This is a genomic window from Nocardia cyriacigeorgica, from assembly GCF_010868145.1.
Lineage (GTDB): Bacteria > Actinomycetota > Actinomycetes > Mycobacteriales > Mycobacteriaceae > Nocardia > Nocardia cyriacigeorgica_D.
On the sequence record NZ_JAAGUY010000006.1, the window covers coordinates 1 to 230,686 of the forward strand.

Annotated in this window: 206 protein-coding genes and 1 riboswitch (1 of these 207 cut by a window edge); of the genes, 114 read left to right on the forward strand and 92 right to left on the reverse strand. The window is 67.5% G+C overall.

Features of this window, described 5'->3' with window-relative positions; all coding sequences use genetic code 11:
* The first annotated feature begins 150 nt into the window (after positions 1 to 150).
* On the forward strand, positions 151 to 1,140 hold the full coding sequence (locus GV792_RS10220; protein WP_175583150.1) for a heme o synthase: 990 nt from the start codon (positions 151 to 153) through the stop codon (positions 1,138 to 1,140).
* 20 nt (positions 1,141 to 1,160) lie between these two features.
* Here GV792_RS10220 and GV792_RS10225 read toward each other — a convergent pair whose 3' ends face one another.
* The gene (locus GV792_RS10225) at positions 1,161 to 2,126 is read right to left on the reverse strand and encodes a quinone oxidoreductase family protein (RefSeq protein ID WP_163823819.1); all 966 of its coding nucleotides are present in this window, start codon (positions 2,124 to 2,126) and stop codon (positions 1,161 to 1,163) included.
* Between the two features lie 82 nt (positions 2,127 to 2,208).
* Here GV792_RS10225 and GV792_RS10230 point away from each other — a divergent pair, with 82 nt between their 5' ends.
* The 4 genes from GV792_RS10230 to GV792_RS10245 all read left to right on the forward strand — a co-directional run bounded on the left by GV792_RS10230 (position 2,209) and on the right by GV792_RS10245 (position 4,954).
* Positions 2,209 to 2,559 carry a hypothetical protein gene (locus GV792_RS10230; RefSeq protein ID WP_163823820.1) on the forward strand — a complete coding sequence of 117 codons (351 nt, stop codon included), beginning with the start codon at positions 2,209 to 2,211 and terminating at the stop codon, positions 2,557 to 2,559.
* A gap of 148 nt (positions 2,560 to 2,707) precedes the next feature.
* Positions 2,708 to 3,943 carry a PucR family transcriptional regulator gene (locus tag GV792_RS10235; RefSeq protein ID WP_163823821.1) on the forward strand — a complete coding sequence of 412 codons (1,236 nt, stop codon included), beginning with the start codon at positions 2,708 to 2,710 and terminating at the stop codon, positions 3,941 to 3,943.
* A 127-nt stretch (positions 3,944 to 4,070) separates the two neighbouring features.
* A complete protein-coding gene (locus tag GV792_RS10240; RefSeq protein ID WP_175583151.1) occupies positions 4,071 to 4,541 on the forward strand; it encodes a MarR family winged helix-turn-helix transcriptional regulator in 471 nt (156 codons plus the stop codon).
* Positions 4,538 to 4,954, forward strand: a complete 417-nt coding sequence (locus tag GV792_RS10245; protein WP_163823822.1) for an organic hydroperoxide resistance protein — start codon at positions 4,538 to 4,540, stop codon at positions 4,952 to 4,954. The genes GV792_RS10240 and GV792_RS10245 overlap by 4 nt, the downstream gene beginning before the upstream one ends.
* A 215-nt stretch (positions 4,955 to 5,169) precedes the next feature.
* On the opposite strand, the gene GV792_RS10250 is transcribed toward GV792_RS10245, so the two are convergent.
* From GV792_RS10250 to mptB, 4 genes are all read right to left on the reverse strand, one after another.
* Complete coding sequence (locus GV792_RS10250) at positions 5,170 to 6,144, reverse strand: COX15/CtaA family protein (protein WP_163823823.1); 975 nt, start codon at positions 6,142 to 6,144, stop codon at positions 5,170 to 5,172.
* 93 nt (positions 6,145 to 6,237) lie between these two features.
* The gene (locus GV792_RS10255; protein WP_163823824.1) at positions 6,238 to 7,029 is read right to left on the reverse strand and encodes an ABC transporter permease; all 792 of its coding nucleotides are present in this window, start codon (positions 7,027 to 7,029) and stop codon (positions 6,238 to 6,240) included.
* Positions 7,026 to 7,958, reverse strand: coding sequence for an ABC transporter ATP-binding protein (locus GV792_RS10260; RefSeq protein WP_163823825.1), 933 nt, complete (start codon positions 7,956 to 7,958; stop codon positions 7,026 to 7,028). The genes GV792_RS10255 and GV792_RS10260 overlap by 4 nt, the downstream gene beginning before the upstream one ends.
* Entirely contained in the window at positions 7,955 to 9,637 is a 1,683-nt protein-coding gene (gene mptB / locus GV792_RS10265; RefSeq protein WP_163823826.1) for a polyprenol phosphomannose-dependent alpha 1,6 mannosyltransferase MptB, read from the reverse strand. Before mptB ends, GV792_RS10260 begins: the two co-directional genes overlap by 4 nt.
* Positions 9,638 to 10,064: 427 nt before the next feature.
* On the opposite strand from mptB, the gene GV792_RS10270 reads away from it, so the two are divergent.
* From GV792_RS10270 to GV792_RS10300, 7 genes are read left to right on the forward strand one after another with little or no spacing between them, the layout of a single operon-like run.
* Positions 10,065 to 10,898 carry a helix-turn-helix transcriptional regulator gene (locus GV792_RS10270; RefSeq protein ID WP_163823827.1) on the forward strand — a complete coding sequence of 278 codons (834 nt, stop codon included), beginning with the start codon at positions 10,065 to 10,067 and terminating at the stop codon, positions 10,896 to 10,898.
* Positions 10,895 to 12,331, forward strand: a complete 1,437-nt coding sequence (sufB, locus tag GV792_RS10275; RefSeq protein WP_163823828.1) for a Fe-S cluster assembly protein SufB — start codon at positions 10,895 to 10,897, stop codon at positions 12,329 to 12,331. The genes GV792_RS10270 and sufB overlap by 4 nt, the downstream gene beginning before the upstream one ends.
* Complete coding sequence (gene sufD / locus GV792_RS10280; RefSeq protein ID WP_163823829.1) at positions 12,331 to 13,542, forward strand: Fe-S cluster assembly protein SufD; 1,212 nt, start codon at positions 12,331 to 12,333, stop codon at positions 13,540 to 13,542. Before sufB ends, sufD begins: the two co-directional genes overlap by 1 nt.
* A gap of 35 nt (positions 13,543 to 13,577) precedes the next feature.
* On the forward strand, positions 13,578 to 14,351 hold the full coding sequence (gene sufC / locus GV792_RS10285; protein ID WP_163823830.1) for a Fe-S cluster assembly ATPase SufC: 774 nt from the start codon (positions 13,578 to 13,580) through the stop codon (positions 14,349 to 14,351).
* Position 14,352: 1 nt separating this feature from the next.
* The gene (locus GV792_RS10290; RefSeq protein ID WP_163823831.1) at positions 14,353 to 15,606 is read left to right on the forward strand and encodes a cysteine desulfurase; all 1,254 of its coding nucleotides are present in this window, start codon (positions 14,353 to 14,355) and stop codon (positions 15,604 to 15,606) included.
* Positions 15,607 to 15,609: 3 nt separating this feature from the next.
* Positions 15,610 to 16,107 (forward strand): Fe-S cluster assembly sulfur transfer protein SufU, encoded by a 498-nt coding sequence (gene sufU / locus GV792_RS10295; protein WP_163823832.1) that lies wholly within the window; start codon positions 15,610 to 15,612, stop codon positions 16,105 to 16,107.
* Positions 16,100 to 16,471 (forward strand): metal-sulfur cluster assembly factor, encoded by a 372-nt coding sequence (locus GV792_RS10300; protein ID WP_163823833.1) that lies wholly within the window; start codon positions 16,100 to 16,102, stop codon positions 16,469 to 16,471. Before sufU ends, GV792_RS10300 begins: the two co-directional genes overlap by 8 nt.
* A gap of 131 nt (positions 16,472 to 16,602) precedes the next feature.
* Here the strand turns inward: GV792_RS10300 and GV792_RS10305 are convergent, their stop codons facing one another.
* Positions 16,603 to 18,066, reverse strand: coding sequence for an alpha/beta fold hydrolase (locus GV792_RS10305; RefSeq protein WP_163823834.1), 1,464 nt, complete (start codon positions 18,064 to 18,066; stop codon positions 16,603 to 16,605).
* 6 nt (positions 18,067 to 18,072) lie between these two features.
* Positions 18,073 to 20,322: a CHAT domain-containing protein gene (locus GV792_RS10310; protein WP_256673797.1), complete on the reverse strand. Its 2,250-nt coding sequence runs from the start codon at positions 20,320 to 20,322 to the stop codon at positions 18,073 to 18,075.
* Between the two features lie 547 nt (positions 20,323 to 20,869).
* Here GV792_RS10310 and GV792_RS10315 point away from each other — a divergent pair.
* The 8 genes from GV792_RS10315 (at position 20,870) to GV792_RS10350 (ending at position 29,236) form a co-directional block, all read left to right on the forward strand.
* Positions 20,870 to 22,495, forward strand: a complete 1,626-nt coding sequence (locus GV792_RS10315) for an ATP-binding protein (protein ID WP_163823836.1) — start codon at positions 20,870 to 20,872, stop codon at positions 22,493 to 22,495.
* Positions 22,495 to 22,929 (forward strand): roadblock/LC7 domain-containing protein, encoded by a 435-nt coding sequence (locus tag GV792_RS10320; protein WP_163823837.1) that lies wholly within the window; start codon positions 22,495 to 22,497, stop codon positions 22,927 to 22,929. The genes GV792_RS10315 and GV792_RS10320 overlap by 1 nt, the downstream gene beginning before the upstream one ends.
* Positions 22,926 to 23,273: a DUF742 domain-containing protein gene (locus tag GV792_RS10325; protein WP_163823838.1), complete on the forward strand. Its 348-nt coding sequence runs from the start codon at positions 22,926 to 22,928 to the stop codon at positions 23,271 to 23,273. The genes GV792_RS10320 and GV792_RS10325 overlap by 4 nt, the downstream gene beginning before the upstream one ends.
* Positions 23,248 to 23,853, forward strand: coding sequence for a GTP-binding protein (locus tag GV792_RS10330; RefSeq protein ID WP_163823839.1), 606 nt, complete (start codon positions 23,248 to 23,250; stop codon positions 23,851 to 23,853). The genes GV792_RS10325 and GV792_RS10330 overlap by 26 nt, the downstream gene beginning before the upstream one ends.
* Positions 23,850 to 25,118: a cytochrome P450 gene (locus GV792_RS10335; protein ID WP_163823840.1), complete on the forward strand. Its 1,269-nt coding sequence runs from the start codon at positions 23,850 to 23,852 to the stop codon at positions 25,116 to 25,118. The genes GV792_RS10330 and GV792_RS10335 overlap by 4 nt, the downstream gene beginning before the upstream one ends.
* A gap of 10 nt (positions 25,119 to 25,128) precedes the next feature.
* Positions 25,129 to 26,361: a cytochrome P450 family protein gene (locus GV792_RS10340; protein ID WP_163823841.1), complete on the forward strand. Its 1,233-nt coding sequence runs from the start codon at positions 25,129 to 25,131 to the stop codon at positions 26,359 to 26,361.
* A gap of 14 nt (positions 26,362 to 26,375) precedes the next feature.
* Positions 26,376 to 27,644: a cytochrome P450 gene (locus GV792_RS10345; RefSeq protein WP_163823842.1), complete on the forward strand. Its 1,269-nt coding sequence runs from the start codon at positions 26,376 to 26,378 to the stop codon at positions 27,642 to 27,644.
* Between the two features lie 341 nt (positions 27,645 to 27,985).
* Entirely contained in the window at positions 27,986 to 29,236 is a 1,251-nt protein-coding gene (locus tag GV792_RS10350) for a cytochrome P450 (RefSeq protein WP_163823988.1), read from the forward strand.
* Between the two features lie 43 nt (positions 29,237 to 29,279).
* Here GV792_RS10350 and GV792_RS10355 read toward each other — a convergent pair whose 3' ends face one another.
* Positions 29,280 to 30,869 carry an ABC transporter permease gene (locus GV792_RS10355; protein ID WP_163823843.1) on the reverse strand — a complete coding sequence of 530 codons (1,590 nt, stop codon included), beginning with the start codon at positions 30,867 to 30,869 and terminating at the stop codon, positions 29,280 to 29,282.
* Positions 30,866 to 31,777: an ABC transporter ATP-binding protein gene (locus GV792_RS10360; RefSeq protein ID WP_163823844.1), complete on the reverse strand. Its 912-nt coding sequence runs from the start codon at positions 31,775 to 31,777 to the stop codon at positions 30,866 to 30,868. The genes GV792_RS10355 and GV792_RS10360 overlap by 4 nt, the downstream gene beginning before the upstream one ends.
* A 134-nt stretch (positions 31,778 to 31,911) precedes the next feature.
* Between GV792_RS10360 and GV792_RS10365 the strand changes: the two genes are divergently transcribed.
* Positions 31,912 to 32,958 carry an alpha/beta hydrolase gene (locus GV792_RS10365; RefSeq protein WP_163823845.1) on the forward strand — a complete coding sequence of 349 codons (1,047 nt, stop codon included), beginning with the start codon at positions 31,912 to 31,914 and terminating at the stop codon, positions 32,956 to 32,958.
* On the opposite strand, the gene GV792_RS10370 is transcribed toward GV792_RS10365, so the two are convergent.
* On the reverse strand, positions 32,933 to 33,946 hold the full coding sequence (locus GV792_RS10370) for a helix-turn-helix transcriptional regulator (protein WP_256668139.1): 1,014 nt from the start codon (positions 33,944 to 33,946) through the stop codon (positions 32,933 to 32,935). The two genes, GV792_RS10365 and GV792_RS10370, sit on opposite strands and share 26 nt — an antisense overlap.
* A 61-nt stretch (positions 33,947 to 34,007) precedes the next feature.
* Here GV792_RS10370 and GV792_RS10375 point away from each other — a divergent pair, with 61 nt between their 5' ends.
* On the forward strand, positions 34,008 to 36,275 hold the full coding sequence (locus tag GV792_RS10375; protein WP_309139095.1) for an excinuclease ABC subunit UvrA: 2,268 nt from the start codon (positions 34,008 to 34,010) through the stop codon (positions 36,273 to 36,275).
* Positions 36,276 to 36,338: 63 nt separating this feature from the next.
* On the opposite strand, the gene GV792_RS10380 is transcribed toward GV792_RS10375, so the two are convergent.
* The 8 genes from GV792_RS10380 to GV792_RS10415 all read right to left on the reverse strand — a co-directional run bounded on the left by GV792_RS10380 (position 36,339) and on the right by GV792_RS10415 (position 44,965).
* Positions 36,339 to 37,199, reverse strand: coding sequence for a universal stress protein (locus GV792_RS10380; RefSeq protein ID WP_163823846.1), 861 nt, complete (start codon positions 37,197 to 37,199; stop codon positions 36,339 to 36,341).
* Positions 37,200 to 37,209: 10 nt separating this feature from the next.
* Positions 37,210 to 38,208, reverse strand: a complete 999-nt coding sequence (locus GV792_RS10385) for an Acg family FMN-binding oxidoreductase (protein WP_163823847.1) — start codon at positions 38,206 to 38,208, stop codon at positions 37,210 to 37,212.
* A gap of 118 nt (positions 38,209 to 38,326) precedes the next feature.
* Entirely contained in the window at positions 38,327 to 39,058 is a 732-nt protein-coding gene (locus tag GV792_RS10390; RefSeq protein WP_163823848.1) for a hypothetical protein, read from the reverse strand.
* 124 nt (positions 39,059 to 39,182) lie between these two features.
* Positions 39,183 to 39,947, reverse strand: coding sequence for a L,D-transpeptidase (locus tag GV792_RS10395; protein WP_163823849.1), 765 nt, complete (start codon positions 39,945 to 39,947; stop codon positions 39,183 to 39,185).
* 105 nt (positions 39,948 to 40,052) lie between these two features.
* Positions 40,053 to 42,164, reverse strand: a complete 2,112-nt coding sequence (locus GV792_RS10400) for an amylo-alpha-1,6-glucosidase (RefSeq protein ID WP_163823850.1) — start codon at positions 42,162 to 42,164, stop codon at positions 40,053 to 40,055.
* Complete coding sequence (locus tag GV792_RS10405; RefSeq protein WP_163823991.1) at positions 42,161 to 43,369, reverse strand: glycosyltransferase family 4 protein; 1,209 nt, start codon at positions 43,367 to 43,369, stop codon at positions 42,161 to 42,163. The genes GV792_RS10400 and GV792_RS10405 overlap by 4 nt, the downstream gene beginning before the upstream one ends.
* A 235-nt stretch (positions 43,370 to 43,604) precedes the next feature.
* Positions 43,605 to 43,907 carry a hypothetical protein gene (locus tag GV792_RS10410; RefSeq protein WP_163823817.1) on the reverse strand — a complete coding sequence of 101 codons (303 nt, stop codon included), beginning with the start codon at positions 43,905 to 43,907 and terminating at the stop codon, positions 43,605 to 43,607.
* 398 nt (positions 43,908 to 44,305) lie between these two features.
* On the reverse strand, positions 44,306 to 44,965 hold the full coding sequence (locus tag GV792_RS10415) for a cyclodeaminase/cyclohydrolase family protein (RefSeq protein ID WP_163823851.1): 660 nt from the start codon (positions 44,963 to 44,965) through the stop codon (positions 44,306 to 44,308).
* A gap of 104 nt (positions 44,966 to 45,069) precedes the next feature.
* Here GV792_RS10415 and GV792_RS10420 point away from each other — a divergent pair, with 104 nt between their 5' ends.
* On the forward strand, positions 45,070 to 46,110 hold the full coding sequence (locus GV792_RS10420) for an LLM class F420-dependent oxidoreductase (protein WP_163823852.1): 1,041 nt from the start codon (positions 45,070 to 45,072) through the stop codon (positions 46,108 to 46,110).
* A gap of 100 nt (positions 46,111 to 46,210) precedes the next feature.
* Here the strand turns inward: GV792_RS10420 and GV792_RS10425 are convergent, their stop codons facing one another.
* From GV792_RS10425 to mftR, 7 genes are all read right to left on the reverse strand, one after another.
* Positions 46,211 to 46,549 carry an STAS domain-containing protein gene (locus GV792_RS10425; RefSeq protein ID WP_163823992.1) on the reverse strand — a complete coding sequence of 113 codons (339 nt, stop codon included), beginning with the start codon at positions 46,547 to 46,549 and terminating at the stop codon, positions 46,211 to 46,213.
* 84 nt (positions 46,550 to 46,633) lie between these two features.
* Positions 46,634 to 48,919, reverse strand: a complete 2,286-nt coding sequence (locus tag GV792_RS10430) for a SpoIIE family protein phosphatase (RefSeq protein ID WP_163823853.1) — start codon at positions 48,917 to 48,919, stop codon at positions 46,634 to 46,636.
* Between the two features lie 16 nt (positions 48,920 to 48,935).
* Positions 48,936 to 49,562, reverse strand: coding sequence for a SpoIIE family protein phosphatase (locus tag GV792_RS10435; protein WP_163823854.1), 627 nt, complete (start codon positions 49,560 to 49,562; stop codon positions 48,936 to 48,938).
* Positions 49,555 to 49,968 carry an ATP-binding protein gene (locus GV792_RS10440; RefSeq protein WP_163823855.1) on the reverse strand — a complete coding sequence of 138 codons (414 nt, stop codon included), beginning with the start codon at positions 49,966 to 49,968 and terminating at the stop codon, positions 49,555 to 49,557. Before GV792_RS10440 ends, GV792_RS10435 begins: the two co-directional genes overlap by 8 nt.
* Entirely contained in the window at positions 49,958 to 50,344 is a 387-nt protein-coding gene (locus GV792_RS10445) for an STAS domain-containing protein (RefSeq protein WP_163823856.1), read from the reverse strand. The genes GV792_RS10440 and GV792_RS10445 overlap by 11 nt, the downstream gene beginning before the upstream one ends.
* A gap of 10 nt (positions 50,345 to 50,354) precedes the next feature.
* Positions 50,355 to 51,248 (reverse strand): STAS domain-containing protein, encoded by an 894-nt coding sequence (locus GV792_RS10450; RefSeq protein WP_138458732.1) that lies wholly within the window; start codon positions 51,246 to 51,248, stop codon positions 50,355 to 50,357.
* Between the two features lie 147 nt (positions 51,249 to 51,395).
* Positions 51,396 to 52,001: a mycofactocin system transcriptional regulator gene (gene mftR, locus GV792_RS10455; protein WP_163823857.1), complete on the reverse strand. Its 606-nt coding sequence runs from the start codon at positions 51,999 to 52,001 to the stop codon at positions 51,396 to 51,398.
* 65 nt (positions 52,002 to 52,066) lie between these two features.
* Between mftR and mftE the strand changes: the two genes are divergently transcribed.
* Both mftE and mftD read left to right on the forward strand, forming a co-directional pair.
* Complete coding sequence (gene mftE / locus GV792_RS10460) at positions 52,067 to 52,765, forward strand: mycofactocin biosynthesis peptidyl-dipeptidase MftE (protein ID WP_163823858.1); 699 nt, start codon at positions 52,067 to 52,069, stop codon at positions 52,763 to 52,765.
* Positions 52,762 to 53,973 carry a pre-mycofactocin synthase MftD gene (gene mftD / locus GV792_RS10465; RefSeq protein WP_163823859.1) on the forward strand — a complete coding sequence of 404 codons (1,212 nt, stop codon included), beginning with the start codon at positions 52,762 to 52,764 and terminating at the stop codon, positions 53,971 to 53,973. Before mftE ends, mftD begins: the two co-directional genes overlap by 4 nt.
* 102 nt (positions 53,974 to 54,075) lie before the next feature.
* Here the strand turns inward: mftD and GV792_RS10470 are convergent, their stop codons facing one another.
* The gene (locus GV792_RS10470; protein ID WP_309138722.1) at positions 54,076 to 54,636 is read right to left on the reverse strand and encodes a MarR family winged helix-turn-helix transcriptional regulator; all 561 of its coding nucleotides are present in this window, start codon (positions 54,634 to 54,636) and stop codon (positions 54,076 to 54,078) included.
* A 252-nt stretch (positions 54,637 to 54,888) separates the two neighbouring features.
* Between GV792_RS10470 and GV792_RS10475 the strand changes: the two genes are divergently transcribed.
* Both GV792_RS10475 and GV792_RS10480 read left to right on the forward strand, forming a co-directional pair.
* On the forward strand, positions 54,889 to 56,565 hold the full coding sequence (locus GV792_RS10475) for a fumarate hydratase (RefSeq protein WP_163823860.1): 1,677 nt from the start codon (positions 54,889 to 54,891) through the stop codon (positions 56,563 to 56,565).
* Positions 56,566 to 56,867: 302 nt separating this feature from the next.
* Positions 56,868 to 57,431, forward strand: coding sequence for a M15 family metallopeptidase (locus tag GV792_RS10480; protein WP_163823861.1), 564 nt, complete (start codon positions 56,868 to 56,870; stop codon positions 57,429 to 57,431).
* 161 nt (positions 57,432 to 57,592) lie between these two features.
* Here the strand turns inward: GV792_RS10480 and GV792_RS10485 are convergent, their stop codons facing one another.
* A complete protein-coding gene (locus tag GV792_RS10485; RefSeq protein WP_163823862.1) occupies positions 57,593 to 58,015 on the reverse strand; it encodes an SgcJ/EcaC family oxidoreductase in 423 nt (140 codons plus the stop codon).
* A 129-nt stretch (positions 58,016 to 58,144) separates the two neighbouring features.
* Between GV792_RS10485 and GV792_RS10490 the strand changes: the two genes are divergently transcribed.
* Both GV792_RS10490 and GV792_RS10495 read left to right on the forward strand, forming a co-directional pair.
* Positions 58,145 to 58,984, forward strand: a complete 840-nt coding sequence (locus GV792_RS10490; protein WP_163823863.1) for a helix-turn-helix domain-containing protein — start codon at positions 58,145 to 58,147, stop codon at positions 58,982 to 58,984.
* Between the two features lie 109 nt (positions 58,985 to 59,093).
* On the forward strand, positions 59,094 to 59,315 hold the full coding sequence (locus tag GV792_RS10495) for a hypothetical protein (protein ID WP_163823818.1): 222 nt from the start codon (positions 59,094 to 59,096) through the stop codon (positions 59,313 to 59,315).
* A 110-nt stretch (positions 59,316 to 59,425) separates the two neighbouring features.
* Here GV792_RS10495 and GV792_RS10500 read toward each other — a convergent pair whose 3' ends face one another.
* Positions 59,426 to 60,574: an MFS transporter gene (locus tag GV792_RS10500; protein WP_218581191.1), complete on the reverse strand. Its 1,149-nt coding sequence runs from the start codon at positions 60,572 to 60,574 to the stop codon at positions 59,426 to 59,428.
* 79 nt (positions 60,575 to 60,653) lie between these two features.
* Here GV792_RS10500 and GV792_RS10505 point away from each other — a divergent pair, with 79 nt between their 5' ends.
* On the forward strand, positions 60,654 to 61,388 hold the full coding sequence (locus tag GV792_RS10505) for an AraC family transcriptional regulator (protein WP_163823865.1): 735 nt from the start codon (positions 60,654 to 60,656) through the stop codon (positions 61,386 to 61,388).
* A 261-nt stretch (positions 61,389 to 61,649) separates the two neighbouring features.
* Here GV792_RS10505 and GV792_RS10510 read toward each other — a convergent pair whose 3' ends face one another.
* Together GV792_RS10510 and GV792_RS10515 are read right to left on the reverse strand one after the other, a co-directional pair.
* Positions 61,650 to 63,386, reverse strand: coding sequence for an ABC transporter ATP-binding protein (locus GV792_RS10510; RefSeq protein ID WP_163823866.1), 1,737 nt, complete (start codon positions 63,384 to 63,386; stop codon positions 61,650 to 61,652).
* Positions 63,383 to 65,200, reverse strand: coding sequence for an ABC transporter ATP-binding protein (locus GV792_RS10515; protein WP_309139096.1), 1,818 nt, complete (start codon positions 65,198 to 65,200; stop codon positions 63,383 to 63,385). The genes GV792_RS10510 and GV792_RS10515 overlap by 4 nt, the downstream gene beginning before the upstream one ends.
* 184 nt (positions 65,201 to 65,384) lie before the next feature.
* Positions 65,385 to 65,481, forward strand: a riboswitch (TPP riboswitch).
* On the opposite strand from GV792_RS10515, the gene GV792_RS10520 reads away from it, so the two are divergent.
* From GV792_RS10520 to GV792_RS10535, 4 genes are all read left to right on the forward strand, one after another.
* Positions 65,475 to 66,179 (forward strand): TenA family protein, encoded by a 705-nt coding sequence (locus GV792_RS10520; protein ID WP_163823868.1) that lies wholly within the window; start codon positions 65,475 to 65,477, stop codon positions 66,177 to 66,179. Its footprint overlaps the riboswitch before it by 7 nt.
* Complete coding sequence (locus GV792_RS10525) at positions 66,176 to 67,198, forward strand: ABC transporter substrate-binding protein (protein WP_163823869.1); 1,023 nt, start codon at positions 66,176 to 66,178, stop codon at positions 67,196 to 67,198. Before GV792_RS10520 ends, GV792_RS10525 begins: the two co-directional genes overlap by 4 nt.
* Positions 67,176 to 67,994, forward strand: a complete 819-nt coding sequence (locus GV792_RS10530) for an ABC transporter permease (RefSeq protein WP_163823870.1) — start codon at positions 67,176 to 67,178, stop codon at positions 67,992 to 67,994. The genes GV792_RS10525 and GV792_RS10530 overlap by 23 nt, the downstream gene beginning before the upstream one ends.
* Positions 67,987 to 68,790, forward strand: coding sequence for an ABC transporter ATP-binding protein (locus tag GV792_RS10535; protein WP_163823871.1), 804 nt, complete (start codon positions 67,987 to 67,989; stop codon positions 68,788 to 68,790). Before GV792_RS10530 ends, GV792_RS10535 begins: the two co-directional genes overlap by 8 nt.
* Positions 68,791 to 68,976: 186 nt before the next feature.
* Here the strand turns inward: GV792_RS10535 and GV792_RS29240 are convergent, their stop codons facing one another.
* Together GV792_RS29240 and GV792_RS29245 are read right to left on the reverse strand one after the other, a co-directional pair.
* Positions 68,977 to 69,162: a hypothetical protein gene (locus tag GV792_RS29240; protein ID WP_218580065.1), complete on the reverse strand. Its 186-nt coding sequence runs from the start codon at positions 69,160 to 69,162 to the stop codon at positions 68,977 to 68,979.
* Between the two features lie 2 nt (positions 69,163 to 69,164).
* The gene (locus tag GV792_RS29245) at positions 69,165 to 69,917 is read right to left on the reverse strand and encodes an HD domain-containing protein (protein WP_163823872.1); all 753 of its coding nucleotides are present in this window, start codon (positions 69,915 to 69,917) and stop codon (positions 69,165 to 69,167) included.
* 759 nt (positions 69,918 to 70,676) lie between these two features.
* On the opposite strand from GV792_RS29245, the gene GV792_RS10550 reads away from it, so the two are divergent.
* Together GV792_RS10550 and GV792_RS10555 are read left to right on the forward strand one after the other, a co-directional pair.
* Positions 70,677 to 70,991, forward strand: a complete 315-nt coding sequence (locus GV792_RS10550; protein ID WP_309139097.1) for a hypothetical protein — start codon at positions 70,677 to 70,679, stop codon at positions 70,989 to 70,991.
* Between the two features lie 9 nt (positions 70,992 to 71,000).
* Positions 71,001 to 71,798, forward strand: a complete 798-nt coding sequence (locus tag GV792_RS10555; protein ID WP_163823874.1) for an SMI1/KNR4 family protein — start codon at positions 71,001 to 71,003, stop codon at positions 71,796 to 71,798.
* A gap of 75 nt (positions 71,799 to 71,873) precedes the next feature.
* Here the strand turns inward: GV792_RS10555 and GV792_RS10560 are convergent, their stop codons facing one another.
* The 4 genes from GV792_RS10560 to GV792_RS10575 all read right to left on the reverse strand — a co-directional run bounded on the left by GV792_RS10560 (position 71,874) and on the right by GV792_RS10575 (position 80,494).
* A complete protein-coding gene (locus GV792_RS10560; RefSeq protein WP_163823875.1) occupies positions 71,874 to 76,160 on the reverse strand; it encodes an SbcC/MukB-like Walker B domain-containing protein in 4,287 nt (1,428 codons plus the stop codon).
* Positions 76,161 to 77,672, reverse strand: a complete 1,512-nt coding sequence (locus tag GV792_RS10565) for a TIGR02678 family protein (protein WP_163823876.1) — start codon at positions 77,670 to 77,672, stop codon at positions 76,161 to 76,163.
* Entirely contained in the window at positions 77,669 to 79,264 is a 1,596-nt protein-coding gene (locus GV792_RS10570; RefSeq protein ID WP_163823877.1) for a TIGR02677 family protein, read from the reverse strand. Before GV792_RS10570 ends, GV792_RS10565 begins: the two co-directional genes overlap by 4 nt.
* Positions 79,265 to 79,354: 90 nt before the next feature.
* Positions 79,355 to 80,494, reverse strand: coding sequence for an XRE family transcriptional regulator (locus tag GV792_RS10575; protein WP_163823878.1), 1,140 nt, complete (start codon positions 80,492 to 80,494; stop codon positions 79,355 to 79,357).
* 303 nt (positions 80,495 to 80,797) lie between these two features.
* Between GV792_RS10575 and GV792_RS10580 the strand changes: the two genes are divergently transcribed.
* The gene (locus GV792_RS10580; protein WP_163823879.1) at positions 80,798 to 81,103 is read left to right on the forward strand and encodes a hypothetical protein; all 306 of its coding nucleotides are present in this window, start codon (positions 80,798 to 80,800) and stop codon (positions 81,101 to 81,103) included.
* Positions 81,104 to 81,173: 70 nt separating this feature from the next.
* On the opposite strand, the gene GV792_RS10585 is transcribed toward GV792_RS10580, so the two are convergent.
* Entirely contained in the window at positions 81,174 to 82,067 is an 894-nt protein-coding gene (locus GV792_RS10585) for a PAC2 family protein (protein ID WP_163823880.1), read from the reverse strand.
* A 301-nt stretch (positions 82,068 to 82,368) separates the two neighbouring features.
* Between GV792_RS10585 and metH the strand changes: the two genes are divergently transcribed.
* The 8 genes from metH to hisG all read left to right on the forward strand — a co-directional run bounded on the left by metH (position 82,369) and on the right by hisG (position 93,667).
* The gene (gene metH / locus GV792_RS10590) at positions 82,369 to 85,965 is read left to right on the forward strand and encodes a methionine synthase (protein WP_163823881.1); all 3,597 of its coding nucleotides are present in this window, start codon (positions 82,369 to 82,371) and stop codon (positions 85,963 to 85,965) included.
* A gap of 423 nt (positions 85,966 to 86,388) precedes the next feature.
* Positions 86,389 to 88,017 (forward strand): serine/threonine-protein kinase, encoded by a 1,629-nt coding sequence (locus GV792_RS10595; protein ID WP_163823882.1) that lies wholly within the window; start codon positions 86,389 to 86,391, stop codon positions 88,015 to 88,017.
* Between the two features lie 25 nt (positions 88,018 to 88,042).
* Complete coding sequence (locus tag GV792_RS10600; protein WP_375154460.1) at positions 88,043 to 88,729, forward strand: HAD family hydrolase; 687 nt, start codon at positions 88,043 to 88,045, stop codon at positions 88,727 to 88,729.
* A 139-nt stretch (positions 88,730 to 88,868) separates the two neighbouring features.
* Positions 88,869 to 89,729, forward strand: coding sequence for a HalD/BesD family halogenase (locus tag GV792_RS10605; protein ID WP_163823883.1), 861 nt, complete (start codon positions 88,869 to 88,871; stop codon positions 89,727 to 89,729).
* Positions 89,730 to 89,759: 30 nt separating this feature from the next.
* Complete coding sequence (locus GV792_RS10610; protein WP_309139098.1) at positions 89,760 to 90,569, forward strand: class I SAM-dependent methyltransferase; 810 nt, start codon at positions 89,760 to 89,762, stop codon at positions 90,567 to 90,569.
* Between the two features lie 26 nt (positions 90,570 to 90,595).
* Positions 90,596 to 92,410: a choline/carnitine O-acyltransferase gene (locus GV792_RS10615; protein WP_163823884.1), complete on the forward strand. Its 1,815-nt coding sequence runs from the start codon at positions 90,596 to 90,598 to the stop codon at positions 92,408 to 92,410.
* Between the two features lie 92 nt (positions 92,411 to 92,502).
* Positions 92,503 to 92,766: a phosphoribosyl-ATP diphosphatase gene (locus GV792_RS10620; RefSeq protein ID WP_163823885.1), complete on the forward strand. Its 264-nt coding sequence runs from the start codon at positions 92,503 to 92,505 to the stop codon at positions 92,764 to 92,766.
* Between the two features lie 49 nt (positions 92,767 to 92,815).
* Positions 92,816 to 93,667, forward strand: coding sequence for an ATP phosphoribosyltransferase (gene hisG, locus GV792_RS10625; RefSeq protein WP_163823886.1), 852 nt, complete (start codon positions 92,816 to 92,818; stop codon positions 93,665 to 93,667).
* 130 nt (positions 93,668 to 93,797) lie between these two features.
* Here hisG and GV792_RS10630 read toward each other — a convergent pair whose 3' ends face one another.
* Entirely contained in the window at positions 93,798 to 94,703 is a 906-nt protein-coding gene (locus GV792_RS10630) for a RecB family exonuclease (RefSeq protein ID WP_163823887.1), read from the reverse strand.
* 78 nt (positions 94,704 to 94,781) lie between these two features.
* On the opposite strand from GV792_RS10630, the gene GV792_RS10635 reads away from it, so the two are divergent.
* Complete coding sequence (locus tag GV792_RS10635) at positions 94,782 to 95,615, forward strand: tRNA (adenine-N1)-methyltransferase (RefSeq protein WP_163823888.1); 834 nt, start codon at positions 94,782 to 94,784, stop codon at positions 95,613 to 95,615.
* Between the two features lie 28 nt (positions 95,616 to 95,643).
* Here GV792_RS10635 and GV792_RS10640 read toward each other — a convergent pair whose 3' ends face one another.
* Positions 95,644 to 96,174 carry a hypothetical protein gene (locus GV792_RS10640; RefSeq protein ID WP_163823889.1) on the reverse strand — a complete coding sequence of 177 codons (531 nt, stop codon included), beginning with the start codon at positions 96,172 to 96,174 and terminating at the stop codon, positions 95,644 to 95,646.
* 179 nt (positions 96,175 to 96,353) lie between these two features.
* Here GV792_RS10640 and arc point away from each other — a divergent pair, with 179 nt between their 5' ends.
* The 4 genes from arc to GV792_RS10660 all read left to right on the forward strand — a co-directional run bounded on the left by arc (position 96,354) and on the right by GV792_RS10660 (position 101,418).
* Complete coding sequence (arc, locus tag GV792_RS10645) at positions 96,354 to 98,114, forward strand: proteasome ATPase (protein ID WP_163823890.1); 1,761 nt, start codon at positions 96,354 to 96,356, stop codon at positions 98,112 to 98,114.
* Between the two features lie 612 nt (positions 98,115 to 98,726).
* On the forward strand, positions 98,727 to 100,232 hold the full coding sequence (locus tag GV792_RS10650) for an ArnT family glycosyltransferase (protein WP_163823891.1): 1,506 nt from the start codon (positions 98,727 to 98,729) through the stop codon (positions 100,230 to 100,232).
* Positions 100,233 to 100,272: 40 nt separating this feature from the next.
* On the forward strand, positions 100,273 to 100,629 hold the full coding sequence (locus GV792_RS10655; protein WP_163823892.1) for an arsenate reductase family protein: 357 nt from the start codon (positions 100,273 to 100,275) through the stop codon (positions 100,627 to 100,629).
* Between the two features lie 111 nt (positions 100,630 to 100,740).
* Positions 100,741 to 101,418, forward strand: a complete 678-nt coding sequence (locus tag GV792_RS10660; RefSeq protein ID WP_163823893.1) for a TIGR00266 family protein — start codon at positions 100,741 to 100,743, stop codon at positions 101,416 to 101,418.
* Positions 101,419 to 101,427: 9 nt separating this feature from the next.
* Here GV792_RS10660 and GV792_RS10665 read toward each other — a convergent pair whose 3' ends face one another.
* A complete protein-coding gene (locus GV792_RS10665; protein WP_309138695.1) occupies positions 101,428 to 101,940 on the reverse strand; it encodes an NUDIX hydrolase in 513 nt (170 codons plus the stop codon).
* 52 nt (positions 101,941 to 101,992) lie between these two features.
* Between GV792_RS10665 and GV792_RS10670 the strand changes: the two genes are divergently transcribed.
* On the forward strand, positions 101,993 to 102,373 hold the full coding sequence (locus GV792_RS10670; RefSeq protein ID WP_163823895.1) for a nitroreductase family deazaflavin-dependent oxidoreductase: 381 nt from the start codon (positions 101,993 to 101,995) through the stop codon (positions 102,371 to 102,373).
* A gap of 10 nt (positions 102,374 to 102,383) precedes the next feature.
* On the opposite strand, the gene GV792_RS10675 is transcribed toward GV792_RS10670, so the two are convergent.
* The 3 genes from GV792_RS10675 to GV792_RS10685 form a co-directional block, all read right to left on the reverse strand.
* Positions 102,384 to 103,034: a slipin family protein gene (locus tag GV792_RS10675; RefSeq protein WP_163823896.1), complete on the reverse strand. Its 651-nt coding sequence runs from the start codon at positions 103,032 to 103,034 to the stop codon at positions 102,384 to 102,386.
* A gap of 422 nt (positions 103,035 to 103,456) precedes the next feature.
* Positions 103,457 to 104,347 (reverse strand): membrane protein insertase YidC, encoded by an 891-nt coding sequence (yidC, locus tag GV792_RS10680; RefSeq protein WP_163823897.1) that lies wholly within the window; start codon positions 104,345 to 104,347, stop codon positions 103,457 to 103,459.
* 96 nt (positions 104,348 to 104,443) lie between these two features.
* Entirely contained in the window at positions 104,444 to 104,737 is a 294-nt protein-coding gene (locus GV792_RS10685; protein ID WP_163823898.1) for a DUF6412 domain-containing protein, read from the reverse strand.
* A gap of 327 nt (positions 104,738 to 105,064) precedes the next feature.
* Between GV792_RS10685 and GV792_RS10690 the strand changes: the two genes are divergently transcribed.
* Positions 105,065 to 105,565, forward strand: a complete 501-nt coding sequence (locus GV792_RS10690; protein ID WP_163823899.1) for a CGNR zinc finger domain-containing protein — start codon at positions 105,065 to 105,067, stop codon at positions 105,563 to 105,565.
* A 7-nt stretch (positions 105,566 to 105,572) separates the two neighbouring features.
* On the opposite strand, the gene GV792_RS10695 is transcribed toward GV792_RS10690, so the two are convergent.
* Positions 105,573 to 106,763: a DUF418 domain-containing protein gene (locus tag GV792_RS10695; RefSeq protein ID WP_163823900.1), complete on the reverse strand. Its 1,191-nt coding sequence runs from the start codon at positions 106,761 to 106,763 to the stop codon at positions 105,573 to 105,575.
* Positions 106,764 to 106,864: 101 nt separating this feature from the next.
* Here GV792_RS10695 and dop point away from each other — a divergent pair, with 101 nt between their 5' ends.
* The 5 genes from dop to pafA all read left to right on the forward strand — a co-directional run bounded on the left by dop (position 106,865) and on the right by pafA (position 112,057).
* The gene (gene dop, locus GV792_RS10700; RefSeq protein WP_163823901.1) at positions 106,865 to 108,364 is read left to right on the forward strand and encodes a depupylase/deamidase Dop; all 1,500 of its coding nucleotides are present in this window, start codon (positions 106,865 to 106,867) and stop codon (positions 108,362 to 108,364) included.
* A gap of 179 nt (positions 108,365 to 108,543) precedes the next feature.
* Complete coding sequence (locus tag GV792_RS10705) at positions 108,544 to 108,738, forward strand: ubiquitin-like protein Pup (protein WP_014351559.1); 195 nt, start codon at positions 108,544 to 108,546, stop codon at positions 108,736 to 108,738.
* On the forward strand, positions 108,735 to 109,589 hold the full coding sequence (prcB, locus tag GV792_RS10710; protein ID WP_163823902.1) for a proteasome subunit beta: 855 nt from the start codon (positions 108,735 to 108,737) through the stop codon (positions 109,587 to 109,589). The genes GV792_RS10705 and prcB overlap by 4 nt, the downstream gene beginning before the upstream one ends.
* Before the next feature lie 37 nt (positions 109,590 to 109,626).
* The gene (prcA, locus tag GV792_RS10715) at positions 109,627 to 110,412 is read left to right on the forward strand and encodes a proteasome subunit alpha (protein WP_163823903.1); all 786 of its coding nucleotides are present in this window, start codon (positions 109,627 to 109,629) and stop codon (positions 110,410 to 110,412) included.
* 286 nt (positions 110,413 to 110,698) lie between these two features.
* Positions 110,699 to 112,057, forward strand: a complete 1,359-nt coding sequence (gene pafA / locus GV792_RS10720) for a Pup--protein ligase (protein WP_309138619.1) — start codon at positions 110,699 to 110,701, stop codon at positions 112,055 to 112,057.
* 20 nt (positions 112,058 to 112,077) lie between these two features.
* Here pafA and GV792_RS10725 read toward each other — a convergent pair whose 3' ends face one another.
* Positions 112,078 to 112,374, reverse strand: coding sequence for an MTH1187 family thiamine-binding protein (locus GV792_RS10725; RefSeq protein ID WP_163823904.1), 297 nt, complete (start codon positions 112,372 to 112,374; stop codon positions 112,078 to 112,080).
* A 103-nt stretch (positions 112,375 to 112,477) separates the two neighbouring features.
* On the opposite strand from GV792_RS10725, the gene GV792_RS10730 reads away from it, so the two are divergent.
* The 7 genes from GV792_RS10730 (at position 112,478) to GV792_RS10760 (ending at position 120,502) form a co-directional block, all read left to right on the forward strand.
* Positions 112,478 to 113,473, forward strand: a complete 996-nt coding sequence (locus GV792_RS10730; protein WP_163823905.1) for a helix-turn-helix transcriptional regulator — start codon at positions 112,478 to 112,480, stop codon at positions 113,471 to 113,473.
* Between the two features lie 25 nt (positions 113,474 to 113,498).
* Positions 113,499 to 114,473, forward strand: coding sequence for a helix-turn-helix transcriptional regulator (locus GV792_RS10735; RefSeq protein WP_163823906.1), 975 nt, complete (start codon positions 113,499 to 113,501; stop codon positions 114,471 to 114,473).
* The gene (locus tag GV792_RS10740) at positions 114,470 to 115,498 is read left to right on the forward strand and encodes a 2-dehydropantoate 2-reductase (protein ID WP_256670342.1); all 1,029 of its coding nucleotides are present in this window, start codon (positions 114,470 to 114,472) and stop codon (positions 115,496 to 115,498) included. The genes GV792_RS10735 and GV792_RS10740 overlap by 4 nt, the downstream gene beginning before the upstream one ends.
* A gap of 106 nt (positions 115,499 to 115,604) precedes the next feature.
* Positions 115,605 to 115,871 carry a Sec-independent protein translocase subunit TatA gene (tatA, locus tag GV792_RS10745; RefSeq protein WP_163823907.1) on the forward strand — a complete coding sequence of 89 codons (267 nt, stop codon included), beginning with the start codon at positions 115,605 to 115,607 and terminating at the stop codon, positions 115,869 to 115,871.
* Positions 115,872 to 115,994: 123 nt separating this feature from the next.
* On the forward strand, positions 115,995 to 116,966 hold the full coding sequence (tatC, locus tag GV792_RS10750; protein ID WP_163823908.1) for a twin-arginine translocase subunit TatC: 972 nt from the start codon (positions 115,995 to 115,997) through the stop codon (positions 116,964 to 116,966).
* 3 nt (positions 116,967 to 116,969) lie between these two features.
* Positions 116,970 to 119,672 carry a DEAD/DEAH box helicase gene (locus GV792_RS10755; protein WP_163823909.1) on the forward strand — a complete coding sequence of 901 codons (2,703 nt, stop codon included), beginning with the start codon at positions 116,970 to 116,972 and terminating at the stop codon, positions 119,670 to 119,672.
* Positions 119,673 to 119,749: 77 nt separating this feature from the next.
* Positions 119,750 to 120,502 (forward strand): DUF4333 domain-containing protein, encoded by a 753-nt coding sequence (locus GV792_RS10760; RefSeq protein WP_163823910.1) that lies wholly within the window; start codon positions 119,750 to 119,752, stop codon positions 120,500 to 120,502.
* Positions 120,503 to 120,780: 278 nt separating this feature from the next.
* Here GV792_RS10760 and GV792_RS10765 read toward each other — a convergent pair whose 3' ends face one another.
* On the reverse strand, positions 120,781 to 121,752 hold the full coding sequence (locus GV792_RS10765) for a 5'-3' exonuclease (RefSeq protein ID WP_163823911.1): 972 nt from the start codon (positions 121,750 to 121,752) through the stop codon (positions 120,781 to 120,783).
* 117 nt (positions 121,753 to 121,869) lie between these two features.
* On the opposite strand from GV792_RS10765, the gene GV792_RS10770 reads away from it, so the two are divergent.
* The gene (locus GV792_RS10770) at positions 121,870 to 122,997 is read left to right on the forward strand and encodes a M24 family metallopeptidase (RefSeq protein WP_163823912.1); all 1,128 of its coding nucleotides are present in this window, start codon (positions 121,870 to 121,872) and stop codon (positions 122,995 to 122,997) included.
* A gap of 37 nt (positions 122,998 to 123,034) precedes the next feature.
* Here the strand turns inward: GV792_RS10770 and GV792_RS10775 are convergent, their stop codons facing one another.
* A complete protein-coding gene (locus tag GV792_RS10775; protein WP_163823913.1) occupies positions 123,035 to 123,442 on the reverse strand; it encodes a PPOX class F420-dependent oxidoreductase in 408 nt (135 codons plus the stop codon).
* Between the two features lie 177 nt (positions 123,443 to 123,619).
* Here GV792_RS10775 and GV792_RS10780 point away from each other — a divergent pair, with 177 nt between their 5' ends.
* The 4 genes from GV792_RS10780 (at position 123,620) to GV792_RS10795 (ending at position 127,180) form a co-directional block, all read left to right on the forward strand.
* Positions 123,620 to 124,384, forward strand: coding sequence for an SDR family NAD(P)-dependent oxidoreductase (locus GV792_RS10780; RefSeq protein ID WP_163823914.1), 765 nt, complete (start codon positions 123,620 to 123,622; stop codon positions 124,382 to 124,384).
* Between the two features lie 91 nt (positions 124,385 to 124,475).
* Positions 124,476 to 125,705: a precorrin-6y C5,15-methyltransferase (decarboxylating) subunit CbiE gene (gene cbiE, locus GV792_RS10785; protein WP_163823998.1), complete on the forward strand. Its 1,230-nt coding sequence runs from the start codon at positions 124,476 to 124,478 to the stop codon at positions 125,703 to 125,705.
* Between the two features lie 108 nt (positions 125,706 to 125,813).
* Positions 125,814 to 126,437, forward strand: a complete 624-nt coding sequence (locus tag GV792_RS10790; RefSeq protein WP_163823915.1) for a hypothetical protein — start codon at positions 125,814 to 125,816, stop codon at positions 126,435 to 126,437.
* Between the two features lie 11 nt (positions 126,438 to 126,448).
* Positions 126,449 to 127,180, forward strand: a complete 732-nt coding sequence (locus tag GV792_RS10795; RefSeq protein ID WP_256668438.1) for a cobalt-precorrin-6A reductase — start codon at positions 126,449 to 126,451, stop codon at positions 127,178 to 127,180.
* 12 nt (positions 127,181 to 127,192) lie between these two features.
* Here GV792_RS10795 and GV792_RS10800 read toward each other — a convergent pair whose 3' ends face one another.
* The 5 genes from GV792_RS10800 to GV792_RS10820 form a co-directional block, all read right to left on the reverse strand.
* The gene (locus GV792_RS10800) at positions 127,193 to 127,837 is read right to left on the reverse strand and encodes a dihydrofolate reductase family protein (RefSeq protein WP_163823916.1); all 645 of its coding nucleotides are present in this window, start codon (positions 127,835 to 127,837) and stop codon (positions 127,193 to 127,195) included.
* 115 nt (positions 127,838 to 127,952) lie between these two features.
* Positions 127,953 to 128,492, reverse strand: coding sequence for a PadR family transcriptional regulator (locus tag GV792_RS10805; protein ID WP_175583138.1), 540 nt, complete (start codon positions 128,490 to 128,492; stop codon positions 127,953 to 127,955).
* A gap of 219 nt (positions 128,493 to 128,711) precedes the next feature.
* Entirely contained in the window at positions 128,712 to 130,343 is a 1,632-nt protein-coding gene (locus tag GV792_RS10810; RefSeq protein WP_163823918.1) for a precorrin-2 C(20)-methyltransferase, read from the reverse strand.
* Positions 130,340 to 130,975, reverse strand: a complete 636-nt coding sequence (locus GV792_RS10815; protein ID WP_163823919.1) for a precorrin-8X methylmutase — start codon at positions 130,973 to 130,975, stop codon at positions 130,340 to 130,342. The genes GV792_RS10810 and GV792_RS10815 overlap by 4 nt, the downstream gene beginning before the upstream one ends.
* Before the next feature lie 117 nt (positions 130,976 to 131,092).
* The gene (locus GV792_RS10820) at positions 131,093 to 131,785 is read right to left on the reverse strand and encodes an O-methyltransferase (RefSeq protein ID WP_163823920.1); all 693 of its coding nucleotides are present in this window, start codon (positions 131,783 to 131,785) and stop codon (positions 131,093 to 131,095) included.
* A 125-nt stretch (positions 131,786 to 131,910) separates the two neighbouring features.
* Here GV792_RS10820 and GV792_RS10825 point away from each other — a divergent pair, with 125 nt between their 5' ends.
* Positions 131,911 to 132,621, forward strand: coding sequence for a TetR/AcrR family transcriptional regulator (locus GV792_RS10825; RefSeq protein WP_163823921.1), 711 nt, complete (start codon positions 131,911 to 131,913; stop codon positions 132,619 to 132,621).
* Between the two features lie 85 nt (positions 132,622 to 132,706).
* Here GV792_RS10825 and cobG read toward each other — a convergent pair whose 3' ends face one another.
* Entirely contained in the window at positions 132,707 to 133,891 is a 1,185-nt protein-coding gene (cobG, locus tag GV792_RS10830; RefSeq protein ID WP_163823922.1) for a precorrin-3B synthase, read from the reverse strand.
* A 175-nt stretch (positions 133,892 to 134,066) separates the two neighbouring features.
* Here cobG and GV792_RS10835 point away from each other — a divergent pair, with 175 nt between their 5' ends.
* Positions 134,067 to 134,498 (forward strand): SRPBCC domain-containing protein, encoded by a 432-nt coding sequence (locus tag GV792_RS10835; RefSeq protein ID WP_163823923.1) that lies wholly within the window; start codon positions 134,067 to 134,069, stop codon positions 134,496 to 134,498.
* The gene (locus GV792_RS10840; RefSeq protein WP_163823924.1) at positions 134,488 to 134,820 is read left to right on the forward strand and encodes an ArsR/SmtB family transcription factor; all 333 of its coding nucleotides are present in this window, start codon (positions 134,488 to 134,490) and stop codon (positions 134,818 to 134,820) included. The genes GV792_RS10835 and GV792_RS10840 overlap by 11 nt, the downstream gene beginning before the upstream one ends.
* A 68-nt stretch (positions 134,821 to 134,888) precedes the next feature.
* On the opposite strand, the gene GV792_RS10845 is transcribed toward GV792_RS10840, so the two are convergent.
* Positions 134,889 to 135,707 (reverse strand): alpha/beta fold hydrolase, encoded by an 819-nt coding sequence (locus GV792_RS10845; protein ID WP_163823925.1) that lies wholly within the window; start codon positions 135,705 to 135,707, stop codon positions 134,889 to 134,891.
* Between the two features lie 78 nt (positions 135,708 to 135,785).
* Between GV792_RS10845 and GV792_RS10850 the strand changes: the two genes are divergently transcribed.
* On the forward strand, positions 135,786 to 136,610 hold the full coding sequence (locus tag GV792_RS10850; RefSeq protein ID WP_256668437.1) for an AraC family transcriptional regulator: 825 nt from the start codon (positions 135,786 to 135,788) through the stop codon (positions 136,608 to 136,610).
* A 49-nt stretch (positions 136,611 to 136,659) separates the two neighbouring features.
* On the opposite strand, the gene GV792_RS10855 is transcribed toward GV792_RS10850, so the two are convergent.
* From GV792_RS10855 to GV792_RS10865, 3 genes are all read right to left on the reverse strand, one after another.
* Positions 136,660 to 137,007, reverse strand: coding sequence for a hypothetical protein (locus GV792_RS10855; protein WP_163823926.1), 348 nt, complete (start codon positions 137,005 to 137,007; stop codon positions 136,660 to 136,662).
* 189 nt (positions 137,008 to 137,196) lie between these two features.
* Positions 137,197 to 138,285, reverse strand: a complete 1,089-nt coding sequence (locus tag GV792_RS10860) for an NAD(P)-dependent alcohol dehydrogenase (protein ID WP_163823927.1) — start codon at positions 138,283 to 138,285, stop codon at positions 137,197 to 137,199.
* Positions 138,285 to 138,746 (reverse strand): DUF4334 domain-containing protein, encoded by a 462-nt coding sequence (locus GV792_RS10865; protein WP_163823928.1) that lies wholly within the window; start codon positions 138,744 to 138,746, stop codon positions 138,285 to 138,287. The genes GV792_RS10860 and GV792_RS10865 overlap by 1 nt, the downstream gene beginning before the upstream one ends.
* A 91-nt stretch (positions 138,747 to 138,837) precedes the next feature.
* On the opposite strand from GV792_RS10865, the gene GV792_RS10870 reads away from it, so the two are divergent.
* The 6 genes from GV792_RS10870 to GV792_RS10895 all read left to right on the forward strand — a co-directional run bounded on the left by GV792_RS10870 (position 138,838) and on the right by GV792_RS10895 (position 148,381).
* Positions 138,838 to 139,404, forward strand: a complete 567-nt coding sequence (locus GV792_RS10870) for a TetR family transcriptional regulator (RefSeq protein WP_163823929.1) — start codon at positions 138,838 to 138,840, stop codon at positions 139,402 to 139,404.
* 142 nt (positions 139,405 to 139,546) lie between these two features.
* Entirely contained in the window at positions 139,547 to 141,652 is a 2,106-nt protein-coding gene (locus GV792_RS10875) for a protein kinase domain-containing protein (RefSeq protein ID WP_163823930.1), read from the forward strand.
* Positions 141,609 to 142,877, forward strand: a complete 1,269-nt coding sequence (locus GV792_RS10880) for a WD40 repeat domain-containing protein (protein ID WP_163823931.1) — start codon at positions 141,609 to 141,611, stop codon at positions 142,875 to 142,877. The genes GV792_RS10875 and GV792_RS10880 overlap by 44 nt, the downstream gene beginning before the upstream one ends.
* A 67-nt stretch (positions 142,878 to 142,944) precedes the next feature.
* Positions 142,945 to 143,964: an NADP-dependent oxidoreductase gene (locus GV792_RS10885; RefSeq protein WP_163824001.1), complete on the forward strand. Its 1,020-nt coding sequence runs from the start codon at positions 142,945 to 142,947 to the stop codon at positions 143,962 to 143,964.
* A 164-nt stretch (positions 143,965 to 144,128) separates the two neighbouring features.
* Positions 144,129 to 147,812 (forward strand): cobaltochelatase subunit CobN, encoded by a 3,684-nt coding sequence (gene cobN, locus GV792_RS10890; protein ID WP_163823932.1) that lies wholly within the window; start codon positions 144,129 to 144,131, stop codon positions 147,810 to 147,812.
* A gap of 182 nt (positions 147,813 to 147,994) precedes the next feature.
* Positions 147,995 to 148,381 (forward strand): PPOX class F420-dependent oxidoreductase, encoded by a 387-nt coding sequence (locus GV792_RS10895; protein WP_163823933.1) that lies wholly within the window; start codon positions 147,995 to 147,997, stop codon positions 148,379 to 148,381.
* 7 nt (positions 148,382 to 148,388) lie between these two features.
* Here the strand turns inward: GV792_RS10895 and GV792_RS10900 are convergent, their stop codons facing one another.
* On the reverse strand, positions 148,389 to 148,652 hold the full coding sequence (locus tag GV792_RS10900; protein WP_163823934.1) for a helix-turn-helix transcriptional regulator: 264 nt from the start codon (positions 148,650 to 148,652) through the stop codon (positions 148,389 to 148,391).
* A gap of 76 nt (positions 148,653 to 148,728) precedes the next feature.
* On the opposite strand from GV792_RS10900, the gene map reads away from it, so the two are divergent.
* Positions 148,729 to 149,496, forward strand: a complete 768-nt coding sequence (map, locus tag GV792_RS10905) for a type I methionyl aminopeptidase (protein WP_163823935.1) — start codon at positions 148,729 to 148,731, stop codon at positions 149,494 to 149,496.
* Between the two features lie 12 nt (positions 149,497 to 149,508).
* Here the strand turns inward: map and GV792_RS10910 are convergent, their stop codons facing one another.
* Both GV792_RS10910 and GV792_RS10915 read right to left on the reverse strand, forming a co-directional pair.
* Positions 149,509 to 150,231, reverse strand: a complete 723-nt coding sequence (locus tag GV792_RS10910; RefSeq protein ID WP_163823936.1) for a VOC family protein — start codon at positions 150,229 to 150,231, stop codon at positions 149,509 to 149,511.
* A 159-nt stretch (positions 150,232 to 150,390) separates the two neighbouring features.
* Positions 150,391 to 151,179: a hypothetical protein gene (locus GV792_RS10915; RefSeq protein ID WP_256673794.1), complete on the reverse strand. Its 789-nt coding sequence runs from the start codon at positions 151,177 to 151,179 to the stop codon at positions 150,391 to 150,393.
* Between the two features lie 58 nt (positions 151,180 to 151,237).
* Between GV792_RS10915 and GV792_RS10920 the strand changes: the two genes are divergently transcribed.
* Positions 151,238 to 151,792, forward strand: a complete 555-nt coding sequence (locus GV792_RS10920; protein ID WP_163823937.1) for a PadR family transcriptional regulator — start codon at positions 151,238 to 151,240, stop codon at positions 151,790 to 151,792.
* Between the two features lie 22 nt (positions 151,793 to 151,814).
* Positions 151,815 to 152,198 (forward strand): PPOX class F420-dependent oxidoreductase, encoded by a 384-nt coding sequence (locus tag GV792_RS10925; protein ID WP_163823938.1) that lies wholly within the window; start codon positions 151,815 to 151,817, stop codon positions 152,196 to 152,198.
* 18 nt (positions 152,199 to 152,216) lie between these two features.
* Here the strand turns inward: GV792_RS10925 and GV792_RS10930 are convergent, their stop codons facing one another.
* Together GV792_RS10930 and GV792_RS10935 are read right to left on the reverse strand one after the other, a co-directional pair.
* Positions 152,217 to 153,539 (reverse strand): metallopeptidase TldD-related protein, encoded by a 1,323-nt coding sequence (locus tag GV792_RS10930; protein WP_163824003.1) that lies wholly within the window; start codon positions 153,537 to 153,539, stop codon positions 152,217 to 152,219.
* Positions 153,540 to 153,616: 77 nt separating this feature from the next.
* Positions 153,617 to 155,176 (reverse strand): TldD/PmbA family protein, encoded by a 1,560-nt coding sequence (locus tag GV792_RS10935; RefSeq protein WP_309139099.1) that lies wholly within the window; start codon positions 155,174 to 155,176, stop codon positions 153,617 to 153,619.
* Between the two features lie 126 nt (positions 155,177 to 155,302).
* On the opposite strand from GV792_RS10935, the gene GV792_RS10940 reads away from it, so the two are divergent.
* Positions 155,303 to 155,932 carry a TetR/AcrR family transcriptional regulator gene (locus GV792_RS10940; protein WP_309138621.1) on the forward strand — a complete coding sequence of 210 codons (630 nt, stop codon included), beginning with the start codon at positions 155,303 to 155,305 and terminating at the stop codon, positions 155,930 to 155,932.
* Between the two features lie 6 nt (positions 155,933 to 155,938).
* On the opposite strand, the gene GV792_RS10945 is transcribed toward GV792_RS10940, so the two are convergent.
* A complete protein-coding gene (locus GV792_RS10945; protein ID WP_163823939.1) occupies positions 155,939 to 156,706 on the reverse strand; it encodes a TSUP family transporter in 768 nt (255 codons plus the stop codon).
* A 120-nt stretch (positions 156,707 to 156,826) separates the two neighbouring features.
* Between GV792_RS10945 and GV792_RS10950 the strand changes: the two genes are divergently transcribed.
* The 8 genes from GV792_RS10950 (at position 156,827) to GV792_RS10985 (ending at position 178,592) form a co-directional block, all read left to right on the forward strand.
* Entirely contained in the window at positions 156,827 to 157,993 is a 1,167-nt protein-coding gene (locus GV792_RS10950) for a sensor histidine kinase (protein ID WP_163823940.1), read from the forward strand.
* 51 nt (positions 157,994 to 158,044) lie between these two features.
* Complete coding sequence (locus GV792_RS10955) at positions 158,045 to 158,704, forward strand: response regulator (protein WP_163823941.1); 660 nt, start codon at positions 158,045 to 158,047, stop codon at positions 158,702 to 158,704.
* A gap of 80 nt (positions 158,705 to 158,784) precedes the next feature.
* On the forward strand, positions 158,785 to 159,267 hold the full coding sequence (locus GV792_RS10960) for an FxsA family protein (protein WP_163823942.1): 483 nt from the start codon (positions 158,785 to 158,787) through the stop codon (positions 159,265 to 159,267).
* A 90-nt stretch (positions 159,268 to 159,357) separates the two neighbouring features.
* Positions 159,358 to 160,962, forward strand: a complete 1,605-nt coding sequence (locus GV792_RS10965; RefSeq protein WP_163823943.1) for an amidohydrolase — start codon at positions 159,358 to 159,360, stop codon at positions 160,960 to 160,962.
* Entirely contained in the window at positions 160,952 to 162,688 is a 1,737-nt protein-coding gene (gene lnt / locus GV792_RS10970) for an apolipoprotein N-acyltransferase (protein ID WP_163823944.1), read from the forward strand. Before GV792_RS10965 ends, lnt begins: the two co-directional genes overlap by 11 nt.
* A gap of 366 nt (positions 162,689 to 163,054) precedes the next feature.
* Positions 163,055 to 176,701 carry a non-ribosomal peptide synthetase gene (locus GV792_RS10975; protein ID WP_163823945.1) on the forward strand — a complete coding sequence of 4,549 codons (13,647 nt, stop codon included), beginning with the start codon at positions 163,055 to 163,057 and terminating at the stop codon, positions 176,699 to 176,701.
* The gene (locus GV792_RS10980) at positions 176,698 to 177,687 is read left to right on the forward strand and encodes an ATP-binding cassette domain-containing protein (RefSeq protein WP_163823946.1); all 990 of its coding nucleotides are present in this window, start codon (positions 176,698 to 176,700) and stop codon (positions 177,685 to 177,687) included. Before GV792_RS10975 ends, GV792_RS10980 begins: the two co-directional genes overlap by 4 nt.
* Before the next feature lie 104 nt (positions 177,688 to 177,791).
* On the forward strand, positions 177,792 to 178,592 hold the full coding sequence (locus GV792_RS10985; RefSeq protein WP_163824006.1) for an ABC transporter permease: 801 nt from the start codon (positions 177,792 to 177,794) through the stop codon (positions 178,590 to 178,592).
* A gap of 111 nt (positions 178,593 to 178,703) precedes the next feature.
* Here the strand turns inward: GV792_RS10985 and GV792_RS10990 are convergent, their stop codons facing one another.
* Complete coding sequence (locus GV792_RS10990; RefSeq protein ID WP_014351500.1) at positions 178,704 to 179,039, reverse strand: RNA polymerase-binding protein RbpA; 336 nt, start codon at positions 179,037 to 179,039, stop codon at positions 178,704 to 178,706.
* A 414-nt stretch (positions 179,040 to 179,453) separates the two neighbouring features.
* Here GV792_RS10990 and GV792_RS10995 point away from each other — a divergent pair, with 414 nt between their 5' ends.
* On the forward strand, positions 179,454 to 179,777 hold the full coding sequence (locus tag GV792_RS10995) for a hypothetical protein (RefSeq protein ID WP_163823947.1): 324 nt from the start codon (positions 179,454 to 179,456) through the stop codon (positions 179,775 to 179,777).
* Here the strand turns inward: GV792_RS10995 and GV792_RS11000 are convergent.
* Positions 179,743 to 180,831 carry a hypothetical protein gene (locus tag GV792_RS11000; RefSeq protein WP_163823948.1) on the reverse strand — a complete coding sequence of 363 codons (1,089 nt, stop codon included), beginning with the start codon at positions 180,829 to 180,831 and terminating at the stop codon, positions 179,743 to 179,745. The two genes, GV792_RS10995 and GV792_RS11000, sit on opposite strands and share 35 nt — an antisense overlap.
* Before the next feature lie 117 nt (positions 180,832 to 180,948).
* Positions 180,949 to 181,641: a M23 family metallopeptidase gene (locus GV792_RS11005; protein ID WP_175584220.1), complete on the reverse strand. Its 693-nt coding sequence runs from the start codon at positions 181,639 to 181,641 to the stop codon at positions 180,949 to 180,951.
* A 183-nt stretch (positions 181,642 to 181,824) separates the two neighbouring features.
* Here GV792_RS11005 and GV792_RS11010 point away from each other — a divergent pair, with 183 nt between their 5' ends.
* On the forward strand, positions 181,825 to 182,166 hold the full coding sequence (locus GV792_RS11010) for an ArsR/SmtB family transcription factor (protein ID WP_163823949.1): 342 nt from the start codon (positions 181,825 to 181,827) through the stop codon (positions 182,164 to 182,166).
* Here the strand turns inward: GV792_RS11010 and GV792_RS11015 are convergent.
* The gene (locus GV792_RS11015; protein ID WP_163823950.1) at positions 182,148 to 183,131 is read right to left on the reverse strand and encodes a glycosyltransferase family 9 protein; all 984 of its coding nucleotides are present in this window, start codon (positions 183,129 to 183,131) and stop codon (positions 182,148 to 182,150) included. The genes GV792_RS11010 and GV792_RS11015 overlap by 19 nt on opposite strands.
* A gap of 235 nt (positions 183,132 to 183,366) precedes the next feature.
* Between GV792_RS11015 and GV792_RS11020 the strand changes: the two genes are divergently transcribed.
* Together GV792_RS11020 and GV792_RS11025 are read left to right on the forward strand one after the other, a co-directional pair.
* Positions 183,367 to 183,948 carry an HdeD family acid-resistance protein gene (locus GV792_RS11020; protein WP_163823951.1) on the forward strand — a complete coding sequence of 194 codons (582 nt, stop codon included), beginning with the start codon at positions 183,367 to 183,369 and terminating at the stop codon, positions 183,946 to 183,948.
* Between the two features lie 73 nt (positions 183,949 to 184,021).
* Positions 184,022 to 184,327: a hypothetical protein gene (locus tag GV792_RS11025; RefSeq protein ID WP_163823952.1), complete on the forward strand. Its 306-nt coding sequence runs from the start codon at positions 184,022 to 184,024 to the stop codon at positions 184,325 to 184,327.
* 220 nt (positions 184,328 to 184,547) lie between these two features.
* Here the strand turns inward: GV792_RS11025 and GV792_RS11030 are convergent, their stop codons facing one another.
* Together GV792_RS11030 and GV792_RS11035 are read right to left on the reverse strand one after the other, a co-directional pair.
* Positions 184,548 to 186,239, reverse strand: coding sequence for a 3-ketosteroid-delta-1-dehydrogenase (locus tag GV792_RS11030; protein ID WP_163823953.1), 1,692 nt, complete (start codon positions 186,237 to 186,239; stop codon positions 184,548 to 184,550).
* Complete coding sequence (locus GV792_RS11035; protein WP_309138689.1) at positions 186,236 to 187,225, reverse strand: alpha/beta hydrolase; 990 nt, start codon at positions 187,223 to 187,225, stop codon at positions 186,236 to 186,238. The genes GV792_RS11030 and GV792_RS11035 overlap by 4 nt, the downstream gene beginning before the upstream one ends.
* Positions 187,226 to 187,484: 259 nt before the next feature.
* On the opposite strand from GV792_RS11035, the gene GV792_RS11040 reads away from it, so the two are divergent.
* Entirely contained in the window at positions 187,485 to 188,372 is an 888-nt protein-coding gene (locus GV792_RS11040) for an SDR family NAD(P)-dependent oxidoreductase (RefSeq protein ID WP_163823954.1), read from the forward strand.
* A 148-nt stretch (positions 188,373 to 188,520) separates the two neighbouring features.
* Entirely contained in the window at positions 188,521 to 189,132 is a 612-nt protein-coding gene (locus GV792_RS11045; protein ID WP_163823955.1) for a class I SAM-dependent methyltransferase, read from the forward strand.
* 86 nt (positions 189,133 to 189,218) lie between these two features.
* On the opposite strand, the gene GV792_RS11050 is transcribed toward GV792_RS11045, so the two are convergent.
* Entirely contained in the window at positions 189,219 to 189,401 is a 183-nt protein-coding gene (locus GV792_RS11050; RefSeq protein ID WP_163823956.1) for a hypothetical protein, read from the reverse strand.
* Between the two features lie 522 nt (positions 189,402 to 189,923).
* Between GV792_RS11050 and GV792_RS11055 the strand changes: the two genes are divergently transcribed.
* Both GV792_RS11055 and GV792_RS11060 read left to right on the forward strand, forming a co-directional pair.
* Positions 189,924 to 191,147, forward strand: coding sequence for an oxygenase MpaB family protein (locus tag GV792_RS11055; RefSeq protein WP_163823957.1), 1,224 nt, complete (start codon positions 189,924 to 189,926; stop codon positions 191,145 to 191,147).
* Between the two features lie 130 nt (positions 191,148 to 191,277).
* The gene (locus GV792_RS11060; RefSeq protein WP_163823958.1) at positions 191,278 to 191,628 is read left to right on the forward strand and encodes a hypothetical protein; all 351 of its coding nucleotides are present in this window, start codon (positions 191,278 to 191,280) and stop codon (positions 191,626 to 191,628) included.
* A gap of 54 nt (positions 191,629 to 191,682) precedes the next feature.
* Here GV792_RS11060 and GV792_RS11065 read toward each other — a convergent pair whose 3' ends face one another.
* The 3 genes from GV792_RS11065 to GV792_RS11075 form a co-directional block, all read right to left on the reverse strand.
* Complete coding sequence (locus GV792_RS11065; RefSeq protein WP_163823959.1) at positions 191,683 to 192,894, reverse strand: Dyp-type peroxidase; 1,212 nt, start codon at positions 192,892 to 192,894, stop codon at positions 191,683 to 191,685.
* A complete protein-coding gene (locus GV792_RS11070; RefSeq protein WP_163824009.1) occupies positions 192,887 to 193,369 on the reverse strand; it encodes a copper chaperone PCu(A)C in 483 nt (160 codons plus the stop codon). Before GV792_RS11070 ends, GV792_RS11065 begins: the two co-directional genes overlap by 8 nt.
* A gap of 343 nt (positions 193,370 to 193,712) precedes the next feature.
* Complete coding sequence (locus tag GV792_RS11075; protein WP_309138688.1) at positions 193,713 to 194,249, reverse strand: hypothetical protein; 537 nt, start codon at positions 194,247 to 194,249, stop codon at positions 193,713 to 193,715.
* Positions 194,250 to 194,409: 160 nt separating this feature from the next.
* Between GV792_RS11075 and GV792_RS11080 the strand changes: the two genes are divergently transcribed.
* The 4 genes from GV792_RS11080 to GV792_RS11095 all read left to right on the forward strand — a co-directional run bounded on the left by GV792_RS11080 (position 194,410) and on the right by GV792_RS11095 (position 198,498).
* On the forward strand, positions 194,410 to 194,685 hold the full coding sequence (locus GV792_RS11080) for a hypothetical protein (RefSeq protein ID WP_163823960.1): 276 nt from the start codon (positions 194,410 to 194,412) through the stop codon (positions 194,683 to 194,685).
* Positions 194,686 to 194,771: 86 nt separating this feature from the next.
* Complete coding sequence (locus GV792_RS11085) at positions 194,772 to 195,455, forward strand: response regulator transcription factor (protein WP_175583192.1); 684 nt, start codon at positions 194,772 to 194,774, stop codon at positions 195,453 to 195,455.
* A gap of 131 nt (positions 195,456 to 195,586) precedes the next feature.
* Positions 195,587 to 196,519, forward strand: coding sequence for a HAMP domain-containing sensor histidine kinase (locus tag GV792_RS11090; RefSeq protein WP_375154461.1), 933 nt, complete (start codon positions 195,587 to 195,589; stop codon positions 196,517 to 196,519).
* A 389-nt stretch (positions 196,520 to 196,908) separates the two neighbouring features.
* Positions 196,909 to 198,498, forward strand: a complete 1,590-nt coding sequence (locus tag GV792_RS11095) for a DUF4153 domain-containing protein (protein WP_256668329.1) — start codon at positions 196,909 to 196,911, stop codon at positions 198,496 to 198,498.
* An 8-nt stretch (positions 198,499 to 198,506) separates the two neighbouring features.
* Here the strand turns inward: GV792_RS11095 and GV792_RS11100 are convergent, their stop codons facing one another.
* Both GV792_RS11100 and GV792_RS11105 read right to left on the reverse strand, forming a co-directional pair.
* Positions 198,507 to 199,274 carry an SDR family NAD(P)-dependent oxidoreductase gene (locus GV792_RS11100; protein ID WP_163823961.1) on the reverse strand — a complete coding sequence of 256 codons (768 nt, stop codon included), beginning with the start codon at positions 199,272 to 199,274 and terminating at the stop codon, positions 198,507 to 198,509.
* A gap of 31 nt (positions 199,275 to 199,305) precedes the next feature.
* The gene (locus tag GV792_RS11105; protein WP_163824014.1) at positions 199,306 to 200,196 is read right to left on the reverse strand and encodes a LysR family transcriptional regulator; all 891 of its coding nucleotides are present in this window, start codon (positions 200,194 to 200,196) and stop codon (positions 199,306 to 199,308) included.
* Positions 200,197 to 200,281: 85 nt separating this feature from the next.
* Between GV792_RS11105 and GV792_RS11110 the strand changes: the two genes are divergently transcribed.
* Both GV792_RS11110 and abc-f read left to right on the forward strand, forming a co-directional pair.
* Complete coding sequence (locus tag GV792_RS11110) at positions 200,282 to 201,307, forward strand: bile acid:sodium symporter family protein (protein ID WP_163823962.1); 1,026 nt, start codon at positions 200,282 to 200,284, stop codon at positions 201,305 to 201,307.
* 204 nt (positions 201,308 to 201,511) lie between these two features.
* Complete coding sequence (gene abc-f / locus GV792_RS11115; protein WP_218581192.1) at positions 201,512 to 203,164, forward strand: ribosomal protection-like ABC-F family protein; 1,653 nt, start codon at positions 201,512 to 201,514, stop codon at positions 203,162 to 203,164.
* 30 nt (positions 203,165 to 203,194) lie between these two features.
* On the opposite strand, the gene nuoN is transcribed toward abc-f, so the two are convergent.
* From nuoN to GV792_RS11190, 15 genes are all read right to left on the reverse strand, one after another.
* Positions 203,195 to 204,811: an NADH-quinone oxidoreductase subunit NuoN gene (nuoN, locus tag GV792_RS11120; protein WP_163823963.1), complete on the reverse strand. Its 1,617-nt coding sequence runs from the start codon at positions 204,809 to 204,811 to the stop codon at positions 203,195 to 203,197.
* Positions 204,801 to 206,429, reverse strand: a complete 1,629-nt coding sequence (locus tag GV792_RS11125; RefSeq protein ID WP_163823964.1) for an NADH-quinone oxidoreductase subunit M — start codon at positions 206,427 to 206,429, stop codon at positions 204,801 to 204,803. Before GV792_RS11125 ends, nuoN begins: the two co-directional genes overlap by 11 nt.
* Positions 206,426 to 208,300 (reverse strand): NADH-quinone oxidoreductase subunit L, encoded by a 1,875-nt coding sequence (nuoL, locus tag GV792_RS11130; protein ID WP_163824016.1) that lies wholly within the window; start codon positions 208,298 to 208,300, stop codon positions 206,426 to 206,428. Before nuoL ends, GV792_RS11125 begins: the two co-directional genes overlap by 4 nt.
* Before the next feature lie 13 nt (positions 208,301 to 208,313).
* A complete protein-coding gene (gene nuoK, locus GV792_RS11135; RefSeq protein WP_036536861.1) occupies positions 208,314 to 208,613 on the reverse strand; it encodes an NADH-quinone oxidoreductase subunit NuoK in 300 nt (99 codons plus the stop codon).
* Positions 208,610 to 209,479 carry an NADH-quinone oxidoreductase subunit J gene (locus tag GV792_RS11140; protein WP_163823965.1) on the reverse strand — a complete coding sequence of 290 codons (870 nt, stop codon included), beginning with the start codon at positions 209,477 to 209,479 and terminating at the stop codon, positions 208,610 to 208,612. The genes nuoK and GV792_RS11140 overlap by 4 nt, the downstream gene beginning before the upstream one ends.
* Positions 209,476 to 211,335 (reverse strand): NADH-quinone oxidoreductase subunit NuoH, encoded by a 1,860-nt coding sequence (gene nuoH / locus GV792_RS11145; protein WP_163823966.1) that lies wholly within the window; start codon positions 211,333 to 211,335, stop codon positions 209,476 to 209,478. The genes GV792_RS11140 and nuoH overlap by 4 nt, the downstream gene beginning before the upstream one ends.
* Entirely contained in the window at positions 211,328 to 213,826 is a 2,499-nt protein-coding gene (locus tag GV792_RS11150; RefSeq protein WP_163823967.1) for an NADH-quinone oxidoreductase subunit G, read from the reverse strand. The genes nuoH and GV792_RS11150 overlap by 8 nt, the downstream gene beginning before the upstream one ends.
* The gene (gene nuoF, locus GV792_RS11155; RefSeq protein WP_163823968.1) at positions 213,823 to 215,151 is read right to left on the reverse strand and encodes an NADH-quinone oxidoreductase subunit NuoF; all 1,329 of its coding nucleotides are present in this window, start codon (positions 215,149 to 215,151) and stop codon (positions 213,823 to 213,825) included. Before nuoF ends, GV792_RS11150 begins: the two co-directional genes overlap by 4 nt.
* Entirely contained in the window at positions 215,148 to 215,867 is a 720-nt protein-coding gene (gene nuoE, locus GV792_RS11160) for an NADH-quinone oxidoreductase subunit NuoE (RefSeq protein WP_163823969.1), read from the reverse strand. Before nuoE ends, nuoF begins: the two co-directional genes overlap by 4 nt.
* Positions 215,864 to 217,237 carry an NADH-quinone oxidoreductase subunit D gene (locus tag GV792_RS11165; protein WP_256668331.1) on the reverse strand — a complete coding sequence of 458 codons (1,374 nt, stop codon included), beginning with the start codon at positions 217,235 to 217,237 and terminating at the stop codon, positions 215,864 to 215,866. Before GV792_RS11165 ends, nuoE begins: the two co-directional genes overlap by 4 nt.
* Entirely contained in the window at positions 217,237 to 217,929 is a 693-nt protein-coding gene (locus GV792_RS11170; protein ID WP_163823970.1) for an NADH-quinone oxidoreductase subunit C, read from the reverse strand. The genes GV792_RS11165 and GV792_RS11170 overlap by 1 nt, the downstream gene beginning before the upstream one ends.
* Positions 217,926 to 218,480, reverse strand: coding sequence for a NuoB/complex I 20 kDa subunit family protein (locus GV792_RS11175; protein WP_163823971.1), 555 nt, complete (start codon positions 218,478 to 218,480; stop codon positions 217,926 to 217,928). The genes GV792_RS11170 and GV792_RS11175 overlap by 4 nt, the downstream gene beginning before the upstream one ends.
* A 70-nt stretch (positions 218,481 to 218,550) precedes the next feature.
* Entirely contained in the window at positions 218,551 to 218,931 is a 381-nt protein-coding gene (locus tag GV792_RS11180; protein ID WP_163823972.1) for an NADH-quinone oxidoreductase subunit A, read from the reverse strand.
* Between the two features lie 307 nt (positions 218,932 to 219,238).
* A complete protein-coding gene (locus tag GV792_RS11185) occupies positions 219,239 to 219,649 on the reverse strand; it encodes an Rv3143 family two-component system response regulator (protein WP_163823973.1) in 411 nt (136 codons plus the stop codon).
* Between the two features lie 106 nt (positions 219,650 to 219,755).
* On the reverse strand, positions 219,756 to 220,631 hold the full coding sequence (locus tag GV792_RS11190; protein ID WP_256671681.1) for a LysR family transcriptional regulator: 876 nt from the start codon (positions 220,629 to 220,631) through the stop codon (positions 219,756 to 219,758).
* Between the two features lie 124 nt (positions 220,632 to 220,755).
* Between GV792_RS11190 and GV792_RS11195 the strand changes: the two genes are divergently transcribed.
* The 5 genes from GV792_RS11195 to GV792_RS11215 are packed head-to-tail and all read left to right on the forward strand — an operon-like array spanning position 220,756 to position 225,648.
* Positions 220,756 to 222,198, forward strand: a complete 1,443-nt coding sequence (locus GV792_RS11195; RefSeq protein WP_163823974.1) for a form I ribulose bisphosphate carboxylase large subunit — start codon at positions 220,756 to 220,758, stop codon at positions 222,196 to 222,198.
* Between the two features lie 27 nt (positions 222,199 to 222,225).
* Complete coding sequence (locus GV792_RS11200; RefSeq protein ID WP_163823975.1) at positions 222,226 to 222,648, forward strand: ribulose bisphosphate carboxylase small subunit; 423 nt, start codon at positions 222,226 to 222,228, stop codon at positions 222,646 to 222,648.
* On the forward strand, positions 222,638 to 223,657 hold the full coding sequence (locus GV792_RS11205) for an AAA family ATPase (protein WP_163823976.1): 1,020 nt from the start codon (positions 222,638 to 222,640) through the stop codon (positions 223,655 to 223,657). Before GV792_RS11200 ends, GV792_RS11205 begins: the two co-directional genes overlap by 11 nt.
* 15 nt (positions 223,658 to 223,672) lie before the next feature.
* Complete coding sequence (locus GV792_RS11210; RefSeq protein ID WP_163823977.1) at positions 223,673 to 224,728, forward strand: class 1 fructose-bisphosphatase; 1,056 nt, start codon at positions 223,673 to 223,675, stop codon at positions 224,726 to 224,728.
* A gap of 41 nt (positions 224,729 to 224,769) precedes the next feature.
* Positions 224,770 to 225,648: a phosphoribulokinase gene (locus tag GV792_RS11215; RefSeq protein ID WP_163823978.1), complete on the forward strand. Its 879-nt coding sequence runs from the start codon at positions 224,770 to 224,772 to the stop codon at positions 225,646 to 225,648.
* 4 nt (positions 225,649 to 225,652) lie between these two features.
* Here the strand turns inward: GV792_RS11215 and dinB are convergent, their stop codons facing one another.
* Positions 225,653 to 226,921 (reverse strand): DNA polymerase IV, encoded by a 1,269-nt coding sequence (gene dinB / locus GV792_RS11220; protein WP_175584221.1) that lies wholly within the window; start codon positions 226,919 to 226,921, stop codon positions 225,653 to 225,655.
* Positions 226,922 to 227,020: 99 nt separating this feature from the next.
* On the opposite strand from dinB, the gene GV792_RS11225 reads away from it, so the two are divergent.
* The 3 genes from GV792_RS11225 (at position 227,021) to GV792_RS11235 (ending at position 229,730) form a co-directional block, all read left to right on the forward strand.
* Positions 227,021 to 227,440: a BlaI/MecI/CopY family transcriptional regulator gene (locus GV792_RS11225; protein WP_163823979.1), complete on the forward strand. Its 420-nt coding sequence runs from the start codon at positions 227,021 to 227,023 to the stop codon at positions 227,438 to 227,440.
* The gene (locus GV792_RS30220; RefSeq protein ID WP_163823980.1) at positions 227,437 to 228,384 is read left to right on the forward strand and encodes a M56 family metallopeptidase; all 948 of its coding nucleotides are present in this window, start codon (positions 227,437 to 227,439) and stop codon (positions 228,382 to 228,384) included. Before GV792_RS11225 ends, GV792_RS30220 begins: the two co-directional genes overlap by 4 nt.
* Before the next feature lie 233 nt (positions 228,385 to 228,617).
* A complete protein-coding gene (locus GV792_RS11235; protein ID WP_163823981.1) occupies positions 228,618 to 229,730 on the forward strand; it encodes a winged helix DNA-binding domain-containing protein in 1,113 nt (370 codons plus the stop codon).
* Here GV792_RS11235 and GV792_RS11240 read toward each other — a convergent pair.
* Complete coding sequence (locus GV792_RS11240) at positions 229,727 to 230,479, reverse strand: TetR/AcrR family transcriptional regulator (RefSeq protein WP_163823982.1); 753 nt, start codon at positions 230,477 to 230,479, stop codon at positions 229,727 to 229,729. The two genes, GV792_RS11235 and GV792_RS11240, sit on opposite strands and share 4 nt — an antisense overlap.
* 113 nt (positions 230,480 to 230,592) lie before the next feature.
* On the opposite strand from GV792_RS11240, the gene GV792_RS11245 reads away from it, so the two are divergent.
* Positions 230,593 to 230,686, forward strand: the 5' portion of a protein-coding gene (locus GV792_RS11245; protein WP_309138667.1) for an ATP-binding cassette domain-containing protein. Its footprint extends 869 nt past the window's final position; 94 of the gene's 963 nt are visible here — the first part of the coding sequence; it begins with the start codon at positions 230,593 to 230,595; its stop codon lies beyond the right edge, outside the window.

Below are 230,686 nucleotides of genomic sequence, written 5' to 3' on the forward strand. Positions count from 1 at the left end.
GATTTCGCCCGGGTTCGTGCGCGGCCGGTGGCGGGCACATCTAGGGCGGTAGGGGCGTGGGTCTACCATCGTCTGTAGTAGTGGCCGCGCCGCAGCTGCGCGCTGCTCGTTCCACAGCCGGATGCGATGCACAGCGTGCGAGGAGAAACAGTGCGGATCGGTCAACAGCCGGGGGTCGGCGGTGCGCACGATTCCTCGCCGGCCCTGGCGGATCGGGTCACCGGTGACGGCCCGTTGTCGAAAGCCCTGCGTCGTCCGCTGGCCTATATCGCGCTCACCAAGCCGCGCGTCATCGAACTGCTGTTGGTCGCCACCATCCCGACCATGCTTCTCGCCGACCGCGGTCAGGTCGACATCCGCTTGATCCTGGCCACGCTGTTCGGCGGGTGGATGGGTGCCGCGAGCGCGAACACCCTCAACTGCGTCGCCGACGCCGATATCGACAAGGTGATGAAGCGGACCGCCAAGCGTCCGCTGGCCCGCGATGCGGTGCCGACCTCGCATGCGTTCGTCTTCGGCGTCGTTCTCGGTATCGGCTCGTTCGCCTGGTTGTGGTGGCAGGCGAATCTGCTCAGCGGCGTGCTCGTCGTCGTGACGATCCTGTTCTACGTCTTCGTCTACACCCTCGGCCTCAAGCGCCGCACCTCGCAGAACGTGGTGTGGGGCGGCGCCGCCGGCTGTATGCCCGCGCTGGTCGGCTGGTCGGCGGTCACCGGCACCATCGGCTGGCCCGCGATCGCCCTGTTCGGCGTCATCTTCTTCTGGACGCCGCCGCACACCTGGGCGCTGGCCATGCGCTACAAGGAGGACTACCGCGCGGCCGGTGTGCCGATGCTGCCGGTGGTGGCCACCGAGCAGACCGTCACCAAACAGATCGTCATCTACACCTGGCTCACCGTGCTGACCACGCTCGCCTTGGTCCCGGCCACCGGCGTGATCTACGCGGCGGTCGCGCTGGTCGCGGGAGCCTGGTTCCTGCTGATGGCCCACCAGCTCTACGCGGGTGTGCGCCGTGGCGAATCGGTGAAGCCGTTGCGACTGTTCCTGCAGTCCAACAACTACCTGGCCGTGGTGTTCTGCGGCCTCGCGATCGACTCGGTGCTCGGCTGGACCACGATCGGCGACGTCCTCTTCGGCTGAGATGCGACTGCTGATCGCCCTCAGGGCAGCAGCACGATCGAGCCCGTGGTTGTGCGGCCCTCCAGATCGCGGTGCGCCTGTGCGGCATCGGCCAGCGGATAGGTGGCGCCGACCCGGATCGCCAAGGCGCCCTCGGCGATGGATTCGAGCACATCACCTGCCCGCCACAGCAATTCGGTACGGTCCCGGGTGTAATGCGTCAGCGTGGGCCGGGTGACGAACAGGGAACCGGCGGCATTGAGCCGTTGCAGATCGAACGGCGGCACCGGCCCGCTGGCAGCGCCGAACAGTGCGAGCATTCCGCGGATCCGCAACGAGGCGAGGCTCGCTTCGAAGGTCGCGGCGCCGACACCGTCGTACACCGCGGCCACGCCGACACCGTCGGTCGATGCGCGTACCCGCTCGGCCAGATCATCGCCGTAGCGCAGCACTTCCGCAGCGCCTGCCGCGCGCGAGAGTGTTTCCTTCTCGTCCGAGGACACCGTGGTGATCACCCGGACGCCGCGCGCGACCGCCATCTGGGTCAGCAGCAAACCCACCCCGCCGGCGCCGGCGTGCACCAGCACGGTCTCGCCGGGTTCGGGCCGGTAGATCGACTCGATCAGGTAGTGCGCGGTCATTCCCTGTAGTAGGGCCGAGGCCGCGACGGGCGGGTCGACGTCATCGGGCACCGCGACGGCAACGGCTTCGTCGACGGCCACCAGCGGCGCGTAACTACCAGGTGCGTTCGCCCACGCGACCCGGTCGCCGGGCCGGAAGTCGGTGACGTCCGCTCCGACTTCGGCGACAACGCCGGTGCCCTCTGCGCCGGGAATATAGGGGACCGGCTGCTTGTAGGTGCCGGTGCGGAGGTAGGTGTCGATGAAGTTGACGCCGATCGCGTCGGTGTCGACCAGCAGTTGGCCGGGCCCGATCGTCGGGTCCGGCACTTCGGCGTAGGTGAGGACCTCGGGACCGCCGTGCTCGGAAACCTGGATGGCGCGCATGGATTCAGTTCTACACCGCGACGACCCCGATCCGGCCGACCGCGGGGGTGGAGCTTTCCTTACCCGTCGGTAAACTACGGGCATGAGTGCAGATGTCGCCACCGTGACCGCGCAGGTGCCGAGTTCCGTCGTGGATTCGGTGAAGAAGTTCATCGCCGAGCACGGCGGATCCGCGACCGCCGTCCTGCAGCCGATCGGCCGCATGGGCGTGCGGGTCACCCTTGTCGGCTCCGACGGGATCCTCGGTGACCGCGTCGTCGATGATCTCGCCACCGCGAAAGCGCTGGTCGAGCGGATCGACGGGCTGAGCGAGGCCGATGAGTGGGATCGTGAGCTGACGTCGATCGTCACCCCGCGCACCGGCCACTGGGCCAAAATGGCGGGCTGGGTTGCCCGACAGGCCCGCTTCCCCAAGGCGCGCAACGAGCAATAGCAAGATCGCACCGGTTTGTGCGCCGTCACAGGCGCACGGCCGGATCGCTGGTTGATTTCACAATCCAGCCGCCAACCCCTACTGGCCGGTAACTATCCGGGATACCGTGATCACTCCGAGATCAACCTCCGGGCCAGAAGGAATCGATATGACGATCGTCGACTCGACTCGCCCGCTCCTGACCGTCTCCGGTCACCCGGTGACGACCCATCTGCGCGATGTCACCTCGCTCTCGCGCCGGATGGTCGGGCACTTCATCGAGAACGTCGCGCCCTGCGGCACCCTGCCGGGCGACGCACTGCGAGGCGATGTCACCGCCGTGACGCGAGTCTGCCTCGAACTCACACTGAACCTGCTCGACGGACGCGACCTGCCCGAACAGATCGATCAGATCAGCGATGCCGCCGCCGAATGGGCGCGTGAGGGCATCCCCATCGACACCATCAATCACGCCATCCACGAGGGCTTCAAGCTCGGTTTGGATGCGCTGCTGACCAACGCCTCGCCGGCGGACTACGCCGATCTGGTGACCACCGCGCGGCGGCTGCTGGAAATCCTTGACACCATCACCACCACCGTCTCGATGGCCTATGTGCGTGAATACCGCTCCGTGGTGAGCGAACACCACACCGCGGTGCACACCTTGACCTCAGCGCTGCTCGGCGGGCACAGCACCTCGACCATGGCCAGGGAGTGCGGTATCGAGATCGCCGCGTCCTATGCGGTACTGGCGCTGGCGATCCCGCCGCACGCCGACGAGTCGGCGCCCGAGGTCGACGGCAAGATCGTGGCACGGCGCAAGCTGAGACGGATCCAGGCCGAACTGGCGACCCGCTGCGGTGACCGCGCGTTGTCACTGCTGAGCGTCGACGGTGGCACGGTGCTATTGCCCTCGGCCGATTTCGATGACGATGCCCTCGACGAGTTGGTCGCCCAGTTGTCGGCGGCCGCGCGGGTGTCGATCACCGCCACCGTCGTGACGGCCGCGCCCGCCGACATACCGTCCGCCTCCGAGCAGGCCCACGATCTTCTCGACACCGTGCAGCGGATTTCCGGTCTGGGTGGGCTGCACCGCTTCAATGATCTTGCCCTCGAATTCCAGATCACCCGACCCGGTCCCGCGCGCGAATACCTCAGCGGCATCCTCGATCCGCTGGACGAGCACCCGGAGTTGCTGGACACCTTGCGTCAGCACATTGCCAACAACTTCAACCGTCAGCGCACTGCCCGGTTGATGCATATGCACACCAACACCCTCGACTACCGCCTCAAACGTGTCCGGATGCTGACCGGTTTCGATCCAACGCAGCCGTCGGGGCTCTGGTATCTGACCTCGGCGCTGGTGGCGCGCAGCTATCGAGGGTCCTCGGCCCACTCCGCCTGATCTGCCGCCTCGGCCCCTGGATTGTCAGGGGGCGAGGCGTTTCTCTGTCGGCGAGTCGAGCGTCACAAGCAGATTAGTTGTGCACAACTGAATTGCTCACTACCGTTCTCGTTGGAGGTGATGACCGGTGACGGAACAGAATGAGCTCGCACTGGACCGGCAGGTGTGCTTCGCGCTGTACTCCGCCTCTCGGGCGGTGATTCGCATGTACCGGCCGCTGCTGGACGAGCTCGGCCTGACCTACCCGCAGTACCTGGTGCTGCTGGTGCTGTGGGAACGCGGCGAGGTGACCGTCAAGGACCTGGGCGCGGCCCTCGAACTGGATTCGGGGACCTTGTCGCCACTGCTCAAACGGCTCGAATCGGCCGCAATGGTGCAGCGCAGGCGCGCGGCGGACGACGAACGCTCCGTCGTGGTCGAGACCACCCCCGAGGGGCAGGCGCTGCGTGAGCGCGCCAAGTCGGTCCCGCGTCGGATCGGCTGCGCGACCGGTCTGGCCGACACCGACCTCGAGGAATTCCGCGCACAGCTGCGCGCCATCACCGCCTTCATGGACAACCAGCAACTGGTGCTGGACGACACCGAGGAGAACTCATGACAACCCTGTACACCGCCGAAGCCACCGCGACCGGAGCTGGACGCGGCGGGCATGTCCGCTCGACCGACGCGGCCCTGGATCTGGCGCTCAGCATCCCGGCCGAGCTCGGTGGCGCAGGCGGCGCGGGGACCAATCCCGAGCAACTGTTCGCGGCGGGTTTCGCGGCCTGTTTCCACAGCGCGCTACAGGTGGTCGCGCGACGAGAGAAGGTCGCGCTGGACGGCACCTCGGTGACCGGCGCGGTCGGCATCGGCCCCGACGGCGCGGGCTACGGTCTGTCGGTCGCGTTGACCGTCGATCTGCCGGGCGTCGAGCGGGAGCAGGGTGAGGCACTCATCGCCGCCGCTCATCAGGTGTGCCCGTACTCCAATGCCACGCGCGGCAACATCGACGTCCAGCTCCAGTTGGCCTGAATTCGGTGCACCGGCGACGACCTCGGGTGGCTCGGCTACCGGGTCGTCGCCGCACGTCGGGTTCCACCGCGCGTCGACCGTTCCCGCCGCACACGCGGCGCGGCGATGACCTGCGCGGGATTCGCTCCACCTGCCGACGTGACCCCGACCGACGGCCGTGGCCGACCGCTGGCGCACGACGTGCGCACCGAATCCGAAACCGGAGGGCGGGCAGGTCAGGCCGCTGATACGGCCGGATCGGCGACCGGGGCGGGCACTGGCTCCCTGGTGCGCAGCGACGCCCACAGCGCGGCGGTGGCCGCCGTGGACGCGGCGGCGCCGCCCACATGGATGGCGACGAGTGCGGCCGGTACATCGGTGAAGTACTGCACGACACCGACAAGCGACTGCGCCACGACGATGCCGAGCAGCACATACATTCGGGTGCGCACCGGTTTCGCGGCGCCGACAGCGAGCAGGCCGAAGGCCAGCCCGACGAGCAGCGCGAGATATCCGACGAGCAGCTGCGAATGCAGATGCACCAGCGTCACGATCTCGACCTCGAGGCGTTCGACCTGCCGGTCGATGCTCTTGTCGCCGGCATGCGGGCCCGCCGCCGTGACCAGGGTGCCCGCCACCAGCACGCCCGCGAGCGCCACACCGCTGAGCACTGTCAGCCAGCGCAGCGGGGCGGGGGCGCGCACGGTCTCCACGCCGTCGTCCGGTTCGCTGATCTTGGCGTACATGACCACGGCCAGCCACACCATCAGCATCGACGCCAGCAGATGCACGGCAACGGTCCACCAGAGCAGCCCGGTGCGTACGGTGATACCGCCGATGATCGCCTGCACGACCGTGCCCGCTGGCATCAGCCAGGCGTAGACGAGCACCTCGCGCCTGCGTCGCGCCCGAACCACCGCCAGCACGATGAGCGCGGCGAACAGCGTCACGACGAACGTGAGCAGACGGTTGCCGAACTCGACGGTCTGATGCAACACCGGGACCTCGGACACCCCCACCGGGGTGAAACTGCCGGGGAAACACTGCGGCCAGGTCGGGCAGCCGAGGCCGGACGCGGTGACGCGCACGATCGCGCCGGTCACCGAGATGCCGGCCTGTGAGGCGATGACCCCCGCGGCGATCAGTAGCTGGCCGCGCTGGGACAGCAGCGGCAGGCGGTCGACGAGACGCAGGAATGCGCGATACAGCACGTCACGATGGTAGCGGCACCGATTCGGCGGCCCGCAGCCGGACTACTACAAAACGTCGTTTGACGTGGGCGTCACAGTGGTCGAGCTGGTCGATCAGTGGAACCGGAAGAACCGGGTCGCAAGGAATCCGCAGATCAGGCCCCATGCCGCGAGTACAGCGACACCGAACCAGTCGATGCTGTTGCGCAGAGCCTCCTCGAGCGTCACGGCCATGGCGCCCGAGGGAACCAGTCGCGCGAGTACGCTCACCGCGGTCGGCAGGTCATCGGAGGCGAACACCACCGTGGCCACGCCGAGCATGACGAACCACAGCACATTCGCCAGCGCCAGCACGACCTCGGCCTTGAGGGTGCCGCCGAGCAGCAGGCCCATTGCGGCGAAGGTAGCCGTGCCAAGCGCGATCACCACTGCGCCGAGCAGCAGCCCGGCCGGTTCGGGACGCCAGCCGAGTGCCGCGCCGATCAATCCGAGCAGCACGGCCTGCAGCACCACCACGATCAACACCGCGGCGCTCTTGCCCGCGACGATGCCCCACTTCGGCAGTGCGGTCGCGCCCAAGCGCTTGAGTGCGCCGTAGCGACGATCGAAGCCGACCGCGATCGCCTGGCCGGTGAACGCCGTCGACATCACCGCCACCATCATCACCGCGGGCACGATCTGGTCGACCCGGTCGGTGCCGAGGTCACCGAAGGGCAGCAGGCTCAACCCGATCAGCAGGGTGATCGGAATCAGCATGGTGAGCAGCAGCTGTTCACCGTTGCGCAGCAACAGGATCAGTTCGAGGCGTGTCTGCGCGGCCAGCATGGTGGCGCGCGCGTTCGGGCGCGGCGCGGGCGAGAAGGTGCCCGCGGGGAAGCGGTTGGTGGTGAGGTCCGGTTTGGTCATCCGCGCAGATCCCGTCCGGTCAGTTCCAGGAAGACGTCCTCGAGGCGACGCTGATCGATGCGGATATCGGTGGCGAGCACGTTCACCCGCGCGCACCACGCCGTCACCGTCGCCAGCACCTGCGGGTCGATCTCACCCTCGACCAAGTAGGCGCCCGGGCTCGTCTCGCGGGGCGCGAAACCTTCCGGCAGCGCCGATTTCAGCAGTTCCAGATCGAGCTTGGGCGGTGCGGAGAACCGCAGCTGGCCCGCCGCACCGTGCGCGGTCACCTCGGCGGGCGTGCCCGCGGCGACGATCCGGCCGTGGTCGATGATCACCAGTTGATCGGCCAGTTCCTCGGCCTCGTCCATCATGTGCGTGGTGAGCACGACGGTGACGCCGTCGCGACGCAGCGCATCGATCAACTCCCACACCATGATCCGGGCCTGTGCATCCAGACCCGCGGTCGGTTCGTCGAGGAAGACGATCTCCGGCCTGCCCACCAGCGCGCACGCCAGCGACAGCCGCTGCTGCTGGCCGCCGGAGAGCCTGCGATAGGGGGTACGACGGTTGTCGTCGAGTCCGAGAGTGCGCAGCAGCCAGGCCGGGTCCAGCGGGTCGGCCGAGTAGGAGGCGACCAGGTCGAGCATCTCGCCGGCCCTGGCGCCGGGATAGGCGCCGCCGCCCTGCAACATCACACCGATGCGCGGGCGCAGCTTGTCGGAATCGGCGATCGGGTCGAGACCGAGCACCCGCACCGAACCGGCGTCGGGCGTGACGAAACCCTCGCACATCTCGACGGTGGTGGTCTTACCCGCGCCGTTGGGTCCCAGTAGTGCGAGTACCTGGGCGCGTTCGACGTCGAATCCGATCCCGTCGACCGCCGTGGTCTCGCCGTAGCGCTTGACGACGCCGTCGACGCGCACGGCGGGTCCGGAGGCTTCGGTCACGATGTCACACCGTAAGCCGTGGCCGGCTGTGACCGAGCCGACACCCCTGTCTGGGTGCGCCAGGGCAGCGCGTTGCGCGTCACCACGATGAACAGCACACACACGATGGTGGTGGCGATGGCGGCGCCGACGATCTGGAAGACCTCCATATCGGCCCCGCGCGGCATCTGCAGCACGCTGACCACCGCTGACAAGGCCACCGCTGGCACACGGAACACCGGCCGCGTCGCCCATGCCGCCAGCGGCACGATCGCCCACAGCAGATACCAGGGCTGCACCACCGGGAACAGCAGCACGATGGCACCCATCGAGACGCCGAGCGCGCCGACCGGATGCAAGCGGCCGGTCCCCGTCGCCACCAGCATGCGCACCGTGACGAATCCGGCGGCCACGGCGGCGATCGGCCGGGTAATGCTGAGCAGCGCGGTGGTGTGATCGCCCAGTCCGAGCAGCACCCCGCCGAATCCGGTGATGATGCCGAGTGCGGTGGGCAATGACATCCAACTCCGCACCGCGTTGGCCACGCTCAACGTCTGCGTCCAGCCGAATCCGAGACCGCTCGCAAGGCTGACGAACAACGTCGTCGCCACGGCAATCACACCGAGCACGGCGGCGGCGGTCAGCATGTGTTTGAATCCCCCGCCCCAGCGTCGTGCCAACGCCATGCCGACGAACCCGAGCGCTATCAGTGACGTGATCTTCACCGACGACGAGAGGGCGATGACTACCGCGCCACTGATGAGCAGTGCGTAGGCCCGCCGGTCGAACGGATGGGTGTCCTCGATGGCACGCAGGGTCAACTCGACGCCGGCCAGCATCAGACCGAGCATCAGCGCGTCGTTGTGCACGCCGCCGACCAGGTGGAACAGCACGAGCGGATTCGCGGCGCCGAGCCACAACGCGCTCACGGGCGCGACACCACAGCGCACCGACAGGCGCGGCAGCGCCCACACGATCAGCGCCACACCCGCCAGCGCCAGCACGCGATGCACCCAGACCCCGGCGATGATGTTGTCGCCCGTGATCGTGGCGATGCCGCGACCCATCCAGAGAAACAGCGGCCCGTACGGTGCCGGGGTGTCGCGCCAGATTGTCGGCACATTGTTGGTCAGCACGTTATCGATGCCGAGTCCGGCCACCGGCCCCTCTTTATAGGGGTCGATGCCGCGGGCGGCGATCTCACTCTGCGCGAGATAGGAGTAGACGTCGTTGCTGAACAGCGGCGGCGCCACGCTGAGCGGGATGATCCACAGCAGCAGCATGCGGTCCATCTGCGAGCGGGTCAGCCGGTGGATCGGCGAGCCGCCGATCCCGCCGACCGCGAACCGGCCGAGCAGCAGCCAGGCCAGTACCACGATCACCGTGCCGACCATGCACATGGCCAGCGAGCCGGTGTGCGCGCGGGCGAAGATTCCGAGCACGCGCACGCCCGAGGTCGGGTTCTGATGGACCGGTTGGGCGCCGATGCCGAGGGCGCTGATGGCCATGAGGACCGTACCGGTCGCGCCGAGCAGCCGGATCCGGTCCAGCTGCACTGTTTCCTTGCGGTCGAGTCCCGGCACCTCGGACTCGTCGCGGTGCAGCACCGCAATGGTGTGATCCGCGGCCGGTGCGTCCAGGCCGAGTGCCCGGCGCCCCAGCGTCAAAGTCTTGCGCCGCGCGCCCTCCAGTACCGCCACGACAGGCAAGCCTAGCGGGCGCTGCCAGGCGTAGTTCGTAGTCAGCCTGCCCATGGCCACACGGACGGTCGAGGTCCGCCCGGCAGGCTTTCGCGCCGGGATTCATCATGGCTAACCTCCAGCATTCACCCCGCGTCGTGACCGTCGATGCCCGGCCGAAAATCGGTCCCGTATTCCTCGCCGGGACCGCTGCCACAGCCCCCTCCTCCCGACGGTCGCGCTGAACCCTGTGCCCGGGGTTGGCCTCGGCAGGGGTGCCGAGAGTGATTTGATTCACCTTTCGGCGCTGGTCGGCGTCCCGCGACCTGGGATTTCGGTGCGAAAGCGGAGGTGAGGCGGGTGCGGGGGCGAGTGGTGCCGAACCGCTACATCCGAGGTCAGGGGACCCTTATTAGATTTCGGGAACGAATTCCGCCACACTGATGTTGTGAAAACCGTGGGTTTGCCGAACGCCGATGAAAGGGCTGGTCACCGGGCCGGTACCGCATCGAGTGCTGCGCCCACCACCTCGGGTGAAGGCCATACCCGGGCGGCCATCGTCCAGCTGCTGCTGGAGGAAGGCCCGATCACCGCGACCGCGATCGGCGCCAGGCTGGGACTCACCCCCGCCGGCGTGCGCCGCCACCTCGACGCCCTCATCGATTCCGGCCAGGCGCGGGCTAGCCGCTCGGCGCCGTGGCAGCAGAAGGGGCGCGGCCGTCCGGCCAAGCAATACCAGCTCACCGCCGCAGGCCGTGGTCGGCTGGGCCACGCCTACGACGACCTGGCCGGAGCCGCGATCCGCCAGCTCGGCGAGATCGGCGGCGACAAGGCCATCACCGAATTCGCCCGCAAACGTGCCAGGACTATCGTGGCCGGGATCGAACCGGTGCAGGAGCACACCCAGGCGGATACCGAGGCCAAGGCCGAGGAGATCGCCGAAGCGTTCACCGACGCCGGATTCGCCGCGACCACCCGCAAGGTGGGCACCGGCGTGCAGATCTGCCAGCATCATTGCCCGGTCTCACACGTCGCCGAAGAGTTCCCACAGCTGTGCCAGGCCGAACTCGAGGCGTTCCGGGAGCTGCTCGGCACTCATGTGCAGCGACTGGCCACCATCGCCAACGGCGACTGCGCATGCACGACGCATGTGCCGCTGATGGTGCTGACCCCGGGCGAGGCGCAGGCCGAACCGAGCACCGAACCGAATAAAGCCTCTCCATCAGCCGTTGCACAGCCCGCAACGGTAGGAACGAACGACTCCGGAAGGAGTGCCGAATGACGACGACCACCGACCAGGTGCAACCGCTCACTCAGGAAGAGACCATCGCGTCGCTGGGTAAATACGGTTACGGCTGGGCCGATTCGGACGCGGCCGGTGCCAGTGCGCAACGAGGCCTGTCCGAGGCTGTCGTCCGCGACATCTCGGCCAAGAAGAACGAGACCCCCTGGATGCTCGAGCAGCGGCTCAAGGCGCTGCGCATCTTCGACCGCAAGCCGATGCCGCACTGGGGATCCAACCTCGACGGCATCGACTTCGACAACATCAAGTACTTCGTGCGCTCGTCGGAGAAGCAGGCCGAGAGCTGGGAAGACCTGCCCGAAGACATCAAGAACACCTATGACAAGCTCGGCATCCCCGAAGCGGAGAAGCAGCGCTTGGTCGCCGGCGTCGCCGCGCAGTACGAGTCCGAGGTCGTCTACCACTCCATCCGTGAGGACCTGGAGAAGCAGGGCGTCATCTTCCTCGACACCGACACCGGCCTGCGCGAGCACCCGGAGATCTTCGAGAAGTACTTCGGCTCGGTCATCCCCGCCGGTGACAACAAGTTCTCCGCGCTGAACACCGCGGTGTGGTCGGGTGGCTCGTTCATCTACGTGCCGCCGGGCGTGCACGTCGACATCCCGCTGCAGGCCTACTTCCGGATCAACACCGAGAACATGGGCCAGTTCGAGCGGACGCTGATCATCGTCGACGAGGATGCCTACGTGCACTACGTCGAGGGCTGCACCGCGCCGATCTACAAGTCCGACTCGCTGCACTCCGCGGTCGTGGAGATCATCGTGAAGAAGGGCGGCCGCTGCCGCTACACCACCATTCAGAACTGGTCGAACAACGTCTACAACCTGGTCACCAAGCGGGCCAAGGCCGAGGCGGGCGCGACCATGGAGTGGATCGACGGCAATATCGGTTCCAAGGTCACCATGAAGTACCCGGCGGTCTGGATGACCGGCGAGTACGCCAAGGGTGAGGTGCTCTCGGTGGCCTTCGCCGGCGAGGGCCAGCACCAGGACACCGGCGCGAAGATGCTGCATCTGGCGCCGCACACCTCCTCGACCATCGTGTCGAAGTCGGTGGCGCGCGGCGGCGGCCGGGCCTCCTACCGCGGCCTGGTCCAGGTCAACAAGGGTGCGCACGGTTCCAAATCCACCGTGAAGTGTGACGCGCTGCTGGTCGACACGATCAGCCGTTCCGACACCTACCCCTACGTCGACATCCGCGAGGACGACGTGACCATGGGCCATGAGGCCACGGTGTCGAAGGTGTCGGAGGACCAGCTGTTCTACCTGATGAGCCGCGGCCTCACCGAGGACGAGGCCATGGCGATGGTGGTGCGCGGCTTCGTCGAGCCCATCGCCAAGGAACTGCCGATGGAATACGCATTGGAACTGAACCGGCTCATCGAGCTGCAGATGGAAGGAGCCGTCGGCTGATGGCAACTGGTGTGGTGGGCGCGGTCGAGGGCGAGAACCCCACGACCAAGCCGATTCAGAACCCGGGCGCCGGAGCCGCGATCAACAAAGGCGAGGTCTTCACCTCGTTCGATGTGAACGCCTTCGAGGTGCCATCGGGCCGTGACGAGGAGTGGCGGTTCACCCCGCTGCGCCGCCTGCGTGGCCTGCACGACGGCACCGCGGTGCGTGACGGCGCGGCCACAGTCGAGGTGAGTTCGGTCGACGGCGTGAACGTGGAGACCGTGCAGCGCACCGATGCTCGCCTCGGTCAGGCCGGTGTGCCCGCCGATCGTGTTGCCGCCCAGGCGTACTCGGGTTTCGAGTCGGCCACTGTGGTATCGGTCGGTGCGGAGACGGAGGTCGCCGAGCCGGTCGTGGTCACGGTCACCGGCCCAGGCGAGGGAAAGACCGCCTACGGTCACCTGCAGATCCGGCTGGGCAATTTCGCTGTCGCCACCGTGGTCATCGACCAGCGGGGCAGCGGAACCTACGCCGAGAACGTGGAGTTCGTGCTCGGTGACAGCGCCAAACTGACGGTCGTCGCAGTGCAGGACTGGGCCGATGACGCCGTCAACACGACCGCGCACCATGCGAAGCTGGGCCGCGACGCCACGCTGCGCCACATCGCCGTCACTCTCGGTGGCGAGCTGGTCCGTCTCACCGGCACCGTGAAGTACGACGGTCCCGGCGGTGACGCCGAACTGCTCGGGCTCTACTTCGCCGACGCGGGCCAGCACTTCGAGCAGCGTCTGCTGGTGGATCACTCGCAGCCGAACTGCAAATCGAATGTGCTGTACAAGGGCGCGCTGCAGGGTGACCCGCATTCGCCCAAGGGCGATGCCCGCACCGTGTGGGTCGGCGACGTGCTGATCCGCGCGGCGGCCGAAGGCACCGATACCTTCGAGGTGAACCGCAACCTGGTGCTCACCGACGGCGCCCGCGCCGACTCGGTGCCGAACCTGGAGATCGAGACCGGCGAGATCGCCGGTGCCGGCCATGCCAGCGCCACCGGCCGTTTCGACGACGAGCAGCTGTTCTACCTGCGTGCTCGCGGTATCCCGGAGGATGTCGCGCGGCGCCTGGTGGTGCGGGGCTTCTTCCACGAGATCATCCAGAAGATCGCGGTCCACGAGATCCGGGAGCGGCTGGAGTCGGCCATCGAGGCCGAACTCGCCGCGATCGGCGTCTGACCTGAACCACTTACCCACGAAGGAATTCGAACTCCATGACCACCCTGGAAATCAAGGACCTGCACGCCGAGGTCGCCAACCCCGACGAGACCGGCGAGCCCATCAAGATCCTCAAGGGCGTGAACCTGACCGTGCGCTCGGGTGAGACGCACGCGATCATGGGCCCCAACGGTTCCGGCAAGTCCACCCTGTCCTACGCCATCGCCGGCCACCCCAAGTACACCGTGACCTCCGGCTCGATCACCCTCGACGGTGAAGACGTGCTCGAGATGTCGGTCGACGAGCGTGCGCGGGCAGGCCTGTTCCTGGCCATGCAGTACCCGGTCGAGGTGCCCGGCGTCTCGATGTCGAACTTCCTGCGGACCGCTGCCACCGCCGTCCGCGGTGAGGCCCCCAAGCTGCGGCACTGGGTCAAGGAGGTGAAGGAGTCGATGAGCGAGCTCGAGATCGACGCCGCCTTCGCCGACCGCAGCGTTAACGAGGGCTTCTCCGGCGGTGAGAAGAAGCGCCACGAGATCCTGCAGCTGGGCCTGCTCAAGCCGAAGATCGCCATCCTGGACGAGACCGACTCCGGCCTCGACGTCGATGCGCTGCGCATCGTGTCCGAGGGCGTGAACCGCTACAAGGAGCGCGAGAACGGTGGCGTGCTGCTGATCACCCACTACACCCGCATCCTGCGCTACATCCAGCCGGAGTTCGTGCACGTGTTCGTCGGCGGTCGCATCGTCGCCGAGGGCGGCGCCGAGCTGGCCGAGGAACTCGACGCCAACGGCTACGTCCGCTTCACCTCCGCCACCGCTGGAGCCTGATATGACCGCTACGGTCCGCACCCTCGACGTGGCCCGGGTCCGGGCCGACTTCCCGATCCTGAACCGCACGGTCCGGGACGGGAAACCGTTGGTGTACCTGGACTCCGGCGCCACCTCGCAGCGGCCGCTGGCGGTGCTCGACGCTGAACGCGCGTACATCATGGAAAGCAATTCCGCCGTGCACCGCGGCGCGCATCAGCTCTCCGAGGAAGCCACCGACGCCTATGAGGCCGCGCGCGCCGATATCGCGCGGTTCGTCGGTGTCGACCCAGGTGAGATCGTGTTCACCAAGAATGCGACCGAGTCGCTGAACCTGGTCACCAATGCCTTCGGCGACGACCGCTTCCCCTACCACGTGGGGCCCGGCGACGAGATCGTCATCACCGAGCTCGAGCATCACGCGAATCTGGTGCCGTGGCAGGAGCTCTCGCGCCGGACCGGCGCGACGCTCAAGTGGTACGGCGTCACCGAGGACGGGCGCATCGACCTCGACTCGCTGGAGCTGACCTCCGCGACCAAGGTCGTCGCGTTCACCCACCAGTCCAATGTCACCGGTGCGGTCGCGCCGGTGGCCGAGCTGGTGCGCCGGGCACGCGCGGTCGATGCCCTCGTGGTACTCGATGCCTGCCAGTCGGTGCCGCATATGCCGGTCGACTTCCATGAACTCGACGTGGATTTCGCCGCGTTCTCCGGGCACAAGATGCTCGGCCCGTCCGGTGTCGGCGTGCTGTACGGCAAGCGGGCGCTGCTCGAAGAGACCCCGCCCTACATCACCGGCGGGTCGATGATCGAGACCGTCACCATGGAGCGCAGCACCTACGCGCCGCCGCCGCAGCGATTCGAAGCCGGTGTGCCGATGACCTCGCAGGTCATCGGGTTGGCCGCCGCAGTTCGGTACCTCGACGCCATCGGGATGGAAGCCGTCGCCGCACACGAGCACACGCTGGTCGAGGCCGCACTGGCCGGACTCGGCGAGATCGATGGTGTGCGGATCATCGGCCCCACCGAGAACGTGGACCGCGGTGGCGCGGTGGCGTTCCTGGTGGACGGTATCCACGCCCATGACGTCGGCCAGATCCTCGACGATCAGGGTGTCGCGATCCGGGTCGGTCACCACTGCGCCTGGCCGCTGCACCGTCGTTTCGGTATCGCGGCTACCGCGCGTGCCTCGTTCGCGGTCTACAACACCCTCGACGAGGTCGACAAACTGGTCGCCGCCGTGCGGAAGGCGCAGAGCTTCTTCGGGGTTGGATAAGTCATGCGCATGGAGCAGATGTACCAGGAAGTGATCCTGGACCACTACAAACACCCGCACCACCGCGGGCTGCGGGAGCCGTTCGGTGCCGAGGTGCACCACGTGAACCCGACCTGCGGCGACGAGGTGACCCTGCGCGTCCAGCTGGACGGCAACGGTGATGTCGCCGATGTGTCCTACGAGGGGCAGGGCTGTTCGATCAGCCAGGCCGCCACCTCGATCCTCACCGATCAGGTGATCGGGCTGCCTGTTCAGCAGGCGCTGAAGGTGGTCGACTCCTATAACGAGATGATCTCCAGCCGCGGCACCGTCGAGGGCGATGAGGACATGATCGGCGACGGCATCGCGCTGGCGGGTGTGGCGAAGTACCCGGCGCGGGTCAAGTGCGCGCTGCTGGGCTGGATGGCGTTCAAGGACGCGGTGGTCCGCATCACCTCCGCCGAAGACGCCAAGCGGACAATGGGCAGTGATCCGTCCACGAATGGGGAACGTCATGAGTGAAACACCGACCACCGAAGCCGTCGCGCCTGCCGAACTCTCGGCCGAGGAGATCAAGCACCTGGAGGACCTCGAGGAGGCCATGCGTGATGTCGTCGACCCCGAACTCGGCATCAATGTCGTCGACCTCGGCCTGGTCTACGGCATGCAGGTGGACCAGGACAATGTCGCCACCCTCGACATGACCCTCACTTCGGCCGCATGCCCGCTGACCGACGTCATCGAGGATCAGTCCCGCAATGCCCTTGTGCGCAGCGGTCTGGTCGACGACCTGAAGATCAACTGGGTCTGGATGCCGCCGTGGGGCCCGGACAAGATCACCGAGGACGGTCGCGAACAGTTGCGCGCCCTCGGGTTCACCGTCTGACCCGAACTCGATCTATACCTACGTGACCATCGCGCTCGATCGCGGTGGTCACGTTCGTTTCCCGAGACCGCACTGCCCAACGCCACGTGTGGTCCATCAGCCACGCGAGTGGTCGCGCTGATGTGCGCAGTTCACGCAGTGCGCAACCAGCGCACGAGCGATGCGGTGAGTGCGGGATGGTCGAAGTAGCCGAAGTGGTCGACGGCGGCCGTGGCGTCGACGGCGAGATGATCGGTGATCGGCAGGGGATGGGTGCCCTCGAGGGCGAGAGCGCCCGCCGTCGGGACGACCAGGTCGTTGTCGGCGCGGCCGAAGACCAGATCGACGCCGCCGTCTCCGGCGATACGCAGCAATGAAGAGCCCGCGGGTGGTTCGTAGTTCGCGCCCGCGGTGAAATAGCGTGCGCGGGTGGGATGGCGGCCGGTGAGTTGTTCGGTCAGGAACGATGCGCTCGGATTCATCGCCATGAGACCGTCGAGGCCTTCGGCGACGCCCGCGGCGACCTGTTTCACCAGCGCCAGCACGATATCGAGGGCATCGGTGACGCCGTTGTCCGGCACCAGCTGCAGCAGCGAGGTGAACCGGTTGAGCAGCTGCTCGTGCCGGGCGACATCGGCTAGTGCTGTGCCCGCGTTGGGGGTGCCGACGAGCACGATCTTGCCCACCGACAGTGCGTCCGCCGCATCCACCAGATCCGGGCGCTCGGTCAGTACACGTCCGACGAGCCCACCGCGCGAATGGCAGACGACGTCGACGTCCAGGCGCGCGCCGCGTTCGCGCAGATGGTCGGAGAGCCAACGGATGTTGTCGACGGGCGTCCGCGATACCGTCGGATGGTCGAAGGCGACGACCCGTCCTTCGTAGGCCGCGTGCAGTTCTCGCATCGTCGCCGCGGGAAGTTCGCCGAAGGCGCCGTGCGTCGAACTGAACGTGCCGTGCAGCAGCAACAACGCCCGGCCGGTACCCATCCGAGCCAGCGCGTCATTGCTCAGTTCGGCCCCGGGTGTGCGGTAATCATCGGGACCGACGGCGCGCAATCGATGCGGATGCCGCCTGTTCTCGACGAATTCGGCGAACCGAGCACCGACCCAGCCCGCGCCTTCGCGCACCAACCGGAACACGAGCACCTTCAAGATCTTGGTGCCGATCGCCCCGGTCAATCCGCGATGGACGCCGGGCACCTCGGCCGCGGGCACGACCGTGCGCGGAATCCGATAGGTCAGCAGGCCCGGCGCCGCCTGGGGGAAATGCCAGGTGACCGCACCGTCCTCGGAGACGTACAACACCACCTGCCGCCAACCCGCACCCGGATCCTCGACCTGCATGACGATATCGTCCGGGCCACCGGCCGCCCTGGTGCCGCTGGATTCGGTGCGTTCACGCGGTTCGAGGATCTCGACGGTGAGGTCCTCCTCGAGATCGTTGAGTGTCAACGCCGTCAGCAGTGCGTCGGTCGTCTGTTCGGCGGTGCGGGTACCGGTGCTGCTCGCTTCATGCACGGTGGCCCGCCCGGCCAGTCCGGGTGTGCGCAAGGTGATCCGCCGGTGCACCTCGACCGCGCGGCCGTCCTCGTCGAGCAGGAACTCCTCGGGCATGTGCCGCTACCTTTCCGGTGATCTGTTGCGCCGCAGTGTGAGTCGCGGATGGCCGAAGGCAAGATAGCCGAGATGGGTCGGGGTGACCCGTTCGGGATCGGCGACCACCCGGTCGCGGGTGTAGTCGGCGCGGGCGCGGCGCAGCAGCTCCGCGACAGGAACCGGAGGGTCGGCGAAGGCACCGTCGTAGAACCGCGCCGCGAGCTCGGCGGCGACCGTATCGTCGATGGTCCACAGCGGCGCGACCACACCGATCGCGCCGGTGCGCAGCAGCGCCGTCGCGAAGCCGGCATAGCTGCCGAGAATCGACTGTCCCGCGCCGACCGAACACGCGTTCAGGTAGACGAACGGCGTGCTGCTCGTGTTACGGAGGCCCCGCACCGCGAGGGCGGTCAGGAACGAGGCCGCGAAACCGTCGGCGCGCGGCTCCAGCAGGACGAGGCCGTCCTCTTGGACCGCCTCGTCGAAGGTGCCGTGCAGCGCGACGTGCAGCAGGTCGACCGGCATCCGTCCTTCCAGGCAGCCGATGACCTGCTCCCGCATCGGTGGCAGAGGCGTGATGGGCCCATATTTTTCGTCGAACCGCGTGGCCTCGGCGACCGCGGCGGGCAGCGGTGGGAAGTTCCTGACCCCTTCGTAGTCGGCGGTCAGCACCGCCTGCCTGTTGATCGGATGCTCGCGCCGCAAACTCGGCCGCGGACCCTCCGGCGCGAAGGGCCAGCGCGACATCGCCAGATGGGCGCCGAGGAACGGAGCGTCACCCGCGTACACGGTGCACAGCGGTGGGTCGAAGACCGCGAGCTCCCACGGTACGAACGCCTCCTCGGTCAGCCACAGCACGGCCGGGGCGTCGTCGCGGCCCCGCACGAGCTCGCGCAGCACCGTCCGGATTCCGCTGGGCAGCACCGAGAACACCAGATCGCCGTAGCCCTTGAGGTTGTCGAAGATCCCCACCCCACGAAACGCCTCCGCTTTGACAAGACGGCGTGTGTAGGTGGCGAAATCGCGTGCGGTGTGGTCGATACGGCTGCGTCGCTCGGCATCGGGGAGGGTGATCTGGCCGCCGAGCGCGTAGGCATCCCAGACGTAGGTGTCGGGCTCGTCGGCCCGGTACACCACCACGACGAGGTCAGGGGGTGCCTCGTCGAGCAGCGACTCGAGATCGAGCAGCTGGTGTGACGGCGGGGGAGGCGGCGGCTGGGTCGCCAGCCTGCTCGCGTTCGCCACGACCACGAGGGTGCGTGCCGCCAGCCCGATGATCCGCCCCTGCCTGCGGATGATCAGCCGCAGGGTGCGTTCGGGTGTCAGCGAGGGGGCGGTCACCGCACGCAAGGTCAGCGTGTGGCGCGGATACGGATCGGCGAGCGTCACACGCACAGCGATATGCGGATCATCGGCGACGATCAGCGATTTCGGGTCCACCAGCACTTCGATCTGGATCTCGAATTCCGGATCCGAGGAATACACGTGCATCTGGCCGGACACCATCGTGGCCATATCGAAGGTCTCCGACAGCCCGACAGTGACCTGGAACGACTCGCCCGCGACGACGACGTCCGGCGCCTCCAGCCGCGGATAACAGGCGTAGGCCCAGATGTCCTCGGTCGGCGCGACCTCGGAGTCATCGGTGGGCACCAGATCGTCGACGGCTCGGGGCAGGTCCGTGTCGTTGCCGGTGCGGTCGATCCCCGTGTAACCGCCGTCCTCCAGCGCTGACACGTCGATGGACCTGGGCAGTACACGCCGCCTCGGATGCCCGAGCAGGTCACGGAGCCTGCGACGTCTACTGCGGGTCTCGCGCCCGTCGGTCGGCGGCTGCGCCGGTTGTTGCCCGGCGTCGTAGCCGACCTGGCCCGGCCGCCCCTCGGCTCGCGGGGCCTGCGGTTCGGTTTCGGTCCAGCGATAGCCCTGACCGGGTTGTGCCGCCGAGCCGGTCGCGGAGGAGCGTGCGCCACTGCCGGACTGTCCGGCGACCGCGCGCGCCAGCGCGTTCCGGAACGATGGATCGATGCGTGCCGTCGCTTCCAGGACCGCACGCGCGGCGATACGAGTTGCCTCGGAGGGTTCGCCACCGGACCGAGATTCCCAGACCAGCCTGTCGATCTCGGTGTCACTACCGAGCTTCGCCATGACGACATTGCCGACCTCGACCGCCGCGGTATCCAACGCCCAGCCGGTCAGCTCGCCGGCCCGCAGCCTGGTGCGCTGCTGCCACCCCACCGCGTACGCGATCAGCAGGGCGACCACGAGGTCCATATCCACGCGGGCCCCTCCTGTCGTAGTTGATAGCCCGATCACCGCGCACTGTCGATACGTTGTGGGAAGTCTTCCAGAAATGCGGACCCGTCCGCAGGTTTCGCCGGACATCGCCGCACGGATGCGACAACGACCTCCGCACCGACCTGCAGACAGACCGACCGGGCGGTCCGGTCTGGCCGCACCGCCCTTGACGTGCACGAACGGGATCCCCTCCGCCGCAACGGATCGCGTTCTGTAAGTCTGCGTTGCCAGTTCGGCAGAGAGTTCGCCGCATTGCTGCTAGGGTGGGCGAGTCGTCGGGTTCCGAGCTGCCGGAGCAGGGTTGGTCCGTTGGCTCGGCGGTCGATCGAAGTGCTTGTCCGGCGGTTGCTTTCGGGCAGCCTGTCGAGGGTTTTCGATGCTCTGCCGGGTGCCCGACGCACAACCTCATCCGGCCAGGGGTGTAGTCATGGTCGGGCGTCACGAGGAAGGCGAAAAGAAGCGCTGTGGCAGCAGGCTGTGGCATCTTGTGGCGCTCCCTCGAGCCCCATCAACGAGAGAGCTGATGAATCTGAATATCGCCGTGCTGGTTCCGTGGATCTTGGCTCCTGCTCTCGTCCTCGCGGTGGCCTGGTACGCGGTGCGGGCAGTTCGGGAGCAGCGGACCCGGGCCGACGCGCTGGAGCGAGACCTCGGCATCCGTGAAGAGATCCTGGAGCGGTTCGCCACCACCACGCTGCCGTCGCTGACCGAATCGGTCCGCAGGCATGAGCAGCCCGCGAACGTCGTCGAAGTCCCGGAGGGGCTGGAGGATTCGCGGTTCGCGCAGATCATGCGCTGGGTGTCCGAACGCATCGCCGAGGATCTGCGCGGAATCCAGACCGAGACCAGGGAGAACACGGTCCGCGAGGCCGAAGAGCAGACCCATCGCGCGATCACCACCGCCGAGTCCACCGTGCGCGCGGACGAGGCGGCCAAGCGTGAGAAGGCCGAAGGCGCCGCGCGTGAGGCCACCAGTGCCGCGGTGCGGTCGTTCGGTACCTCTGTGGTCAGCCTCGGCGCCGATGTGAGCCAGGTGGTCAGCGCCGCGCTGCGCGAGCATCGCGACGACGCGGTCTACGAAACGCTCATCCGCATCGACCACACCGTGCAGCAGATGATCCGGCAGGCGCAGTCCTATGTGATCGTCTGTGGTGGTCTGCCCGGACGTCGCTGGCCTGCGCAGTCGCTCACCGACGTGGTCGGCGGCGCCATCGGCCGCGTCCGAGACTTCCTGCGGGTGCGCTCGGGCCAGCTCGATCGCGTGGTGATCAGTCGTTCGGTGGAGCCGCTGGTGCACACCCTCGCCGCGCTGATCGACAATGCGCTGCGCTACTCGCCGCCCACCTCCTACGTCGACGTCAGCTTCCAGGAAGGCCATCACGGCGTCACCGTGATCGTCGACGACGCCGGTGTGCGCATGAATGCCGAGCAGATGGAAGAGGCCAGGCAGGTGCTCGCACACGAGCGCTCGGTCGACATCCACCAGCTCGGCCCGGCCCCCAAGGTCGGCTTCCCCGGCATCGCGGCGCTGGCCCGCCGCTACGGCTTCACCGTCTACATCGACGGCCCCAACGCCTACGGCGGTATGCGCGCCATGGTGTACATCCCCGAGACACTGCTGGTCAGCCCGAGGGCGCCGCAGGCCGAAGACGCCGCACCGTCCGCACCGGCGGGGATGTCGTCGATTCCGGCGCCCATGCCGTCCGGGCCCGCCGCTGCCGTCCTGCACGGGGAATCGGCTCCGACCACCACACGGGTCAGGGAGGCCGCACCGCTGGCGGCAGTGACCAACATGACCACGGCGAGTTCCGGATCGATCACGACGCAATCCGTGCGGTCCACCATCGGATCGGCCGCGGGGAGCGGACCGGCCGATTCGCCGACGCGAACCACGACGACGGGGGGCCATGCGTTGACCGGGGTGTCCGACTTCCCTGACACCGAGGACCGTCCCACGATGACCGATGTCACCACGGGCGGTCTGCCCAAGCGCCGCCGCCGTGCGGTCGCGGTGGTTCCGCCGGTCGGGCAACGCAGCCCGAATGCCGAACCGGGTAAGGCCCGGCCCGAGATCGCCGCCGCTTGGCATAGCGGCTCCAAGAGCGGCCGCGCCGCCGCAACCGACGACACCGAAGGGATGACATCCTGATGGGCTCACCGAGAACTGTTGTCACCGACAGCACCAACAAGCTCGGCTGGTTACTCGAGGACCTCGAGATTCCCGGCGTCCGCTTCGCGGTCCTGCTGTCCGACGACGGGCTGCGGATCGCGCACTCCAGCGGAGTCACCAAAGACGACGCCGAGCGCTTCGCCGCCGCAGCCTCCGGTCTGAGTTCGCTCGGCAAGGCGCTCGGTGAATTCTGCGGCGGCGCACAGAATGGCGTGCGGCAGAACATGACCGAGTACGACCAGGGGATGATCCTGATCACGGCGGCGGGCGAGGGCGCCCTGCTCGGGGTGTCCACCACCACCGATATCGATGTGGGCCTCATCGCGCACCGGATGAACGAGCTGGCCGGCCGAGTCGGACACGAACTCGGCAGTCAGCCGCGCGGGAGCGTTGACGGCGGCGAAATGCCATGAGCGGGCCGCGGCGTGATCCCGACCTGGTGCGCGCGTATGTGCGCACCAGGGGACGCTCGCGTCCGACCCGTGAGTTGGACCTGGTCACCCTCGTCATCGCCGTCAAGAGTCCGGGGCCGGGTACGAGCCCCGACGCGCGGCGGGTGGCCGGTGTCTGCGCCCGTGGCGCCCTCTCTATCGCCGAGATAGCCGCTTATCTGGACCTGCCGCCCTCGGTGGTCAAGATCATCGCCGCCGACCTCCTCGACACCGAATACCTCGCCATCCCCACCCCGGCCGAATCACTGCCGGAGATAGCTCTGCTCCAGGAGGTTCTCAATGGGCTCCGTGCTCTCCCGGCCTGACCGCACCGTCGATTATGTGCCGGAGACCGTGACCCGATCGGTGAAACTGCTCGTCGCCGGAAGTTTCGGCGTCGGCAAGACCACCTTCGTCAGCAGTGTTTCCGAGATCAAGCCGCTACGCACGGAGGAGACCATCACCCAGGCCAGCGTCGGGATCGACGATATGGCCGGTCTGTCGGGTAAAACGCAGACCACGGTGGCGATGGATTTCGGACGTATCACTCTCAATCCCGAACTGGCGCTGTACCTGTTCGGTACCCCGGGTCAGCAGCGGTTCGTACCGCTGTGGGAAGAGTTGGCCCGCGGTGCGCTCGGTGCGCTGGTTCTGGTCGACACCCGCCGTATCGAGAAGGCCGACGAGGTGCTGTCGGTGCTCGAGGAACGCGGTGTGCCGTACGCGGTGGGTGTCAACGAGTTCGAAGGTGCCGACCGGTTTCCGCTCTCGGAGGTCCGTGACGCGCTCGACCTCACCCCGGACACGCCACTGACAGCATTGGACGCACGTGACCGCGGCACCTGCCTGCGCTCGTTGATCATGCTCGTCGAATTCCTGTTCCATCGACTGGAGTCTCGTCTTTGACAACCCATCAGCCCGTCACAACACCACAACCTCCCTTCAGCGGCTGCCCTGTCGCGCACGGATCGCCGATTGATGCCGAAGGCCCGCGGGTCTCGCTCTATACCGAGGAGTTCTCGGACGATCCGCATCACGCCTACCGTGAGATGCGCCGACGCTTCGGCTCGCTGGTTCCGATCGATCTGGCGCCCGATGTGCCCGCGACCCTGGTGATCGGCTATCAGGATGCGGTGCGGATCCTCAACGACCCAGACCATTTCCCGGCCGACCCGCGCACCTGGCAGACGAGCATTCCGCAGGATTCGCCGGTCAAGCCGATGATGGAGTGGTATCCGAACGCGCTGCGCAACACCGGCACCGCCCATGCCCGTTACCGGGCCGCCTACGTCGCGGGTATCGACAAGATCGATCTGAACGCTCTCAACAGCACCGTCGAGAAGATCGCGATGCCGTTGATCAACACCTTCTGTGAAGAAGGTTCGGCCGACTTGGTCACCCAGTACGCGTTCCCGCTGGTGTTCGAGGTGCTGAACCAGTTGGTCGGCTGCTCACCGGAATTGGGCCAGCGTATCGCTGCCGGCATGGCCGCGCTGTTCGACACCGTCAATGCCGAATGGGGGATGACCTACCTCAGCGAGGCGCTGATGGAGCTCATCCAGCTCAAGCGGTCCCAGCCCGGCGACGACGTCACCTCGGTGCTGGTGGCGCATTCGTCGAATCTGGACGACGAGGAACTGCTGTCCAACCTGATCAGCTTCTACGGTGCCGGCTTGGAACCACAGCAGAACCTGATCCTCAACACCCTCCTGCTGATGCTCACCGACGATCGTTTCGGCGGCGACATGCTCGGCGGAAGTCTGTCGACTCGGGACGCGCTCGACGAGGTTCTGTTCAACGACCCGCCGATGGCGAACTTCTGCACCACCTATCCGCGCCAGCCGATCCTGATCGACAACGCGTGGTTGCCCGCCCATCAGCCGGTGCTCATCAGCCTCGCCGGATGCAACACCGATCCAGCGATCCGTGGCGGTGATCTCTCGGGCAACCGGTCGCACCTCGCGTGGAGCATCGGACCGCATGCCTGCCCCGCGCAGTCGGTGGCGCTGGTGGTGGTGCAGGAAGCCATCGACCAACTACTAGATGCGCTACCCGAGATGCGATTGGCGCAGTCGATGGATGAATTGTCTTGGCGGCCTGGGCCTTTCCACCGCGCGCTGACGACCTTGCCGGTAACCTTCCCGGAGTCCCCTCCGTTGAACATTGCGTAAGGATCCTGTGGTGGAGCGCGAAACGATCGTCCTTGACATGGCGGGAGCAGACACCCACGGCGAGGCCGCACGGCTTCGGGAACGTGGGCCTGCGGCGCTGGTGGAGTTGCCCAACGGTGTGCCCGCGTGGTCGGTGACCGACGCCGCCGCGCTCAAGAGCCTGCTGGCCGACCCCCGGGTGTCGAAGGATCCCCGGCAGCATTGGACGGCGTTCATCAACGGCGAGATCACCCATGAGTGGCCGTTGTTTCCGTGGATCGCGGTGGACAATATGTTCACCGCCTACGGCAAGGATCATCGTCGGTTGCGTCGGCTGGTGGCGCGGGCGTTCACCGCGCGCCGCACCGCCGCGCTGCGCCCACGGATCGAGCAGGTCACCAGCGAACTGCTGGACGCGCTGGCGGCAATGCCCGCCGGTGAGGTGGTGGATCTGCGGGCGCACTACGCCTATCCGGTGCCGATTCAGATCCTCACCGAACTGCTCGGGCTGCCGGAAACGCTGGGGGCGGGCCTGCGCGTCTGTGTCGACCGATATTTCGACACCACGATCGGTCAGGAGGAGGCGGCGGCCAACTACGTCGAGATGTACGGGCTGGTCACCGAACTGGTCACGTTCCGCCGCGCCGAGCCGGGCGATGACATCACCAGTGCCTTGATCGCCGCGCGCGACGAGGAGGACGGTTCGCAGCTGACCGAGAAGGAGCTCGTCGACACGCTGATGCTGGTGATCAACGCCGGCCACGAGACGACGGTCAACCTGCTCGATCAGGCGATCGTCGCGCTGCTGACCCATCCCGAACAGCGCGAGGCCGTGGCGTCGGGACGGCTGCCCTGGACCGAGGTGGTCGAGGAGACCCTGCGTTTCGAGGCGCCCGTCGCGCATCTGCCGCTGCGGTTCGCGGTGGACGACATCGAACTCGACGGCGGCGTGCACATCGCGAAGGGCGAGGCGATCCTCGCCTCCTACGCGGCGGCGAGCCGTGATCCCAAGGTGCACGGTGACACCGCTGACGTCTTCGATCTCGACCGCGAGAACAAGGAGCATGTCGCCTTCGGCTACGGCGCGCATCACTGTGTGGGTTCGCCGCTGGCCCGGATGGAGGGTGAACTGGCGCTGCCCGCGCTGTTCGCCCGGTTCCCCGATCTGCGACTCGCGGTCGATCCGGCCGAGCTGCAACCGGTGGTCAGCTTCGTATCCAACGGGCATCAGCAGCTTCCGGTGTACCTCGGCTCAGAACGGTAATGGCAAATCTCTAGATGACTCTCAACTGGGCAACGCACCATTCGAACGCGTCCACCGGTTCGTGCCCGGTTCCGCACGTATCACCACACGAGGCCGACGGGCCGCGTTTTTCGCTGTATTCAGCGGAATTCGCGGCCGACCCGCATCGCGCCTATCGGGAGATGCGCGAGCGCTACGGGGCTCTGGTCCCGGTCGAGCTGTCGCCGGGCATCCACGCAACGCTGGTGATCGGGTACCACACGGCCGTGCGGATCCTCAACGATCCCGAGCATTTCCCGGCCGATCCCCGGATGTGGCAGAAGAACATTCCGCTCGACTGTCCGGTGCTGCCGATGCTGGAGTTCCGGACCACGGCACTGCGTACCACCGGTGCCGAGCACACTCGATATCGTTCGGCGAATACGGCAGCCCTCGGCGGCGTCGATATGCACGGGCTGCATGCGACGGTCGAGAAGATCGCGATATCGCTGATCAACTCGTTCTGCGAGGACGGCAGCGTCGACCTGATCGGCCAATACGCCTTCCCGCTCACCTTCGCAGTGCTCAATGAGATCCTCGGCTGCCCACCCGATATCGGGCACCGGGTGGCCACCGGGATGGCGGCGATCTTCGAAGGCATCGACGCCGAGAGCGGCAACGCGATGCTGCAGGACGCGCTGGCGGAGCTGACCGCGCGCAAACGGCAGACCCCGGGCGACGATGTGACCACCCGCCTGCTCCAGCACGACACCCGCCTCTCGGATGAGGAAATGGTGCAACAGCTGGTGGTGCTCTACGGGGCAGGGATCGAACCGCTGCAGAATCTGACCGTCAACACCCTGCGGCTGATGCTCACCGACGGCCGCTTTGCAGGCAGCGTCCTCGACGGAAGCCTGTCGACTCGGGACGCGCTCGACGAGGTGCTGTTCACCGACCCGCCGATGGCGAATTTCTGTAGTACCTATCCTCGTCAGCCCACGATGGTCGACAGTGTCTGGCTGCCCGCCCATCAGCCGGTGGTGATCAGCATGACCGGATGTAACAACGACCCGGCGATCAATAACGGCCAGTACGCCGATAATCGCTCACATCTGGCCTTCAGCGCCGGTCCGCACACCTGCCCGGCACAATCGGTGGCCTATCTGGTGGCCCGTGACGCCATCGACCAGCTGCTGGATGCGCTGCCGGAGCTGGCGTTGGCAGTGCCCGCCGAACAGCTCACCTGGCGGCCGGGGCCGTTCCACCGGTCGCTATCGGCGTTGCCTGCTGTGTTTCCGAAATCCCCACCGCTGCAAGCGGACTGAACAGGCGGGTTCGCCCGTTCGCTCTCCCGGCCCGCATTCGGCCGGTACAGTCGGGCAGCAAACAGCAGCATGGGCACCGGGAGTTGCCCGCCTAATGGGGGCGGAGGGTTATCGAAACACCTGCTCTCCGTGCGATGGGGAGCGGTGTGGCGAGTCCGCGGTGCCGGCTCGGTCCTGATCGGCCGGTGACCGCCGACCTCGTAGATCGTTATTCGTGGGTTCGGTAGTCCGGTGCAACGGCGCGCCCGAACCGGCCCACCTGGCAGACGATGACGCAGCAGTGGCCCGGTGCTGCCCGGTCGCGTCCGCCGAGGTCAGACCTGGAGTTCGATATCTTGACCATGCACCATCTCGCCGAATCCGGCCGATCCTGTCCCGTCGCGTATGCCATGCCGATGGATACCGAGGGTCCTCGTATTGCACTGTATGCGGCCGAATTCGCCGCCGATCCACATCGCGCCTACCGGGAGATGCGTGAACGCTACGGCGCGCTCGTCCCGGTAGATCTGGCGCCGGGTGTGCCCGCCACCCTCGTCATCGGCTATCGCACCGCGGTGCGAATCCTCAACGACCCGGACCATTTTCCGGCTGACCCGCGGGTCTGGCAGAAGGATATTCCGCCGGATTGTCCGGTGCTGCCGCTGCTGGAATGGCGCCCACAGGCCTTGCGCAGTACCGGCGTCGAACACGCCCGCTACCGGCAGGCCTACACCGCCGCCATCAACGGCGTCGACCTGCACACCCTGCACAGCACGGTCGAGAAGATCGCCATCCCGTTGATCAATTCGTTCTGCGAGTCCGGTAGCGCGGAGCTGATCAGTCAGTACGCGTTCCCGCTGACTTTCGCGGTGCTCAACGAGATCCTCGGGTTTCCTCCCGAACTCGGGCAGCGGGTGGCCACCGGGATGCAGGCCATCTTCGATGGTATCGACGCCGAGCGGGGCAATGCGATGATCACCGAGGCGGTGCTGGAACTGGTCACCATCAAGCGTGCGGCGCCGGGCGACGACATCGCCTCCCGGCTGCTGCATCATCGCGCGGCCTTGACCGAAGAAGAGATGATCCATCAGCTGGTCACGCTCTACGGTGCGGGGATCGAGCCACAGCAGAATCTCATCGTCAATACCGTGCTGCTGATGCTCACCGACGACCGGTTCGCAGGCAGCGTTCTCGGTGGCAGTTTGTCCACCCGGGATGCGCTCGACGAGGTGCTGTTCACCGACCCGCCGATGGCGAACTTCTGTGTGAGCTATCCACGTCAGCCGATTCTCATCGACGGAGTGTGGCTGCCTGCTCACCAGCCGGTCGTCATCAGCATGACCGGATGCAATAACGATCCGGAGGTCGGTATCGGCCGCTATATCGACAACAGATCGCATCTGTCCTGGAGTGCGGGACCGCATGCGTGCCCGGCGAAATCGGTGGCGTACCTGGTGGTTCAGGATGCTATCGATCAGCTGCTGGATGTGCTGCCGGAGATGCGGCTAGCCGTCGCGCCGGATCAGCTGAGCTGGCGGCCCGGCCCGTTCCACCGGGCGCTGGCCGCGATGCCGGTGGTCTTTCCACCGTCACCGCCGTTGACCGTGCGGTGAGGACATTCGGGCCGCTTCCCGATCGGGAAGCGGTCCGATGCACTCAGTTGGTTTCCACGTCCCGGTGCCGGAACCCGAATGCGCCCGCCGCGCACAGCACCACCGCGATGAGCGTCGTGATGAGCACCGGCGCCGGCGCGAAATCCACGGCGGGGACCAGCGGAATATTGTCGAACGGCGAGATACTCATCAGCCAGCTCGGGAACTTCAGCGTCGACCCGAACATCAGCACCACGAAGCAGAAGGCAAGGGCGATCCATGCACCCGACGTGGCCAGCGGCAGAAAACCGAAGAGCACCAACGTGATACCGCCGAGCACCCAGACCGCGGGCAGATAGGTGAGTGACGCGCCGAGGAAGGGCAGCAGCTGGGACATATCGCCGGCGACGATGCCGTACATCAGTCCCATCCCGAATCCGCCGAGCGCGAGCACCACCGCCGAACCGGCCAGCATGATGAGGGTGTGCCCGGCCAGCCAGCGCAGCCGCGGCAGACCGGTGGACAGCAGCGGTTCGGTGCGTCCGGCCGCCTCCTCCGCACGTAGCCGCAACCCCGAGGAGATCGTGTACGCGGAGCCGATCAGCGCCAGCAATCCGGCCGACATGGCATAGAAGGCATCCACCAGACTGCCCACGTCCTGGCCGAGCACTTCGGCGAGGTCGACGTCGCCGAGCAGATCACTCACATCGTTGCCGATCGAGCCGAACGCCAGGCCCGCCAGCAGCATGCCGATCGACCAGCCGATCAGCGAGCCGCGCTGAAGGTGCCAGGCCAGCCCCAATGCGCTCTGCAATGAGTCGCCCGCACGCGCCGGACCCGGGCGCGGGGGCACAACGCCCGCACCGAAGTCGCGGTGATCGAGCACCCGCCGAGCCACCACCGTCACCGCGATCGCGACCGCGAGCGACAGCAGTACCGGCCACCACACCTCGCCGTCGTAGGGCCGCATCGCTTGGCCCCAGCCCAGCGGTGACAACCACGACAACACCCCATTGCCCACATCGCCGACCGCGCGCAGCACATACGACACCGCGATCGCCGCACCGGTGATGCCGTAGACGGCGCGGGTGCTCTCGGTGAGCTGCGCCGCCAGCAGCGCGATCGCCATGAACACCAGGCCCGCACAGGTGGCGCCGACACCGAGCGCGATCGATCCGGCCGCGGGCAGCCCGTAGGAGATCAGGCTCAGCGCGACGGCGAGGCCGTAGACCAGGTTGGCAAGGACGGTCACGATGGTCGCGGCGGTGAAGGTGGCATGCCTGCCGACGACACCGGAGCGGATGAGTTCGTCACGCCCGGTCTCCTCGTTGGCGCGGGTGTGGCGGCCCACCAGGAACATGCTCATCAGCCCGGCCAGGATCATGCCGAAAGCGCTGGCCTGAAAGGCGACCTGGCCGCCGATGGTATCGAGCACCCGTGGCGGGCCCGCCATGGCCACCATGGCCGCGTTGCCTTCCATGCTGGCGGCGACCCGGTCGAGATCTGCCTGGCTCGGATAGGCGATATCGACGCCGACGGCCTGCGAGTAATAGACGAGTGCGCCGCCGATGAGCCAGCAGGGCAGCGCAATCCGTTCGCGGCGCAGGAAGAAATGGGTGAGGGTGCCGACGCCGGTCAGGGTGGTCGTGGTCATGACTCCTGCACCCCCGAGGCGGCGAGCTCGTCACCGTAATGCCGCAGGAACAGCTCCTCGAGCGTGGGCGGCTGGCTGGTCAGGGTGCGGATACCGAATCCGGTGAGGTGGCTGATGGCCGGGTCCAGATCGACGGTGTCGACCTGGAACCTGGCGCGGTTGCCCTCGACCACCAGGTCGTGCACGCCCGTGAGTTCGTCGAGCCCGGTCGGCGGGCGGGTGGTTTCACAGGAGATGGAGGTCCTGGTCAGATGGCGCAGATCGGCGAGGCTGCCGGTTTCGATCGCCTTGCCGTGGCGGATGATCGTCACCCGATCGCACAGGGCCTCGACCTGGGCCAGGATATGGCTGGACAGCAGGACCGTGCGGCCTTCGTTCTTGATCTCGTCGATGCATTCTTGGAAGACCGCCTCCATGAGTGGATCGAGTCCCGAGGTCGGTTCGTCCAGCATGAGCAGCTCGACATCGGAGGACAGTGCCGCCACCAGCGCCACCTTCTGCCGGTTGCCCTTGGAGTAGGTGCGGCCCTTCTTCGTCGGGTCCAGGTCGAAACGCTCGAGCAGCTCGGCGCGGCGCTTCTCGTCGAGGCCACCGCGCAGCTTGCCCAGGAGATCGATGACCTCACCGCCGCTGAGGTTCGGCCACAGGTTCACATCGCCGGGGACGTAGGCCAGGCGACGGTGGAGTTCGGCGGTCTGCTCCCACGGGTCTCCGCCCAGCAGCGTGGCCGAGCCGCTGTCGGCGCGCAGCAATCCGAGGAGAACGCGGATCGTGGTCGATTTGCCTGCCCCGTTGGGGCCTAGGAAGCCGTGTACCTCGCCGGTGGTGACCTGTAGGTCGAGGCCGTCCAGCGCGCGGGTCCGGCCGAAGGTTTTGACCAGGTTCGATATATCGATTGCCGCAGACATGCGTCAACGGTAGGGGCTCGGCGGCGGTGCGGGCGCGATTTCGGGGGTGGTGGCTACCTGGGTCAGAGCCACGGTTAACTTACCGTATAGTAAGTTAATGCGTTGCCGAGGTTGAAAGGCGTTGAGGGGCACACATGGTTTCGCTTGTGGGGGATCTGCCGCGCGCTGCGCGCAATGTATGGGCGCTATCGTTCGGCGACGGCATCGAGCCCTACGCGCCGACACCGTCGACCGTCGTCTACGACGAACCACACCGATGCCTGCGCCGATTCGACCGCGCCGAGCCGTCCACGCAGCGGCCGGTGCTGCTGGTGCCGCCGCTCGCGGTCACCCCGGCCTGCTTCGACCTGCGCGACGGGCAGAGCTTCGTGCAATTCCTGCTGGAGACCGGCAGGCAGCCCTATGTCCTCGACTACGGCGAGATGACCTACGCGGACCGCGATCTCGGACTAGAAGAGTGGACCCACGACATCGTCCCGACCGCCATCCGGCGGGTCAGCGAGGAGCACGACGGTGCCGCGGTCGAGGTCATCGGCTGGTCGCTGGGCGGCATCCTCGCGGTGCTGGCCGGAGCAGGGCACGCCGATCTGCCGATCGCCTCCGTCACCGCTATCGCTCCGCCCTTCGATCAGCGTGACACGCTGACCGTGGCGCCGCTGCGCCTGCTCGGTGCGGTGACCGGCGGACGCGAGGTCGACCTCGCCACCCGGGTCTTCGGTGGAATCCCGAGCTACATCGTGCGCACCGGGTTCCGGGTGCAGGCTTTCCAGCGTGAGGTGACCCGACCGCTGTTCGTCGCCCGCAATATTCTCGACGAGGACGCGTTGGCCCGGATGGAGGCCATCGATCGGTTCATGGCGATGATGCCCGGCTATCCCGGGCGCCTTTATCGCCAGATCCACCGCTCGTTCATCCTGCGCAACGAACTGGTCACCGGCACCATCCGGTTGCGCTCGGATCTGGTGGTCGAGACGGCCAAGCTCACCTGCCCGGTGCTGATCCTCGGTAGCCGCACCGACCTGGTGGTCCCCGCGGCCGCCGCCCGCGCCGGCCTCGAGGTGCTCACCGGCGCGTCCGAGGTTCGATTCGAGGAGGTTCCCGGCGGTCATCTCGGCATCCTGGCCGGGCCGACCGCGCGCGAGACCACCTGGCGGGTCATCGACGAGTTCCTTGCACGCTGACCGGTGCCGCGCACGACGGTCCGGCCGCGTGCTGTAACCGCTCGCCGAGTTCACGGCATCGGTCACGGAACTCGGCGGGCTCCTCGATGACGAAATCGGCTCCGACGAGAGCGAGTTGGAGTACAAGCCATTCGAACGAATCCACCCGGGTGATCACCCGGGACCGATCCGCCGACAGCGCCTCGATATCGCAGTCCTGGAACTTCAGGGCGTCGCGGATCGTCGCGGCAGGTGCGTCGACGGTGGCGACGGCGCGGTAACGGCGGGTGCTGAGACCGGCCCGCAGATAGGCGAGGCCGGATTCGGCGGGCAGCGGTCGCGGGGTGAATCGGGTGCCGATGGTCACGGCTGCGGTGATCCGGTCGATGCGGAAGGTGCGCCAGTCGGCGCGATCGAGATCCCAGGCGAGCAGATACCAGCGCAGATGGAGGTTGACCTGGCGATACGGCTCGACCCGCCGGGTCGAGGTTGCGCCGGATTTATCGGCATAGTCGAAGCGGACGTGTTCATGCCCGGCGGCCGTGGCGCCCAGTAACGACAGCAGTTCGGTATCGACCGACGGCGCGGCGAGCGGGGCGGCCTCGAGTGAACTGCGCACCGCCTCGGCGCGCAATCGCAACCGGGTGGGCAGGAATTGGTCGATCTTGCCGAACGCCCGGTCGGCGGCGGCACCGATATCGGAGCGTGCGGTTGCGTGCAGGGCGTCGGGGGTGGTGGCGCCGAGCAGTGCCAGCGCGATGAGCGTGGCCACTGATTCGTCGTCGTCGAGGACCAGTGGTGGCAGGGTGCGTCCAGCTGCCAGCTGGTAGTAGCCCGTGGGGCCGGGCTGGGTCGTGACCGGGTAACCATAGGCGCGTAGCCGGTCGACGTCGCGGCGCAGGGTGCGCGGGCTGACCTCCAGCCGCGCGGACAGATCGCGGCCGCTGAAACGGCGGCCGGTCTGCAGGGTGGCCAGCAATTCGAGCATTCGGCCGGTGGTGTCGGACATACCCCCCATTCTCCGCATATTGCGGTCAAGATCCGGCCGCATCTGGTCATACGGTCGAGTGGTGACTTCCAACGACATCGGTCCGACGCGCTCGATTCGTATCCGAGCGGCGCGTACCCACAATCTGTGTGGCATCGATATCGACGTACCGCGCGGCAGGCTCGTGGTCTTCGCCGGAGTCTCCGGCTCTGGCAAATCCTCGCTGGTGTTCGACACCATCGCCGCCGAGGCCGGCTACCAGCTCAACGAGACCTATCCGCCGTTCGTGCGCAACCGCCTGCCGCGCTGGAGCAGGCCGCAGGTGGACTCGATCGACGGGTTGTCGCCGGTGGTTGTGATCGACCAGAAGCGGCTCGGTGGCAATGCCCGATCCACCGTCGGCACCATCACCGACGCCTACACCTATCTGCGCCTGCTGTTCTCGCGGGTGAGCGAACCGTATGTGGGGGAGTCGAACCACTTCTCGTTCAACGATCCGACCGGTATGTGCCCCACCTGCGCGGGACTCGGGGAGACTCTCGCCACCGATGTCGATCGCGTCCTCGATCTGGACAAATCCCTCGAGCAGGGCGCGATCCTGCTGCCCGGCTTCGGCAACGGACAGTACTGGTATCGGCAGTACGCGGAGATCGGTTCCTTCGACCCGGAGTCGCCCCTGCGGGAGTGGAGGTCCGAGGAACGCGCGGCACTGCTGTACGGCGGCGCCGCGGCGGCCCGGCTCGGTACCCGGCCACCCAAGGATTATGAGGGTGTCGTCGCACGGTTCGAGCGGATCTACCTGCACACCTCGGAGGAGATGTCGGAACGCAAACAGGCGGTGGTGCAACGATTCACCCACGCCGAGACCTGCCGGGACTGCGGTGGCGACCGGTTGAACGAGGCGGCGCGGACCGCACGGGTGCTCGGGCACACCATCGTCGAGCTCGGCCGCACTGAGGTGGGCGAGCTGGCCGATATCGTCACCGGGGTGCAGGAGCCGAGCGTGGCGCCCGTGGTGGCGGCACTGCGTGACCGGCTCGTCGCACTCACGACCATCGGCCTCGGATACCTGACCCTGTCGCGGCCGACGCTGACACTCTCCGGTGGCGAATCCCAGCGCATCAAAACGGTCCGTCACCTGGGCAGCAGCCTCACCGAGATGCTCTACGTCTTCGACGAACCGACCATCGGCCTACACCCGCACGATGTGCGGTCGATGACCGCATTGCTGAAACAGTTGCGGGACAAGGGCAATGCGGTGCTCGTGGTCGAACATGATCCCGACGTCATGCGGATCGCCGACCAGATCGTCGAGATCGGGCCGGGCGCGGGCGCCGACGGTGGGCGCGTGGTCTTCCAGGGCGAATTCACCGAACTACGGCAGGCCGACACCCCGACCGGGCGTGGGCTGCGCGGGCATCGCGCACCACGTCCGCCCCGCTGCGCCACCGGGAAGCTCCGGGTCGAGAACGCCACCCGCAACAACCTCACGGGTCTCGATGTGGACATCCCGACCGGCGTGCTCACGGTGCTCACCGGCGTGGCAGGGTCGGGCAAATCGAGCCTTGCCGCCGAACTGGCCGCCCAGCATCCCGCCACCGTCGTCGACCAGCGTCCCGTCAGCACCAATCGGCGCTCGACCGCCATCACCTATACCGGGATCGCACCGGCGATCCGAAAACTCTTCGCCCGCCGCAACGCGGTCCCCGTCGCGCTGTTCAGCGCCAACTCCGCAGGCGCCTGCCCGGCGTGTAACGGGCTCGGGGTGATCTACACCGACCTGGCGTTCATGGACGGTCAGGAAATCGTGTGCGAAACCTGCGGTGGGCGCCGCTTCACCGACAAGGTACTCGGCTACCGGGTCGACGGCCTGTCGATCGCCGATATCGACGAACTCACCGTCGACGAGGCCATACGCAGGCTCACCACCCCGGCGATCACCGGCGCGCTCGGCCATATCGCCGACGTCGGTCTCGGCTATCTGCGCCTGGGGCAATCGCTGACCACCCTGTCCGGTGGCGAATGCCAGCGCCTGAAAATCGCCAAGGAACTCGCCGCCCGAGCCGAGCACACCCTCTACATCCTGGACGAGCCGACCACCGGCCTGCACCTGTCCGATATCGACACCCTGCTCGGTGTGCTGGACACCCTCGTCGGCAAGGGCGACACCGTTGTCGTCATCGAGCACAACCTGGAGGTCGTCCGTCGCGCCGACCGGGTGATCGATCTCGGACCCGGCCCCGGCCGGCACGGTGGACGCCTCATCCACGAAGGAACACCCGAGCAGCTCGCGGCCTGCATGGAATCGGCAACCGGGCGCGCTCTGCGCCGGGCGATCGCGGGCGACTAGCGATTCGGGCTTCCCGATCGTCGTATCCCTGACCGGTCGCGGCCGGAGTGCGGTGAACCGGGTTCAGGATGCGGCGCGGGCGATGATCACCGGGCAGTCGGCGGCATGCAGCACGGCTTGGCTGACCGAGCCGAGGGTCATGCCGACGAAGCCGCCGTGCCCGTGGCTGCCGACGACGAGTAGTTGGGCGTCGGTGGCGGTGCTGAGCAGCAGTCGCGCTGGTCGGTCCTCGGCGACGATGCATCGCACCGGCACCTCGGGATGACGCGCGGACAGCGGTGCCAACGTCTCCGTCAACCTGGTCAGCGCCTCCGCCTCGAGTTCGGGGCGGGAGAGATAGCGATAGAACTCCGACCACGCCAGCACCGCAACCAGCTCCGTGTCGCGTCGAGCCGCCTGGTCGAACGCGATGTCGATGGCGCGGATGCTGGTGGGGGAGCAGTCGGTACCGACCACCACTGGGCCGTCGCCGCGTTCGGCCGAGTCGGGGATGATCGCGACCGGGCAGTGGGCGTGGCGCGCCAGCGATGTGCTCACCGACCCGAGCAGGCCCCGCCGCAGCGCACCGAGTCCGCGGGTGCCGACGACCAGCAATCTCGCCGACGTGGACCGATCACGCAGCAGCGGCACCGGCGCCGCCTCCCGCACCCACGTCTCGATCTCGATATCGCCGATCGGCGCGGCCGCCACGACAGCGATGTCGCAGGCTTCGGCGAGCGCGTCCTCGCCCGCCTTGCGATAGGTTTCGGCGTCGATCGGTGCGTAGCCGAGTGCGGGGCCCACATCGACCGGTACCCCGATCGCGTACACGATGTGCAGTGGACTGCCGTGACGGGCGGCGTCGGCGGCGGCCCAGCGCACCGCCCTGAACGCGGAGGGCGAGCCGTCGGCGCCGACGACGACCGGTGCGCCGGTGGTGTTCATCGCGCGACCCTCAGCGCGCGGACCGGTCGACGGAGAAGAACTCGGCGACGTGGCGCCGCGGCGTCGGCGGCTGCTCCGGACCCTGCGGCGCGGCGCCGACACGCACCACCACCTGCGGCACGCCGGGCCGGGGAATCAGCCCGGCAATGATGCGCCGGCTGGATGGCAATTCCGTGATGTGGGTCAGCGGGCAGGTCGCGAGCCCGGCGACGGTGAATTCCAGCAGCGCCGCCGAGAGCGCTTCTCCGCTGCGTAGCCAGTGCAGCGGTGCATCGTCGGGAGAGCTGAGCACTGCGAGCTCGGCGCGATCGTCGAGGTCGCCGCGTCGCAGCGCGCGCGGTCCCGCCGGGAATTCCCGTCCAACGCCGACCTGGGACAGCTCCGCGTTCGATGCCAACGCGGAGGCCGGTATCCCCTCCAGGTTGGCGGTATTGCCGGCCCACCAGTGCAATTCGTTCTGATAGTGCGGATCGTGGCGGCGCAGGGCCGAGGACTGCTCCGAGGCGGCGGCCAGTCGCGGCCGCTCCGAGCCGTCGAGCAGATCGAACTCGATCTCGTAGGCCGAGACCAGCGAGCGCACCGTGTCGCTGCGCTCCGCCCAGTGTGGTGGTTCGAGCAATGGCAGCCGGTCGGTGTGGCGTCGATCGATCGCGCGAGCGAGAGCGAGCAACCGATCCGGAGGGTCCGGCCACGGCCGGAAATCGAGGACTGCCAGATGATCGCGTCGCGTGGGATCGGGCAGCCGGGTGATATCGGTGTGCCAGCCGCGGGCCGCGAACGCGGTGCTTACGTGATGCAGCATGGCACCGCAGCTGATCACCAGCTGCCTGCCCTGTGGATCGGCTGAATGCAACCGGCGTTCGCCGTCGCCGTAGAGGTGTAGCCGGGTTCCGTCGAAGACCCAGCGCCAGGGCTGGGTGTTGTGCACCGACGGCGCCCGGCAGGCCAGCCGCAGTGCAGCCAGAACCGTCGGATGCTCGGGGATCCGAACTTCGTCGATGTTGGTCATATTTGTGAGTGTGCCCCTCCCGCAGGCGGCTGACCAGGGTCGTCGGTCGCATGTCTGGTGGTCGTTCAGTCATGGGCCGGGTCTGGATCATTGGCGAATGGGCGGGCTGCCGATCCGGTTATGTGATGGGGCTGATCCCGGTGATCAGGATTCTGCCGTCGACGTCGGCGGTGGTGACGAGCTGGGCGTTGTATGTGATCGGCTCGGCTTGCGGACGGTACTCGGTGATGACGACGGTGTACTGGCCGACGAACGCACCCGGACTGATGGTGAGGCAATGGGTCGTCCCGGCGGGTACGGAATCGATGCCGCGCTGGATATCGGGTGCGGCCGGGACCGCGGCACGGGGAGCTACCGCGGTGCGCGCCTGCTCACCGGAGCGGGCGACATAGAAGGCGTGCTGAAACGCGAAGATGGCGGCGGGCCCGGAGTCGTCACCGCCGGCCGCGTTGCCCTGGATCCGGTTGCCTACTCGCTCGGGTGCGCACGAAGGGGGGTCCGCGGCCCGTGCGGCGACACTGGTCTGTGCCCGAGCGGGCGCGGGAGCGGAGCCAGATCCGCCGAACTGGACAGTGGCCGCCCCCAGCAGTGCAGCGGCGCCGAGCAGTCCGAGCGCGGGTGGGATCCACCGTCGTTTACCCGGCGCCGGTTCGATCGGTTCGCGGCGGCCGACCCGACGCGGCACATCCGCGCCTGCCGGTGCGGGCCGGCCCGGCGCGATCTTCGCGGGCGCGGGGAGCTGGGACATCCAATCAGCCCATTCGCCCACATAGTCCGCGTTCGACGCGCCCCCGGTCTCCCCGGTGCCTGGTGCGCCCTGCTCGCTGCGCGCACTGTCCTGTCGATCCATAACGCCCCCACCTTCGTCAGGTTCTCCCGTCAGGTCCACCTATTTGTACTGGACGGACGGGTGATTGGGCGCTCACGACACCCGCCCGGGCGGTTCGGAGACCGTCCGGGGTGTGGCGCGGGAATCACCAGAAAACGTTGACCGGGTCGCCGATGCCGACGTTCTCGTAGTACCAGGCCGCGTCGCCAGGGGCGAGGTTGATGCAGCCGTGGCTGACGTTGGCATTGCCCTGTGAGTCGACCGACCACGGCGCCGAATGCACGAACACACCGCCCCAGGTGAGACGCACACCGTATTCACCGTCGATCAGATATCCCTCGGGGGAATCCAACGGGATGCCGATGGTGCGCGAATCGAAGACGATGTGCCGGAACTTCTCCAGCACGGGGAAAGTGCCGGTCGGTGTCTCCCAGCCCGGCTTACCCATCGAGGCGGGCATCTGCCGGACCACCTGACCGCCGATGCTGACGGTGAAGGTGTGCGCCGACATATTCGCGTCGGCGACGACACCGGCATTGGTGGCGAATTCGGTGCGAGCCTCGCCGATGCGCACGCCGATGGTCGCATTGGCGGGCAGGTACCCGGTCGGTATCCAGGTCAATTGCCGGTCGCCGGTCCAGGAGAAGGTGCCGGTCAATGGTTGACCGGCCGTGATCACCACCGATTTCTCGGCGGTCGCCCGGTCCGCGATATCGGCCGCGAATCGGATGGTCACCGGATGGGCGATACCGACCATCCGGCCATCGGAAGGCGTGATGGAGGCGACCGACCCGACACCCGCGCCCGGCGGGGATCGGTCGATCAACATGGCGTTCGCCGCGCCCGACCCGAACATGGCCAATGCCATGATCGCGGTCGCCAGAAACAGGTGCCGAACTACGCTCCGCATGGCTCCACCCCTTCGAGACGGTGTGGTGGGCAGAGGTCCATTCTAGGCGCGCATGATCAACTACGGCGCAGAGCGTTGCCTGCTCGTTACGCGGCGGGCGGTGGGCTACTCGGTGACCAACTGCCAATCGTCGGGCAATCCGTGCACATGGATTTCCGATCCCTCGGCATGAAGGGTGACCGTCGCGGGGCCCAGCCGCATGTCCGTCAGCGCGAGTTTGCCCCACCGACGCGGTAGCCGCGGGGTGACGGTGAGCCGCCGGTTCGGTACGCACGGTGTCAGTCCGAGGAACGAGCGCACCAGCAGCAGTGGTGCCGCACTGGCCCACGCCTGTGGTGAACAGGAGGTCGGATACGGGATCGGAGACCGGAACTCGCCGCGCCCGAAACCGCAGAACAACTCCGGCAGTCTGCCACCGAACTCGGCGGCGGCATCGAGCAGACCGAGGGTCAGCCGTTCGGCGAGCTCGCTGGCGCCGGGAATGTGGCGGTAGCGCTGCAATCCGGCCACCGCGATGGCGGTGTCGTGCGGCCACACCGAGCCGTTGTGGTAGCTCATCGGGTTGTAGGCACCCATCGTGGCCGACAGTGTGCGCAATCCGAATCCCGAATCCATCGAGGCATCGGCGAGCTTGTCGATCAGTTCGGCGGCGCGCTCGTCGGCGACGATCCCCGACCACAGGCATTGGGCAGCGTTGCTGGTCAAGGCATCGACCTGGTGTTTGTGCCCGTCCAGCGCGATCGCGTACCAACCGTTCTCGGCGACCCAGAACGCGTCGTCGAACCTCGTCTTGAGGTCCTCGGCCTGACCACGCAGCCGTACCGCCGTCTCGGTGTCACCGAAATGGTCGGCCAGTTCGGCCCTGGCCAGCCGGGCCGCGTACGCGTAACCCTGTACCTCGCTCAGCGCGATCGACGGTTCGGCCAGATGACCGCTCGCGTCGTTGATCGCGTCGAAACTGTCCTTCCAGCCCTGATTGGTGAGTCCGCGGTCGGTCTTGCGGCGGTACTCGACGAAGCCGTCACCGTCGGCGTCACCGTATTCGTCGATCCAGGCCAACGCGGCGTCAGCGGCGGGTAGCAGCTCCCGGATCACCGACTCGTCCGCGCCCCAGCGCCAGCATTCGGCCAGCAGCATGACGAACAGCGGGGTCGCGTCGACCGAGCCGTAGTAGACCTCGCCGCCAAGGACTTGCCCACCGGCCGGGCCGTGCCGCATCTCGTGCATGATCCGGCCTGGCTCTTCCTCGGTGATCGGTTCCACCTTGGTGCCCTGGAGTTTGGCCAGCTGCCGCAGTGTCCCGACCGCGAGCGCCGAATCCAACGGCAGCGCCATCCACGAGGTGAGCAGGCTGTCGCGGCCGAACAGGGTCATGAACCATGGCGCGCCCGCGGCCACATACGCGGGCGAACCGTCGCCGCGACCATCGATCCGCAACGCGCCCAGATCACTTTCGGTGCGCTGCAGCACCTCGGTGAGCCTGGCGTCGGTGGCGGTCAGATCGGTGGCGGTGGCGCGCCAGGCCTTGAGCCTGCTGATGGGGCTGTCCTCGTCGTCACCGAAGGCCATCTGCACTCGCCGATGCGCGACCACCGGTTGAGCCAGGATCTCGGTCTTCCACTGCCCGTGCGCGGGGACGACGACCTGCCAGGTGACGGTGCCCGGCAGCATGACCGGATCGCCGGTGGCGCTGATGGTGAGGCCACGGCCCGGATCGGTGTGGTCGATGAGATGTAGTTCGCCGTCGACGGATTGGGCCTCGGCGCTGCCGAGATGTTTGCGGCCCTCCTTGACGGCGAACAGGTCGGCGAAATCGGCGTCGGCGAACAAGGTGACGGTGATCGCGGTGTCCTCGTGACCGAGGTTCTGCACGATGATCGCTTCTTTGAGCCCCTGCCCGATCATGCGCTTGCGCACGACGAGCACGGTGCTGTCTGCGATGCCCTGACGCGGCTGCTTGCGCATGATGAACCGCGCCTTGAACGCCTCGGGCGTGAGCACCGTGAGTTGTTCGGCCGCTTGGCCGTCCAAGCGCAGCTCCCACCGCGAGATCACTCGGGCATCACGGTAGAACAGGCCCTGCGAGGTGCCCGAATGGATGTCGCCGAGCTGATCGGAGAGGCAGAACGTGCTCGCTTCGACGAGGGTGATGGTCCCCCCGCCGCCGTTGACGGCGGCGGGTTGACCGGAATTGAGGACCCTGGGGGGTTCGGTCATGCTCGACTCCAAGCCGGTGTCGGGCCGTTGTCCGCACGCAGGCCGAGCAGGCCGCTGCGCCGGAGCTCGACGGTGGTCAATTCATCTGCCGGGCGATGGGATTCGTCCCACGCTTCGAGTATGCGGTAATAGGCCGCCTCGTAGCCCGCACCGAGCTGATCGACACCGAAAAGTTCCTCGACGCGCCTGCGGCAGGCATACGGGTCGAGCTCGCTCGCGCGTGCGATGGCGGCGGGAAGTTCGGCCGGATCGTCGCAGATGATGCCGGTGACGCCGTCGACGACGACCTCCTCCACCGCACCGCCGCGCAACGCCACCACCGGGGTGCCGCAGGCCATGGCCTCGATCATCACGATGCCGAATGGTTCCTCCCACCGGATCGGGAACAGCAGGCAGCGCGCGGAGGCGAGCAGTTGCCGTTTGGCCACCGCGTCGGCCTCGCCGAAGACGTGATCGCTGTCGGTCAGCAGCGGTTCGATCTCCTGCGCGAAGTAGGCCTTCTCCGGCGGCTCATTGCATTTACCGGCCAGGATCAACGGGATTCCGGCCTCATGGGCGGCGTGCAATGCCAGATGCGGGCCCTTGTAGGAGGCGTAGCGGCCGAGGAACAGCGCGTAATCCTTCTTCTCGACCTGGAACGGCCATTCGCTGGGACGCAATGCGTTGTGTACCCGGGCGATCCAGTTGAACGTCGGCGCGAGCGCGCGCTGGCGGTCGCTGATCGCGACCAGGCGGGTGTGCTCGTCGAGTGCGCCGTAGTAGTCGCACATATCGCCGTCGACCGGGCCGTGCACGGTGACCGCGGTCGGGATGCCGAGTGCCTCATAGGCGGGCGCGTTGAGCGGCCCGGCGAAGGTGTGGTCGTGGATGATGTCGATCGGCCTGGTGCGGGCCAGGTCCTCGATGATGCGTCGAACCTTGAGCGCGTTGACGACCTCGGGGAACGGATCGCCGAGCCGGTCGGCCTGGATGCGGTCCCAGACCGGGACGAATTCTGCTGCTGTGCCCGGCTTTCCGGCGCCGAGCAGGGTGACCTGGTGGCCGCGCGCGACAAGGGTGTCGGCGAGTTCGGCGACCACGGCCTCCACCCCGCCGTATCCGGCGGGCGGGACATCGAAGTACGGGGGAGCGACGAGAACGATGCTCAGTGGCCGGCTGCGGGTGGTGATATCGAACGCGTCGCTGCCGGGTTTTCGGCCAAGGATGTCGGAGTCGGAATCGGTGTCCTCGCGGGTGAATATGGTGCTCAACGTAATCCTCCTCAGCGGTGGCCGTGGTGCGCGCGTCGCGTACCTGTCGGCCGGTGGGTGGAGCTGATCAAGAACCATTCGGTGTCATCAGGGCAACGAATGTCACTGGCGCCGATCGTTTCCGGCGCAATGGGGCAGCGTGCTGCTGCACGGACAACTCATGGGTGTCCGAAGCGGCGTCGTGGGTGATCTACACGGCGCCGGCCCCCGCCCGATCCGGGGCAAGCGTGAATGCCGCACGGCCGGTGGCCGTCGCATTCAGCGTGTACCTGGCTCGTCTGAGGACCAGGCAATCGGGTGAGCAGTAGCGGTGGATGTCATGGGCGCGGCGTGCCTGACCGACGGTCAACTCGCCGGGATCGGCCGAGCAGTCCGCGATGTTGGAAACGACCTGGCGCACCGTGATGACGTCGATCCTGGCCCCCTGGTCCGCCGTGCGGTCCAGGTCGTCCGGCTCGAGCGCCGGTAGCGCCGTGATGTACCCGATCCTCACCGTTACCTCCTGCATGTCGAGCTCGAGCTATCAGTTCCGGCGGCGGATGGCCGCCGATCACGCTGGTGACTCGTGGTGACGCACAAAGCAGGTGAAGCAAGAACGGTCCGTGAAGTGATGTGTATCACGAAACCGCGGCCCAGTGTACGCCGACTCAGTTACCTACTCGGCAGTACGCCGGTCGAAGGCGGATTCCGGCGCGGTTGGATGAAAGAATCGGGCATCTACTGGCAGTTGTGGTGTGATGCCCTGGGTTTCGTGAGGTCGGATCCTGGCGCATTCAGGACATGTATGGCGGTTTTAAGCCGTGCTGGCTATGTGTCGGCTATTTATTTGACGGGTTGTCCGGACACGACACAGCCCGGCCGCCGTGGCGACCGGGCCGGTGACGAGGACGCTCAGCCGCGCACGGCGTGGAGTACGTCCGCATGCAGGGCGTCGGCGCGGGCGGTGATGGCCTCGATCCGGCCGAGCGCCGCGGCGAAGGCAGCGCCGTCCTCGGCCGACAGCGAGCCGACATTGATCTCGATATTGAGCCGCGAACTGGTCGCCGCCGCACGGGCGGCGTCGGCGGCAGCGCCGATATCGGTGACCACATTGGGGTTGCCGATCGGCAACAGCTCGCCGGCCAAAGAGAGCACCTCGTCGGCCTCATCGACCACCGCCGCAGGCACCCTGGCAGCCTCCAGCAGCGCCGCCGTGATCGCAGCGCTGCGGGCCTCGGTCTCCTCCGGGGTGTTCTTGGGCAGCTTGTAGGCCGCGCCTACCGCGGTGAAGGCGGCGGCGTCGGCATCGGCGAGCGACAGGGCCCGCTGCCTGGCCGCATCGGCGGCTTCGATGATCCGATCCACGACCGGCCGGTGCTCGGCGTCCTTGGCCCGTGTGGTGTACCTGGCGACCATCGCGACCAGGGCAGCGCCCTGGGCGGCGTGCAGCGCGGCCACCGCACCGCCTCCGGGAGCGGGCACCTTGGCCGCCAGATCGGCCAGATATCCGGCGACGGTGGCGTCGGCGAAGCTCGGCGCGAGATCCGGATGCGAGGTGGTCGGCTGCGACACGGTGGTGTGGCCTTTCGTTCTGGCGAGCGGGGCGCTTTCACGCTACCGCGATCTCGGCGTGGCCGGTCGCAGGCGGTCGGGTACCCGTGGCTATGTTGAGTGCTATGCGGATCGGATTGGGTATCAATTATTCGGGGGGCTTCAAGGAGGTCGCGGCCGAGGTCGCCGATCTCGAGCGGGCAGGTCTCGACATCGTGTTCGTCCCGGAGGCATATTCGTTCGACGCGGTGAGCGCGCTGGGCTACCTGGCTGCCAAGACCGAGCGCATCCAGCTCGCCTCGGGCATCCTGCAGCTCTACACCCGCACCCCGAGCCTGACCGCGATGACCGCGGCGGGCCTGGACTTCGTCTCCGACGGCCGGTTCGTCCTCGGCCTCGGCGCGTCCGGGCCTCAGGTGATCGAGGGCTTCCACGGCGTGCCCTATGACGCGCCCATCGGCCGCACCAGGGAACTGGTGGAGATCTGCCGCAAGGTGTGGCGGCGCGAACGCCTCGAGTACGACGGCAAGTACTACCAGATCCCGTTGCCCGCCGAGCGCGGCACCGGCCTGGGTAAGTCGCTCAAGCTGATCAACCATCCGGTGCGCGAACGCATTCCGGTGCTGCTGGCGGCGCTCGGCCCGAAGAACGTGCAGCTGGCCGCGGAGATCGCCGAAGGCTGGCAGCCGATCTTCTTCCTGCCCGAACAGGCCGGGAAGGTGTGGGGCGATGCGCTGGCCGCCGGTCGGGCGCAACGCGATCCGGCGCTGGGTGACCTCGAGGTCTTCGCGGGCCCGGCGCTGGCCATCGGCGAGAACGTCACGCCACTACTGGAATTCGTGAAGCCGCACCTTGCCCTCTACATCGGTGGCATGGGCGCCAAGGGCAAGAACTTCTATCACACGCTGGCCACCAAGTACGGCTACGGCGCCGAAGCCGACCGCATCCAGGAGCTGTACCTGGCCGGGAAGAAAGAAGAGGCGGCCAAGGTGGTCCCCGACGATCTGGTGCGCGATGTCTCGCTGGTCGGTCCGGCGAGCTTCGTCAAGGAACGGATCGCGGCGTTCGCCGAGGCCGGTGTGACGGTGCTCAACGTCGTCCCGATGGCGGCCACCCCGGCCGAACGAGTGGGTCTGATCGAGCAACTGCGCGCCCTCTGCGACTGAGCGGGCGCCGGGCAGGGCCGCCGAGCAGGGCGGCCCTTTCCGAGTGACCACGGGCCCCGCATCGCCTCCTCGGTGATGCGGGGCCCGTGGTGTCGGTTGGCTAGTTGCCGCGGAGTCCGGCCAGCGCCGCCTCCAGCGTGGTGTGCAGGGCGAAGACCTGGTCGAGGCTGGTCATCTTGAGCTGGCGGCTGGTGGCGGGACCGTCGGCCACCACGGCGATCGCGGTGGTCTCACCCGCCCGCTGATGCGCAGCGACAAGCGCCGCCATGCCCGCCGACGCCAGGAAGGTGACCGCGGTCAGGTCGATGATCAGGCCCGCCGGTTCGCTGCCAAGGGCCGCGTCGATCGCATTCTCCAGGGCGGGTGCCGTGGCCAGGTCGACCTCCCCGGTCACCGTGAGCACGATCGCCCCATCGCGGGTGGCGACGGTGGTCGTCATCGTGTCGGTGAGGGGATACGCGTCTCCGGAAGTGTTTGTCACATCATCACAATCTGCCATGATCCGGGCGATCCTGCCGAATCGTCATCCGGATACCTGTTTGTTCGTTCCGCGCAGCGGGTTGGCCACCGGGAACGCGATCGCCGGCAGAGTTACCGACATTCGCACCCTGGTACCGGGCCCGCTGTGGTCGATGTCGAGCTCTTCGGTGAGCGCGCGCATCATATCCAGTCCACGGCCACGGTACCCGCGATCAGCCGACCGCGGTTTCCAGTTGCCGGAGTCGGTGACTCGGATCTCCACCGTTTCGGTGCCGCATTCCGCGCTCAGCTCGATCCGGCCGGGTTCGCTGTCGCGGTAGGCGTGCTCGATGCTGTTGCTGCACGCCTCGTTCGCCGCCGCGACCAGATCCGAGGCCAGGTCGTGGGGGACAGCCGCGGCGGTGAGCCATTCCTTGAGCGTGCGCCGCAGCGCGGACAGCTGATCGGCGCCGGCGGGTACCCGCAGCCGCAACGGCGCCGGCGGCTGGCGGTAGACAACCATGGCGACGTCGTCGTCGTAGCCGCCTGCCGGTCGCAGGCGAGACAGCACCGCGTCGGCGACTTCGCGCGGCAACCGTTCATGGGTCTCGGCCAGCACACTGGCGATCTGGTCGAATCCGTCGAAGATGTCGACACCGCGCTGTTCGACGAGCCCATCGGTGAACAGCACCAGCGTCGATCCTGGCGGCAGCGGTGTGGTCGCCTCCGGGCGCCGCGGCATATCGAAGGTCGCCAGCGGGACCGCGCGGCCACCTTCCAGCATCCGGCCGGTCACGCCGACGTCGGCGAGGATGGGCGGCATATGGCCCGCGTTGCTGTAGCGGACCAGACCGCGGATCGGGTCGAGTACGGCCGCGCACACCGTGGTGCACATGGCGCCGGGAATGGAGGCGGCGACGGTGTCCAACTCGGCCAGCAATTGCGCCGGACCGGCACCGCGCAGCAGCAACGCCCGCGCCGCGGTACGCAACTGACCCATCACCACCGCGGCCGACAGACCACGGCCGACGCAGTCACCGACAACCACACCGATCGTCCCGTCCTTCAACGGGACCACGTCGTACCAGTCGCCGCCGATCTCCAGCGGCGGCAGCGCGGGCTCGTAGTGCACCGAGAACCGCGGCGGCAGCTCGATCGGGCCGAGCATGGCGCGCTGCAGCGTCAGGGAGGTCGCGCGGGCCTGGTCGAAGTTGCGTGCCCGCTGCACCGCCAGGCTGAGATGGCCGATGAGCAGCGAGAACAGCGTCCAATCGGCCGCACCGACGACGCGCGGTGCGGCGAAGCGCAGCCACAGGGCCGCGTCCGCGGTCTCACCGAGCGGGGCGACGATGCCTTCGGCGCGGTCGGTGGCCTCCGGCACCGCGATCAGCGTGCGGCCCGGGCGCAGCCTGGCCCGCTCCAGCAGCTCCCGCGTCTCGGGCGCGAGCACCTCAGCCGACTGTGGTTCGCCGACGGTATCCGGCGCGGCATCGTCCGGTGCGCCGGACACATAGACCTCGGGTGTGCCCTGCCGAGTGGCCCACACCGCGACGACCGCGATTTCCGCATCCACGGTGCGCCGCAGTTCGTCCAGTCCGACCTCGAGCACCTCGGCCACACTGATCGCGGAGGCGACGGCGGTCGCCAGCCGTGAGGCAGCCTGATCGCGGGCCTGGGCATCGTGCTCGGCGGTGACGTCGCGAATGGTGCCGACGAAAATCCGTTCATTGCCCTCGGGTTTGACCAGCGTGCTCGTGCTCACCGCGAGCCAGCGGTCTCGGCCGTCACGATGGCGGATCTGGGTGACGAACCGCAGTGCGGCGGTGCCGAGATCGGGGTATCGCGGGCCCTCCGGGATCGACCACGGATGTGGCAGCGCATAGGGCACGTCGGTCGCACCGTAGCCGGTCAATTCACCGAAGGCGGAGTTGATCTCGATGATGGTGCCGCGCGCGTCGGCCACGAAGAACCCGTCCTGCAGCGACTCCACCAGCGCGGTACGGAACTCGTCGCGGCCCGCGAGATCATCGGCACGAGTGCGCTGCTGTTCATAGCGGCGGGTGCCGTCGAGGTATCCGCGGGTGGCGACATCGAGGGTGATGAGGGTCTGCAGCAGGAATTCCAGCGCCGACTCCTCGAGCGGGGTCGGGCCCTGCCCACCGGTTTCGGCTTGCACCTGTGTGACCACCCGATAGTGGTTCTCGGTGAGATCGAGCAGGCTGATGCCCTCGACGAGGGCTCGCCTGCCGAGCTCGTGGCCTTCGGCCAGGCTGTCGTGCGCGGGAGAGCGTAGATGCCGCCGCAGCGCGTCGGCGTAGTCGTCGAGGAAGGCGGACAGGACCGTACTCATTATCGGCACCCACCGCTCATGAGGTTCCGTTCGTGCCGCGCACCCGGGCCGCGAGCACCAGGGCATCGTCGGTGTCCTTGGCGTTGTGCTCGAGCAGCGTCGCGGTGATGTCGGCGGCCGGTTTGGACAAATCGATGCCAGCACCGGAGTCGATGACGATGCCGTCGGTGGACATCAGCAACAGGTCGCCGGGGCGCACCGGAACGGTCTGCGGTTGCAGATGCGGCGGCAGCCGATAGCCGACGATCCCGCCGGTTTGCAGCACCGTCGCGCTGATCGCCGGTCCGGTGGGGCCTGCGGTGAGCAATTGCGAATCGACATTGCCGACACCGAGCCACTGCACCGAATCGGCACCGAACAACGCCAGCGACACGGCGGCACCGCGGGTGTCGGCCATCGCCCTGTGGCACAGCACCATCAGGACGTCCAGTGGTTCGGCGCGATTGTCGGCCAGTACCCGCGCGGCCCGGTCGACAGCTGCCGCGGCGGCTTTGCCGTGCCCGAGCCCGTCCAGGACGGCGAAAAGCGCGATGCCTGATCCGGTATCGAGCACTGCGCAACGATCGCCGGAGATCTGCTGTCCGGGTAGGGCACGACCGGCAACGGCCCATTCGATCCGGCCGATGTACCCGTCGTCATGCACCGTTGGGTACCCACTTCCACATCTCCACCAACGTGCCGCGATCGGGGCCGGAATCGACCGTGAGTCTGTCCATCAGACGTTTGGCCCCGGGTAACCCGAGGCCGAGCCCGAGTCCGGTGGAATAGCCGTCTTCCATCGCCCGGGCGATATCGCGAATGCCGGGGCCTTTGTCGCTGGCCTGCACCACCAGCGCCTGACGGCCTTCGCGTTCGTCGACGAGTAATCGGATCTCGCCGCTGCCCGCATAGCTGGTGATGTTGCGGGCGACCTCGGAGATGGCGGTGGAGATCATGGTGCGGTCGGTGAGGGAGAAGCCGAGTTGTTCGGCCAGTTCACGTCCGGCCTGACGCGCGGTGACGATGTCGTTGGACATTTTCACCGCGATGACTCTGTCCTCAGCGGCCACGGTCACGACCGTCTCGCCGCCGGGCAGGGACATTGCTGTTCAACCAGGCCAAGCCCTCTTCCAGGTCGAGGGCGGTGTGCATGTCCTCGAAGGTGAGACCGAGCTGGACCATGGCGAACGCGACTTCGGGCTGCAGCCCGACGATGACGGTCTGGGCGCCACGCAGTTGCGTCATATGCGCGATGGTCCGCAACGATCTCGCCGCGAACGAGTCCATCACGTCGATGGCGGTGACGTCGACGATGATGCCATGCGCCCGGTACTTGCTGACCTGTGTCATCAAGTCGTCCTGGAGACGCTCGGTATCGGCGTCGGTCAGCGCGGATTGCACCGACGCGATGAGGTATGTGCCCTGTTTGAGGATGGGAACCGGCATGAGCTGCTGATCAGCGCCCGCTGCGTTCGGATACCCGGGAGATCTCGTAGCCGAGCAGCCGCTCGGCCTCCTCGATACCGCCCTGCAGGTCACCGACGGCGTTCATCTTGGACAGGTCGAGTCCGATGGTGACCAGTGTCAGCGCGATGTCGGAGGACAGGCCGGTGATGATCACGTTGGCGCCCATCAGCCCGGAGGCGTCGACGGTCTGCACGAGGTGGTTGGCGACTGTCTGATCGATCTCCGGGACGCCGGTGATGTCGATGACGACCACCTTGGCGCGATTGGCGCGGATCGCACGCAGCAACTGCTCGGTGAGCTGACGGGCGCGCTGACTGTCGAGCACGCCGATGATCGGCAGGATGAGCAGCTGCTCGCGCACCTGCAGCACCGGCGTCGACAGCTCGCGAATGGCTTCCTGCTGCTGGCGGATGACGCGCTCGCGCTCCTGGACGAACGACACGCCCACGGTATTGGCGATGCGGTTGGCGGCCGGTTCGTAGGCGTCGAGGACGTCGTTGAGCAGTTCGAAGTTCGACTGGTACTTCTCGAACAGCGAGCGAGCCAGCACGTCACGCAGCAGCAGCACGATGCCGAGGATCTCGTCGGTCTCGACGCCTCTCGGAATGATGCGCTCGGACAGATCGCGGGCGTAGGCCTGCAGTGCCTCGACGCTACCGGTCTCGAGTACTTCGACGTAGTTGTCGAAGATCGAGGTGGCCTCGGAGAAGATCTCCTCCGGCGTCATGGCGGTCAGCAGACGGGCGTCGGTAATGCGGCGCGCCCATTCTTCACGCAGCACGGTGCGGTTCTGACGCAGATGCTCGACCAGCTGCGGAAGCAGGTTGTCGACCGGTCCTGCGGCCAGTGAGTCCGCCGAAAGGCTCATGGACACCTCGGACATGGAAACTCGTGCCCCTTTCGACGGGTACGACAGGTCTTGCGTATCTCGGTGGTGACGCTCGGCTGCGTGCCGGTATCGAGCCTAGTCATACCCCAGCGGTGTCACCGCTGAAACCACCAGGGTCGGGCTGTTCGACCGTGGCGCCGGTCACCTCCCGCTGTCGTCCGGGGTGGGGAAGCCTTGCTCGAGGGCGCCGAGCACCTCGTCCAGATAGACGGTGAGGTCGGTATCGGCGCGGGTCAGCCAGGCGTCGAAGGCGGCGCGTGCAGCGGCGAGGGTGGCGCGTCCGACGGCCATGGGAATCAGCGCGTCCTCCGGCTGGCCGAGGCGGCTCGCGGCGAAGGAGCTGACGGTGCGCTCCCAGGCGTCGTAGTGGGCGCCCGCCGTGGCGGCCAACGCGGGCACCGTCGCGACCAGTTGCATGCGGGTGCGCAGTTCGGGCACATCTTCGGCGCGGTAGCGGTTGGCGTTGACCACCACGCGGCGCACCGCGGCCATCATCGGGATATCGGGATCGACGGTCGTGAACGCGGCTCGGAGTGCGTCGACCTCGGCATCGAACTGGTACCAGAGCACTTCGGCCTTGCTGGGGAAGTAGCGGAAGAAGGTCCGGCCGCTGATGCCCGCCGCCGCGGCGATCTGCTCGACGGTGGTGTCGTCGAAGCCCTGTTCGCTGAACAGCCGCATGGCGATGAGTTCGAGGGCGCGCTTGCTGGTGCCGCGCGGGCGCCCGCGGGTGCTGTGTGCCGTCACGGCTATTGATTATGCGTCCGAACGGCCTATTGATTATGTCAGTGAGTGACGTTAATGTCGGCGGCATGATGGCGGATCTCACATGGCCCGAGGCGGGAGAATATGTCGCCGCGGGTGTGATCCTGGCCGTGCCGGTCGGCTCGACCGAACAGCACGGCCCGCATCTGCCGCTGTCCACCGACACCGATATCGCCCTCGCGCTGTGCACCCGATTGGCTGCCGCACGTGCGGATGTGCTCGTCGCGCCTGCGGTTCCCTACGGTTCCAGCGGTGAGCACGCGGGCTTCCCCGGCACGCTGTCCATCGGCGCGTCCGCATTGGAGCTGCTCATCGTGGAGCTGTGCCGCTCGGCCACCGACAGCTTCGAGCGGATCCTGCTCGTCAACGGGCACGGCGGCAATGTCGAACCGCTACGCCGGGCGGTCGACCTGCTGCGCACCGAATCCCGTGACGTACGCCTGTTCCTGCCGCGCTACGACGGCGATCCGCATGCTGGCCGCACCGAAACCGCGCTGCAACTGGCGCTCTCGCCCGGCCGGGTCCGCACCGACCGCGCCGAAGCCGGCGATGTCCGGCCGCTGCCGCAGATCCTGCCGCTGCTGCGCACCGGGGGAGTGCGCGCGGTGAGCCCCAATGGCGTCCTCGGTGATCCCACGGACGCGACCGCCGAGGAGGGCGCCGCCCTGCTCGCCCAGCTGACCTCACAACTGACCGACCAGACCCGGCTGTGGTGGCCGCAGACCCCCGAAAGGATCCAGCCATGAACGCGTGGTTCGAAACCGTCGCCGAGGCGCAGCGGCGCGCGAAGAAGCGACTCCCTAAATCGGTGTACGGCGCCCTGATCGCAGGCTCCGAACGTGGCCAGACCATCGAGGACAACCAGACTGCGTTCAGTGAACTCGGGTTCGCGCCGCACGTCGCCGGGCCGATCGGCGAGCGCGATCAGTCGACCACCGTGCTCGGCCAACAGATTTCGATGCCGGTGCTGATCTCGCCGACCGGCGTGCAGGCCGTGCACCCCGACGGCGAGGTCGCGGTGGCCCGAGCCGCGGCCGCGCGCGGGACCGCCATGGGGTTGTCATCGTTCGCGAGCAAGCCGATCGAAGAGGTGATCGCGGCCAACCCCGCGACTTTCTTCCAGCTGTACTGGTGTGGCAGCAAGGACGAGATCTCCGAGCGAATGGCCAGGGCGAAGACCGCGAGCGCCGTCGGGCTGATCCTGACGCTGGACTGGTCGTTCTCACACGGGCGCGACTGGGGCAGCCCGGTCATTCCCGAAGCGTTGAATCTGCGCACCATGATGAAATTCGCGCCGCAGACCATGATCAAGCCGCGCTGGCTGACCACCTACGTGCGCTCGGGCAAGCTGCCCGACCTCACCGCGCCCAATATGGCGGTCGGCGGCGCCCCGGCACCCGGATTCTTCGGCGCCTACGGCGAATGGATGGGTACCCCCGCCCCCGATTGGGCCGATGTGGCCTGGATCTGTGAGCAGTGGGACGGCCCGGTGATGCTCAAGGGCGTCATGCGCGTCGATGACGCCCACCGCGCCGTCGACGCGGGTGTGGCCGCCATCTCGGTGTCCAACCACGGCGGCAACAATCTGGACGGCACCCCCGCCGCCATCCGTGCACTGCCCGTGCTGGCCGACGCGGTGGGTTCGGAGATCGAGATCCTGCTCGACGGCGGTATCCGCCGCGGCAGCGATGTCGTCAAGGCCGTGGCGCTCGGCGCCCGCGCTGTCATGATCGGGCGCGCTTACCTGTGGGGCCTGGCCGCCAACGGCCAGGCGGGCGTGGAGAACGTGCTCGACATCCTGCGCGGCGGCATCGACTCGGCGCTGCTTGGCCTGCGCAAGACGAGTATCACCGAGCTCGACCGCAGTGACATCGTCGTCCCCTCGGGATTCGAACGGGCGCTGGGTGTCCCGGCGGCAGCCGATCGCGGCGCAGCGGTCGCGAACCCGGCCTGAGGTGTCGCGCCGGCTCACTGTGGGTGAGCCGGCGCCTCGCAGGGCGGCCCGGCGCCTCGCCGCGGTAGTGCGCCGAACCCATGTGCGCGGGAACCTCGGAGATCACGGCATGACGGGCTCGTCATCGTCGCTGCTAGTGGTCGACATGTGACCGATTCCGAGGGCGTCTCCCGCCGCCGCGTCCGACGACGACGCTCCGTCGCCGTTCGAGCCGCGGTGATGGCCGAGCAGGATGTCGTAGATATCGGCCAAGGTCGCCAGCTGCTCACGATCGAGCACATCGATCATGTGCCTGCGCACGCTCTGGACGTGCGCGGGTGCGGCCGTGACCAGCACTTCGAGGCCGCGTGCGGTGAGTCGTGCCGCGGTGCGGCGGGCGTCGTCGGGGATCGGTGAGCGGGCCACGAGGCCGCGCTTCTCCATCCGGGTGATCTGATGCGACAGCCTGCTCTGCGACCACTCGAGCTTGGCCGCCAGATCGGCGAAGGTCAGACAGTGTTCGGGGTCCTCGACGAGATAGGCGAGGACCGAATACTCGACATAGGTGAGGGCGGATTCCCGCGTCGAATCGCGTCCGACGGCGGCCGCGATCAGGTCGCGGGTCCGGACGAATCCCAGCCAGGCCCGCATCTCGACGTCATCGAGCCAGTGGGGGTCGGTCACGTTGGCGCTCCAATTCCGGTGTATCGGTTGAGGTGCCGCGCGCTTGGCGCCCCGCGCGATACCTGCTGGAACGAGAGTTAGCACCCCCAGGGTTGAACGTGCAACCTTTTGTGGCGCATCCCAGTGTCACGACAGGTGGATAGGGTTGCCTAACCGCAGGTGTGGTCCCGATCGGTCGTTAGGCTCGCTGTGCTTCAGTCCAGCCGTGGCTGTGGCCTGAGCCCGACACTTGCCCATAAGGAGTGCGTTGCCGTGACCGCGCCGGAGTTCCGCTATTCCGATCTGCTGCCGATCGGCGCCGACGAGACCCCGTACCGTCTGCTCACGACCGAGGGCGTGAGCACCTTCGAGGTGGACGGCCGCACATTTCTGAAGGTCGAGCCCGAGGCGCTGCGCCTGCTCACCGAGACCGCGATCCACGACATCAGCCACTATCTGCGCCCCGCGCACCTGGCCCAGCTGCGCAAGATCATCGACGACCCTGAGGCCTCCGGCAACGACCGTTTCGTCGCGCTGGATCTGCTGAAGAACCTCAACATCTCCGCCGGTGGCGTACTGCCGATGTGTCAGGACACCGGCACCGCGATCGTGATGGGCAAGAAGAGCGAAGGTGTGCTCACCGGTGCCGACGACGCCGAGGCGATCAGCCGCGGCGTGTTCGATGCCTATTCCCGGCTGAACCTGCGCTACTCCCAGCTGGCGCCGATCACCATGTGGGACGAGAAGAACACCGGCTCCAACCTGCCCGCGCAGATCGAGCTCTACGCCACCGAAGGCGACAAGGACAACCCGGTCTACAAGTTCCTGTTCATGGCCAAGGGCGGCGGTTCTGCCAACAAGTCGTTCCTGTACCAGGAGACCAAGGCCATCCTGAACCCCGAGCGCATGCTCGAGTTCCTCGACGAGAAGATCCGCTCGCTCGGCACCGCGGCCTGCCCGCCGTACCACCTCGCCGTGGTCATCGGCGGCACCAGTGCCGAATTCGCGTTGAAGACGGCCAAATACGCGTCCGCGCACTACCTGGACAATCTGCCCACCGAGGGTTCGATGGCCGGGCACGCGTTCCGCGATGTCGAGCTCGAGGAAGAGGTCTTCCAGCTCACCCGCGAATTCGGCATCGGCGCACAGTTCGGCGGTAAATACTTCTGCCATGACGTGCGCGTGGTGCGCCTGCCCCGCCACGGTGCGTCCTGTCCGGTGGCCATCGCCGTGTCCTGCTCGGCCGACCGCCAGGCCCTGGCCAAGATCACCAAGGACGGCATTTTCCTGGAGCAGCTGGAAACCGAACCGGCCCAGTACCTCCCGGAGCAAACCGAGGACATCCTCGGCGGCGACGTGGTGCAGATCGACCTGAACCGCCCGATGGACGAGATCCGCGCCGAACTGTCCAAGTACCCTGTCAAGACCCGTCTTTCGCTGACCGGCTCTCTGGTGGTTGCGCGTGATATCGCCCACGCCAAGATCAAGGAACGCCTCGACGCGGGCGAGTCGATGCCGGAGTACCTGCGCGATATGGCCGTCTACTACGCCGGTCCGGCCAAGACCCCCGAGGGTTACGCCTCCGGCTCCTTCGGCCCCACCACCGCGGGCCGCATGGACTCCTACGTCGACCAGTTCCAGGCGGCGGGTGGCTCATTCGTCATGTTGGCCAAGGGCAACCGCTCCGCGCAGGTGACCAAGGCGTGCAAGGAGTACGGCGGCTTCTACCTCGGCTCGATCGGTGGCCCCGCCGCGCGTCTGGCCCTGGACTGCATCAAGAACGTCGAGGTGCTCGAATACCCCGAGCTGGGTATGGAAGCGGTCTGGAAGATCGACGTCGAGGACTTCCCGGCCTTCATCGTCGTCGACGACAAGGGCAACGACTTCTTCGCCGAGACCCAGAAGCCGATCGCGCTCCGGGTGCGCACCCGCTCCAAGGAACGCGTCTGAGCGACGCGCCCCGAACTCGGGCGAGTCATAGGTTATGCACATGATGGGGATGATCTGTGTACAGCTCCGATTCTGAGTGGAATCGGCTGCACGGCAGGCGGTTCCCGAGCGCCTCGAATCGACATCGGTGGTGGTCAACAGCCTTGACGGCGATGGAGCTGAAAACCATTGCCGCTTGGTGAATGTGATCCACAGCACGTGTATAACCTTGTGGACAGTTGCCGTTTCAAGCTGTTCGCCCAGGTCGCGCCGAACCCGGCGTGACCTGGGACGCTCGGCGCGTCGCGCTACGATCGACCGCTATGTGGCCAATCGGCGAAGCACGCAACAGACGTCGTCCGCGGCGGCATGCCCGCATTGCGATCGCAGCTGCGGTGGCGCCGTTCGCCGTCGCGCTGAGCGTCGCCGGGCCCGCCAAGGCCGCGCCCGAATCCCAACCGGCATCCCCGCCGTCGGGCGCCGCCCCCGTCCGGCCGATTGCCGCGGCCGGAACCGAGGGCTTGAACCCGCTGCTGGCACTGGCCTACACGATGGCCGCCGACGAGGCCCATGCCGCAGGCGTCCCGCTGTCCATCACCTCCGGCTACCGCACCCCAGCCGAGCAACAAGCGCTATGGGATGACGGCATCCACACCCACGGCAACCCCGCCGAGGCTCGCCGCTGGGTCCTGCCACCCGACGAATCCACCCACGTCACCGGCCACGCCATCGACGTCGGCCCGATCGAGGGTGCACGGTGGCTGGAAGCCAACGGGAACCGATGGGGGCTCTGCCGGACTTTCGATAATGAGTGGTGGCATTTCGAGTTGGCCACGTTCCCTGGCCTGCCCTGCCCGCCCCGTGTGCCTGACGCCAGCGTGCGCTGAGCGGTGCTGGGGCGTCGGTATGCAGGCCCACTATGACGCCGACCTGGCCCGGTTGGAATTGGGTGACACGCTGGCAGGCATCGTCCCGATGGCAGGCTAGAAGCGACCTTCCGTGTCAACCGCAGCGGGGTGAATCGTCAGCGCCCCGATGGCAGCCGAGGTCAGTTCACCGGGGTGGGGAAGCCGCCGATGCGCGTGTTCTGGAAGCTGCTGAACAGCCAATGTCCTCGGCTGCACACGGCCACCCGAGTCTGGATCGATTTCTCGTCGGGATCCGGTGTCGTGCCCGGTGGTACGGGCCGTCCGGACCGGGTGATCAGGATCGCCGTATCTGGTACCGGGAAATGCAAGTTCAGCACCTCCGGCTCCAGCATCCGGGTCCCTTTCATGAACCCGTTCAACCCCTCCTGCACGGTGGCCGCGATCGGTCCGCGGCCTCGGATGTACTCGCCGAATACCGAGACGAAGACGGCGTCCTCGGTGAAGGTGTCCGCGAAGGCGGCGCCGTCTGCGGCCGCCCATGCCTCGATCTGAGCGTGCAGAAGGGCCCTCAGCTCATTGTCGGTGGTCACATCGTCGGTCATGCGTTCTTCCTCTCTTGATGAGCCGGTGGGCTCAGCCACGAGATTGCCAGGGCGTTGATCGCGTGCTCAATGACCTCACAGGTCATGAACCGATTGGGCCCGCGGGGACGGGATCGCTAGTCTGCGGGGGTGCGACAGGGCAACCAGGGTTCTCCGGTCGGGGCGTTGTTGCGGCAATGGCGGCACCGGCGACGGTTGAGTCAGCTCGAGCTCGCCTTGGCGGCCGACAGTTCGGCGCGCCACATTTCCTACCTCGAGACCGGCCGATCGCAGCCGAGCCGGGCGATGGTGCTGAAGCTGTGCGAGGCGCTGGATGTGCCGTCGCGAGAGCGGAATACGGTACTGTTGGCCGGCGGGTTCACGCCGGAGCATCGGGACAGCCCGCTCGACGAAGCGGAGCTGGCGTCGACGCGGATCGCGTGGGAGACCATGCTCGCCGCGCATGAGCCGTACCCGGCGGTGCTGGTGGACCGGTACTGGAACGTCATCACCGCGAATCGCGGTATGAAACTATTCGAGACCGCGATCGCCGACGAGGTGGCCGCCGAGCCGTCCAATGTGTACCGCATCGCCCTGTACCCGGAAGGGCCGGCGTCGCCCGCCCGGATGGTCAACTACCGGCAGGTCCGAAAGTATCTCCTGGAGAGGCTGATCGGGCAGGTGCGTGCGACTGGAGATCCGGCTCTGCAGGATCTCTACGACGAGGTATCCCACTATCCGCTGCCAGCGGAGCCCGACGAGATCATCGACGAGGTGACACCGAGCCCGTTCTCGATACCGGTACGCATCCGCACCGCCGCCGGTGAGCTGCGAATGTTCAGCACCACCATGACGTTCGGTGCCCCATCCGACGTCACCCTGGCCGAACTCGCCATCGAGCTGTTCTATCCGCTGGACGGCTCCACCGCAGCGATCCTGCACGAGCTGGCCCGAGCCGGCGGGTTTCCGGTCGGCGACGGCGCACGATGACGTTCGGCGTGCCGCCTGATCCGAGTCCGTGGCCGGCGACGGATCGTGCGTCGTTTCTGGGTGCCTTCCCGGACAACATCCTCTTCGCCCAGGACCGGTACCACTACTGATGGCACTATTCGCGAGCGGTCAGCAGCAGGTCGAGTTTGTTGGCATCACGCGAGCACAGCGCTTCGACGCGCGCCCCGGGCTGTTCGGCGTGGTGATCCTGCCTGCACCGGGGCATCTCGGGCCGCTCGAACTGAACCGTGTGATGGAGGTTGCCGACGTCGAGGTGGTGTTACCGCGTCTGTCGTTCGCACGATGGTCGACGGTTGAGGCCGGGCGGTGAGCGGATGGGTCGTTGCCGGGCTCGTGGTCGCGGTCGGTGTGCGCCGCAGCTTGTGTTGGTGCTGGCGATCTGGTGGCCGGGTGGGGAACGAGACCATCGACCGCATGGAATCAGGCTGTCGAGGTGACCATTTCGGAGGTCCGTGGCGAGGCCGGGTCGCGCAGGGTGCCGAACAGTAGCGAGCTGAGTACGGGCATCACTATCAGCGGGATCAACGCGACCTGGAGGGAGGTGGCGTCGGCGAGGCTGCCGAGCAGAGGGCTGGCCAGTCCGCCGATGGAGACGGTGAGTCCGAGGGTGACGCCGCCGGCGGTGCCGACCCGCGAGGGTAGGTAGTCCTGACTCAGGGTGACCTGGAGTGAGAACGGCACGTAGAGGCCGATCGAGGTCAATGCCACGAACAGGTAGATGCCTGGACCCGACACGCACACGACTCCGGCGATTGCCAAGGCGCTCATGGCATATGACCGGCGCGACACGGTCGTCCTGTCCGAGCGGCCGACCAGGTGCCCACCCAGGACCGAGCCGAACACGCCACCGAGGAAGAGGACGAACAGTGCCGCGGTGCCCGCGAGCGCGCTTCCGTGCATCCGCTGCTCGACGTAGACGGCAATGAAGGTGCTCAAACCGACGAACGCGATCGAGCGGAACACCACGGCCAGCGACAGCCTGAGAAATGACGGGATGTCGTCGTGACCGCTGGGCGCGAACTCCGCGGCACCGGCGGCCCGGCGCCGTTGCAGGGCCAGCAGCACCGGTAGTGTCATCGCGGCCCCGGCCAACGCGGGAATCAGCAGTAGTGGAGTCCAGTTCAACCCACCGAACGCGACCGTGCCGGCGACCAGCAATGGCGCCAGGGCGAAGCCGATATTGCCGCCGGTGGAGAAGTACGCCATGGAGGTGTGGCTGCCCTGGCTGGTTGCCCGAGCGATCCGAGCGGCTTCGGGATGATAGGCCGCGACTCCGATCCCCGAGATGGCGGCGAACACCAAGGTGAGCGCGTAGGACCCCGACAAGCCGCTGGCCGCGACTCCCGCGCCACCGACCATGGTGCTCAACGGCAGCAGCCCCGGCATCGACCAACGGTCGGTGAGCGCGCCGAAGAGCGGTTGGACCACGGAGGACAGCAGTGACGCCGCAAGCACGATGCCCGATGCGGCGGCGTAGGTGTAGGCCCGGTCAGCGACGAAGAATGGTACGAGCGCGGCGATGGCGCCCTGGTAGACGTCAACGCAGGCATGGCCGGCGGATAGCAACAAGATGGAAGTGTTTCGGCGCATGGATTCCATGCTCACCACCGGGGCCGCTGTCCCGCTTCCAATAAACTGACACGTTGTAATGGAAATCCGCCATCAGTCTGTCGCGCCGACCCGCGCTCAACTCCTCGCGCCCGGCGAGCAGATCGACGCTCACCGTCACGATGACCACCAGATCATCTATGCCGGGCGCGGCGTGCTGTCGATCACCACCAGCGCGGGCACGTGGGTTGCTCCCGGGACGCACGCCATCTGGGTACCCGCCGGTACCGTCCACGCTCACCGTGCTTACGGCGAACTGGAGCTGCACGTGCTCGGCCTCCCTGCGACCGACAATCCACTCGGGCTCACCTCACCCACGGTGCTGACCGTCGGCCCTTTGCTGCGGGAGCTGATCCTTGCCTTCACCCGCGACACCAGAGACACCCCGGAACGCATGCGGCTTCGCGCGGTCCTGCTCGACCAGTTGCGTGCCTCACCACAACAACCACTGCACCTGCCCACCCCCACGGCACCCTTGTTGCGGACGGTGTGTGCGCTGCTCGCCGACAACCCCGGCGACACCCGCACTCTGACCGAACTCGGCCGCGAAGTCGGAGCCAGCGACCGCACGCTGTCGCGGCTGTTCCACAATGACCTCGGCTTGACCTTCCCGCAGTGGCGCACTCAACTACGCCTGCACCACGCACTGGTCCTGCTCGCCGAGAAAACCCCGGTCACCACCGTCGCTCACCGCTGCGGCTGGGCTTCGGCCAGCGCATTCATCGACACCTTCCGCAAGACCTTCGGCCATACTCCCGGCGCCCACCTGCCCTGATTCTCGACCCGAGATGTCGCGATCCACGCCAGTCAGGATGGGCGAGGTCTGGTGGGCACAGGAAGGGACGTTGGGTAGGTGACGGGCTGATTCGGGCATCGCTGGGTGTCGCTGATGAATGCCGGATGCAGCCGGAGCCGGTTCTGCTCCGCACCGCAGCGCAGCGCTTCACCAGGGAACAGATCCCGCCGGGAATCCCCCGGGCGGCAGCGCATTCGCGCGCGAAGCTGCCACCGGGGGGACTGGTCGTCGAAGCGATCCTCAGCCGCGTGCGGCGGTGAGCCTCCACCCGGCCGCCCGGGTGCGTTCCGACCAGAACGCCGCGTACCGCCCGTCGGCCGCGACCAGCTCGTCGTGCGTGCCGCGCTCCACGATCCCGCCCTCATCGAGGAACAGGATCTGGTCGGCGTGGCGGATGGTTGGCAGGCGGTGGGCGACCACGAGCACGGTTTTGCCCTGGGTGAGTTCGCGGATACCGCGCACGACGGCGGCCTCGTTCTGCGGGTCGAGGGCGCTGGTCGCCTCGTCGAGGAGCACGATGGGCGCGTTCTTGAGCAGGGCCCGCGCGATCGAGATGCGCTGGCGCTCACCGCCCGACAGCGCGGTGCCGCCCTCGCCGACGCGGGTGTCCCAGCCCTCGGGCAGCCGTGCGGCGATCTCGTCGACCCGCGCGGTGCGGGCCGCCTGGAGCACTTCGTCGTCGGTGGCGTCCGGTCGTCCGACGCGGATGTTGTCCAGGACCGTCTGGTCGAACAGGTACACGTCCTGGAAGACGAGGGAGACCTGGTTCAGCAGGGTCTCCGAGGTCAGATCGCGGACATCGCGGTCGCCGAGCAGGATGCGGCCGCGGTCCGCGTCGTAGAACCGGGCGGCCAACCGGAGCACCGTGGTCTTGCCCGCGCCGCTGGGTCCGACGATCGCGGTGGTCGTCCCCGCCGGTGCCTTGAACGACACGCCCTCCAGCACGGTGTTGTCCGACCGGTAGCCGAAAGTGACGTCGTCGAACCGGACACCGGCGTCGACCGGCTGCGTGGGCTCGGCCGGCTCGGCGACCACCGGGGTGTCGAGGAACTTGTTGATCTTGTTCACCGCGACCATCGCGCGGCGGATGGCCGTCGACAACTCGGCGGCCTGGTTGAGCGGCTCGACGAACCGGGAGCTCACGGCGATCAATGCGATCGCGACCGGCACCGAGATTTCGCCCGACGTGGACAGCGAGATCGCCAGCCACACCAGGGGAATGAACGTCAGCTGCACGACGAAGGCGAAGATCACCAGGCCGGGCACGGACGCCCAGATGGAGCGCGTGGTGGCGCGGCCCTGTTCGCGCAGCGCCGTCCGCAGCGCGTCGGTGCCCGCGTCGTCGGCGCCGAAAGCGCGCAGCACCGGTTGCGCCTGGGCGAATTCGATGACGCGGGAGTTGGCCTCGGCGGCAGCCTGATGCTGGCCCACGGTGGCGTGTGCGTAGAGCGACCCGCCCCACTTGTTCACGAAGTAGAGGACAGGTGCGCTCACCACCATCGCCAGGGAGATCCGCCAGTCGATGAACAGCATGCCGACAGCGACCGTCATCGGCACCAGCACGGCGGTGACCAGTGGCGTGAGCAGGTGCGCGAACACGCCCATCACCTCGCGGGTGCTGGAGGTGATCAAGCGTGACGCCTGGCCCGAAGTGGCCGGGCCGAACGCGCCGAGTGGCATGGCGCCCAGGTGATCGCCGAGCCGCATCTGCAGGTGGCGCATGAGCGCGACGCCGATGCGCAGGCCGATCTGAGCCTGCAGGAAGCTGGCGGCGGCGACCACCAGGTAGGCGGCCACGATCCCAGCGAGCCACCAGCCCGCGCGATCGAGGCGATCGGCGAAAACGTCTTCGAGCAGCGGCGCGAGCAGGACGTAGGCGATGCCCTGCGCGATCGACAGCACGATCAGCGCGGTGCCGTAGCGGGGGAGCAGCGGCCGGTGCGCCTCGGGCACCAGTCGGGTGAGCTGGCGAATCATCGTGCGGCTCCCTCGATTTCGTCGAGATCGCGGACCGCGGCCTCGTTCGCGTCCCATAGCCCGCGGTAGGTTCCGGCCGCCGCGAGCAATTCGTCGTGTGTGCCCTGCTCGACCAGTTTGCCGTCCTCGAGGACGAGCAACTCGTCGACGCCGGTGATGGTGTGCAGGCGATGCGCGATCACCAGTACCGTGCGCCCGGCGACCAGTTCGGCCAGAGCGTCCTGGATCGCCGCTTCCGATTCTGGGTCGGCGAACGCGGTCGCCTCGTCGAGCACCAGGATCGGTGCGTCGGCCAGCAGCGCGCGAGCGATCGAGAGTCGTTGCGCCTCACCGCCGGACAGCCGCGCGTCATCGCCGATCACGGAGTCGTAACCGCGCGGGAGTTCCAGGATGCGCTCGTGGATCTGCGACGCGCGCGCGACGCGCTCGATTTCCTCGTCGCTCGCGTCCGGCCGCGCCAGCGCCAGGTTCGCGCGCACCGTGTCGTGGAGCAGGCGCACGTCCTGGAACACGAATGCCACGCGCCGGTACAGGTCCTCCTGCCGCATGGAGCGAATGTCCTGGCCATCGATGGTGATACGGCCCCGCGTGACGTCGTGGAACCGCGGCAGCAGTTTCGCCATGGTCGACTTGCCGGACCCGCTCGGTCCGACCAGCGCGGTGATAGTGCCCGGCCGCAGCGTCGCCGTGACGCCCTGCAGTACATCGTGGCCTTCGTGGTAGCCGAACTGCACGTCCTCGAACCGGACGGTCCCCGGCTCCACGCCCTCGGCCTCTGCCTGGTCGATCTGCTCCAGCTCCGCGACCTGCAACTGCTCATATAGTCGCAGGCACGCCGCGTCGGCCTGACGCAGCGACTGCGCCGAGTAGCCGACCGTCAGCACCGTGGTGCCGAGTCCGAGGCCGAGCAGCAGGAACGGCAGCAGATCCAGCGCGGACATGCCGCCCGACACCAGCGGCAGACCGACGGCGAGCACGACCACCATGAGGAACACCGGATTCAGCAGCAGGCTCGCCGACGCCTCGATCCGCGTCATCGGCGTCGCCCACGCCTTGAAGTAATCGGTGAATCCCTCGACCGCGTCGCGGTAGCGGTGGTGGGCGCGGCGGGCCTGGCCGAACGCCCGCACCACCTGGATGCCGTCGACGAACTCGACTGTCGCCGACTCCGAGCGCTTCTCCCACTCGGTGTATTCGCGCATCTTCTCGTCGTAGTTGCGGCCCATCATCGCGCCGAGCGCCACCCCGTACAGGGCCAGCGGCGCAAGGAGGGCCAGCGCGAGCCGCCAGTCGACGAGGAACAGATAGCCAAGCGTCAGGATGGGTGTCACGATCGCGGCGGTGAACTCCATCTGCGCGTGGGCAACCAGGTAGTGGATCGACTCCACATCGTCCTGGAGGAGTTTCTTGACCTCGCCCGAGGTGCGGGCCCCGAACCAGCCCAGTGGTACGCGCCGCAGCTTGTCGGCCAGCGACTGCCGCAGATGCAGCTGGTTGTCGGCGTCGATGACGTGGGTCCACAGCAGCGCGCCGGAGTACAGCATGCCGCGCAGGCCGAGCAGGATCAGCGCTACCAGCACCGGCTGCCACACATCGGTGGTGTCACCGTCGAGGAGCCGCCGGGCGGCCTCGACGATCAGCACGAACGGCAGTACCGCGCACAGTGCGGAGGCGAACACGATCGCGCTGGCGATCGCCAGGCGTCCGCGCACCGGCGCGAGTATCGCGTTGCGCGCCGCCTTCTCGGCTTGTTTGGCCTGTTTCGGGTCGGCGGCCGTCTCAGGACGGTCGCCGGTCAGGCTGTCTTCGGGCACAGAGGAACCCCTACGCATCGTTCGGGCGGGTAGTCACGCGCAGTCTATCCAGATCGGTCGAATGCAGGAAAGCCTTGCCTAATGCAGGGGTTCGACTGTGACGCGCGACACTTACCGGGCGCTCTGCGGCGGTCGAGGGCCGGACGGACATCCCCTTCGCGGGGATAGGCACTGCTATGGTCGGTCGTCGGACACGGGGTGCTTCGCTACCGCGAGGCTGAGAACACACCCGGCGAACCTGTTCAGGTAATGCTGACGAAGGGATGTCACGGCGTTGCACGCCCACACGACGAACACGGGTCGGTTCACCGACCAGCTCTGGGACCGGACGAAGGTCCTTCGGGTCGCGATCGACGACCTCGAATTCCTGCGACGGCTCGGTGATGGCACCTTGCCGCCCGAGGTGTTCCGCACTTATATCGAACAGGATTCGCTGTACCTGACCGGGTACTCGAAGGCGCTGGCCATCCTGGCCTCGAAATCGCCGGATCCGCAGACCGCCGCGTTCTGGGCGAACTCGTCGGCCACCGCTGCCGCCGTCGAATCGGCGATGCACGAGGAGCTGCTCAGCAGCGGGGCGCTGCCGCCGCGCGACGGTGAGCCGGAGCATTCGCAGACGTGTCTGGCATATGTGTCCTACCTGATCGCCACCGCCGCGACAGAGCCCTACGCGGTCGCCGCCGCGGCGGCGCTGCCCTGCTTCTGGATCTACGCCGAGGTCGGCCGCGACCTCGCCGAGAGCGCCGCGCAGGTGGTCGCCGCCGACCCGGACCACCCGTACGCGCGGTGGGTCACCACCTACGGTGCCGAGGATTTCCAGAAGTCCGCCGCCACAGCCCGCTCCCTGGTCGACGCGGCCGCCGAGTCGGCGGGCGAGCGTGAGCGGGAGGCGATGGCGGCGGCGTTCACCCTCGCGACGCGGTACGAGTTGATGTTCTGGGACACCGCCCTGCATCCGCAGCCGTGGCCGGCCGGATGAACGGCCGTGTGCGCCGCGCGCTCGCGGTCGCCGTCACCGCCGTCGCCGCGCTTTCGGCGCTCACCGCCTGCGGGTCGGGTGGCAGCTCCGATGACACGATCCGCTTCGCGCTGGACTGGACGCCGAACACCAACCACACCGGGCTCTACGTCGCGATGCAGCGAGGCTACTTCGCCGACGCCGGCCTCGACGTGCAGATCCTGCCGTACAACAACACGTCGGTCGACACCGTGGTCGACGCCGGGAACGCGGAATTCGGTATCAGCACGCACAATTCGGCCACGTTCGCCCGCGCGGCCGGTGCGCGCACGAAATCGGTGCTCGCACCCTTGCAGCACTGGGCGACGGGGATCGGTGTGCGCGCCGACCGCGCCGATATCGCGGGCCCGAAGGACTTGGACGGCAAGACCTACGCGGGCTTCGGCGACCCGGGCGAGAAGGAAGCGCTGCAACAGGTCATCCGCAACGACGGTGGCACCGGCGATTTCACATCGGTGACGCTGGGATCATCCGCCTACGAGGCGGTGTATTCCGGTAAGGCCGACTTCACCGTCTCCTATCTGGCGTGGGAGGGCATCGAGGCCGAACATCACGGCACGCCGATGAGGTACTTCCGCTACACGGATTTCGGCTTTCCCGACGCGTACGCGATCGTGATCGACGCCAATGAGGACTGGCTCGCCGCGAATCCCGACCGCGCACGGCACTTCGTGCAGGCTCTGCAACGCGGCTACCAGTTCGCCGCCGACAACCCCGACGCGGCGGCCGAGGACCTGATCGAGGCCAACCCGGGCGCGTTCAACGATGAGGCTTTGGTCTTCGAAAGTCAGCGCATGCTGGCCGAGCAATTCATGAAAGACGCCGACGGCCGGGTGGGCGGCCAGACGTTGGCGCAGTGGGCGGCGAACTCCGGCTTCCTGTATCGGGGTGGCCTACTGACCGGGCCCGACGGTACGCCGCTGTCCGAGGAACCCGACTGGTCGAGCTATTTCACCAATGAGTACCTCACCAACCCGTGACATCGCGGTAGGCGAAACGGCTCGCCCGGGCGGTATCCGGTGGGCCGTTCCGTCCGTGGTGATGGTGGCCGTGCTGGTCGCCGTCTGGCAGATCTACGTCTCGACCAGCGGTATCCGCCCGCAGGTGCTGCCATCACCCCTGCGGGTGGTGCGGCAGGGGTGGGCGCACCGCGACGAGATCGGCACCCACGCGGCGGCCACTGTGCAGGTGACGCTGATCGGGTTCGCGGTCTCGCTGACGCTGGCCTGGGTGCTGGCGATCATCGTGGACTTCTCCCCGTGGTTGCGGCGCGCCTTCGTGCCGTTGTTCGTCGCGTCGCAGACCCTGCCGATCGTCGCGATCGCGCCGCTGATGATCATCTGGTTCGGATTCGGGCTGCTGCCGAAGATCCTGGTGGTCTCGCTGGTGACCTTCTTCCCGATGGCGATCGGCCTGATCGAGGGGTTCGCGGCGGCCGACCGGGAGGCGGGCGCGTTGTTGCGGAGTATGGGCGCTTCCCGGGTTCAGGTGTTCCGGTATGTGCGGTTGCCCTCGGCGGTGCCTCGGTTCTTCACCGCCTTGCGCATCGGGATCACCTACGCGGTGGTGGGTGCCGTGTTCGCCGAGTACGTCGGTGCCAGTGCGGGCCTCGGCATCTACATGAGCTTGCAGAAGAATTCGTTCCGCACCGATTTGGTGCTGGCGGCGGTGCTGGTGACCGCACTGTTGAGCATCGCGCTGTATCTGGCGACGTTCGTGATCGAACGACTGGTCGCGCCATGGGCCCTCGCGGAGAACAGGAGCGGCCGTGCTTGACGACGCGGACGACCGGCTCGTCGTCGACCGGCTCAGGAAGTCGTTTCCGCGACCCGGGCGGCGCAGCCCCGATCTCGAGGTGCTCGGCGGGGTCTCGTTCACGGTCCGGTCGGGCGAGTTCGTCAGCGTCATCGGGCCGAGCGGGTGCGGGAAGAGCACCGTTTTCAACATGCTGGCCGGACTGGAATCCCCCGATTCGGGCGGTGTCCACTTCCGCGCGACCGATGACGACAACCCGGCCTCGCACTGCGCTTATATGCCGCAGAAGGATCTGCTGTTCCCTTGGCGGACCATCCTCGACAACACGATCCTCGGCTTGCAGGTCCAGGGCGTTCCCAAGTTGGAGGCTCGCCGCCGCGCCCTCGATCTGTTCCCGGTGTTCGGACTGGCCGGGTTCGAGAACGCCCGGCCCGCCCAGCTGTCGGGCGGGATGCGACAGCGGGCGGCGATGCTGCGCACCGTCGTGCAGGAACGTGAGGTGCTGCTGCTGGACGAACCGTTCGGCGCGCTCGACTCGTTGACACGGACCGAGATGCAGTCGTGGTTGCAGCAGGTGTGGCAGCGCTACCGGTGGACGGTCCTGATGATCACCCACGACATCCGCGAGGCCGTCTACCTGTCGGATCGCGTGATCGTGTTGTCGGCGCGCCCCGCCACCGTGCGTCACGAGGTGCGCGTCGATCTCCCACGACCACGGGACCTGGCGACGATCACGGCGCCCGAATTCGTCGCGCTGGAACAGGAACTCCTCGAGATCCTGCACGACGAGTCGCGGCGCGCGTCTTCCGAACAGTAGACCGATACGCCGATGTGGGCAGAATCTGCTGTCCGGCGTGCATAACCGGCCGGTAATGACGACGCTTGCGGTGAAGTCCGCCTCGGTGCGAGGGCAGTGCTCAGCCGACCGATTCCAGCGCGAGCCCACCGTGGATCGAATGGGGAAGACTCCCGACCGGTCAGAACACCGGGTAGGGCTTCGACTTCAGCTCCAGCGACCCGCGCGAAGGGCGGCAACGGACTCCACCATCCCCGCTCGCTCGAGTGCGTCGAGGACGTCCTCTGTCGTTTCGGGTGGGTTGCGCCGGGAATCGGCGATCTGCTGGACGCACGCCCACACGCGCCTGCCGTCGATGCTGACCTGCTCGACGAGAAAGTCGTCCGGGGTCATGGCTACGATATGCCAAGGATCCAAGCTGTCCGCGGGAAAGTCGGCCGTGTTCCAGGTGACGATCGTCGTGGCCTGGCATGTGATTGCGGCGGCCAGAACGTGCCGATCATCTGGTCCAGTTGGTCGTATGACTTGCGTTTGGGTCGTTCGATTGCTTTCGCAGTGCCGAACTTCCTGGCGAACTCGTCCCGCCACGCGGTCGGCGGCACGGCTAGTGCGGCCTCGGCCAGTGCTTTACCGGTCGCTGTCGTGATGAGAGGGATCATGCTGCGAACGAACCGGTCCATCGACGCGGCTCCGCGCCCTGCGTCTTGGTATTTGCGAGCGGTGAGCAGCGGATCGAGTGTGTCGGTATCTCGCGAGCACAGCGCTTCGATGCTCGCCCCGGGCTGCTTGGCGGACTCATGTTCGGCGACGGCGGCACGAATGCACTCCGCGAGTTCCTCAGGCAGACCGGCGGTCTGATCGGCCACCACGTCGACAGCCGGAACCTGGGTGACGTAAGCCTTTCCCGAGGCTCGTACGTCACCGTATCGAGTTTCCGGAATGTCATGGAATAGCCACAGCGCCGCTCGCTCCGCGTCCGCGCCCTCGATCACGGCAGGCGCGAACGCCGGCACAGCCACCCGCCACGAATGCGCAGCGACAGATTCACCATCGGTGATCCCGGCGCGCAGCCACCCCGCCCTCGGAAGCGACTTCAGATAGCCCAGCTCGTAGGCGAAGGTGCGGTCCTCGACAGTAGATCCAGCCACAAGTGGCGTGGCGTGTCGGCTCGGTGGGGTAGATGCCGACGATTTCTCGTTGTGCGGCTTGGTTTGTCGCCAGATCCAGGTCCGGCCACAGAAAGCCGACGGCGACACCCAGCAGCGCGGCGGCTTTACGGGCGGTGGTTCGACGTGGAACGACCCCGTTGATAACCCAGCGATGGACGCTCTTCGGGTCGAGTTCAATCTGCACGGCCAGTGCTTGGTTTGTGAGCCCCGCGTCCGCGATCGCAGCGCGTAGGCGTTCGTTCGGAGCCGATCCCGATGACATCGCAAGCCCCCCAGGACATTCAGGACGTACTGGGATGCGGCGCAGATCCAGCGGCTCGCTCGACGCCTCGGATATCCGGTCGTGTGGCCCGCCGAGTTCTCGGTGCTGCCCACTGCTGATCAGGTGCGCAGCGCGTGGGCTGAACTGGTGATCCTGCCGCACCAGAACATCTCGGACCTCTGGAACTGAACAATGTCATGGAGATTGCCGATGTGGAGGTGGTGTTACCTCGTTTGTCGTTTGCGCGGTGGTCGACGATCGGGGTGGGGCGGTGAGTGTTTGGGAAATTGTCGGGCTCGGGGTCGCGACCGGTGTGCCGCTTGTGGTGTTGGCGTTGGCGATCTGGTGGCCGGATGGCGAATGAGCGATCGATGTAGTCTGCCGAGCGAGATGAGTAACACCCCAATACAGCCGCGGACACTGACCGATCTGGAGGTGGAGTCGTCAGGAAGTTGCTGTCGTCCGACGCACCAGGGGTGAGTGAATACCTGACGCAACCGCCGTACGCGCGGGTGGTCGCCACCTGGGGCGTGGGATCGCCCAGCGTCGACTTGGCGGTAGCGCCCGGTGCGGCGCCGGCATCCGTCTCGATGGACGGAATCTCCGCCAGTGCTGCGGTGAGCGATCGAAACGGCACGCCGGTCGGGGAGGTCATCGTGTGGGTCGAGGGCGGCTGGTTGAGCGGGATCGAGTACGCCTGGTACACCGACGAGCGACCGGATTTGCTGCCCGACCCGAGCCGGATACTACTTCCCGGCTTTGACACTACGAGTTGCATTCTCTGTCGGTAGATTCGGGGTATGCACCCGCTCCTCGCGCGACTCGACCAGTGGCTCGCGGTGAATCGGCCCGTCTACTATGCCGGGCTCATGCCCGGAGCTCCGGAGGCCGACGTCGACGAGCTCGCGCGTGATGTCGGTGGTGAGCTCCCTGTGCTGCTTCGGGAACTGTTCACCTGGCATAACGGGCAGGACAGAAACGATGGATGTCTGGAGTCTCTCTGGTTTCTCATGTCGACCGAAGACACTGCTGCCGCCATCGAAGATATGTTGTGGGTCAAAGAGACCGAAGGTTTCGAGGATCTGTGGTGGGGCGCAGGTTGGGTCCCGTTCCTGGCGAACATCTACGGTGACTATATGTGCGTCGATCTACAGGGCGCCTTCGACGGCACACCTGGGCAGCTCATCGAGTTCCGCAGCAAGGACGAGTTCCGGAATATCCGATACCCTTCCCTGGAAGCATGGCTCGAAACGTTCGTCATCGCACTCGAGACAGGCATGTTCGAAGAGGCCGGACAGGACTACCGACCCGGCTGCTGGGACCCCGTGGATTCTGAAGCGTATGAGGCACTTATCGCTGGACGCTACCCCGGCTATCCCATCGAAACCTGCATACCTGATTCCCCTGACGATCCCCGGGGCGAGTCCTTTTCCGATTTCGTCGATAAACACTATAAAGAAGAACTCGTCCATGCCGTTGACCTGGACACACTGCATGCGGCACTGCGAGGCACCGGCGTGGGTGACAGTGTTGTCGATCGCGCATTCGACCGATTGAGAGAGGTACGCACCCACGGTACGAACACCGAGGAGGAATGAACCGTCGACGGGGGGCTACTTCCTCGGCGAAGTCTGCCGGTGTCCGCACCTCGCTCGACATCAGCCGCCTGCGATTCACCCGACGGGTTCCAGCGGCAACCCGCCATGAATCGAATGCGGCAATCGCCGCCGGTTGGGGGAGTGTAGGGCGGTGGTGAGGTCGGTGCCGTCGTGTTCGGCAAGGAGGTCGCCGGCGTCCCAGATGAGCAGGGTGGCGCTGACGGTGTTCTCTGCGGTGGAATGGGCCAGGTCGTAGTGGGCGCAGGCGGGGACGTGGGGGTAGGTGATCCACAGGTCGTAGCCGGTCATGAACAGGTCGAGATCGAATTGGACGCTGAGGCCGAGCAATTCGCTGCGGCCGTTGTCGTCGACGCCGGCGAAGGCCTCATCGAGAGCCAACAGGCGCGGTGCTTGTGGGTCGGCGGAATCGAGCATGACGTGGGCCGCGGCGAACAGCGGCAGATGCAGTGAGACCGACTGCTCACCACCGGACAGGGCGCTGTGGCGGGCGACGGTGAGGCGGTCCTCGGTGCCGTCGCCGGAAATCAGCGTGAACGAGAACACCCGCCACGTGCGGTAATCCAAGGTCGCGGCGAGGATTTCGGGGTAGGAGCGTTCCGGGTGGGCGGCGCGGGCGGCGCGGATTTCGGACGCGAAATGGGCGCGGATCGCTGCCAAGTCTTCGGCGCCGAGTGCCGAGGTATCGCGGTCGAGCAGTTTGCACATTGCGCGTGCAGCATCGGACAACCCGTCGGCGAGCAGCCAGTGCACGCCGATGGTGTTGCCGGACGACATGCGTCGCTGCTTCATCTCGGTACTCATCCGGCTGATCAGTTCACGGGCGTCGCTGGTGCGTTCGTGGATCTGCTGGGCGAGACCGGTCAGCAGTGCGTCTTCGAGGATGCGGCGCTCGGCGTCGGTGAGCAGCAGCTCTTGATCACGCCGCGCGGCGTCGACACGATCGGCGAAGTCCGCGAGCGGGGCGACACCGTGATCATCATGGACTCGCACTACCGTCAGTCCGTCGGCGGCGTCCCAGTGCACCCGATAGTCGCGTCCCGAGGCGGCCAGTGCGGCATCGAACTCCTGAAGCGCCGTGGTCACCGCGCTGCGGGTCGACTTGCGGCCCGCTTCGGTGGCGCGCACAGATTCGGTCGCGGTGCGCAGCTCGGCGAACAGCTCGGCCACCTCGTCGGGCAGCACCGCGGGCTCGGATTCCGGCCCGGCCGAGGCGATCCGATACAGCAGCTGGTCGGGTGTGGACCACGCGGCATCACTACTCGGCCACCGGCATTCGGTGTTCGCGCCGAGCAGAGCCAGCAGATCGGGCTGCGCGTAGGGCGCCAGCGCGCGGACATCGGCGAGCACTTCGGTGAGCGCGGTACCCAGCGACTCGTGCGCCGTGCGGTAGGCGGCCTCGGCGTCGCCGACCGCTTCGATCGCGGTATTGGCGGCCTTGCGCGCGGCCTTCTGCTCGGCCCTTGCCGCCTCGATGCGTTCGCGTGCCTGCTCCAGGTCCCGATCGATATCGGCGGCGCTCGCACCGAGCGAATCGCGCAGCGTTTCCAACTTGCGCGATTGCTCCTCGAAGCCGGACTGTGCGGCCTCGGCTTCCTCGGCGAACGCCTCGGCGAGGTCGCGTGCCTCGATATGGCGGTCGCCGGCCTCGCGTTCCCGTTCGCGATCGCGCTCGTGTTCGGCGCGCAGGCGCAGCAGACCGGTGCCGGTGTTCTCGAAATGCCGGATCGTCGCGGCCAGGGCATCGATCTCACGCGGGTCGCGTGGGGTGCGGTGCGCTACGGCGGCGGCGCGCATGGCCTTATCGGCCGCCGACGCCTGCGCGACCGCCTGATCGAGGTCAGCATCGGCCTGCGTCGCGGCCTCGGTCTTGGAGCGCAGCATGCCCGCGCATTCGGATACCGCGCGCAGGGCCGCGGTCACGCCGGTTGGGCGCGGGAGAGCCTTGGCGGCGGCGCTGATGCGTGCGAGCTGCGCACTGGCCCCGGATTCGTCGTCGGTGGCTGCCTGCTGCTCGGCGGTGGCGGCCTCGATCGCCTGATCCAGTTCGGCGATACGCAATTCGCGCCTGCGGGCGCGGGCGGTGGTGCCGATGAACTCGGCCTGGGGCTTGTGGTGGCGGCCCAGCTGTACGCCGAGCCGGAAATGGCCGGAGGCCGAGACCGCAGCGGGCCCAGCGGAATCCGCAACTGTCGACGACCCGGCCTCGGGGCCACTGCGCGTGGCACCGGCGTGGCCAACGTGATCGGCGAGGTCGCAGGCGATGGTGCAGTCGTTCGAGTCGGCGTCGCGGACTGCGATCGACGCCAGCACAGCCGCTACTTCAGCCCGCGGGACGGTCAGCTCGTCGGAATCCTCCTCCACGACCAGCACGTCGGCGAGGGTGCGGCCGGCCGGGCGTGCGTCTGCGGGCAGCGGGACGAGGAATGCCTCCGAGTGGTAGTCGGCGGGGCGGTCGGCCTCCGCGCAGAGCCAGCCGTCGAGCAGGCCGGCGGCCGCAAGCGCGGATTCGATGCCCGCGGCGGATTCGGCGGGCACATCGTCGGCGAAACGGATGAGCCGCCAGAGTGGTGCGCCGGGCAAGCCGTCGCGAGCGTCGGTCCGGGTCGGAGAGGCCGGCGGTGCATCGTCACGCTGGGCAGCGACCCGGTCGCGCTCCGACCGGAGTCCGCGGATCTGCTCGGCCGCGGCGGCAGCGCGCGCCTTCGCCTCCTGACGACGAGTGCGCAACTCGTCGAGCAATGGTTCGGCATGCTCGGCGAGGGTTTCCGGCAGGCCCGCGACCTCGTCGGCCCCGGTCTGGGCGACTGCCGTCTCCAGCGCGTCGACGATGTCGTTTCCCTGGGGGGCATACACCTCGCGGTGCGTGCTCCACCAGTCGCGCAACGCCGCACTCGCTTCGGTGCGCGCCACCGTCACCGCTGCTTCGGCGCGGGCGATCTCGGCGGCGGCCCCATCACGGGCCGTGCGAGCCCGATCGGCGAGACGTTCGGCCCTGGTGCGCTCCGCCGAGGCGGTATCGAGCAAGCCGAGCGCGTGACGGACGGCGCGGACATCGGCGTCGCGTTCTTCGGCGTGGCCGCGCACGGCGGTGGTGACCTGGTCGGCCCGTGACAGATCCGGCAGCGGTGTCCAGGAGATCCCCGCCTCCTCGGCCGCCGCGCGTAACTCGTCCTCGCCCCGGGAGAGCGCGGTCGCCGTGGTGGCGACCGCGGCAGCGGCACGTTCGGCTTCCTGGGCACGCTGATCGAGGGTCTGGGCCGCTTTGACCGACTTGTCGCGATGCGCGCTCGCGGAGGTCTCCAATCGGCGGACCGCGTCGGCGAGATCGTCGAGCTGCTGTTTGCCCTCATAGGCGCTGGAACGTTGCAGCGTCTCCCGATCGGCGATGGCCTGCTCGTAGGCGCGGTCGGCGTCATCGGCGCGTGCCTCGGCCGCGGTGCGTTCGCCCTCGCGACGCTCGCGCAGCGCCGTCGCCGCGAACAGCGCGGTCCCGGCGTGGGTGACCGCGTCCAGGCGGGTGGCGACCTGCTCGACATCGGTCTTGGCCTGTACCGCAAGATATTTCCGGTACACCGATACGAAATCCCTGGTCGCGGTGTCGGCCTGGACCAATCCCGCCAGCGTGCGCCCGACCTCCTCCATATCGCTGAACGAGCGGGCGGCATCCATGATCAGCTGATCGTCCAGCGGCCGCAGTCCGTCGGTCAGCGCCTGCGACAAGCCGCGCGGATCGAGATTCTTGGCCAGCTGCGGGCGGCGCAGCGTGAGGATCAGGTTGATGAGCTGGTCGTAGCGTTGGGTGCCGAGCCCGAACATGCGCGCGTCGATCGCGGCCCGATACTCCACCGGGCGGTCGACGATGGCATCCGAACCGATCTGTTCGGCCAGCTGTTTCCGGGTGAACGGCCGGTCATCCGGCCCGAGCAGGGAGAAGTCGACACCGACGCGGCCGTCGGCCACGAAATACCAGCGCGTCACCTTGTCCGAGGAGCGCGTGGCCCGCATACCGATACCGACGGTCACCACCTCGGGGTCGTCCCAGTGGCCGCGCGAGAACTCCATCCAGATATAGGAGTAGGCCGATTCCTGCTTGCGGTAGAGCAGGTTCGACTTCATGGTGCGCTCTTCACCGGCGAACGGGTTGAGCCGCCGCGGCTCGATCCTGCCGTCGAGCACGAACGGGAACAGCACCTCGAGGGCCTTCGTCTTGCCCGAACCGTTGGGCCCACGCAGCACCAGCCTGCCATCGGCGAAGCAGAACTCCTGATCGCGGTAATCCCACAGGTTCACGATCCCCGCGCGGGTCGGCACGAACCGCACCCCGCCGTGAATGAGCGACATCTACTCGGCTCCTTCCGTACCGGCCGCGTCCAGCACGGGTTCCCGGTGAAGTCGGTCATCGGTGGGGGACACGACGGGGTCGACGGCAACGGCGCCACCTGCCGCGAGGGTCGGCGCGGTCTCGTTCGGTTCGGCGGTGTCCGAGGACGGGAATGTCTCGGCTGCGGTGACGAACAACTCGGCCGACTTCTTCGCGCGCACAGTGACCACCGCGCCCCGATAGCGCGCCAACGCGGGCAGTACCAGCAGGCCGTCCGGCACCCGGACAATCAGGCGCAGCCGGTCGAGCAACGCGATCACCTCGGCGGTGAGACCTGGGACGTCGGCCTGCCACTGGGCGGCGAAGGTGGCGCCGTAGCGGTCGGTGAGCGCGCGCACGGTCTCCTCGATCCAGGCGGTGTCGAGGAAGGGGTGATCGGGCTCCGGCGCTGACTCGGTGGCCAGCTCATCGGATTCGGTTGGCGCCGCATCGAGTTCGCTCAGCGGTTCGAAGACCGACGACTGCGGGATCGCCGCGTCGAGATCGGCCGCGAGTGCGGAGGCGGGGTCGGTGGCCCCGGTGCGCCGGGTGATCGGATCGTCGATATCGAGGACCCGATCCGCGATCTCGCCCGCCAGCAGCAAACCGACCTGGGCGAGTGTCCCGGTGCCGGGAAACCGGACATCGGACAACCGCCCGGACGTATCGATCAAGGCCACACCCTCGGCGCGGCGTTCGGCACGCAGACCGGTGAACAGTTCGACCTCGGCGATGAGCCGATCCTGGGTCAACAGCGGCAGTTCGTCGGCCGCGAGGTCGGCCGCATACACCACCGGCCGCTCGACCAGTGCCCGCCGCACGTGCCGCGCCGCCTGGGAATGGCGAGTCGACGCCGGGCCGGTGGCAGTGGGTTCACCGAGCAACCCGTGCACACTGTGCAGGTGCTGCAAGGCCCGCGACGGCCGGAACAGCGCGAACACCACCGCGCGGTCGATGTCGTAGAGCGCCTCGCCCGCATTCGGGTCCGAGGCCCAACCGCTCGCATCGCCGTCGGCCAAGGTCAGTGCCCCGCGGGTGGCCAGCCAGCCCACCGCATCGACGAAGGCGTCGCGGTCGGCGGCACGATCGGTCGCCAGGTCGAGCCCGTCCACTCGCGCGGTGTACACCGCCACCTGGTCGGCGAGCTCGGACAGGGTGATCTGATCACCGGCCCGACCCAACGCGGCCAGCGCCAGCGCCAGATACGCGTAGCGACGCCGGTCGAACACCCGGTCGGCGGGTGTCCGCGCAGGCCTGCTCGCGTCCAACCGGTCCAGCACCGGGAACACCCGCGCCGTGGTCTCGGTGACCTCCAGCCGGTAACCGAACAGCTCCGCCAGGTCCTCGCGCAACTCAGTGGCCCAGCGCCGCACCAGCGGCAGGGCGATGCGATCCGGGTAGGTGCGGGTGACCAGGTGATTGGCCAGCACTACGCGGGCCGCGCGCTGATAGTTGTCCAGCGCGAGAGCGTCGATGCGTCCGCGTGTGGTCATGCCTGGCCCCCCGTGCCGCCGGTCGCGGCCGTGCGATTCGATGCGCGTGTCGCCTGCCGGACCTCGAGCTTGCGATTGTTCAGATGCAGCACGCCCGCAGCCGTGCGGACCTCGGTGGAACCGGTATGCGCGGAGACGGTGAGCGTGACCCCGCTGTCGGAACCGCTGGTGCCCTCGACCCGTCCGCTGACCGGCACCCACGCCGTCGAGGCGGCGTCGAGCAGGCGCAGCAGCACTTCGGTCTCCCGCGCATCGAGCACCCGCTCGTGCACGTCGGCACCCGCCAGCGATCGCGCCGCCGCCGCGCGCTCCCGCTGGGCCGCCAACTGGGTGTCGCGCAACCGCCGAATACCCGCGTCGTTGCGATGGATCCGGGCCGGCGCACCGGCCGACGGTGGCCGTCCGGTTTCTGCCAGTGTCCGCGAGATCTCCAAGGGTGGTGCCTCCCACCAGGTTCGGATCGCTGGCACGATATCGGCGTCGGGATGTTCGGTGGCCAGATGCCGCGGCCTGCCGAGTCCGAACACAGCATCGAAGAGTGCGTGGGCGCTGTCGGCGGTGGGTGCGGCGGTGAACCAGGCCGCCAGATGCCGCAGCGCCGATTCGCGGCTGACCCCACCCCTGCGCGTTTCGGTGACTCGCCGCAACAGCGACAGCACCGCCGCGATCGCGCTCATGGTGGCCTCACGCAGCCGCTCGGCCTCGGTGCTCGCGCCCGCGGTGTCCTCCGGCGGTACAAACCAGGTGCGCAGACCGTCCCAGCGGGCGCGCCAATCCGCCTGCCTCCGTGCCGGACTCAGCAACACCCGCTCATCGCAGCCCGCTGCCAACTCGATCAGCTCATCGATACCCGTGTCCTCGACCGCGGTGATCGCCGCGGCCAGCCGTGGCGCGAACCGGGCCAGGTCGAGACCGAACTCGCGCATATGCGCGAGCAAGGCGTCCTTGTGGGCGAGAAACGCTTCCGGGGTGATCTCGGTCGTTCGCACCAGATCTCCCAGCGACAGATAGAACTGCGCCGCATGGCCGGCCATATCGGTGAGCGCGATATCGAGCCTGCGCAATGTCCGATACACCCGCTCGGCATCGGCGCCGCGGTTGGCCTCGGCGAGGGTGTGGAGATCGGCCAGCAGTTCCGGCAGCACCAGCCTCGGCAGCGATACATCGTCGAGCCGGGCTTCCAGCACACCAGCGACGGCCCGGTAGGCCTGGAACCCGGCCTGAGCGAACTGGTACACGAAATGCCGGTTGCGGTATTCGGCAAGGGTCGCCGCCCGGGAGCCGTCGTAGCTGCGCTCCAGCACACCCCAGCGATGCAGTTGATCGAGCAGTGGGCCGATCTCTGCCGCGGTGAGCCGGGTCGACGCGGCGGTACCGGCTGATTCGGTGGCCGCGTTGTCGGCGGTGTCGATCCAGGCGGCGACGTCGTCGGCGTGCAGCAATACCACGTAGGCGGCGCGGGCTCGATCGAAGGCATCGAGAACGCGCAGGTAGTCGGCACGCTTCTCGGCGGTGGCGAACGAGAACAGCCGAAGACGTTCGTCCCGGAACGCGGGTTCGGTACTCGGGGAGCCGTCGGCGGAATCGGTCACCGGGAACAGGGTAATAGCGGGCGGGTCGCTACCGGCACGATGAACCCCCGTTCGGCGTGGCCGCGTCCGGTATGCCGGTGTTCGCCCGGCTCACTCGGGGGACAGTGCGCGCAGCTGATCGAGGTAGGTGCGGGTGCGCGGATCGCCGGGGAAACGTTCGATGATCTCGCGGGCCACCTCGCCCGCGATCCACATCAGCGACGGCAGCGAGCGCCGCTTCCCGGAGAAGGCGCGTACTCCCTCATCGACGGCGAGTTCGAGATCGCGCTGGCGCACCGCCACCACGGCCAGCGTCAGGTGAGCTTCCGAGACCCGCATCGGATTCCGCACCGAACCGTCGGCGCGGGTGGCATCCGCGATCACCTGCCTGGCATATCTCTCGGCCAACTTGTCGTCGCCCGCGACCCGGCAGCAATCCATCGCGTAGAAGTCGAACTTCTGCGGATCGACCACGAAATGATTATCGAGATCGGTCGGGTGATCGAGCCGATCCAGAATCGCCCGTCCCGCAGACAATGCCGCATCCACTTCCCGGCGGTCGCCGATCCTGGCCCACGCCTTGGCTCGCTGCGCGGCCAGCTGTACACCCACCCCGAACGAACCACAGTCGGCCAGGCCAGGATCCGCCACCTCGATGGCACCGCGATAGTTGCCCTGGGTCAAGGCGAACCACGCCGCCATTTCCGCACTCCAGCCGACGATTTCGGGATGCTCGGCTTCCTGGCCCAGCGAACGAGCGGCGCGGCGAGTGGCCTCGGCGGTGGTGCGCCTACCCAGGTCGTAGTCGACACAGCCCACCAGCAACGCCACCCAGCCCGCCAGTTCCAGCACCTCGCGATGCTGGGCCAGAGTCAGCCTGCCGTCGAGCAGCGAGGTGATCCGGCGCAGCCAGTTGGTTCCCTCGACATGCAATTCGTGCGGATCGGTATAGGGGTATTCACAACACAGCCGCTCGGCGGTGATCCGGATGGTCTCGAGGGTGGCGGGCGAGACGTCCGACATACGCAGGCGGCCGATGAATTCCAGTGTGTCCATACCGGTTGCGGCCAGCAGCTCATCATCGCGATTGGGTCGGGACTTCGGAAAGAACGCCGCGGTGACGGTATCGAAGGCGGCCGCGATGATGGGTGCGTAGAACTCGTCGGGCCGGGACTCGCCCGATTCCCACCGCCGCCAGTTACGCAGCAAGGTACTGTCGGTCGGCAGGTTGTGGGATGACTTGGCGCGCATCGCGCGGACGGCGTCTGCTTGTGACCACCCTCTCGCGTCGCGCTCCGAGCGCATCCGGACAGCCCAGACGGGTCGATCGTCAGCAGCGGCCACGTCTGTAGTATCGCACCAGTTAACTTTCGGTGCACCGGATAGGGCACCTAGATGTCACTGGGTTGACATCTGCTTTCGCCGCAGTAGATCGGACATGCTTTATATGGGCCGATGTTGGTCCGGCCCAGCGCAACACCCCCGCATCCGCGGGGAGAGATCCCGGAGGCGCACTGCTCCCCGCCACGGCGGGGGAAGATCCAGGAGGTACGGGTGGAAGCGTTGATCTATGGATATCTGCGTGACGATCTGGCCGAGGGCAACGGCGACGAGCTGGAAGCCGCGCTACGCGGCCTCGCCCGCGCCGCAGGGCTCTGCTTCGCCGCGACATTCCATGAATCGACCGGAGGTGATGGTGCGGCGTTCGCCGAACTCACCCAGGAACTGAAGCGAGCCGACGCCCACCATGTGGTCGTGCCATCGCTCGATCACCTTGCCGGTCAGACGATTCCGCGAGAAATGCTGCTCGCGAAGCTGGCCAGCGATGCGGAGGCCAAGGTCTGGACGCTGCAAACCTGAGCCCCGCCGCCGCGCGCTCAAACCCGAAATCGATTGTCGCGGTGGATCGCCCGTGACTGTCGGCCCGCTTTCAGCGGCCGAAGCTACCGGGCCCGCGCCGGCGCAGATACTTCTCGAACTCCGCGGCGATGGCATCGCCATCGATCTTGGCCATGGTTTCGTTGAGATCGCTCGCGGCGTCGCCACGCTCTTCGAGTGAGCGCACGTACTCGCTGATCTCTTCGTCGTTGACCGTCATCTCGTTGACCGTCGCCTCCCACTCCTCGGCCTGCGCGGGCAACTCCCGCAGCGGCACCTCGATATCGAGGGCATCCTCGACCCGGTGCAGCAGGGCGATCGTGGCCTTGGGATTGGGAGGCTGCGAGACGTAATGCGGAACGGCCGCCCAGAACGACACCGCGGGGACTCCCGCCTTCACACACTGATCCTGCAGCACGCCGGTGATACCGGTGGGGCCCTCGTAGCGGGTCTGCTCGAGATTGAACCGCTCGGCCGCCTCCTTGCTGTAGGCGGAGCCGGTCACCGGCACCGGACGCGTATGCGGAGTATCGGCCAGCAGGGCGCCGAGGATGACCACGGTCTGCACTTCGAGCTGGTCGATGAGTTCCAGCAGATCCGCGCAGAAGCGGCGCCAGCGCATATTGGGTTCGATCCCGCGTAGCAGCACCACATCGCGATCACTGCCAGGCGGCGAACACACCGTCAGCACTGTGGCCGGCCACACGATCTCCCTGGTCACCCCGTCGACCTGCCGCACCATCGGCCGATTGACCTGATAGTCGTAATAGTCCTCGGAATCGAGTTCGGCCAGCGGTCTGGCATCCCAGATCAGTTCGAGATGTTCGACCGCACCGCTGGCGGCGTCACCCGCATCGTTCCAGCCCTCGAAGGCGGCGACGAGCACCGGATCCCGCAATGGCGGCAGTTCCGGACCGGGCGAGGCCGGAGATTCACTCGAGTTCACCCGAGCCAGCCTACGACCAGAGCCGATTCGCCGTGTCCGCGACGCGGTATTCGACGGCGCGTGTCGGGGGCAGTGTGGGCGTACCTCGGCCTTTCGCTGCGACCATGCGCGGTCTGTGGCCGGGCCGACCGGAGGGTGTCCTTGCCGCGCACCTCTGACTCCGCTGTGTCCGGTCGCACGATGAACGGGTGTACCAGCGCGGAACGATGTACGCGCCGAAAATGCGCTGTCGGACACAGTCCGCCCTTAGAATGCGCATGGCCGGAGCGAAGGCGGAGGTACGCCCTCTACCCTGGAGTGCATGTCTGCGTCCAGCTCCACCGCGTTCGATACCACGCTTCTCGACACGCTCGCTCGTCGTGTCGTCATCGGCGACGGCGCGATGGGCACGATGTTGCAGGCCGCGGATCTGACCCTGGACGATTTCCGTGGCCTCGAGGGATGCAACGAGATCCTGAACGACACCCGCCCGGATGTGCTGCGCAGTATTCATCGCGCCTATTTCGAGGCCGGTGCGGACGCGGTGGAGACCAATACCTTCGGCTGCAACCTGCCGAACCTGGCCGACTACGACATCGCCGACCGGATCCGCGACCTGTCGGAGAAGGGCACCCGTCTGGCCCGTGACGTGGCCGATGAGATGGGGCCGGGGGCCGATGGCTCGGCGCGGTTCGTGCTGGGATCGATGGGTCCGGGCACGAAGCTGCCCACGCTGGGCCACGCACCCTACGACGCGCTGCGCGATGCCTACACCGAGGCGGCGCTCGGCATGCTCGACGGCGGCGCGGATGCCATCCTGATCGAGACCTGCCAGGACCTGCTGCAGGTGAAGGCCGCGGTGACCGGCAGCAGGCGGGCCATGGAACGGGCGGGCCGCCGGATTCCGATCATCACCCACGTCACCGTCGAGACCACCGGCACGATGCTGGTCGGCAGTGAGATCGGCGCCGCGCTGACGGCGCTGGAGCCGCTCGGCATCGATATGATCGGCCTGAACTGCGCGACCGGCCCGGATGAGATGAGCGAACATCTGCGGCATCTGTCGCGGCACGCCCGGATCCCGGTATCGGTGATGCCGAACGCGGGTCTGCCGGTGCTCGGCGCCAACGGCGCGGAATACCCGCTGACGCCGGAGGAGCTGGCGGTGGCGCTGTCGGGCTTCGTCTCCGAGTACGGGCTGGCGCTGGTGGGTGGCTGCTGCGGGACGACGCCCGAGCACATCCGTCAGGTGACCGAGGCCGTGCGCGAGATCGAGCCGAACCTGCCGCCGATCGCGGAGCGGCGGGCACCGGTGCACGAGCCGGCGGTGTCGAGCATGTACACGGCGGTGCCGTTCGAGCAGGACGCCAGCATCATGATGATCGGCGAGCGCACCAACGCCAACGGCTCCAAGGCTTTCCGTGAAGCGATGCTGGCCGGTGATTGGCAGAAGTGCCTCGATATCGCCAAGGACCAGACCCGCGACGGCGCGCACATGCTCGATCTGTGCATCGACTACGTCGGCCGCGACGGCACCGCCGATATGCATGAGCTGGCGGGCCGGTTGGCGACCGCCTCGACGCTACCGATCATGCTCGACTCCACCGAGCCGCCGGTGCTGCAGGCCGGACTCGAGCATCTGGGTGGACGCTGCGCGGTCAATTCGGTCAACTACGAGGACGGCGACGGCCCCGATTCGCGGTATCAGCAGATCATGCGGCTGGTCGCCGAGCACGGCGCGGCGGTGGTCGCACTGACCATCGACGAGGAGGGCCAGGCCCGCACCGCGGAGCACAAGGTGCAGATCGCCGAACGCCTGATCGCCGATATCACCGGCACGTGGGGCTTGGACGAGTCCGACATCATCATCGACACCCTGACCTTCACCCTCGGCACCGGTCAGGAGGAATCGCGCCGCGATGGTGTGGAGACCATCGAAGCGATCCGCGAACTCAAGCGCCGCCATCCCGCCGTGCAGACCACCCTCGGTCTGTCCAATATCTCCTTCGGCCTGAACCCGGCCGCTCGTCAGGTGCTGAACTCGGTGTTCATGCACGAATGCGTGCAGGCCGGTCTCGACAGTGCGATCGTGCACGCCTCGAAGATTCTGCCGATCTCCCGGATCCCGGAGGAACAGCGTGAGACGGCGCTGGATCTGGTCTACGACCGCCGCCGTGACGGCTATGACCCGCTGCAGAAACTGATGCAGCTGTTCGAAGGCGTGTCGGCGTCGTCGTCGAAAGCCTCCCGTGCTGAGGAGCTCGCGGCGTTGCCACTGTTCGAACGGCTCGAGCGGCGCATCGTTGACGGCGAGAAGGCCGGTATGGACGCTGATCTGGACGCCGCGATGGAGCAGGTGCCGCCGCTGCGGATCATCAACGAAACGCTGCTCGCTGGTATGAAGACAGTGGGTGAGCTGTTCGGATCCGGCCAGATGCAGTTGCCGTTCGTGCTGCAGTCGGCGGAGGTGATGAAGTCCGCGGTGGCGTATCTGGAGCCGCATATGGAGGCGACCGACGATTCCGGTAAGGGACGGATCGTGCTGGCCACCGTCAAGGGCGATGTGCACGACATCGGTAAGAACCTGGTCGACATCATCTTGTCCAACAACGGCTATGAGGTGGTCAATCTCGGTATCAAGCAACCGATTGCGACCATCATGGACGCCGCGGTGGACAAGAAGGCCGACGTCATCGGGATGTCAGGGCTGCTGGTGAAGTCGACGGTGGTGATGAAGGAGAACCTCGAGGAGATCAACGCCAAGGGCATGGCCGATCAGTTCCCGGTGCTGCTCGGCGGCGCTGCGCTGACCCGCTCCTACGTCGAGAACGACCTCACCGACGTCTACGAAGGCGATGTGCACTACGCGCGCGACGCCTTCGAGGGTCTGCGCCTGATGGACGACATCATGTCCCGCAAACGCGGCGGCGGCCCCGATCCGGACAGCCCCGAGGCCATTGCCGAACGGGAGAAGGCCGCCGAACGCAAAGCCCGCCACGAACGTTCCAGGCGGATCGCCGCCGAACGCAAGGCCGCCGAAGCGCCGGTGGTGGTGCCGGAGCGCTCGGATGTGGCCGCGGACCTGCCGGTGCCGGTGCCGCCGTTCTGGGGCACTCGCGTGGTCAAAGGCCTGGCACTGCACGAGTACTCGGGTCTGCTCGACGAACGCGCACTGTTCCTCGGACAGTGGGGGCTGCGCGGCCAGCGCGGCGGCGAGGGACCGAGCTATGAGGAACTGGTCGAGTCCGAGGGCCGCCCGCGGCTGCGGGCGTGGCTGGATCGGCTGTCCACCGAGGGCGTGCTGCAGCATGCGGCGGTCGTCTACGGGTACTTCCCGGCGATCTCCGAGGGCGATGACGTCATCGTGCTGACCGAACCCGATCCCGCGGCACCGCAACGGTATCGGTTCACCTTCCCGCGTCAGCAACGCGACCGGTTCCTGTGCATCGCCGACTTCATCCGTTCTCGCGAACGTGCCGTCGAGACCGGACAGGTGGATGTGTTGCCGTTCCAGCTGGTCACCATGGGCCAGCCGATCGCCGACTTCGCCAACGAGCTGTTCGCCGCCGACAATTACCGTGACTATCTCGAAGTCCACGGCATCGGCGTCCAGCTCACCGAGGCACTCGCCGAATACTGGCATCGACGTGTCCGCGAAGAACTGGTCCTGGACGGGCATTCGGTCGCCGACTCCGACCCCGACGACGTGCAGGAATACTTCAAGCTCGCTTACCGCGGCGCTCGCTACTCCTTCGGCTACGGCGCCTGCCCCGAACTCGAAGACCGCGGCAAACTCGTCGACCTGCTCGACGCCGGCCGTATCGGCGTGACGCTGTCGGAAGAACTGCAGCTGCATCCCGAACAGTCCACCGACGCGTTCGTGCTGCTGCATCCGGAGGCCAAGTACTTCAACGCCTGAGCGCACGCGCCCGGAGTTGCGCTCCGGGCGCCGTTCTCGCCGGGTTGTGATGGTTCTCACGGATAATTGTCGGCCGGTGGGGTAAACGTGATCGCCTGGATTCACGCACCGCGGTGACCAGGCCGTTTCCGATTCGGCCGCGTCGACTGCCGGCTCACCGCGACGCCAGGGTGCCGTGAGAACGCGACGACACCCGTCCGCCACACCGGTGACGCCGCTGAAACCAGCAACGCTGCTGGAACCTGTCGGACGCTTATGCCATTGTCGGAGGGTGGCAACTGCATCCGGGGCAGTCGGCGGATGCGTTTTCATCCTGCAGCTCACCGGTGCAAACAACTTCGGCGCGTAGGGATCCCAGGATCGACCTGGACCACGCGCGGGAGGCTAGAGGACTCGGCGGGAAAGCAGGAGGGGCACAACCTCATGACGGCGGATCGGTTGATCGCTGGACGGTATCGGCTCACGGATCCGATCGGCACAGGCGCCATGGGCGTGGTGTGGCGAGCCACCGACGTCCGATTGCGACGCACTGTCGCCGTCAAGCAGGTGCTGCTCGGCCCAGGCCTCACGCCGGAGGCCGCACTCGAGGCGAAATTGCGTGCCAAGCGCGAGGGCCGAATCGCGGCACGACTGCACCACCCCAACGCGATCACCGTCTTCGACGTCGTCGAGGAAGACGGGCAGCCCTGGCTGGTCATGGAATACATGGACGCGCCCAGCCTGGCGGCGAAGCTGGCCGGTGGGCGAACCTTGCCCGCCACCGAGGTCGCCGAGATCGGCGCCCAAGCCGCCGCCGCGCTGGTTGCCGCTCATGCTGCGGGCATCGTGCACCGCGATGTGAAGCCGGCCAATCTGCTGGTCGCCGACGACGGCACGGTGAAGATCACCGACTTCGGCATCTCGCGCGCCGTCGGCGACGTCACCGTCACCGCGACCGGCTTCCTGGCCGGTACGCCCGCCTATCTCGCGCCCGAGGTGGCGCGCGGTGAGAACCCCGAACCCGCCTCGGATGTGTTCGCGCTCGGCTCGACGCTGTACGCGGCGGTCGAGGGCACCCCGCCGTTCGGCGAGGGCGACAATCCGCTGGCGGTACTGCATGCGGTGGCGCGCGGCCAGGTCCGTCCGCCGGCGAACGTCGGCGACCTCGGACCGGTGCTGATGCGGTTGCTGGCGGCTGACGTCGCTGAACGCCCGACCATGCGTGAGGCCCAGCGTGCGCTGAAAGAAGTTGCGGCGGGCCGAAGTCCCGCGATGGGCGCCCCCGCGGCGACGAAGATCCTGCCGCAGCCGTCAGTCGCGGCGGCCGGCCGTGGCAGTGCGGACGATGCCACACAGGCGGTGCCCCGCCCGGCCGCCGTCCCCGCCGCGCCTGCCCCGGTCGCGAGTCCGGCCGCCGGTACCGCGCCCGGTGCATTCGCTCCGACATCGCCGAGCGGGCCCGGCCGTGGTCGCATGATCGCGGTGATGGCTGGTGTTGCGGTGGGCATTGTTGTACTGGCGGGGCTGATCGCCGCCGCAATGAACGGCGGTGGCCAACCCTCGGCGGACGGATCCGGATCGCCGACGGTGACGGCCGCGCAGCCCTCGGTGGCTGCTCTGGGTCCCGAGGGTGCGGGCGCGGGGGAGGCCGATGACGACGCCCCCACCGAGCCGACGACCACCGCGCACCCCACCACCGCACCGACCACCACGACATCGACCACACCGAGCTCGTCCACCACCCCGACCACACCCACCAGCGCCGGGCCGCCGACCCCCGACCGAGTGGCTCAGTTCGTCAGCAGCTACTACGGCATGCTGCCGGGCAATGCCGCCGGCGCGTGGTCGATGCTCGCGCCCAGCTACCAGGCGCAGACCGGCCAGAGTGACTACCTGAACTTCTGGTCCGGCATCAATGCCCTCACTGTGCACAGCGTCACACCCAACGGTGAGACCGGGGCGACCGTTTCCATGACCTATACCCTGAAGGACGGTTCGACCTCCACCGAGAGCCGGTGGATCCAGGTCGCCTCGGACAACGGGCGTTTGCTGATCGCCAATTCGGGGCTGTAGGGGGCCGACAAGGAGACGAATTCGGGTGAACACGCGGCTGGCCGGCGTGCTGTGGGATATGGACGGCACGCTGCTGGATTCGGAGAAGCTGTGGGATGTCGCCGTGCGCGATCTCGCGGTCGAGCTCGGCTCGGAGATGACCGACGAGATCCGCCGCTCTCTCATCGGCGCCTCCGGACCCAACGCGCTGCGCATCGTGTTCACCGGTCTCGGCCTCGATCCGGACCCGGAGGCGATGGGCGCCGCGGGAGGTTTTCTCGAACGCCGGGTCGCCGAATTGATGGCCGAGCCCATTCCGTGGCGGCCCGGCGCCAAGGACGCCTTGGCTATGGTGCGCGCGGCCGGGTTGCCCAGCGCCCTCGTCACCAACACCAAGCGATCGCTCGCCGAGTTCGGCTTGGACACGCTCGGCAGGGAGTACTTCGACGCGTCGGTCTGCGGTGACGAGGTGCCGCACGGCAAGCCCGATCCCGCCGTCTATCTACGCGCTGCTGAACTACTCGGCCTTGACCCGAAAACCTGTGTCGCGGTGGAAGACTCGCCGACCGGTGCGGCTGCCGCGGAGGCGGCTGGGTGCGCGGTTCTCGTAGTGCCCTGTGAGATCGCGGTCCCCGAAGCGCCCACCCGTTCGCAGCGCGAGTCCCTCGTCGCATTGTCGGTGGCGGACCTGCACGATGTGCTGTGCACGCGGTACCCGCTGGGTCAGGGCTGAGCCACGACGTTGCCGCCCAGGTATTTTCCCTGGTCGAACTGTGTTGCCGCGCAACAAGACCGAGTGGTTCGTGACGATTGTCACCGCCTATCTCAGAAAAACCCGGGCGTGTCGGGAATAGTCCGATAACAATGTCGCTATGGCAGCGAGGGTAGCCCTGGACGAGATCGTCGACACCACTCGCTTTCCGCTCACCGAACCCGACAGCGCCGGCTGGCGCGCGGCGGTGGCGGCTGCGCGAGCCGGCCTTGCGCAGGACGGATGCACCGTGCTGCGCGAATTCATCCGGTCCGACCTGCATGAACGCCTGCGGGCCCAGGGCGGGCAGATGGCGCCGCACGCGCACTATCAGGTGGAGCGGGTCAACGCCTACAACATCCCGCTCGATACCGAACTGCCCGAGGATCATCCGGGTCGGATCGTGCTCGAACGCGGCAATGCCTTCGTGCCGCGAGACCGGATCGATACCGACGCGCTGATCCATCAGCTCTACACCAGTCAGCTGTTTCAGCGCTTCATCGCCGACTGCTTCGAACTGCCCGGCTTGCACGAATTCGCCGACCCGTTGGCCGGTCTGGTGCTCAACGTCGTCGCGCCCGGCATGTCGCATCCCTGGCATTTCGACACCAACGAATACACCGTCAGCATGCTCACCCAGGCGCCGGAGGCGGGCGGGGTATTCGAATACTGCCCCGGCATCCGCTCACCGCAGGCGGAGAATCTCGACGATGTGCGCGCGGTACTGACCGGATCGGGTGCGGGGCTCATCCAGCGGCTCGAGCTGCGCCCCGGTGATCTGCAACTGTTCCAGGGCCGCTACTCCCTGCACCGGGTATCCCCGGTGAGCGGCCGGACCCAACGGCATACGGCGATCTTCGCCTACAGCGACCGACCCGGTGTCATCGGCACCGTGGAACGCACTCGCCAGCTCTTCGGGCGGGTGCTGTCGGACCATCACGCCGCGGCCGACGCTGTCCGTGGCGACCGGCTACTCGACTGAGCAGCACAGTTCGACCCGAGAGGAACCATCGTGTCCGTGCCTATGCACACCACCGGGAAAGCCTCCTTCGACGACATCTACGACCGTCCCGATCCGCGCGAGTACTACGCGCGCATGGCCGAATTGGATTACTGCATACCGCAATTGGCGAAGCCGCATTTCGAGCAGCAGCTCGCCGAATACAGTGCGGCCACCGGGGTCGAGGCGCCGACAGTGCTCGATATCGGCTGCTCCTACGGTGTGAACGCGGCACTGCTGCGACTGGACACGACCATCGATGATCTGGGGGAGCATTACCGTGGTGCCGACGCCGAGGATGCGGCCGCGCTGATCGCCAGAGACCGGGCCAGGCTCGACGCCGAGGACATCCGTCCCGAGGTTCGGTTCGTCGGCATGGACGCCGCCCGTCCCGCGCTGGACTACGCCAAGGCCGCTGGCCTGTTGCACGATGCGGTGCACGCCGACCTGGAGGCCACCGATCCCACCGACGAGCAGCGTGCGGTGCTGGCCGGAGCCGATCTGGTGATCTCGACCGGATGTATCGGCTATGTCACCGAGAAGACCCTGCTGCGGGTGGCCACCGCCCATTCCGAACGCAGGCCGTGGATGGCACACTTCGTATTGCGCATGTACGGCTTCGATGCGATCGAGGGTGAGCTGTCGGCTCTCGGCTACCGCACCGAGCAGGTGCCAGGCGATTTCGCGCAGCGCCGTTTCGCCTCGGATGCCGAACAGGCACAGGTGTTGAATACTCTGTCCGCCAACGGAATCGATCCAACCGACCGGGAAGACAGCGGCTGGCTCTACGCCAACCTCTACATCTCCCGCCCCGCCGCCTGACACATACTCACACCGAGGAACCCGACTTGACCGAACGTACGTTTGCCGCCGAGGACCACCTGCCCCGGGTACCGCTACCGTCGCTGGAGGACACCTGTACCCGGTTCGTGGAGTGGTGCACGCCGCTGCTCAGCGCCGACGAACTCGCCGCCACCGAGTCCGCCGTCGCCGATCTGCTGCGCCCCGGCGGCCCGGGCCGGACCCTGGATACCGCTCTGCGCGACTACGACGCCTCCCCCGGTGTCGGCAGCTGGCTCGATGAGTTCTGGCCGTCGCGGTATCTGGGCCGGCGCGACCGGATCGCGCTCAACGCCAATTTCTTCTTCCTGTTCCGCGACGACACCACCCTCGCGGCGTCCACCGGCGCAGGTCAGGTCGAACGGGCGGCGGGTATCGTCAGCGCCGCCGTCGACTACAAGCTGGCCTTGGACCGGGAGGAGATCCCGCCGGTCACCCAGCGTGGGCAGCAATTGTCGATGTGGCAGAACAAGTATCTATTCTCCGAGACCCGGATCCCGGGCGCGGAGCAGGACACCGTGCGGGTGCCCTATAGCCCGGAATGGCCGGGCCCCTCGGATGCCCGCCACATTCTGGTCTTCCACCGGGGCAGCATGTTCCGAATGGAGGTCATCGGAGCCGACGGTGCCGCGCACAGCTTCGAGGACCTGACCGACGGACTGCGCGCCGTGCTCAAGGCCGGATCGAAGTACGCCGCCACCGATACGGCGGTCGGTCATCTGACCACGCTGCCGCGCGCGGACTGGGCCCGCAGCCGGGCGGGTCTGCTCGCCGATCCGGTCAACGCCGCCGCACTCGACACCATCGAGACAGCACTGTTCTGCGTCTGCCTCGAGGATTTCGCACCGCGCGATGAGACCCACGCCTGCGACATCCTGTTGCACGGCGACAGCGCCAACCGGTGGTTCGACAAGTCGGTGTCGTTCATCGTTTTCGCCGATGGCCAAGCGGGCATCAATGTCGAGCACTGCGGTCTGGACGGTACGACCATCCTGTCGTTCGTCGACACCTTGCTCGAGACCACCGCCGCCGACCACGCCGAACGGTCCGGTGCGCAACCGCAGGGGCTGCCTGTGGTGGAGCCGATCGAGTTCCGGCTCAGCGCCGAGCAGCGCGGTGAGATCGGTGCGGCCGGTGCGGCGTTCGCGCACTATGCCACCGAGAACGCCACCACAACGGTGTCGTTCGACGATTTCGGGACCGCGAAGGCCAAGCGGCTAGGCATCTCCCCGGATGCCTTCGCCCAGTTGAGCTATCAGCTGGCCCACCGCCGCAGCAAGGGCATCACCGGCGCCACCTACGAGTCCATCGCCACCCGGCAGTACCGCAACGGCCGCACCGAGGCCATGCGCGTGATCACCCCCGAGATGGTGGCGTTCGTGGACGTCATGCAGGACGAGTCCGCCGATACCGCATCCCGCCTCGCCGCCGCTCGGGCGGCGGCCGCCGCCCATGTGGCGCGGGCCAAGCAGTGCCAGGCCGGTGCGGCGCCGGAACAGCATCTGTGGGAGCTGGAGTGGATCCAGCGCCGCCGCGGCGCCGAACTGGGCGTCACCGACCCGGTCCCGCTCTACACCAGCCCCGGCTGGACGATCATGCGTGACGACTATTTGAGCACCAGCTCGGCGCCGTCGGTCAACATCCGATACTTCGGATTCGGTTCCACCAGTCCGCGCTGCATCGGCATTGCCTACGTGCTGCTGCCCGATCGCTGGAATCTGTACCTGGCCACACCCGCGCCCGTTGCCGACCAGATGCACGCCTTCGCTGGTCATCTGCGCACCGCGGTCGCCGACCTGGAAGCCCTGCTGGCGGCGGACTGACGTTCGGGTCGAGTGGTGTCCGGCGGGCCGAGTACCGGGCGGACGCCACTCGACCGGAAACGGTTTGCGGGGGTCTGAAACAATATCCCCCTGTGAAGACTTTCGAGGCCCTGTTCGCCGAGCTCCAGGATCGTGCCGTCTCCCGCCCCGAGGGGTCGGGGACGGTGGCCGCGCTGGATGCGGGCGTCCATACCCAGGGCAAGAAGGTGCTCGAAGAGGCCGGTGAGGTGTGGCTGGCCGCCGAACACGAGAGCGACGAATCGCTCGCCGAGGAGATCTCGCAGCTGCTGTACTGGGTGCAGGTGCTGATGGTGGGCCGTGGACTGCGGCTCGAGGACGTCTACCGACATCTGTGACGTCCGCCTGAATCCGCAGTCGTTCCCCCTCCCGAAAGGACCCCCTCCCATGCTGCGCGTCGCAGTCCCCAACAAAGGCGCACTCTCCGAATCGGCCGTGTCGATCCTGTCCGAGGCCGGATATCGCAAACGCACCGATTCCCGCGATCTGACCGTCCTCGACCTGTCCAACCAGGTGGAGTTCTTCTTCCTGCGGCCCAAGGACATCGCCATCTACGTCGGCTCGGGTGAACTCGATCTGGGCATCACCGGCCGCGATCTGGCTCTCGACTCCGCCGCGCCGGTCACCGAACGCCTTGCGCTCGGATTCGGCGGCTCCACCTTCCGCTACGCCGCCCCGGCGGGGCGCGACTGGACCGTCGAGGACCTCGCCGACAAGCGCATCGCCACCTCGTACCCGAATCTGGTGCTGTCGGATTTGGCCAAGCGCGGTATCGAGGCCGAGGTCATCCGGCTCGACGGCGCGGTGGAGATCTCCATCCAGCTCGGCGTCGCCGACGCCATCGCCGATGTGGTCGGCTCCGGGCGCACGCTGCGTCAGCACAATCTGGTCGCCTTCGGCGAATCGCTGTGCGATTCGGAGGGGGTGCTGATCGAGCGCGAGGGCGCCGATCGCGACGACCGGGCCCGCAATCAGCTCATCGACCGGGTCAAGGGTGTCGTTTTCGCCCAGCAGTACCTCATGCTGGACTACGACTGCCCCAAGATCCTGCTCGATCAGGCCGCCCAGATCACACCCGGCCTGGAATCGCCGACCGTCTCGCCGTTGACCGATCCCGACTGGGTCGCGGTCCGCGCCCTGGTGCCGCGCAAGCTGGGTAACTCGGTGATGGACCAGCTCGCCGATCTCGGCGCCAAGGCGATCCTCGCCACCGATATCCGGTCCTGCCGGGCTTTCTGAGCTCTGGAGCGGACAGCCGGTCCGGCGGCGTGATCGGCTGCTCGACCGGCCTCGCTTTCAGTACTATCTGACGCGACCCGATGTGCCCTGAATCCCGCTGCCCGGCGGCAGGATTCAGGGCACACCCGTATCAGTCGGCGACCGATTCGGCGAAGGTCCGCTCCGGCGACTCGACCTCGTCCGGCCAGCCGGGATAGGGCGGTGGCGTACCGCCGAATTCGGGGCACAGGTGCTTGAAATCGCAGTAGCCGCACAGCCAACTCGTGGTCGGCGGGAAATCCCCGGTGCGGCCCGCGTCCCGGATGGCCTGCCACAGGGCCGCGAGGGTGCGCTCGAAGCGGGTGAGTTCCTCCTCGTCGGGGGCGTAGGTGAGGATCTGCTCGTCGGCCAGGTAGATCAGCCGCAGCTGGGCCGGGACGATGCCGCGGGTGCGCAGCATGACCAGCGCGTAGAACTTCAGCTGGAACAGCGCCTTGGTTTCCTGCGCGATGCCCGGCGCGCGTCCGGTCTTGTAGTCAACCACCCGCAGCTCACCGGTGGGCGCCATATCGATCCGGTCGACGAATCCGCGCAACAGCACACCGTCGGGTAGTTCGACCTCGACGCGCGACTCACACGACTCGGGATCGAACCGGGTCGGATCCTCCAGGCGGTAGTAGGTGCGCACCAGCGCACGGACCTCATCGAGGAACACGTCCAGGTCGGACTCGGTGATCAGCTCGCCGACCTCCGGCCGCTCCGCCAGCACCCGAGCCCAGGCCCCGCCGGCCAAGGACTCGGCGCGCTCCGGCATCCGCTCGGCGGCGGGCAGCCCGTACAGGTCTTCCAGCACCGCGTGCACCACTGTGCCGCGGACCGCGTCCCGCCCGGGCGGCTCCGGAATCCGATCGATCGCACGGAACCGATACTTCAGCGGGCACTGCTTGAAATCCATTGCCCGGGAAGGCGACAGCGCCGGACGCGAGCGGACCCGCGCCGGATCGGAGCCGGGCGCCGGTTCGGCGTCGGCAGGGGGCGTGGTCGCGGGTGCTGGCATACCTGGCAGGCTATCCGGCGGCACCGACACGGTGCCGGGAGACGGCAGCGACAGTGACATTTCGCGGAACGGAGATCAATGACGGCCAGACGGACCGGGCCATTCACCATCGGTGACCGGGTGCAGCTGACCGATGCCAAGGGCAGGTTGTACACCGTGCTCCTGGAGCCGGGCAAGGAGTTCCACACCCATCGTGGCGGGATCAAGCACGATGATCTGATCGGCACCGACGAGGGCACCGTGGTGACCTCCACCAACGGCACCCCGTACCTCGCGCTGCGACCGCTGCTGGTCGACTACGTGCTGTCGATGCCGCGCGGCGCGGCGGTGATCTACCCCAAGGACGCCGCCCAGATCGTGCACGAGGGTGATGTATTCCCCGGCGCGCGGGTGCTCGAGGCCGGCGCAGGGTCCGGCGCGCTCACCTGCTCGCTGCTGCGGGCTGTCGGCCCCGAGGGCGAGGTGGTGTCCTATGAGATCCGCGAAGACCACGCCGAGCACGCCGTGCGCAATGTGGAAACCTTCTTCGGCGAACGTCCGGCGAACTGGTCGTTGACCGTCGGTGACGTCGCGAACTACGACGGTCCGCCCGTCGACCGGGTGGTGCTCGACATGCTCGCACCCTGGGACGCGCTGCCCGCGGTGTCCAAGGCGCTGGTCCCCGGCGGCGTGCTGATCGTCTACGTGGCGACGGTGACGCAGCTGTCGAAGATCGTCGAGACACTGCGCGAGCAACAATGCTGGACCGAGCCGCGGTCGTGGGAGTCGATGGTGCGCGGCTGGCATGTGGTCGGGCTCGCGGTGCGGCCCGAGCATCGAATGCAGGGCCACACCGCGTTCCTGGTCAGTGCCCGCAGGCTGGCCGAGGGCACGGTGACCCCGAAGCCCCAGCGCCGGCCCTCGAAGGGCTGATCGGCCGGGGCTTCGGATGTCGACCGGATCAGGCAGGGACGCAGGGCGCCTGCGCGAACCCGAGCAGCAGACAGCCGCTGGCATCCGACAGCTTCCAGGTGCCGTCGACGTTCTCCCAGGTCAGCGGCATGGCCGGGGCGGCGCCGTGCGGGGACGTGATGACGACCTGCCCGGTGGCGGTGGTGCCCTCGGTGGTGACATCGGTGACGCCGAAGGTGAGCGTGCCGTAGCCGGCCAGCGCGGCGTTCATCTGGTCGATGTTGGCGGTGCGCTGCTCGCCGTTGACGATGAGCTGGGTCTTCTCGGCGGTCGGCACGTCCGGGCTGGCCAGCTTGTCGAGCACAGCCTGCAGCGTCTCGGGGGTCGGGGCCGCGTCGGTGCCGTGGTCACCGTGCTCGGAGCCGGTCGCGGAAGCGGCGGCCTCGGCACTGGTGGTAGCGCTGGTGGCGGCGCTGTCGCTGCTGTCGTCGTCGGAACCGCAGGCGGTCATGCCGAGCGACAGGGCGACGGCTGCGGCGGCGGCGACGGAGAAGCGCAGTGCCCTCACGGGAAGGAGCATGACTGGCAACCTTTCGGCTAGTCGGTGAGCGGTCTCACCGGTAATGTGTTAGGGCAGGCTAACATGGTCGTTCCGGTCGACGGGCGCTGCCTAGATGTGATCACGACGAAACCATGTCGGACAGCGAGAACGGTTCGCGCCCGGTAGCGTTGATAGACCGGGACTGGGAGGAGCAGCACATGAGCCCCATCGAGAATTCGGATTCGGCGGCCTGGAGAGAGCTCGAGGCGGTGCGCGCCGAAGCGGCTGCACTCCGGAGGCAACTCGCGGATTCACCGGATCGTTCACGGGAATTGGAAGCCCGCATCGATTCGCTGACTATTCGCAACACGAAGCTGATGGACACCCTCAAAGAGGCGCGCCAGCAATTGGTCGCGCTGCGCGAGGAAGTCGACCGGCTCGGTCAGCCGCCGAGTGGTTACGGCGTGCTGATCGGCGCCTACGACGATCAAACCGTCGACGTGTTCACCTCCGGCCGCAAGATGCGGCTGACGTGTTCGCCCAATATCGACACAGACACCCTCGAGTACGGCCAGTCCGTGCGGTTGAACGAGGCGCTGACGGTGGTCGAAGCCGGGCACTTCGATTCGGTCGGTGAGATCGGCACGTTGCGTGAGGTCCTCGACGACGGTCGCCGTGCGCTCGTGGTCGGCCATGCCGACGAGGAGCGCGTCGTGTGGCTGTCCGGTCCACTGTCCAAGGTCGCCGAGGTCGACGACCTCGACGATCCGGACGCTCCTATCCGCAGGCTGCGTCCCGGTGATTCGCTACTGGTCGACACCAAGGCCGGGTTCGCGTTCGAGCGCATTCCCAAGGCCGAGGTCGAGGACCTGGTGCTCGAGGAAGTGCCCGACGTCGACTACAACGACATCGGTGGTCTCGGCCGTCAGATCGAGCAGATCCGCGATGCGGTGGAGCTGCCGTTCCTGCACAAGGACCTGTTCCGTGAGTACGCGCTGCGCCCGCCCAAGGGTGTGCTGCTCTACGGTCCGCCCGGCTGCGGTAAGACGCTCATCGCCAAGGCGGTGGCCAATTCGCTCGCCAAGAAGATCGCCGAGGCCCGCGGTGAGGATGCCAAGGAGGCCAAGTCCTTCTTCCTCAACATCAAGGGTCCGGAGCTGCTGAACAAGTTCGTCGGTGAGACCGAACGCCACATCCGGATCATCTTCCAGCGGGCTCGTGAAAAGGCCTCGGAAGGCACCCCGGTGATCGTGTTCTTCGACGAGATGGACTCGATCTTCCGTACCCGAGGATCGGGTGTGTCCTCGGATGTGGAGACCACGGTCGTCCCGCAGCTGTTGAGTGAGATCGACGGCGTCGAGGGCTTGGAGAACGTCATCGTGATCGGCGCCTCCAACCGCGAAGACATGATCGACCCCGCGATCCTGCGTCCGGGACGTCTGGACGTGAAGATCAAGATCGAGCGGCCCGATGCCGAGTCGGCGCAGGACATCTTCTCCAAGTACCTCACCGAGGAGTTGCCGCTGCACGCCGACGATCTGGAGGAGTTCCGCGGCGACAAGGGCGCCTGCATCCGCGCGATGATCGAACGGGTCGTCGACCGGATGTACGCCGAGAGCGAGGACAACCGCTTCCTGGAGGTCACCTACGCCAACGGTGACAAGGAGGTCCTGTACTTCAAGGACTTCAACTCCGGCGCCATGATTCAGAACATTGTGGACCGCTCCAAGAAGTACGCCATCAAGGCGGTGCTCGACACCGGCAACCCGGGTCTGCGTATCCAGCATCTCTACGATTCGATCGTGGACGAGTTCTCCGAGAACGAGGACCTGCCCAACACCACGAATCCTGATGACTGGGCACGGATCTCGGGCAAGAAGGGCGAACGGATCGTCTACATCCGCACGTTGGTCACCGGCAAGAACGCCAGTGCCAGCCGGGCGATCGACACCGAGTCGAATACGGGTCAGTACCTGTAATCGGGTTCGAGCCGAGGGCCGCGCTTCCGTAGGGGGCGCGGCCCTGTCTCGTCAGTGGACAGGTGCGTGCTGCCGGGGAGTTCTTGGTTCGCAGACGCTCTGTGGCGCGGATATTCGATCCGCCGGGTACTGTGATATACAACACTGGACATTCGTCCAGCTATAACGCCAGTCCGGCGCCGGGTTCGTCCAGCCGTCCATGCGATGCGCCGGATCCTCGTTGGCGAAATCGAGTGCGGGCAGGATGTGAATCGTTCATGCTTCAGATAGCTGGCGCAGCGGGGTTGCGCCTGATCGAGATGAAGGAGTCACCATGTCCGGTTCCGCGTCGGATTTCCTGGCCGAAGTGTTGATCAAGACGATCCTGGAGCTGCTCTCCAGCGGTAGTGCGGGGTAGTCCGCACCGTCGACGAGCAGAGAGGGCCGCGCTCCCGCCGGGGCGCGGCCCTGTCGTTTCCGTACCCATCGTGCGGATGAGGGGTATACGCCGCGAGGACGATGCCGCATCGCCCTCCGGAAGGACGACTCGATCGGTGCCTGCGGGCTAGCGTCGACAGGTGAAGTCCGTAACCGGCAGGAGCAGACGTGATTTCGACCGTCGATCGTGAAACGGTGACCGGCACACAACCGCCGCAGCCCTTCGCCACCGGAGGAGTGGCTGCGGTGGCGGTGACATCGCTGGTGGTGCTGACGTTGTCGGCGAGCCGGTACGGCTACTTCGGCGACGAGCTGTACTTCCTCGCCGCGGGCAGGCGACTGTCCCACGGCTACGCCGATCAGGGACCGGTGCTGCCGCTGCTGGCCTGGACCATGGATTCGGTCGCGCCAGGTTCGCTGGTCGCGCTGCGCTTTCCCGCCATCGTGCTGACCGTGCTCGCCGTGGTGCTGAGTGCGCTCATCGCTCGCGAACTGGGCGGTGGCCGGGCGGCTCAGATGCTCACCGCGATCGCATACGCGACCTCTCCGTTCCTGCTCTTGCAGGGAAAGATGCTGTCCACCAATGCCATCGATACGGCGCTGTGGGTGGTGATCACCTGGTTGGTGGTCCGCTGGGTGCGGACCCGACGTGATGTCCTGCTGTTGTGCGCGGGTCTGGTGACCGCCGTGGACATGCAGGTGAAGTGGCTGATCCCGTTCTTCTGGCTTGCCGTCGCGGTGAGCGCACTGATCCTCGGCCCGAGGGATCTGGTGCGTCGTCCGCTGCTGTGGGTGGGCGCGGGGATCACGGTGGCGGCCACGATTCCCACGCTGGTATGGCAGGCCGAGCACGATTGGCCTCAGCTGGGCATGGGGGCGGTGGTGAGCGGGGAAGGTCAGTACTCGGGTGGGCGAATCCTGTTCGTGCCCTTGGCGGTACTGATCGCCGGACTGCTCGGTGGGCTGCTGCTCTGCTACGGCGCGCTGGCGCTGTGGCGGCAGCAGTCCCTGCGTGAGTATCGCTTCCTCGGCGCGGCGCTGCTGCTGTTGACCGCGTTCTTCTTGGTCTCCGGTGGCCGCATCTACTACGTGGCGGGGATGTATGCGGTGGTGTGCGCGGCAGGGGCGGTGGCGCTCGTCGAACGAACCGCACGGGTCGGCACGTCGACGCGGCGGTGGTTGATCGGCGGTGGCGCGCTGATGGTGAGCGCATCGATCCTGCTGGTGCTGTCATCGACACCGTGGCGCGCCGAATCCGCGATCGAACCGGCGGGCTCGGTGGAGGACGCGGCGCTGGATATCGGGCTCTATGGCGAATTCGGCTGGCCTGAGCTCGCCGCGGAGGTCGAGCAGGCCGCCGCAACCCTGACGCCGGCCGAACGGGCAGGTGCGGTGATCGTCACCGAGACGTATTGGCAGGCAGGGGCGCTGGACCAACTGGGTCGCGACACACTGCCGCCGGTGTACAGCCCGGCGCGTGGATTCGGCTACTTCGGCACACCGCCCGAGACTGCGACGACCCTGATCTGCGTCGGTGGTGCGGAACAGGAGCTGCGGGAGCGCTTCGCCGATCTGGACGCGATCGGCCGGGTCGACACCCGGCTGGGCTTCCCGGGCAACACCCAGAACGTCACTCTCTGGAAGTGCTCGAACCCACGGGCATCCTGGGCGGTGCTGTGGCCGGAGTGGATGCACCTGTAGCCGGGGCAGGCGGGTCGGCGCCGCGGATTAGTCTGTCGATATGACCGAGATCTGGCACAACCCGCGGTGCACCAAGAGCCGTGCCGCGCTCGCGCACCTGGACGAGAACGGCGCCGAATACACGGTGCGCCGGTACCTGGACGATCCGCCGACCACCGACGAGTTGCGCGGCGTGCTGGCGAAGCTCGGTGCCGAACCATGGGATATCACCCGCACCGGCGAGCAGCTCGCGAAGGATCTCGGCATCCGAGGCTGGGGCCGGACCGAAGCCGATCGGGATCGCTGGATCGATGCGCTGGCGGCCAATCCGACACTGATCCAGCGGCCCATCGTCTTCACCGCGAACGGTGGCGCGATCGTCGCCCGCGACGAGGATTCGCTGCGATCGCTGGATTGATGTCCTTCGACTGCGGGCCTTCCGGTCGCCGTCCATACGCCGCTGTGACGATGCCGAATCGGCCTCGAGGGTGACGATCAGCGCCGATCGTGGCCGGTAGGGTCGGCGGGCATGAAGGTACAGTTGCGCCACAGTCCCGCCTCCGCTGTCGCCAGGTGCTTCCTCGCGGGCAACGAGCCGATGCGGGTCGAAAGCGGCGCCATGGTGGCGCATTCGGCGGGAGTCACCCTGCAGTCCAAGGCCGAGGGCGGCATCTTCGCCGGTATCAAACGGTCGGTGCTGGCCGGCGAATCCTTCTTCATCTCCACCTTCACCGCCCCGCAGCAGGGTGGCTGGGTGGATGTCGCCCCGTCGCTGCCCGGCGACATGCTCGCGCTGACCATCCGACCCGACCGCCCGTTCTTCATCAGCCGCGGTGGCTGGATCGCCAATTCCCATGGCGTGCAGGTGGAAAGCAAATGGGGTGGCTTTGCGAACCTGTTCGGCGGTGAGGGCGGATTCGGCCTGCGCGCGCACGGTGAGGGTGAGGTCGTGGTCGGCGTCTTCGGTGCGATCGACGTCATCGATCTGCAGCCCGGCGAGGCCATCACCATCGACACCGGCCATGTCGTCGCCTACGACCTGGCCATGAATTTCACCATCCGCCGCGCCGTGTCGGGGCGGTCGATCCAGTCGCTGAAGTCCGGTGAGGGACTGGTCTTCGACTTCACCGGGCCGGGACGGGTGCTGTTGCAGACGCGGAATCCGAGTGCCTTCGCGACGTGGACGGCGTCGGTGTCCTCGGGGTAGGCCGGCCCCTCAGGTCAGGATCCCCTGGAGCAGAACGCGGGAATCCGGCACGAACGGCCAGGCCGGGTCCGCGAGATGCTCACGCAGAGTCTGTTCCGGCCACCACCAGCCGTCGGCGATCTCTTCCGGTTGGTGGTGGACCGGTCCGTCGTAGCGCAGTTCGTAGACGTACATGTGGCAGCGCATCGGGCGGCCCGCCCATTCGCCGTCCCAGGAAGTCCGGGTCAGGGGAGTGGGGTCGGTGTCCGGGATGATGCCGAGCTCCTCGGCGAGTTCGCGGACCGCGGTCTGCCTCGGCGTTTCCGCTGGTGCCAGCACGCCGCCGGCGATGCAGTCGTGCATACCGGCGAACACCATTTTGGTGTCGGTGCGGCGGTGCACATAGATCGAGCGGCCGTCACCGGAGCGCACCAGCACGCCCGCGCTGGCATGCCAGAGCCCGTCGCGGTAGACGACGGCGCGGTCCTCGGCGCCGACCTCGCGGCCGCTGCTGTCGTAGACGGCGATCACCTCCGAACCCACCGGGCGAGAGTAACGTGTCCGGAGTAGATCGCTCGACGAAGGGATCGGCTCGATGGCGCTGCCACGCGCACTGGGGAAATTCAATCGGCAGGTCGCCAACCCGGTGACTTCGGTATTCGCGGGGCATGCACCCGGCATGGGCATCGTCATCCACAAAGGCCGCAAGTCAGGGCGCGGCTATCGGACCCCGGTACTGATGTTCTCCGACGGCCACGAATACCGCATCGCCCTCACCTACGGCCGTGACGTGGACTGGGTGAAGAACGTCCTCGCCGCAGGCGATTTCACGGTGGAAACGCACGGACAGACGGTGGAACTGACCGACCCACTGATCCGTCACGACTCGGCCGCGAGTTGGGCGCCTGCCGTCATCCGGCAGGCGCTCATCGGGATGTCGGTGCCTTACTTCCTGGAGGCCAGGACCGTCGACTGAACGATAGGCGTCAGCTGTTGTCGCGCGGATCGAGTACGACCTGCGTGCCCGGGCTCGCCGCCACCTGCAGAGTGCGCAGCCGCAGCAACGCCGGGTGCTCTTCCAGCAGACGCGCCGTATTGGCCAGCGACCGCAGTGCCGCCGCCTCCGCACGGGCGCGCTCGAGTTCGGCGCGACCGCGTTCCTTGGCCAGCACCGTCTCCAGCGCCGCCTTGCGCAGCTCGCCGGGCAGCATCAGGTCGCGTGCGCGCAGGCTCTTGACCTCGATGCCGAGTTCGGTGACCGCGCCGGCCACCCGATTGTGGTCCGCGGTGAGCAGTGTGCGGTCGGCGATCACCTCGTCGAGGGTGTGCGCGGCGACGGCGTCGCGCACGGTGTCCTGCACCGCCGCATACAGCACGGTCTCGGAGTTCTGGGCGCCGGTGGTGAACGCTACCGGGTCGATGACCTGCCAGCTCAGCGCGAAGCTTGCCCGCAGCGAGAGACCGTCGGAGGTGAGCAGTTCCTGTCCGGTGACGTGCATCAGCCGCGGCCGCACATCGACCTCGACCAGCGTGCAGCGCTTGGCGTCGTAGCGGTGGCGACCGGGCTCGAGCACCCGCTCCAGGGTGCCGTCGCGATAGAGCAGCGTGCGCTGCCATGCCATGACCGTCGTATACATTTCTCACTCCCTCCCGGAGTCGTGTCCGCACCAGCCTCAGGCAAACGGATGCCGCCCCACCCGATCCCGACGACGTGGCGGGGGCTTCCCCCGACCGCAGCCGGAGAGCCCGCAGGACCACACCGCCGCAGCGGACCGGGTGGGGGACACCAATGGAGGGAATCGAACCCAACAGACCAGAAGCCTGTGCCACCAGAGGCACGATCGAGCCGACACGGGGAACGCGCTCCGGAGATTCCGGTGCGCCCCTTGCTCTCTCGCAGGGGATACGGTACGGAAGTGAACGCCGGTCCGCGAATGTATTTTCAGCCGCTGACCTGATCCAGTACTTCTTCTCGGCGGTACGTGTGCGGGCTCGGCAGGGGATCGGGGGTCGGCTCGAACATTCGCGGCGCTATCGCGTGGTTTCCCGGCCGCCCATGTCAACGTTTGCGACGGTTCGGGCGCGCTCCTGGCCTCGGACCGGTACGGGCATCAGCAACATCGGAAGGGGCGACAGGTTTCGCCGTATCTCGTTGCTCCGCTTCCCGATCGATCCGGCGGTACACGATGCGCTGCTGAGCGAAGGTCCACGCATTGTTGGTGACGAAGTACAGCAGCACTATGAGCGGCAACACCGCGCCGCCGATCAGGGCAGCCGCTGGGAACACCCACAACGACAGCGTGCGCATAAATGGCAAGCCGGGGGATTCCTGGCGGAACAGGGAGGCGCGGGCGGTGAAATGGGTGGCTGCTGCGGCGATCACCATCAGCGTGACTGCGACAGCCACTACCGCTGGGCTCGGGTGACCGGACAATGTTGCCGAGAGTGGGGCTCCGAACAGGTCGGCGTCCAGGAACGACCGCACGTCGGCGGCATCGAAGGCGTAGTTCGGAGTGAGCGCGTTCTGTTCGGCTGTCATCGGCGAGGACGTCGCGGTGAAGGGGAGATGTGCGCTCGCAGAGGTGCGGTCGAAGGATCGCAGCACGTGGAACAGGCCGAGGAATACGAAGGCCTGCCCGAGCAGTGGCAGGCAACCCGCGAACGGACTGACGTGGTGCTCGCGATAGAGCTTCTGAGTTTCGGTGGCCTGCGTCTGCCGATCGTCCGGATGTTTCTTCCTGATCGCGTCGATCTGTGGTTGCAGGCGTCGGATGGCGGCCTGGCTGCGGGATTGGTTGAGGAAGACGGGAAAGAGCGCCGCTCGCAGCGTCATCACGAGCAGGATCACCGCCGCGATCCAGGCGGGCGAACCAGATCCGAGGACGGCGGCGGCCGCGGTGTGCCACAACGACAGCGCGGCGGAGACGGGATAGTAGATGAAATCGAGCATGCCGGAGGCACCCCTGACTGAATGGTGCGCGCGTCGAGCGCGCGAATGGGACGGGTCAGCGGGAACGCCGACGCACCGCCCGAACGCGGACGGTCGTCAGGCGTGCGCGTAACCGGGTGCTCGGGGTCGCGGGCGTCCCGCGGAGTCCGGATTGCTCTGGCGCAGATAGGAACCGCGCCGCCTGCGTTGCGCGGCCTGCGGAGGTCCGGCGGTACCGACAGGTACCGGGACCAATCGCATCGAGGGTGCCGTTACCAGTGCGGCGACCAGTACCACCGCGACGGTGCCGAAGATCGTGGCGGGTTCACCGGCGGGTGCGGTGAGCAATACGAGCGCGGGCAGCAAGGCGGTCAGCACCGCACCCACCGTCAACTGAGCTCGCGTGAACACGATAACGACCATACCCGGGCTGCGATGAGGTTGTGCGCGAGGAATCAGGTGTCGGTGACAGGTCGATGGGAACTTCCGAGACCAACATGTGCTGACGGGCGGGTTCAGAGTTCGGCGCGGACGGGTGACTCTGCGTGCGCAACCGGCCTGGCCGCGAATCCTCCGCTGCCCGGTGTCGCGACGATCGCGCCATCGACGCAGATGAGCCATTGCCCGCAGACGCACCGGAGATAGCGGACCGCGCCGTGGGCGGACACGGAGTCGGGTGTCGGCCAGGAGCAGGAAGGGCAGGTAGCGATCATGTCGCCAGCCTGATGTAATGGTCTAGTGCATTTCAACCCTTACGGTGGGGCGGCCGCCCAACTCGCCGTCCAACTGGTCAACGCACCGCCCGACCGGGACCTGCTCGGCCTGCTCGCCGAGGCCGAATACAAGCCGCTCACCCCGCTCGATGACCGGCAGATCGCCGAACTCCGGCGCTGGATCGACCGCCTCGACGAGGTCTTCACTGCGCCGTCGGTGGACCTGCTGAACGCTCTGCTCGCCGAGACGACCAGTCAGCCCTACATCTCCACCCACGACGGCCGTGCGCCGCACCTGCATTACTCGCGGATCGATGCGCCGGTGGACGAGCGGGTCAAGGCCTACACCGCCGCAGGCTTGGCGGAGCTGTTCTGCGCGGACCCCACCCGGATCGGCCGCTGCGCTCGCAACGGCTGCGGCACCGTGTACGTCGACACCTCGCGCAACGGTCGACGCCGATTCTGCTCGACGCGGTGCTCGAATCGCGTCCACGTCGCCGACCATCGCAGCCGCCGCTCTGCGTGAGCCGGTGCTACTCGCCCGCCAGCCGCCGGTAGGTGACGTTCCACAGCCATTCGACCGGGCCACGGTCGAAGCGGCGCAGCCACAGGTGGGCGAAGCCGACGATCATGACCGAGACGACCACATAGACCGCGACCGTGAACGGCACCCTGGCATCGGGGGAGACCTGCGCGGCCAGGCCGAGGCCCCAGCCGTAGCAGATGATCGAGGCGAACAGGTTCTGCAGGATGTAGCAGCTCAACGCCATGCGGCCGACTTCGGTGAGCCGTGCGCCGGTGAAGCCGGTCGTCGGGCGGTGCAGATAGAAGTGCGCTACCAGCGCGAGGATGCCGAGCGATACGAACGGTGCGATGCCATAGCGGGTGATCAGCACGGCGTCACCGCCGACGACGAGTCCGAGCAGTAGATCGGCGGGCGCCGCCACACCGAACCCGACGATCATCAGCCACTTGCGCAGCCGCGCGCCCTCCGGGGCGAACACGCCCGCCCGGAACAACTTCGCACCGAGCAGGAACAACGCGATCGACATCGGGAAGATGATGATCGTCTCCAACCGGAAGGCGAACACGTTCTCCATCCGGAACAGCACGAGATCCCAGAACGAACCGTCGGCATAGGGATTCGGATCCAGCGGTTCCGGCGTGCGCTGTTCGCCACCTGCCGGACCACCCGCAACCATGGCGACCGCAAGCAGCGTCAGCATCGCGATATGGATGCTCGCCTGCACGATCAGCCAGCGCCGCTGCGCACGCGGCGAGGTGGCCAGGATGAACGCGACGACCAGTCCCGTGACCGCGTATCCCATCAACACGTCGAATTCGGCGATGAGCAGGAAGTTCAGCAGGCCGTCCAGCAGCAACAGGCCGGCCCGGATCGGATACTTGCCGGGCCAGCGCCGCCCCGCCCGCTGCGCCGACGCCTGCTGAATCGCCAGGCCGATACCGAACATGATGGTCAGCAGCCCGAGATACTTGCCCTGCGCGAACTGCTGCAGCGCCCGTTCGGTCCAGCCCCACCCATCGGTGGCCGTCGAGCCGAGGCCGTTGATATAGCCGATGATCCCCTCCGGGTCGGTGAGGATCCAGATGTTGGTGCCGAGGGTGCCAAGGATCGCGATCCCGCGCAGCACATCGAGTGCGACCAGCCGCGGAGGCCGGGTGGCCGGCGTCGCGGACGCGGTCGTGGCGAGCGATTCGGTCATGCTCCGACTATCGCGCGGGACCACGCGTGGCCGGGTCCTCCGTAAGTACCACCATCGGTATGACATCCGGACAGTCGGTCGCGTCGCCTACGCTCGTGCACATGCAGCGCATCATCGGAATCGAGGTCGAATACGGCATCTCGACCCCCACGGAGCCGTCGGCCAACCCGATCCTCACCTCCACCCAGGCGGTGCTGGCCTACGCCGCCGCCGAAGGCGTGCCGCGGGCCAAACGAACCCGGTGGGACTACGAGGTGGAGTCACCGCTGCGCGACGCGCGCGGATTCGATCTGAGCCGGATGAACGGTCCCGCGCCGGTGATCGACGCCGACGAGGTGGGCGCGGCGAACATGATCCTCACCAACGGGGCGCGGCTCTACGTCGACCACGCCCACCCCGAATACTCCGCGCCCGAGGTCACCGATCCGCTGGACGCGGTGATCTGGGACAAGGCGGGGGAGAGGGTGATGGAGGCGGCGGCGCGGCACGCATCGAGCGTGCCCGGCGCGCCCCGGTTGCAGCTGTACAAGAACAACGTCGACGGTAAGGGTGCCTCCTACGGCACCCACGAGAACTATCTGATGAACCGCGACACGCCGTTCAACGCGATCATCGTCGGGCTCACCCCGTTCTTCGTCTCCCGGCAGGTGATCTGCGGGTCCGGGCGGGTGGGCATCGGCCAGTCCGGTGATCATGCCGGATTCCAGCTGTCGCAGCGCTCGGACTACATCGAGGTCGAGGTCGGCCTGGAGACCACGCTCAAGCGCGGCATCATCAACACCCGCGACGAACCGCATGCCGACGCCGACAAGTACCGCAGGCTGCACGTCATCATCGGTGATGCCAACCTGGCCGAGATGTCGACCTATCTGAAGGTCGGCACCACCGCGCTGGTACTGGATCTGATCGAGTCCGGCGAGGACCTGTCGGATATGCAGCTGGCCCGCCCGGTCACCGCCGTGCACACCATCAGTCACGACCCCACGCTGCGGGCCACCGTCGCGCTGGCCGACGGCCGCGAACTCACCGGCCTGGCATTGCAGCGGCTCTATCACGAGCGGGTGGCCAAATTCCTCCATCGCGAAGGCAACGACGATCCGCGCGTGGCCGACATCATGGACAACTGGGCGATGGTGCTCGACCTGCTCGAGCGCGATCCGATGGAATGCGCGCATCTACTGGACTGGCCGGCCAAGCTGCGGCTGCTCGAAGGCATGCGCAACCGTGAGGGGCTGAGCTGGGCTGCGCCGAAACTGCATCTGATGGATCTGCAGTACTCGGACGTGCGGCTGGACAAGGGCCTCTACAACCGCCTCGTCGCGCGCGGTTCGATGAAGCGTCTGGTGAGCGAACAGCAGGTGCTCGACGCGATGACCAACCCACCCACCGACACCAGGGCCTACTTCCGCGGTGAGTGCCTGCGGCGATTCGGCGCCGATATCGCGGCCGCGAGCTGGGATTCGGTCATCTTCGACCTCGGCGGTGACTCGTTGGTGCGCATCCCGACGCTGGAACCGCGCCGCGGCACCAAGGCACACGTCGGCAAGCTGCTCGACGGTGTCGATACCGCTGCCGACCTGGTGCAACAGCTCACCACATAGGCGTCTGACCGGCCGACCGCCCCCGTGTGCCGGCCGGTCCCAGGTCACGACACTCACCGAATCCGACAACGTGTCGGCGCGGCTGGGTAGTGTTGAAGAACGAGCACGCACATTGCGCACGACCGGGCCGGTGCTCACCCAGGGTCCGGGCGTGGTGAAACAACAGGAGGTCGGCTGCCATGGCACAAGAGCAGACCAAACGCGCCGGGGGCGGCGATGAGGACGAGGGCCCGGAGGGCGTCGACGCCGCCGGTCAGGAGCGGCGCGAAAAGCTCGCGGAGGACACCGACGACCTGCTCGACGAGATCGATGATGTGCTCGAGGAGAACGCCGAGGACTTCGTCCGCGCCTACGTGCAGAAAGGCGGCCAGTGACCTCAGGTGACCCCTTGCGTCTCCACCCGGGGTACGCCTTGTCGTCCTTCTCCGAACATCTGCGCACGCACGCACCCGATCTGTTGCCCAGCAACGGATTCGCTGCGATGAACTCCGCCGCCGGGATTCCCGGCGGCGGAGCACGCGATATCGCCCCGCACGGCACCACCATCGTCGCGGTCACCTTCCGCGGCGGCGTGCTCATCGCGGGCGACCGGCGTGCCACCCAGGGCAACCTGCTGGCCAGCCGGGACATGGAGAAGGTCTACATCACCGACACCTACTCGGCGGCCGGTATCGCGGGTACCGCGGGCATGGCCGTGGAGATGGTGCGGCTGTTCGCGGTGGAACTCGAGCATTACGAGAAGATCGAAGGGGTCCCGCTGACCTTCGATGGCAAGGCCAACAAGCTGTCGAAGATGGTGCGCGACAACCTGCCCGCGGCTCTGCAGGGCCTGGCGGTGGTTCCCGTGCTGGTCGGCTACGACCAGGAGGCGACCGATCCCGACAAGGTCGGCCGGATCATCTCCTACGACGTCGTCGGCGGGCAGAGCGAGGAGCGATTCGGTTACGCCGCAGTGGGTTCGGGCTCGAACTTCGCCAAGTCGTCGCTGAAGAAGCTCTACGCCAAGGGGATCGACGAAGACCGGGCGTTGCGCATCGCGGTGGAGTCGCTGTTCGACGCCGCCGACGACGACACCGCCACCGGCGGCCCCGATCTGGTGCGCGGCATCTATCCCACGGCGATCGTCATCACCGATGACGGTGCGCTCGAGGTGACCGACGCCAAGCTCGAGGAGATCGCCCGCGGCATCGTCGCCGACCGGGAGGCAGCGCAGGAGGCCCGATGACGGTCCTCCCGCACGACACAGCAAGGAGTGCCAGCGAATGACGCTGCCGTACTACGCGTCGGCCGAGCAGATCATGCGCGACAAGACCGAGCTCGCGCGCAAGGGCATCGCCCGGGGTCGCAGTGTCGTCGTGCTCGTCTACGACAAGGGCGTGGTGTTCGTCGCCGAGAACCCCTCGGCGACGCTGCACAAGGTGAGCGAACTCTACGACCGGATCGGCTTCGCGGCCGTCGGGAAGTACAACGAGTTCGAGAATCTGCGTCGCGGCGGGATCCTGCAGGCCGATCTGCGCGGCTATCAATATGGTCGCCGCGATGTCACCGGCCGGGCGCTGGCCAATGCCTACGCCCAGTCGCTCGGCTCGATCTTCACCGACCAGCTCAAACCGTTCGAGGTCGAGATCTGTGTCGCCGAGGTGGCCTATCCGGAGCAGGACCGCAGCGCGGTGCTGTACCGGATCACCTTCGACGGCTCCATCGTCGACGAACGTGAATACGTGGTCATGGGCGGCACCACCGAGCCCATTCTCACCGCGTTGAAGGCGTCCTACGAACCCGGTCTCGACCTGGCAGGCGCCATCGGCGTCGCGGTGAAGGCGTTGCAGGCCGGGCTGCCCGAGGGCGACAAGGACAAACGCGTGCTCGGCGTCGCCTCCCTCGAGGTCGCCACGCTGGAGCAGGCGCGGCCCCGCCGCGCGTTCCGGCGGATCGGTACGGCGGTATTGGAGCGATTGCTCGATACGTCCGCAGCCGGCGCTGGCACCGAAGCCGAAGCCGAAGCACAAGCGGAGGCCGCAGGCGAGAGCGAGGCCGGCGAGAAGTAGCAGCAGCTGATTCGGGTCGTATGTGACAGTAACCCCGTCACATACGACCCGAATTCGGCTCAGGGCCCGGTCTCACGAATGGAGCGAGGACCGGACACACGGCGCCCATCGGGCGCGACGGCGGTACGCCGAGTTGCTGTGTGGCTGCCGCGCGGCCACACGCCAAAAATTTCTCGCCTGGCGGCCTCGCCGTCGAACGAATACCGTCCGAATCGTTGCCAACCCGTATACATACAGGTTCTCCGATCCCCACGCAGGGGCTGGTCATAGCTGTAATGTCGATAGTGTGCAGCGACGAATCATGGGGATCGAGACCGAATTCGGTGTGACGTGCACCTTCCACGGACACCGCAGGCTCAGCCCCGACGAGGTGGCCCGGTATCTGTTCCGCCGGGTGGTGTCCTGGGGTCGCAGTTCCAACGTATTCCTCCGCAACGGCGCCCGGTTATACCTCGACGTCGGCTCGCATCCGGAATATGCCACCGCAGAATGCGACAACCTGGCCCAGTTGGTCACCCATGACCGGGCCGGTGAGCGGGTTCTCGAGGAACTGCTCATCGACGCAGAACAGCGACTCGCCGAAGAAGGTATCGGCGGGGATATCTACCTGTTCAAGAACAACACCGACTCGGCGGGCAACTCCTACGGCTGCCATGAGAATTTCCTCGTGGTCCGCGCGGGCGAGTTCTCCCGGATCTCCGATGTGCTCCTGCCGTTCCTGGTGACCAGGCAGCTGATCTGTGGTGCGGGCAAGGTGCTGCAGACGCCAAAGGCGGCCACGTTCTGCCTGTCACAGCGGGCCGAGCACATCTGGGAGGGCGTCTCCTCGGCGACCACCCGGTCCCGGCCGATCATCAACACTCGCGACGAACCGCACGCCGACGCCGAGAAGTACCGCCGTCTGCACGTGATCGTCGGCGACTCGAACATGTCCGAGACCACCACCATGCTCAAGGTCGGCACGGCGTCGCTGGTGCTGGAGATGATCGAGGCGGGCGTGTCCTTCCGCGATTTCGCACTCGACAATCCGATCCGCGCCATCCGCGAGGTCAGCCACGACCTCACCGGAAAGCGTCCGGTCCGGCTGGCAGGTGGACGCCAGGCCAGTGCTCTCGAGATCCAGCGCGAGTACTACGCCCGCGCGGTCGAGCACCTGCGCAACCGCGATCGCGATCCGCAGATCGATCAGGTGGTCGACCTGTGGGGCCGCACCCTCGACGCGGTCGAGGCGCAGGACTTCGCGAAGGTCGACACCGAGGTCGACTGGGTGATCAAGCGCAAGTTGTTCCAGCGCTACCAGGACCGCTACAACATGGAGCTGTCCGATCCCAAGATCGCTCAGCTGGACCTGGCCTACCACGACATCAAGCGCGGCCGCGGCGTGTTCGACCTGCTGCAGCGCAAGGGTCTGGCCAAACGGGTCACCGAGGACGATGCGGTCGATGCCGCGGTGGAAACGCCCCCGCAGACCACGCGCGCCAAACTGCGCGGCGATTTCATCACCGCCGCCCAGGAAGCCGGGCGCGATTTCACCGTTGACTGGGTGCATCTGAAGCTCAACGATCAGGCACAGCGCACAGTGCTGTGCAAGGACCCGTTCCGTTCGGTCGACGAGCGGGTCGACCGGCTCATCGCCTCGATGTAGTGCGTGCTCGCCGGCGGCGTTCAGTCGCCGGCGAGATGACGTTCGACCGTCTCGACCTTCGAGGTCATCGCATCGGTGACGCCCGGCCGGATATCGGCCTTCAACACCAGGCTGCATCGTGGCGCCACCTCGAGAATCACGTCCGTGGCCTGCTTGACCACCGCCATCACCTCGTCCCATTCCCCCTCGATCGTGGTGAACATGGCGTCGGTGCGGTTGGGCAGCCCGCTTGCGCGCACCACGCGCACGGCCTCGGCGACGGCCCGGCCCACATCCACGCCGGAGCCCAGCGGGGTGACGGAGAACGCGATGATCATGGCCGGCTCCTCGGTTCGGGAATATGTGGTTGTTCCACACTGCCAAACGGGTAACCCGTGCGCCGCCGCACCACCACACCGCGCGGCGCATTACCCTGTTCGAGTGGCGATATCCAAGGTCGAGCGGTTGATGAATCTGGTCATCGCCCTGCTGTCGACCCGGCAGTTCCTCACCGCCGAGCGGATCAGGGACAGCGTCGCGGGCTACGAGGACTCGGCCAGCGACGAAGCGTTCAGCCGGATGTTCGAACGCGATAAGAACGAACTGCGCGACCTCGGCATCCCGCTTGAGGTGGGGCAGGTGAGCCGGTTCTCCACGGTCGAGGGTTACCGGATCAACCGGGACGCCTACGAGCTCCCCGATATCGATCTGACCAGCTCGGAGGCTGCGGCCGTCGCCGTAGCGGTGCAGATGTGGGAATCGCCGGAACTTGCCGCCGCCGCCGAAGGGGCGCTGCTCAAACTGCGCGCGGCAGGCATCCACGTGGAGACCGAGGCGGGCCTGGCCTCGGTGCCCGCGGTGCCCGCGCGGACCCGCGGATCCGAACCGGTGCTCGGCAAACTGCTGGCTGCCGTCGACGCCGGACAAGCGGTGCGGTTCGAACATCGCGGGGCCGTCAACGCGCCCTACCTCATGCGCGATGTGGAGCCATGGGGCGTGGTGACCCATCACGGGCGTTGGTATCTGGTCGGCCATGATCGCGAACGTCATGCCACCCGCACCTTCCGGCTCTCACGCATCGGCGACGAGATCACCCCGTACGGTCCGCGCAATGCCGTGCGCAAGCCCGAGGATGTCGATCTGCGCGAGATCGTCACCCGAGTCACCGGCACCGCTCCGGTATCGGGTACGGCGACGGTCTGGGTGGCCGAGGGCCGCGGCCGTGAGCTGCGGCGACTGGGTGTCGCTGGCGGTAGCAGGACCATCGGGGGCCGCGCAGGCACCGTCATCGAAGTTCCGGTCCGCTCCCGTGACTGGATCGCGCGGTTGATCACCGGGCTCGGCCCCGATGCTGTGGTGCTCGCCCCCCGCGACCTGCGTGAGGATGTCGTCGCCCGGCTGCGGTCGGTCTTCGACCACACGGAGGTGACGGCATGAGAGGTCAGTGCCAGGAGGAGGCAGCATGAGCAGCCGTTTGTCGGTGCGGCTGTCGCGGCTGCTGAACATGGTTCCCTACCTGATGGCCCATCCCGGGATCAGCGCCGCCGAGGCCGCCGTCGATCTCGGCGTGACGACCAAACAGCTGATGAGCGATCTGAACCAGTTGTGGATGTGCGGTCTGCCCGGTTACGGCCCCGGTGATCTGATCGACTTGTCGTTCTCCGAAGAGAGCATCGACGTCACCTTCTCGGCGGGCATCGATAGACCGCTGCGCCTGACCTCCACCGAGGCCACCGCACTGCTGGTGGCGTTGCGCTCGATCGTGGACACACCCGGCATGGTCGACCCGAGCGCCGCCCACTCGGCGATCGCCAAGATCGAATCCGCCATCTCCGGCGCAGCCCCCGAGACCACTGGTTCGCCTCGCCCCGTGGAAGCACCGGCCGTGGCGACCGTGCGCGCGGCGCTCGCGGCCCGGCACGCGTTGCGGCTGGTGTACTACTCGGCCAGCCGCGATGTGGTGTCCGAACGCATCGTCGACCCGATCCGGATCGTGCTCGTCGACAACAACAGCTACCTGCAGGCGTGGTGCCGCCAAGCCGAAGGCGTGCGGCTGTTCCGGTTCGACCGGATCGAAGGGGCCACCGAACTGGACGAACCGGCCCGCCCGCCCAGCGACGCTGCCGACGCCGATGCGGCGCTCGACCTGTTCCAGGATGATCCGGCGCTCCCGCTGGCGCGTCTACGGATCCGCGGCGATTACGGCTGGGTGATGGACCAGTACCCGATCCAGCGGCTGGCCGTGCACGCCGACGGCAGTCTTGAGGCGACCATGCGCTTCGCGACGCTGGACTGGATGGCACGGCTGCTGCTCGGCTTCGGGTCCGGGGTGACTGTTCTCGGGCCGCCGGAACTGGTGGCCGCGGTGCGCGAACGGTCGAACGCGGCGCTGGCCGCCTACGACGAAGTGGGTTACGAGGAGGCAGGACCGGCTTGACGAATCGGGTCATGGTGCTCGGCGCCGGCAGTATCGGGACTTTTGTCGGCGGGAAGCTGGCCACGGCGGGCGCGCAGGTGACCTTCGTCGGCAGGCGTCCGCTGCTCGACCAGATCAGTGCCTCCGGCCTGCGGCTGACCGACCTCGACGGCGGATCGGAGACAGTGCCCGCCGACCGATTCGCCGTCGCGACAGAACCAGAGGACGCCGATTCCGCCGATCTGGTGCTGGTCACGGTGAAGTCCGGCGCGACGGGCGAGGCCGCCCACAGCCTGTACGGCAAACTCCGGCCCGGGACCGTGGTGCTGAGCCTGCAGAACGGCGTCGGCAACGACGGCGTGATCCGCACGGTGCTGCCCGGCAACGTGGTGCTGGCGGGCATGGTGATGTTCAATGTCGTCCAGCACGGCGGTGGCCACTTCCACCGCGGCACCGACGGTGTCATCGCCGTCCACGACGACCCGGCGCTCGACCGCTTCGCCGAGGATTTCCATCGGGCGGGTCTGCCCCTGGACCGGCACGCCGGTCTGCTGCCGGTGCAGTGGGCCAAGCTGCTGCTGAACCTGAACAACCCGGTCAACGCGCTGTCGGGCCTGCCGTTGCGGGCCGAGCTCGCTCAACGCGACTACCGGCGCTGCCTCGCCATGGCCCAGCGCGAAGCGCTCGATGTGATGAACACCGCGCGAATTCGACCCGCCCGGCTGACCGCGCTGCCGCCGTCGCTGATGGCCCGGTTGCTCACCGTCCCCGACGCGGTGTTCGAGCGGGTCGCCGGGAAGGTGCTGGCGGTCGACCCGATGGCGCGCTCGTCGATGGCCGACGATCTCGCCGCTGGTCGCCGCACCGAAATCTCTTGGCTGTGCGGCGAAATCGTCAGCCTCGGCGCGATGGTCGGACGGCCGACACCGGTGAACCAGCGGCTCATCGAACTGATCCTGGCCGCCGAGCATGGTGACGAGCGTCGCTGGAGCGGGCCGGAGCTGCTCGGGCAACTGCGGGAAGCGGCCGCCCAGAGTAACGAGTGACCAACGCCGTGGTGGTTGAACGCCAGGCCAACGGGCGCCCACGGGCGGGTTCGCCCACGTCATGGTCCGGTAGCATCGGTGCTACCACAGTCTTTGGAGGTAGAACATGGGCAGTCTGAGCATCTGGCACTGGCTGATCATCGCGGTGGTCTTCGTGATGTTCTTCGGCGCGAAACGGATGCCCGACGCGGCCCGCAGCCTCGGCCGATCGCTGCGGATCTTCAAGAGCGAGGTCAGCCAGATGCAGAACGAGGGCGGCAGCTCCGCCGGCTCCTCGGCGGCACCTGCGGCTCCCGCTCAGCAGCTCCCGTCCGGCCAGGCCGCGAACCCGGCGCCCGCCGACCAGCCGCGCACCGAGTCGAAAACGCTCTGACCAACGCGCCGACCGGAGTGAGTTCGGACTCACTCCGGGTATCTTGCTGTTGGCGTCCGGCCTGTGCGCGGCGTCGGCGGTGAGCGGTCCGGGCACGCGAGCACAAGGGCAACCACACACACCATGCGAATTCCGTTCGACCCCCGGCGCAGCAAGCGCAGGACCAACCCCGACGGCACCATGTCGTTGGTCGAGCATCTCCAGGAGCTGCGTACCCGGCTGCTGATCTCGATCGCCGCGGTCCTGGTCACCACGGTGCTCGGGTTCCTCTGGTACGCGCATCCCTTCCTCGGCATCGACAGCCTCGGCGAGATCCTGCGCGGCCCCTACTGTGGATTGCCGTCGGAGGCGCGGGCCTCGTTGACTCCGGATGGCGAATGCCGCCTGCTGGCCACCGCACCGTTCGAGCAGTTCATGCTCCGGTTGAAGGTGGGTATGACCGCGGGCATCGTGCTGGCCTGCCCGATCTGGCTGTACCAGCTCTGGGCGTTCATCACCCCCGGCCTCTACGCCAAGGAACGCAAATACGCGATCGGCTTCGTCGCCTCCGGTTCGGTGCTGTTCGTGACCGGTGCGGTCCTGGCCTATGTGGTGATCGCGCACGCGTTGAGCTTCCTGCTATCCATCGGCGACAACGTGCAGATCACCGCGTTGAGCGGTTCGGAATACTTCAGCTTCATCATCCAGCTGCTGGTGATCTTCGGCGTCAGTTTCGAGACACCGCTGCTGATCATCGGGCTCAACCTGATCGGCGTGCTGACCTACGCCCGGCTCAAGGCATGGCGGCGCGGCATCATCTTCGGCCTGTTCGTTTTCGCGGCGATCGTCACCCCGCAGGACCCGTTCTCCATGCTGGCCCTTGCCTTGGCGCTGACGCTGTTGTTCGAGGTGGCGGTGCAGTTCGCGCGGATCAACGATGCGCGCCGAGCCCGTCGTGAACGCACCGAGGGTTGGGGCGAGCTAGACGACGAGCAGGCCTCCGGTCTGTCCGGTCCGGAACCCGTCGGATCCGCCGATCCGATCGCCGATGCGGAGCCTGTGGCGTCCCCGGAGAAAAGCACGCGGCCGGTGTCGGACTACTCCGATACTCTCTGACGGGTGACACAGAACCGGTCGCTGACAGGCGAGCTGGACAGCTTCTCCGCCGATCTGACCTTCAAGTTGGACCCCTTCCAGCAGCAGGCATGCCGCGCCCTCGAAGAGGGGCACAGTGTGCTGGTGTGCGCCCCCACCGGCGCGGGTAAAACCGTCGTCGGTGAGTTCGCGGTGCACCTGGCGCTGGCCACCGGCGGCAAATGCTTCTACACCACGCCCATCAAGGCACTGTCCAATCAGAAGTACGCCGACCTCACCGCGCGATACGGTCGCGACAAGGTCGGGCTGCTGACCGGTGACCAGTCGATCAACTCGGCCGCCCCGATCGTGGTCATGACCACCGAAGTCCTGCGCAACATGCTCTACGCATCCTCTGATGCGCTGCATGCGCTGTCCTATGTGGTCATGGACGAGGTGCACTACCTGGCCGACCGCTTCCGCGGCGCGGTGTGGGAAGAGGTCATCCTGCATCTGCCGCCGGAAGTACGGTTGGTCAGCCTGTCGGCCACGGTGTCCAACGCCGAAGAGTTCGGCGCCTGGATGGAGACCGTGCGCGGCGATACCGCTGTCGTGGTGGACGAGACCCGCCCGGTCCCGCTGTGGCAGCACGTGATGGTCGGACGGCGCATGTTCGACCTGTTCGACAGCAATTCGTCCGAGCAGAAGGTGCTCGTCGACGAAGATCTGGTCCGCTACATCCGCCACCGCGAGAGCGCCGACCGAATGAACAACTGGGGTGGCGGTCCGCGCGGCCGTGGTGGCGGGCGCCGCGACTTCCGTCCGCTGCCTCGCCCCGAGGTGCTGGCCAAGCTCGACGAAGAAGGGCTGCTGCCCGCCATCACGTTCATCTTCAGCCGGGCGGGCTGCGATGGCGCGCTGGCGCAGTGCCTGCGCTCGCGGCTGGATCTGAGCCGCGACCAAGACCAGGACCGGGTCGACGCGATCATCGAGAAGCACACCGGCGAGCTGCCCAAGGCCGACCTCGAGGTGCTCGGTTACTGGGAATGGCGCGAAGCGCTGCACCGCGGGCTCGCCGCGCACCATGCGGGCATGCTGCCCGCCTTCCGGCACACCGTCGAAGAACTGTTCGTCAACGGTCTGGTGCGCGCGGTCTTCGCCACCGAGACCCTCGCCCTCGGCATCAATATGCCCGCACGCACCGTCGTGCTGGAGCGGCTGGTCAAGTTCAACGGCGAATCGCACGCCGAACTCACCCCTGGCGAATACACCCAGCTCACCGGCCGTGCCGGACGTCGCGGCATCGACGTCGAAGGCCACGCCGTTGTGCTGTGGCAGCCCGAGGTCGATACCAGTGCGGTGGCCGGTTTGGCCTCCACCCGTACCTACCCGCTACGCAGCTCGTTCCGGCCCGGCTACAACATGTCGATCAACCTGATCGACCGGATGGGTGCCGACGAGGCGCGTGCGCTGCTGGAACGGTCGTTCGCGCAGTTCCAGGCCGACCGCTCGGTGGTCGGGCTGGTACGCGGTATCGAGCGCAACGAGAACCAGTTGCGCAAACTCGCCGGACAGCTCGGTGGTGTTGAGGGCGATTTCTTCGAGTACTTCTCGCTGCGGGAGCGGATCAAACAGCGGGAACGTCAGCTCGAGCAGCAGGGGAGGACGGACCGGAGGGGCGCCTCGGTCGCGGCACTGACCTCGCTGCGGCGCGGTGATGTCGTCGCGATTCCGTCCGGGCGGCGCGCGGGGCTCGCGGTGATCTTGGAACCCGACGCCACCCCCGGCGACCCGCGCCCGCTCGTCCTCACCGAGGACAAATGGGCGGGACGGATCTCGGTCGCTGATTTCCCGGTGCCCGCCCAGGCGCTCGGGCATATGCGGCTGCCGCGCCGAGTCGATCACCGCACCGCCCGCACCCGCCGCGATCTGGCCTCGGCATTGCGCAGCACCGGTATCGCCGCTCCTGGACGGCAGCGCCGCGGTCAGCGCGCCCGCGCCGCCGATGATCGGGAGCTGGCCACATTGCGGCGCAGCCTGCGTGCCCATCCCGCGCACAGCAGGCCCGACCGCGAACAGCTCAGCCGCATCGGCGAACGTTACGCGCGGCTGACCCGGGAAACCGACACCATGCGCCAGAAGGTTGCCGCGACGACGAACTCGCTGGCCCGCACCTTCGACCGAATCCTTGGACTGCTGGAGGAACGCGGATTCGTGCACGAAGGCGAGGTCACCACGGACGGCCGCCGGCTCGCCAGGATCTACGCCGAAAGCGATCTGCTGGTCGCCGAATGCCTGCGCCAAGGGCTGTGGCGCGGACTCGGGCCCGCCGAGCTGGCGGCGGTGGTGTCGATCCTGGTCTACGAATCGCGCCAGGAGGGCGGGTATCTAGGCGCCTCCGGCCCGACGGCGCCGGTGCGGCGGGCGGTCGGAGCCACCGTCGCGGTGTGGTCGCAACTGCGGACCGACGAAGCCAGGCACAAGCTCGCGCCCACCCGGGAGCCGGACCTCGGATTCGTTACCGGCATCCACACCTGGGCCCGCGGCGACGGGTTGGCCGAGTCGTTGCTCGCCAGTGGTGACCAGGGTTCGCCGCTGTCGGCAGGCGATTTCGTGCGCTGGTGCCGTCAGGTCATCGACCTGCTCGACCAGATCCACAGCACCGCCGACGATGCGGAGGTCGCGGCCACCGCGGCCAAGGCGGTGCGGGCGATCCGGCGGGGTGTCGTCGCGGTGGACGCCGCGTGACAGAAGCGTTTGTGATTTGATTTCTTTCGCACGCGGGGGGCTACCGTGTGTATAACGATGCGAGTGGAGGCAACCAGATGAGCGGCCCGTACGGACCGAACGACGCCCCTGGTCCCGGGGAGGGACGCAACGATCCCACCCAGCACTGGGGCGGACAGCAGGCGCCCGGCGGGGCCGGGCCCACCCAGCAGTGGGGTGGACAGCAGCCGTCTGCGGCGCAGCCCACCCAGCAGTGGGGTGGCGGCGAGCAGGCGTCGCAGCCGCAGTGGGGGCAGCAGCCGAACCAGCCCCAGCAGCCGAATCAGCCGCAGTGGGGGCAGCAGCCGAACCAGCCCCAGCAGCCGAACCAGCCCCAGAGCCAGCCGTGGGCGCAGCCGCAGCAGCAGTGGGTTCAGCCGCAGCAGCAACCCCAACAGCAGTGGGGTCAGCAGCAGCCGCAGCAGGACTGGGGCCAGCAGGGCCAGCAGCAGTGGAACCCGAACCAGCCGCAGCAGCCCCAGCAGGGCGGTAGCGGCGGCGGTAAGAGCAAGGGCCTGATCATCGGTCTCGCCGTGCTCGGTGTGGCGATCGTCGGCGGCATCGTCGCGCTGATCCTGCTGCTGACCGCCAAGGACGAACTCGACCAGGCGGCCGTGCAGTCCGGCGTGCAGAAGGTGCTCTCGGAGTCCTACGGCATCGAAGACGTCAGTGATGTCTCCTGCCCGGCCGGCCAGGAAGTCAAGGTCGACGCCACCTTCAGCTGCGACCTGAAGGTCAGTGGTGAGGCGAAGAAGGTCAGCGTCAAGATCACCAAGGATGACGGCACCTACGAGGTCGGCCGCCCGAGCTGATCCGCACCCGGGCCGCCCGCCGCAGAGATGCGGGCGGGCCCGACCACGGTCCGGTCGACGGATGTCGTCGCCGCCTCAGAGCCCGGGGCCCGCGACGAACACCGCACCGCCCGAACCGAACTCCAATCGGAAATCGCCGGCATCGAGTGGTCTGCACGAAAGACCATTCGATGCCGGCGATTCCGTATGCGGCCAGCGCCCGCGCGAGGCAGGTGCCATGGCTGCCGACTACCACCGGCCAATCTGTTCGATCCACTGCGGACGCAGGGATTTCGAGGTCACACGCGTGGGGCGGCCATGGCGGTGACGAGGCGGGTGATGGGGCTTTCGGCGTTGTAGGTGAGTGCCAGTTCGCGGAGTCGTTCGGGGTCGGCCGGAGTAGTGGGGAGGGTGTCGGGACGCGACAACGTGACCTCGGCGTCGCGAACTACACGGACGACAGGTGCCGCAGAGGTCAAGTAGGCCTCGGCGGCACGGAGTTTGGCGCGGACGCCCTGAGCGAGTTCGGCGGCGGGATCGTCGACGGCGGCGCGCAACGCGTCGAGGGAGCCGAACCGCGTGATGAGGGTGGAGGCCGACTTTTCGCCGATACCCGCGACACCGGGCAGTCCGTCGGAGGCGTCTCCGCGCAATGTGGCCATATCGGCGTAGGCGGGGCCGGCGTTCTCCAGCGGCACACCGTATTTCGCGGACACTTCGGCCGGTCCGAATAGTTCCGCCTTGGCCAGGCCGCGTCCCACGTACAGCACCCGGATCAGTGGTGTGGGTGTGTCCCGTACCAGTTGGAGCAGGTCGCGGTCGCCGCTCACCACGACGACGTCGTCGGTCTGTTCCTTGGACGCGAGCGTGCCGAGCACATCGTCGGCCTCCAGGCCGTCGGCGCCGCCGGTGGCGATGCCGGCCGCCGCCAGCACCTCGAGGATCATCGCCACCTGTGGGGTCAGCCGATCCGGCACCTCCTCCGCGCCGGGCGCGGCGTCCGCCGAGGTATCGAGGCGGTGGGACTTGTAGGTCGGCACCAGATCCACCCGGAACTGCGGCCGCCAATCCAGATCCAGACACACCACGAGCCTGCTGGGGGAGTGCCGAGTGATAAGTGCGGCGACCATATCGGTGAAGCCGCGCAGTGCGTTCACCGACCGGCCGTCGGGTGCGGTGATCTTCTCCGGGATCGCATGGAAGGCGCGGAACCACAGACTGGCCCCGTCGAGCAGCAGTAGTGGTCCGTTGGCGGGAGCGGCAGACGTCACGGGCCGAGGTTACCTGCCGGGACCGACATCACCGGACCGGCAACTCCCGAGGCCGCTACACGGCGGAACCGGCGGAGTGCATCCGGGCGACGCGTCCTGCGGGTAACGTCGACCGGTATGAGCTCGCATACGGATTCACGATTCGCGGGGGACGTCTACGCCGACCGGCTCGAGCGCGCGGTGCAGCTGATGCGGGCCGCTCATCTGGACGCGCTGCTCATCACCCCTGGACCCGATCTGCGCTATCTGATCGGCTCCGCCGCCGACTCGTTCGAGCGGCTGACCTGCCTGGTCATCCCCGCAGACAAGAGCACACCGTCGGTGGTGATCCCGAAACTGGAACTCGCCTCGTTGGACGGCTCCGCCGTGTCGGACCTCGGATTGCAGGTCGCTGACTGGGTCGACGGAATCGACCCGTACCAGATCGTGAAGTCCGCGTTGCACGTCGGCTCGCGCGTCGCGGTCACGGATTCGATGCCGGCCCTGCACCTGCTGCCGCTGGCCGAATCCTTCAGCGGCCTTCCGGTCTCGGCGACGCCCGTACTGCGGGAATTGCGCATGATCAAGGACGCCGCGGAGATCGAGGCCTTGCGCGAAGCGGGCGCCGCGATCGACCGTGTACACGCCAGGATGGGCGAGTGGCTGCTGCCAGGGCGCACCGAAGCCGAGGTCGCCGCGGATATCCGCGAGGCGATCGTCGCCGAAGGCCATACCGAGGCCGAGTTCGTGATCGTCGGGAGTGGTCCGAACGGCGCGATCCCGCATCACATGCAATCGGAGCGGCGCCTGCAGCAGGGCGATGTGGTCGTCATCGACATCGGCGGCCCGGTCCCCACCGGCTACAACTCTGACTGCACCCGCACCTACGTCCTTGGCGAACCGCGCTCCGAGGTGGCCACCCGCTACGCCGAACTGGAAGACGCGCAGGCCGCGGCCGTCGCGGCGGTCCGGCCCGGCGTGAGCGCCGAATCGGTGGACGCCGCGGCACGTGATCCGTTGAAGGCCGCGGGTCTTGGTGCGGCGTTCGTGCACCGCACCGGGCACGGCATCGGCCTGTCGGTGCACGAGGAGCCCTACATCGTAGAGGGCAACGAGCTGGAATTGCGGCCGGGAATGGCGTTCAGCGTCGAGCCGGGCATCTATTTCCGTGGTGATTGGGGTGCGCGGATCGAGGACATCGTCGTCGTCACCGAGGACGGCTGCGAGTCGATGAACCAGCGCCCGCACGGTCTGACGGTGCTCTGAGCGGTCGAGCTGTCGCTGTACCGGCCGCGGCCCGCGCTCAGCGTGTGGTGAGGGTGCTGCTCGACATGACCCGCCGCACCTGGATCGCGATGACGACCCGCGTCGGGTTCTCCCGGGGCACCCGGTACCGACCCGCGTAGCGCTGGACCGCATCGGCGACGCTGTCCGGATCGTCGAGCACCGTTGCCGGGCCCTCGAGGGTCAGCCAACGGGCCCCGTCGACCTGGCTGACCGCTGCGTACCCGGACCGGCGTGCATTGCGCACCTTGACCGATGTGCCGTCGGCAATGACCCGCGCGATCCCGGCCGCTGCGTCCCATGTGAATCCGACCGCCACCACATGTGGCGTCCCGTCGGCACGCAGGGTGGTCAGGGTCGCCAGGTGCCGGTCGGTCACGAACTCGGCGGCGGTGGGGGAGAGTTCGACAGCAGCATCGATGGCCATGCCTCGACGGTAGCGAGTGGGTGCGCTGGCTACGCCACCGCGTCTGCCGATCATGGTGGTGCACGGCCTCGCGGTCGCCGGGGGCTTCCACCAGGTCCCCAGTTCTGGATCGGCGGTCCGTGGCGTCGCGGCATCGCTGATTGCGGGTCCCGCCGACCCGGATGACAGGATGGGTGCATGGGATTGCGTGGTGCGCGAGAACTCGATGCGGGGACGGTGCTGGTGCTCGGTGGGCGCAGCGAGATCGGTCTCGAGGTCGCGCGGCGTATCGCGCCCGGCCGGACCGTGGTGCTCGCGGCGCGGCGCAGCGGGGACCTGGCCGCCGAGACGGCGGCGATCGAAGCGGCAGGGGCGGCCGCCGTGCACTGTGTCGAGTTCGATGCCGATGACACCGCGAGTCATCCCGCGCTGCTGGAGAAGGTGGCGGCCGAATACGGCCAGCTCGGTGTGGTGGTGCTGGCCTTCGGCATCCTCGGCGATCAAGCCCGCGCCGAACGCGATCCGGCGCATGCACTGGCGGTGGTGCACACCGACTTCAGCGCGCAGGTCAGCGTGCTCACCGTGCTGGCGACCATGTTGCGGGCGCAGGGCAGCGGGCAGCTCGTGGTGTTCAGCTCCATTGCCGGGGTGCGGGTGCGGCGCGCGAACTACGTCTACGGTGCGGCGAAGGCAGGCCTGGACGGATTCGCGAGCGGGCTCGCGGACGCCCTGCTCGGCACCGGCGTACATCTGCTGCTGGTGCGCTCGGGCTTCGTCATCGGCCGGATGACCGAAGGGATGGAGCCGGCTCCGTTCTCCATCACGGCCGGTCAGGTTGCCGATGCTGTCGTAGCAGGCTTGCACCGGCGAGCGGGCCAAGTGGCCGTTCCCGGCATCCTGCGATTGGTTTTCGTCGCCTTCCGCATGATGCCGCGGTCGGTGTGGCGCCGCATGCCGCGATGAGCGTCGATCGGACTCCGATGCCCGCGCCGAGATTTGGTCGGCGGACCGGGGAGTGGCGGTGAGCGCGGGGACTGCGGACGCAGCGGCGAGGATGAACTGGCCGGGTGCGCCGATCGCGGTGGTCGGCATCGGTGCGGACGGCTGGGGCGAGTTGGGTACGGCGGCGCGCGACGCTATCGCCGGCTGTCAGGTTCTGATGGGTTCCGCGCGGCAACTGACGTTGGTTCCCGATGACGTGACCGCGACTCGTATTTCCTGGCCCTCACCCCTGCTGCCCGCTCTGCCGGATCTGCTGCGCGAGCACGCGGACGCGCAGATTTGCGTGCTGGCCAGCGGTGATCCGATGTTCTACGGGATCGGCGTGACGCTGGCTAGTCTGGTCGGCGCACAGACATTGCGGGTGTTCCCGCAACCGTCGTCGGCGTCGTTGGCGTGTGCGCGGCTCGGGTGGCCGCTCGCGGAGATCCCGGTGGTGTCCGCGGTCGGCCGGTCACCGGCGAATCTGCTGCCGGAACTCACCGATCGCCGCCGCATCCTCGTCCTCAGTGCCGATGCGGCGACCCCGGCCGTCATCGCGGACCTGCTGAGCCGCAACGGATTCGGCGCTTCGACCATGACCGTGCTCGAACAACTCGGCGGCTCCGCCGAGCGCCTCGTCACCGCGACCGCATCGGAATGGGAAAGCGCCCGGATCGACCCCCTCAATATCGTCGCGATCGAGGCGGTCGCCGATGCCACGAGTACCCGGGCCACTCGGCTACCCGGATTGCCCGACACCCTGTTCGGCGACGACGGCCAGCTCACCAAATCGGAGGTCCGCGCGCTGACCCTGAGCGCCCTCGCGCCCGCGCCGGATGAGCTGCTGTGGGACGTCGGCGGCGGCTCTGGCAGCATCGCCATCGAATGGTGCCGCACGCACCCCACCTGCCGAGCGGTCAGCTTCGAACGGGTCGAGCGGCGGCGGCAGCGGATCGCGGAGAACGCCGTGGCCCTCGGCGCCACCCGGATCGAGGTCCGCGGCGAGGTGCGCGGCGCACTGGATGGTTCCGTCGGCCCGGATCCGGACGCGATCTTCCTCGGCGGCGGCCTCACCCAGGACGGCGTTTTCGAGACATGCTGGTCGCATCTGCGCCAGGGCGGGCGGCTGGTGGCCAATGCCGTCACCGCCGAGTCCGAGGCAATGCTGCTCGGTCTGGTTGCCGCGCACGGCGGTGAGCTGCGCAAATTCCAGGTCTACCGGGCCGAGCCGCTGGGTGGGTTCACCGCATGGCGGCCGCAATTACCTGTTGTGCAGTGGACGGTGGTCAAAGGCGCGGACTGAGCGGTGATCCGGTCCTGCCCATGGGTGAAACAGGATCGTTCCAGCGGGTAGGGTCTGGTCCGAGTTCCGATCATGATCGGAAAACCCAGTTCCTGACCGGGGAGTCACATGAAGTACAAGAAGTTCGCCGCCACCGCGTTGCTCGCGGTCGCTGCCACCGGTGTCGCCGCAGGCACCTCCTACGCCGCTCCGGCACCCACCCCGCCCGCCTCACACGACCAGAGCACCGCTGTGCCCGCGGTCACCGGTGAAGACCAGGGCGTCGATTACACCCTCGAGCTCGCCGAGGCCGGCAAGTCGCTGGTCACCACCGTCTCCGGTGGCACGTTCAGCCTCGACACCGACGACAAGACAGTGGCGTTGAAGAACTCCGACGGCGCCGTCGTCACCACGATCCCGTTGTCCGCCACCGCCAAGGGGCAGCCGGTGGAGATCGCCGCGACCCTCGACGCCGACAACACCAAACTCACCCTGACCCCGCAGATCACCCCGACCGCCGCGGCACCGAGCCAGGCCGAGGCCATTTCGGCGCAGGGCTGGTTCATGGCCGAACTGCAGCGCGCCTCGCTCGGTGCGCTCGTCGGCGGGTTGATCGGCGCCGCGGTCGGCATCCTGTTCTTCGGTGTCGGCGTCCTGCCGGGTGCCGTGCTCGGTGCCATCATCGGCCTCGCGGTCGCCGGTGGTCCGGAGTTGCTGAACGCGGGCCTCGCCTACTTCAGCGGCCAGCCCTGAACATCCTGATATTGGGCGGAACCCGGCAGGCCCGGGAACTGGCCCGCATCGCGTCCGGCGAGCGAGGATTCGATATCGTCTCCTCGCTCGCCGGACGCGTTCGCGAACCCGTGCTGCCCGCCGGTCGGGTTCGTATCGGTGGTTTCGGCGGGGCGCAGGGTCTGCGGGACTGGTTGACGACGCACCGGATCGCCGCCGTCGTCGACGCGACTCATCCGTTCGCCGGCACCATCACCGGCAATGCGGCGATCGCGTGCCGAGCCGCCGATATACCGTTGCTGCTGCTCAGCCGCCCCGGCTGGTCGGCGGGTCCGGGGGACATCTGGATTCGCGTCCCCAACCTGGACGCCGCAGCCGCGCGCGTCAGTGCGCTGGGGGAGCGAGTGTTCCTCACGATCGGCCGCCAAGGTGTCGGCGCGTTCGCCGACCAGACCCGGCAGTGGTTCCTGATCCGCGCCATCGATCCGCCGGAATCGGCGCTGCCGCCCCGCCATGAACTCTTGCTGGCCCGGGGGCCGTTCACCGTCGAGTCCGAAGCCGAGCTCCTGGCTGCGTACCGTATCGATGTGCTGGTGACCAAGGACAGCGGTGGTGCCGATACTGCCGCGAAGCTGACCGCCGCGCGTGAGGCGGGGCTTCCGGTGGTGATGATCGACCGGCCCGTGGTGCCGGAGGGCACATCCGGTGTTACGACTGTCGCCGAGGCGATGGACTGGCTGCGTCGGGCCGCACTCCGCGCCTGACTGCCTGCGTGCTCACCGTCGCCAGAAGAAATGGTGCACTACGCCGCTGGGACTTGGGATCTGCTCGAGATGAAAACGATCGGTCAGTTCCTCGGGACTCGACCACAACCGTTCGCCGCCGCCGAGTTCGACGGGAGCGACCGCCACATGCATCTGGTCGATGAGATCGGCCTCGAGGAACTCCCGGACTGTTGCGACACCGCCGCCGATCCGCACGTCTTTGCCGTCGGCGGCCTCGAAGGCGCGCGCCAAGGCTTCTGCCGGTGCCGCGTCGAGGAAGTGGAATGTGGTGTCGGCCAGTGTGAACGACGGCCGTTGGTGATGAGTGAGCACGAATACGGGTGTGCGGAAGGGCGGTTCGTCTCCCCACCATCCCTGCCAGTCGTAGTTCTCCCACGGTCCCCGCTGCGGACCGAACTTGTTGCGCCCCATGATCTCGGCACCGATATTGTTCGCGTAATCACGGGTGATGTAGTCGTCGAGGCCATAGCTCCCGCCGGGGTCGGTCCGATTCACCCAATGCGCGGTAGCCCCGGCCCACGACATGAAATCGGCTGGATTCGCACTCCCGAACGGCCGCTCGAGGCTCTGACCCTCCCCGGCGCCGTACCCATCACGGGAAATGCTGAAGTTCTGAACCCGCACCACCTGCGTCATCGAACATCCTCTCTGATTGCAGTATGCAAGCAGTTAGGAACCTACGCAAACCGATCGCATAATGCAACTAGTTCTCCGAACTCGCTTCTGGTGTCGGCGTCTTCGTGCGGTTCGGCTAGCGCTTTGGGCTGTGAGTAGCGCCGATATCGATGGACTCGCGAGCGAGGAGGGTGGGGAGGCGGTCGAACCATGCGAGGACGGCGCGTTCGTAGGCGATGCCGAATTCGAGGGTGGCGTGCTGGTGGGGGCGCATGGTGGCGCAGTCCTCGCGGAGGTAGCCGTCAAGACGTCGTTGGTGGACCTCGCGGCCTGCGGTGATGAGCTCGTCCAGGTAGGCGGGGTCCAAGTGTTCACCGAACGACATCGTCAGCAGGAGTGGGACGCGGATCGTTTCGGCGCCGGGGTCGCGTGCGATCCATTCCTTGAACGCGGCCCGGCCCGCCTCGGTGATCTGGTAAGGGGTGCGTTCGCGCGCGCCGGTCTGGCCCTTCTCCACCAGGCCGGCTGCGTCCATGGCGGTGAGTTCGCGGTAGACCTGACTCTGGGTGATGGTCCAGAAATCGCCGATCCGCTCCTGGGCCAGGTTCACCAGATCCCAGCCTGACATGGGGCCTTCGTGCAGGAAACCCAACAGGGACGCGGCCGTGGAGTTCATTGGCCGTCTCTTCGTGCGGTCCGCCACCCCGTGCTCCCTTCTCACAACACTCCATAGTGGAATGTTGACGAGTCTACCCGCTGCCGGCGGTGGGCTGGGAAGCCGCGGCTCTCGCGTCGAACTCCGAGCGCCGCTGTTCCTGCCGGTTACGCGCTCGCCGGCGAGCGGTGATCGATATCTGCGAACGCCGGTTCACCGGGCGTGGGAGATGATCGTTGGTCAGTGCTCGTATCGGCGGGACGTGTAGACCCGGGGTCCGTCATCGGTGTCGACCACCGAGGTCGTCGACGCGCCGATGATGAGCAGGGTGCGCATATCGACGTCGGCGGGGTCGAGATCGGCGAGGGAGACCACGCGCACGGATTCGGAGGGGCCGCCGACGTCGCGGCCGACCACGACCGGCGTCAGCGGCGCGCGATGCTCGAGCAGTAGTTCACGCATGGCCGCGACCTGCCAGGTGCGTTGGCTGGAGGCGGGGTTGTAGATGGCGATGGCCATATCCGCTGCGGCGGCCGCGGACAGGCGTCGCGCGACCACATCCCATGGCTTGAGCCGATCGGACAGCGAGATCATCGCGTAGTCGTGGCCCAGCGGCGCGCCGACCCGGCTCGCCACAGCGTTGGCGGCGGTGACGCCGGGCAGCACCCGCACCGGCACGCCTTTCCATTGCGGATCTGCGGATTCCTCCAGTACCGCAGCGGCCATCGCGAAGACACCAGGGTCGCCCGAAGAGACCACCGCAACGCGCGCGCCGTGCTTGGCCAGATCCAATGCCATTGCCGCGCGCTCGGATTCGACCCGGTTATCGCTGGCATGCCTGCGCTGACCCGGGCGGATCGGGACGCGATCGACGTAGGTGGTGTAGCCGACCAGGTCGGTGGCGTCGGCGAGTGCGCGATCGACCTCGGGTGTCGTCCACACGGTCGCACCGGGGCCGAGGCCGACCACAATGACTTCGCCTGTGTGAGCGATCTTTTCCACCGCTATCGAGTGCGGGTGGTCGAGGGCGGGAGGTAGTCCGGAGTCGCCGGCGGTCACCGTTTCGGCTTCGTGCGAGGCCGTGGCCGGCACTGAATGCCCTGTGGTAGACCGAGTCTCGGCCGGTGCGCTGATGCGCAGCGGGGTCGTCGGTTCCGGTCCGGGAACGATGGTGATCGCGAAGTACGGGACCTCGTCGTCGGCCACGTCGGCGGCGGCCAGCACCCGCTGGCGTCCGGTGCTCGCCCGCTCGACGTAGTACGCATCGGCCAATCTGCCGGAATCCGACAGGGCCTGCCGCACCGCCGGATACGTGCGGCCCAATTTCATGACGGCAGCAGCGTCGGCGTCGCGCAGGCGGTGAGTCAATTCGTCGACCGGCATCGTGCCCGGCAACACGGTCAGTACCTGCTCGCCCTCGACCAGCGGGGTGCCAAGTGCCGCCGACGCCGCGCTCACCGAAGTGATGCCGGGAATGATCTCGGCCTCGAACCGGTCGGCCAGCCGCCGGTGCATATGCATGTAGGAGCTGTAGAACAGCGGGTCACCTGCCGCCAGCAGGGCGACGGTCCGTCCGGCGGCGAGATGTCGCGCCAGCCGTTCGGCGGCCTGTTCGTAGAACTCGTCGATAGCGCCCTGGTAGCCGCCGGGATGGTCGGTGGTCTCGGTGGTCACCGGGTACACCAGATGCTCTTCGAGCTGGTCCGCCCGCATATACGGCGCCGCGATGGCGCGGGAGATGCTGCGCCCGTGCCGTGCGCTGTGGAAGGCGATCACATCGGCCGCGCCGATGACCCGCGCCGCCTTCACTGTCACCAGTTCCGGATCGCCGGGGCCGAGCCCGATGCCCCACAGTTTGCCCGGTGTGGTCATTCCTGTTCGCTCGCAATCGCATTCAGTGCCGAGGCGGTGATGGCGCTGCCCCCGCGCCTGCCGCGCACGGTCAGGTAGTCGACACCGCCCGCCTCGATCAACGCGTCCTTGGATTCGACGGCGCCGACGAAACCGACCGGGATGCCCAGTACGGCCGCCGGACGCGGCGCCCCGGCATCGAGCATGTCGAGCAGATGGAACAGTGCGGTGGGGGCGTTACCGATGGCGACCACGGCACCGTCGAGCTTCTCGGCCCACAGCTCCAGCGCCGCCGCCGAGCGCGTGGTGCCCATCCGCTGCGCCAGCTCCGGTACCCGAGAATCGGCCAGCAAGCACAGCACCTCGTTATCGGCAGGCAGCCGCTTACGGGTCACCCCCGAGGCCACCATGCTCGCATCACACAGAATCGGCGCCCCCGCCTGCAATGCGGTCCGCGCCGCAGCCACCACACCGGGCGTGAACGCTATATCTCCCGCCAGATCGACCTGCCCACATCCGTGGATCATCCGCACCACGACCTGCGCGACGTCCGGCGGAAACCCGCTGAGGTCGGCCTCGGCACGGATCGTGGCGAACGACCGCCGATAGATCTCGGCCGCGTCGGTGAGATAACTGGCACGCACGTCGGACATGCCCCTCAGCCTATTGCTCGGGTAACGGGCTGCTCCGTGGCGGGTCGGCGCCCGCCTCGCCGGCGGCATGCTCCGCCGGTTCGAGCAGCGCGGCCACTGTTGGTGGCTATGCGGACCTCACTGTTTGACCACCATCTCCAATCCGCTCGAGAACGGCAGGGTCTGGCTGAGTAGCCGGTTGGCCGGGTCATCGATGAAAGCAAGAGCGTCTCGGTAGTTCTCGCGGTGACCATCGGTGTTGTCGATGAACACGACGCCGCCGGGCCGCAACTTCGGGACGATCAGCTCGAGCGCGGGCCGCGCCAGCACCGGCCAGATGTCGATCAATGCGAGATCGATCGGGACATCGAGATCGACGAGGGTGGTGCGGACATCGCCCTCGCGCAGGTCGATCAGCTCGTCGAGACCGGCGCGGTGAAAATTTTGGCGCGCGGTTGCCGCCTTGGCGGGCTCGATCTCGGTGCCGATCACCCGGCCCGTGCCACCGTCGGCCGAGGTCACCAGGTGCACCGCTTGTGCCAGGTACAGCGTCGATACCCCGTACGATGTGCCGACCTCCACGACCTGCCGGGCTCGCATGGCCAGGCATACCCGGTGGCACAACATCGCCTTGTCGTGTTCGAGGGCGATGAGCTTATCGGCCAGGAAATCGTTGGCGTCGGCATCGAGGTCGTTCGGATCAGCGGCGTCGTCGCGCGCCACCCGATCGGCGAAGTACGACCCGATCGCCGGAATCTGGTCGAGGCTGCGCTGCTGCAACTCGGCGACGAAACGGTCGAGTTCGGGATCCTGCAAGGTGCCGGCGTTCATCACAGTGCCTTTCGAAAGGTGCGTGCCACATCGGTATCGAGGTGTGCGCTCAACAGTCTGGAAACAATGACCCATTGATGTCAATATGGTGTGAACGTTAACCCCGTGCGGTACTGTCCGGTCTTGTGTCCGAACCGCTCCCGCCCGGTCGTCGCCGCCGTAGTCCGCTGACCCGGGGTGGCCGGGCGACGCTGACCGCCGACGCGATCGCCTCGGCGATGCTGGATCGCGCCGGGCGTTGCGGATTCGCGTCGGTGTCGATGCAGGACCTTGCTGCCGATCTCGGTGTGACCGTCCGTGCGCTCTACCGGCACGTCCGGGATCGGCAGGAGGTCGTTGATCGAGCGGTCGAGCTGTGGCTGTCCGGGTGGCCGACTCCCGAACTCGATCCCACTCGATGGCGAGAGAGCCTGCGCGCCTACTGTGACCTGCACCGCGCAATTGCCCGGCGGTATCCACGAGCGCTGCTCGTGTCGCTGGACGAGCGGGTGAGCGATGCTCGCGTACCCGCGCAACGCCTCATCGCACCGGAGCAGTTCCTGGAGTTCCTTGCCGCGGTGGGGCTCCCGTTGCCCGATGCGTTGTTCGTGCACAGCGATCTCACACTGCGCATCTACGGTTTCGTCCTCTTCGTCGACTATCGAGCCGATAGTGGTGAACCGATCGCCGATCAATATCCGGTGCCGCAAGCATGGCTCGATGGCCATGCGGATCTCGACGTGCCGCTGCTGCGTCGCGCCCGCACCGAGGCCGGTTTCGACGCCGATGCCATGTTCGATCGCGTGACGGTGGAGGTGATCAACGCCGTCGAAAGGCTCCTGTGCGGGCCAGGCTGATCCATGCACCAGCGGACCCTTCGAGGAGAACGGCCACTGGGCGGCCTGATTGTCGCTGGGTGATCGTGGCGCCCTATTCGGCTTCTCAGGACTGAATGACGCGGTACCCGTCCGGACCGGCGGTGACGTCGGTGACCGGTCCGGCGGGATGTCCGCAGCGGCGGTCGCAGCCGGACCAGTGCTGGCGGCCGGCGGTGATGATCTGTTCGGCGGGAATGATGGTCTCGTTGGTGGGGATGTCGGCGCCCGATGGCAGTACCCGCCCGGATTCGATGGCGGCGGTGGCGTCGGCGCGGACGTCGGTATGGGATTTGGCGCAGCCGGGGCGGCCCGCGCAGGCGGTGACCTGCAACCACGGGGAGCCGGCATCGAAGATCAAGCCCATCGGGGCGAGCACTCGCACGACCTGTTCGGCGGGCCATTCATCGAGGTCGGTGATAATCAGTGAGCGCCACGGAGTGATGAATACGGGCCGTTCTACGGCAGCGAGAAATTCGGCGGTGCGGGCGGGTAGTGATCCCAGGCGCACACCGGCGCCCAAGGCGATCAGGTCATCGTCCTGCGGGAACCAGCCGATCGGATGCTGCGGTGCGGCACCGAGGTCCAGCCGGTGCGGTCCCGGTGCCAGGCCGAGGAGGTCGGTGAGACGGTCGACGCCGCAGTCGATCTCGTGCAGCCGCCACTGATCGGAGCCGAGATCGAGAAATCCGTGCGCGGCGGCCAGCAGTACGTCCGCAGTATCGGCTGCCGAGACGCGGATGCCGCTGTCACGTCCGGCCAATACGAGGGCGAACTCGTCCTCATCGACGGCGTGGGCGCCGATATCGGGACCGAGTGCGCTGACGTCGCCGCGCCCGTCGTCCAGTGCGAACAACACCCGCCCTGGCAGCTCCGCGAGCCGAGCTGCGGCGCGCAGGCCGTCATCGAGCGAGCGAACCAGCGGATGGACATCCGCGCGGCCCCCGACTCGCCCCGACAACGGTGACGCGACGATATTGCGCACCCGCTCATGGGTGTGGCTCGGCAGCAGACCCGCGACCTCCAGCCGCGCCGTCAGCTCATCTGGATCCCGTACCTGCCGCAACTGCACATTTCCGCGCGAGGTGAGTTCGATAGCGCCGTCACCGAGCTCTTCTGCGGCCTCCGCCAACACCTGCAACTGTTCCGGCTCGAGCCGCCCGCCGGGCACTCGGATACGCGTCAGTGGTCCGTCGGCGGCTTCATGCAGCCGCAACACCCCGGGGCAGGAATCCGATTCAGTGCGCGCCATGATCTGCCCAGTTTACGGGCCGGTGCAGGTGAGTCCAGGCCGGTGGGTGCACGGGGGTTCAGCTCCCTGGTTGCCGAAGACGCCCCCAGGAACGGCGCCGCACATCACACCTTGACGCAACCAATCAGTTGCCATACTATTGCAACCATCAAGTTGCTACTAAATGGAGGAAGTCATGGGTTTTCCTGATCGGATCGAGCGGACAGTCGAGTTGGCGCACCCACCGCAGAAGGTGTGGGCGGCGATTACCACGGCCGAGGGGCTCGGCACATGGTTCGGTAACGAAGCGCGGATCGATCTGCGCCCCGGAGGTGAGGCCTGGATGCGGTGGGACGAGGGGGATAGCCAAGACCTGCGGGTTGAGCGGGTGGAGGAGCCGCGGATTTTCGGATTCACCTGGCCGATATACGGATTGGCCGCCGACGACCCGCGACGCACTTATGTGGAATTCACATTGGAGCCGGTGGGTGACCATACGCGGCTGACGGTTGTCGAAACCGGATTCGCCCAACTCGACGGCGAAGCGCACAAGACCGCGCATTCCGGCAATGTCGACGGGTGGATGAAGGAACTCGGTGAGCTGGTGACCTACCTCGATGCCGCCTGAGAACGAAGCGATCGCCGAACAGGTATTCGTCGCGCTGGCCGACCCGAGCCGGCGCGCGATCCTGGCGGAGCTCGCGTCGGGCGGGCCCGCCACGGCCACCGACCTGGCGGCCCGCCTGCCGATCAGCCGTCAGGCGATCGCGAAACACCTTGCGCTGCTCTCGGATGCCGAGCTGGTGATCGCCGAGCCGGGGGAGCGGCGCCGGGTGCGCTACCGATTGCATTCGGCGCCCATGCAAGTGGCGCAGCGATTCCTCGCAGCGCTCGCCCGCGACTGGGACGGCCGGCTCGATGTATTGAAGAACCACCTCGACCGGGCCTGACGACGAGCGGATGCTGCCCGAGAAGTTGTTGCCGCACTCGGCCGATCGGGCTGTCGACTCGTGACGGTCTAGGGTGCGCGGTGGAGAATCATACGCGCGAGGGCGTCGCCGTCCTCGAGCATCGCCATATGTCCTACTCCGCGAAGGTACGTCAGCTCGGCACCCGGCACCTCCTCGTACTGGTGCGCCGACGCCGGATCCCATCGTGGGTCGGAATCCCCGAAGATCGCGAGGAGGGGCTTTCCGGTGTCGATGAGGCGCTGGGGCACGGTCCGCTCGGCGAGGTAGTCGCGGTAGGCGGCGAGAATCGCGCGGAAAGCTCGATAGGACGTCCTTCGCATATCGGCCACGGCTCTGTCGGGCACCGTGATCGGTACCGCCGCGGTCGCGGCCAGCGCGCGGCGGATCATCGACTCGGTACGGATCGCCCATACGAGCGGACCGAAGGGCGGCGAGGCGAGGATCCGGAGGATCGCCGGTTCGGGGAGCAGTGCGGCGTGGCTCGGGCCCGTGCTGACCAGAACCAGATCGCCGACCAGGTCCGGACGACGTTCTATGAGGGAGGTAGCGACATACCCACCACTGGAATGACCGACCACCGTCAGGTTCCGGACGCCGAGCTCGTCCAACACCGCCGCGGTCCGATCCGCCTGCTGTGCAACGGTGTACGTCGATGCCGGCGCGGACCGGCCACATCCCGGAAGGTCGATCGTGATCACCCGATACTCGGCGGCGAGCGACGGCACCACCGGTGCCCACGTCGAACCGGTTGCGCCCGAACCATGGATGAGGAGCAAGGGCGGTGCCGCGGGGTTCCCGTCGAGGGCGACATGCACACCGTGGATCGTCGTGTCGGCAGGTGTCCGGGTGGGGCTCGATTCGCTCATACCGGCAGCTTCGTCGCGGGCTCGTCACGCCGTATTGGACGAATGTCACGATGTCGCGCTGCGGCTAGCCTTGGAGACATGATCGCAGCCGGCCGATGGGACTGGAGTCGGGTCGAGGTCGCCGTTCCGGTGCGCCCACCCGCTCCTGGAGTCCAGATGGCGGGTTTTCGTTACCGCGATGCAGTCCCCGTCGACATCACGATGATCCCACACCCTTTGGTCACGCTGCTGTTCGATCTCAGTGAGCGCGGAGTCGCCTACGACGTCCTCGGGCACCCGGTCACGGGGAACGCGATCGTCGGCCTCCGCAGCGGCGCCTTTCGCCTCACCAGCGTGGGGCCCGGTGAGGTCCTGCAGATCCGCATGTCTCCGGTCGTCGCCGCAGCGACTCTCCGAGACACCGACGTCCTCGGTGGCGCCGTGACGCCGCTGCCGGATCTGTGGGGCAGCGGCGCTGCCCTCCTGACCGAGCGACTCCGTTCGACACCGTCGTGGGACGAGCGCTTCGCCCTCGCGGCCGCGTTCCTTCGGAGCCGGGTACCGCACGGATTCGGTATCGCACCCGAGATCGCCTACGCCTGGGATCGGGCGGTCCGAACCAGAGGCCGGGTCCGCATCGAGACTCTTGCCGCAGAGACCGGTTGGTCCCGACAGCGGCTCTGGTCTCGCTTCCGCGCCCTCCTCGGAGTCTCGCCCAAGCATGCGTCCGAACTCGTCCGCTTCGACCATGCTGCCCATCTGCTGGCGGCAGGACGCCCGCCTGCGGATGCCGCCGTCGCGGCTGGCTACGCCGACCAATCCCATCTTCACCGTCGAACCAAGGCGATGACCGCGATGACCCCGGCCGTCGTGGCGAGGGCGCCGTGGCTCGCGATCGACGAAGTCGCCTGGCCGGCAACCTGATCCCCGCGAATCCGCAACACCCGCCCGGAGAACGGCCGGGGGTGGCGATTCACCCCCAGGTGGCCTGGTCCGGCACTGTCGAGCTGAATATGACGAAGAAGAACTGGCCGGGCATCAGTTCGTTCATATCGTGCCAGCCGCCCCACGGATCGCGCTGATAGTAGTTCTCCATCCCGGTGCCGTCGTCGTAGCACACGATCCCGCCGGTGCCGAACGGGCTCCAATAGACATCGGTGCCGGGGCGCGGTGCTTCCAATGGCGTGCGGAACAGGTGGCTGCACGGGGTGATCACCGGGTCGTAGATGGACGGTTGGGCGGCGGCTGCCGGGGCGAGCGCGGTGAGTCCCGCGGCGGTGATCGCGGCGGCGGCAAGCCCTCGGCGGACGGTGGAACGCATCTATTCTGCTCCTCACTGGGCGGAAAAGGGTCCGTTCTCCTGTTGGCAAATTTTCAGCTACCGTTACGTGGTCGGTGTCGGGTGGCCGACGCACCGGTGACATCCTGTCGTATCACCACTGGCGCCGTACCCGGAGTCGCCGGAATCGGATGAGTTCGGTGGGTGCCGCGGCGGTGGTGTCCAGGTGGCTTACCAGGTGAGGACCGGCTTGATGACTCGCCCCGCGCGTTGATCCTCGAGTGCGGTACCGATCTCGGTGTGCGGATAGCGGGTGATCAGCCGGTCGGCCGGTAGCAGACCGCGCGCGTGCAGGTCCAGCAGGCGCGGGATGAACTCGCCCGGGACGGCGTCACCCTCGAGGCAACCGCGAATCGTCTTGCCGTAGAGCACGATATCGCTGATATCGACCGGCGGCGTGCCTGCGCCGAGCCCGACGGCCACCACCGTGGCCCCGGTGGTGAGTGCGGCGACAGCATCGCCGAGGACGCTCGCGACGCCGGTCGTGTCGAGCGCGTGGGTTGCGCCGCCGCCGGTCAGGTCACGGATTGCCGGGGTGGTCGGCGCCTCGGTGGGATCGATGGCCGCGTCGGCACCCAACGCCAGGGCCATATCGCGACGTGCCGCAGAGGTCTCGACGACGGCGACACGAACATCGGGGATCGTCCGCGCCGCGAGCAGTGCCGAAGTGCCGACCGCACCTGCGCCGTAGATCGCCAGCCAGGAACCCGGCTCCGGACGTAAGACGTTGAGCACCGCGCCCATGCCGGTTTGGAATCCGCACCCGAACGGTGCTGCCACGGCGAGGTCGGTCGCGGGGTCGATGACGACGGTGTTGTCCTCGGCGGCGAGCGCATATCCCGCGAAACTCGACTGCCCGAAGAACCCGTCCAGTATCGGCGCGCCGTCGACGGTCACCCGCGGTGTGCCGTTGGCGCGTCGCCCGAACTGGTTCAATGCGTTCGCGCGGCGACAGTAGGCCGGACGTCCGGCGCGGCACGTGACGCAGTCACCGCAGTGCCGGAACGTCAGTACCACATGATCGCCCGGCCGGACCACACTCACTCCCGGCCCGATCGCCTCGACAACGCCCGCACCCTCATGGCCGAGCAGCACCGGCCGGTCGACGGCGCCCGCCCGTCGGCTCACCAGATCGGTATGACACACACCTGCCGCGACGATGCGCACCAGAACCTCACCGGCGCGCGGCTCGTCGATATCGACGGTCTCGACCGTGAAGCCCGCCGCCGGGTCCCGCGACAGGACGGCGCTCGTGCGCATCAGGACACCCGTTCCAGCAGGAAGTAGAAATGCTCGCCGCGCGCGAGCACCAGTTCGGGTCGCCCGTTCATGATGCCCATCAGGGTGGTGTCGTCGAGCCATTTGAAATGGTCGAATACGGCGCGCCCGTCGTAGACCATCGTCGCGGTGACCTCGTCGCGGAACTCGATATTCCACAGGGTCGCTTCGCCTTGGCCGAGTTCGACATTCGAGAACAGGGTGCCGTCCTCGGCGCGGCAAATGAGCGGTTTGGCGTCGTCGAGCGCCAGGAACGTCTTGCCGTACCAGCGGCTCGCCGGTAACGCCCGGCACAGCGGGTGACCGGTCTGGAAGGCGCCGCCACGCCATTCGCCGAGGATGTCCTCGGCACGCGCTGGCCGCAGCCTGCCCCAGAGCTCGTCCAGTTCGGCGACCGAGACACCCTCGGTCCGATCCCTGAGTTCCTGCCACCGTGCGGCCATCGTGTCCTCGTCTCGCCGGGCGTCCAGAACCAATTGGTTCGGGAACGACCATAGTGCCGAACCAGATGGTTCGGCAAGATACGATGCGGCCATGCGTGCGGCAGGTGAGGCGACCCGGGAGCGGATACTCGCGGCGGCCAAGGCGGAGTTCGCGCAGTTCGGTATCGCCGGAGCGCGGATCAATCGCATCGCCGCGTCCGCCCGCGCCAGCAAGGACCGCCTCTACGCCTACTTTCCCGGCAAGAGCGAGCTCTATGCCGCCGTCACCGAGCGCTGGACCGGCGAAACCACCGCCGAAACCGCCCTGCGCGCCGACGATGTGCCCGGCTATGTCGGCCGGCTGTTCGACCATTTCGTCGCCAACCCCGATAACGCCCGCCTGCAGGCATGGTCGGAGCTCGAACCCACCGACGATGACGACGTCACTCAACTCGTGCGCCGCACCATCGACCCGAAACTCGCCGAACTGCGTCGCGGCCAGCAGGAGGGCCGGATCACGGCCGACATCCCGGCACCTGCGCTGCTGCGAATGCTCACCGACCTCGCCCGCACCACCGCCGTGCACGCCGTCCTCGCCGAGCGGCGCGCAGGCGGCGATCGGTTGACCGTCCAGCGAGCAGCCACCGTGCTCGCCGCCCAGCGCCTCGTCGCGCCTTAGCCGACTGATCCTTAGAGTGACTGGCAGTCAGGATGTTTCGGGCGAAAGGGCCGATCATGGAGCATCAGGGGTCGATGGCTGTCATCGAGACATCTCATCCCAGGTCGCACCGGGACTCCATCCCGCCTGAGCAGGTGCGGGGATGAACGGCGCCGAGCAGGGGCCACTCTGGCGGCCAGGGGATGTCATCGACGGCCGGTACAAGGTGGTCCGGCTGGCCGGCCGAGGCGGGATGGGATGGGTTTACCAGGTCGAGCACCTGGAGTGGGGGATCGATCTGGCGATGAAGCAGCTTCGTCCGGATGTTGTGCTCACCGCCAGAACTCGCCAGATGTTCGAGAAGGAAGCCGAGACATGGGTCGAGGTGGGTCTGCACCCGAATGTCTGCTGCTGCCACTACGTTCGTCGGATCGACGGGCTGCCCGTGGTGTTCGCTGACGGCGACGTCACCGTGAAGGTCACCGACTTCGGCCTCGCCCGCGCTCGCCCCGGGGTTCCCCTGCCCGGGTGGGAGCCCGGCCCAGACGGCGGCGAGATGGCCAGCGTTCAGGTGAGTCGGGCCGGTCTGACACCTGCGTACGCCTCACCGGAACAGTTGAGGGACAAAGTCGTGAGCCGGCGCACCGATGTCTACAGTTACGCGGTGTCGGTGTTGGAGATGTTCACCGGCACACGGCTTTGGCAGCGCGGCGACGCGGCGGGACAGACCCTGAACGCCTATCGCCGCGGGGAGGTTGCGAGGCCGGGAATGCCCGCGATGCCTGCCGTCCTCGGCGATCTGCTCGAGCGCTGCCTGCACCATGACCCGTCCCATCGTCTGAGCGCAGACCCGTCCAATCGACCCGGCTCGATGGCCGGCATCGCCGCGGAGATCTCCGAGATCTACCAGACCGCAATGGATTCTGCGTATCCAAGAACGATGCCACCTGCCGCCGACCTCCGTGCCGACGAGCTCAACAACCGGGCGCTCTCGCTGCTCGACCTGGGACGGACAGCCGAGGCCGAAGCCATGTTCACCGCAGCGCACGAGGCCGACCCGCGGCACCTGGAAGCCACGTACAATGCGGGCCTGCGTCAGTGGCGAACCGGCGCAATCACCGACGATGTGCTCGTCAGCAAGCTCGAGGCCGCGCGCACGGCGTCCGGAGACTCCGAGTTGGCCAGTTACCTGCTGGCCGAGGTACATCTGGAGCGCGGCGCCCTCACCACAGCAGACGAGCTGCTTCGCACTGTCGAGCACATCGCGCCGGAACAGCGCAACATCGCCGGCGCCCTCCGCACACTCCGGTCGGACCGACTGACCGACGCGCGCCGCGTCGAAACCCGCACGATGAGCTGGTGGCCCGAGGACGAAAGGTGGGTGACCGAAACCGATGGCCGCGCGGCGAAGTACGCGCCGAGGACGAAGATCCGATACACCGCGGACGGACAGCGGGCACTGGTTGCCTCCAGGAAACATATCGGGCTCTGGGATATCAGCAGTGGACAGTGCCTGTGTCGACGGGACGCACCACACAATGACAAGGAGATCGACGTCAGTGCCGATGGGCGCTACGCCCTGTGTGGTCTCGACACCGAGGTGCGGCTGTGGGACCTGACCCGTGGCCGCGACGTGTGGCAGACCGAAACGCACGAAGGCCCTGCCCCTGGAATCCGATACCTCGGAATGCGGGATTCGGTGCCCATCGCGGCTGTCTCACTCAGCGCGGATGCCCGCATTGCGGCTACGCAGGCGCGCGGCGGCAATGTGATGATCTGGGACGCGCGTACGGGCATAGTGCGCAGGCAGTTCGGCCGGGGCGGCCATCTGCGTCGACTGTCCCCGGACGGGCGGTTCGCGCTGATCACCTCCGATGACACAATTCAACTGTGGGACACCGAGACCGGTGTCCCACAGTGGGAGCTGCACGGGGTGAACGGGGCGGTGCCCGCAGCGATCACCGCGGACGGCCGAACCGTGGCGATGGCCCGCTCGTGCGAGACGAGACCGGGCACCTGGGAGAACATCGGCCTCATGGATCTCGCCACGGGGCAGGAAGTATGCACGCTGACCGGCCACACCCGCCGGGTGGAGTCGCTGTCCTGGAGCAGTGACGGCCGTTGGCTGCTCTCCGGCGGAAGCGATGGCACCGCCCGGCTCTGGGAACTGGCCGGCGGCCGCTGCCTGCGCACCTTTCTCGTCCACCGCGAGCTGGAAGCAACAGGTGCATCTGTCGCCGGATATGGGTCACGCGGTCGCCGCCGATGAGGACATGGTGCGCTGGTCGACCCTGCCGAGCAGGTACACCGCACCGCCGCAGTTGAGCCGTCCACGCCGACACGAGGAGCTGTCCGCGCTCGACGCCGACGTGACCGCGCTCGTCGATGCCGCGGAATCGGCGATCGCCGCCTGCCGGTACGCCGATGCGCATGAGCTGCTCACCCGGGCGCGAGCGACCCGCGGCTACGAACGCGCCCCACACGTGCTTGCTGCCTGGCGAGCTCTGTCCGGTGCCCTTCCGCGTGTTGGTGTGCGGGCGAGCTGGCAGAGGGGTGAATTCCCCGGGCTCGCGGTATCGCCCTCCGCGGTAGACCTGTCGCCGGATGGTGCGCGCCTGGTATCCGGCGATAGAACCCTACGCGTCTATGAGACCAGCACGGGACGCTGCCTGCGGGAATGGGATACCAGCGAGGGACGCGCCAAGGGAAGGCTCGGCAATCGCCTGTCCTCGGTGACCGCGGTTCGGTTCAGCTCGGATCAGCAGCGAGTGCTGTCTGCCACCCAGGACGGCGAGATCTGTGTGTGGTCGATCGACACCGGCGACTGCCTGATGAGAATCACCGAACAGCAGACCGGAGGTAGCGCCCAGCCGGCCCATTTCAGCGCGGACGGGCGCTGGGCGCTGAGCTGTGACAGAGCCAAAGCCATTCACCTCTGGGACCTCGACAGCGGTCGATGCGTGAAAACGGTCCCCGGCCATGGCCGCAACGGCTACATCACCACCGATCTATGGGTGAGTCCGGACGGTCGCCGCGCGGTGTCCGGAAGCTGGGATCGCACGGTGCGGGTGTGGGACTTGGGCACCGGTGAGTGCACGCACGTCCTGGCCGGCCACACGGAGGTCAGATCTGTGTCGTTGAGCCCTGACGGGGGCTTCGTGTTGTCCAGCGGTAATGACCGAACCATCCGGCTGTGGGACCTCGCCTCCGGCGCGTGTGTGCACGTCCAGCGAGATCTGCCCGCCGACGTGCATACCGTCCGATATGTGTGCGATGGACGCTTCGTCATGGCCGTGATGCCCGGTAGGCCGACGAGCGTGATCCAGATGTGGGATCCGCGGAGCGGACGGTTCCTGCACACCCTCGACACACGGCAGTCCGGTATCTGGGCGAGTGCGTTCACCCCGGACGGACGGTTCGCTCTCACCGCAGGCGTAGGCACACCACTGCGGCTGTGGGAGTTCGACTGGGAGCTCGACACGCGTTCGACCTGACCAGGGTCGCCGTTCCTATCGTCTTCCGCGAGGCGCATGATCGAACACACGCCGACCCACAGGAGGAATCGTGGAGACCACTCGTATCGTGCTCGCGTCCCGTCCGGTCGGTGCGCCGCAACCGGAGAACTTCCGCACCGAAACGGTCGAGCTGCCCGCGCCCGGTGAGGGGCAGGCCCTGCTCGAGACGCTGTATCTGTCGTTGGATCCGTACATGCGTGGACGGATGAGCGATGCGCCGTCCTATGCGGCGCCGGTGGCGATCGACGCGACGATGGTGGGTGCCACCGTGTCCAGAGTGCTGGAATCGCGGGACACGGCGGTGCGCCCCGGCGACATCGTGCTCGGATACGGCGGCTGGCAGACGCATTCGGTGGAACCGGCGGCGTATCTGCGCACGCTCGATTCGCGGCGAGCGCCGGTGACGACGGCGCTCGGCGTGCTCGGGATGCCCGGATTCACCGCCTACGCGGGCCTGCGCAATATCGGTCAACCGTCCGCCGGTGAGACGGTCGTAGTGGCCGCGGCGACCGGGCCGGTCGGGTCGGCGGTCGGTCAGATCGCGAAGCTCGAGGGCGCCCGTACCGTCGGGATCGCCGGTGGCCCGGAGAAGGTCCGGCTGCTGACCGAGAAGTTCGGCTTCGACGCCGCCATCGACCATCGGGCCAACGACTTCGCCGAGCAACTGGCCGCCGCTACCCCGGACGGTATCGACGTGTACTTCGAGAACGTCGGCGGCGCAGTTCTGGACGCGGTGCTGCCGAGACTCAACAGTTTCGCCCGGATCCCGGTCTGCGGACTGGCCGCCGCCTACAACGCGACCGAACTGCCGCCGGGTCCCGACCGGCTCGGTCTGCTCATGGGGTTGATTCTGCGCATGAGCTTGACCGTCCGTGGCTTCATCCAGACCGAGTTCGCGCCGACTCAAATGGCGGAATTCCTCGACCACGCCACCACGTGGGTCGCCGATGGGCGACTGGCGTACCTGGAGGACATCGTCGATGGTCTGGACCAAGCGGTGCCTGCGTTTCAGGGTCTGCTCGTCGGCAAGAACGTTGGGAAGTTGCTGGTACGAGTTTCTCGGTAACCGGGCGATGCGGGCAGCCCTCAGTGCGCGCGGTAGCATCCGGGGGCTCGGCGGGCGATGAGGAAACCGGTGAAACTCCGGTGCGGTCGCGCCACTGTGAACAGCCAGACCCTCTCCGGCGAGCGATAACCCGTTGGGCGCGTCACCCGAGGAAGGTCTCACCCGTGATCCTGCTGCTGTCCACCTCCGATACCGATCTGCTGAGCGCGCGCGCCAGCGGCGCCGACTACCGGTGGGGTAATCCGGCGCGGCTGCTGGTGGCGGACCTGCCCGCGTTGCTCGACGGTGCCGACCTCGTCATCGTGCGCATCCTCGGCGGTAAGCGGGCCTGGGAAGAGGGACTGGAGGCAATCCGCACCAGCGGCGTGCCGATGGTGGCGCTCGGCGGCGAGCTGGCGCCCGACGCCGAGCTGATGGAATGTTCGACGGTCCCGGTGGGCGTCGCCGCCGACGCGCACAACTACCTCGCCGCAGGCGGCTCGCAGAATCTGCGGCAACTGCACAACTTCTTGTCCGATACGGTGCTGCTCACCGGTCACGGCTTCGAGCCGCCGGTGCAGTTGCCCAGCTGGGGAGAGCTCGAGCGCGATGCCGCCGAGGTCGATGGCCCCACTGTTGCGGTCATCTACTACCGCGCCCAGCATCTCGCGGGCAATACCGCCTACATCGACGCCCTGTGCACCGCCATCGAAGAGGCCGGTGCCCGCCCGCTGCCGCTGTATTGCGCGTCGCTGCGCACGGCCGAGCCGGAATTGCTCACCACTCTGCGCAGTGCGGATGCCCTGGTCGTCACCGTACTTGCGGCGGGTGGCACGAAACCCGCGACCGCATCCGCCGGTGGTGACGACGAGGCCTGGGATGTGGGTGCCCTCGCCGAGCTCGATGTGCCGATTCTGCAGGGCCTGTGCCTCACCAGTGGCCGCGAGCAGTGGGATGCCAATGACGACGGCTTGTCTCCGCTGGATGTGGCGACCCAGGTCGCGGTGCCGGAATTCGACGGCCGCATCATCACCGTCCCGTTCTCGTTCAAGGAATTCGACGCCGAAGGACTGTCCACCTACGTCCCCGACCTGGAGCGGGCCGCGCGTGTGGCGGGCATCGCCACACGTCACGCGCGACTGCGTCATATCCCGGCCGCCGAGAAGCGGCTGGCGCTCATGCTCTCGGCCTATCCCACCAAGCACGCCCGCATCGGCAATGCCGTCGGCCTGGATACCCCCGCCAGCGCGATCCGGTTGCTCACCGAATTGCGCGCCGCCGGATACGACCTGGGTGATTCGGCCGAAATCCCCGGTCTCGACGACCGCGACGGTGACGCATTGATCCACGCTCTCATCGCAGCGGGCGGGCAGGACCCCGACTGGCTCACCGCCGAACAGCTGGAGGGCAACCCGATCCGCATCGGCGCCGCCACCTACACCGCATGGTTCGACTCGCTGCCGCAGGATCTGCGTGCGGCCGTCGTCGACGCGTGGGGTCCGCCGCCCGGCGAACTGTACGTGGACCGTTCCGGCGATCCGCGGGGGGAGATCGTCATCGCGGCACTGCGTTTCGGCAATGTCGTGTTGATGGTGCAGCCACCGCGCGGCTTCGGAGAGAACCCCGTCGCCATCTACCACGACCCCGATCTTCCGCCGAGCCACCACTATCTGGCTGCCTACCGCTGGCTGTCGGCACCGGAGTCGGCGGGCGGTTTCGGTGCCGACGCCATGGTGCATCTGGGCAAACACGGCAACCTGGAATGGCTGCCAGGTAAGACGCTCGGCATGTCCGCCTCCTGCGGCACCGATGCGGCCCTCGGTGATCTGCCGCTGATCTACCCGTTCCTGGTCAACGATCCGGGCGAAGGCACCCAGGCCAAGCGGCGCGCCCACGCCACCCTGGTCGATCACCTGATCCCGCCGATGGCGCGCGCCGAGAGCTATGGCGACATCTCCCGGCTGGAGCAGCTGCTCGACGAGCACGCCAACATCTCCACCCTCGACCCGGCGAAGCTGCCCGCGATCCGCCAGCAGATCTGGACGCTCATGCGCGCGGCCAAAATGGATCACGACCTCGGCCTGGCCGAACGTCCGGATGAAGACGTCTTCGACGATATGCTGCTGCACGTCGACGGCTGGCTGTGCGAGATCAAGGACGTCCAGATCCGCGACGGCCTGCATGTACTCGGTCAGGCGCCCGAGGGCGAGACCGAGGTCGACCTGGTGTTGGCGATGTTGCGGGCGCGGCAGCTGTGGGGCGGGGAACGTAATGTCCCCGGCCTGCGGGAGGCGTTGGGGCTGAGCGAATCCGGCAGTGAGGTTCGCGAGCGGGTCGATGTCGTCGAGAGTCAGGCGCGCGGGCTGGTCGCCGCACTGCAGGCGGCGGACTGGTCGGTGGATGCCGTCGACGGGTTGGTCGATGAATTCGCCGCCGAGCTAGCGGTGAGCGGCGTGGCGTCGGCGGCGGATGCGAATGCAACCCGGGCAAATCCCGTCGACGGGGCGAGCGGGCGGGCATCGCGCTTCGATGACGTCCGTTCCGTGCTGCGTTTCGCCGCAACAGAGGTGGTGCCGCGGCTGCGCGAGACCGGAGTCGAGATCGATCGTGTCCTGCACGCTCTCAATGGCGGATTCATCCCGGCCGGGCCGAGCGGTTCACCGCTGCGCGGCTTGATCAATGTGTTGCCCACCGGCCGTAATTTCTACTCTGTCGACCCCAAGGCCGTCCCGTCGCGCCTGGCGTGGGAAACCGGTCAGGCCATGGCGGATTCGCTGCTCGAGCGCTACCGCACCGATCACGGCGAATACCCGACCTCGGTGGGTTTGTCGGTGTGGGGCACCTCGGCCATGCGGACCTCCGGCGACGATATCGCGGAGGTTCTCGCGCTGCTCGGCGTGCGTCCGGTCTGGGACGAGGCGAGCCGTCGCGTCACCACCCTCGAGGTGATCCCGCTCGCCGAACTCGGACGTCCGCGCATCGATGTGACGGTGCGCATCAGCGGGTTCTTCCGTGATGCCTTCCCGCACGTCCTGGCCCTGCTCGACGACGCGGTGCGCCTCGTGGCGGACCTCGACGAACCTGCCGAGTCCAACTATGTGCGCGCCCATGCGCAGGCCGACCTCGCCGACCACGGAGACGAACGCCGTGCCACCACGCGCATCTTCGGTTCCAAACCCGGCACCTATGGCGCGGGCCTGCTCCAGCTCATCGACTCCAAGAGCTGGCGCACCGATGATGATCTCGCGCAGGTCTACACCACCTGGGGCGGCTACGCCTACGGCCGCGACCTCGACGGCGCCCCCGCCGCCGACGATATGCGCACCGCATACCGCCGGATCACCGTGGCAGCCAAGAACACCGACACCCGCGAGCACGATATCGCCGACTCCGACGACTACTTCCAGTTCCACGGCGGCATGGTGGCCACGGTCCGGGCGCTCACCGGAAAGAACCCCGAGGCCTACATCGGCGACAGCACCCGCCCGGATGCTGTGCGCACCCGCACGCTGTCGGAGGAGACCTCCCGGGTGTTCCGGGCCCGCGTGGTGAACCCGCGCTGGCTCGAAGCCATGCGCAGGCACGGGTACAAGGGTGCGTTCGAGATGGCGGCGACCGTCGACTACCTGTTCGGCTACGACGCCACCACCGATGTGGTCGCGGACTGGATGTATGAGAAGTTGGCGGAAAGCTACGTCTTCGACGACGTCAACCGCCAGTTCATGGAGCAGTCCAATCCGTGGGCACTGCACGGAATCGCCGAGCGCCTGCTCGAGGCGGCCGAACGCAAGCTCTGGGACGCCCCCGAGCAGGGAACCCTGGACCGGCTTCGTCAGATCTATCTGGAGACCGAGGGTGAGCTGGAGTAGGTGGCGGCAGAGCCGGGGCGTCGACGCCGGAGATTCCTCGTCGCGCCCCGCGCCATCGATCCGGCATCGTGGGCGGCCTGTCCGGCGAGCCGCCGGTGGCTGCCCAGTACGCCCGCGGGCGTAGCCGCGGATCTGCCTGTGGGCAGATGTCGGCTCCCACGCCGCGCCCTACCGTTTTCGGTATGACATGGAACGAACTGGCATCCAGCAAATACGCCCTGCTCACGACCTACAAGAAGGACGGCACACCGGTGGGGACACCGGTGTGGGTGGCGCCGGACGGCGACCGCATTCTGGTGTGGACCAACCAGGGATCGTGGAAGGTCAAGCGGATACGCCGCAATCCTCAGGTGATGCTGCAGGAATGCGATAACCGCGGCCGCACCGACGGCGGCGGCGAGATCCGGGCCGGGACAGCGACGATCCTCGATGCCGATAACAGCCAGCACGTGCGGGATGTGGTGGCGAGCAAGTACGGCATCCTCGGCGCCCTCGCCATCGGCGGCCACAAGTTGTTGCGCGGTGCCGACGCCTCGGTGGGTATCGCGATCGCCGAACGCGCCGCCTGACGCGGGATCAGGCGGATTCGGCCAAACTGCCCGACATCCAGATGGCGGCGAGTTCATCCAGCGGCAGGTCGAGCACCTGACTCAAGGCCACCACCGTGCCGAACGCGGGGGAGGGCAGGCGGCCGGTTTCGATCTTGCGCAACGTCTCCGGGGAAATACCTGCCGCGCGAGCGGCGTCGACGAGATCGCGGCCACCGCGCGCGGTCCGCAATCGGGCACCGAGCCGGCGACCGGCCTCCACCTGGGCGGGAGTCAAGGGCAGACGAACCATGCAACCACCCTACGGCTGGTATTTAAATACCGCAATCTGGTATTAAAATACCGATGATGTCGATGTGGAGGTTGTGATGGTCGAGTTGAAGTCGCCCGAGGAGATCGAGCGGATGGCGGTGACGGGGCGGTTCGTCGCCGAGACGTTGGCCGAGTTGCGGGTTCGTACGGCGGTGGGGGTGAACCTGCTGGAACTCGAGGCGGTGGTGCGCGAGCGGATCCGGCAGCGCGGTGCGCAGTCGTGCTATTGGGACTATGCGCCGTCCTTCGGTCGCGGACCGTTCCGCAATACGGTATGTCTGTCGGTGAATGATGCGGTGCTGCACGGACTTCCGTTCGATTACGCGTTACGCGACGGCGATGTGCTGACCATGGATCTCGCCGTCTCCATCGATGGGTGGGTCGCGGATTCGGCCTCGACCGTGGTGGTCGGAACCGCCGCTGACGAGGATCTGCGTCTGGTGCGGGCCACCGAGGAGGCCCTCGACGCCGCGATCGAGGTGGCGCTGCCGGGTAATCGGATCGGTGACATCTCCGCGGCCATTTCGGCGGTCGCATCAGCCTACGGCTACCCGGTCAATAACGAATTCGGCGGGCACGGACTCGGACGCACCATGCATGAGGATCCGCACGTGTCCAATGTCGGTCGCGCCGGCCGCGGATTTCCGCTGCGGCCCGGGCTGACTATTGCCATAGAGCCGTGGTTCGCGCGCACCACCGATCGCATCGTCACCGATCCCGATGGATGGACGATCCGCTCGGCGGATGGGTCGCGGACGGCGCATTCCGAACACACGGTGGCGATCACCGAGGGCGGGCCGCGGATCCTGACGCTGGCGGAATGAACACCCGGCTGATCAGGCCTCCGGCGGGTTCAGCCATTCGATCAGCGCGGGGCTCACATTCGCGTCGGTGACCAGTGAGTTGCGCTCCTCGACGGTCAGTTGTACGGCATGCATTGCGCTGCGGTAGTGCGCCACACGTTCCGCATGGTTCATAGCGACAGCCAGGTCGGTGAGTGTCGCCCAGGCGCGCGCCACCTCGGTGGCGGACGCGGTGGAGGCGTATCGGCGAAGTCCCACTTCGAGCACGCGTGTTGCCGCCTCGTCGTCGTTTTTGAAGTCTCGCAGTATTCGCGCGTTGTCCAACACCCGGGCCAGGCCGGTTAGCGTCTTGGAACCCCCGTACTCGAGTTCCATGGGTTCATCGTTCTGGATGTAGGTGACCCAGTTGCCGTCCGGATCAATGACGCTGAATCGGGATTGCCCGGGGCGGAATCGGGTGATCCTCGGCTCGCCTTTGGTCGGGATCTTGCCGTAGTGAGCGCGCAACAAGGTGGTGAAGACGCGGTGCCGCTCTGCGATATCGTCGACCATGACCAGGCATCCCGACCAGCCTTCGGGGATACTTCCCTTGCCTTGCGGTGCATTGAAATGTATGGCGCAGTTGTGGGCTTCGATGGCCCCGTAGACGTACGGACGGGTCTGTTCGTAGGTGACCTGGTAGCCGAGTACGCGGTAGAAGTCGAGCGTTCGGGGCAGATCGGCGGTGGGGAGCACAGGGACGGCGACATCGCCCATTTCGGAGCCTCCGTAATCAAGTTTGACTACCTGAGGCTAAGGCCGGCAAGGGTGGAAGTCAAACTTGACTACTGGGGTTCGGCTGAGGGCCGAGCGATCATGCGCTCGGCCCTCGACCTCCTTGTGCGGGTTCTGCGGTGGGTCTCACCGACGGCGTGTTCAGACTCCTGCGCCGATGAATCCGCCGATCACGGCACCGACTGCGCACCCGATGACGGCGCCGAAGAAGAAGAACCAGATGCCGATGACAATGCCGATGACGCAGCCGATGGCGATGCCCGCGGCAATGGTTCCGGCATTACCGATCGACTGCAATGCGACCGCCTCAGGTGAAGTCGCCGTGCCTGGGGCCGGCCCTGCCGTCGGGGTCAGGGTCAGCACTGTGCCGGTCCGGTCGACCGCGGGCGTCACCTCGAAGCTCTGGCCTGTCTGCATGCGCAATGTCGTCGGGATCGCGCCGACGACCGTGCCGTCGTTGGCTCTGACGGTGACCACACCGGGTGTCATCTCGAATGTGCCCGCAGCCAATGTGACGGTTGCGCTGGAGCGGTCGGCGGCGAGGGTCGTCGTATAGGCGACCGGTCCGCTGACCGACGTGAAGCTGGGTCCTGCTGCCACCCCTGCCTGGCCCTGTGCGGTGGCAGTGGCTATACCGGTGGCGGCGATGGCCAATATCGCCGTGGCCACCAATTTCCTGATAAACATCGTTGTTCCATTCATGTTGCCGATTTCCAATGGCGTCCCCCCGACGAACGACAGTGGATACAAACAATTGTCGCGCTCGCGACGAATATCGTCTATACTGCACGATTCGCTTCGGCTATCTTGTAGATGATCAATTCTTCGCAATAGGAAGAATTCAGAAATTGCAGGTATTCGATTGGGTGGGGTGACGTCCTGCGGTGAGAATTGGTGTCCTCGGCGGCATCTGCGCGGATCGGACGTCAAATTTGACTAGCATGGTGGGGGTGGGCCGGCGGTCGGCGCAGCCCCTGAAAGGAGTCCGATGTCGGCGGTGCGGCTGCTGGTTCTCGGGGTGATGCGCAGGCAGCAACCCACCCACGGGTACGCGGTGCGGCAAGAGCTGTTGTCCTGGCGGGCCGAGACCTGGACCAACGTCAAGCCGGGCTCGATCTACCACGCGCTCAAACAGCTCACCCAGGAAGGTAAGTTGCGCGCGCTGGGCACCGAGGACAGCGGCCTGGGGCCGGGCCGGACGATGTTCGAACTCACCGAATCCGGCGAGGACGAGTTCCGCACGCTGATGGACGCGGCATTGATCAGCATCGACATGGAAGAGCTCGGTGCGGCGATCGCGTTCATGGATGCGTTGCCGCGCGCCCACGTCATCGACAAGCTGCGCGAGCAGCGGCACCGCAGCACCGAGGTACGCGACGGCCTGCTGGAGATGGTCCCGGATTTCCCTGGCCGCCACGATGCCCCGCACGCCACCGACCTGCTGGAGCTGTGGAGTGGGGTGTTCGAGAATCTGTCCGGCTGGACCTCCGGCGTGCTGGCGCGCCTGGAGGCGGGTGAATACCGCATGGCCGACGACCGCTGACCCGATCGCCTACGGTGGTGGCATGACCGATGCGCGCACCGCTGTCGAAAAAGCCGACTACGTCCTGTTGACGACGTTCCGCAAGGACGGCTCGCCGGTCGGCACACCGGTGTGGGCGGCCTCCGATGACGGAAAAGTGTTCGTCTGGACCGAGACCGAGAGCTGGAAGGTCAAGCGGGTGCGCCGCAACCCAGCCGTCACGCTGCAACCGTGCAGCTACAAGGGCACACCCCGCGGCGAGGTCATCGACGGCACCGCCCGTGTCCTCGACGCCGCCGAAACCGAGAACGTCCGTCGCCTACTCCGCAAGAAGTACTTCCTCATCGGTCCGCTGGTCATCCTCGGCAGCACCCTGCGCCGCGGCAAATCCGGCACCATCGGCATCGAGATCACCCCGGCGCAGTAGCGCTGTAGACCGCGCCCACTACGTCGCCTGGCTGACCGAGGACATGTGGAAGTCGGGGATGCGGAGTGGGGGCATGGCGGTTCGGGTGAACCAGTCTTTCCATTCGCGGGGCAGTGTGAGGGTGGTCGCGCCGGCTTCGGTGGTGCGGCGCAGCAGATCGAGAGGGCTTTCGTTGAAGCGGAAGTTGTTGACGGCGGCGGTCACTTCGCCGTTCTCGACCAGATAGACGCCGTCGCGGGTGAGGCCGGTGAGCAGCAGCGTGGCAGGGTCGACCTCGCGGATGTACCACAGGGTGGTGAGCAGCAGGCCGCGCTCGGTGCGGGCGATCATCTCGTCGAGAGTGGCGCCGGAGCCACCGGCCAGCAGCAGATTCTCGCCGGGAACGGTAGCTGGGGCGTCGAATTCGGCGGCCGTGGCGCGCGGGTAGACCAGCGATTCGATCACGCCCTCGCGCAACCAATCCACGCGCTGCGCGGACAGGCCGTTGTCGAACACGGACAGCGCCTCCGACGACGCGGGCGTCGCGACGAACGGGCGGTACTCGAGACCGCTGGCACTCGGATCCGAATACAGGGTCAGCGGAATATCGGTGAGCCGCTCACCGATCCGGGTACCACCGGGCCGCGACAGCGCAGTGTGGCCCTCATGGGCGCCGCGACCCTCCATCGTCCACGCCAGATAGATCATCAGATCCGCCACCGCCGACGGCGGCAGCAGCGTCTCGTACCGGCCCGCGGGCAATTCGACCCGCCGCGCCGACCAATCCAACCGCCGCGACAGTTCCGCCAGCAGTCCGGGCGTGTCCACATCGGTGAAATCGCCAGTGCCCACACCCACCCATGCGCTGGCCAGATCGGCGCCCGTGCCACGCTTTCCGTTGATCTCCACCGATCCGGTGGGCTGCACATAGCGACGGCGCAGCCCGGTGGACGTGCCGAGCCAGGTGGTGTGCATCTGGTGGTGGGCGAAACCATACAGCGTGTCGGCGCCGTCGAACCCCTCGGCCAGGTCGGCCGCCAATCCGGTGAACACTTCGATCCCGGTCCGGCCGGGCTCGCCGGCCCACTCCTCGGGATCGGCGAAATCATCGGCCTCCAGCAGCGGCATAGCATCGCGCGCAGGCTCGGCTGTGCGGGCCGCCTCCTCGCTCGCACGCACCACGGCCTCGATATCCGCACCGTCGACGCTGGTGGCCGTGACGCTGCCGACGCGCGCGGCGTTCGGTCCGTCCCGGAACACGGACACCATGGCCCACTGCCGCGATACCGATGACCCGTTGGTGGTCATCGAATTGCCCGCCCAGCGCAATGACGCCTCGTGCGCGTCGGTGACGATGACCATCGCCTCGTCCGCCTTCGACAACGCCAACGCCTGTTCGACGGCCGCCCCACCCGGCAGAATCGCCGCGCCGGTCACCTTCACTGCCCCGCCTCCGTCCGCGTATTGAGAACATTGATGCCGCGCACCAGAATCGACGGGCAGCCGTGACTGACCGCCGCCACCTGACCCGGCTGTGCTTTACCGCAGTTGAACGCACCACCGAGCTGCCAGGTGGACGGCCCGCCCACCGCCTCCATCGCACCCCAGAAGTCCGTGGTGGTGGCCTGGTACGCCACATCGCGCAGCTGCCCATCCAGTTTGCCGTCGCGGATGCGGAAGAACCGCTGCCCGGTGAACTGGAAGTTGTAGCGCTGCATGTCGATCGACCAGCTCTTGTCGCCGACGATGTAGATACCGTTCTGCACCCGCGAGATCAGCTCATCGGTGCTGGTATCGCGCTGCGGGTCCGGTTGCAGTGACACATTGGCCATGCGCTGGATCGGCACGTGGTGCGGCGAATCCGCGTAGGAGCAGCCGTTGGAACGCTCCAGCCTGAGGCGAGGCGCGAACACCCGGTCGAGCTGATAGCCGACCAGGACGCCGTCGCGCACCAGATCCCACCGTTGCCCGGCGACTCCTTCATCGTCGTATCCGACAGTGGCCAGGCCGTGCGTTTCGGTGCGGTCACCGGTGACATGCATGATCGGGCTGCCGTAGCGCAGCGTGCCGAGCTTGTCGGGAGTGGCGAACGAGGTACCCGCGTAGGCGGATTCGTAGCCGATGGCGCGGTCGTACTCGGTCGCGTGGCCGATGGACTCGTGGATGGTGAGCCACAGATTGGTCGGGTCGATGACCAGATCGGTGGGGCCTGCGATGACGCCGGGCGCCTTCACCTTCTCGGCCAGCCATTCCGGAATCCGTGCGAGTTCGCCGTCCCAGTCCCAGATTCCGTCTGCGCCGGTGACGTACTCCCACCCGCGCCCTGCCGGTGCGGCCAGTGTCCGCATCGTCTCGAACACCCCGGCCGCCGAGTCGACGGTGATCGCCTCGAGCTGCGGGTGCAGCCGAACTCGCTGCTGGGTGATCGAGGAACCTGCGGTGTCGGCGTAATACGTCTGCTCCTTGACCTGCAACACCGAGGCCGTCACATGATCGACGCCGTCGGCCGCGGCCAGCCGCTGCGAATACTCCTGCAGTAGGGCCACTTTGTCGGCGGTCGGCACCGCGAACGGGTCGAGATCGTAAGCCGACACCCAGCGTGCGTCGTCGTAGCGGGGTTCGGCGGCCAGCTCGACCCGCTCGCGGTTGAGCGCGCGCAGCGTGGTCGCCACCGTGACCGCGCGCCGGGCAACCTCGGCCGCCGACTGCGGGGTGAGCGCCGCGTGCGAGGCGAAACCCCAGGTGCCGTCGACGATCACGCGCACAGCCAGTCCGAGTTCGGCGGAATCGGTGACCGATTCGACGCGCCCGTCGCGCAATCGAATGGACTGGGTGACCAGCCGGTGCACGCGCAAGTCGGCATGCGAGGCGCCTGCCGCGGTGGCGGCCGAGAGCGCGGCGTCGGCGAGGCCTGTCAGTGGTAGCGACGCGAATTCGGCGTCGACGCCATGACCTGCCCGGCCGGATCCCGTGCCATCTTCGGAAGTCGCGATGCTCACCCACCACACCGTAGTCGGTGCCACCGGCGGCCGCCGTCGAATACCTCCCGCGCGCAGTCGTATCGAACCGGGACGCGGTGCTCGCGCCTACCACGCCCGCGCGAGCAGATGTCGTACTGTGCCCGCGTGCCGCCTTCCGCCCTCCGCGATCGCAAACGAGAACGTACCCGCCGCGCGCTGCTCGAAGCCGCAGTCGAGCTGTTCGAGACCAGAGGCTATGAGGAAACAACCGTGGCCGATATCGCGGCTGTCGCCGAGGTGGGCACCCGCACCTTCTTCAACTATTTCGCCAGCAAAGAGGAATTGCTGTTCCCCGAACCCGACGATCGGGTCCGTGCCGCGGTGGTCGCGATCGCCGGACGCCGGCCGGGGGAGCGGCCGGTGGAGGTCTTATTACGCGCATTACGCGCGGCCGGGGACAATCCCGGCGAGCATCTGATCGACGACCTCGCCGCCCGCGTCGCCGCATTGCGGGCACAGGTCTCGCGTACCGTGCCCGCGGTGAGCGGCCGCGCCGCGCACGCGCAACTTCTCGCCCAGCGCGAGATCGCCAGGCAGTTACATGCGGCGTTCCCGGCCGAATTCGACGAGGTCGGTGCCGCCGCGCTGGTCGGCGCGGTCGTCGGCGCGGTGTCCGGTGCGCTGACGGTGCTGTTCCAGGGCGCGCAGATCGGCATCGAAGACGGCGAGCGTTTGCAGCGCAAGATCCACGAAACCACCTCCGAAGTGTTGCGTCCCTGGCTCGCCCGCGTCTGAGGGCGCTCAGCCGAACTGCTGCCAGCCCAGCCGCACCACCATCGCGATCACCACCACCAGCAGGACGACGCGGACGAATTCCGCGCCGCGGCTCAACGCCATCCTCGACCCAACCACCGCGCCAGCGACATTGCCAACGGCCATCGCCGCGCCCAGAGCCCACAGAATGTGGCCGGTCGCGCCGAAGAAGATCAGCGCACCCACATTCGACCCACAGTTGATGACCTTGGCCATCGCCGCGGCCCGGACGAATTCGGTGCCGAGCAAGGTGGCGAAGGTGATGATCAGGAACGTGCCGGTGCCCGGCCCCAGCAGCCCGTCATAGAAGCCGATCAGCCCCGCGGACAGCGCTACCACCAGAATGAACTTGCGCCGCGTCGGCGCATGAGTGGCCAGAGTGACCCCGACCGACGGGCGCGCGGTGACGAAGACCGCCACCCCGACCAGCACTACCAACACGATCGGAATGAACAGGTCCCGATCGATGAGCGACACCGCCGCCGCTCCGGCCGCCGCCGTCACCGCCGCGATCAAGGCCGCGGGCAGCAGCACCCGCCAGCGGATCGGCACCTTCCGGGAGAAGGTCACCACTGCCGCGGTTGTGCCCGCCACTGCCGAGAGCTTGTTGGTGCCCAACGCCGTTTGTGGCGCGATCCCCGGCGCCACCAGCAGCAGTGTCGGCAACACGATCAGGCCGCCGCCGCCGACCACGGCATCCACCCAGCCTGCCGCCGTCGCCGCGGTCAACAGGACCGCCCAGTCGGTGATATCCACGAGGGCAAGACAACCAGGGACACGGCATTCCGTGGCTCCCGGGTCGGCCCGCATGCCGAGTGCCGGCCGTCGGCCGCGCCGTTCCAGGTCTGCGCCGACCGCACCCTTACGCTGAACGGCGTGCGCAGGTTCAGTTTGTGGCTTCGCGGCAAGCCGATCGTCGCCGATTCGATGCTGGCCGGTGTACTGCTCGTTCTCGATGTGCTCGGCGTGTCCGCCGCGCAGAACAAGGTCTCCTATCTCGCCCTGTCGGTGCTGCTGCCGCTGCCGATGATCCTGCGCCGGGTCTACCCGCGGGTCATGGCGGTGGCCATGCTCGGGCTGTCGATCACCACCACCGCGGTCAGCTACCTGACCGACGAGGAATCCGAACACGTTGCGCTGCTCGGGCTCGGCATCATGCTGTACACCCTGGTCGCCTACGTCGGGCGGCGTGACGGTCTGCTGTTCCTGATCGGCCTGGTCATCGACACCGGGTTGTCGACGATGGCGACAGGGTTCCCGGTCGGCACCGATATGGCGTTCGTTGTGGTGCTGTATGCCCTGTGCTGGACACTCGCCGAATTCGTCGGCGCACGGCACGCCTATGACACCGAAGTCGCCGCCCGGCTCGCGGTCGCCGATTACGACAGGGAACGCCGTGCGCACGACGCGGTCTCGGCCGAACGCACCCGCATCGCGCGAGAGCTACATGATGTGGTCGCCCATGCGGTGAGCGTCATCATCGTGCAGGCCGACGGCGCGAAATACGCCCTGCGTCATGACCCCGACGTGGCCGAGCAGGCCGTCACCACCATCGCCGCGACCGGACGCGAGGCGCTACGCGAACTGCGCCGCACCGTCGCCCTGCTACGTACCGAGCACGCACCCGACCAGCTTCCCCAGCACGGCACCGCGGGCTTGGCCAAAGTGGTGGAGATGATGCGCGGTACCGGCCTCGCGGTGGAGTTGGAGATGACCGGCGAACTCGACGATATCGCCCCCGAGATCAGCCTCGGCGTGCACCGCATCGTGCAGGAATCGCTGACCAACACCCTGCGGCATGCCGGCGCCCACCCCAAGGCATGGGTACGCGTGCACCGTCGCGATGACGATGTGCTCATCGAGGTCACCGACACCGGCGGTGTACCGGTGCAGGAACCGGCGAACCGCATCACCGGCAGCGGACTCGGTCTGGCCGGGATGCGGGAACGGGTCGCCGTCCTCGGCGGAACCATGGACGCCGGGCGCGCCTCCGACGGTTCCTGGCGGGTGCGGGCCTCCATCCCGTTGATCCAGCCCGACTGACCCGGCCCCGGCCGGTCGGGACGAGGCTCGCCGGGCACTACGCTGTGGTTCGTGCCGATCACCGTTCTCGTCGTCGATGACCAGGAACTCATGCGTATGGGGTTGAAAATGGTGCTCGGCGCGCATCCCGACATCGAAGTGATCGGTGAAGCCGCCAATGGCGCGCTCGCGGTGACGCAGGCGAGTGAACTGCAGCCCGATGTGGTGCTGATGGACGTGCGGATGCCCGTCGTCGATGGCGTCACCGCCACCACCCAGATCGTCGAGGCAGGCCACGGTAGCCGTGTGCTGGTGATGACGACCTTCGACCTGGATGAGCACGCGCTGGGCGCGCTGCGCGCCGGTGCCAGCGGATTCCTGCTCAAGGACACCCCGCCCGAGGACCTGATCTCGGCGATCCGCAGCGTCGCCGCCGGTGACGCGGTGGTCTCACCCAAGGTCACCAAACGCCTGCTCGACCGCATGATCAGTGAGGATCCCGGGCGCACCCGCGACCCCGGCGTCCTCGATGTGCTCACCGCACGTGAGCGCGAGGTGCTAGAACAGATCGCCGCGGGACGGTCGAACGCCGAGATCGCCGCCCAGTTGTTCCTGTCCGAAGCGACGGTGAAAACCCATGTCGGACGGGTGCTGACCAAACTCGACCTGCGCGATCGCGTGCAGGCGGTGGTTTTGGCATACGAAACCGGCCTGGTGCGTCCCGGCGGGTGAGCTCGGCAACGGATCGGTCTCGGCGGGAGAAAATCCGGCCGTGCGGACGTTGAAGGGGTAGATCGTCCGGAAGGAACGTCATGCCCGCTGTTGTATTCCTCGCCTACCTCGTCGTCGAGATCGCCGCGTTCGTCGGCGTCGCGCAGCTGATCGGCGTCATGCCGGCCATCCTCGTGCTGATCGCGTGCTCGGCGGCGGGCATGCTGCTCATCGGCTCGCAGGGCCGCCGGGTCTTCGAGCAGTTCCGCAGGGCCGGACGCGGTGAGATCACCCCGGGCACCGCGGTCGCCGACGGCGCGCTGGTGGCGACGGGCAGTGTCTTGATGTTCGTTCCCGGTCTGGTCACGTCGGTCTTCGGCCTGCTGCTGCTCCTGCCGCCGACGCGCGCCCTTTTGCGTCCGCTGGTGGCAGCGGTGACGGCGCGCCGGATGGAGCGAGTAGCCGCGCGGATCCCCTATCGCGGCGTGGTCATCGATGGCGACGATGTGGTCGACGGAGTCGTGGTCACCGAGTGGTACGACGACCCACGTCCGAGCACCCGTCCCGCCATCGACGGGGCCTGAGCACGTTCGGCGAGATCCGGGCAGCGGGGTGATCGGCACCGCACCCGCCGGTGCCGGTGCGTGGATGTGGCACTGGCAGACTGGTCGATCGTGAGTACCCAGTTGCTGGTCGGCGGTCGTATCTACAGTTCCAGTTCTCCGGACGCGACCGCGATGGCGGTCACCGACGGGACTGTCGTGTGGCTGGGCGCCGACCACGTGGGCCGCGCACTGCACCTCGACGCCGAGATCGTCGATCTGGACGGCGCTTTCGTCGCGCCCGCGTTCGTGGAACCCCATCTGCACACCACCGCGCTCGGCCTGCAACTGACCGGACTCGACCTGTCCGGCGCACGCTCGCTCGAACACTGCCTTGAACTGCTCACCACCTTCGCCGCGTCCCGCCCCGGCGCGGTGATCATCGGTGACGGCTGGGACGAGACGCGCTGGCCGGAACAGCGGCCGCCATCCGCCGCCGACATCGATACCGCGCTCGGCGCCGACCTCGGCAGACACGTCTACCTCTCCCGCGTCGACGCCCATTCCGCGGTCGTCTCCACCGCCGTTCTCGACGCGGTGCCGGACCTGACCGCGGCCACCGGATTCAGCAGGAGTGAACCGCTGCGCGCGCAGGCCCACCATCTGGTGCGCGCCGCCACGCTTGCCGCCCTGGACCGGGAACAGCGTGACGCCGCTCGCCGCGCCGCCCTCGATCACGCCGCGGCGCACGGCATCGCCGCCGTGCACGAATGCGCGGGCCCGGACATTTCCGGGGTGACCGATCTGCGTGAACTGCTCGCCTTCGATCACGGCGTCGAGGTCCGCGCCAACTGGGGTCAGGCGGTAGAGAGCGCCGAGGAGGCCCGCACGCTGGTCGCCGAACTGGGTGTGCACGCCCTGGCCGGCGACCTGTTCGTAGACGGCTCGCTCGGTTCGCGCACCGCATGGCTGCGCGAGCCGTACGCCGACGCCGAGGGAACCGGGTTCGGCTATCTGGACGCCGCCGGGGTCGCCGCCCACGTGCGTGCGTGCACCGAGGCCGGGATCCAGGCCGGGTTCCACGTCATCGGCGATGCCGCGATGGACGCTGTCGTCGCCGGATTCGGCACGGTCGTCGACGAATTGGGTGGTCCGGCCGTGGCCGCGCGCGGGCACCGGATCGAGCACGCGGAGATGATCGACGCCGAACAGATCGGCAAACTCGCCGCATGGGGCGTCATCGCGAGCGTGCAGCCCGCGTTCGACGCCGCGTGGGGCGGCACCGACGGCATGTACGCCGCACGGCTCGGTGCCGAGCGCGCCGCGCGGCTCAACCCGTTCGCCGCCATGGCCTCGGCAGGCATCTCCCTGGCTATCGGCTCGGACGCGCCCGTCACCGCCCTCGACCCATGGGCCGCGGTCCGTGCCGCGGCCGAGCACCGGACCCCCGGCCACGGTCTGTCTCCGCGTGCCGCGTTCGCCGCGGCCACGAGGGGCGCATGGCGGGCGGGCGGTGTGCGCGACGGTGTCGCGGGCACCCTGGTGCCGGGCGCGCCGGCCTCCTACGCGGTCTGGGAAGCCGGTGACCTCGTGGTCGCCGCTGCCGCCGATTCCGTGCAGCGCTGGTCCACCGATCCTCGGTCGCGAGTCCCCGGCCTGCCCTCGCTGGCCCCTGGTGATGCGTTGCCTCGCTGCCTGCGGACCGTGCACCGGGGAGTGACCATTCATGGCGGCTGAGCCGTCCGGTCGCAGGTCCCGTCCGGCGGCCATCGCGAAGCGACATCCGGTGCTGATCCGCGCGGTGGCGGCCGTCGTCGCCGGCCTGCTGCTGTTCGGCAGCTTTCCGCCGCGCCCGTGGTGGTTTCTCGCGCCGATCGGCATCGCCCTGCTCACGCTGAGCGTGCGCGGCACCGGCAAGCTGCGCGGCGGTTTCGGTTACGGCTTGCTCGCCGGTCTCGGGTTCTTCCTGCCCCTGCTGCCGTGGACCGGCATCTACGTCGGTCCGGTGCCGTGGCTGGCGCTGTCGACGGCATGTGCGGTGTATATCGGCCTTTTCGGCCTGATGGCGCGATTGCTCGGCACGCTGCCCGGTTGGCCGCTGTGGATCGCGCTGGCCTGGACGACGGCCGAATGGGGGCGCTCCAGCTTTCCCTTCGGCGGATTCCCCTGGGGTCGGCTGGCTTTCGGCCAGGCCGACGGTTGGTTCCTGCCGCTGGCCGCCTACGGCGGTGCGCCGCTGGTCGGCTTCGCGGTCGCGCTGACCGGTACCGGGCTGGCGGCCCTCGTAGTCGCGCTTCGGCGCACTGTTGTCGCGCCGGACGAGGTCGACCGCGCGACTACGGACGCGGGGTCCGGCGCAACGGAGGGTGCCGGAAGTTCGGGGAGTGGACATTCCGACGCGGCCGGGTCCGAATCCGTCCACGGCAACCGCCGCCGTGCGGTTGTTACCGCGGTCCTCGTCATCGTGGTCATGCCGGTGGCGGGTCTGATGCTGCGCCCCGCGCTGCCCGCCCCGGACGACGGCGACAGCACCATCACCGTCGCAGCCATCCAGGGCAGCGTGCCCCGCCTCGGGCTGGAGTTCAACGCCCAGCGCCGCGCCGTCCTCGATAATCACGCCCGCCGCACCGAACAGCTGGCCGACGATGTCGACGCCGGACGGGCACCGCAACCGGACCTGGTGATCTGGCCGGAGAACTCCTCCGATATCGACCCGCTGCGCAATACCGACGCCGCCGCGATCATCACCCGCGCCGCACGCCGGGTGGGCGCCCCCATCCTTGTCGGCGCGGTGTTGGTCAACGACGATCGCACCACCACCAATTCGATGATGGTCTGGACCGAGGAATCAGGGCCGGGCCCACGCCATGACAAGCGCATCATCCAGCCGTTCGGCGAATATCTGCCGATGCGCGGGTTCTTCCGGTTGTTCTCCGATTACGCCGATCGCGCCGGATATTTCGTCCCCGGTCACGGTGACGGCACCGTGGAAGTCGCCGGGATCGACCTGGGGGTCGCCACCTGCTACGAGGTCGCCTTCGACCGCGCGTTCCGCGACTCCATGAGCGCAGGGGCCGAGCTGCTGACGGTGCCGACCAACAACGCCACGTTCGGTGACAGCGAGATGACCTATCAGCAGCTGGCCATGTCCCGGGTACGGGCGGTGGAACACGGTCGCGCGCTCGTCGTCGCAGCGACCTCGGGCGTCAGCGCCATCGTCGCCGCCGACGGGTCGATACAGCAGCAGACCGAACTGTTCGTACCCGCCGCCTTGGTCGCCGACCTGCCGTTGCGCACATCGACGACCCTGGCCACCCGGCTCGGTGCTGCGCCGGAATGGCTCGCGATCATCCTCACCGCGGGCGCGGTGACCGCCGTGGCAATCCGCCGGCGAACCCGTCATCGGAGCGAGCCGACCGAGCAGACATCTTCGCCAGGGTTATCGTCGCACCCGTCCGCCTGAACGGCGATCCCCTAACCGGACGTCCGTTATCTGTCTGGTCCGGGCGGACAAGCGGTCTCGTCGAGCGAGCGGTGCCGGTGTTCGCCGACCGATAGCCGCCGACAGGGCCGACCGGCACGTCGGAGCGGCGTTTCGGCACTCTTTTCGAAATTTTTACTGCGTCTACTGAGATAGCGAAAATGTAGCTGTCCAAAGTGGTGTTCTGCCAAGGCTGTTGGATGTGAAACAAATCCGAACCCCCGGCCATCCGGCCGCCGTGACGCTCCGAATCATCATTCGTGGACTACGTCCTACGGCTAGGCGCGTGTGCGCCTGCCGCGACGGTGCTCGGGGAGTTGCGTGAACAGCGGCAGAACGGAGTGATTGATGAGTTCATTGGCCACGGATCGTGTCGACCAATGTTCATCGGGCGAATTCTCAGCACAACCGTTCGCCTTGTCGCCGGCGCAGACGGCACTGTGGTACGCGCAGCGAATCCGACCGGACGTGCCGCTGACCATCGCGCAGTACGTCGAGATCCACGGTGATCTCGACGCGGGTCGATTGCTGTACTCGATCGAGCGTTTCGGCGCCGAGACCCAGGTCGGTCTGCTCCGATTGGTCGAGATCGACGGTGTGCCGCACCAGGTGGTCGATCCATTCCATCGGCCGGGCTGGGCGCGGGTAGACCTGCGCGGTGAATCCGATCCGCACGCCGCGGCGATGCACTGGATGAACGAGCACGCGAGCTCGCCCATCGATCTGGACAAGGATCACCTCATCACCAACGCCGTGCTGCGGACCGGCGACAACGACTACATCTGGTACGCCCGCGCGCACCACATCATCATCGACGGCTACGGCGCCATGAACGCGCTCACCCGCACCGCCGAGATCTACACCGCGATCGAGAGCGAGACCGAGCCCGTGGTCTCGCGGGCCACCCCGCTCGCCGACATCTACGCCGACGAATCCCGCTACCGCGATTCCGCGCGTTACCGCAACGACCGCGACTACTGGCTCGAACAGCTGGCCGGTGTGGGCGGCACGCTCAGCCTGTCCAACGCCAACAGCGCCGTGCCCATGCCCGATCCGGGCCGTCGCCGCGCCACCGCTGTGCTCGACGAGCACACCGAGGCCGCTGTCACCGCGGCGACCACCGCGTTCGGCGCTGCCAACTCGACGTTGTTCGCCGCGGCGCTGGCCTGCTATGTCCGGTCGGTCACCGGCAACAACGACGTGGTGCTGAGCCTGCCGGTGTCGGCGCGCACCACCGTCGCGCTGCGTCGTTCGGCCGGTGTGGTGTCCAACGTGGTGCCGTTGCGAGTGCGGTTCGACGAGCAGACGACCGTGCGCGATGTGGTGCGCGCGGTCGAGTTGCAGATCACCGGTGCCCTCCGGCATCAGCGCTACCGTCACGACGATATCCGGCGCGACTGCGGATACTCCCGCGACGCCCGCGGCTTCTTCGGCCCGATGGTCAACATCATGTTGTTCCACAACGAGCTGAAGTTCGGCAGCCTGCTCGGCTCGCTGCACGTGCTGGCCACCGGACCCGTCGAAGACCTCTCGATCAACCTCTACAACGGCGTCGGCGACCGCATCCACATCGATTTCGAGGCCAACCCGCAGCTCTACGGCGAGACCGAACTCGCCATGCACCACGACCGGTTCCTCGATTTCCTCGCCCGCTTCATGACCGCGGGCACCGAGACCGCAGCGCTGTCGCTGACCGCCATCACCGACGCCGAGCGGCACCGGGTGCTGCACGCCTGGAACGCCACCGACGTTCCGGTAGCTGTCGATACCCTGGCCGGGATCTTCGCCGGCCGGGCCGCCGTCTGTCCCGACGCGACAGCGGTCGAATTCGAGGACGAGACCCTCACCTATCGCGAACTGGACGAGCGCTCGAGCCGACTCGCGCGGATGCTCATCGCACACGGCGCCGGACCGGACCGCGTGGTCGGAGTCCACCTGCGCCGCAGCATCGACCTGATGGTCGGTCTGTACGGAATCGTCAAGGCGGGTGCGGCCTACCTGCCGCTCGACCTCGACTACCCGCGCGAGCGGATGGAGCGGATCCTGCAGCAGGCCGCGCCGGTCACGGTGCTGACGGCCGCCGAAGACGCGGCGACGGTGCCGGAGCAGGCGCAGACGCTGGCCATTGATACCGCGGATCTGTCCGTCTACGAGGCAGATCCGATCACCGACGCCGATCGGCCCGTGCCGCTGCGTCCCGATCACCTCGCCTACGTCATCTTCACCTCCGGCTCCACCGGAAACCCCAAGGGCGTCGGCGTCACGCACGCCGCCATCGTCAACCGGCTGCGCTGGATGCAGCACGAGTACCCCCTGGATGCCGGAGACGCGGTGCTGCAGAAGACCCCGGCCACCTTCGATGTGTCGGTCTGGGAGTTCTTCTGGCCGTTGCAGATCGGTGCCAGGCTCGTCGTCGCCCGCCCGGACGGCCACCGCGACCCCAGCTATCTGGCCGGGGTCATCGCGGCCAAGGGCGTCACCACGGCGCATTTCGTGCCGTCGATGCTCTCGGTCTTCGTCACCGACACCGATGTCCGCGCGTGCACCGGGCTGCGCCGGGTGTTCTGCAGCGGTGAGGCCTTGCCGCCCGCGACGGTTCGCGACTTCCATGCGGCGCTGCCCGGGCCGCGGCTGCACAACCTGTACGGCCCCACCGAGGCCGCCGTCGACGTCACCTACTGGCCCTGCCCGGCCGACCCCGAGACTGTGCCCATCGGCTCACCGGTGTGGAACACGCAGACCTATGTCCTCGACGCCCGGCTGCAGCCGGTGCCGCCCGGTGGCGTGGGGGAGTTGTACCTGGCGGGCACCCAGCTGGCCCGCGGCTACCTCGGTCAGCCGCGGCTCACCGCCGACCGGTTCGTGGCCAACCCCTTCACCCCGGGTACCCGGATGTACCGCACCGGTGACCTGGCCCGCTGGCATCTGCGTGGCCGCGGCTCGGCGGGCGGTCCCGAGCGTGGTGTCCTGGAATACCTGGGGCGCACCGACTTCCAGGTCAAGATCCGCGGTCTGCGTATCGAACTCGGCGAGATCGAAGCGGCCCTGCTGGCCGATGAACGGGTCGCTCGCGCGGTCTGCGTCGCGCACGCCGGACGGACCGGCGACGAACTGGTCGCCTATGTGGTCGCGGGTCCGGGCGCCCGCGATACCGGCGACACCGCCGACCGTCTCGATACCGCCGCATTGCTCACCGGGCTGCGGGAGACCCTGCCCGCCTATATGGTGCCGACCGCGCTGATGGAACTCGACGAGCTTCCACTCAGTGTCAACGGCAAGATCGACCGTGCCGCGCTGCCCGCTCCGGCTGCCGTGGTTCGACCCGCCGGACGTGTCGGCATCGCGCCGCGCACCGAGGTCGAACGGGTGCTCGCGGGCATCTTCGCCGAGGTGCTCGAGCTCGACGACATCGGCGTGGAGGACGGCTTCTTCGACCTCGGCGGCAACTCGCTGATCGCAGCGCGCGCGGTCGCGCGGATCAACGGCACGCTCGGCGCCGGGGTGACCATCCGCGATCTGTTCGAGGCAGGCACCATCGCCGCGCTCGCCGAAAGATTCGCCACCCACCACTTCGACACGTCCTCACCCGCACTGCGGCCGACCGGGCGCCCGGCCCGGATCCCACTCTCGCCCGCTCAGCAGCGGCTGTGGATTCTCAACCGCTTCGCCGAGCATGCGGCCGCCTACAACATGCCACTGGCGGTGCGCCTGGACGGCAAGCTCGATGTGGCCGCGCTGCGGGCAGGTCTGCTCGATGTCCTCGATCGGCACGAAAGCCTGCGTACCACCTTCCCGGAAACGCCCGAGGGGCCGAGCCAGGTCATTCATGCGGCCACCGACATTCCCTTGCACCTGGACGCCGTCGATGCCTCCGGGGCCGACGTCGACGCGCTGGTAGCCGAATTCGCCGGTTACGGCTTCGACCTGCGCAGTCAGGCGCCCATCCGGGTGGCGCTCTACACGACCGGCCCCGACCACCATGTGCTGCTGCTGGTGTTGCACCACATCTGCGGTGACGGCTGGTCGGTGGCGCCGCTCGCGCGCGACCTGATGACGGCGGTGGCCGCTCGCGCGGCGGGCACCGCACCGCAGTGGACTCCGCTACCGGTGCAGTACGCCGACTTCGCGCTATGGCAGCGCGAATTGCTCGGCGAGGAATCGGATCCGTCGAGCGCGCTGAGCCGTCAGCTGAGCTACTGGCGTTCGGCCCTGGCCGAGCTGCCCGATCAGATCGACCTCCCGCTGGACCGTCCCCGTCCGCTGCGGCGTTCCACCGCGGGCGCACGGTACGGCTTCACGATCGATCCCGAAACACGCCGTGCGGCAGGCGAACTCGCCGTCGCTCGCGGGGTGAGTATGTTCATGGTGCTGCACGCCGCGTTCGCCACCCTGCTGGCTCGGGTCTGCGGCAGCACCGACATCGTCATCGGCACGCCCATCGCGGGCCGTTCCGATCCCGCGCTCGACGAGCTGGTCGGCATGTTCGTGAACACGCTGGTGCTGCGGACCGAGGTCGATCCGGCGGCCGGTTTCGACCGGATGCTCGACGTCGCGCGGGAAACCGATCTCAACGCCTTCGCCAATGCCGACGTACCGTTCGAGCGTCTGGTCGAGGTCGTCAACCCGGAGCGCTCGGGCGGCAGGCATCCGCTGTTCCAGGTGATGCTGTCCTATGATCGTGCGCCCGAACTGCGTATCGAGCTGCCCGGTGTGCACACCGAAGTACTGCCGCTCGCGGCCGACGTCGCGAAGTTCGACCTTCAGCTCGAGGTGCACGACGACAGCTCCGACGGGCCGCTGCACGCCGAATTCGGCTACGCCACCGACGTGTTCGATGCCGTAACGGTCGAGACGCTGGCCCGCCGGTTCAGTGCGATCCTCGCCGCCGCTGTGGTGCGCCCCGATGCCCCGGTCGGTGACATCGGCATCCTGGACCGGCGGGAGACCGCCGACCTGGTGCCGATCGCCGGTGCGCCCGCCGAACCCACGGTCACGCTGGCGCGGCTGTTCGCGCAGACCGCGGAACGACTGCCCGATGCGGTGGCGGTGCGTTTCCGCGGCAACGACACCACCTACCGTGAGCTGGACGAACGATCCAATCAGCTCGCCCGGGTATTGATCGCGCACGGCGCGGGTCCCGAAGTCGTTGTCGCGGTCGCATTGCCGCGCAGCCTGCAGTCGATCCTCGCGGTCTGGGCCGTCGCCAAGACAGGTGCGGCCTACGTCCCGATCGATCCGGGGTATCCGCGCGAGCGGATCGCGCACATGATCGCCGACTCGGGAGCGCTGCTCGGCCTCACCGATCCGGGTTCGCTATCGGCCCTGCCCAGCTGGCCCGCCGATCCGGGCAAGCACAGCCTCGCCACCGGGACGTGGTTGCTGCTCGGTTCCGGTGAGCTCGATATGGCGTGCGCGGCGCATTCGGCTGCCTCCGTCACCGATGCCGAGCGGCACGGTGCGCTGCGAGCCGGCCAGCCCGCCTACCTGATCTACACCTCCGGATCTACCGGTACCCCCAAGGCGGTCATCGTCACCCATGCCGGGCTGGCATCGTTCGCTAATGAGCAGCGGTACCTGTTCGGAGTCACCGATTCCGCACGCACCCTGCACTTCTCCTCACCCAGCTTCGATGCCTCGGTGCTGGAGCTGCTGCTCGGTTTCGCCGCCGGCGCCACCGTCGTGGTCGCGCCCGCCGATCTGTACGGCGGCAGTGAACTCGCCGATTTCCTGCGGACGGAGCGCGTCACCCACGCGTTCATCACGCCCGCGGCGCTGGCGACGGTCCCCTGCGAGCGACTCGATGACCTGCGTTCGGTCATGGTCGGTGGTGAGGCCTGCACCCAGGCGCTGGTGGCGACCTGGTCGGCTCGCTACCAGATGCACAACATGTACGGACCATCCGAAGCCACCGTCGCCGCCACGGCTTCGGCACCGATGCGGGCGGGGGAACCGATTCCGCTCGGCCACCCGGTGCGCGGTATGCGGCTGTTCATCCTGGACAACCGTCTGCGCCCGGTACCGCCCGGCACCCCGGGTGAGCTGTATGTGTCGGGCCCCGGTGTGGCCCGCGGCTACCACGGCCGCCACGCCTTGTCCGCCTCCCGGTTCCCGGCCAACCCACATGGCCGCCGCGGCGAGCGGATGTACCGCACCGGTGACCTCGTCGTCGCCGATCCCGCCGGTAACCTGCGGTTCCTCGGCCGTGCCGACGACCAGATCAAGATCCGCGGTTTCCGTATCGAACTCAGCGAAATCGACCATGTGCTGCGCACCCACCCTGGTGTCGATTTCGCGCTGACCGTGGTGCATACCGACTCGCACGGACACCAGCGGCTCGCCGCCTACGTGACCGCCACCGAGCCGATCGATGCGGCCGCCGTGCTCGACACCGCCCGGGGAAGGCTGCCCGGATATATGGTGCCCGCCGCGGTGACGGTGCTGGACGAGATCCCGGTGACGCCCTCGGGCAAACTCGATCGCAAGGCCCTGCCCGAGCCGGTTTTCGCGACCGCGACCGCGTCCCGTGCGCCGGGGACCGAACTCGAACTGCGGGTCGCCGGTCTGTTCGGAGAAGTGCTCGGCCGCCCCATCACCGGCGCCGACGACAGCTTCTTCGATGTCGGCGGCAACTCGCTGCTGGCCACCCGGCTGGCTGCGGCCGTCCACCAGCAGTTCGGTGTCGAACTGCCGGTGCGCACCATCTTCGAGGCGCCCACTGTGGCAGGCCTCGCCACCGAGCTGGCCAAGGCGCCTCGCGCCCGTCGTGCCCCGCTGACGGTGCACACCCCGCGACCGGAGCGTGTCCCGCTGTCGTTGCCCCAGCAGCGGCTGTGGTTCCTCAACCGCTTCGCCCCCGAATCCAGTGCCTACAACATCGCTTTCGCGTTGCGGATCGAGGGCGATCTGGATGTGGCGGCGTTGCGGGAAGCGCTGGCCGATATCGTCGATCGGCATGAGGTGCTGCGCACCCGCTTCCCCGACGACGAGCAGGGTCCGCACCAGGTCATCATGCCGGTCGCGGACGCGGTCCCGGCTGTGGAGCCCGTGGTCACCGACGAGGCCGGTGTCGCGGGACATCTGGCAGGACTGGCTCGCCGCGGGTTCGACCTGACCACCGAGACGCCGCTGCGGATTACGCTGCTGCGCGTGGACGACATCCACCATGTTCTCGGGGTTGCCGTCCACCACATCGCCGCCGACGGCTGGTCGCTGGCCCCGCTGACCCGGGATCTCGCCACCGCCTACCTGGCCCGCCGCGGTGGCGCCGCGCCGAATTGGCAGCCACTGGCCGTGCAATATGCCGACTTCGGGCTCTGGCAGCGCGACTACCTCGGTGAGGCCACCGACTCCGACAGTCCCGCCGCCGAGCAGCTCGAGTTCTGGCGTACTCAGCTGGCCGATCTGCCCGACCAGTTGCCGTTGCCGTATGACCGTGCCCGTCCGACCGCACCGACCCAGGTCGCCGGCACGGTGGTCCGCACCCTTCCGGATCCGGTGCGCCGCGCTCTCGCCGAGCTGGCGCGCGAGCAGGGCGTCAGCATGTTCATGGTGCTGCGGACCGCGCTGGCGGTGCTGTTGCGTGCGGTGACCGGCGGCCGCGATATCGCGATCGGTACTCCGGTGGCCGGACGCACCCAGCCCGAACTCGACGATCTGGTCGGGATGTTCGTCAATACGCTCGTGCTGCGCTCCGACGTCGACCCGGACCTCGCGTTCACCGCGCTGTTGCGCGCCGATCGTGATACCGAACTGGCGGCGATCGCCCACGCCGACATCCCCTTCGAACGGGTCGTGGAGGAGTTGGGCCGCGACCCGCGCGCAACCGGCCGCCACCCGTTGTTCCAGGTCGCGCTAACCGTCCAGGACACACCGCATCCTCGCCTGGAATTGCCGGGACTGGTGCTGCACGCGCAGGCGCTCGATATCGAGCTGGCGAAGTTCGATCTCGAACTGCGCGTCACCGACCTCGCCGCCGGTGCCGACGAGGGCGCCGTCGAATTCGTCTACGCCGCCGAACTGTTCGATGACGCGACCGTCCAGACCTTGGCCGATCGGTTCCTGACCGTGCTCACCGCGATCACCGCCGACCCGGGCATCCACATCAGCCACATCGATGCCCGTACCGACGACGAACGACACCGGTTCGCACCGGCTTATGGCGCCTCGGTCGGGCCGCAGATCACGCTCGCTGAGGTGTTCGCGCACACCGTTGCCGCCCATCCGCGTCGGACAGCGATCCGTTCGGGCTCGATCGAACTGACCTACACCGAGCTGGACCGGCGGTCGAATAGAGTGGCCCGTCGCCTGATCCGGCACGGTATCGGGACCGGTGATCGGGTCGCACTCGGCCTGACTCGGTCGATCGAGTCCGTGGTCACCGTGCTCGCGGTGGCCAAAACCGGCGCGGCCTTCGTACCGGTGGACCCGAACTATCCGGCCGACCGAGTCCGGCACATGCTGTCGGACTCCGGTTGCGCGGTCGGGGTGACGATGTCCGCGCACGGCGAGCGACTGCGTGCCGCCGACGAGCGCGGGATTGCCTGGATCCTGCTCGACGACACCGCGAACGACGAATTCGAGCCAGCGGCCGATGGCGCGATCGCCGCCAGTGAGCGGCCGCGCTCGACTCGCATCGACGACCTCGCGTATCTGATCTACACCTCCGGCTCCACCGGAACACCGAAGGGCGTGGCCGTCACCCACGGTGGCTTGTCGAATCTGGCCGAGGAATTCCGCGACCGGATGGGTATCCGCCCGGACGCGCGCACACTGCACTTCTCCTCGCCGAGTTTCGACGCCGCCGTGCTCGACCTGCTGCTGTCGATCGGCTCCGGCGCGGCGATGATCATCGTCCCACCGGACGTCTACGGCGGCGATGAACTTGCCGCGCTGCTCACCAGCGAACGGGTGACCCACACGTTCATCACGCCTGCGGCGCTGGCCACGATCGATCGGGATCGGTGGCCGCTGCCGGACCTGCACACTCTGCTGGTCGGCGGCGAGGCCGTCGGGCCGGAGCTGGTCACTCGCTGGGCGCCGGACCGCACCGTGCTCAACGTCTACGGCCCGACGGAGGCCACGGTGGTGGTCACGATGTCGGTACCGTGCGAGATCGCCCGCCCGATCGCCATCGGCACCCTGGTGCGTGGTGCGCGGGCCGTCGTGCTCGACGAGCGGCTGCGTCCGGTCCCGGTGGGTGTGCCCGGCGAGCTGTATGTCGGTGGGCCAAGCCTGGCGCGTGGCTACTTCGACCGATTCGGGCTGACCGCCGCCCGCTTCGTGGCCGACCCCTGCGGCCCGGCCGGTTCGCGTCTCTACCGCACCGGTGATGTGGTGCGCTGGAACACCGACGGTGAACTGATCTATCTCGGTCGCAGTGATCATCAGGTGAAGGTGCGCGGATTCCGGATCGAGCTCGGTGAGATCACCGCGGCAATGGCCGGCCATCCCGATGTGCGCTTCGCCCACACGGAGGTGCGCGCGCTCGCAGGCGCCGACCGGATCGTGTCGTACATCCAGCCCGCCCAACCGGGATGTGAGCTCGACGTCGATGCCGTGCGCGCGCACGTGGCGGCACAGCTTCCCGCCCACATGGTTCCGGCGGCGATCACTGTGCTGGAACAGATTCCGCTGACCCCGGTGGGCAAGTTGGACACCGCGGCGCTGCCGGAGCCGTCCCTGCCCACGGCGCGGGTCACCCGGGCGCCGGCGACCGAGACCGAGCGGCTGGTTGCCGAGGTGATGCGTGAGCTGGTCGGCGCCGAGGCCGTCGGTGTGGACGACAGCTTCTTCGAGATCGGCGGAACATCACTGCTGGCCACGCAATTGGTCGCGCGGCTGGCGACGGCGAGCGGGACGAGGCTCGAGGTGCGCGCCGTCTTCGCGGGGCCGACCGTCGCCGAACTGGCGGCCAGGCTGGAATCGGGCCCGGCCGACGACGACCGGCCGCCACTGGTGGCGGGCCCGCGCCCACAGCGGATTCCGTTGTCCGCGGCCCAGCGCCGGTTGTGGTTCCTCAACCGCTTCGACGGTTCCACGGGACTGCACAACTCGGGCGCCTACAACGTCCCGGTGGTGTTGCGGATGCGTGGACAGCTCGACCGGACCGCGCTCATTGCGGCACTGCGTGCTGTGCAGCGCAGGCATGAGACGCTGCGGACGGTCTTCCCGGAGATCGACGGTGAACCGTCGCAGGTCATCCTCGACCCGGCCGACGCGTCGATCGAGACGCGGACCGAGACGGTGCCTGCCGTTGCGGTCGAACGGGTGATCCGGGAGTTCGCCGCCGCGGGCTTCGACCTCGGCTCCGCGGTACCGGTCCGGGCCGCGATCCTCACGGTGACCAACCCGACCGTCGTATCGAGCGAACCCGATGAGCACGTGCTGGTCCTGGTGGTCCATCACATCGCGATGGACGGCTGGTCACTCGAGCCGCTCGCCGCCGACGTGGCCGCGGCCTACTCCGCGGCCCGCGAAGGCAGGGTGCAGAGCGTGCCGGCGCTGGAGATCCAGTACGCCGATTACACGCTGTGGCAGGAACGGGTTCTCGGCGACGAGGAGGACGCCGAATCGCTGATCGGTCGCCAGCTCGCTTACTGGCGTACCACATTGGCGGATCTGCCGGAACTGCTGGCCGTACCCGCCGACCGGCCGCGTCCGCCCACACCGTCCCATCGCGGCGGCACGGTGACCTGCGCAGTCGACGCCGCCACTCACCGGGAGCTGCACACCGTCGCCACCGGGCACAACGTCAGCATGTTCATGCTGCTGCACGCCGCGCTCGCGGTACTGCTGCACCGGATGACGGCCGTGGACGACATCGCTGTCGGTACGCCGATCGCGGGCCGCGGCGATCCGGCGCTCGATCGCATGGTCGGCATGTTCGTCAACACGCTGGTGCTGCGCACCAGGGTCGACGCCGACGCCGCGTTCACCGATCTGCTGGCGGAGGTTCGCGACACCGATCTCGATGCTTTCGCGAGCGCGGATCTGCCGTTCGAGCGGTTGGTCGAGGTCCTGAACCCGGCGCGGTCGCAGTCGCATCATCCACTGTTCCAGGTCATGTTGTCGGTGCGCAACGAACCGATTCGGGTGCTGGAACTTCCGGGCCTGCGGATCGACGCCGAGGACACCGACACCGGGATCGCCAAATTCGATCTGCAGTTCACTCTCACCGAGAACCGCACGGCGCGTCGGGAACCCGCGGGCCTTTCGGTGTCGGTCGACTTCGCGCACGATCTGTTCGACGAGGAGACCGCCGCCCGCTTCGGCAAGCGGTTCGTCCGGCTGTTGACCGCGATCGCAGCGAACCCGGCCACCGCGGCCGGCGATCTGGACATGCTCGACCCGGCGGAATGGTCGGAACTTGCACCGGTGCGCGGGGCGCAACCCGACCGCCCGCTCACGCTGCCCGAGGTGTTCACCGCGGCCGCTGCCACGGACCCACACGCCATCGCCGTGCGTGCCGAGGGCACGGAGGTCACCTACTCGGCCCTCGATCGATGGAGCAACCGGCTGGCTCGGGTGTTGATCGACCGTGGCGTCGGGCCGGAGACACTGGTGGCACTGGGTATTCCACGATCGGTGGAATCGGTGGCGACGGTGCTGGCGGTGGCAAAGACCGGTGCGGCGTTCGTACCGGTCGACCCGAACTACCCGGCAGGCCGGATCGCGCACATGCTGACGGATTCCGGTGCGAGCCTGGGTATCACGCTCGCCGAGTACCGCGACGGTCTGCCCTCGGACGCGCACTGGCTCGAGCTCGACGCGCCCGATATCCGGTCGCTGGTTCTCGCGGCGTCCGGTGACGGGGTGACCGACGCCGACCGGATCGCACCGCTGCGGCTGGACAACCCCGCGTATGTCATCTACACCTCCGGCTCGACCGGGACCCCCAAGGGTGTGACGGTCACCCACGGCGGCCTGTCCAACTTCGCGGCCGAGACCGCTCAGCGCTTCGACGTCCGGCCCGGGTGCCGGGTGCTGCATTTCGCAACGCCGAGTTTCGACGCCGCCATGCTGGACCTGCTGCTCGCGCTCGGTGGTGCCGCGACCCTGGTGATCACGCCTCCCGGCGTGGTCGGTGGTGCCGATCTCGGGCGGGTATTCATCGAGGAGGGCATCACACACGCGTTCATCACCACGTCGGCGCTGGGCACCGTCGATCCCGCCGGGGTGACCGAACTGTCGCACGTCCTCGTCGGCGGTGAAGCGCTTCCGCCGGATACGGTGGCAAGGTGGGCGCCTGGCCGCAACCTCTACAACGTGTACGGCCCGACCGAAACCACCATCGTCACGATCATTTCGCAGCCGATGGTGCCGGGCGGGCCCATCACCATCGGCGGTCCGATCCGTGGCGTAGACGCCACCATTCTGGATCCGCGGTTGCATCCGGCGGCCATCGGTGTCACGGGTGAACTGCATCTGGCGGGTGCCGCACTGGCGCGCGGCTATCTGAATCGGCCCGGCCTCACCGCGACGCGGTTCGTCGCCAACCCGTACGGAAAGCCCGGCGAGCGGATGTACCGCACCGGTGACCTCGTCCGCTGGTGGCCCGGTACGGAGGAGGGCGCGGGCGATATCGAGTATGTCGGCCGCACCGACCATCAGGTGAAGATTCGCGGATTCCGCATCGAGCTCGGCGAAATCGACACCGCGCTGGCCAGACACGGTGGCGTCGAGTTCTCCACCACCATCGGCCACCGGACGCCCGCGGGCGCCACCGCGCTGGTGTCGTATGTGAAGCCGCGGGCCGGTTCGGTGGTGACCGCCGCCGAACTCACCGCACATCTGGCCGATCTGGTACCGAATTACATGGTGCCGCAGTCGATCATGTTGATCGACCGGATACCGCTGAGCCCGGTGGGCAAGCTCGATCGCCGCGTCCTGCCGGAACCGGTGTTCACCGGTGGTCAGGGATATCGGGCACCGGTGACGGCTACCGAGGCGGCGCTGTGCGCGGCCTTCGCGGACGCGCTCGGTGTCGACCGGGTCGGTGCCGACGACAGTTTCTTCGAACTCGGTGGCAACTCGCTGCTTGCGACGAAGGTCGTGGCCCGGCTGCGGGACGAGGGCATCGAGATGCCGGTGCAATTGATGTTCGGCGACGCCACCCCGGCGGCGATCGCGGCGCGGCTCGACGACAGCGGTGTCGCCGATGCGATGGCCGAGGCGCTGGCACCGATCCTTCCGCTTCGGCCCGATACCGGCAACAGCAAGGAACCGCTGTTCTGCGTGCATCCCGCGATCGGTCTGGCGTGGTGCTACTCGGGACTGCTGGCCCACCTGTCCTCGGATCGGCCGATCTACGGCCTGCAGGCACCACATGTGGCGGGCGGCGACGGCTACGGCTCGCTCGCCGAGACGGCCGATCGGTACGTCGAGCACATCAGGTCCATCCAGCCGCACGGCCCGTACCACCTACTCGGCTGGTCGCTGGGCGGGCTCATCGCCCACGAAATTGCGGTGCGCCTACAGGACGCGGGGGAGCGGGTGGGGCTGCTGGCGATGATGGACAGCTACCAGCTCTCCGACAGCCTGCTCGATCAGGCCATGCCGAGCGTCGCCGATATCGTCGGCGAATTCGGTAGCGACCTGTTCGACGATGCCACCGCGATCGACGACCAGATGAGTCTGTCGGAGGCCGCGGCACTGCTGCGGTCACGCCCGGGACCGTTCGCGGCGTTGACCGTCGACCATCTCGAACGGCTCTACACCGGCTACGCCAACGGCACGGTGCTGGCCAATAGTTTCCGTCCCCGCGTGTTCACCGGTGACCTGTTGTTCTTCACGGCCGCCGATGACGACGTCAACCGGGCCGACCGGGACCGGTGTGCGGCGGCCTGGCGTCCGTACGTTACCGGGGCCGTGCACGACCATCAGCTGCGCTGCGACCACGCGGCGATGACCACACCCGACGCACTCGCGGTGATCGGCCCGGTGCTGCGCTTCCACCTCGACGGCGCGAATCGGCAAGCGAAGGAGATGGACAGGTGAGCCTGGCGGTGGAAGTCCTCGGCCTGGTCAAGAACTACGGCCGCGTCCGGGTGCTCGACGGAATCGACATCCAGATCCCTGCGGGCACCGTGATGGGATTGCTCGGGCCCAACGGTGCGGGCAAGACGACGACGGTCCGCATCGTCACCACGCTGCTACGCCCGTGTGCGGGTTCGGTGCAGGTGGCGGGCGTTGACGTCTTGCGCGATCCTGCGGCGGCCCGTCGCCGCATCGGATTGTCCGGTCAGTACGCCGCCGTTGACGCCAACCTGTCCGGATACGAGAACCTGCGGATGGTGGCCCGGCTCTACGGTATGTCGCATCGGCAGGCCGCCGCCCGTGCCGGAGAACTGCTCACCGCGTTCGGTCTCGACCATGCCGCCGATCGCCGGGCGGGCACCTACTCCGGTGGTATGGCGCGCAGGCTGGATCTGGCCGGTGCGCTGGTCGCGCGGCCTCCCGTCGTGGTGCTGGATGAGCCGACCACCGGCCTCGATCCGCGCGGCCGGCTCGACATGTGGCGGGTCATCGGTGATCTCGTCGACGACGGCACCACTGTTCTGCTGACAACGCAGTACCTCGAGGAAGCCGATCAACTGGCCGACCGGATCATCGTCATCGATCGCGGCAAGGTCATCGCCCGTGGTTCGGCCGACGAGTTGAAAACGTCCATCGGCGGTGACCGGCTGACCGTCACGCTGGCCGCAGGCCAGGACGCCAAGCCCGCTCTGTCGGTGCTGGGTCAGGTCGGCATCGGGGAGCCCGCCCACGAAATCGGTACCGACGAGGTATCGATCGTGGTCGGCGACGGTTCCCGCACCATGGTCGAGGCGTTGCGGCGGCTCGACGACGCCGGTGTCTGCGTCGTCGACGCGAATGTGCACCGTCCCAGCCTCGACGACGTATTCCTGTCCCTCACCGGCACCGCGGCGCCCACGCCCGCGGCGGCGGAATCCGACGACGTACAAGAGGAGATCATGTCGTGAGCACCGCGCAGGCAGCGGTACGTGACGAAGCCCCCGTGTCCGAGGACTCCGAGGCGGACGGCGCCGCCCGCGACGCGGCGAAACCGCGTGCGGTGTATGCGGATATGTCGCCACGCGGACGGGTCTTCCGCGACAGCGCCATCGTCGCCTACCGGAACCTGCTGACCATCCTTCGCGTACCGACGCTGCTGGTGACCGCGACGATCCAGCCGCTGATGTTCGTTTTCCTGTTCGCCTATATCTTCGGGGCGTCCCTGGGCGGCAGTCAGTATCGGGAGTTCCTGTTGGCCGGGATCTTCGCGCAGACCGTCGCATTCAACGCGGCTTTCACCACCGTCGGATTGGCCGGTGACCTGCACAAAGGCATCATCGACCGGATGCGGACCCTGCCGATGTCGCGGCTGGCGGTGCTGATGGGCCGCACCCTGTCGGATCTGGTGGTCAATATCCTCAGCCTGGTCGTCATGGTCGGCTGCGGCTATATCGTCGGCTGGCGGATCAACGGCGGAATCGCCGACGCCACGCTGGCCTTTGCGGTGATCCTGCTGTTCGCGTTCGCGATGTCCTGGATCGGCGCGCTGACCGGCTTGCTGTCGCCGACGGTCGAGGTCGCGCAGAGCGCGGGGTTGATCTGGCTGTTCCCGCTGTCGTTCATCTCCTCGGCGTTCATCTCCGCCGAAACGCTGCCCGGTCCGCTGCGCACGATCGCGGAATGGAATCCCATCACCGCGGTCGCTGCGGCCGGGCGCAAGCTGTTCGACAATAGTTCGCCGCCATCGTTCGCCACTCCGACCGGATGGCCTGCCGAGCACTGTGTCGAATACGCGGTGATCTGCTCGCTTGCCATCCTCGCCGTGGCGGTACCGCTGGCACTGCTGCGCTACCGCAAGGTCGCAAGCCACTGAATCCGGTGCGCCCGTGGACATGAATCCACGGGCGCACCCATGACAGGCGAAAGGCCGCTCACCCCGGACGAATCCGGTGGGAGCGGCCTTGTCGGTGGCGGGCCGGTGTGCTCAGCCGCGCCTACGGGTCTTGAGCAGTTCGAGACGTTCCTTCAGCAGTTCCTCGAGCTCTTCCTTGCTGCGCCGTTCCAGCAGCATGTCCCAGTGAGTGCGCGGCGGCTTGACCTTCTTGGCCTCTTGCGTCGTGCCCTCGAGCAGGACACCCTCCTGGCCGTTGCGGCACAACCACGTCGGCGGGATCTCGGCATCGTCGGCGAACGGGACGTCGAACTCTTCACCATTATCGGTCCGGTACCGGGCCATCCGGCGCGGCGCCAAATCGTGGTCGCGGTCGGTCTCGTAGCTCACCGCTCCGAGCCGACTGCCCCGGAGTACGCGATCTGCCATCTGTTCGGTCCTCTCTGTGTGTGATGTGCCGCTCCTGCGTCGCGGCGTATTCGCGGCCCTTCGATGACTCGGATTTCCGCGGCCGCTGCTCGCCTTCGGCATGCGCAGCGGCCGCGGAAACCCGAGCCGAGCCGCGAACGGGCTCGTCGGACTCGCCCCTCCATGGGTAACTGGTGGCGCGGTCGCGAACCTCCTCGGCGTCCGGTGGGCCGTGCACGCATGCGCGGAACCGGTTGTGGGCTTCTCGCTCCCGGCATGCCATCCGGGCGCGAGCACCTTGTGCTCTGTGAACGTGTGGTGGGCTACGTTCGTTCCCTGTGGGGGAGAACCTGGCTATTCTACGCTGTTCGCAGCTGTTGCCGGAGCGGCGTGCCCTGTGCGGACCACGGGCACGTGCGGTTAGGGTGTCGGGTCATGTCGCGCCGGTTACTGTCCTGCCTGTGGTGTGGGCGGGAAATCGTGGAATCCGAGGTCGGGCGGCGGCGCAGGTATTGCCGCCAGTCGTGCCGTCAGCGTGCCTACGAACATCGCAACAGCTTGAAGGGGACGGGGATTCCCGAAGACTCGGTGGTGTTGAGCGCGCAGGAGGCCGCGGATCTGGCCGATCGGTGGTTCGCCGCGCGGTGTGCGGCTGAGGATGTCGCGACTGCGATCGGGGAAGGCGCCGACACCACAGAACTCGCGGCGCTGAGCGAAACGCTGGTCAAACTCGCCCACGAGGCCGAACGGTTGCGCTGACTGCGGTGGATTCGGGTGTGGGCGATGCCGACCGGTTCGCGCGAGCCTTGCGGTACACCAGCGCTGTCAGACAGGCCACGGCGGTGAGCAGCGCGGTGACCGCGATGACGGTGGCGGTGTCCGGGCGCAGCAGCGGTTGCGCTCGCATGGCCTGCCAGTAGGTCAGGCCGAACAGCCCGGTATAGCCAAGCGCCAGCACGCCGACCAGCTCCGTGCGGGTGCGCTCACTACGCAACCATGAATAGCGTTGTCCCAGCCACGCCGCGGCGATCACCGCCAGGATCAGCACCTGGATGCCGTGGAGCCCGAGGAAATGCGGAATCCGCAGATCTCCACCGATGGTGCTCCAGTGGGTGATCGGCATGCCTGCCCCGTCGCGCGCCGCCTCGGTGCGGTCGGCCGGATCGAGGACGGTGTGCCCGGCGATCAATTCCACGACGCGTCCCTCGGCGTCGAGGACACGCTGCGTTCCGGTGAAGCCCATCAGATATGCCTGCGCCATGCCCACGACAGCCAGCGCGAGCCCGGAGCGGATCGCCCACGTGGTCGGTCGGTCGACGAGTCGCTGCCAGCACAAGATCAGCGCGATCAGCAGATTCGCGAGGAACAGTCCGGGAACGCTGGCTGCGAAGATCTGCTGACCGATGACGTTCACCGGGTCGTTGTCGTAGTTGTTGAAATGGCTGAAGGTCCCGCGGGCGGCTTGTACCGCGATGAAACCTACGTCGAGAAATCCGGATATCGCGACCATGGCGCCCAGCCACCAGGTGGCGCGGCGGGCCCGGTGTGACAATGCGAGCAGGTAGGCCAGCGTGAGTCCGTAGAGCGCGAAAGCGATCCCGAACTTCAACGGCTTCACCCACACCGACTCGTCGAGCAGCGTGCGATCGTCGACCACGACTCCGCAGGCCGAGACGATCGTCAGTGCGATCATCGCGCCGACCATGGTGAGCAGCGGTCGATGCAGACGCCCACGATGGAGCGGGACGGAGATGTGATCGCGACGTGAATCCGTGGAAGTCGGTGCCTGGGAATCGATCTCGGTGGTGGCCATGGTGCGACGTTAGGAACCCGCCGTGCTCGGCCGCATCCCGCCACGGAGCCACCACCACCCGTACCCAGGTACGGGGTCGGTCCGGTCCGGTGTCAGCTCACGCAGACGCCGGAGTCGTCAGGAGTGGTCTCCGTGGACGTTGATGCCGCGCGCGGCCAGCCACGGCTGCGGGTCGATCGGGCCGACGCCGGGCACGTGCACCTCGTAGTGCAGGTGGGGTCCGGTGGATTGGCCGCGGCTACCCACGGTGGCGATCACGTCGCCGGCCCGCACGGGCTGGCCGACGGAGGCCAGGATGTCCTGCATATGTCCGTACACGCCGACGGTGCCGTCGTCCTGCTGGACCCGCACCCACAGGCCGAAACCGCTGGCCGGACCGGCCTCGATCACGACACCGTCGGTCACGGCGGCGATCGGGGCGCCCATCGGGTCGGCGAAATCGATACCGGCGTGCATGGCACCCCAGCGCATGCCGAACGTGGAACTCATCGGGCCTGCCACCGGGCGGAGGGTCTTCGGGCGGGCGAACTCGATGGCCAGGCGATTCTGTTCCCAGGCCACGGCCTCGGGCACGGTCTGTGCGCGCTGGGCTTCGGGCGGGGTGAAGGCGGTGAAGGTGGCGTCGCTGCTGTCGGCGACCAGGCGCGGCGAGTGGATGGCCTCGGTCGAGTTCTCTTGGGTGCATCCGGCGAGCACACCGAGCGAGGCGCCGATCGCGGTCGAGGCGGCGACCACGCGGGTGACGACGCTGTGTCGGCCGGGGCGAGGTGTGCCGATACGGCGAGAAAGTAACGGAACGGTCACGGGCATGGCTTGAAGCTACGGGATGGCAATGCCCGCTCCGCAATCCTGTGGTTACCGTCACCAGGTCATAAAAGCCCAGTTCGAAGATTACGAAGCGATAACGACACGGTTGACATTCGGTGTTCAGCTGCGGAAATGCGGTAAATCGGCGAATTGACTCGAAGGCTGCCAGTTGATCACACTGTGTTAGTGGCAGCTAATGGAGTCCGGGCGATCGAAGCGCTTGCCGACCCCACCAGGCGGGCGATATTCGAAGCGCTTCCGCATGCGCAGCGGTCAGTGGGTGATCTGGCCGCTGATGTCGGGGTCAGCAGTTCAGCGGTTTCGCAGCATCTGCGGGTGCTGCGGGAGGCGCGGCTGGTGATGATGCGACCGGACGGCAACCGGAGGCTGTACTTCCTTGACCCGCGTGGTCTGGCCGATGCACGCGACTACGTCGAGCGGTTCTGGCCCAGCGCCATGGCGGCCTATTCCGCGGCGGTGCACACCGCGCGCCTGGAAGAAGAAGGCCCTCAGCCGACGCGGCGGTAGGCGCGGGGACGGTCGCCGCCGGCTCCGGCCCAGGTGTGCTTGCCGAGCTGGGCATCGACCGCGCCGATCACCTCGCTCACCCCGATCCGCAGCAGGCCCGCGTCGGTGCTGTCGGCGTTCGGGTCGCCGACCTGGCCCGCCCACAGCACGTCATGCCTGCCGAGCAGATGCGGCGGCGGCCCGCCCCGGCGCGGGGGAGTCGGGCCGAACAGCTGCACCGTGCGGGTGCCGAACGCGGTGGCCAGATGCGCGACCCCGGTATCCCCACACAGCACCAGTGCGGCCTCGGCGACCGTCGCGGCCAGTTCGATCAGGTTCTGCTCACCGGCGAGGACGCGATGCGGAGGCAGTCCGGCGCGGGCGGCGATACCGAGGGCGATCTCGCGCTCGAACTCGTCGCCGGTAATGACTACCTCCCGGCCGAGCACCGACTGATGCCGGATGACCGCGGCGAACCGGTCCGGTGGCCAGCGGCGTGCGGGCGCGCCCGCACCGATGTGCACGACGACGGCATCACGGTGGCTCGTGGTGGCGACCGGCGGAACCAGTCCGAGGTTGCGGCGGTCGGCGTCGATGCCGTCGAACTCGAGCAGATGGCACCAGCGGTCGACCAGGTGCATGTCCGGCTCCCACTGCGGACCCGGCAGCTCGGGGAAGGCAGGGTTGGCGTAGGTGAGGATGCGACGGGCATCGGTCTTGATCAGCTCGACGATCGACTCGGTGTCCGGACCGTGCAGATTCACCGCGAGATCGGGTGCGCGGCCGTCCCAGCGGAGACTGCCACCCTCGGCGGTGGGGACCATCGCGTCGACCGAAGTGATCAGGTCGACGATCGGACGCAGCCGGTGCGGTGCCGCCAGGACGATGCGGTCGTCCGGCCTGGCCCGGCGAAGCGCGCGCAACGCCGGGACCGCGGTGAGCAGATCACCGAGACCGCGTGCCTGAAGCACGAGAACAACCGACACCCTCTTCTCCTAGCCACCCGAGACTCGTCTACCCGACCCACTCGACTCACCTGACGGCGTTCACGACGAGAGCCATTGACCCACAATTACCCGGCGTATCCAGCGGCAAACGTGATAGTTGCGGCGTTCTCGGTCACAGTTGGCCGGTCGCTTGCACGACCGCGGCGGCGGCGCGCGGGGCGGATGTATCGGCAAATATCCAGAGAACCAGTGGTTTCGGGCATAACATCACTTCATGACGACCAATATCATCCCGCAGGGCACGGTGCAGGCCCTCGCGCGTGCCGCCTGGCAATCGATCTTGGTCACCGGATTGCTTTCGGTGATCCTCGGCATCCTGATCCTGGTGTGGCCGGGCAAGACGCTGCTGGTCGCCGGCATCATCTTCGGCATCTACCTGGTGGTCAGCGGTCTGTTGCAGCTGCTCGCCGCGTTCGCGGCGCCCGCGAGTACGGGTATGCGGGTGCTCTATTTCATCACCGGCGTGCTGTCGATCGTCATCGGTGTCTTCTGCTTCCGCGACGAGCTGACCTCGATCCTGCTGCTCGGGTTGTGGATCGGAATCGGCTGGCTGTTCCGCGGCATCGCGGTGGCGATGGCCGCGCTCTCCGAGCCGGATCTGCCGGGCCGCGGCTGGCAGGGCTTCTTCGGCGTGATCACCGCCATCGCCGGTGTCGTGCTGATCGTCTGGCCGGTCGAGTCGATCACCACCCTGGCCGTGGTGGCAGGTATCTGGCTGATCGTGCTCGGCATCATCGAGATGGTCACCGCCTTCGGCGTGCGTAAGGACGCGAAGGATCTGGGTGTTCCGGCATAGCGCGCGTCATGGCACAATCGCAGGGTTATCGGTCGACGTCGGGGGTCGACATCGAAAGGAACTGGAGGCACGAATGTTTCGTACTGCTGGGATCGTCGGTGCGCTGGCCACCGCGGGCGCCATCGCCCTGCTCGCGCCGGGCGCCGCTCACGCCGCGGGTGGCACCCTGAACCTGAACGGTGAGCTGCACGCGAACCCGGTGGGCTGCTTCAACACCAGCGACAGCTTCTACTCGACGCTGCAGACCACCGTGGGAAACTCCACTGATCGGGCCATCACGCTGTATGCGGGCGCCGACTGCGCCGGCCAGGCCCTTGGCGTCATCGAGCCCAACACCATCGGCTACGTGCCCACCGGCGGCAGCGTCTCGGTGCAGTAGCACCGGCCCCGCCGAAGACGACGTGGACCCCGTGAGGCATCACGGGGTCCACTCGTGTGTTCGGGCTCGGTCATCGGCGAGTCGGTAGCGCGAAGCCCCGATAGAACGTCCAGAACCCAGGCGCTCCCGCCGCCGTGGCGGCATGTCAGGACACTGCGAGGCCGGCCCGACGTCGATTCGTTTCCGAAGACGTGGGCCGGCCTCCTCCGGTCGTGCCCGATCAGGAGCGCGCGGCGGCGTCCCGTGCGGCGATGTAGCCGTAGACGAGCCCCTGGCCGATCGTCGCGCCTGCGCCCGGATAAGTGCGGCCGAACGCGTTGGCCGCGGTATTGCCGATGGCGTAGAGGCCATCGATGACGCTGCCGTCCTCGCGCAGCACCCTGGCCCGCTCGTCGGCCCGCACACCGCCGCAGGTGCCGAGGTCACTCAGCGTCATCCGCACCGCGTAGAGCGATCCCTGGTCGACCGGACGCAGGTTGGGGTTCGGCGCGATCGTCGGATCGCCGTAATAGCGGTCGTAGGCGCTCTGCCCGCGCCGGAACTCGCTGTCGGTGCCCGCGGCGGCGTCGTCGTTGAACCGGCGCAGCGTATCGGTGAACGCATCGGCGGGGACGCCGATCTTTTCGGCCAGCTCGGCCGGGTCGGTGGCGCGGTGGGCGATCCCGGCCTCGTACCACGACTTCGGCAGTGGCTGACGGGGAAACAGGCCCGCCGCGAAGATGTAGCTGTTGCGGTACTTCTGATCGAAGACGATCCACATCGATTCGACGGGGTCACCGTTGCGTTCGCGGTCGAGAATCCGCTGGCCGAACGACATGTAATCGGTCGACTCGTTGATGAAGCGCCGGCCGGTGTTGTCGACGATGAACGACCCTGGCAGCGAACGCTCGGCCAACATGACGACCGGCGCGGCTCCGGGAAGCGGCGCCACCGCGGGGAACCACCAGGACTGATCCATCAGATCGATCGCCGCACCGGTGTCCTGTGCCAGCCGAATCGCGTCGCCGGTGTTGCCTTCGGCGCCGAGGCTCTCGTGATCACGCAGCTGCGGGGACTGGAACTTGTGGCGCATGGCCATGTCGTGGTCGAAGCCACCCGCGGCGAGTACCACGCCGCGACGGGCGGTGACCGTCACCTCGCGCCCGCCCTGTGCGACGACCGCCCCCGTGACCCGATTCCCCGTGGTGGACAGGCGAACCAGCTCGGTCTCGGTCCACACCGGAATACCGGCACGCACCACACCGGCGTACAGACCCGCTGCCAGCGCCTGGCCGCCGGCCACATATTCACGGCGCAGCGCCAGGCCGCCGATCCCCTGGGCGAGGCGCTTGATGATGCGGGAAATGCCTTTGCGGGGCACCCGCGCCATCAGGTTCATCCATTTGTAGTCGGCACCGGTGGTCGGCATGGGAACCGGTGCCTCCATCAGTCCGGGACGCAGCCGGGCGCGGTCGCTGCCGAGCGACGACACATTGAACGGCTTGCACTCGCAGGTGCGCCCGATGGCCGATCCGCCCGGCAGTTCGGGGTGGTAGTCCGAATATCCCTCGGCCCAGAAGAACTTCATCGGCGTCGCGCGTTCGAGCATGTCGACTGTCGCATCGCTGTTTTCGACGAAGGCATGGCCGCGTTCGGCGGGCGCGGAATCACCGACGACTGCGCGCACGTAGGTTTCGGCGCGCTCCCGGGTATCCCCGGTGCCTGCTTTGCGCAGAACAGGGTTGGCGGGCAGCCAGAAGGCGCCACCCGAACGGGCGGTCGAACCGCCCACGTACTCGGTCTTCTCGATGATCAGTGTCGAGAGCCCCAGCTCGTGCGCGGTCAGGGCGGCCGCCATTCCGGTGCCGGACCCGATCACCAGGAGATCGACAGTGAGTTCGTGTGCTGCCGCGGGTGCCGGCGCTTTTTTCATCGGTGTACTCCTTCACCTGGGCCGGCCATCGGCGCCAGTAGTTCACGCAACATGTCCCAAATCTCTTGCCGGGCGGCTGTGGTGGGCGTCAGATCGGCGAATGTCAGAAAGCCGTGAAACAACCCGTCGTAGCGGCGATGTCGCACCGGCACCCCCGCGGCCGCCAACTCGTGCGCGTATGTGTCGCCCGATGAGCACGGCGGGTCGAGTTCTGCGGTGATCACCACGGCCGGTGGCAGGCCCGCCAGCGATGGCGCTCGTGTCGGTACGAGCCGCGGGTCATCCGTGCCGTTGGGGGCGTATTGCTGCCAGTACCAGCGCATCGCGGCGGCGGTGTTGTAGTACCCGCTGCCGTACCGGCGATACGACTCCGTCTCGAAGTCGTCATCGATCACCGGATACAGCAGGACCTGACCCGACAGCGCCGGGCCGCCGCGCTCCCTGGCGGCGATGGCGACCGTTGCCGCGAGGTTCCCGCCTGCGCTGTCACCGGCGACGGCGATGCGGGTGGGGTCGCCGCCGAATTCCGCGGCATGCGCCGCCGCCCATTCGAGCGCGGCGTACATATCGTCGTGGGCCGCCGGTCCCTGATGTTCGGGAGCGAGGCGGTAGTCCACCGAGACGACCACCGCTCCGACACCCTCGGCCATCGACCGGCAGAATTCGTCATGGGTGTCCAGGTCGCAGAACACGAAGCCGCCACCATGGGCGAACACGACGACCGGCAGCGCCTGATCGTCGCGATGCGGCCGATAGATCCGCAGGTCGAGCCGACCGCCCGGCCCGTCGATGCCGATATCGCGCGCCTGCTGCATATCGGGGAGTTTCGTCAGCGGCCCGCGACGGCCGCGTATCGCTTGCCGCAGCTGCGGGGCCTGCATGGTCGTCACATCGGGGAATCCGGCATCGAGTGCGGCCAGCAGCGCCGCCACCTCGGGGTCGAGTACCGGTGCAGCTGCGTGTTTCGGAACAGCATTGGCGTCCACGGGCGCGGCCTCCTGCGATCGGTGTGGTCTGTGACACTCGAGCTCGAGCTCGGCGCCACAGTAAGTCGCCTGCCTGCCACCGACAGCCGGTGTTCCCGAACAGTGGACATCTGGCGTCCGCCGGGCGCCGAAACCTCAGAGTGCAACCTTGCGTAGATGCCTCGTGCCTGATGTCCCGCTCACCGAACCGCGTTCTCGGCAGCTGGGCCGCGAACCGGTTGGCTGGTCCACAGATCGACCGAAAGGATGTGAGGTGCCCATGGGTGGATCGCTCGACGGCAAGGTCGCGCTGGTCACCGGAAGCAGCCGGGGCATCGGCCGCGCGATCGCGCAGCGCCTGGCGTCCGAGGGCGCCATGGTGGTGGTGACCGCGCGGTCGGTCGAACCGTCGGCGTCGACTCGTTTCGGGATGAGCGAAACCATTCCCGGCACGGTCGCCGAGACGGTCGCGTTGATCGAGGCCGCGGGCGGCAGGGCCATCGCCATTCCCGCGGACCTGACTGATCAGCACGCACGCGATGGGCTCGTCGATGCCGTCGTCCGAGAAACCGGTGGGATCGACATCCTTGTCAACAACGCCGGTTTCGCCGATTACGCGCGAGTGGACGAGATGTCGATGGATACCTTCGACCGGACGATCGACCATTATCTGCGAATCCCGTTCGCGCTGTCCCGAGCCGCGATTCCGCATCTGCGGGTGCGGGGCGCGGGCTGGATCGTCAACATCGGTTCGGTCACCGGGGTGAGCCCGGTTCGCCCGTTCCGCGACTACAACAAGTCCGGTGGGGATGTCGTTTATGCGGCTACCAAGGCCGCACTGCATCGATTCACCCAGGGTCTGGCCGCCGAGCTGCTCGACGACGATATCGCTGTCAACGCGGTCGGGCCGTCGACGGCGATCATGACCGCGGGTGCCGCTGGTCTGATGCCGGACGGATACGAGACCGAACCCGTCGAATACCTGGCCGAGACAGTTCTGGCCATGTGCCAGCGGCCTGCGGCCGAACGCACCGGTCTGGTGGCATTCAGCCTGCACTTCCCCTGGCATCACGAGCTTCCGGTGTTCAGCCTCGACGGCACCGAGCTGCTGCCCCGCCGACGGCCGCCGGAGTGGGCGAATCCCCATGTGAGCGCGACCGGACTCTGACTCCGCAGACCGCTCGGCCTGGCCGATCGGCGCGTGTCGAAGCCGTGGTTGGCTGCCGATTGCGTCGCTCGGTTGTAGCGCTGACGTCGGTACCGGCAGTACGCGATACGGTGACAGCGTCCGCAAGTGCATCGACAAGGAGCCGATCGTGAGTGAACGTGTCCCGAGCCAGTGGGAGGAGATCACCGCGGCGGATCCGGCGCATTCGGCCTGGTATGTGGAGCGGTTCCGCGGACTGGCGGCGCAGGGACAGGACATCGTGGGGGAGGCGCGGCTGATCGACGCGATGATCGGCCGGGGTTCGCGAGTGCTCGACGCGGGATGCGGGCCGGGGCGGATCGGCGGATATCTGCACGAGGCCGGTCATGTGGTCGTCGGGGTGGATGTGGACCCGGTGCTGATCGCGGCGGCGGAACAGGACCATCCCGGACCGACCTGGCTGGTCGGTGACCTGGCCGAACTCGACCTGCCCGCGCGCAACGTCGAGGCAGACTTCGACGTGATCGTGTGCGCGGGCAATGTGATGACCTTCCTCGCGCCCTCCACCCGACAGCAGGTGCTCACGCGATACGCGCACCACCTCGCACCGACCGGGCGGGCCGTTATCGGATTCGGTGCCGACCGCGGATACGAGTTCGAGCAGTTCTTCACCGACGCCTCGGCAGGCGGCCTTGCCGTTGACCTACGGCTGTCGACCTGGGACCTGCGCCCGTTCACCGATGACTCCGACTTCCTGGTGGCCGTGTTCACCCGAGCCTGAACGCCCGACATTATTCATGGTTGTTCGGCATTGAAGTGCAACGCAATTCGGTGGCATCGAGCCGGCCGTGCAGGCCCTGGAGATAATTACGACGGATCCGGGTATTCGAGTGCAGCCGAGCACATTTTGCGCGCCACACTGCCGTCCGAGCTGGGCTGACGTCCCTGCAGGAACCGATGCCCGAGCAGGGCATTCTCACGCGAATCAGGACCGTTCATGTCGAGTCCGCGTGCAGGTGGCTCGGTGAATCCGGCCGTGAAAGCTGACATCTGTGTAATTTATGTTCAGCTGGAAACTAATTTGCTGACGCAATATGAGTTCAACTCGAGTTCATCTGAAGTTGTGTCACGTTAAGATCGATAAATGATCACGTTCAGATAACGGCACTACCAATGTTGGCGGCGGTGCAAAAGCGTCGCAATATTCACGCACAAGGGCAGGAGTGACAATGGGTTCAGTGGATTTGGGGAGCCTCGGCGACCTTCTGGGTGCATTCGGTGACATCTTCAGTGGCCTCGGCGGGCTTTCGAGCTTCTCTGCCGAATAAGTAGGTAGGCCACCACCTTCGACAGCCCGCCGGATGCGATCCGGCGGGCTGTCGGCTTATGGCGCTCATCCGTCGTCACGGCCTGGTGGCGCGGGCGATCGGCGTCGCGGGCCTCGGTATTTGGTAGGGCCCCTTGCCAAAGTTGTCAGTCTGGTAGAGACTCTTGCCAGAATGCTGGCAGCGGGGCGTGGATCGATCGCGCAGTGCCGGCGCGACCCATGCCTACTCAAAGGAGAGTGCGCCCATGGATACGACCATCCCGAGTCGGCACCCGGATTCACCGCGGGCTGTGCCCGGCCCAGGGCTGGGGATGCTCGCGCGAGCACTCGGTGTGCGCCCGCCGACAGCGGCGCAGTTTCGCGAGCTGGGTGAGGCGTTGAGTGTCGGTGACCGGCCGATGGACGAGCTGGTGGACTGGATGTACCGCGAAGGTATGGCGACCACTCGGCCGCTGTTCGAGCGAGCTCTGCGCGAAGGGATCGAGACGGTGCCGGAGGCGGCCGGACCGTTGCGTGCGTTCTTCGAGGCCGTCGAAAACGTTCCGGACTGGGTGGACTGGGGCAAGATCCGGCATGCCGAGCGCGTTTTCAGCAGCGGTGGCCGCGACGGCCTCTACGTTGCGCGTGATATGTCCTTCCTGGGTGGGTACTTGGCCTCGGGCTTCAACAAAACCCTCCTTCGCACAGGTGCTTTGGAAAAGGGGCCGGCCAAGCGGTTCGCTGAAACGACCCAATGGGCCATGGACGTGACCTCCACCGGTGGCATGCGGCCACTAGGGAGTGGCTACCAGTCGACTGTGCATGTGCGGATGATCCACTCGATGGTCCGTCGTCATGTGGTCGCCCTTCCGGATTGGCGTGGCGACGAGTGGGGATTGCCGATCAATCAGACCGATATGGCGGCCACCTTGGTCGGTGCGTTGATCGCCCCCATGGTGGGGGCGATCGGCATGGGGCAACTGTTCACCCCGCGTGACGCCGAGGCCGCGGCGCACTTCACCCGTTATGTCGGCTGGGTGATGGGAGTGGAGGAACGCTTCCTGCCCAACAGCTTTCGTGACAGCGTCCGGATTCTTTATCACACGCTGACCGCGATCACGAACCCTGACGAGACCTCACCGCAGCTGGCCCTTCCTATGCGCGACGAGCCATTGGGCTGGCATTACCGGCACCTGACCGGACTGCGCAGGCGCATCGCGCGTTCACAGCATCTATCGATCGCGACCATGTTTCTCGGGTCCGCCGCAATGCGGAAGCTGGGTCTGCCACCCAAGGTTGTGCCCTGGTATCCCATGCTGCGAATACCGGTGAACCTCGGTCGGTCGATCTGGGCCAGGGTCGTCCCCGGCCGATTCGATCGAGCCGCCGCGCGGGGTCGCGCGGCGCAGGTGGCATTCATTCGCACCTTGACAGGCAACGAGACCGCCGTGATCGGCGACTCCGCCCAGCACCTCGGGAAGGCCGCCTGACCCGCTGCGTTGTCGATTCCACGTTCGCTCGTCGTGCCCAGGATGGGCGGGCAACACCCGAGAGGGCTGGGTCCGGCGAAAATACGACTTGTTGTAGTAGTCGGTGTCGCGATCGACTAGCGTTGGCGGGATGGACCTGATCTACAACGTCGTAGTCGTCACTCATCTGCTCGGAATGGCTGCGGTGGTGGGCGGATATGCGGCCTCGCAGCCCGTGGTGTCGGAGCTGATGGTGTGGGGTGCGCGCCTGCAGCTGATCACCGGAATCATCCTGGTCGGGTTGGCCGAGTCGATCGACTCGCTGGACAAGGATCTGAATATGGTCAAGATCGGCGTCAAACTGGCCATCTCGGTCCTGGTCGCGGCCTTCGCGGAGATGAGCCGCGCCGATGCCAAGCGGGGCAAGGCCGTTCCGTGGATGACCCACGCGGCGGGTGGGCTGGCGATCGTCAATGTGTTGATCGCCGCGCTCTGGACCTGATGTCGTCGTCGCGAGTTCTCGGTGCCGGGATGGCCGGCACCGAGAACTGTGCGGTCAGGACTCGAACAGGCTCTGGCCGATGTACCCGCCCGGCGTCCGGACCCCGGGTGGGATGACGAAGACCGCCGAACCCACCGGGATCGTCCACACATTCAGTGCGTCGAACTCCGCCAGCCGCTGCTGCACCGGCAGGAACTGGGTCGTCACATCGCGCTGGTAGGCGGTGAACAATAGACCGGAGTTGGAGGTCTCGCCCGGGCGCGGAGGATCGTCGTAGTTGTAACCGCGCCTCAGGAAACGCTCACCGTCATGGGTGTGATGGGCGCGCGCGATATGTGACGAGGGTGGGATCACCGGAATTCCGTTGGCATCGACGGCCGTGAAATCCGGCTCGTCGAACTCGGAACTTCCGGTCAGCGGCGCGCCGTTGGACACTCGCCGACCGACGGTGAGTTCCCTACCGTCGGGATCGATTTCGTCCCAGCTGTCCAGCGCCATCGCGATCCGCCGCAACACCAGCGACGTCCCGCCCGCGAGCCAGGGCTGTGCGGCACCGTCGTCCCACACCAGCCGATCGAAATCCGGTGTGCCCGCAGCGAGGTTCACCGTGCCGTCGACCTGGCCCATCAGATTGCGCGGGGTCGTGCCGGGTGCGGCATCGCGGAATCCACGCTGGACCCAGCGCACCGACACCAGCGACGTCACGCTCTTGCACAGCACCCGCACCGCATGTGACACCGCTGTCGACTCCTCGGCGCAGATCTGCAGTAGCAGATCGCCATCCCCGTAGGCGGGCTCGAGCCGGTCTATGGCGAACGGCGGCAAAGGCTGCAACCAGTCCGGACGTCGCCCGGCCAATCCGGCCACCTCGAACACCCGCGGCCCGAACCCGACGGTGACGGTGAGCCGCGACGGACGGTGTGCGAGCTCCGGTTCGGTATCGCCCAGTGCCGGACGACCGGCGGTCAGCCGTGCCGCGTCCTCGGTCCAGATCTTCAGGATGCCGACGATGTCGTCACGATCGGTATCCGGCCGAAGATCCAGCGCAACGAACGCGGCGTGTGCGGGTGGCGCCGTAGCGATGCCGGACTGATGTTCGCCGTAGAACGGTTCGACCGCGGCCGCCACCGGTTCGGTGTGGTCGCGGCTGCTGGAGAACGCGGCCGCCCCGAGGCCGAGACCGGCGACACCCGCGGCGGCGGCACCGCCACCGAGCAGGCGCCGCCGGTTCAGCCGCGCGGAGCGGGCGCGGACCGGATCAGCCACCGTGCGCCGGCGCCGCGGCGCCGTCCCCGTGATCGCCGCCGGGCTCGTAATTCTCCTGGTTGCCGGGGAAGTCACGCACCTGCGCGGTGAACGTGGTGGTCGAGCCGTCGTCGAAGGTGAGGGTGACCGGGGCTTCCGAGCCGGTCCGCAGCGGACCGTTCAACCCCATGAACATGATGTGATTACCGCCGGGCTCCAGGTCGAGCTCGCCGTTGGCCGGAATGGCGAACCCGCCGGGCTTCGGGCGCATGACCTTGACGCCGTCATCGCCGGTCACCACCTCGTGGAGTTCGACGGTGGCCGAGGCCGGACTGGCCGCCGACACCACGGTGACCGTCCGGTCGCTGCCATTGTGCAGCTGCCCGAACGCTGCCGACATGCCGCTGTCGGCAGCCTTGGCCCACTGCTCGGAAATCGTGACCGCGGCCGCCGAATCGGTGGGCGCGGCGGCGTCATCGGAGCAGCCGAGCACCATCAGGGGTGCGGCGGCGACCAGGACGGTGGCGGCGGTGCGGCGTATGCGTGAGCGTACCGGGGGTGCCGAAATACGGTGGAACACGGGATCTCCCTGGGGGATTGATGTCTGGTTGGTGAGGTCGGCGGTAGCTCCCGGACCCGATCCGCGCCGTCGCGCAGGAACCGATGGCCTCCACGGTATTTCGGGACGCACGCCCGAAATCATGTGGCGCAGCCGAGGGCGGAGGCCGGCCGGCGTACCGGCGAGGCCTCGGCGCCGCGGACTCCGAGAGTGCGCATCGGCAATCCGCCCACACGCGAGTCGATTCCGCGGTGCGCAGCGAGCGCAATGATCAGGGGAGCTACCAGGCCGAAGCCGGTGGCCCCCGGGTCCCGGCACCCGAAGTGAGCAGCGGCCGCGGTGGAATCAGCGGGTCCGCGCTGGTGGCAAGAGATCGTGGAGCCCACGGCGGCGGGGCTGCGAGCGCGGTACACAGCGCAGCCACCGCGCGGTGCACACTCGACACTGCCCGCCGCGCAGCCTGTTCGGCACCGTGGATCAAGACGGCGCCGACGGGAATGGCGAGCAGGTGTGCGACCAGCATGATGGCTGCCGACCCCGAGCCATGATGGTGGCCGGGCGCTGCGGTCAGGGCGAGGTGGCCGATGGCTTGCCCGGCGGTCAGCAGCAGCATCACCTGGGCCGAACCGGGCCGGACGGGCAGCGCGCGGGCAACCATGCCGATGAGCGCACACGCGCCGAGCAGCAACGTCACCGACGGGGACCCCGGTGTGACCACACCACCGCCGAGCGCGTGGGCGGCGATGCTCACCGCGCCGGAGGCAGAGCCGACGAACGCGCCCCGCAAGGAGGCGGCAGCCGACCCGGAAGAACGCACCCACTCATACTACGGCCGGTCGTAGCCCTTCCGCTGCCCGGTGCGTGCCACGATCAGCTCTTGACGCCGGGGCCGCACACGCTGGATACTTCGGTCGCGATAGCTGTCAGGTATCAATTGCTTCACTATCAGACGAGAATTCGTTATCGGAGTGGGCATCATGGTCCTTCACGCAGTCCACGAGTTCGTCGCCCAAGTAGCGGATCCCACGCCACAGGCGCCGCCGATCTCCGCGCAGATCGATGAACTCGTTCGCTATTTCACCTGGTTCGTCCTGCTGTCGGGCGTTCTCGGCATCACGGTCGCGGGTGGACGTTTCGCCTGGGAGAAGTGGAACAACGGGTCGCTGGCCTCACCGAAGATGGTCGTCGGCGGCATGCTCGGCGGCGTCGTCGCCACCAGCGCGGGCACGCTGATGAACTCCCTGATCGGCTGAACCCATCATGGGCTCGCCGTAGCGTTCACCGAATCTCCACAATTGGCCCCGGATCTCTCCACAGCCGCTGGCTAATGTAACCCCGCATGGAGCAGAGTGCGGCGCGCAGGATTCTGGTGGTCGACGATGAGATCACCATCGCCGAGTCGATCGGGGCCCGGCTGCGTGCGGAGGGGTTCGAGGTGGAACTCGCGCACGATGGCCCCGCTGCCGTCGTCGCCACCGACGCCGGTCGACCCGACCTGGTCGTGCTCGACGTGATGCTGCCCGGTTTCGACGGGCTAGAGGTCTGCCGACGCATCCAGGCCACTCGGCCGGTACCGGTCCTGATGCTGACCGCTCGCACCGAGGAGACCGATCAGCTGGTCGGGCTCGGTGTCGGTGCCGACGACTACCTCACCAAACCGTTCTCGATGCGCATTCTCACCGCCCGCGTGCACGCACTGTTGCGGCGGGCGGAGCGGTCCGCCGACCAGGACGGCGCCGCCCTCCTGGTCGGTGATCTGCGCATCGACCTGGACGAGCGGCGGGTATGGCGGGCAGGTGTCGAAACCCAGCTCACACCGCTCGAGTTCGACCTGCTGGCCCGGCTGGCGCGGCGACCGCGGGCAGTGCTCGCCCGGGAACGTCTGCTGGAAGAGGTATGGGATTGGGCTGATGCGGCAGGAAGTCGCGCGGTCGACAGCCACATCAAAGCCTTGCGGCGCAAGCTTGGCGCCGACCTCATCCGCACCGTGCACGGTGTCGGCTATGCCCTGGAAGCCCGATGAGTGCGTCATCGAAGGCACCGGAGCCCGCCACCGTTGCGCGACGATTGCGGCAGGCGACGACCTGGGTGTCCGACACGCTGCCGCGTCCGCTGGATCCGGTGCGCTCGATCAAGCTCAAACTGGCGATCCTGATGCTCGGCGCGGCGGGTGTCGCGTTCGGGTACTTCCGATGGCAGATCGGCTGGCTGCCACCGCTCACCACCCTTGCCGCCACCGCGATCGCGTTGGTCACCTCGCAATTCCTGGCGCACGGCATCACCCGGCCACTGCGGGAGATGACCGCGGCGGCCAAGGGGATGGCCCACGGTGATTACAGCAAGCGGGTGCGGGCGAGTTCGCGCGATGAGGTCGGTGAGCTGGCCGAGGCGTTCAACCAGATGGCGGCAGATCTGTCCGCCGCCGACCGGCAGCGTCGCGAGCTGATCGCCAATGTCTCTCATGAACTGCGCACACCCGTGACGGCGCTCAACGCGTTGCTGGAGAACCTGGTCGACGGTGTCTCCGAACCCGATCCACGGACACTGCGCACGGCGCTGGCCCAGACCGAACGACTCGGCCTGCTCGTCACCGAACTGCTGGATCTGTCCAGTATCGAAGCCGGCGCGATTCCGCTGGATCGCGAGCGGTTCCCGATCGAGCCGCTGCTGACCGAAGTGGTGGCCGAAGCCGAGGTCACGGCCGCCGCCCTCGGCCGCGGTGTGCGGTTCCGTACCGACGTGCATCCCGGTGCGGTGCCGGTGTTCGCCGACCGCGCACGCCTGCATCAAGTGCTGCTCAATCTGCTCGACAATGCCGCCCGACACGGTCCGGCCGGTGGTGAGGTGTGTATCGAGGTCAGCGGCGAACAGGACCGCGTCGTCATCGACGTCGGCGACGACGGTCCCGGCATCCCGGCTGCCGAACGCGCCCACATCTTCGACCGATTCACGCGCGGCGGCCGTACCGACGGCGGCGGCACCGGCCTCGGCCTCGCCATCGCCCGCTGGGTCGTCGACCTGCACGGCGGCACTATCGCCGTCACCGATCCCGGCTCCCGTATCCGAGTGGTCCTGCCCGGCCACTGATCCGTACCGACCACCACCCCGGACCGACCCGGTCCCGGGGCCATCCCGCACACCCGCAGAAGGGGACACCCATGCCCACAGAACCCGATTCGGAATCGTCGGACCAGCCGGCACCGGAGGCGTCGAACGAGAAAGCGACGGCGGCCGACAGCTCCGCGGTGATCGCCGGCCCTGTGACGGAGAAGTCGGAGGTCCCTGCGGTGCGGGTCTCCGGCGCGGGCCGACCGGTAGGTGAGTCGGTGGCCGCGACGTCGTCGACCACGGAGGGCGCAGGTCCCACGTCGGTGTGGGCCGACCCCAGCACTCGGGCTCACCCTGCGCCACCGCCGGCTGGTGTCCTGATCACACCACCACCGAGTTCCCGCCCGCCGACAACTCCTATGCCACAGATGGCCGCGCCGAAACCGCCGCCGAAGTGGCGCAGGGTCGCCCAGCCCGTGGGATTGATTCCCGCAGCGGCCATCTCGGGTGTGGCCGCCGCCATCTTGATCCCCACCGATCGGCCCGGCGTCGGCTGGCTTCTCGCCGCAGGTGTCGTCGTAGCGGCGATCGTGACGGTCATCCACCGCTCGCAGCGGAAACCGATAGGCAACGCCGCTCGGGTGAACAGCGCTGCACCTGCCAGTCGTGCTGAGGCCAAGGCATCGGCCGATGGGGCGTCCGCTGCGCGTCCGGCCCCGCCCACTGACGGGACCAGCGCATCCGATGCGGGTTCAGCGACGCCCGATATGGCATCGGCTTCCGTGGCGGCGTCAGCGCTCCGTGGCTGGGGGAGCGGTCGTATCTGGTGGACGGTGTTGGCGTTGGCGCTGGTGTCGGTGGGTACATTCCGGGCCGCCGGGTGGTTGTTCGTGCTGTGTGTTGTGGCGGCAGCGGCCGCTGGGTCCCTGGCGGCGGTGGGGCCGCGGTCGGTGTTCGGGTTGCGGTACGACCTCTTCGCGGTGCCGGTCGAGGCGGTGCGAAGCCTGCCGTGGGTCTATGCGGGTGCGCGACACGTGCAAGGACCGGTGCGGGCGCGTGGGGTGCGGGTGGCCGGGTCGGTGGTGGCCACGGTGTTGTTGCTCGCGGTGTTCGTTCCGCTGCTCGGTAGTGCGGATGCGACGTTCGCCCGGTTGGTCGAGAGTCTCGTGCCGACCATCGATTCCGCGGCTGTATCACAGTGGATCCTGATGTTCGTTCTCGCTGGGCTCGGCACCGTCGGCGCGTTGTATGTGATCGCCGGACCGCCCCGCCGAGCTGCCTCCGATGCACCCGACACCGGCCGGCATCTGCGTCGCACCGAATGGGCGCTACCGGTAGCCGCGCTGACCGCACTGTTCGCGGTCTTCGTGACCGTGCAGTTCGTCGCCTTGTTCGGTGGTGACGGCTACGTTCAGCGCACCGCGGGCCTCACCTATGCCGAATACGCGCGCAGCGGCTTCTGGCAGCTGTCGACCGTTACCATCCTCACCCTTGCGGTGATCGCGGTCGTACTGCGCTGGGCCGCACGGGATTCAGCGCAGGATCGACTGTGGCTGCGAATCTTGCTGTCCGCGGTCACGGTGCTGTCGCTGATCATCGTGGCCTCGGCGATCGGTCGGATGTGGACCTACCAGCAGGCCTACGGGTTCACCGTGCTGCGGGTGCTGGTGCTGACGTGCGAGCTGTGGATCGGGTCGGTCTATCTGCTGGTCCTGCTCGCGGTGCTACGGCTGCGGTACCGGAGGCTCGGCCGTGCGGCCGTTGGCACCGCGATGATGACGCTGTTCGCGCTCGCGATCCTGGATCCGGAACGTCTTGTCGCGGACAAGAACATCGACCGCTGGCAGGCCGGGCACGAACTCGACGCCGAGTACCTGAGCGGCCTGTCCACCGACATTCTGCCCGCCACCGATCGGTTGCCGGCAGGCCTGCGGGCTTCCATCGCCGACCCCCTCCGTGACCGGGTGCCCGCCGACACCTGGCGCAGCTGGAACCTGTCGCGATCGGCCGCCCGATGACGGGCGGTTCAGCCGCCCACCCGTGGTACGAGCAGGCCGTCGAGCAGGTTCGGAAACCAGCGGTAGGCGGCGATCATGGCACGGCTGTAGCGCGGAACGACGATGTACTGCCTATTGCGACGCATACCGCGCATGATGGCGCAGGCCGCGCGGTCCGGGCTGATGACGTCGACGGGTGTGCGTGCCAGCGCCGTGGCGGCGGTCGTCGTCGCCGATCGTGACGACATCGCACCGGGGATCGCGACACTGATCCGCACCCCGGTGCCCGCCGCCTCGGCCCGCAACGACGTCGTCAACCCGACCACCGCATGCTGTGTCATCGCATACGCCACCGATCGGGCCGTCGGGATCATCCCGGCCACCGACGCGGTGTTGACGATGTGCCCGAAACCTTGCGCCCGCATCAGGGCGTATCCGTGCCGGGTGCCGTGCACGACGCCCCACATGTTGACGTCGACGAGATCGCGCCACTGCTGCGGGCTCAATTCGTCGAACCCGCCGTCGACGCGGACATCGGCGTTGTTGAACAGATAGTCGATCCGTCCGAGGTCGGCAACGGTGCCGGTGAGCAGGCGCCGGACCCGGTCGTCGTCGGCGACATCGACCACCTGCGTATACCGGGTGGCGCCGTCCAAGCCGCGCGACAGCTCGCGCAGGCGGGCGGCGTCACCATCGGCGGCGACCACGCACACGCCGGCCGTCACCAGCCGCCGGCACAGCGCCGCACCGATCCGCGACGTCGCGCCGGTGACCACCGCCACTTTCTCGACACCCACCGACACAACTAAACATCGTTGTTTTACATCGTCAAATCTGGTGCCGGAACGGCGTGCCCGCATCTCTGCGCGGAAACCGCAGGCGGTCGATGTTCTCCACGATCGCGCGGGTGAGCGCCCGCTCGGGTGCGGAGGCGGCACGGCGAGCGGTGCTGATCAGCACGAACTCGGTGGTGCCCGGACTCGGCAGGCCGTGCACCGGGTAGAGGTCGGCGGGCAGCAGGCTCTCGCTGTGTACGGCGAATCCGAGCCCAGCAAGGACGGCCGCGCGTAAGCCGAGCTGACCCTTGGTGGTGCAGGCGATCCGATGGGTCAGCCCGGCGCGGTCGAGCGTGCTGAGCGCGGCGTCGCGGGTCAGGCTCGGTGGCAGGTAAGTGACCACCGGGATCGGTTCGCCGGGTGCGGGAGCGGTCGCGCCGGAAGGCCCCACCCACACCAGACGATCGGTGAAGACCATCCTTCCGTGCTGTTCGCCGGGCCTGCGTTTGACGAAAGCGAGGTCGAGATGATTACGCCGCAGCCTGGCGTGCACTTCTTCGCTGAGCCCGACCGACATGTCCAGATCGACACGCGGATAGTCACGGCGGAAGTCACGCAGTATCTCCGGCAGGGTCTCGGCGACCAGGTCTTCGGAGACGCCGAACCGGATGCGCCCGGTGACGGTCTCGCCCCCGAAGTACTGTGCCGCCCGGCTCTGTGCGTCCAGGATCTCGCGGGCGAACCCGAGCATGGCCGCACCGTCGGAGGTGAGAGTGACCGAATGGGTGTCGCGCAGGAACAGCTCACGGCCGAGTTCGCGCTCGAGCTTGGCCACGTGCCCGCTGACGGTGGGCTGGCGCAGTCCGAGCTGACGTGCGGCAGCGGAGAAACCGCCGTGCTGGTCGACCGCCACGAAACTGCGCAGCAGCACCGGATCGAACACGCCCACCTCGCTATCGTGATTCGTAATAGCTGATATAGCACCTATCGTATTCCTCGATGGCACGCTCCGGCCTAATGTTCCTCTAATGCGTTTCCTGAGCAGGTTCTCGATCGATGGTTTCGTCCTCGCGATCTTCGCGATGGTCGGCGTCGCGACGATCGTCCCGGCCTCGGGGACCGGTGTGGTAATCCTCGACTGGGCCACCAAGGCCGCCATCGCGGCGTTGTTCTTCATCTACGGTGCGCGCCTGTCGCCCGCGCAGGCCTGGCAGGGCGTCACACACTGGCGGCTGCACACGGTGATCCTGGCGACCACGTTCGTTGTGTTTCCGTTGCTCGGGCTGGCCTTGTGGGTGCTGGTGCCCGGTGTGCTGTCGGAGGAGCTCTACGCGGGTGTGCTGTTCCTGTGTCTGGTGCCATCGACGGTGCAGTCGTCGATCGCGTTCACCTCCATGGCGCGTGGCAATGTCGGCGCAGCGATCGTCAGCGCGTCGTTCTCCAATCTGCTCGGCGTCTTCCTGACGCCGCTGCTGGTGGTAGCACTGATGCACACCACAGGGGAGGCGCATATCGATGCCGGTGCCGCGGTGGCGATCGTGGGTCAACTGCTGGTGCCGTTCCTGCTCGGTCAGCTCGCCCGCCCGTGGATCGGCGGGTGGCTCACCCGGCACGCGCAGCCGGTGAAGCTGGTCGACCGCGGATCCATCCTGCTCGTCGTCTACGCCGCATTCAGTGCGGGTATGCGTGCGGACATCTGGAGCCAGGTCGGCGGCGGCGACATTCTTGTGCTGGTTGCGGTGTCGGCGGTGCTGTTCGCCGTGGTGGCGGGCACGACGACGTGGGCGGGCAAGCTGTTCGGGTTCCCGCGCGAGGACCGGATCGTCATCCTGTTCGCCGGATCGAAGAAGAGCCTCGCCTCCGGTCTGCCCATGGCGGCCGTGCTGTTCGGCGGCACCGATGTCGGCCTGATGGTGTTGCCGCTCATGCTGTTCCATCAACTGCAGCTGATCGCGTGTGCCGTCATCGCGCAGCGGCTGGGGCGGCAGGCCGAGGCACTGGAGGAAGCGCAGGCAGACGCGACGCCGGCAACGGTCGTTCACAACCGTCATTGACAGCCATGGGATTCGGACGCTAAGTTGGGCGACCTCATGGGTACTTTGTTGATCCTCCTGTAATCCGCTCCGCACGCGTCGAGCGCCGCTCGGATTTCGAGCCGGCTCCGCCTGCGGTCTCCCGCGCATCCTCGGTGTCGATCCGATGTTCCTTTATGCGCGGGTCCGGTTACACGGTCTCTCGGCCGGGACAGGAGGACAAACTTGCGTACTGCTGCTGCTCAACTCACCCTCACCGACATCACCAAACGCTACAGCGACCGTATGGTGCTCGATCGGGCGTCGCTGACGATCCGGCCGGGCGAAATCGTCGGCATCGTCGGGGACAACGGCTCCGGCAAATCGACCCTGCTGCGGTTGATCGCCGGACATGAGGTCCCCGACAACGGAGACATCACCGTGCACATGCCAGGAGGTATCGGCTACCTGCCACAAGCACTGGACCTACCGGATTCGGCTACCGCCCGCGATGCCATCGACGCGGCGCTGGCCGATATCCGCGCCCTCGAGGCGCAGCTACGGGCGGTCGAAATCGCGCTGGCCGCACCGGGATCGACTCAGGACATGCTCGACCACTACGCCGAACTCATCCAACGATTCGAGCTGCGTGGCGGTTATGACGCCGATCGGCGCGTCGACATCGGCCTCGCCGGACTCGGTCTGCCCGACCTGGACCGCGACCGGGCCCTCGCTACGTTGTCCGGCGGCGAACGATCTCGGTTGGCGCTGGCGGCGACGCTGGCCGCCGCACCGGAACTGCTGCTGCTCGACGAGCCGACCAACGATCTGGACGAACGCGCCGTGGCATGGCTGGAACAACGCCTGCTGGCCCATCGCGGCACGGTCGTGGCGGTGACCCACGACCGGGTCTTCCTTGAACGCATCACCACGACCATCGTTGAGGTCGATTCCGGTGCTGTGGCCCGCTTCGGCGACGGATACGCGGGTTACCTGGCGGCGAAAGCGGCCCAGCGCAGACGATGGGAGGCCGACTTCCTGCACTGGCGCACCGAACTGGCGCGGAGCCGGGCACTCGCCGAATCGAATGTCGTTCGGCTGGAAGCTATTCCCCGGAAGCTACCGCTCGCGGTGTTCGCGGCCGGCCCGTTCCGTGCCCGGGGCCGCGACCACGGTGCGAGATCCCGGATCCGCAATGCCAAGGAGCGGGTGGCCAGGTTGACGGAGAACCCGGTGGCCGAACCGCCGGATCCGTTGCGATTCACCGCGCAGCTCGGCCGCGTCACCGAGCTGGACAGCCCGGTCGCGACTCTGACCGATGTCGTGGTACCGCGACGTTTCCAGGTGGACGAGCTATCGATCGCCGACGGGGAGCGTGTGCTGATCACCGGGCCCAACGGTGCGGGCAAGACCACCCTGTTACGGCTGCTCGCAGGTGAACTGGACGCGCCAACCGGTGTGGTGCGCGTCCGCGGGCAGGTGGGATTGCTGCGCCAACAGCACACCCGGTGGCCGGTGGAGTCGACGGTCCTGCATGCCTATGCGGCCCGGCGTTCGGTGCACGTCGATGATGCGTCAGCAGAACTACTGGGTACAGGTCTGTTCCATCCGGCGGACCTGACCCGAGGTGTCGGCGAGCTGTCCTTCGGCCAACGCCGCCGCCTCGATCTGGCCAGGCTGATTGCCGACCCGATCGACTTGTTGCTGCTCGACGAACCCACCAACCATCTGGCGCCCGCTCTGGTGGAGGAGCTCGAGGAGGCACTCGATGGTTACCCGGGTGCGCTGATGGTGGTCACCCACGACCGCGGTATGCGATCCCGGTTCCGAGGCACCCACCTGGAACTCGCTGCGGGACAGGTGGTGTCCCGCAGCCAGGCCGATTCCTCGGTGCCGTGACCGGCACGGTCGCTCCCGGCGCGGTGATCGCTATCGGGCGAAGTTCGCGGCGTTCTCGGCGAGATCCAGCACCGACTGAGGTAGGAGGCCGAGGATGAGCGTGACGGCGGCGGTGACGGCGATCAGTGCGTTGGTCGTCACCGGCGCCGTCACCACCGGCGCGTCGGCGGGTGGGTCGGTGAAGAACATCAGCACGATCACCCGGACGTAGAAGAAGGCGGCGACAGCGCTGGCAAGCACACCGACGATCACCAGATAGGCGGCGTCCCCATCGGCCGCGGCACCGAAGACGGCGAACTTGGCGACGAACCCGCTCGTCAACGGCAGGCCGGCGAAGGAAAGCAACAGCAACGCGAACACCGAAGCCAGCCAGGGGGACCGGCGCCCGAGACCGGCCCAGCGGTCCATCGAGGTGGCTTCCTCGCCGGACGGTTCGCGGACCAGGCTCACGAGGGCGAAGGCGCCGAGCGTGCTCAGACCGTAGGTGAGCAGGTAGAACAGCACCGCCGACACGCCGGCATCGTTGGCCGCGACCAGCGCGGTCAGCAGAAAACCCGCATGGGCGACCGACGAATAGGCCAGCATGCGTTTGACATCGGTCTGGGTGATGGCCATGACCGCACCGACCACCATGGTCGCGACGGCCACCGCGCCGAGCACCGGCCGCCAATCCTCGGCCAGCCCCGGCACCGCGACCTGCAACACCCGCAGCAGCGCACCGACCGCGGCGATCTTGGTGGCCGCCGCCATGAATGCCGTCACCGGCGTCGGTGCACCCTGGTACACATCGGGAACCCAGGATTGGAACGGCACCGCGCCGATCTTGAACAGCAAACCGACCGCCAACATCGCCACACCCAGCAATGCGAGGGTGGCGTCACCGGTATCGGCAGCGAGGGCATCGGCGATTCCGCCCAGCCGGACGGTCCCGGTGGCGCCGTACAGGAGCGCGACGCCATAGAGGAAGAACGCCGAAGAGAACGCGCCGAGCAGGAAGTACTTCAGCGCCGCCTCCTGGGAGAGCAGCCGCTTGCGTCGCGCCAGCCCGCACAGCAGATACAGCGGCAGCGACAGCACCTCGAGCGCCACGAACATTGTCAGCAGGTCGTTCGACGCCGGGAACAGCAGCAAACCGCCGATCGCGAGCATGGTCAGCGGGAACACTTCGGTCGCCACCACACCCGAAGCGACGGCGGCCTTTTCGGCCGCGCTCCCCGGCACCGCGGAGGCTTGCGGTGTGAAGGCTTCGAGCTCGAACCGCGGCCGGGCCGCGGCGCGAGTCCAAGTGCCGGGCCCCGAGCGCGGCGCGGCGGCACGCTGACCGATGAACAACAGGCCGAGCATCGACACCACCAGCAGTGTGCCCTGCAGGAACAGCGTCACCCCGTCGACGGCGACAGCGCCGACAGCCGCAGTCGTCCGCGTGCCCGCCAGGGCGATCACGGCCACCAGCGCGGCGACCAAGGCGGCAAGGCCGAGCGCCATCTGCGTGAGATAACGGTAGCGGCGCGGGACGAATGCCTCTACCAGCACGCCGATCACGGCTGCGCCGAACACGATCAGCATCGGCGAGAGCTTGCCGTATTCGATACTCGGTGCGGGCACCGTCGCCGCGAGGACGGTCCCGACGTCGAGGTCACCGCTCATTGTGCGCACCTCCGGTAGTCGCGGTGCCTGCCTCGGGCCGGGCCGGGGCGGACGGTTCGGGGTCGGTGATGCCGACCGTGGTGAGGGTCTGATGAACAGCGGGATCGATGAAGTCGGTGAATGGCTTCGGGTAGACCCCGAGGACGATCAGCGCGGCGATCAGTGGAACGACCACCGCCAGCTCGCGCGGCACCAGATCACGGATCCTTTCGTTGCCCTCGGTCACCGGGCCGGTCATCATCCGCTGGTACATCCACAGCACATAGATCGCGGCAAGGACCAGGGCTCCGGTCGCGACGATCGCCGCGACCTGATAGCGGCTGAAAGTCCCGACCAGGACCAAGAATTCACTCACGAAAGGTGCCAGCCCCGGTAGTGACAAGGTGGCCAGACCCGCGATGAGGAACGTTCCCGCCAATACCGGTGCGACCTTCTGCACGCCGCCGTAATCCGCGATCATCCGCGTCCCACGACGCGAGACCAGGAATCCGGCGATCAGGAACAAGGCGGCGGTGGAGATGCCGTGGTTGACCATGTACAGCGTGGCGCCGGTCTGGGCCTGGCTGGTCAGCGCGAAGATGCCGAGGATGATGAAACCGAAATGCGAGATCGATGTATACGCGATCAGCCGCATCACATCGGTCTGGCCGATCGCGACCAGCGCGCCGTAGATGATCGCGATCACCGCGAGGGCGACGATCAACGGCGCGTAGGTCTGCGTCGCATCCGGGAACAGCAGCAGGCCGTAGCGCAGCATGCCGAACGTGCCGACCTTGTCGACCACCGCCATCATCAGCACCGCACTCGACGGCGTCGCCGCCACCGCGGCATCGGGCAGCCAGGTGTGCAGCGGCCACAGCGGCGCTTTGACCGCGAACGCGAACATGAACCCGAGGAACAATGCGTTGAGCAACGCGGGATCCGCACCCAACTCGCCCGTATTGGCCGCGGCCACCACGGCGCGGAAATCGAAGGTACCGGCCGTTCCATCGCCGAGCCCCTGCTGGACGGTGATCACATACAGCCCGATCACCGCAGCCAGCATGACGAGCCCGCCGAGCAGGTTGTACAGCAGGAACTTCACTGCCGCCCGCGCGCGACGCACTCGCACAGCGGGGTCATCGGTACGCGGCCCGAAACCACCGATGAGGAAGTACATCGGGATGAGCATGGCCTCGAAGAACACATAGAACAGCAGGATGTCCAGGGCGAGGAACGACATCAGCACCATGGCCTCGACGAGCAGGGTGAGCGCCACGTAGGTGTGGGCGACCCGGCGTCCACTGCCGACTTCGCGTTCGTCGTGCCAGCCCGCCACGATGAGCAGCGGCACCAGTGCGGCCGTCAGGAGAACCAGAACGAGCGCGATTCCGTCGATGCCGAGGGTGTAGCCGGCGCCGAATGTCGGTATCCAACTGTGTGATTCGACGAACTGGAACTGCTCACCGCCCGGTTCGAAGCGGGTCGCGAGCAGCACCGCCAGCATCAGCACCGCCACCGAGAACCCGAGAGCGACCCAGCGGGCGAGCACCCGCTGAGCGGCGGGCAGCAGCAGCACGATCAGCGCACCCGCGACGGGAAGCAGCCACAGCGTGGTCAACCAGGGAAAGTCACTCACCAGATCCTCACCGCCAGCAGGGCAGCGGCCACCAGTGCCGCGCCGGTGAACATGGACAGGGCGTAGGAGCGCACGAATCCGGTTTGCACCCGGCGGATCCGAGCGGACAGGCCGCCGATGATCGCGGCGGTGCTGTTCACGAGTCCGTCGATGCCGCGGTTGTCGACGAAGACCAGCGAGCGGGTCAGATGCTGTCCGGGCCGCATGAGCCCGGCCTCGTTGACCGCGTCACCATAGAGGTCCTTCCGAGCGGCGACGGTCAGCGCGGACACCTGCTCCGGTGCGGTCTCCGGGATCGGACGCCGCGCGTACTGCTGATACGCCACTCCGACACCGGCGGCAACGACGAGCAACGCCAACGCGGTGATCACCGGGACGGGTAGCGCGGGTTCGCCGTGATGGGAGCCGACGACCGGTTCGAGCCAATTCTGCAGTGCCGAACCCCACACGAGCAGCGCACCGGAGGCCACCGAGCCGACCGCGAGCAGGATCATCGGACCGGTCATCACCGCGGTCGATTCGTGCGGGTGCGTATCCGGCTTCCAGCGCCGTTCACCGAAGAAGGTCATCAGCATGACCCGGGTCATGTAGAAGGCGGTGAGCCCGGCGCCGAGCAGGGTGACCGCGCCGAGGGCCAGTCCGGCGGTACCGCCTTCGGCGAAGGCGGCCTCGATTATGCGGTCCTTGGAGAAGAATCCGGCGAACGGGGGCACTCCGATGATGGCGAGATAGCCGAGTCCGAACGTCACATAGGTGATCGGCAGCAGAGTGCGGAGTCCGCCGTAGCGGCGCATATCGGTTTCGTCGTTCATGGCGTGCATGACCGATCCGGCGCCGAGGAACAATCCGGCCTTGAAGAACCCGTGGGTGAGCAGATGCATGATGGCGACCGCGTAGCCCGCGGGACCGAGTCCGACGGCGAGCACCATGTAACCGATCTGGCTCATCGTCGAGGCGGCGAGCGCCTTCTTGATGTCGTCCTTGGCGCAGCCGATGATCGCACCGAACAGCAGTGTCACCGCACCGACGAGCACCACGGCCAGTTGGGCGTTGGGTGCGAGATCGAAGACCGGGTTGGCGCGGGCGATGAGGTACACGCCCGCGGTGACCATGGTGGCAGCGTGGATGAGCGCCGACACCGGGGTCGGACCCTCCATGGCATCTCCGAGCCAGGACTGCAGCGGCACCTGCGCGGACTTACCGCAGGCGGCCAGCAGCAACAGCAATCCGATCGCGGTCAGTGTGCCCTCGCTCGCGCCGGGTGCCGCACCGAAGACCTCGGTGAAACCGATCGACCCGAAGGTGGCGAACATGACGAACATCGCCAGCGCCAACCCCATATCGCCCACCCGGTTGACCACGAACGCCTTCTTGGCGGCCGTGGCCGCTGAGGGCTTCTCCTGCCAGAACCCGATCAGCAGATACGAAGCGAGGCCGACTCCCTCCCACCCGAGATAGAGCACGAGAAAGTTGTTCGCCAGCACCAGCACGAGCATCGCGGCCAGGAACAGGTTGAGGTAGGCGAAGAAACGCCTGCGCGCCGGATCGTGGCTCATGTAGCCGACCGAGTAGATGTGGATCAGCGTGCCGACTCCGGTGATAAGCAGCGCGAAACACATCGACAGCTGGTCGAGTTGGAGCCCGAATTCCACGTTCAGCCCGGTGACCGGAACCCAGTGGTACAGATCCAGTTCGATGGCGCGGGCGGCGTCTTCGCGACCGAGCATCTGGACGAACGCGACGATAGCGATCGCGAACGAGGCCAGCGCGGTCAGACAGCCGAGTAGATGACCCCAGCCGTCGGCGCGACGGCCCGTGAGCAGCAGGAGGACGGCGCCGGCCAGGGGCAGGGCGGGCAGCAGCCACAGCATCGCGGTATCCACGTCAGAACTTCAGCAGGTTGGCGTCGTCGACCGAGGTCGAGCGGCGGGCGCGGAAGATGGTCATGATGATCGCCAGGCCGACCACTACTTCGGCGGCGGCGACCACCATGGTGAAGAAGGCGAAGACCTGGCCGTCGAGGTTGGCGTGCATCCTCGCGAAGGTGACGAAGGCCAGATTGACCGCGTTGAGCATGAGCTCGATGCACATGAACACCACGATGGCGTTGCGGCGCAGCAGCACACCGGCGGCGCCGATGGTGAACAGCAGCGCGGACAGGAACAGGTAGTTCTCGGGATTCACCGGCTCCCTTTCTCGTCGGAGGTGCTGGACTCGCCGCCGGCCTGCTCGATGGGCTCGGCCGGTGTGCTGCCAACGGAGATGACCGCGGCTTCGGTCAGCGCCCGGGTGCGGCGGTGGCGCAGGATGGTCGACACCGACAGCTCCTCGAACGATCCATCGGGCAGCCGGGCGGGCACATCGACGGCGTTGTGCCTGGCGTAGACGCCCGGTGTGGGTAGCGGTGTCGGCCTGGCATGTGCGGGATCGCGGAAGCGTCGCCGCGACATCTCCCGCTGACCCAGCTGGGGTCCGAACTTCTCCCGATGCGCCAGCACCATGGCGCCGATGGTGGCAGCGATGAGCAGCGCACCGGTCAGCTCGAAGGCCCAGACGTAGCGGATGAAGATCAGCTCCGCCAGCTCGCCGATGACGTCGCGGCCGGGGAATCCGGTGGCGGGGAAGGTGACGCCGGAGTTACGGAGGCCGTGCGAGATGCCGGTGATGAACAACAGGCCGAAGCCGATGCCGACCACCGCCGCGGCGATGCGCTGCCCGCGCAATGTTTCCCGCAAGGATTCGGCCGAGTCGACGCCGACGAGCATCAGCACGAACAGGAACAGCATCATCACCGCGCCGGTGTAGACCACGATCTGCACGACACCGAGGAACAGCGCATCCTGGGCGATGTAAAAGATAGCGAGCGCGATCATGGTGGCGGCCAGGCAGATCGCCGAATGCACGGCCTTGGCGGCGAAGACCATCCCGAGCGCGCCGATCACCGCCAGCGGCGCCAGGATCCAGAACTGCACCGCTTCACCGGTGCCGGTCCGTGTCATCGGTTCGGCAGCCAGCGGTGCCGCCGCGGCCAGATGCGTCAGGACGGTCATCGCGTGCCTCCCTCCGTGCCGGTACCCGCGGTCGCGGTGGAGCGGCCGGATTCGGTGCCGGTGATGGTGCCGAGGTAGTAGTCGGCGTCGGTGCTGCCCGGCAGCATCTCATGCGGCGGTGCGGTCATGCCCGGTTCGAGCGGGGCCAGCAGCCGGTCCTTCTCGTAGATCAGGTCGGCTCGGTTGTCGTCGGTCAGCTCGTAGTCGTTGGTCATGGTCAGCGCCCGCGTCGGGCAGGCCTCGATACAGAGCCCGCAGCCGATACAGCGCAGGTAATTGATCTGGTAGACGCGGCCGTACCGTTCGCCGGGGGAGAAGCGTTCGGTGTCGGTGTTGTCGGCACCTTCGACGTAGATGGCGTCTGCCGGGCAGGCCCACGCGCACAGCTCGCAGCCGATGCATTTCTCCAGTCCGTCCGCGTACCGGTTGAGCTGATGACGGCCGTGATAGCGGGCCGCGGTCGGTACCTTCTGCTCCGGATAGAACTCGGTGTTCGGCTTCTTGAACATGGTGGCCGCGGTGACCGCGAAACCGGCCAGCGGTTCGAACAGACCGCCCTCCGGCACCGTATGCGCCTGCTGTTCCGGCAGCGGCGGGACCGGGAATCCCAGGAACACTCCGGTACCACTGGATGATTGCGCAGGTGGTGCGGTAGGCGTGGGTTCCTCGGCGGGGACAGGTGCTCCCGGTGCGCGCCCGGCCCGCAGGAACATCGCAACCATCAGTGCGCACACCAGCAGACCGCCGATGACGAGGATCGGGGTCTGGACGTGATAGCCCTCGAGTTCGAGCACGCGTGCGGTGGCGACCACCATCACCCACAGCAGTGACGCCGGGATCAGTAGCTTCCAGCCCAGATTCATGAACTGGTCGTAGCGCAGACGTGGCAGGGTGCCGCGCAGCCAGATGAACACGAACAGGAACGCCCACACCTTGAGCGTGAACCACAGCAGCGGCCACCAGCCCGAATTCGCGCCCGACCACATGTTCAACGGCCACGGTGCCGCCCAGCCGCCGAGGAACAGGGTCGTGGCCAGCGCGGACACCGTCGCCATATTGATGTATTCGGCGAGCATGAACATCGCGAATTTCAGCGAGGAGTACTCGGTGTGGAAGCCACCGACCAGTTCACCCTCGGCCTCGGGCAGATCGAACGGCGCCCGGTTGGTCTCACCGACCATCGACACGCAGTAGATCAGGAACGACGGCAGCAGCAGGAAGACGTACCAGGTGCCCTGCTGGGCGGAGACGATGCCGGAGGTTGCCATGGTGCCGCCAAGCAGGAACACCGCGGCGAAACACAACGCCATCGCGATCTCGTAGGAGATGACCTGCGCAGTCGAGCGCAGCCCGCCCAATAGCGGATACGTCGATCCGGACGCCCAGCCGGCGAGCACGATGCCGTACACGCCGATGGAGGTGATGGCCAGGATGTAGAGCACCCCGACCGGCAGATCGGTCAGCTGCAGCGGTGTGGTGTGACCGAAGATCGATACCTCGGGCCCGAACGGCATCACGGCGAAGGCCATGAACGCGGGGATGGCGGCGAGCACGGGCGCCAGGATGTAGATCGGTTTGTCGACGATGGCCGGGACGATGTCCTCCTTCAGGGCCATCTTCACCCCGTCGGCGATCGACTGCAGGCTGCCGAACGGACCGGTGCGGTTGGGCCCGATGCGCATCTGCATGCGGGCCACGATCTTTCGTTCGGCCAGCACCGCGATCATCGGCGTGAGCAACAGGAACACGAAGATTGCCACCGATTTCGCCAGCACCAACCACAATGGATCGGTGCCGAAACCCGCGGGGCCTTCGGCGGCCTGGGCGAGCACCACCAGATCGGGAAGCTCATTCATGGCGTTGGCCCTCCATCTTCTGGCCGGCATGCCGTAGCTGGACGACACCACCCGCTTGGGTCGCCAGTTCGGTGTGCACCGAGCAGCCCGGTGCGTGCAACGGCACCCACACCACCCGGTCGGGCATCTCGGTGATCACCAGCGGGAGGGTCAGCTCGCCGTGCTCGGTCGACACGGTGACCGGATCCCCATCCGGGGCACCGATTTCGGTCGCTGTGGCGGCCGAGAGGCGCACCACGGGCGGTCGGGCGATTCCGGCGAGGTTCGGTTCGCCGTCCTGCATCCGCCCGGCGTCGAGCAGCATCCGCCACCCGGCCAGGACCGCGGTACCGGCGCCGGGTCGGGTGACCGGATGCGGGAGGTGCGCGGGGGCCGGGGTGGGCGAGCCGTTCCAGGCACCGAGTTCGGCCAGCTCGCGACGTGCGGTGGTGACGTCGGGTAGATCGAGCGGTGTCCGCATCTCGGCGGCGAGGGCGTGCAGCACGCGCTGATCCGACAGCGGTGCCGCGGTGCGGCGGACGGTGGATTCACCGAGGGCCGCCTCGAACGGACGCGGCCTGCCCTCCCAGGTGAGGAAGGTGCCAGCTTTCTCCATGGATGCTGCCACCGGGAACACCACATTCGCGCAGTCGGTGACGTCGCTGTGCCGCAGTTCCAGACTCACCACGAACGGGGCGGCGCGGACCGCGGCCAGTGCCGCCTTCGGGTCCGGTAGATCGGCGAGTTCGACACCGCCGATGACGAGTGCGCCGAGTTCGGCTGCCGAGTCGAGGATCCCGGCGGTGTCACGGCCGGCCGCGACCGGCAGATCCTCCCCACCCCAGACCTGGCGGACCTGGCTCCTGGCCTCGGGGTCGCACATCGGGCGCCCGCCCGGCAGCAGCCCTGGCAGGGCGCCGGCCTCGATGGCGCCGCGTTCGCCCGCGCGGCGCGGCACCCAGGCCAGCGCGGCTCCGGTGTCCTCGGCCAGGCGTACGGCGGCCGAGAGCGCGCCGGGGATGGCGGCAAGCCGCTCACCCACCATGATGACCGCGCCCGATTGCCGCAGCAGCCGCCCGAGCTCGACGACCCGAATGGAATCGACACTGGCACCGGTCGTATCGCTCGATTCGGTGCCGCCGGTGCGAATCGCATCGAAGAAGTGCGGTTCGGCGCCGGGGACGGTCGGCAGCAGGGTGGCCGACATGCGTTCGACGCCGCGCGAGGCATAGGCGGCCAGCGAATAGATCGGCAGGCCACGCTTGCGGGCGGCCTTACGCAGCCGCAGGTAGACGATCGGCGACTCTTCCTCGGGTTCGAATCCGGCCAGCAGCACGACCGGTGCGGTCTCGAGCTCGTCATAGCCGACGGTCATGCCCTGTCCGGCGATGCGCGCCGCCAGGAAGTCGGCTTCCTCCGCGGAATGGACCCGGGCGCGGAAGTCGATGTCATTGGTGCCGAGCACTCTGCGCGCGAATTTGGTGTAGGCGTAGGCGTCTTCGAGGGTGACTCGACCGCCCACCAGCACACCCGTATTCGAGCGGGCCGCGGCCAGGCCGCGCGCGGCCGCCGCCAGCGCCTGCGACCACGACGCCGGTGCCAGTTCGCCGTCCGCGCCACGCACCATCGGAGTGGTGATCCGGTCGGGTTCGGTCGCGTAGGTGAATGCCCACCGGCCTTTGTCGCAGTTCCATTCCTCGTTGACCCGCGGATCGTCGCCGGCCAGGCGGCGCAGCACCTTACCGCGGCGGTGGTCGGTGCGTTGTGCGCATCCAGAGGCGCAGTGCTCGCACACGTTCGGGCTCGACACCAGGTCGAACGGCCGTGCCCGGAACCGGTAGCTGGTTCCGGTGAGCGCGCCGACCGGACAGATCTGGACGGTATTGCCGGAGAAATAGGAGTCGAGGGGTTCGGCCTGCGCGGTCCCGACCTGCTGGAGGGCGCCGCGATCGAGCAATTCGATGAACGGATCGCCTGCGACCTGCTGGGAGAACCGGGTGCATCGCGCGCACAGCACACAACGCTCCCGGTCCAGTAACACCGCCGTCGACAGTGGGATCGGCTTGGGGTAGGTGCGCTTCACGCCGTCGAAGCGGGATTCGGCCGAGCCGGTGGACATGGCCTGGTTCTGCAGCGGGCATTCACCGCCCTTATCGCAGACCGGGCAGTCCAGCGGATGGTTGATCAGCAGCAGTTCCATGACACCGCGCTGCGCCTTCTCCGCCGCGGGGGAACTGAGCTGGGTGTGGGCGACCATCCCATCGGCCACGGCCATGGTGCACGAGGCGACGGGTTTGCGTTGCCCGTCCACCTCGACGAGGCATTGGCGACATGCTCCGACCGGTTCGAGCAGCGGATGATCGCAGAAGCGCGGGATCTGGATGCCGATCAGTTCGGCGGCACGGATGAGCAGTGTCCCGGCGGGCACGCTGACGGTTGTGCCGTCGATGGTGACACTGACCAGGTCGGCGGGCACCACGCCGCTGGTGTCGGTGCGCACGGTCGCGGTCATCGGATCACCTCTCGGGTATCGCTGTCGGCCCAGGCGGTGCAGCGCGCCGGGTCGAACGGGCAGCCGCGCAATCGCAGATGCTCGGCGTATTCGTCGCGGAAGTACTTCAGTGAGGACACGATCGGGCTGGCCGCGCCGTCGCCGAGCGCGCAGAACGATTTGCCGTTGATGCCGTCGCAGATGTCGAGCAGCTTGTCCAGATCGGCCTCGGTGCCCCGCCCCGCTTCCAATCTGGTGAGCAACTGGACCAGCCAATAGGTGCCCTCGCGGCACGGCGTGCATTTACCGCAGGACTCGTGGGCATAGAACTCGGTCCAGCGTAGGACCGCGCGCACGACGCAGGTCGTGTCGTCGAAGATCTGTAGTGCCTTGGTGCCCAGCATCGACCCTGCGGCGGCCACGTTCTCGTAATCAAGTGGTACGTCGAGGTGTTCGGCGGTGAACAGTGGTGTCGAGGAGCCGCCGGGCGTCCAGAACTTCAGCTCATGGCCGGCGCGCACACCCCCGGCGTAGCCGAGTAGCTCGCGCAGCGTCACACCGAGCGGTGCCTCGTATTGGCCGGGCCGGGTCACATGTCCCGACAGCGAATACAGTGTGAAACCGGGCGATTTCTCGCTGCCCATGGACCGGAACCAGGCGGTGCCGTTGCGGATGATCGGCGGAACACTCGCGATGGATTCGACATTGTTGACGACCGTGGGGCAGGCATAGAGCCCGGCCACGGCCGGAAACGGCGGCCGCAGTCGCGGTTGGCCCCGCCGGCCCTCGAGCGAATCGAGCAGCGCGGTCTCCTCGCCGCAGATGTAGGCGCCTGCTCCGGCGTGCACGATGAGCTCCAGGTCGTAGCCCGAGCCAAGGATGTCGCGGCCGAGTAGTCCCTCGGCGTAGGCCTCGGCGACGGCGGCCTGCAACCGGCGCAGCACCGGCACCACTTCGCCGCGCACGTAGATGAAGGCGTGCCCGGCGCGGATGGCGTAGGCGGCGATGATGACACCCTCGATCAACGCGTGCGGCGTCGTGAGCATCAGCGGAATGTCTTTGCAGGTGCCCGGTTCGGACTCGTCGGCGTTGACGACCAGGTAGTGCGGTGTGGTCGTGCCATCGGGTTCTGGTCCCTGCGGGATGAAACTCCACTTCATGCCGGTGGGGAATCCGGCGCCGCCGCGTCCGCGGAGACCGGATTCCTTCACGGTCTGGATGACCTGATCGGGGGACATGCGCAGCGCCATCCGCAGGGCCTGATAGCCGTCGTGGTGCCGGTAGGTATCGAGGGTCCAGGAATGCGGATCTTCCCAGTGGCGGGTGAGCACCGGTGTGAGTGTCATCGCAGCTCTCCCTCCGAATGCCCCTGCGCCGAAGGGGCTTCCATACCGTGCTCGCGCGCAGTATGCAGCCCGGCCAGCGAGGCGGGACCGGGAATGCCGTCGAGGGCGCCGGGGCGCTTATCCGGGAATCCGGCGAGAATACGTGCGGTCTCTCGGAAGGAGCACAGTGGCGCACCGCGGGTCGGGGTGACCTGCGCACCCGAACGCAGCGAATCCACCAGCGCGCGAGCCGAGTCGGGAGTCTGATTGTCGAAGAACTCCCAGTTCACCATGATGACCGGCGCGAAATCGCAGGCGGCGTTGCATTCGATGTGTTCGAGGGTGATCGAGCCATCGTCGGTGGTCTCGCCATGTGCGATACCGAGATGCTTCCGCAAGGCGGCGAGGATGGCGTCCCCGCCCATCACCGCGCACAGCGTGTTGGTGCAGACTCCCACGTGGTACTCGCCGGTCGGGGTGCGCCGGTACATCGAGTAGAAGGTCGCCACCGCGGTGACCTCCGCGGCCGTCAAACCCAGTTGTTCGGCACAGAATTCGATGCCGGTACCCGAGACATGGCCCTCCTCGGCCTGCACCAGGTGCAGCAGCGGCAGCAGTGCCGAGCGCGGATGCGGATAGCGGGCGATGATCTGCGCCGCGTCGCCGGCCAGGCGCTCACGCACCTGCGGGGGATACGGTTCGGGTTTGGTCGTCAGACGCAACAGGATCTCGGTCAACGGTCCACACCGCCCATCACGGGGTCGATACTGGCCACGGAGGCGATCACATCGGCGACCATGCCGCCCTCGCACATCGCCGCCACTGCTTGCAGATTCGTGAAGGACGGATCTCGGAAATGGACCCGGTAGGGCCGGGTGCCGCCGTCGCTGACCATGTGCACACCCAGTTCGCCGCGCGGAGATTCGACCGCGGAGTACACCTGCCCGGCCGGGACCCGGATGCCCTCGGTGACGAGCTTGAAATGATGGATCAGCCCCTCCATGGAGGTGCCCATGATCTTGCCGATATGGCGGGGTGAATTACCGAGTCCGTCGGGACCCAGCTCGAGATCGGCGGGCCAGGCGATCTTCTTGTCGTCCACCATCACCGGCCCCGGGCGCAGCCGGTCCAGGCACTGCTCGACGATCTTGAGCGATTCCTTCATCTCCTCGACCCGGATGACATAGCGCCCGTAGCAGTCGCAACCCGTGGTGGTCGGAATATCGAACTCGTAGCTGTCGTAGCCGCAGTAGGGAGCGGCTTTCCGCAGATCGTGCGGCAAGCCGGTGGCGCGCAGCACCGGACCGGTGATGCCGAGTGCCATGCACCCGGTGAGATCCAGATAGCCGATGTCCTGGGTACGTGCCTTCCAGATCGGGTTCTGGGTGAGCAGATGCTCCATATCGCGCAGGCGTCCGGGGAGCAGCGCGAGTAGTTCACGCACCTTCGCGACGCCGTCGTCGGGTAGATCCTGGGCGAGCCCACCCGGCCGGATGTAGGCATGGTTCATCCGCAGCCCGGTGATGGTCTCGAAGACGTCGAGAATCAGCTCACGTTCCCGGAACCCGAACAGCATCGGGGTGAGCGCACCCAGTTCCATACCGCCGGTGGCCAGCGCGACCATATGTGAGGAGATCCGGTTGAGCTCCATGAGCATGACCCGGATGACGGTGGCGCGTTCGGGGATCTGTTCGGTGATATCGAGTAGCTTCTCCACCCCGAGGCAGTAGGCGGTCTCGTTGTAGAACGGCGAGAGATAGTCCATGCGGGTGACGAAGGTGACGCCCTGGGTCCAGTTGCGGAATTCGAGGTTCTTCTCGATCCCGGTGTGTAGGTAGCCGATCCCGCAGCGGGCCTCGGTGACGGTCTCGCCCTCGATCTCCAGGATGAGCCGCAGCACGCCATGGGTGGACGGATGCTGCGGTCCCATATTGACGACGATGCGTTCCTCGCCTGCGCCGCGCAGGGATTCGGCCACCTCGTCCCAGTCCTGGCCGCCGACGGTGACCACCGTGGTGTCGGGGCCCGGCGTATCGGTGTCGAGGGGACGGTCGTCACCGCGGTCGTCGGTAGGGCTGTCGGCGGTGTGGGTGTCGGTGTTGTTCATCAGCTGTAGGCCCTCCGCTCATCGGGCGGCGGGATACGCGCGCCCTTGTATTCGACCGGGATCCCGCCGAGCGGGTAATCCTTGCGCTGGGGGTGTCCGCGCCAGTCGTCGGGCATCGTGATGCGGGTGAGCGAGGGATGCCCGTCGAACTGGAGGCCGAAGAAGTCGTAGGTCTCGCGCTCATGCCAGTCGGTTGTGGGATACACCGGGTAGAGCGAGGGGATGTGTGGGTCGGCGTCCGGCGCGGCGACCTCGACCCGCAGCCGCCTGCCGTGGGTGATCGACATGAGGTGATACACCGCGTGGAGTTCGCGCCCCGAATCGTCGGGGTAGTGCACGCCGTTGACGCCGAGGCACAGCTCGAAGCGCAGTGCGGGATCATCGCGTAGCGCCCTGGCGACGGCAACCAGGTCGGCGCGGTGCACGTGCAGGGTGAGCTCGCCGCGGAACACCACGACCTTCTCCACGACAGTGTCGAGGTCGTGGCCGTCCGCGGCGAGTGCACTGCCAAGTGCCTCGACGATGGTGTCGAAATAGCCGCCGTAGGGTGCGGGTGTGCCGCCGGGCAGGCTGACCTGTCGGACGAGTTTGCCGTAGCCGGAGGTATCGCCGGTACCTTCCGCCCCGAACATGCCATGGCGGACGCCGATCACCTCGTCACCGGAGCCGTTGCGTGGTTGCTCGGCCGTCATCGCAGCAGCCCTTCCATCCGGATGGTGGGGGTGGCGGCGAGCGCGGCCTGTTCGGCGGCTCGGATGGCCTCGGCGCGGTTGACGCCCAACGGCATGTCCTGGATCTTCTCGTGCAGGGCGATGATCGCGCCCAGCAGCATCTCCGGTCGCGGCGGACAGCCGGGTAGGTAGATGTCGACCGGGACGACGTGGTCGACGCCCTGCACGATGGCGTAGTTGTTGAACATGCCGCCCGAGGAGGCACAGACCCCCATGGCGAGAACCCATTTCGGTTCGGTCATTTGGTCGTAGACCTGGCGCAGCACCGGTGCCATCTTCTGGCTCACCCGGCCCGCGACGATCATCAGATCCGCCTGCCGTGGCGAGGCGCGGAAGGCCTCCATCCCGAATCTGGCGAGGTCGTAGCGTCCGGCGCCGGTGGCCATCATCTCGATGGCGCAGCAGGCCAGCCCGAACGTGGCGGGCCATAACGACCCTTTACGTAGGTAACCTGCCATCGACTCGACCGTGCTGAGCACGAAACCACTGGGCAGTTTTTCTTCGAGACCCATATCGACTGCTTCTCCTGAATCGTCCCCGCCGGTGCGGGGAGCGCGGTTGGAACATTCGGCGCCGATCTGTTCAGTCCCAGCTCAGGCCACCTCTGCGCCATTCGTAGGCATAGGCGACCGAGACGTTGACGACGAACAACGCCATCGCGGCCAGGCCGAACAGTCCGAGCGAATCGAAGTGAACCGCCCACGGATACAGGAACACGATCTCGATATCGAAGATGATGAACAGCATCGCGGTGAGGTAGTACTTCACCGGGAAGCGTTGCCCGGTAACGTTTCCCGGTCCGCCGGCGACGGCGTGCGGGGTCGCCTCGATACCGCATTCGTAGGGTTCGAGCTTGGCGCGGTTGTAGCGTTTGGGTCCGATAAGAGACGCGATCGCCACGGATCCCAGCGCGAACGCGGTGGCGATCGCGCCGAGTACGAGAATCGGCACCTCGGTATTCACGACTGCACTTCCCCTCCTTGCGAACGGGAGCGGGCGGGTATGGCCGTCCGTCCTCGAACGGGGTGCGGGCGGTCGATGCGGTGGTCCGCGTCGCCGGGGTCGCCTCATCGCCTCGATCGGCGGGGGTGGGCTGAGAGGAACCTGGCGCTGCGGGTCGTCATGTCATCTCCCGCGCTCATGTGAGCTAGGGCACAGCCTACAACCGATTCGCGGGCGGACCCGGCGATTCGTGACGGTCTTTGATCGAATTAGGGACTGACATTTATGACCGAAACAGGGCAATCCGGGGGCGCGTCGAATCCGCTGCTCAGGCGGCCGGGCGGCCGCGCAGCAGGGTGACGACGGTGTCGGTCAGCTGGATCGGATCGATCGGATGGGTGGCCGTCGCCTCCGCGCGCGACCAGCGAGCGAGCCATTCGTCGTCGGGACGTCCGGTCAGCACCAGCAGCGGCGGGCACTGCGCGAGCTCGTCCTTGAGCTGTTTGGCGATCCCGAGTCCGCCTGCGGGGGTCGCCTCACCGTCGAGAATGGCCAGGTCGATACCGCCGGCGTCCATCCGCTCGATCACCACATCGGCGGTGGCGACCTCGAGGAACTCCAGCTCGGGTAGGTCCGGATGCGGCCGCCTGCCCAGGGCCAGCATGACCTGGCTCCGGGTGTCGGCGTCGTCGCTGTAGACCAGGACCCGCAGCGCGGCGGGATCTTTCGCATCGGCCACGACGGCATGGTACGTCCGTGGATGCCCGCTTGGTGGCACGTTCGCCGAGATCGGCCATGTCGTCGTGGAATCAACCCATGGCCGGCAACGTCACGGCAGCTGGCGCTCAGGGAGGGCGGAACGCGTCGGCGCCGACCTGATCGCGGTCGAGCAGATGGGTGAGGAACAGCCGGGTAGTCGGGGAGGGGGTGCGGGTGGTGATGGCATGCCAGGGCCGGTCGAGGGGTGTGCCGTCGACCGGAAGGATGCGCAGAGCTCCGGAATCGAGGTGTTCGCCGACGGCATCACCGTGGATGAGGGTGACACCGAGCCCCTCCCTGGCGGCCGCGAGTACCGCGCCATGGGAGCCGAGGGTGAGGGTGGGCGGATCGATCTGCAGCTGGGCGAGCAGGCTCAGGGTGGCTTCCCTGGTGCCGGAGCCGCGCCCGCGCAGCAACCAGGTGGTGCGCATCGGGTCACAGGCGCGACCTGCCGGCCCGACGACGACGAGTCTGCTCGCTCTGCGCGCCCGGGTGACCAGGCCCGCGTCGCGTGGTGGCCGCCCGGCGATGACGAGATCGGTTTCGTGGTGTTGCAATTCGAGGAACAGCGCGTCCCGCGGATGGATGGACAGGCTGAGCTCGATCTCGGGGTAGCGGTTGCGGAAAGCGGCCAGCGGCCGCAGCAGCACGTACTCACCGGCCGTGGCGACCACTCCGATCCGCAGCCGCCCGGATTCGGCCCGGCGCACCGCGGCGTGCGCCTCCTGCATGAGTCCGAGGATGCCGCGGCAGTAGTCGGCGTAGACGCGCCCCGCCTCTGTGAGGGTGATGCCGCGGCCGGATTTCGCGATGAGTTTGGCGCCCAGCTGTTTCTCGATATGGGCAACGGCGGCGGAGACGGCGGCTTCGGTGACGTGCAGCTGGCTCGCGGCGCGGCGGATGCTGTTGGTGCGGGAGACGACCAAGAAGGTTTCCATCCTTGCCGCACTCACTCTCCCCATCGACAGACGGTAGCAAACCTGACGAATCGGTTGAGTTTTTCCAGAAACATTCAAATTGTTTGTCGTCGTGGTCGCGGTCATCCTGGAAATCGCAAGGCGTTCACCCCCGTGAGCAGGAGGAATGATGGCCGAAGAAACCGAACGCGATCGTTGGGATCCGGGCGTCCAGTCTTATGCGTCGATGGGGTATTACGCGCCGGATTATCAGCCGTCGGATACCGACGTGCTGGCCGTGTTCCGGGTGACTCCGCAGCCGGGCGTGGATCCGATCGAGGCGGCAGCGGCCGTCGCCGGTGAATCCTCCACGGCCACATGGACGGTGGTGTGGACCGACCGGCTCACCGCGCACAGCAAGTACCAGGCCAAGTGCTACCGCATCGACGAGGTACCGGGCAGGCCGGGCGAGTACTTCGCTTATATCGCCTATGATCTCGATCTCTTCGAGGAAGGGTCGATCACCAATCTGACGTCTTCGATCATCGGCAATGTCTTCGGTTTCAAACCGCTGCTGGCGTTGCGGCTCGAGGATATGCGGATACCGGTCGCCTATGTGAAGACCTTCCAGGGGCCTCCGCACGGCACGGTGATGGAGCGGGAGTATTTGAACAAGTACGGCCGGGCGCTGCTCGGTGCGACGGTGAAACCGAAACTCGGTCTGTCGGCGCGCAATTACGGCCGGGTGGTGTACGAGGCATGCAAGGGCGGCCTCGACTTCACCAAGGATGACGAGAACATCAACTCGCAGCCGTTCATGCGCTGGCGCGACCGCTACCTGTTCGCGATGGAAGGCGTGAACCGTGCGATGGCCGAGACCGGCGAGATCAAGGGCCACTACCTCAACGTCACCGCGGCCAGCATGGAGCAGATGTACGAGCGCGCCGAGTTCGCCAAAGAGCTGGGCAGCGTCGTCATCATGATGGATCTGACGGTGGGCTACACCGCGATGCAGTCGATGTCGCACTGGGCCCGCCGCAACGGGGTGCTACTGCATCTGCACCGCGCCGGTCATTCCACCTTCACCCGGCAGAAAACGCACGGCGTGAGCTTCCGGGTGCTGGCGAAATGGTGCCGGTTGATCGGCGTCGACCATCTACACGCCGGCACGGTGGTCGGCAAGCTGGAAGGTGATCCCGCCACCACCAAGGGTTTCTACGACACATTGCGCGAGAACATCATTCCCACCGAACCCGCCAACGGCATCTTCTTCGACCAGCACTGGGCCAGCCTGCCCGGCGTCATGCCGGTGGCCTCCGGCGGCATACACGCCGGTCAGATGCATCAATTGGTCGATCTGTTCGGCGACGATGTCATTTTGCAGTTCGGCGGCGGCACGATCGGTCACCCACTGGGGATAGCGGCCGGTGCAGAGGCCAATAGGGTGGCCCTCGAGGCGATCGTGCGGGCCCGCAATGAGGGTCGCGATCTCCTCCGTGAGGGACCGGAGGTGCTGCGCAAGGCGGCGGCTGCCAACCGTCCACTCGATGTCGCGCTCGCGACCTGGGGCGATGTCACCTTCGACTACACCTCCACCGACGCACCCGATGCGGTGCCGACGGCGACCCACTGAGCGGCGAATACCTAAGGAGGACACACCATGTACCTGCGTCACGGAGCCTTCTCGTATCTGCCCGACCTGACCGATGCCGAGATCGGCGCCCAGGTCCGTTATGCACTACTGAACAACTGGCCGGTCTCGATCGAGTACACCGACGATCCGCATCCGCGTAACACCTACTGGGAGATGTGGGGGTTGCCATTGTTCGACCTCGATGAGCCCGACGGTGTGCTGGCCGAGATCAACGCCTGCCGGGACACCTTCCCGCGCCACTACGTACGGGTGCTCGCCTATGACGCGCGATACGGCAGACAGACCACCGCGCTGAGCTTCCTGGTCCAGCGTCCACCGGACGAGCCAGGTTTCGGGCTGACCCGCACCGAGGGCTCCGACCGACGTCAGCGCTACAGCCTGCACTCCTATGCCACCGATGCTCGCCCCGGTGCCAGGTATGCCGACTGAACGCGTAGGCGCCGCAACCGGTTTCCGGCTGCACCGGCCGGGCGTTGACGACTCCCGGCCGGTGCGGGCGGTGCCGGCTGCAGCGGGCGCGGCACCCGAGAACGACGTACTGGCCGCCGACGCGCTGCTGGATCTGGCGGCCGACGTGGCCGCCGGAGATGCGGAGCAGGTGCTGACCGCGCTGGACGCCGAGCTCGTCGGGTTGGCGAATGTGAAGCGGCGAGTCCGCGAAATCGCGGCACTGTTGCTGATCGAGCGAGCGAGGGCGCGATTCGGGCTGGAGTCCTCACGGCCCACGCTGCATATGAGTTTCACCGGCGGTCCCGGTACCGGGAAGACGACGGTGGCGCTGCGCATGGCGCAGATGCTGCACGCGCTGGGCTACGTACGCAAACCCAAGGTGCACACCGTCACCCGCGATGACCTGGTCGGTCAGTTCATCGGCCACACCGCGCCGAAGACGAAGGAGGCGCTGGCCAAAGCCGCGGGCGGGGTGCTGTTCGTCGACGAGGCCTACTACCTGTTCCGGCCGGAGAACGAGCGCGACTACGGCCAGGAGGTCATCGAGATCCTGTTGCAGGAAATGGAGAACGAACGGGGCAGCCTGGTGGTGATCTTCGCCGGCTATCCCGATCGCATGGACCGGTTCTTCTCCGCCAATCCGGGGCTGTCCTCCCGGGTCGCGCACCATCTAGAGTTCAGCGACTACACCCATGCCGAACTGCTGCGTATCGCGGAGTTGATGGTGGCGGGGGAGAACTTCCGATTCGACGACGCCGCGCAGGTCGCCTTCGCCGAGTATCTGACCGTACGAATGGGCAGGCCGTGCTTCTCCAACGCCCGCAGTGTGCGCAATGCGATCGATCGCTGTCGGCTGCGCCACGCCCACAGGCTGGTGGATCTGGGCCGCCCGCTGACCAAGACCGACCTGATCACGCTGACCGACGGAGACGTCTACGGCAGCAGTGTGTTCGATGCGGCCGCACCGGCGGGCCCGCCGACCGCATGAGGAGAGCCGACTGCGATGCCCGAAGGACTGAAAACCCTCACCCGCTACACGATCGAGGAGGAGCATCGGCATCCTGGCTCATCCGGTGAGTTCTCGGCACTGGTCAATGTCGTCGCGACAGCAACCAAGCTGATCGCCAACCAGGTGACCAGGGGATCGATCCTGGCTTCGCGGGGTGGTGTCGAACCGGGCGAGGGCGCACCGATGGTTCATCGTGAGCTGGACGCGCTCAGCAACGACATCATGGTCACCGAAACCCAATGGACCGGGCATCTGTCGGCACTGCTGTCGGAGCAGATGCGCGAGGTCCACCAGGTGCCGAAGAAGCGAGGCCACGGCAAGTACCTGCTCGCGTTCGATCCACTGGACGGCTCCAGCAATATCGACGTGAACCTGCCGGTTGGCACCATTTTCAGTGTGCTGCGCGCCGAGGACGAGGGCTTCTGTCAGCCGGGTACCCGGCAGGTGTGTGCCGGGTTCACCCTGTATGGGCCGGCAACGATGCTGGTGTTGACCACGGGCAGTGGCGTCGACGGTTTCACCCTCGATCGCGAGATCGGCGCATTCGTGCTGACCCATCCCCGCATGCGCATCCCCGACGACACCTCCGGCTTCGCGATCAACGCCGCCAACGAGCGATTCTGGGAACGTCCGGTGCGGCGCTACGTGCACGAATGCCTGGACGGGGTGGACGGTCCGCGCGGGCGCGACTTCAATATGCGCTGGGTCGCCTCGCTCGTCGCCGACACCTTCCACATCCTCACCCGGGGTGGGGTGTATCTGTATCCGCGCGATACCCGACCGGCGGTGGGCCCGGGCCGGGTGTCGTTGCTGTATGGGGCCAATCCCGTTGCGTTCATCGTCGAACAGGCCGGTGGGGCCGCGTCCACCGGTAGCGAGCGGGTGCTGGAGGTAGCGCCGCATGATCCGCATCAGCGAGTGCCGCTGATCTTCGGTTCCCGTCATGAGGTCGAGCGGATCGAGCGCTACCACCGTGAACCCGAGGCAGGTCCGAACTTCGACACCTCACTGTTCGGCACCCGGTCACTGTTCCGTCCGGCCCGGCGCTGACCGGGCGTCGGATCGGTTGTCCGGTCACCTAGGAGGGCCTCATGTCGGTCAAACATCCCGTCGTCTCCATCACCGGATCCTCCGGTGCCGGTACCACCAGCGTGACTCGAACATTTCAGGAGATCTTTCGCCGCGAGGGGATCAATGCCGCGTTCGTGGAGGGGGATTCGTTCCACCGGTTCGATCGCAACGAAATGAAGTCGGCCATGGCCGAGGCCGAACAGAACCGCAATACCACCTTCTCGCATTTCGGTGAGGAGGCAAATCTGCTGGCCGAGCTGGAGAGCCTGTTCCGCGACTACGGACGGACCGGAGTCGGTGCGGTCCGCCGGTATCTGCACGACGAAAATGAAGCCAAACCTTTCGGGCAGCCCTCGGGGACGTTCACACCCTGGGAGGACCTGGCGCCGGGCAGCGATCTGCTGTTCTACGAGGGCCTACACGGGGCGGCTGTCACCGACACTGTCGATGTCGCCCGCCACACCGACCTGCTGGTCGGTGTGGTGCCCATCGTGAACCTGGAGTGGACCCAGAAGGTGATCCGGGACAAGACCGAACGCGGCTACTCCAGTGAGGCGGTGATCGATACGATCCTGCGGCGCATGCCCGATTACGTGAAGTACATCTGCCCTCAGTTCTCCAGGACCTACGTCAACTTTCAGCGCGTGCCTACAGTGGACACCTCGAATCCCTTTATCGCGCGGTCGATTCCGACTGCCGATGAGAGTTTCGTGGTGATCCGCTTCGCCGATCCGAAGGTGATCGACTTCCCGTATCTGCTGTCGATGCTGCACGATTCGTTCATGTCGAGGCCCAACTGCATCGTGGTGCCGGGCGGCAAAATGGAGCTTGCCATGCAGTTGATCTTCACACCGTTGATCCTGCGGCTGATGGACAAGCGACCCACCGCGGCACGGTGAACTTTCAGTCGGGCAGTAGCGGCACCGACAGGCCCTCGCCGCGACCGAGGAGGGCGGCGCGGGTGACGGCGCCGGATCCGAAGCGGCGGCGCAGATCATCGAGCGCGGCGTCCAGGGTTGCGGCGGGGCGGGACTCGAACGGCAACGTCAGTTGCATGGCATCGGCGTCGTCGAGATTGGTCAATGCCAGCCCGATCAGGGTGATGCCGCGTTCCTCGATCAATGGCAGAGCGCTGGTGAGCAGGATCCGCGCGGCGTAGCGGATGGTTTCGGTGTCGTCGGTGGCCTCGGTGAGGGTGTGCGAGCGGGTGGCTCGGGTGAAATCGTCGAATCGCAGTCGCAGCACCACGGTTCGGCACACCCGGTCGGCGCCACGCAGCCTTCGACCGAGCCGGTCGACGAGCCCGTACAGATAGGCGGCGAGCTCCTCGGGCGGGCGGTGGCGGCGGCCGAGCGCGCGCTGGGCGCCGATGGACCGGCGCCGCTTGCCGGTTTCCACCCGGCGCGGATCGCGGGCCCACGACAGTGCGTACAGATGTCGGGCGGCGGCAGGCCCGAGTATCGCCCGTAGGCCGGATTCACCGAGTTCGGCGAGTTGGCCGACTCGGGTGATGCCGTGTTCGTGCAAGGTCGCCGAGGTGACCACGCCGACCCCCCACAGGCGCTCGACCGGCAGCGGATGCAGGAATTCGAGTTCGTGCTCGGGCTCGACCAGGCGTAAGCCGTCGGGTTTGGCGACCGCACTGGCCACCTTGGCCAGGAATTTGGTGCGGGCGATGCCCACCGAGATCGGCAACCCGACCTCTGTGCGGACCCTGGCTCGGAGTCGTTCGGCGATGCCGTGGGGTTGCCCCGCGATCCGCCGCAGTCCGGCCACGTCCAGAAACGCCTCGTCGATGGAAATGCCCTCCACCACGGGGGTGGTGTCGCGGAAGATCTCGAACACCGCCTTGCTGGCCTCGGCATACGCCGACATGCGTGGTGGCACGACCATCGCATGCGGGCACAGCCGCAAGGCCTGCCCGCAGTTCATCGGCGTGCGCACGCCGAGGGCCTTGGCCTCGTAACTGGCCGCGAGGACCACCCCGCCGCCGACGAGGACCGGCCTGCCGCGCAGGGCGGGATCGTCGCGTTGCTCGACCGATGCGTAGAACGAGTCCAGATCGGCATGCAGGATCGAGGCGTCGGCGCGCGCGGTGATGCGTGGGCGCCGGGCGCCGTGCGGCTCTGCCGGCCGGCCGGCGGCGACGGGCGGGGGATCGGACACGAACATATGTTCGCATGCGGGTCCGACAGGCTGTGCTGCTCGGGGTTTGCCGATCTACGGTTCGGGTACGTAGAAAGGGTGTTCGGCAAGTATGCTGGGCGCACGATGAGACGGTTGCGGGCCAGTGATGAGGGAGTCGGCGCGGTGCGTGGGTTCGGTGATCTCGAGGCGGTGATCATGGATCGGATCTGGGATCGGGACACCGAGACGACCAGCGTCCGCGACATATACGAGGAGCTGAGCGTGTCACGCGATATCGCGTACACGACGGTGATGTCGACGATGGACAATCTGCATCGCAAGGGCTGGCTCGCGCGTGAGCGCGCGGGCAAGGCCTACCGCTACTGGCCGACACTGACCCGCGAGGAGCACAGTGCCCGGCTCATGCTCGAGGCGCTCGGCGCCGGTGGCCGCTCCGATCTGGTGCTCAGCCATTTCGTCGACCGGATCAGCGACGAGGAATCGGCGGGACTGCGGGCCGCGCTGAGACGGCTCACCGCGCGCAAATCACCAGGTCCCGCGTGAACCTCGCCTCATCGCTGCTGCTGTACGGGTCCGTCGTGGCCGTCCTGGGTCCACCCGTGCTACGCAGGCTGACCCGGGCAGGGACCGCGCCGCGGCTCGGCGTCCTCGCCTGGGTGGTCACGGTCATCAGCGCGCTCGTCGCCTGGACGGCGTCGGCGGCCTTGTTCGTGATCGAATTCGCCACCGTATGGCGGCACTGCGACGAGGCGCTGCGCGCCTGCTACGCGGTGTTCGGTACGCCGGTTCACCCCTACGACCACACCGTTGGCAAGGTGGTGACCTTCGGGCTCGCCGTGGTGATCGCCGCCGGGATCGGCACGTTCACCTGGCGGACCGTGTGCGCGCTGAAGGCGATGCGGCAACGCACGCGTGCGCATGCGAAGGCGGTCCGGATGGTCGGCCGGCGCGTACCCGGGCTCGGTGCCGTGGTGTTGGATGCACCGCAACCGCAGGCCTACGCCGTCCCCGGCAAGCCTGACACGATCGTGGTCACCAGCGGCGCGCTCGAGGCGCTGTCCGGCGATCAACTCGCCGCCGTCCTCGCCCATGAGCGCGCCCACCTGTCCGGCCGCCATGGTGCTCTCACCGCCGCCCTGAGCGGCATCGCCACGACGGCACCACGGCTCGGCGTCTTCCGGCACGGCGCGGCGGAGGTCGGCAAGCTGCTGGAAATGTGTGCCGACGACACCGCCGCCCGCGCGCACGGGCGGGAGCCGTTGCTGGGCGGGCTGCTCGCCATCGTCGACGCCGGGGCCAGGACGCCCGCGGGGGCGCTCGGCGCCGCGGGTACCGCGGTGTTGGCCCGGGCCGAGCGGCTGGTGGCACCGGTGGGAGCGCTGCGACTGGCCACCACCCGCACCGCCCTCCTTGGTGTGATCGTGACGACCCTCGGCGGGTTCTTGCTGGCCACCGCCTGCGTGCTGTTCTGCGTCAGTATCTTCTGATTCGTCGACTCCGTGTGCTCGGCGCCCTCTGGCAGCTGATGCCGGCCGGCGACGACGCAACGCGCGCCCCGCAGAGTCGATGCCGGTACCGGATTCGGCGTCCGCGCCGTCGTGATCACCGCGGGCGCTCGCGGGGGCCCGCGCTGGATGCTCGCGCTTGCTGGAAATGTCGGACCCCGGCGTTAAGTTCTGGGCGAGTAGTGGGCCGGCCGGTGTGGAGAGGGTATGTGCAAATGCGGGTGAGTTGGGATCAGGCCTTCGCCTGGCGGTTGCGGCGACAGTTCGTCGAACCGCGCGGTGCGGTGGGCGTCGTCGATATCGCGCGGCGGCTGTGCGGTCTCCAAGCGCAGGTGGCGTCCTCGGCGGAGCTGGCAGCGGCGCTGCGCACCACGACACCCGAATCCGGGGCGGTCGCACGCGCACTCGCCGAGGGTGGCTTGATCAAGACCTGGGCGATGCGTGGCACCCTGCACGCGATGACACCCGACGCGGCCGCCGCGTGCCTCAACCTGCTCGCCGCAGCGCGCACATGGGAGAAACCCTCCTGGCAACGTACTTTCGGCGCCACGCCCGAACAGGTGGCGGCACTGGCCGACAAGGTCGGCGAACTGCTCAAAAGCCAGGTTCTCACCCGCGAGGAACTCGTGGATCAGATCGTGGCCGATCCCGCGTTCGCCGGCCATGAATCCGAATTGCGTTCGGGCTGGGGTGCTTTACTCAAGCCGCTGGCCTGGCAGGGCGTGCTGTGTCACGGCCCGGCACGCGGCACCAAGATCACCTTCACCAGCCCGGCCACGCTGCCCGGATGGCACCCGGTGACCGACGTCGACGCGGCCGCGCGCACCGCGATTACCGCGTATCTCGGCGCCTACGGACCGGCGACGCCAGAGGCTTTCGACGCCTGGTTGAGCCGCGGCGCCCACCGCAAGACCAGGGTTCGCGGGTGGTTCGCCGAGCTGGGGGAGGCGCTGACCGAGGTCGATGTGGACGGCAGGCGCGCGTACCTGCTCAGTGAACACGCCGACGAACTCGCCGCCACCGAGCCTGCCGAGACGGTGCGGTTGCTCGGTGCTTTCGATCAGTACGTGCTCGGGCCGGGTACCGGCGATCAGGAACTGCTGCCAGCTCAGCATCGCTCGGCGGTCAGTCGCACAGCGGGCTGGATCGCGCCCCTTGTCCTCGTGAACGGGCGGATCGCCGGTACCTGGGAACTCGCTGATGACGACGAGGTCGCCATCGCCATGTTCGATGGTGTCGCAGTGCCTCGGGCCGGACTTGCCGATGCGCTCGCCCACCTGGCCGAAGCGACTGGGCGCGCCCAGCTTGCCGAGCGTCTGTCCGGTTAGCTCCGCGCGCGTTCGGCGACCAGGTCCTCCAGTCCGTCGAGGACGCGCCGCAGCCCGAAGCCGAAGTGATCGAATTCCTGGTCGAAGGCATCCTCGTCGAGACCGGCCATGGCCGGAAAACGGCCGCTGTTCAGCGCGCGTTCGAGCACGGGTAGCTGAGCCTGCCAGAAATCGGCGTCGGTCATCCCCGTCGTGCGCAAGGCCTCCTGGTGGAACACCTCCCCGCGGGCGGCGCCGACGACGTAGTTGTCGATCATGACGACCACCGAGATCAGCTCGACATCGGCCAATCCCATCGGCTTGATCGCCGACAGCACCGTTTCCATGCTCTGCACGGCACTCGGCCCGAGGATCGGGCGTGCCTGGTTGACATAGAGCAGCCATGGATGGCGCCGATAGAGCGCCAGCGTCTGTCTCGCGACATGCTCGAGCGCGCCGCGCCACCCGCCCTCGGCCGCCTCCACGCCGGGATCGGGGCGCTGGACCCGGTCGAGCATGAGATCCAGTAGCTCGGCCTTGCCCGGCAGATAGCGATACAGCGTCATCGTGCCGGTGCCCAATTCGGTGGCGACCCGGCGCATGGTCACCGCCTCCAAGCCCTCGGCATCGGCGACCTGGACTGCGGCCTCCACGATCCGGTCCAGGGTGAGGCCGGGCTTGGGACCTCGGCTCGGCCGTGGACCGGTCTCCCACAGCAGTTCGAGCGTGCGGCCCACATCGCCGCTGCCGCTGGTTTCCGTGCTCGCCATGGTCGTCACCCTATCGTCCGGCGCGGGTCCGCGAATATTAACTGGGTACATCGTACCCGTAATGGGGTACAATGTACTCAGTTCTTGTTCGTCGCATCGGTTCGGAGGGTTTCGTGAACGAATACGCCGTGGTGGCAGAAGGTTTGAAGAAGAGATACGGGGACAAACACGCACTCGACGGGTTCGACCTGAGCGTGCGTCGCGGCA

Coding starts and splice junctions, on each gene's coding strand:
- GV792_RS10225 (WP_163823819.1), bottom strand. CDS start 2,126: ATGCGCGCCATCCAGGTTTCCGAGCACGGCGGTCCCGAGGTCCTCACC.
- GV792_RS10230 (WP_163823820.1), top strand. CDS start 2,209: ATGAGTGCAGATGTCGCCACCGTGACCGCGCAGGTGCCGAGTTCCGTC.
- GV792_RS10235 (WP_163823821.1), top strand. CDS start 2,708: ATGACGATCGTCGACTCGACTCGCCCGCTCCTGACCGTCTCCGGTCAC.
- GV792_RS10245 (WP_163823822.1), top strand. CDS start 4,538: ATGACAACCCTGTACACCGCCGAAGCCACCGCGACCGGAGCTGGACGC.
- GV792_RS10255 (WP_163823824.1), bottom strand. CDS start 7,029: ATGACCAAACCGGACCTCACCACCAACCGCTTCCCCGCGGGCACCTTC.
- sufB (WP_163823828.1), top strand. CDS start 10,895: ATGACGACGACCACCGACCAGGTGCAACCGCTCACTCAGGAAGAGACC.
- sufD (WP_163823829.1), top strand. CDS start 12,331: ATGGCAACTGGTGTGGTGGGCGCGGTCGAGGGCGAGAACCCCACGACC.
- sufC (WP_163823830.1), top strand. CDS start 13,578: ATGACCACCCTGGAAATCAAGGACCTGCACGCCGAGGTCGCCAACCCC.
- GV792_RS10290 (WP_163823831.1), top strand. CDS start 14,353: ATGACCGCTACGGTCCGCACCCTCGACGTGGCCCGGGTCCGGGCCGAC.
- sufU (WP_163823832.1), top strand. CDS start 15,610: ATGCGCATGGAGCAGATGTACCAGGAAGTGATCCTGGACCACTACAAA.
- GV792_RS10300 (WP_163823833.1), top strand. CDS start 16,100: ATGAGTGAAACACCGACCACCGAAGCCGTCGCGCCTGCCGAACTCTCG.
- GV792_RS10305 (WP_163823834.1), bottom strand. CDS start 18,066: ATGCCCGAGGAGTTCCTGCTCGACGAGGACGGCCGCGCGGTCGAGGTG.
- GV792_RS10310 (WP_256673797.1), bottom strand. CDS start 20,322: ATGGACCTCGTGGTCGCCCTGCTGATCGCGTACGCGGTGGGGTGGCAG.
- GV792_RS10315 (WP_163823836.1), top strand. CDS start 20,870: ATGAATCTGAATATCGCCGTGCTGGTTCCGTGGATCTTGGCTCCTGCT.
- GV792_RS10320 (WP_163823837.1), top strand. CDS start 22,495: ATGGGCTCACCGAGAACTGTTGTCACCGACAGCACCAACAAGCTCGGC.
- GV792_RS10325 (WP_163823838.1), top strand. CDS start 22,926: ATGAGCGGGCCGCGGCGTGATCCCGACCTGGTGCGCGCGTATGTGCGC.
- GV792_RS10330 (WP_163823839.1), top strand. CDS start 23,248: ATGGGCTCCGTGCTCTCCCGGCCTGACCGCACCGTCGATTATGTGCCG.
- GV792_RS10345 (WP_163823842.1), top strand. CDS start 26,376: ATGACTCTCAACTGGGCAACGCACCATTCGAACGCGTCCACCGGTTCG.
- GV792_RS10350 (WP_163823988.1), top strand. CDS start 27,986: ATGCACCATCTCGCCGAATCCGGCCGATCCTGTCCCGTCGCGTATGCC.
- GV792_RS10355 (WP_163823843.1), bottom strand. CDS start 30,869: ATGACCACGACCACCCTGACCGGCGTCGGCACCCTCACCCATTTCTTC.
- GV792_RS10360 (WP_163823844.1), bottom strand. CDS start 31,777: ATGTCTGCGGCAATCGATATATCGAACCTGGTCAAAACCTTCGGCCGG.
- GV792_RS10365 (WP_163823845.1), top strand. CDS start 31,912: ATGGTTTCGCTTGTGGGGGATCTGCCGCGCGCTGCGCGCAATGTATGG.
- GV792_RS10370 (WP_256668139.1), bottom strand. CDS start 33,946: ATGTCCGACACCACCGGCCGAATGCTCGAATTGCTGGCCACCCTGCAG.
- GV792_RS10380 (WP_163823846.1), bottom strand. CDS start 37,199: ATGAACACCACCGGCGCACCGGTCGTCGTCGGCGCCGACGGCTCGCCC.
- GV792_RS10385 (WP_163823847.1), bottom strand. CDS start 38,208: ATGACCAACATCGACGAAGTTCGGATCCCCGAGCATCCGACGGTTCTG.
- GV792_RS10390 (WP_163823848.1), bottom strand. CDS start 39,058: ATGGATCGACAGGACAGTGCGCGCAGCGAGCAGGGCGCACCAGGCACC.
- GV792_RS10395 (WP_163823849.1), bottom strand. CDS start 39,947: ATGCGGAGCGTAGTTCGGCACCTGTTTCTGGCGACCGCGATCATGGCA.
- GV792_RS10400 (WP_163823850.1), bottom strand. CDS start 42,164: ATGACCGAACCCCCCAGGGTCCTCAATTCCGGTCAACCCGCCGCCGTC.
- GV792_RS10420 (WP_163823852.1), top strand. CDS start 45,070: ATGCGGATCGGATTGGGTATCAATTATTCGGGGGGCTTCAAGGAGGTC.
- GV792_RS10425 (WP_163823992.1), bottom strand. CDS start 46,549: ATGACGACCACCGTCGCCACCCGCGATGGGGCGATCGTGCTCACGGTG.
- GV792_RS10430 (WP_163823853.1), bottom strand. CDS start 48,919: ATGAGTACGGTCCTGTCCGCCTTCCTCGACGACTACGCCGACGCGCTG.
- GV792_RS10445 (WP_163823856.1), bottom strand. CDS start 50,344: ATGCCGGTTCCCATCCTCAAACAGGGCACATACCTCATCGCGTCGGTG.
- GV792_RS10450 (WP_138458732.1), bottom strand. CDS start 51,248: ATGTCCGAGGTGTCCATGAGCCTTTCGGCGGACTCACTGGCCGCAGGA.
- mftE (WP_163823858.1), top strand. CDS start 52,067: ATGATGGCGGATCTCACATGGCCCGAGGCGGGAGAATATGTCGCCGCG.
- mftD (WP_163823859.1), top strand. CDS start 52,762: ATGAACGCGTGGTTCGAAACCGTCGCCGAGGCGCAGCGGCGCGCGAAG.
- GV792_RS10480 (WP_163823861.1), top strand. CDS start 56,868: ATGTGGCCAATCGGCGAAGCACGCAACAGACGTCGTCCGCGGCGGCAT.
- GV792_RS10485 (WP_163823862.1), bottom strand. CDS start 58,015: ATGACCGACGATGTGACCACCGACAATGAGCTGAGGGCCCTTCTGCAC.
- GV792_RS10495 (WP_163823818.1), top strand. CDS start 59,094: ATGGCACTATTCGCGAGCGGTCAGCAGCAGGTCGAGTTTGTTGGCATC.
- GV792_RS10505 (WP_163823865.1), top strand. CDS start 60,654: ATGGAAATCCGCCATCAGTCTGTCGCGCCGACCCGCGCTCAACTCCTC.
- GV792_RS10510 (WP_163823866.1), bottom strand. CDS start 63,386: ATGATTCGCCAGCTCACCCGACTGGTGCCCGAGGCGCACCGGCCGCTG.
- GV792_RS10525 (WP_163823869.1), top strand. CDS start 66,176: ATGAACGGCCGTGTGCGCCGCGCGCTCGCGGTCGCCGTCACCGCCGTC.
- GV792_RS10530 (WP_163823870.1), top strand. CDS start 67,176: ATGAGTACCTCACCAACCCGTGACATCGCGGTAGGCGAAACGGCTCGC.
- GV792_RS29240 (WP_218580065.1), bottom strand. CDS start 69,162: ATGACCCCGGACGACTTTCTCGTCGAGCAGGTCAGCATCGACGGCAGG.
- GV792_RS10555 (WP_163823874.1), top strand. CDS start 71,001: ATGCACCCGCTCCTCGCGCGACTCGACCAGTGGCTCGCGGTGAATCGG.
- GV792_RS10560 (WP_163823875.1), bottom strand. CDS start 76,160: ATGTCGCTCATTCACGGCGGGGTGCGGTTCGTGCCGACCCGCGCGGGG.
- GV792_RS10565 (WP_163823876.1), bottom strand. CDS start 77,672: ATGACCACACGCGGACGCATCGACGCTCTCGCGCTGGACAACTATCAG.
- GV792_RS10575 (WP_163823878.1), bottom strand. CDS start 80,494: ATGCGCGCCAAGTCATCCCACAACCTGCCGACCGACAGTACCTTGCTG.
- metH (WP_163823881.1), top strand. CDS start 82,369: ATGTCTGCGTCCAGCTCCACCGCGTTCGATACCACGCTTCTCGACACG.
- GV792_RS10595 (WP_163823882.1), top strand. CDS start 86,389: ATGACGGCGGATCGGTTGATCGCTGGACGGTATCGGCTCACGGATCCG.
- GV792_RS10605 (WP_163823883.1), top strand. CDS start 88,869: ATGGCAGCGAGGGTAGCCCTGGACGAGATCGTCGACACCACTCGCTTT.
- hisG (WP_163823886.1), top strand. CDS start 92,816: ATGCTGCGCGTCGCAGTCCCCAACAAAGGCGCACTCTCCGAATCGGCC.
- GV792_RS10630 (WP_163823887.1), bottom strand. CDS start 94,703: ATGCCAGCACCCGCGACCACGCCCCCTGCCGACGCCGAACCGGCGCCC.
- GV792_RS10635 (WP_163823888.1), top strand. CDS start 94,782: ATGACGGCCAGACGGACCGGGCCATTCACCATCGGTGACCGGGTGCAG.
- GV792_RS10640 (WP_163823889.1), bottom strand. CDS start 96,174: ATGCTCCTTCCCGTGAGGGCACTGCGCTTCTCCGTCGCCGCCGCCGCA.
- arc (WP_163823890.1), top strand. CDS start 96,354: ATGAGCCCCATCGAGAATTCGGATTCGGCGGCCTGGAGAGAGCTCGAG.
- GV792_RS10655 (WP_163823892.1), top strand. CDS start 100,273: ATGACCGAGATCTGGCACAACCCGCGGTGCACCAAGAGCCGTGCCGCG.
- GV792_RS10660 (WP_163823893.1), top strand. CDS start 100,741: ATGAAGGTACAGTTGCGCCACAGTCCCGCCTCCGCTGTCGCCAGGTGC.
- GV792_RS10670 (WP_163823895.1), top strand. CDS start 101,993: ATGGCGCTGCCACGCGCACTGGGGAAATTCAATCGGCAGGTCGCCAAC.
- GV792_RS10675 (WP_163823896.1), bottom strand. CDS start 103,034: ATGTATACGACGGTCATGGCATGGCAGCGCACGCTGCTCTATCGCGAC.
- yidC (WP_163823897.1), bottom strand. CDS start 104,347: ATGCTCGATTTCATCTACTATCCCGTCTCCGCCGCGCTGTCGTTGTGG.
- GV792_RS10695 (WP_163823900.1), bottom strand. CDS start 106,763: ATGACCGAATCGCTCGCCACGACCGCGTCCGCGACGCCGGCCACCCGG.
- dop (WP_163823901.1), top strand. CDS start 106,865: ATGCAGCGCATCATCGGAATCGAGGTCGAATACGGCATCTCGACCCCC.
- GV792_RS10705 (WP_014351559.1), top strand. CDS start 108,544: ATGGCACAAGAGCAGACCAAACGCGCCGGGGGCGGCGATGAGGACGAG.
- prcA (WP_163823903.1), top strand. CDS start 109,627: ATGACGCTGCCGTACTACGCGTCGGCCGAGCAGATCATGCGCGACAAG.
- GV792_RS10725 (WP_163823904.1), bottom strand. CDS start 112,374: ATGATCATCGCGTTCTCCGTCACCCCGCTGGGCTCCGGCGTGGATGTG.
- GV792_RS10735 (WP_163823906.1), top strand. CDS start 113,499: ATGAGCAGCCGTTTGTCGGTGCGGCTGTCGCGGCTGCTGAACATGGTT.
- tatA (WP_163823907.1), top strand. CDS start 115,605: ATGGGCAGTCTGAGCATCTGGCACTGGCTGATCATCGCGGTGGTCTTC.
- tatC (WP_163823908.1), top strand. CDS start 115,995: ATGCGAATTCCGTTCGACCCCCGGCGCAGCAAGCGCAGGACCAACCCC.
- GV792_RS10760 (WP_163823910.1), top strand. CDS start 119,750: ATGAGCGGCCCGTACGGACCGAACGACGCCCCTGGTCCCGGGGAGGGA.
- GV792_RS10770 (WP_163823912.1), top strand. CDS start 121,870: ATGAGCTCGCATACGGATTCACGATTCGCGGGGGACGTCTACGCCGAC.
- GV792_RS10775 (WP_163823913.1), bottom strand. CDS start 123,442: ATGGCCATCGATGCTGCTGTCGAACTCTCCCCCACCGCCGCCGAGTTC.
- GV792_RS10780 (WP_163823914.1), top strand. CDS start 123,620: ATGGGATTGCGTGGTGCGCGAGAACTCGATGCGGGGACGGTGCTGGTG.
- cbiE (WP_163823998.1), top strand. CDS start 124,476: ATGAACTGGCCGGGTGCGCCGATCGCGGTGGTCGGCATCGGTGCGGAC.
- GV792_RS10790 (WP_163823915.1), top strand. CDS start 125,814: ATGAAGTACAAGAAGTTCGCCGCCACCGCGTTGCTCGCGGTCGCTGCC.
- GV792_RS10800 (WP_163823916.1), bottom strand. CDS start 127,837: ATGACGCAGGTGGTGCGGGTTCAGAACTTCAGCATTTCCCGTGATGGG.
- GV792_RS10805 (WP_175583138.1), bottom strand. CDS start 128,492: ATGAACTCCACGGCCGCGTCCCTGTTGGGTTTCCTGCACGAAGGCCCC.
- GV792_RS10810 (WP_163823918.1), bottom strand. CDS start 130,343: ATGACCACACCGGGCAAACTGTGGGGCATCGGGCTCGGCCCCGGCGAT.
- GV792_RS10815 (WP_163823919.1), bottom strand. CDS start 130,975: ATGTCCGACGTGCGTGCCAGTTATCTCACCGACGCGGCCGAGATCTAT.
- GV792_RS10820 (WP_163823920.1), bottom strand. CDS start 131,785: ATGAACGCCGGCACCTTGCAGGATCCCGAACTCGACCGTTTCGTCGCC.
- cobG (WP_163823922.1), bottom strand. CDS start 133,891: ATGGCGCGCACTGAATCGGATTCCTGCCCCGGGGTGTTGCGGCTGCAT.
- GV792_RS10835 (WP_163823923.1), top strand. CDS start 134,067: ATGGGTTTTCCTGATCGGATCGAGCGGACAGTCGAGTTGGCGCACCCA.
- GV792_RS10840 (WP_163823924.1), top strand. CDS start 134,488: ATGCCGCCTGAGAACGAAGCGATCGCCGAACAGGTATTCGTCGCGCTG.
- GV792_RS10845 (WP_163823925.1), bottom strand. CDS start 135,707: ATGAGCGAATCGAGCCCCACCCGGACACCTGCCGACACGACGATCCAC.
- GV792_RS10850 (WP_256668437.1), top strand. CDS start 135,786: ATGATCGCAGCCGGCCGATGGGACTGGAGTCGGGTCGAGGTCGCCGTT.
- GV792_RS10855 (WP_163823926.1), bottom strand. CDS start 137,007: ATGCGTTCCACCGTCCGCCGAGGGCTTGCCGCCGCCGCGATCACCGCC.
- GV792_RS10860 (WP_163823927.1), bottom strand. CDS start 138,285: ATGCGCACGAGCGCCGTCCTGTCGCGGGACCCGGCGGCGGGCTTCACG.
- GV792_RS10865 (WP_163823928.1), bottom strand. CDS start 138,746: ATGGCCGCACGGTGGCAGGAACTCAGGGATCGGACCGAGGGTGTCTCG.
- GV792_RS10870 (WP_163823929.1), top strand. CDS start 138,838: ATGCGTGCGGCAGGTGAGGCGACCCGGGAGCGGATACTCGCGGCGGCC.
- GV792_RS10875 (WP_163823930.1), top strand. CDS start 139,547: ATGAACGGCGCCGAGCAGGGGCCACTCTGGCGGCCAGGGGATGTCATC.
- GV792_RS10895 (WP_163823933.1), top strand. CDS start 147,995: ATGACATGGAACGAACTGGCATCCAGCAAATACGCCCTGCTCACGACC.
- GV792_RS10900 (WP_163823934.1), bottom strand. CDS start 148,652: ATGGTTCGTCTGCCCTTGACTCCCGCCCAGGTGGAGGCCGGTCGCCGG.
- map (WP_163823935.1), top strand. CDS start 148,729: ATGGTCGAGTTGAAGTCGCCCGAGGAGATCGAGCGGATGGCGGTGACG.
- GV792_RS10910 (WP_163823936.1), bottom strand. CDS start 150,231: ATGGGCGATGTCGCCGTCCCTGTGCTCCCCACCGCCGATCTGCCCCGA.
- GV792_RS10920 (WP_163823937.1), top strand. CDS start 151,238: ATGTCGGCGGTGCGGCTGCTGGTTCTCGGGGTGATGCGCAGGCAGCAA.
- GV792_RS10925 (WP_163823938.1), top strand. CDS start 151,815: ATGACCGATGCGCGCACCGCTGTCGAAAAAGCCGACTACGTCCTGTTG.
- GV792_RS10930 (WP_163824003.1), bottom strand. CDS start 153,539: ATGGTCATCGTCACCGACGCGCACGAGGCGTCATTGCGCTGGGCGGGC.
- GV792_RS10960 (WP_163823942.1), top strand. CDS start 158,785: ATGCCCGCTGTTGTATTCCTCGCCTACCTCGTCGTCGAGATCGCCGCG.
- lnt (WP_163823944.1), top strand. CDS start 160,952: ATGGCGGCTGAGCCGTCCGGTCGCAGGTCCCGTCCGGCGGCCATCGCG.
- GV792_RS10975 (WP_163823945.1), top strand. CDS start 163,055: ATGAGTTCATTGGCCACGGATCGTGTCGACCAATGTTCATCGGGCGAA.
- GV792_RS10985 (WP_163824006.1), top strand. CDS start 177,792: ATGTCGCCACGCGGACGGGTCTTCCGCGACAGCGCCATCGTCGCCTAC.
- GV792_RS10990 (WP_014351500.1), bottom strand. CDS start 179,039: ATGGCAGATCGCGTACTCCGGGGCAGTCGGCTCGGAGCGGTGAGCTAC.
- GV792_RS10995 (WP_163823947.1), top strand. CDS start 179,454: ATGTCGCGCCGGTTACTGTCCTGCCTGTGGTGTGGGCGGGAAATCGTG.
- GV792_RS11000 (WP_163823948.1), bottom strand. CDS start 180,831: ATGGCCACCACCGAGATCGATTCCCAGGCACCGACTTCCACGGATTCA.
- GV792_RS11005 (WP_175584220.1), bottom strand. CDS start 181,641: ATGCCCGTGACCGTTCCGTTACTTTCTCGCCGTATCGGCACACCTCGC.
- GV792_RS11020 (WP_163823951.1), top strand. CDS start 183,367: ATGACGACCAATATCATCCCGCAGGGCACGGTGCAGGCCCTCGCGCGT.
- GV792_RS11025 (WP_163823952.1), top strand. CDS start 184,022: ATGTTTCGTACTGCTGGGATCGTCGGTGCGCTGGCCACCGCGGGCGCC.
- GV792_RS11030 (WP_163823953.1), bottom strand. CDS start 186,239: ATGAAAAAAGCGCCGGCACCCGCGGCAGCACACGAACTCACTGTCGAT.
- GV792_RS11040 (WP_163823954.1), top strand. CDS start 187,485: ATGGGTGGATCGCTCGACGGCAAGGTCGCGCTGGTCACCGGAAGCAGC.
- GV792_RS11050 (WP_163823956.1), bottom strand. CDS start 189,401: ATGTCAGCTTTCACGGCCGGATTCACCGAGCCACCTGCACGCGGACTC.
- GV792_RS11055 (WP_163823957.1), top strand. CDS start 189,924: ATGGATACGACCATCCCGAGTCGGCACCCGGATTCACCGCGGGCTGTG.
- GV792_RS11060 (WP_163823958.1), top strand. CDS start 191,278: ATGGACCTGATCTACAACGTCGTAGTCGTCACTCATCTGCTCGGAATG.
- GV792_RS11070 (WP_163824009.1), bottom strand. CDS start 193,369: ATGGTGCTCGGCTGCTCCGATGACGCCGCCGCGCCCACCGATTCGGCG.
- GV792_RS11080 (WP_163823960.1), top strand. CDS start 194,410: ATGGTCCTTCACGCAGTCCACGAGTTCGTCGCCCAAGTAGCGGATCCC.
- GV792_RS11085 (WP_175583192.1), top strand. CDS start 194,772: ATGGAGCAGAGTGCGGCGCGCAGGATTCTGGTGGTCGACGATGAGATC.
- GV792_RS11090 (WP_375154461.1), top strand. CDS start 195,587: ATGCTCGGCGCGGCGGGTGTCGCGTTCGGGTACTTCCGATGGCAGATC.
- GV792_RS11095 (WP_256668329.1), top strand. CDS start 196,909: ATGGCCGCGCCGAAACCGCCGCCGAAGTGGCGCAGGGTCGCCCAGCCC.
- GV792_RS11110 (WP_163823962.1), top strand. CDS start 200,282: ATGCGTTTCCTGAGCAGGTTCTCGATCGATGGTTTCGTCCTCGCGATC.
- nuoN (WP_163823963.1), bottom strand. CDS start 204,811: ATGAGCGGTGACCTCGACGTCGGGACCGTCCTCGCGGCGACGGTGCCC.
- nuoL (WP_163824016.1), bottom strand. CDS start 208,300: ATGCTGTGGCTGCTGCCCGCCCTGCCCCTGGCCGGCGCCGTCCTCCTG.
- GV792_RS11140 (WP_163823965.1), bottom strand. CDS start 209,479: ATGACCGTCCTGACGCATCTGGCCGCGGCGGCACCGCTGGCTGCCGAA.
- nuoH (WP_163823966.1), bottom strand. CDS start 211,335: ATGAATGAGCTTCCCGATCTGGTGGTGCTCGCCCAGGCCGCCGAAGGC.
- GV792_RS11150 (WP_163823967.1), bottom strand. CDS start 213,826: ATGACCGCGACCGTGCGCACCGACACCAGCGGCGTGGTGCCCGCCGAC.
- nuoF (WP_163823968.1), bottom strand. CDS start 215,151: ATGACACTCACACCGGTGCTCACCCGCCACTGGGAAGATCCGCATTCC.
- GV792_RS11165 (WP_256668331.1), bottom strand. CDS start 217,237: ATGAACAACACCGACACCCACACCGCCGACAGCCCTACCGACGACCGC.
- GV792_RS11170 (WP_163823970.1), bottom strand. CDS start 217,929: ATGACGGCCGAGCAACCACGCAACGGCTCCGGTGACGAGGTGATCGGC.
- GV792_RS11175 (WP_163823971.1), bottom strand. CDS start 218,480: ATGGGTCTCGAAGAAAAACTGCCCAGTGGTTTCGTGCTCAGCACGGTC.
- GV792_RS11190 (WP_256671681.1), bottom strand. CDS start 220,631: ATGGGGAGAGTGAGTGCGGCAAGGATGGAAACCTTCTTGGTCGTCTCC.
- GV792_RS11195 (WP_163823974.1), top strand. CDS start 220,756: ATGGCCGAAGAAACCGAACGCGATCGTTGGGATCCGGGCGTCCAGTCT.
- GV792_RS11200 (WP_163823975.1), top strand. CDS start 222,226: ATGTACCTGCGTCACGGAGCCTTCTCGTATCTGCCCGACCTGACCGAT.
- GV792_RS11205 (WP_163823976.1), top strand. CDS start 222,638: ATGCCGACTGAACGCGTAGGCGCCGCAACCGGTTTCCGGCTGCACCGG.
- GV792_RS11210 (WP_163823977.1), top strand. CDS start 223,673: ATGCCCGAAGGACTGAAAACCCTCACCCGCTACACGATCGAGGAGGAG.
- GV792_RS11215 (WP_163823978.1), top strand. CDS start 224,770: ATGTCGGTCAAACATCCCGTCGTCTCCATCACCGGATCCTCCGGTGCC.
- dinB (WP_175584221.1), bottom strand. CDS start 226,921: ATGTTCGTGTCCGATCCCCCGCCCGTCGCCGCCGGCCGGCCGGCAGAG.
- GV792_RS11225 (WP_163823979.1), top strand. CDS start 227,021: ATGAGACGGTTGCGGGCCAGTGATGAGGGAGTCGGCGCGGTGCGTGGG.
- GV792_RS11235 (WP_163823981.1), top strand. CDS start 228,618: ATGCGGGTGAGTTGGGATCAGGCCTTCGCCTGGCGGTTGCGGCGACAG.
- GV792_RS11240 (WP_163823982.1), bottom strand. CDS start 230,479: ATGGCGAGCACGGAAACCAGCGGCAGCGGCGATGTGGGCCGCACGCTC.